Annotated in this window: 162 protein-coding genes and 4 pseudogenes (1 of these 166 cut by a window edge); 90 read left to right on the top strand and 76 right to left on the bottom strand. The window is 61.1% G+C overall.

Annotated elements, in window-relative coordinates; translation table 11 throughout:
- The 5 genes from repA (DSM107133_RS18080) (at position 1) to repB (DSM107133_RS18100) (ending at position 6,245) form a co-directional block, all read left to right on the top strand.
- Positions 1-1,191 (top strand): plasmid partitioning protein RepA, encoded by a 1,191-nt coding sequence (gene repA, locus DSM107133_RS18080; RefSeq protein ID WP_114294622.1) that lies wholly within the window; start codon positions 1-3, stop codon positions 1,189-1,191.
- Entirely contained in the window at positions 1,181-2,110 is a 930-nt protein-coding gene (gene repB / locus DSM107133_RS18085) for a plasmid partitioning protein RepB (protein ID WP_114294623.1), read from the top strand. The genes repA (DSM107133_RS18080) and repB (DSM107133_RS18085) overlap by 11 nt, the downstream gene beginning before the upstream one ends.
- A gap of 181 nt (positions 2,111-2,291) precedes the next feature.
- On the top strand, positions 2,292-3,482 hold the full coding sequence (repC, locus tag DSM107133_RS18090) for a plasmid replication protein RepC (protein ID WP_114294624.1): 1,191 nt from the start codon (positions 2,292-2,294) through the stop codon (positions 3,480-3,482).
- Between the two features lie 616 nt (positions 3,483-4,098).
- Positions 4,099-5,283: a plasmid partitioning protein RepA gene (gene repA, locus DSM107133_RS18095; protein ID WP_114294625.1), complete on the top strand. Its 1,185-nt coding sequence runs from the start codon at positions 4,099-4,101 to the stop codon at positions 5,281-5,283.
- Complete coding sequence (gene repB, locus DSM107133_RS18100; protein ID WP_114294626.1) at positions 5,283-6,245, top strand: plasmid partitioning protein RepB; 963 nt, start codon at positions 5,283-5,285, stop codon at positions 6,243-6,245. Before repA (DSM107133_RS18095) ends, repB (DSM107133_RS18100) begins: the two co-directional genes overlap by 1 nt.
- Here repB (DSM107133_RS18100) and DSM107133_RS18105 read toward each other — a convergent pair.
- From DSM107133_RS18105 to DSM107133_RS18145, 9 genes are all read right to left on the bottom strand, one after another.
- Entirely contained in the window at positions 6,242-7,330 is a 1,089-nt protein-coding gene (locus tag DSM107133_RS18105) for a tyrosine-type recombinase/integrase (protein ID WP_114294627.1), read from the bottom strand. The genes repB (DSM107133_RS18100) and DSM107133_RS18105 overlap by 4 nt on opposite strands.
- 275 nt (positions 7,331-7,605) lie before the next feature.
- Complete coding sequence (locus tag DSM107133_RS18110) at positions 7,606-7,989, bottom strand: RidA family protein (RefSeq protein ID WP_114294628.1); 384 nt, start codon at positions 7,987-7,989, stop codon at positions 7,606-7,608.
- Positions 7,986-8,615 (bottom strand): TetR family transcriptional regulator C-terminal domain-containing protein, encoded by a 630-nt coding sequence (locus DSM107133_RS18115; protein ID WP_162792100.1) that lies wholly within the window; start codon positions 8,613-8,615, stop codon positions 7,986-7,988. Before DSM107133_RS18115 ends, DSM107133_RS18110 begins: the two co-directional genes overlap by 4 nt.
- A 116-nt stretch (positions 8,616-8,731) precedes the next feature.
- A complete protein-coding gene (locus DSM107133_RS18120) occupies positions 8,732-9,742 on the bottom strand; it encodes an ABC transporter substrate-binding protein (RefSeq protein WP_114294630.1) in 1,011 nt (336 codons plus the stop codon).
- Positions 9,739-11,130 (bottom strand): FAD-binding oxidoreductase, encoded by a 1,392-nt coding sequence (locus tag DSM107133_RS18125; protein ID WP_205387862.1) that lies wholly within the window; start codon positions 11,128-11,130, stop codon positions 9,739-9,741. Before DSM107133_RS18125 ends, DSM107133_RS18120 begins: the two co-directional genes overlap by 4 nt.
- Positions 11,130-12,305 (bottom strand): amidohydrolase family protein, encoded by a 1,176-nt coding sequence (locus tag DSM107133_RS18130; RefSeq protein ID WP_114294632.1) that lies wholly within the window; start codon positions 12,303-12,305, stop codon positions 11,130-11,132. The genes DSM107133_RS18125 and DSM107133_RS18130 overlap by 1 nt, the downstream gene beginning before the upstream one ends.
- Before the next feature lie 5 nt (positions 12,306-12,310).
- A complete protein-coding gene (locus DSM107133_RS18135; protein WP_243253610.1) occupies positions 12,311-13,162 on the bottom strand; it encodes an ABC transporter permease in 852 nt (283 codons plus the stop codon).
- A complete protein-coding gene (locus DSM107133_RS18140) occupies positions 13,140-13,946 on the bottom strand; it encodes an ABC transporter ATP-binding protein (protein WP_114294634.1) in 807 nt (268 codons plus the stop codon). Before DSM107133_RS18140 ends, DSM107133_RS18135 begins: the two co-directional genes overlap by 23 nt.
- A 3-nt stretch (positions 13,947-13,949) precedes the next feature.
- Entirely contained in the window at positions 13,950-14,750 is an 801-nt protein-coding gene (locus DSM107133_RS18145; RefSeq protein WP_114294635.1) for a creatininase family protein, read from the bottom strand.
- Positions 14,751-15,161: 411 nt separating this feature from the next.
- On the opposite strand from DSM107133_RS18145, the gene DSM107133_RS18150 reads away from it, so the two are divergent.
- Positions 15,162-15,413 carry a helix-turn-helix domain-containing protein gene (locus DSM107133_RS18150; RefSeq protein WP_114294793.1) on the top strand — a complete coding sequence of 84 codons (252 nt, stop codon included), beginning with the start codon at positions 15,162-15,164 and terminating at the stop codon, positions 15,411-15,413.
- Positions 15,413-16,732, top strand: a complete 1,320-nt coding sequence (locus DSM107133_RS18155; protein WP_114294636.1) for a type II toxin-antitoxin system HipA family toxin — start codon at positions 15,413-15,415, stop codon at positions 16,730-16,732. The genes DSM107133_RS18150 and DSM107133_RS18155 overlap by 1 nt, the downstream gene beginning before the upstream one ends.
- Before the next feature lie 476 nt (positions 16,733-17,208).
- Here DSM107133_RS18155 and DSM107133_RS18160 read toward each other — a convergent pair whose 3' ends face one another.
- On the bottom strand, positions 17,209-17,505 hold the full coding sequence (locus DSM107133_RS18160; protein ID WP_162792101.1) for a hypothetical protein: 297 nt from the start codon (positions 17,503-17,505) through the stop codon (positions 17,209-17,211).
- Between the two features lie 310 nt (positions 17,506-17,815).
- Here DSM107133_RS18160 and DSM107133_RS18165 point away from each other — a divergent pair, with 310 nt between their 5' ends.
- Positions 17,816-19,114: an adenylate/guanylate cyclase domain-containing protein gene (locus DSM107133_RS18165; protein WP_243253602.1), complete on the top strand. Its 1,299-nt coding sequence runs from the start codon at positions 17,816-17,818 to the stop codon at positions 19,112-19,114.
- Between the two features lie 200 nt (positions 19,115-19,314).
- Here the strand turns inward: DSM107133_RS18165 and DSM107133_RS18170 are convergent, their stop codons facing one another.
- The 4 genes and pseudogenes from DSM107133_RS18170 to DSM107133_RS18185 form a co-directional block, all read right to left on the bottom strand.
- A complete protein-coding gene (locus tag DSM107133_RS18170) occupies positions 19,315-19,644 on the bottom strand; it encodes a hypothetical protein (RefSeq protein WP_114294639.1) in 330 nt (109 codons plus the stop codon).
- A gap of 2 nt (positions 19,645-19,646) precedes the next feature.
- A complete protein-coding gene (locus tag DSM107133_RS18175) occupies positions 19,647-19,823 on the bottom strand; it encodes a hypothetical protein (protein ID WP_162792091.1) in 177 nt (58 codons plus the stop codon).
- Positions 19,824-19,850: 27 nt separating this feature from the next.
- Positions 19,851-20,081, bottom strand: a pseudogene (locus tag DSM107133_RS18180) (ornithine cyclodeaminase family protein); the annotation flags it as partial.
- Between the two features lie 44 nt (positions 20,082-20,125).
- Entirely contained in the window at positions 20,126-21,253 is a 1,128-nt protein-coding gene (locus DSM107133_RS18185; RefSeq protein WP_114294640.1) for an alanine racemase, read from the bottom strand.
- Positions 21,254-21,346: 93 nt separating this feature from the next.
- Between DSM107133_RS18185 and DSM107133_RS18190 the strand changes: the two genes are divergently transcribed.
- Complete coding sequence (locus tag DSM107133_RS18190; protein ID WP_114294641.1) at positions 21,347-22,249, top strand: LysR family transcriptional regulator; 903 nt, start codon at positions 21,347-21,349, stop codon at positions 22,247-22,249.
- Positions 22,250-22,267: 18 nt separating this feature from the next.
- Here the strand turns inward: DSM107133_RS18190 and DSM107133_RS18195 are convergent, their stop codons facing one another.
- From DSM107133_RS18195 to DSM107133_RS18205, 3 genes and pseudogenes are all read right to left on the bottom strand, one after another.
- Entirely contained in the window at positions 22,268-22,903 is a 636-nt protein-coding gene (locus DSM107133_RS18195; protein ID WP_240310612.1) for a GMC oxidoreductase, read from the bottom strand.
- Positions 22,904-22,969: 66 nt separating this feature from the next.
- Positions 22,970-23,154 (bottom strand): annotated as a pseudogene (locus DSM107133_RS25065) (GMC family oxidoreductase N-terminal domain-containing protein); the annotation flags it as partial.
- 170 nt (positions 23,155-23,324) lie between these two features.
- Entirely contained in the window at positions 23,325-23,711 is a 387-nt protein-coding gene (locus DSM107133_RS18205) for a helix-turn-helix domain-containing protein (RefSeq protein WP_162792103.1), read from the bottom strand.
- Positions 23,712-23,823: 112 nt separating this feature from the next.
- Here DSM107133_RS18205 and DSM107133_RS18210 point away from each other — a divergent pair, with 112 nt between their 5' ends.
- The 7 genes and pseudogenes from DSM107133_RS18210 (at position 23,824) to DSM107133_RS18235 (ending at position 29,482) form a co-directional block, all read left to right on the top strand.
- Positions 23,824-24,501 carry a TetR/AcrR family transcriptional regulator gene (locus tag DSM107133_RS18210; protein ID WP_162792104.1) on the top strand — a complete coding sequence of 226 codons (678 nt, stop codon included), beginning with the start codon at positions 23,824-23,826 and terminating at the stop codon, positions 24,499-24,501.
- Between the two features lie 371 nt (positions 24,502-24,872).
- On the top strand, positions 24,873-25,940 hold the full coding sequence (locus DSM107133_RS18215; protein ID WP_114294644.1) for a C4-dicarboxylate TRAP transporter substrate-binding protein: 1,068 nt from the start codon (positions 24,873-24,875) through the stop codon (positions 25,938-25,940).
- A gap of 3 nt (positions 25,941-25,943) precedes the next feature.
- On the top strand, positions 25,944-26,498 hold the full coding sequence (locus DSM107133_RS18220; RefSeq protein ID WP_114294645.1) for a TRAP transporter small permease: 555 nt from the start codon (positions 25,944-25,946) through the stop codon (positions 26,496-26,498).
- Between the two features lie 80 nt (positions 26,499-26,578).
- Positions 26,579-27,148 (top strand): annotated as a pseudogene (locus DSM107133_RS25070) (TRAP transporter large permease subunit); the annotation flags it as partial.
- A gap of 94 nt (positions 27,149-27,242) precedes the next feature.
- Entirely contained in the window at positions 27,243-27,815 is a 573-nt protein-coding gene (locus tag DSM107133_RS25075) for a TRAP transporter large permease subunit (RefSeq protein ID WP_275890954.1), read from the top strand.
- Positions 27,816-27,827: 12 nt separating this feature from the next.
- Entirely contained in the window at positions 27,828-28,580 is a 753-nt protein-coding gene (locus tag DSM107133_RS18230) for a glutathione S-transferase family protein (protein ID WP_114294646.1), read from the top strand.
- Entirely contained in the window at positions 28,577-29,482 is a 906-nt protein-coding gene (locus DSM107133_RS18235; protein ID WP_114294647.1) for a fumarylacetoacetate hydrolase family protein, read from the top strand. Before DSM107133_RS18230 ends, DSM107133_RS18235 begins: the two co-directional genes overlap by 4 nt.
- On the opposite strand, the gene DSM107133_RS18240 is transcribed toward DSM107133_RS18235, so the two are convergent.
- Together DSM107133_RS18240 and DSM107133_RS18245 are read right to left on the bottom strand one after the other, a co-directional pair.
- The gene (locus DSM107133_RS18240) at positions 29,476-30,456 is read right to left on the bottom strand and encodes an MBL fold metallo-hydrolase (protein ID WP_114294648.1); all 981 of its coding nucleotides are present in this window, start codon (positions 30,454-30,456) and stop codon (positions 29,476-29,478) included. The two genes, DSM107133_RS18235 and DSM107133_RS18240, sit on opposite strands and share 7 nt — an antisense overlap.
- Before the next feature lie 263 nt (positions 30,457-30,719).
- Positions 30,720-31,919, bottom strand: coding sequence for an ROK family transcriptional regulator (locus DSM107133_RS18245; RefSeq protein WP_114294795.1), 1,200 nt, complete (start codon positions 31,917-31,919; stop codon positions 30,720-30,722).
- Positions 31,920-32,114: 195 nt separating this feature from the next.
- Here DSM107133_RS18245 and DSM107133_RS18250 point away from each other — a divergent pair, with 195 nt between their 5' ends.
- The 4 genes from DSM107133_RS18250 to DSM107133_RS18265 all read left to right on the top strand — a co-directional run bounded on the left by DSM107133_RS18250 (position 32,115) and on the right by DSM107133_RS18265 (position 35,733).
- Complete coding sequence (locus DSM107133_RS18250) at positions 32,115-33,128, top strand: sugar ABC transporter substrate-binding protein (RefSeq protein WP_114294649.1); 1,014 nt, start codon at positions 32,115-32,117, stop codon at positions 33,126-33,128.
- 84 nt (positions 33,129-33,212) lie between these two features.
- Positions 33,213-34,274: an ABC transporter permease gene (locus tag DSM107133_RS18255; protein WP_114294650.1), complete on the top strand. Its 1,062-nt coding sequence runs from the start codon at positions 33,213-33,215 to the stop codon at positions 34,272-34,274.
- A complete protein-coding gene (locus tag DSM107133_RS18260) occupies positions 34,274-35,044 on the top strand; it encodes an ATP-binding cassette domain-containing protein (protein ID WP_114294651.1) in 771 nt (256 codons plus the stop codon). Before DSM107133_RS18255 ends, DSM107133_RS18260 begins: the two co-directional genes overlap by 1 nt.
- Positions 35,041-35,733: a D-lyxose/D-mannose family sugar isomerase gene (locus DSM107133_RS18265; RefSeq protein ID WP_114294652.1), complete on the top strand. Its 693-nt coding sequence runs from the start codon at positions 35,041-35,043 to the stop codon at positions 35,731-35,733. The genes DSM107133_RS18260 and DSM107133_RS18265 overlap by 4 nt, the downstream gene beginning before the upstream one ends.
- An 82-nt stretch (positions 35,734-35,815) precedes the next feature.
- On the opposite strand, the gene DSM107133_RS18270 is transcribed toward DSM107133_RS18265, so the two are convergent.
- The 6 genes from DSM107133_RS18270 to DSM107133_RS18295 form a co-directional block, all read right to left on the bottom strand.
- On the bottom strand, positions 35,816-37,111 hold the full coding sequence (locus DSM107133_RS18270) for a sigma-54 dependent transcriptional regulator (protein ID WP_114294653.1): 1,296 nt from the start codon (positions 37,109-37,111) through the stop codon (positions 35,816-35,818).
- Positions 37,108-38,901: an ATP-binding protein gene (locus DSM107133_RS18275; protein WP_240310613.1), complete on the bottom strand. Its 1,794-nt coding sequence runs from the start codon at positions 38,899-38,901 to the stop codon at positions 37,108-37,110. The genes DSM107133_RS18270 and DSM107133_RS18275 overlap by 4 nt, the downstream gene beginning before the upstream one ends.
- 5 nt (positions 38,902-38,906) lie before the next feature.
- The gene (locus DSM107133_RS18280) at positions 38,907-39,299 is read right to left on the bottom strand and encodes a DUF1850 domain-containing protein (protein ID WP_114294654.1); all 393 of its coding nucleotides are present in this window, start codon (positions 39,297-39,299) and stop codon (positions 38,907-38,909) included.
- Entirely contained in the window at positions 39,296-41,368 is a 2,073-nt protein-coding gene (locus DSM107133_RS18285; protein WP_114294655.1) for a TRAP transporter permease, read from the bottom strand. The genes DSM107133_RS18280 and DSM107133_RS18285 overlap by 4 nt, the downstream gene beginning before the upstream one ends.
- An 84-nt stretch (positions 41,369-41,452) precedes the next feature.
- Positions 41,453-42,409 carry a TAXI family TRAP transporter solute-binding subunit gene (locus tag DSM107133_RS18290; protein ID WP_114294656.1) on the bottom strand — a complete coding sequence of 319 codons (957 nt, stop codon included), beginning with the start codon at positions 42,407-42,409 and terminating at the stop codon, positions 41,453-41,455.
- Between the two features lie 267 nt (positions 42,410-42,676).
- Positions 42,677-43,516: an efflux RND transporter periplasmic adaptor subunit gene (locus DSM107133_RS18295; protein ID WP_114294658.1), complete on the bottom strand. Its 840-nt coding sequence runs from the start codon at positions 43,514-43,516 to the stop codon at positions 42,677-42,679.
- A gap of 214 nt (positions 43,517-43,730) precedes the next feature.
- On the opposite strand from DSM107133_RS18295, the gene DSM107133_RS18300 reads away from it, so the two are divergent.
- The 12 genes from DSM107133_RS18300 to DSM107133_RS18355 all read left to right on the top strand — a co-directional run bounded on the left by DSM107133_RS18300 (position 43,731) and on the right by DSM107133_RS18355 (position 96,504).
- Complete coding sequence (locus DSM107133_RS18300) at positions 43,731-81,944, top strand: putative Ig domain-containing protein (protein WP_275890958.1); 38,214 nt, start codon at positions 43,731-43,733, stop codon at positions 81,942-81,944.
- Positions 81,945-81,968: 24 nt separating this feature from the next.
- Entirely contained in the window at positions 81,969-82,310 is a 342-nt protein-coding gene (locus DSM107133_RS18305) for a DUF3467 domain-containing protein (RefSeq protein ID WP_114294660.1), read from the top strand.
- A gap of 39 nt (positions 82,311-82,349) precedes the next feature.
- Entirely contained in the window at positions 82,350-84,215 is a 1,866-nt protein-coding gene (locus DSM107133_RS18310; RefSeq protein ID WP_114294661.1) for an efflux RND transporter periplasmic adaptor subunit, read from the top strand.
- A 1-nt stretch (position 84,216) separates the two neighbouring features.
- Positions 84,217-86,367, top strand: coding sequence for a PqqD family peptide modification chaperone (locus tag DSM107133_RS18315; protein WP_114294662.1), 2,151 nt, complete (start codon positions 84,217-84,219; stop codon positions 86,365-86,367).
- Positions 86,360-88,342: a translocase gene (locus DSM107133_RS18320; RefSeq protein WP_114294663.1), complete on the top strand. Its 1,983-nt coding sequence runs from the start codon at positions 86,360-86,362 to the stop codon at positions 88,340-88,342. The genes DSM107133_RS18315 and DSM107133_RS18320 overlap by 8 nt, the downstream gene beginning before the upstream one ends.
- Positions 88,343-88,492: 150 nt before the next feature.
- On the top strand, positions 88,493-89,500 hold the full coding sequence (locus tag DSM107133_RS18325; RefSeq protein ID WP_162792108.1) for a LacI family DNA-binding transcriptional regulator: 1,008 nt from the start codon (positions 88,493-88,495) through the stop codon (positions 89,498-89,500).
- Complete coding sequence (xylA, locus tag DSM107133_RS18330) at positions 89,497-90,807, top strand: xylose isomerase (protein WP_114294665.1); 1,311 nt, start codon at positions 89,497-89,499, stop codon at positions 90,805-90,807. Before DSM107133_RS18325 ends, xylA begins: the two co-directional genes overlap by 4 nt.
- A gap of 17 nt (positions 90,808-90,824) precedes the next feature.
- Entirely contained in the window at positions 90,825-91,877 is a 1,053-nt protein-coding gene (locus DSM107133_RS18335) for a sugar phosphate isomerase/epimerase (RefSeq protein ID WP_114294666.1), read from the top strand.
- A 2-nt stretch (positions 91,878-91,879) separates the two neighbouring features.
- Positions 91,880-93,013 carry a Gfo/Idh/MocA family oxidoreductase gene (locus DSM107133_RS18340; protein WP_114294667.1) on the top strand — a complete coding sequence of 378 codons (1,134 nt, stop codon included), beginning with the start codon at positions 91,880-91,882 and terminating at the stop codon, positions 93,011-93,013.
- Positions 93,010-94,518 carry a sugar ABC transporter ATP-binding protein gene (locus DSM107133_RS18345; protein ID WP_114294668.1) on the top strand — a complete coding sequence of 503 codons (1,509 nt, stop codon included), beginning with the start codon at positions 93,010-93,012 and terminating at the stop codon, positions 94,516-94,518. Before DSM107133_RS18340 ends, DSM107133_RS18345 begins: the two co-directional genes overlap by 4 nt.
- Entirely contained in the window at positions 94,518-95,516 is a 999-nt protein-coding gene (locus tag DSM107133_RS18350) for an ABC transporter permease (RefSeq protein WP_114294669.1), read from the top strand. Before DSM107133_RS18345 ends, DSM107133_RS18350 begins: the two co-directional genes overlap by 1 nt.
- 43 nt (positions 95,517-95,559) lie before the next feature.
- Positions 95,560-96,504 (top strand): ABC transporter substrate-binding protein, encoded by a 945-nt coding sequence (locus tag DSM107133_RS18355; RefSeq protein WP_114294670.1) that lies wholly within the window; start codon positions 95,560-95,562, stop codon positions 96,502-96,504.
- A gap of 142 nt (positions 96,505-96,646) precedes the next feature.
- On the opposite strand, the gene DSM107133_RS18360 is transcribed toward DSM107133_RS18355, so the two are convergent.
- The 7 genes from DSM107133_RS18360 to DSM107133_RS18390 form a co-directional block, all read right to left on the bottom strand.
- Complete coding sequence (locus DSM107133_RS18360; RefSeq protein WP_114294671.1) at positions 96,647-98,947, bottom strand: cytochrome P450/oxidoreductase; 2,301 nt, start codon at positions 98,945-98,947, stop codon at positions 96,647-96,649.
- 170 nt (positions 98,948-99,117) lie between these two features.
- The gene (gene hpaH / locus DSM107133_RS18365; protein ID WP_114294672.1) at positions 99,118-99,918 is read right to left on the bottom strand and encodes a 2-oxo-hept-4-ene-1,7-dioate hydratase; all 801 of its coding nucleotides are present in this window, start codon (positions 99,916-99,918) and stop codon (positions 99,118-99,120) included.
- Positions 99,915-100,769 (bottom strand): fumarylacetoacetate hydrolase family protein, encoded by an 855-nt coding sequence (locus DSM107133_RS18370; RefSeq protein ID WP_114294673.1) that lies wholly within the window; start codon positions 100,767-100,769, stop codon positions 99,915-99,917. The genes hpaH and DSM107133_RS18370 overlap by 4 nt, the downstream gene beginning before the upstream one ends.
- 2 nt (positions 100,770-100,771) lie before the next feature.
- On the bottom strand, positions 100,772-102,244 hold the full coding sequence (locus tag DSM107133_RS18375; RefSeq protein WP_114294674.1) for an NAD-dependent succinate-semialdehyde dehydrogenase: 1,473 nt from the start codon (positions 102,242-102,244) through the stop codon (positions 100,772-100,774).
- Entirely contained in the window at positions 102,241-103,224 is a 984-nt protein-coding gene (gene hpaD / locus DSM107133_RS18380) for a 3,4-dihydroxyphenylacetate 2,3-dioxygenase (protein ID WP_114294675.1), read from the bottom strand. Before hpaD ends, DSM107133_RS18375 begins: the two co-directional genes overlap by 4 nt.
- Positions 103,224-104,735 (bottom strand): 5-carboxymethyl-2-hydroxymuconate semialdehyde dehydrogenase, encoded by a 1,512-nt coding sequence (hpaE, locus tag DSM107133_RS18385; RefSeq protein WP_114294676.1) that lies wholly within the window; start codon positions 104,733-104,735, stop codon positions 103,224-103,226. Before hpaE ends, hpaD begins: the two co-directional genes overlap by 1 nt.
- A gap of 43 nt (positions 104,736-104,778) precedes the next feature.
- Complete coding sequence (locus tag DSM107133_RS18390) at positions 104,779-105,168, bottom strand: 5-carboxymethyl-2-hydroxymuconate Delta-isomerase (protein WP_114294677.1); 390 nt, start codon at positions 105,166-105,168, stop codon at positions 104,779-104,781.
- 87 nt (positions 105,169-105,255) lie between these two features.
- Here DSM107133_RS18390 and DSM107133_RS18395 point away from each other — a divergent pair.
- Positions 105,256-105,471: pseudogene (locus DSM107133_RS18395) on the top strand (Tm-1-like ATP-binding domain-containing protein); the annotation flags it as partial.
- Positions 105,472-105,760: 289 nt separating this feature from the next.
- Here the strand turns inward: DSM107133_RS18395 and DSM107133_RS18400 are convergent.
- The 3 genes from DSM107133_RS18400 to DSM107133_RS18410 form a co-directional block, all read right to left on the bottom strand.
- On the bottom strand, positions 105,761-106,198 hold the full coding sequence (locus DSM107133_RS18400) for a universal stress protein (RefSeq protein ID WP_114294678.1): 438 nt from the start codon (positions 106,196-106,198) through the stop codon (positions 105,761-105,763).
- Positions 106,195-108,804: a TRAP transporter permease gene (locus DSM107133_RS18405; RefSeq protein ID WP_114294679.1), complete on the bottom strand. Its 2,610-nt coding sequence runs from the start codon at positions 108,802-108,804 to the stop codon at positions 106,195-106,197. Before DSM107133_RS18405 ends, DSM107133_RS18400 begins: the two co-directional genes overlap by 4 nt.
- 93 nt (positions 108,805-108,897) lie before the next feature.
- A complete protein-coding gene (locus DSM107133_RS18410; protein WP_114294680.1) occupies positions 108,898-109,866 on the bottom strand; it encodes a TAXI family TRAP transporter solute-binding subunit in 969 nt (322 codons plus the stop codon).
- A gap of 259 nt (positions 109,867-110,125) precedes the next feature.
- Between DSM107133_RS18410 and DSM107133_RS18415 the strand changes: the two genes are divergently transcribed.
- Both DSM107133_RS18415 and DSM107133_RS18420 read left to right on the top strand, forming a co-directional pair.
- Positions 110,126-111,445: an aspartate aminotransferase family protein gene (locus DSM107133_RS18415; RefSeq protein ID WP_114294681.1), complete on the top strand. Its 1,320-nt coding sequence runs from the start codon at positions 110,126-110,128 to the stop codon at positions 111,443-111,445.
- Between the two features lie 122 nt (positions 111,446-111,567).
- Positions 111,568-111,738 carry a hypothetical protein gene (locus DSM107133_RS18420; RefSeq protein WP_162792109.1) on the top strand — a complete coding sequence of 57 codons (171 nt, stop codon included), beginning with the start codon at positions 111,568-111,570 and terminating at the stop codon, positions 111,736-111,738.
- Positions 111,739-111,854: 116 nt separating this feature from the next.
- Here the strand turns inward: DSM107133_RS18420 and hpaR are convergent, their stop codons facing one another.
- Positions 111,855-112,310 (bottom strand): homoprotocatechuate degradation operon regulator HpaR, encoded by a 456-nt coding sequence (gene hpaR / locus DSM107133_RS18425; RefSeq protein ID WP_114294797.1) that lies wholly within the window; start codon positions 112,308-112,310, stop codon positions 111,855-111,857.
- A gap of 162 nt (positions 112,311-112,472) precedes the next feature.
- On the opposite strand from hpaR, the gene DSM107133_RS18430 reads away from it, so the two are divergent.
- The 7 genes from DSM107133_RS18430 (at position 112,473) to DSM107133_RS18460 (ending at position 125,932) form a co-directional block, all read left to right on the top strand.
- Positions 112,473-113,246 (top strand): hypothetical protein, encoded by a 774-nt coding sequence (locus DSM107133_RS18430; RefSeq protein WP_240310615.1) that lies wholly within the window; start codon positions 112,473-112,475, stop codon positions 113,244-113,246.
- Between the two features lie 17 nt (positions 113,247-113,263).
- The gene (locus tag DSM107133_RS18435) at positions 113,264-114,553 is read left to right on the top strand and encodes an aminotransferase class III-fold pyridoxal phosphate-dependent enzyme (protein WP_114294798.1); all 1,290 of its coding nucleotides are present in this window, start codon (positions 113,264-113,266) and stop codon (positions 114,551-114,553) included.
- A complete protein-coding gene (locus DSM107133_RS18440) occupies positions 114,550-115,482 on the top strand; it encodes a phosphotransferase (RefSeq protein WP_205387866.1) in 933 nt (310 codons plus the stop codon). Before DSM107133_RS18435 ends, DSM107133_RS18440 begins: the two co-directional genes overlap by 4 nt.
- Before the next feature lie 113 nt (positions 115,483-115,595).
- Positions 115,596-115,760: a hypothetical protein gene (locus tag DSM107133_RS18445; protein ID WP_162792092.1), complete on the top strand. Its 165-nt coding sequence runs from the start codon at positions 115,596-115,598 to the stop codon at positions 115,758-115,760.
- Positions 115,761-115,927: 167 nt separating this feature from the next.
- Positions 115,928-117,649 carry a ShlB/FhaC/HecB family hemolysin secretion/activation protein gene (locus DSM107133_RS18450; RefSeq protein WP_240310616.1) on the top strand — a complete coding sequence of 574 codons (1,722 nt, stop codon included), beginning with the start codon at positions 115,928-115,930 and terminating at the stop codon, positions 117,647-117,649.
- 28 nt (positions 117,650-117,677) lie between these two features.
- A complete protein-coding gene (locus DSM107133_RS18455; protein ID WP_243253603.1) occupies positions 117,678-124,034 on the top strand; it encodes an MBG domain-containing protein in 6,357 nt (2,118 codons plus the stop codon).
- The gene (locus DSM107133_RS18460; RefSeq protein ID WP_114294684.1) at positions 124,034-125,932 is read left to right on the top strand and encodes a caspase family protein; all 1,899 of its coding nucleotides are present in this window, start codon (positions 124,034-124,036) and stop codon (positions 125,930-125,932) included. The genes DSM107133_RS18455 and DSM107133_RS18460 overlap by 1 nt, the downstream gene beginning before the upstream one ends.
- Before the next feature lie 10 nt (positions 125,933-125,942).
- On the opposite strand, the gene DSM107133_RS18465 is transcribed toward DSM107133_RS18460, so the two are convergent.
- Positions 125,943-128,018 (bottom strand): serine/threonine protein kinase, encoded by a 2,076-nt coding sequence (locus tag DSM107133_RS18465; protein WP_114294685.1) that lies wholly within the window; start codon positions 128,016-128,018, stop codon positions 125,943-125,945.
- Between the two features lie 134 nt (positions 128,019-128,152).
- Here DSM107133_RS18465 and tssH point away from each other — a divergent pair, with 134 nt between their 5' ends.
- Genes tssH through DSM107133_RS18490 form a run of 5 tightly spaced genes read left to right on the top strand, consistent with a single transcriptional unit; the run spans position 128,153 to position 135,137 of the window.
- A complete protein-coding gene (gene tssH, locus DSM107133_RS18470; protein ID WP_114294686.1) occupies positions 128,153-130,885 on the top strand; it encodes a type VI secretion system ATPase TssH in 2,733 nt (910 codons plus the stop codon).
- Between the two features lie 9 nt (positions 130,886-130,894).
- Positions 130,895-131,992: a DUF2169 domain-containing protein gene (locus DSM107133_RS18475; protein ID WP_114294687.1), complete on the top strand. Its 1,098-nt coding sequence runs from the start codon at positions 130,895-130,897 to the stop codon at positions 131,990-131,992.
- Complete coding sequence (locus DSM107133_RS18480; RefSeq protein ID WP_114294688.1) at positions 131,989-133,029, top strand: 3-oxoacyl-ACP synthase; 1,041 nt, start codon at positions 131,989-131,991, stop codon at positions 133,027-133,029. The genes DSM107133_RS18475 and DSM107133_RS18480 overlap by 4 nt, the downstream gene beginning before the upstream one ends.
- Positions 133,026-134,054, top strand: a complete 1,029-nt coding sequence (locus DSM107133_RS18485; RefSeq protein ID WP_114294689.1) for a DUF4150 domain-containing protein — start codon at positions 133,026-133,028, stop codon at positions 134,052-134,054. The genes DSM107133_RS18480 and DSM107133_RS18485 overlap by 4 nt, the downstream gene beginning before the upstream one ends.
- A gap of 57 nt (positions 134,055-134,111) precedes the next feature.
- Complete coding sequence (locus tag DSM107133_RS18490; RefSeq protein WP_114294690.1) at positions 134,112-135,137, top strand: hypothetical protein; 1,026 nt, start codon at positions 134,112-134,114, stop codon at positions 135,135-135,137.
- Here the strand turns inward: DSM107133_RS18490 and DSM107133_RS18495 are convergent.
- Positions 135,134-135,502 (bottom strand): hypothetical protein, encoded by a 369-nt coding sequence (locus DSM107133_RS18495; RefSeq protein ID WP_114294691.1) that lies wholly within the window; start codon positions 135,500-135,502, stop codon positions 135,134-135,136. The genes DSM107133_RS18490 and DSM107133_RS18495 overlap by 4 nt on opposite strands.
- Positions 135,499-135,918: a DUF6484 domain-containing protein gene (locus DSM107133_RS18500; protein WP_114294692.1), complete on the bottom strand. Its 420-nt coding sequence runs from the start codon at positions 135,916-135,918 to the stop codon at positions 135,499-135,501. Before DSM107133_RS18500 ends, DSM107133_RS18495 begins: the two co-directional genes overlap by 4 nt.
- Before the next feature lie 150 nt (positions 135,919-136,068).
- Between DSM107133_RS18500 and DSM107133_RS18505 the strand changes: the two genes are divergently transcribed.
- From DSM107133_RS18505 to tagF, 18 genes are all read left to right on the top strand, one after another.
- Entirely contained in the window at positions 136,069-136,485 is a 417-nt protein-coding gene (locus DSM107133_RS18505; protein WP_114294693.1) for a hypothetical protein, read from the top strand.
- On the top strand, positions 136,482-137,102 hold the full coding sequence (locus DSM107133_RS18510; protein ID WP_114294694.1) for a MotA/TolQ/ExbB proton channel family protein: 621 nt from the start codon (positions 136,482-136,484) through the stop codon (positions 137,100-137,102). Before DSM107133_RS18505 ends, DSM107133_RS18510 begins: the two co-directional genes overlap by 4 nt.
- Complete coding sequence (locus tag DSM107133_RS18515) at positions 137,102-137,494, top strand: biopolymer transporter ExbD (RefSeq protein WP_114294695.1); 393 nt, start codon at positions 137,102-137,104, stop codon at positions 137,492-137,494. Before DSM107133_RS18510 ends, DSM107133_RS18515 begins: the two co-directional genes overlap by 1 nt.
- Complete coding sequence (locus DSM107133_RS18520) at positions 137,491-137,895, top strand: biopolymer transporter ExbD (protein WP_114294696.1); 405 nt, start codon at positions 137,491-137,493, stop codon at positions 137,893-137,895. The genes DSM107133_RS18515 and DSM107133_RS18520 overlap by 4 nt, the downstream gene beginning before the upstream one ends.
- Complete coding sequence (locus tag DSM107133_RS18525; protein ID WP_114294697.1) at positions 137,892-139,247, top strand: DUF4384 domain-containing protein; 1,356 nt, start codon at positions 137,892-137,894, stop codon at positions 139,245-139,247. The genes DSM107133_RS18520 and DSM107133_RS18525 overlap by 4 nt, the downstream gene beginning before the upstream one ends.
- A gap of 116 nt (positions 139,248-139,363) precedes the next feature.
- Positions 139,364-140,500 (top strand): type VI secretion system ImpA family N-terminal domain-containing protein, encoded by a 1,137-nt coding sequence (locus tag DSM107133_RS18530; protein WP_114294698.1) that lies wholly within the window; start codon positions 139,364-139,366, stop codon positions 140,498-140,500.
- Positions 140,501-140,539: 39 nt separating this feature from the next.
- Positions 140,540-141,076 (top strand): type VI secretion system contractile sheath small subunit, encoded by a 537-nt coding sequence (gene tssB, locus DSM107133_RS18535; protein ID WP_114294699.1) that lies wholly within the window; start codon positions 140,540-140,542, stop codon positions 141,074-141,076.
- A gap of 2 nt (positions 141,077-141,078) precedes the next feature.
- Positions 141,079-142,584 carry a type VI secretion system contractile sheath large subunit gene (gene tssC, locus DSM107133_RS18540; protein WP_114294700.1) on the top strand — a complete coding sequence of 502 codons (1,506 nt, stop codon included), beginning with the start codon at positions 141,079-141,081 and terminating at the stop codon, positions 142,582-142,584.
- A 29-nt stretch (positions 142,585-142,613) separates the two neighbouring features.
- Complete coding sequence (locus DSM107133_RS18545) at positions 142,614-143,102, top strand: type VI secretion system tube protein Hcp (protein ID WP_114294701.1); 489 nt, start codon at positions 142,614-142,616, stop codon at positions 143,100-143,102.
- 21 nt (positions 143,103-143,123) lie between these two features.
- Complete coding sequence (gene tssE / locus DSM107133_RS18550) at positions 143,124-143,846, top strand: type VI secretion system baseplate subunit TssE (protein WP_240310617.1); 723 nt, start codon at positions 143,124-143,126, stop codon at positions 143,844-143,846.
- Positions 143,846-145,723: a type VI secretion system baseplate subunit TssF gene (tssF, locus tag DSM107133_RS18555; RefSeq protein ID WP_114294702.1), complete on the top strand. Its 1,878-nt coding sequence runs from the start codon at positions 143,846-143,848 to the stop codon at positions 145,721-145,723. Before tssE ends, tssF begins: the two co-directional genes overlap by 1 nt.
- The gene (tssG, locus tag DSM107133_RS18560; RefSeq protein WP_114294703.1) at positions 145,687-146,742 is read left to right on the top strand and encodes a type VI secretion system baseplate subunit TssG; all 1,056 of its coding nucleotides are present in this window, start codon (positions 145,687-145,689) and stop codon (positions 146,740-146,742) included. Before tssF ends, tssG begins: the two co-directional genes overlap by 37 nt.
- Positions 146,739-148,250 (top strand): type VI secretion system-associated FHA domain protein TagH, encoded by a 1,512-nt coding sequence (tagH, locus tag DSM107133_RS18565; protein ID WP_114294704.1) that lies wholly within the window; start codon positions 146,739-146,741, stop codon positions 148,248-148,250. The genes tssG and tagH overlap by 4 nt, the downstream gene beginning before the upstream one ends.
- 1 nt (position 148,251) lies before the next feature.
- Entirely contained in the window at positions 148,252-148,713 is a 462-nt protein-coding gene (gene tssJ, locus DSM107133_RS18570; protein WP_114294705.1) for a type VI secretion system lipoprotein TssJ, read from the top strand.
- 32 nt (positions 148,714-148,745) lie between these two features.
- Positions 148,746-150,080 (top strand): type VI secretion system baseplate subunit TssK, encoded by a 1,335-nt coding sequence (gene tssK, locus DSM107133_RS18575; RefSeq protein WP_114294706.1) that lies wholly within the window; start codon positions 148,746-148,748, stop codon positions 150,078-150,080.
- Positions 150,081-150,084: 4 nt separating this feature from the next.
- Positions 150,085-151,422: a type IVB secretion system protein IcmH/DotU gene (gene icmH, locus DSM107133_RS18580; RefSeq protein WP_114294707.1), complete on the top strand. Its 1,338-nt coding sequence runs from the start codon at positions 150,085-150,087 to the stop codon at positions 151,420-151,422.
- A gap of 3 nt (positions 151,423-151,425) precedes the next feature.
- A complete protein-coding gene (gene tssM / locus DSM107133_RS18585) occupies positions 151,426-154,965 on the top strand; it encodes a type VI secretion system membrane subunit TssM (RefSeq protein ID WP_114294708.1) in 3,540 nt (1,179 codons plus the stop codon).
- Positions 154,966-154,971: 6 nt separating this feature from the next.
- The gene (gene tagF / locus DSM107133_RS18590) at positions 154,972-155,460 is read left to right on the top strand and encodes a type VI secretion system-associated protein TagF (protein ID WP_114294709.1); all 489 of its coding nucleotides are present in this window, start codon (positions 154,972-154,974) and stop codon (positions 155,458-155,460) included.
- On the opposite strand, the gene tssI is transcribed toward tagF, so the two are convergent.
- The 4 genes from tssI to DSM107133_RS18610 all read right to left on the bottom strand — a co-directional run bounded on the left by tssI (position 155,447) and on the right by DSM107133_RS18610 (position 161,947).
- Positions 155,447-157,789, bottom strand: a complete 2,343-nt coding sequence (gene tssI / locus DSM107133_RS18595) for a type VI secretion system tip protein TssI/VgrG (protein ID WP_240310618.1) — start codon at positions 157,787-157,789, stop codon at positions 155,447-155,449. The two genes, tagF and tssI, sit on opposite strands and share 14 nt — an antisense overlap.
- A 92-nt stretch (positions 157,790-157,881) precedes the next feature.
- Entirely contained in the window at positions 157,882-160,320 is a 2,439-nt protein-coding gene (locus DSM107133_RS18600) for an ImcF-related family protein (RefSeq protein WP_114294710.1), read from the bottom strand.
- Between the two features lie 3 nt (positions 160,321-160,323).
- The gene (locus tag DSM107133_RS18605; RefSeq protein ID WP_114294711.1) at positions 160,324-161,190 is read right to left on the bottom strand and encodes a M15 family metallopeptidase; all 867 of its coding nucleotides are present in this window, start codon (positions 161,188-161,190) and stop codon (positions 160,324-160,326) included.
- A gap of 1 nt (position 161,191) precedes the next feature.
- Entirely contained in the window at positions 161,192-161,947 is a 756-nt protein-coding gene (locus DSM107133_RS18610) for a protein phosphatase 2C domain-containing protein (RefSeq protein WP_114294712.1), read from the bottom strand.
- Positions 161,948-162,067: 120 nt separating this feature from the next.
- On the opposite strand from DSM107133_RS18610, the gene DSM107133_RS18615 reads away from it, so the two are divergent.
- Positions 162,068-162,748: an OmpA family protein gene (locus DSM107133_RS18615; RefSeq protein ID WP_243253604.1), complete on the top strand. Its 681-nt coding sequence runs from the start codon at positions 162,068-162,070 to the stop codon at positions 162,746-162,748.
- A gap of 139 nt (positions 162,749-162,887) precedes the next feature.
- Positions 162,888-163,304 (top strand): VOC family protein, encoded by a 417-nt coding sequence (locus DSM107133_RS18620; RefSeq protein ID WP_114294804.1) that lies wholly within the window; start codon positions 162,888-162,890, stop codon positions 163,302-163,304.
- Between the two features lie 60 nt (positions 163,305-163,364).
- On the opposite strand, the gene DSM107133_RS18625 is transcribed toward DSM107133_RS18620, so the two are convergent.
- Positions 163,365-164,210 carry a LysR family transcriptional regulator gene (locus DSM107133_RS18625; protein ID WP_114294713.1) on the bottom strand — a complete coding sequence of 282 codons (846 nt, stop codon included), beginning with the start codon at positions 164,208-164,210 and terminating at the stop codon, positions 163,365-163,367.
- A gap of 105 nt (positions 164,211-164,315) precedes the next feature.
- Between DSM107133_RS18625 and DSM107133_RS18630 the strand changes: the two genes are divergently transcribed.
- From DSM107133_RS18630 to DSM107133_RS18640, 3 genes are all read left to right on the top strand, one after another.
- Positions 164,316-165,497 (top strand): MFS transporter, encoded by a 1,182-nt coding sequence (locus DSM107133_RS18630; protein WP_114294714.1) that lies wholly within the window; start codon positions 164,316-164,318, stop codon positions 165,495-165,497.
- Positions 165,494-166,717, top strand: a complete 1,224-nt coding sequence (locus DSM107133_RS18635; protein WP_114294715.1) for an SGNH/GDSL hydrolase family protein — start codon at positions 165,494-165,496, stop codon at positions 166,715-166,717. Before DSM107133_RS18630 ends, DSM107133_RS18635 begins: the two co-directional genes overlap by 4 nt.
- 899 nt (positions 166,718-167,616) lie before the next feature.
- Positions 167,617-168,342 (top strand): ribonuclease activity regulator RraA, encoded by a 726-nt coding sequence (locus DSM107133_RS18640; RefSeq protein ID WP_114294716.1) that lies wholly within the window; start codon positions 167,617-167,619, stop codon positions 168,340-168,342.
- A 22-nt stretch (positions 168,343-168,364) separates the two neighbouring features.
- Here DSM107133_RS18640 and DSM107133_RS18645 read toward each other — a convergent pair whose 3' ends face one another.
- Positions 168,365-169,771, bottom strand: a complete 1,407-nt coding sequence (locus DSM107133_RS18645; RefSeq protein WP_114294717.1) for an amidase — start codon at positions 169,769-169,771, stop codon at positions 168,365-168,367.
- A gap of 212 nt (positions 169,772-169,983) precedes the next feature.
- Between DSM107133_RS18645 and DSM107133_RS18650 the strand changes: the two genes are divergently transcribed.
- Positions 169,984-170,808 carry an IclR family transcriptional regulator gene (locus DSM107133_RS18650; protein WP_114294718.1) on the top strand — a complete coding sequence of 275 codons (825 nt, stop codon included), beginning with the start codon at positions 169,984-169,986 and terminating at the stop codon, positions 170,806-170,808.
- Positions 170,809-170,970: 162 nt separating this feature from the next.
- Here DSM107133_RS18650 and uraH read toward each other — a convergent pair whose 3' ends face one another.
- Entirely contained in the window at positions 170,971-171,324 is a 354-nt protein-coding gene (gene uraH / locus DSM107133_RS18655; RefSeq protein ID WP_114294719.1) for a hydroxyisourate hydrolase, read from the bottom strand.
- Positions 171,325-171,477: 153 nt separating this feature from the next.
- Here uraH and puuE point away from each other — a divergent pair, with 153 nt between their 5' ends.
- Both puuE and DSM107133_RS18665 read left to right on the top strand, forming a co-directional pair.
- Positions 171,478-172,890 carry an allantoinase PuuE gene (gene puuE / locus DSM107133_RS18660; RefSeq protein WP_114294720.1) on the top strand — a complete coding sequence of 471 codons (1,413 nt, stop codon included), beginning with the start codon at positions 171,478-171,480 and terminating at the stop codon, positions 172,888-172,890.
- Positions 172,887-173,375: an ureidoglycolate lyase gene (locus tag DSM107133_RS18665; protein WP_114294721.1), complete on the top strand. Its 489-nt coding sequence runs from the start codon at positions 172,887-172,889 to the stop codon at positions 173,373-173,375. The genes puuE and DSM107133_RS18665 overlap by 4 nt, the downstream gene beginning before the upstream one ends.
- 204 nt (positions 173,376-173,579) lie before the next feature.
- Here DSM107133_RS18665 and DSM107133_RS18670 read toward each other — a convergent pair whose 3' ends face one another.
- On the bottom strand, positions 173,580-174,497 hold the full coding sequence (locus tag DSM107133_RS18670; protein ID WP_114294722.1) for a LysR family transcriptional regulator: 918 nt from the start codon (positions 174,495-174,497) through the stop codon (positions 173,580-173,582).
- Between the two features lie 100 nt (positions 174,498-174,597).
- Here DSM107133_RS18670 and DSM107133_RS18675 point away from each other — a divergent pair, with 100 nt between their 5' ends.
- A complete protein-coding gene (locus DSM107133_RS18675) occupies positions 174,598-175,830 on the top strand; it encodes a urate hydroxylase PuuD (protein ID WP_114294723.1) in 1,233 nt (410 codons plus the stop codon).
- A 282-nt stretch (positions 175,831-176,112) separates the two neighbouring features.
- Here the strand turns inward: DSM107133_RS18675 and DSM107133_RS18680 are convergent, their stop codons facing one another.
- Entirely contained in the window at positions 176,113-177,015 is a 903-nt protein-coding gene (locus tag DSM107133_RS18680; protein WP_114294724.1) for a LysR family transcriptional regulator, read from the bottom strand.
- A gap of 179 nt (positions 177,016-177,194) precedes the next feature.
- Here DSM107133_RS18680 and xdhA point away from each other — a divergent pair, with 179 nt between their 5' ends.
- From xdhA to DSM107133_RS18715, 7 genes are all read left to right on the top strand, one after another.
- Entirely contained in the window at positions 177,195-178,658 is a 1,464-nt protein-coding gene (gene xdhA / locus DSM107133_RS18685) for a xanthine dehydrogenase small subunit (protein WP_114294725.1), read from the top strand.
- Between the two features lie 14 nt (positions 178,659-178,672).
- Positions 178,673-180,991, top strand: a complete 2,319-nt coding sequence (xdhB, locus tag DSM107133_RS18690; RefSeq protein WP_114294726.1) for a xanthine dehydrogenase molybdopterin binding subunit — start codon at positions 178,673-178,675, stop codon at positions 180,989-180,991.
- Between the two features lie 4 nt (positions 180,992-180,995).
- Positions 180,996-181,865, top strand: a complete 870-nt coding sequence (xdhC, locus tag DSM107133_RS18695) for a xanthine dehydrogenase accessory protein XdhC (protein ID WP_114294727.1) — start codon at positions 180,996-180,998, stop codon at positions 181,863-181,865.
- Between the two features lie 44 nt (positions 181,866-181,909).
- Positions 181,910-183,493 carry a xanthine/uracil/vitamin C permease gene (locus DSM107133_RS18700; protein ID WP_114294728.1) on the top strand — a complete coding sequence of 528 codons (1,584 nt, stop codon included), beginning with the start codon at positions 181,910-181,912 and terminating at the stop codon, positions 183,491-183,493.
- Positions 183,494-183,558: 65 nt separating this feature from the next.
- Positions 183,559-184,890: a guanine deaminase gene (guaD, locus tag DSM107133_RS18705; protein WP_114294729.1), complete on the top strand. Its 1,332-nt coding sequence runs from the start codon at positions 183,559-183,561 to the stop codon at positions 184,888-184,890.
- Positions 184,891-185,019: 129 nt separating this feature from the next.
- Positions 185,020-185,847: a bifunctional allantoicase/(S)-ureidoglycine aminohydrolase gene (locus DSM107133_RS18710; RefSeq protein ID WP_114294730.1), complete on the top strand. Its 828-nt coding sequence runs from the start codon at positions 185,020-185,022 to the stop codon at positions 185,845-185,847.
- Positions 185,848-186,136: 289 nt separating this feature from the next.
- A complete protein-coding gene (locus DSM107133_RS18715; protein WP_162792111.1) occupies positions 186,137-186,763 on the top strand; it encodes a hypothetical protein in 627 nt (208 codons plus the stop codon).
- 10 nt (positions 186,764-186,773) lie between these two features.
- Here the strand turns inward: DSM107133_RS18715 and bhcR are convergent, their stop codons facing one another.
- On the bottom strand, positions 186,774-187,601 hold the full coding sequence (bhcR, locus tag DSM107133_RS18720) for an HTH-type transcriptional regulator BhcR (RefSeq protein WP_114294732.1): 828 nt from the start codon (positions 187,599-187,601) through the stop codon (positions 186,774-186,776).
- Positions 187,602-187,768: 167 nt separating this feature from the next.
- Here bhcR and bhcA point away from each other — a divergent pair, with 167 nt between their 5' ends.
- The 5 genes from bhcA to bhcD all read left to right on the top strand — a co-directional run bounded on the left by bhcA (position 187,769) and on the right by bhcD (position 193,733).
- A complete protein-coding gene (gene bhcA / locus DSM107133_RS18725) occupies positions 187,769-188,959 on the top strand; it encodes an L-aspartate--glyoxylate aminotransferase BhcA (protein WP_114294733.1) in 1,191 nt (396 codons plus the stop codon).
- Complete coding sequence (gene bhcB / locus DSM107133_RS18730) at positions 188,959-189,924, top strand: beta-hydroxyaspartate dehydratase BhcB (protein ID WP_114294734.1); 966 nt, start codon at positions 188,959-188,961, stop codon at positions 189,922-189,924. The genes bhcA and bhcB overlap by 1 nt, the downstream gene beginning before the upstream one ends.
- 13 nt (positions 189,925-189,937) lie before the next feature.
- On the top strand, positions 189,938-191,101 hold the full coding sequence (bhcC, locus tag DSM107133_RS18735) for a 3-hydroxy-D-aspartate aldolase BhcC (protein WP_114294735.1): 1,164 nt from the start codon (positions 189,938-189,940) through the stop codon (positions 191,099-191,101).
- 193 nt (positions 191,102-191,294) lie between these two features.
- Positions 191,295-192,695 carry an NCS1 family nucleobase:cation symporter-1 gene (locus DSM107133_RS18740; RefSeq protein WP_114294805.1) on the top strand — a complete coding sequence of 467 codons (1,401 nt, stop codon included), beginning with the start codon at positions 191,295-191,297 and terminating at the stop codon, positions 192,693-192,695.
- A 72-nt stretch (positions 192,696-192,767) separates the two neighbouring features.
- Positions 192,768-193,733, top strand: coding sequence for an iminosuccinate reductase BhcD (gene bhcD, locus DSM107133_RS18745; protein WP_114294736.1), 966 nt, complete (start codon positions 192,768-192,770; stop codon positions 193,731-193,733).
- Between the two features lie 72 nt (positions 193,734-193,805).
- Here bhcD and DSM107133_RS18750 read toward each other — a convergent pair whose 3' ends face one another.
- A complete protein-coding gene (locus DSM107133_RS18750) occupies positions 193,806-194,825 on the bottom strand; it encodes a 1-aminocyclopropane-1-carboxylate deaminase (protein WP_114294737.1) in 1,020 nt (339 codons plus the stop codon).
- Between the two features lie 138 nt (positions 194,826-194,963).
- Between DSM107133_RS18750 and DSM107133_RS18755 the strand changes: the two genes are divergently transcribed.
- Positions 194,964-195,440, top strand: a complete 477-nt coding sequence (locus DSM107133_RS18755) for an Lrp/AsnC ligand binding domain-containing protein (RefSeq protein ID WP_114294738.1) — start codon at positions 194,964-194,966, stop codon at positions 195,438-195,440.
- 98 nt (positions 195,441-195,538) lie between these two features.
- Here the strand turns inward: DSM107133_RS18755 and DSM107133_RS18760 are convergent, their stop codons facing one another.
- From DSM107133_RS18760 to DSM107133_RS18810, 11 genes are all read right to left on the bottom strand, one after another.
- Positions 195,539-196,759, bottom strand: a complete 1,221-nt coding sequence (locus DSM107133_RS18760) for an FAD-dependent oxidoreductase (RefSeq protein WP_114294739.1) — start codon at positions 196,757-196,759, stop codon at positions 195,539-195,541.
- Between the two features lie 5 nt (positions 196,760-196,764).
- Positions 196,765-197,097, bottom strand: coding sequence for a RidA family protein (locus DSM107133_RS18765; RefSeq protein WP_114294740.1), 333 nt, complete (start codon positions 197,095-197,097; stop codon positions 196,765-196,767).
- Positions 197,098-197,108: 11 nt separating this feature from the next.
- Positions 197,109-198,599 (bottom strand): amidase, encoded by a 1,491-nt coding sequence (locus tag DSM107133_RS18770; RefSeq protein ID WP_114294741.1) that lies wholly within the window; start codon positions 198,597-198,599, stop codon positions 197,109-197,111.
- Positions 198,596-199,906 (bottom strand): D-serine ammonia-lyase, encoded by a 1,311-nt coding sequence (locus DSM107133_RS18775; RefSeq protein WP_240310619.1) that lies wholly within the window; start codon positions 199,904-199,906, stop codon positions 198,596-198,598. Before DSM107133_RS18775 ends, DSM107133_RS18770 begins: the two co-directional genes overlap by 4 nt.
- A gap of 4 nt (positions 199,907-199,910) precedes the next feature.
- Positions 199,911-201,299 carry a M20 family metallopeptidase gene (locus tag DSM107133_RS18780; RefSeq protein ID WP_114294743.1) on the bottom strand — a complete coding sequence of 463 codons (1,389 nt, stop codon included), beginning with the start codon at positions 201,297-201,299 and terminating at the stop codon, positions 199,911-199,913.
- Positions 201,300-202,889 carry a gamma-glutamyltransferase gene (locus tag DSM107133_RS18785; RefSeq protein ID WP_114294744.1) on the bottom strand — a complete coding sequence of 530 codons (1,590 nt, stop codon included), beginning with the start codon at positions 202,887-202,889 and terminating at the stop codon, positions 201,300-201,302.
- Positions 202,886-204,523 (bottom strand): ABC transporter ATP-binding protein, encoded by a 1,638-nt coding sequence (locus DSM107133_RS18790; RefSeq protein ID WP_114294745.1) that lies wholly within the window; start codon positions 204,521-204,523, stop codon positions 202,886-202,888. The genes DSM107133_RS18785 and DSM107133_RS18790 overlap by 4 nt, the downstream gene beginning before the upstream one ends.
- Complete coding sequence (locus DSM107133_RS18795; protein ID WP_114294746.1) at positions 204,523-205,434, bottom strand: ABC transporter permease; 912 nt, start codon at positions 205,432-205,434, stop codon at positions 204,523-204,525. Before DSM107133_RS18795 ends, DSM107133_RS18790 begins: the two co-directional genes overlap by 1 nt.
- An 8-nt stretch (positions 205,435-205,442) precedes the next feature.
- Positions 205,443-206,360 (bottom strand): ABC transporter permease, encoded by a 918-nt coding sequence (locus DSM107133_RS18800; protein WP_114294747.1) that lies wholly within the window; start codon positions 206,358-206,360, stop codon positions 205,443-205,445.
- A gap of 69 nt (positions 206,361-206,429) precedes the next feature.
- A complete protein-coding gene (locus DSM107133_RS18805) occupies positions 206,430-207,944 on the bottom strand; it encodes an ABC transporter substrate-binding protein (protein ID WP_114294748.1) in 1,515 nt (504 codons plus the stop codon).
- A 259-nt stretch (positions 207,945-208,203) separates the two neighbouring features.
- Positions 208,204-208,860, bottom strand: coding sequence for a GntR family transcriptional regulator (locus tag DSM107133_RS18810; protein ID WP_114294749.1), 657 nt, complete (start codon positions 208,858-208,860; stop codon positions 208,204-208,206).
- A 169-nt stretch (positions 208,861-209,029) separates the two neighbouring features.
- Here DSM107133_RS18810 and DSM107133_RS18815 point away from each other — a divergent pair, with 169 nt between their 5' ends.
- Positions 209,030-210,283, top strand: coding sequence for a malonyl-CoA decarboxylase (locus tag DSM107133_RS18815; RefSeq protein WP_114294750.1), 1,254 nt, complete (start codon positions 209,030-209,032; stop codon positions 210,281-210,283).
- A gap of 4 nt (positions 210,284-210,287) precedes the next feature.
- The gene (locus tag DSM107133_RS18820; protein WP_114294751.1) at positions 210,288-211,805 is read left to right on the top strand and encodes a malonyl-CoA synthase; all 1,518 of its coding nucleotides are present in this window, start codon (positions 210,288-210,290) and stop codon (positions 211,803-211,805) included.
- Between the two features lie 27 nt (positions 211,806-211,832).
- Here DSM107133_RS18820 and DSM107133_RS18825 read toward each other — a convergent pair whose 3' ends face one another.
- Genes DSM107133_RS18825 through DSM107133_RS18835 form a run of 3 tightly spaced genes read right to left on the bottom strand, consistent with a single transcriptional unit; the run spans position 211,833 to position 215,160 of the window.
- The gene (locus DSM107133_RS18825; protein ID WP_114294752.1) at positions 211,833-212,762 is read right to left on the bottom strand and encodes a hypothetical protein; all 930 of its coding nucleotides are present in this window, start codon (positions 212,760-212,762) and stop codon (positions 211,833-211,835) included.
- The gene (locus DSM107133_RS18830) at positions 212,759-213,760 is read right to left on the bottom strand and encodes a glycosyltransferase family 29 protein (RefSeq protein WP_114294753.1); all 1,002 of its coding nucleotides are present in this window, start codon (positions 213,758-213,760) and stop codon (positions 212,759-212,761) included. Before DSM107133_RS18830 ends, DSM107133_RS18825 begins: the two co-directional genes overlap by 4 nt.
- Before the next feature lie 2 nt (positions 213,761-213,762).
- A complete protein-coding gene (locus DSM107133_RS18835) occupies positions 213,763-215,160 on the bottom strand; it encodes a phosphomannomutase (RefSeq protein WP_114294754.1) in 1,398 nt (465 codons plus the stop codon).
- 168 nt (positions 215,161-215,328) lie between these two features.
- Here DSM107133_RS18835 and DSM107133_RS18840 point away from each other — a divergent pair, with 168 nt between their 5' ends.
- Positions 215,329-216,369: a DUF2793 domain-containing protein gene (locus DSM107133_RS18840; RefSeq protein WP_162792112.1), complete on the top strand. Its 1,041-nt coding sequence runs from the start codon at positions 215,329-215,331 to the stop codon at positions 216,367-216,369.
- Here the strand turns inward: DSM107133_RS18840 and DSM107133_RS18845 are convergent.
- The 12 genes from DSM107133_RS18845 to DSM107133_RS18900 all read right to left on the bottom strand — a co-directional run.
- The gene (locus DSM107133_RS18845) at positions 216,366-216,965 is read right to left on the bottom strand and encodes a sulfotransferase domain-containing protein (RefSeq protein ID WP_114294756.1); all 600 of its coding nucleotides are present in this window, start codon (positions 216,963-216,965) and stop codon (positions 216,366-216,368) included. The genes DSM107133_RS18840 and DSM107133_RS18845 overlap by 4 nt on opposite strands.
- A gap of 542 nt (positions 216,966-217,507) precedes the next feature.
- The gene (locus DSM107133_RS18850; RefSeq protein WP_114294757.1) at positions 217,508-218,920 is read right to left on the bottom strand and encodes a mannose-1-phosphate guanylyltransferase/mannose-6-phosphate isomerase; all 1,413 of its coding nucleotides are present in this window, start codon (positions 218,918-218,920) and stop codon (positions 217,508-217,510) included.
- A gap of 10 nt (positions 218,921-218,930) precedes the next feature.
- Positions 218,931-219,890 (bottom strand): sulfotransferase family 2 domain-containing protein, encoded by a 960-nt coding sequence (locus DSM107133_RS18855; protein WP_162792113.1) that lies wholly within the window; start codon positions 219,888-219,890, stop codon positions 218,931-218,933.
- Positions 219,887-220,798 (bottom strand): FkbM family methyltransferase, encoded by a 912-nt coding sequence (locus DSM107133_RS18860; RefSeq protein WP_114294759.1) that lies wholly within the window; start codon positions 220,796-220,798, stop codon positions 219,887-219,889. Before DSM107133_RS18860 ends, DSM107133_RS18855 begins: the two co-directional genes overlap by 4 nt.
- A 1-nt stretch (position 220,799) precedes the next feature.
- Positions 220,800-223,373 (bottom strand): glycosyltransferase, encoded by a 2,574-nt coding sequence (locus DSM107133_RS18865; RefSeq protein WP_162792114.1) that lies wholly within the window; start codon positions 223,371-223,373, stop codon positions 220,800-220,802.
- A gap of 134 nt (positions 223,374-223,507) precedes the next feature.
- The gene (gene gmd / locus DSM107133_RS18870; RefSeq protein ID WP_114294761.1) at positions 223,508-224,521 is read right to left on the bottom strand and encodes a GDP-mannose 4,6-dehydratase; all 1,014 of its coding nucleotides are present in this window, start codon (positions 224,519-224,521) and stop codon (positions 223,508-223,510) included.
- A 286-nt stretch (positions 224,522-224,807) separates the two neighbouring features.
- On the bottom strand, positions 224,808-225,944 hold the full coding sequence (locus DSM107133_RS18875; RefSeq protein WP_114294762.1) for a hypothetical protein: 1,137 nt from the start codon (positions 225,942-225,944) through the stop codon (positions 224,808-224,810).
- A 41-nt stretch (positions 225,945-225,985) separates the two neighbouring features.
- A complete protein-coding gene (locus tag DSM107133_RS18880; RefSeq protein WP_114294763.1) occupies positions 225,986-227,116 on the bottom strand; it encodes a glycosyltransferase in 1,131 nt (376 codons plus the stop codon).
- Entirely contained in the window at positions 227,113-227,877 is a 765-nt protein-coding gene (locus tag DSM107133_RS18885; RefSeq protein ID WP_114294764.1) for a hypothetical protein, read from the bottom strand. Before DSM107133_RS18885 ends, DSM107133_RS18880 begins: the two co-directional genes overlap by 4 nt.
- Positions 227,878-227,937: 60 nt before the next feature.
- A complete protein-coding gene (gene kdsA / locus DSM107133_RS18890) occupies positions 227,938-228,789 on the bottom strand; it encodes a 3-deoxy-8-phosphooctulonate synthase (RefSeq protein ID WP_114294765.1) in 852 nt (283 codons plus the stop codon).
- Positions 228,786-229,577, bottom strand: a complete 792-nt coding sequence (locus DSM107133_RS18895; RefSeq protein ID WP_114294766.1) for a manno-octulosonate cytidylyltransferase — start codon at positions 229,575-229,577, stop codon at positions 228,786-228,788. The genes kdsA and DSM107133_RS18895 overlap by 4 nt, the downstream gene beginning before the upstream one ends.
- Positions 229,578-229,794: 217 nt before the next feature.
- Positions 229,795-230,686 carry the 3' portion of a KpsF/GutQ family sugar-phosphate isomerase gene (locus DSM107133_RS18900; RefSeq protein WP_114294767.1) on the bottom strand. It continues 86 nt past the right edge of the window, so 892 of the gene's 978 nt are visible here — the last part of the coding sequence; the start codon falls outside the window, past its right edge — the gene reads right to left on this strand; its stop codon occupies positions 229,795-229,797.

The raw sequence follows: 230,686 nt of genomic DNA on the forward strand, positions 1-230,686 counted from the left end.
ATGAGCAGCGCGGAGCCACGCATTGACTTTTTGGTGGGCGAACATGCCCGCATGCTGTCCGAAAGGTTGCAGGCGCATCGTGCGCAACTGTTTCCGCCGGATGCCAAACGGGTCTTGCGCAAGTTCACCTCGGGCGAGGCTGCGGACCTCTTGGGCGTCAAGGACGCCTATCTGCGCAAATTGCATCTGGACGGACGCGGCCCCTCGCCCGAAGTGCGGGCCGGCGGGCGGCGGTATTATTCGCCTTCCGATCTGCAAGACCTGCGCGAAATGCTTGAGTTAGGGACGAAAACGCCCGGCACCTATCTGCCCGGACGGCGTGAGGGCGATCATCTTCAGGTGATTACCGTCATCAATTTCAAGGGCGGGTCGGGCAAGACCACAACTGCCGCGCATCTGGCGCAAAAGATGGCGCTGGACGGCTACCGCGTGCTGGCCATCGACCTTGACCCGCAGGCCAGCCTGTCGGCGCTGCACGGATTCCAGCCCGAGTTCGACCTGCTGGACGGCGGCACGCTATATGATGCCATCCGCTATGACGATCCGCTTCCCTTGGGCGACGTGATCCAGAAAACCTATTTCACCAATCTCAACATCGTTCCGGGCAATCTGGACCTGATGGAGTTTGAACACGACACCCCGCGTGCGCTGATGCAACGCGATAGCAATCTTTTCTTTACCAGAGTCGGCGACGCGCTTGCCACTGTAGAGGAGGATTACGACGTGGTTGTGATAGATTGCCCGCCCACCCTTGGATACCTGACAATGTCGGCCCTGTCGGCCGCCACAGCTGTGCTGGTTACGGCCCATCCGCAAATGCTGGACATCATGTCGATGTGCCAGTTCCTGCTGATGGTATCGAACCTGCTGGGCGTGGTCGCCGATGCGGGGGGCGACATGAACTATGACTGGCTGCGCTATGTGGTCACCCGCTACGAGCCGGGCGACGGGCCGCAGAACCAGATGGTCGGGTTCATGCGCAACATGTTCGGCGATCATGTGCTGAACCATACGGTTCTGAAATCCACTGCGATTTCGGACGCAGGCATTACCAAACAAACCCTGTACGAGGTGGAAAAGGGCCAGTTCACCCGCGCAACCTATGAACGCGCGATGGAAAGCCTGAACGCGGTCAACAGCGAAATCGAAGCACTGGTGCAAGCAGCATGGGGGCGGACAAATGGCGCGTAAAGATCTGATGAACGGGTTGATGAACAGCCCCGAGGTTTCCAGTGACAGTGATGCGCGCGTCGATGCATCCAAGCCGCGGTATTCGACCGGGGCCATCGGTGCGGTCAGCCGCTCGATCGAGGATCTGAAACGCCGCGCGATTGTCGATGTTGATCCGCGCATGGTGGACGATGCCGGCCTGCGTGACAGGCTGGACCGTGACGATGCCGAACTGGCCGGCCTGATCCAGTCGATCCGCGACCATGGCCAGCAGGTGCCGGTGCTGTTGCGGTTCAATCCCAATTACGAGGGCCGCTATCAGGTGGTCTATGGCCGTCGCCGCGTGGCCGCGCTGAAGGCGCTTGGCCAGCCAGTCAAGGCGCTGATCCGCAATCTGGACGACAAGGCGCTGGTTCTGGCGCAGGGCCAGGAAAACACCGCGCGCAAGGAGTTGTCGTTTATCGAAAAGGCGAACTTTGCGCGGCAGATGGAAGAGGCCCGCTATGACCGCAAGGCGATGTGCGATGCGCTGTCTTTGGACAAGACGGTGATTTCACGCATGCTTGAGGTGGCCAAATCGGTGCCGCTGCCGCTGATCGAGGCGATTGGCGCCGCCCCCCGTGCGGGCCGTGGCCGCTGGATGGAGCTGGCCAAGGGGCTGGAGGGGCGCGATCTGGTCAAGGCCGCCGTCGGAGACACCTCTGACGCGCGGTTTGAGGCGGTGATGGCCGCCCTGACCCCGCCCAAGCGTCCGGCCCGCCCTGCGCCCGTGATCGACAAGGTGGCCGCCACCGACGGCACGCCGCTGGCCGAAGTGACCCGGCGCGGCAATGCCACGACGGTCAAGCTGCCGACAAAGACATCCAGGGGGTTCGATCAATGGCTGATCGACCACTTGCCCGAGATTCACCGCAACTGGAAAAACCAGACCGGCGAATGACCAGAGGAAGAGCAATCAAAAGGAGGCACGAACAGACGAGAGTATAAAAAAACCCCCCGGAAAAAGTTCCCGAGAGGCCTTTTGGTTCGTGTTTTGCACCTCTGAATCTAAGGCTTGTTGTTGACAGCTGTCAACAGGCGCCGACTCCGGCGGACAAAAAACTTTTGTCTCGTGATATAAAATGGACGTATTTACAACGACGCCCTTCGGGCAGCGGCCGCTGACGGCTGCCCTGGTGAAACGGGCCACCGAGGCGCAACAGCCACCCAGCGTGGCGCATATCGACAAATGGGCGCTGTTTCGCGATCTGTGCGCGGCGCGTCAGGCCTTTGATGTGACAGACCGCGATCTGACCGTGCTGAACGCGCTGTTGTCCTTTCACAAGGCCAAATCGCTGTCGGATAACGACAACCTGGTGGTCTATCCGTCGAATCGGGCATTGGGCGAGCGGGCGCACGGCATGGCCGAAAGCACCCTGCGCCGCCATCTGAGCGCGCTGAGCGCCGCCGGCCTGATCCAGCGCCACGACAGCCCGAATGGCAAGCGTTACGCAGCACGGGACCGCTCTGGCGATGTGGTGCGTGCGTTCGGCTTTGATCTGCGCCCCTTGCTGGTGCGCGCGCGCCAGATCACCCATGCTGCCGCCGAAGCCCATGCCGCTGCCGAACGGATGCGCCGGTTGCGTGAGGAAGTCAGTCTGACCAAGCGCGACGCGCTGAAACTGTGTCTCTATGCACAGGAAAACGGGCTGTCAGGGGATTGGAGCGAGGTCGAGGCACGGCTGTTGGTGTTGCACAAGGCGATGCGCCGCAAGCTGTCTGCGCAGGATTTGTTCGAGCTTCTGGAGATGGCAAAAGAGGTTCTACGTCACGTCCATTCGATGCTGGAAACAGATAATTTGAGCGGCAATGACCGTCAAAATGAGCGGCACTATCAGAATTCAAACCCAGACTCTTCTGATTTTGAACCCCGCTTTGAAAAGGCAAGGGGCGAACGGGTGGCCAGACCGGAACCGGACAGCGAAAAGCCGGCGGTGCAATCGTGCCCCCCTGCCCTGCCCCTTGGGTTGGTGTTGAAAGCCTGTCCCGATATCCTGCCCTATGCGGGCGACAAGATCACCCATTGGCACCAGCTGGTTGCGGTTGCGGGACATGTTCGGGGCATGATGGGGATTACCCTGGATGCCTGGCAACATGCGCAACGTGACATGGGCCCGGAAGTGGCGGCGATTACGGTTGCGGCGATTCTGCAGCGTGTCAGCGACATTTCAGCGCCCGGCGGCTATCTGCGTGCACTGTCGCGCAAGGCAGCCGAGGGCACATTCTCGCCCGGGCCGATGGTGATGGCGCTGCTGAACAGGCGTGCAGCGTGACAGTTGACAGCTGTCAACTGCGCGACCGGAGAGCCATGCGCAGCTATCGGATGTCTTGGGCGCGCGTGGTTGCGTGGCCGTTTGTTGATCCCCGGATTGCGCGTAACGGCCCCCTGACTCGTGCATTTCCCATGGTTGGTGCGCGCGGTCTCTTGGCGGACCAGCCGGGCACTGGTTGCGCGTTTGCAGATGTGATGTTTCGCGGCTTCCGCAGATACGACAGTCACCCAAGGCGACGGGTAACAACGACCACGTTCGGAAAAGAGCACCCGTGGCAGCCATGGACATGGGAAAAGATCGTCAGACCGGAGTTCAGGCTTTGCTGTAGACCACGATTGTTACCGAAACAGATAGCGAAACTGGGGAAAGTTGACAGCTGTCAACTTTTGGGTCCAAGCAATCCGCTTTCACGGGTGCGCCGGATAGGCCCCTACCCTTCGCTGCCCCTTACAGTTTACAGCTGTAAATCCATCCGGTGCACACAGGGTGATTTTCAGTCTCTAACAGGCTTTTTAGGCTCTGAAACGGCAAAAAATCTTGACTTGAACAGGCAAATACCTGCTGGTGGTCTCAAGTGGCGTGAGAATTGCCACATTTCTGAAAATGAGGCAACCAGATGATTTCCGTGACACCTTTTGAAGCAGATCGCCCCTCGGCGCTGGCAACCGATATTTCCGAACGGCTGAACGCTGCCATCCGCGAACATCTGCTGTCGGCTTTTGCGCCGGACAACACCAAATCTCTGCGCCGGTTTTCTGCGCCCGAGGCCGCTGAAATGCTGGGCGTTTCGGGGCAGTTCATGCGCAAGGGCCATGCAGACGGATCCATCCCCGAGCCTTCTGAAATACGCGGCGGGCGCCGGTATTACACGGCACAGGAAATTTGGGAGGCGCGTCAGATCCTTGAGCAATCCTCGCGCAAAAAGGGGCGTTATGTGCCCCGCCGCACGGGCGATGAAAAGCTTCAGGTCTGGCAGTTGATGAACTTCAAGGGCGGATCAAGCAAAAGCACGACCAGCATCCACCTGGCGCATTATCTGGCCTTGCGGGGCTATCGTGTGCTGGTGGTCGACCTTGATCCGCAAGGGTCGCTGACATCCATGTGCGGCATCAGCCCCGAGATCGAGTTCGACGGGCTGACGGTCTATGATGCGATCCGCTATGACGATCCGGTGCCGATGGCGGATGTGGTAGTGCCGACCTATTTTCCGGGGCTGTCGCTGGCCCCTGCCCGCTTGATGTTGTCCGAGTTCGAGACGGAATCGGCCATTCATTCCAGCCCCGACCAGGCGTTTTTCACGCGCATCCGCAACGCAATTGCGCAGGTCGAGGCCGACTTTGATATTGTGTTGATGGACAGTCCGCCACAGCTGGGGTTTCTGACAATTGCGGGTATGGCTGCGGCCAGTTCGTTGATTGTGCCGCTGACACCGTCCATGCTGGACGTGTCGTCGACGGCGCAGTTTCTTGAGCTGGCCGGTGCCTATATGGGCGTGATCGAGGATGCCGGTGCGACGCTGCAATATGACAACTTCAAATTTCTGATCACGCGCGACGAGCCGACAGATGTGCCGTCGCAACAGCTGACCTCGTTCATGCGGGCGCTGTTTCAGGATCGTGTGATGTCGGCCACTGCATTGAAAAGCACAGCAATCAGCGACGCAACGATGCTTAAGCAATCCATCTATGAGGTGGTGCGATCCGAGATGACACGCGCCACCTATGATCGTGCAAAAGGGTCAATGGACGCTGTCGGACAGGAGATTGAAACCATGATTCATCAAGCATGGGGGCGCTCATAATGGCACGCAAATCGCTGAAAGACATGTCAGGCATTGCCAGCACGATTGCGCGTTCGGGTGCGCCTGCCACTGACAAACCGGCACGTACCGGCGCGCCTGCCCTTGGGGCCTTGCAGGGCGCGCTGGGGGCCATCCGCGAGATTGATCCGGCCATGATTGACGATTGGGGCCCGGTGGATCGGATGGACGAGTTTACAACTGTAAACCCGGAAGACGATGACGACAGCTTTGAGGCGCTGAAAGAAAGCATTCAACAGGGTGGCCAGCAGGTGCCGATCCTGTTGCGGCGCGCGGGGAACGAGGGCCGGTTTCAGGCGATTTACGGCAGGCGGCGGCTGAAAGCCTGTCGCGAACTTGGGATCAAGGTGCGGGCTAACGTTCAGGATATTGACGACGCCACGGCGCTGTTGGCCAAAGGATTGGAAAACGCGGCGCGGCGCAATCTGTCGTTTTATGAAAAGGCGCGGTTTGCAGAGGCGATCCAGGCCGCGGGCCACGACGGTCTGACGGCGCGCAGGGTTCTGAACCTGTCGGCGTCCGGTCTGTCGCATCTGACAAAAGTCACGCAGAACGTGCCCGCCGCAGTTGGCAACGCGCTGGGGGCGGCGCCCAAATCCGGGCGGCCGAAGTGGACCGCTCTGGCCGAGCTTTTTGCAGCGCACAAGCTGAGTGAAGACGCCGCGTTGGAGATACTGGCAGAGGCCAGGCCGACGCTGGCGTCAGATGAACGTCTGGACAGGCTGCTGAAAGTGGTTGCTGGCCGGTCTGCCGCGAAAGGCGCAGCGGCTGAGGAGAACGTGATTTTGACGGGCGTTGCGGTTAAGTCCGGTCCGGCAGCCCTGGTGGTAACTGTGAAAAAGTCGGGCGAAAGTGCCGGTTTTGCCGCCTGGCTTGAGGATCATCTGGGCGATATTCTCCAGTCGGCCCATGCCGAGTTTACAGCTGTAAACAGTGCGGATTAAAGCCCCGCGGCTTTGGTCAGGTTCACGCGGAAACGATCGCGTCGGCGCTGATAGCGGCGGGTCATTTCCGCCGAGGTGTGGCCAAGCTGGTGTTGCACATGGCGTTCGTCGGCTTCGGCTGACGACGCCAGACCGGCGCGCAGGGAGTGGCCCGAGTAGAGGGCAAGGCGTTCTTTTTCGGGCAGGTCACTGCGAATGCCTGCGTCCAGCACCGTCTGTTTGATCAGGCGGGCGACATGTTTGTCAGACAACCGTGCGTCCAGGGCCCGATTGCCATCACGCGATATGCGCACGAACAGGGGGCCGAAATCGCGTTTGGAATAGTGCCGCCATTGTTCCAGCGCATGAACCGGGCAGGTCTGTTCAGACGATCCGCGCGCCACTTCAACCTCGCGCCAGCCGGTTTTGGTGTTCAGGGTCAGCACGACGCCCTGATCCAAAATCTCGACCCAGCCGCCGTTGTCCGGTGTGTCGTCCCTGGCAAAATCCAGCGCGACGATTTCAGAGCGTCGCAGGCCACCGGCATAGCCCAAAAGCAGAATGGCACGGTCACGCAGGCCGCGCAGGTCATAGGGCAGGGTGGCGATCATGGCGCGGATGTCTTGCGCAAGGATGGCTTCTTTTTGCACGGGGGGGCGGGCATGTTTGCGTTTGATGCCGGCCAGAACGCTGACGATATGCCAGTCCTTGCGGTCCAGAGTGTCGCCGCGTTGCGCATAGTTCCAGCCCAGACCGGACAGCCGTCGTTCGATGGTGGAAACCGAACGGGCAGGGCTGTTGTCCGTGGGCGTGGCCAGATCGGTCAGATAAAGGGCAATCATCGCAGGTGCGGCGGGCAGGGGGGAGATGCCCTTCATCCGGCACCAACGGGTGAAATGGGCCCAGTCCCGTGCATAGGCCTTTCGGGTGTTGTCCGAGGCGGCAGCCTGCGCGTAGGTTCGTGCCGTGTCTACAAGCCGTTCAAGATTGCCCGAGCCTGCCACATCTGTCGGCAGCGCAAGTGCCGTGTCTGCAGCATGGGCAGCGGTACGGGTGTCTTGCTTGGGCGGTTTGGCGGGTTTGACCATTTGCGGGCCTTGTTCCATGTCCGGGTGCGCGTCGTATTATTGGACATAAAACAGTGTTTGGCGGGTTTTGGCCACTGCGGATTGGTGGATCCTGTTTCTGCTCGAGTACAGCACAGATTATCGGACATATCCGAAACGTGCAGATTGGGGCGCTTTGTGGTCGGAATTCGGATAAGAAGCGCCGCGCGTCCCCGGCCTTATGGCTCTGTTGCGCAATGCCGGGTTGTACGCGGTCGATCAAGGTCTGCGCCCATGAACCTGTGACACTTCCCCCTTGGGGGCATTCAAACGCGTCAGTGGGGTGTCATGGCCAGGGCTTCGACTTCGACCAGAAATTCGGGGCGGGTAAATCCTGTGACGATCAGCAGGGTCGAGGCGGGTTTGACTGCGAGGTCACGCACCAATGCGTCGCGCACTGCCATATAGGCGGTAAAGTCTGCGCGGCGGGTGACGTAGCCGGTAAAGCGAATGACATGCGAAAAATCGGCGCCCGCGGCGGCCAGAATGGCACGGATGTTTTCGAAACACAGTTCTGTCTGCGCGGTGACACTGGCGGGAATGTTGCCGTCAGCCGCCAGCGCCAGTTGGCCAGAGGTGGCGATCAGACGTCCCGCCTGCACGCCATGTGCGTATGCGCCAAAAGGGGCGGGCAGTGTATCAGGTGTCAGGGCTTTCATATGCGTGCCCCGTTTTCATCCAGACCGCAGCGGCGCAGGAACAATGCGCTGGCCTCGGCGATGATCCGTTCGGCGTCCATCGGCTGACCTTCGGCGGCGCCCATCAGCGCGCGCGCCTGTGCTTCATACTCGGCATAGTGCTGCGTGACCGCCCACATGTTGATCTGGAACAACAGCGGATCGACGGGTGCGATGTTTCCGGCGTCGATCCAGCCCTGAATGGTATCATTTGCCTCTTGAACCGAGGTGCGCAGCGGGCCCCAGTGGTCGCCCATTTCCGGCCCTCCGCGGGCCATTTCATTGGCAAAAAAGCGCGAGACTTCGGGATGTTCCAGCGCGTGTTCGATCTTGCGGCGGATGTAATTGGTGATCGCCTCGGCGGGGTTTTCCAGCGATGAGGAGAGCGAAAAAAGTTCGCGCCAGTGCGACACGATATAGCCCAGAACGTCTTGGTACAGGTCCTCTTTGGAGGTGATGTAATAGTGCAGCTGGGCCTTTGATATCCCCGCTGATCTGGCAATGGCCTGTGTCGAAGTTCCTGCCAGCCCGTTGCGTGCAAATTCGCGGATGGCCGCATCACGGATTGCTTCGTTGATGGCGCTGCGCCGGATCTTTGCGGTGGTCATGGGCGGTCCTCTGGTGGTCACGGTGGTAGGGCGGGGCGACATGGCAAGGGTAACAGACCTGTCGCCCCGCGCCAGCAGGGAAGGGGGCGACACGTTCTGACTGCCGCCCTGGCTGTTTACTGACCTGTCAACCTGGCCTTGAGGTCCAGCCCGTGTCCGTGGTTGACGAACCGGCTGGTTGCCACCTTGGCCAGATCAACTGTGTCGGCGTCGATGATGCCGCTGGATACAGCCAGATCGTGAAAGGCTTCGATCCGTTCCTGGGACATTGCGCCAATTCCCTGTTCCAGAGCGGCGCCGCTGTCGATGATCTTAAGCGTCTTGAGCTGGGCCACTTCCTTGTCCAGCTTTTCGACCGTCATCTCGGGGTTGGCCGCCATGATCGCGTCGTATGCGGGCGTGTGGTCGCCATACAGGAAATTCACCCAGCCCTCGATGGTCGCATCAACGAACCGCTGCACCAGTTCGGGGTTTTCGTCGATCAACTCCTGGCGGGTTTCCAGCGTGGCGGCATAGGTGTTCCAGCCGTTGTCGGCCAACAGAAACACGTCAACATCGGCCCCTTGCTCGCGGGCATAGATCGGCTCGGCGGTGCCATAGGCCTGCTGAACCATTTTGTCGTCGGCCAGAAACTGAGCGAGGTTGTAACCGTAGGGGCGCAGTTGTTCGTTCTTGAACCCTTGCGCCTGCACCATCCATTCCCAAAAGCTGAATTGCCCATCCTTGGACACCAGCACCGTGGGCGCGTCGGACAGCGCGGCAAAGTCGGCGTATTGCCCCTTGTGGGTCATCAAGGCCTGCGGGTCTTTTTGGTAGAAGGCGGCGACGACGGTGGTGGGGATGCCGTTGCGCACGTTGTCAAAGGATAGCAACAGGTTGCCCGCCATCAAAAAGTCCAGCCGCCCCGCCGACAGCATCGGGCGGTTGTTGACCTGCGGGCCGCCGGGGCTGATTTCAACGTCCAGCCCGTATTTTTCATAGGTGCCATCGGCCAGCGCCTGATAAAATCCGCCGTGCCCGCCCTGGGCCAGCCAGTTGGTGCCCATGACGACCTTGTCGTTGGCCCAGGCGGCGGTGGCGGACAGCAGGGCGATCGCGGTGCCGAATGCTGTGAGTGTTCTGTTCATGCTGTTTCTCCGTGTTGGTGTTGGTCGTCGCGGCGGGCCATATCCTTGGTCCATCCGCGTGTTTTTCCGGGGTTCATCAGTCCGTAAGGGTCTGCCCGTTTCTTGAAATCAATCTGCAAGGTGTCGATTTCCTTCATGCCGCCGTCCTCGATGGTGACGACATGGGGGTCAAAGATCGTGCAGCCGTCTGTTTCTTCCAGCTCGGCAATCAGGCGGTACATTTCGTCCTTGCCGCGATAGCGCACCAGCGGCAGGGCAAAGATCTGGATGTCGCCGTCCTGACGCGCCATTTCGTGGTGCCAGAACATATCGTCGCCGTGGCGCGCCATCTGGCGCATCACCAGATCAACATCGAACGGGCGCGGATAGGCGACTTGCAGGTACGTCCAGCCCGGATCGACCTTGAGCGCCTGCAAGGTGGTGTGGTTCCAGCCGCATTCGTAAGCCGGTTGCAGACCTTCCGCGCGGACCTGTTCCTTGGTCATGGCAAAGGACACGCGCCCGCCCTGCGCTTCGGCCTGCGCGGTGAAACGGTCCATTTCGTCGGGTGCAACCATCGCAAAGATCGCATCCCGGTCGGCGGGGAACAGGTCACCGAACTTGGTGTAATAGGGGGCAAAGCGCCGCTCGACCGCGGTCAGCAGGTAACAGTCCATCCCGTCCTTTTGCGCCTGGGTGGCAAAGTTCAGGGCATGGTCATAGCCGTCGAACAGCGCGGCGGTGTGAATCCAGTCGGTCCTGGGCGTCAGGGCCAGACCCAGTTCCACCATGATCCCGTTGGTGCCAAAGGCGTGCTGCACCTTCTGGATCTCGTCGCCGTGCAGTTCGATCACCTGCGGCTCCTCCTCGACGGTGACCACCTTGACGTAGCTGACGTTGCCGGGATCGCGCAGCATCCCGTGACGCAGCGACCCGATGCCGCCCGAGCCACCGGCCAGAAACCCGCCAATCGTCGCCATCTGACGGGTCGACGGGTACATCAACAGCTCTTGCCCCGTTTCATGCGCCGCATCGTCCAGCCGCGAAATCCGCGCACCGGCCTGCACGCGCACGTGGCCCGGCGTGATCTCCAGAACCTTGTCCAGACGGGTCAGATCCATGATCACCCCGCCTTCCATCGGCACGCACTGGCCATAGTTGCCCGTGCCGCCGCCGCGCAGGGTCAGGGGCAGTTTGTGCTTCGCGATGAGCGATGCCACCTGCATCACCTCGTCGACCGATTGCGGGATCACCAGCACATCGCCGATCTTGTGCTTGAGCTGATCGTTCAGGATCGGGCTGTACCAGAAATAGTCGTGCGAGCGCGCTTTCAGATGTTTTTGGCTGTCGTGAAAGCGAATGCCGTCCAGTGCGGCCTTGAATGCGGTCAGATCGGAAGTTCGGGACATCATTTGTCTCCTTGAAAGGGGGGCAGAACCGCGCCGTCACGCCAGACACGCCGCACCACGGCGGGGCGGCTGATCACGTCGTTCAGGTCGGTCGCGTCAAAGTGGATAAAGTCGGCAGGGCCACCGGTGCGCAGGGTCAGGTCATGGCCCATCCATGCGGCGGGCCGTGCGCTGATGGCATCCAGCCAGTCCTCGGGCGGCAAATGGCCCATCAGCACGCCCATGCGCAGAACCTCGATCAGGTCATAGTCGCCATAGGGAAAGAACCCGTCGCGCACATTGTCCGACCCCAGCATGACCGGAACGCCGGCGGTGTCGGCCTCTTGTAGGGGGGCAATGCCGCGCAGGCGGGGGGTGCGGCCGGGGCCTGCATCCTGAAGATAGCTGTTGGCACCGGGCAGCACGGTCAGACCGACCCCGGCCTCGGCGGCGCGGGCAAGAAGGGCTTTGACCTCGGACACGTCGCGCACCGACAGCGCGCAGCCATGGCCGCACAGCACACGGCCCGCCATGCCGCGTTTGGCCGTTTCGTCAATGATCGCGTCGATGCCGCGGGCTTCAACGTCCAGTCCTTCGTCGACGTGGAAATCAAGGTGCAGGTCGTGCGCTTCGGCCAGATCGAACAGGGAGGCGATGTGCGCGGCAAGGTTTTCGTTGCGATAGACGAACGCGCCCAGAATACCACCCTCACGGCGCAGCACCGGCGCGATGGCAGGGCCGATCTCGGCCAGTTCATCCAGACGGGTCAGCGACGACAGTTGCAGTTCAACCCGCCCGCGCCAGTCCTGTGCCAGCTCGCTTAACACATGCCAACCGCGCGGCGCGTCGGCATAGGACCAGTCCACATGGCTGCGCATCAGGGCGGTGCCGTGGTGATAGGCCTTGGCCAGACCCAGCGACGCGCGGCGGCGCAGGTCGTCATCGGTCCAGCGCGCGGCGTCCTGTCCCATCATCTCGATCGCATCGAACAGCGACTGCGCGCGATGCGGCATACGCGGCGCGGTCATCGTCTTGTCCAGATGGGTGTGAATGTCGGCCAGCAACGGCGTCACGAGACCGCCGCCGCCCGTCGTCGCGGGGCGCAGCGCGGTAATGCGCCCCGCGTCCTGTTCCAGATCCCAAAAGCCGCTGTGTCCGGCCAAAGTGATCCCTTTTAGGTGCATACTGTCCGTCATCTGCCCTATCTCTCGCGCTTGATTTCGCTTTCGTGCCAGTGGCCCAGAACGGCCCGCGACAACCATGCGGTGATCAGGAAAATGCCGACGCCCAGCACCGACACCAGAAACAACGCTGCAAACATGCGCGGGATTTCGTTGCGAAAGCTGGACTCGAGGATACGCGAGGCAAGACCAGTGTTCTGTCCTGCAGTGCCTGCCACAAACTCGGCCACCACCGCGCCAATCAGCGCCAGCCCGCCCGCGATTTTCAGCGCCGCCATGAAATAGGGCAGGGCAGAGGGGATGAGCAGATAGCGCAGACGCTGCCACGGGGTCGCCTGATACAGGCGGAACAGATCACGCAGGTTATGGTCGGCGCTGCGCAACCCGATGGCCGTGTTCGACAGGATCGGGAAAAACGCCACGATCCAAGCACAGATCAGCAGCGCGGCAAAGGTGTTGCTGACATAGATCAGGATCAGCGGCGCGATGGCGACCACCGGCGTGACCTGTAGGATCACGGCAAAGGGAAACAGGCTCATCTCGATGGGACGCGACAGGGCAAACAACATGCCCAGAGCGACGCCGCCGACAATCGCCAGTGCCAGTGCCATCAGGGTCAGCTTGACGGTGAACATCGCGCTTTGCATCAGGCTGGACCAATCGGTGACCAGCGTCTTGGCGATCAGGCTGGGCGCGGGGATCAGGTAGTGTGGCACCTCGTTGTACCAGACCAGAAATTCCCACATCCCGAGGGCAATGGAGATGGCGGCAAGCGGCAGTATATACTGCAACCGGCGCTCGCGCCGTTCGCGGATGATGCGCGGGTCCAGCCGTGCGGCGGCGGGGGTCTCAGTGGTTAAGGTCGACATGATCCATGGTCCCTTCCAAAGCTTTGCTGACCGTGCGGCAGCTTTCGGCGTAGTCCGGTGACATCCGGTAGGCGGCGTTGCGGGGATAGCCACCCGTCAGCGCGATGTCGTGCACCACGCGCCCCGGGCGGGCGGCCATGACCACGACGCGGCTGGACAGGTAGACGGATTCAAACACCGAATGGGTGACAAAAATCACTGTCAGCCCCAGCGATTTCCACAGCGACAGAACCTCGTCGTTCAGCTTGGTGCGCGACATTTCGTCCAATGCGGCAAAGGGTTCGTCCATCAGCAACAGCTTGGGCTTGGTCACCATCGCGCGGGCAATGGACACCCGCATTTTCATACCGCCCGACAGCTCGCGCGGATAGGATTTGGCAAAATGCGCCAGCCCCACCATCGACAGCGCCTCTTCGACGCGGGCGCGGCCTTCGACCTTGCCGACGCCTTGCAGTTTCAGCGGCAGATAGACGTTTTCATAAACCGTGGTCCACGGCATCAGCGTCGCTTCTTGAAAGACATAGCCGATGTCGCTGCCTGTGCTGCTCTCGCCCGGACGATGTCCGTTCACGGTGATCGTCCCCGCCGAAACCGACAACAACCCCGAGATCATTTTTAACGCGGTGCTCTTGCCGCAGCCCGAGGGGCCAAGGAAGCTGACAAATTCGCCTTGCTGGATCGTCAGCGACATATCCCGCACGGCGACGGTGCCATTGCCGAACTGTTTGTCGACGCCGCGCATGTCGATCAGCGGCGTGCCGGTTTCGGGGGGTGGGGTAACTGTCATCGTTCAAACCTCCGGTTTGCTGTGCAGCCAGTCGGCGGGGATGGCCTCAATCTCGGCCATCGCCTCGACCAGTCGCGCAACCGCATGATCCAGTGTTGCCGCGCCCTTGGCCGCAGTGGCCAGATGCGCCTCGCCGCAGGCACCTGAGGGGCTCAGGTCCTGGGTTTTCCACGCGGGTTTGCCCGCCCGGCCAAGGCCCAGATGCTTGGTCCCCTCGAACAGGTCCTGCCCGCGCGAGCGGAAGTCGCGGGCGTGGCGCATGTCCACGTTGTCGGGGTCCAGCGCCAGCATAACCGATGTTTCCATATCGCCCGCGTGAATGCCGTGGCTGCGTTCGGTTTCGGAATACACGCCTTCGGGCATGCCGAACCCGAACCAGTTGACCGAGAACGCCAGCATGTCGTGCGAGATGCGCAATTGCCGCGCGACGATGTCCATCACCGGTATGTTGCCGCCGTGCCCGTTCAGCAGCACCAGCTTGCGCACCCCGGCCCGCGCCACGCTGGCACCGATCTCGGTCAGCACGCGGATCAGGGTTTCTGCCGACAGGGTCAGGGTGCCGGGAAAGTCGATGTGTTCATCGCTTTTGCAGACCGACTGTGTGGGCAGGAAGATGACCGGACTGCTCTCGGGCAGGGCATCGGCCAGACGGCGTGCGACACCGGTAACGGTGCAACTGTCGACCGACATGGGCAGATGCGGTCCATGTTGTTCAATTGCCCCGATTGGCAGAACCGCAATCAGGCGGTCGTGATCCAGTGCGGCGAATTCGCGCTGGCTGTGATCGGCCCAGTACCGCTTCATGACTGCACCGGGCGGAACATCGTTTTCCTGTTGATATATGTCATAGGTCCCCCTGTTTTATGGGAGCTTAGGTAACTTCATACCAATCGGTCAAACTATTTGTTCAGTTTTTTGCAGGCGCGTGAGCCAATCCGCCAGACAATGCCTTGAAAAGTGGCAGACAGGTCTGGTGGTCCGGCGAAAGCGTGTGGCGAGCTGACCAGGAAGATCCGGCCGGAAAGTTTGCAGCGCTCAAACGATCCGCAAAGCCGTCCCCGTCTGTCGACGCCTGCCCTGTTTGGCTGGTAGGCTCGCACCAGACTCGTTATACGTCTCAGCGCCAGCGCAATTTTATGCGCTGTGGCGTATAGGTAGTGTATATACGCTATGGCGCATATTGACAATTTATACGCCTTGACGTATATCGGTCAAATGAGTGATTTGGCACGCACACCAAGACAGATTGGCGCGATCATCCACCGGGCCCGCAAAAAGCGGGACTGGACGCAGATGAAGCTTGCCGAGCGGGCAGGTCTGCGCCAGGCAACGATTTCGATGATAGAGAGCGGAGAAAAGCCCGCAAAGCTCGAATCCATCCTCGCTGTCCTTGCTGCTCTCGACCTGGAATTCAGGATCGGCGCGCGCTCCAAAGGTCATGGCAGCGATATTGAAGAGTTGTTCTGATGGGGCGGCGTCCAGCCTATGCGCCCTTGCGGGTCTATCTGAACAACCGCCGCGTCGGCACGCTGAGCCGCGAGGCAAGCGGTGCCGTCGGGTTTTCCTACGAAGCGGACTGGCTCGACTGGGAACATGCCCTGCCGGTCTCCTTGTCACTGCCGCTTCGCGAGACGCCCTATCGCGGCGAACCTGTTTCTGCCGTCTTTGAGAACCTGTTGCCTGACTCGGACAAGCTGCGCCGCCTCGTTGCTGAAAAGGTCGGCGCGCGCGGGACGGACGCCTACAGTATGCTGACCAAGATCGGCCACGACTGCGTGGGGGCGCTCCAGTTCATCGCAGGAGAGGATGACGCCCCCGATGCCACCGGCAAGATCGAAGGTGAAGCTGTCGATGCGGCGACCATCGAAAAAATCCTGAACGGGTTGAGCCAGGCACCGCTTGGCCTCGCCAGCGACGACGGCTTCAGGATTTCCGTTGCCGGGGCGCAGGAAAAGACCGCTTTGCTTTGGCACGACGGTCAGTGGATCAAACCCCACGGCACGACGCCGACATCCCACCTGATCAAGACGCAGATCGGAAAACTGCCGGATGGCATTGATCTCTCGGACAGCGTCGAGAACGAATACTATTGCCTGAAGCTCACCGCAGCGTTTGGCCTGCCTGTGAACACCGCCACCATCGAAACCTTCGGCGAGACCAAGGCGCTGGTAATCGAGCGCTTTGATCGCCGCTGGACGAAAGACGGGCGATTGCTGCGCCTGCCTCAGGAAGATTGCTGCCAGGCACTTTCTGTACCACCGACACTCAAATACCAGAACGAGGGTGGCCCCGGCATGATTGATGTCCTGGGCTTGCTCAACGGCAGCGATACACCGATTGAGGATCAGGACATTTTCCTCAAAGCGCAGATCATATTCTGGCTGATGGGCGCGACGGACGCCCATGCCAAGAACTTCAGTGTGTTTCTAAGCCCTGGCGGCAGCTATCGCATGACCCCGCTCTATGACATCGTGACAGCGCAAGGTGCACTGGAAGCCCGCCAAATCGAACGCAAGCAAATGAAGATGGCGATGTCGGTCGGAAACAGCCGACACTATCGCTTTGATCAGGTTCACGGGCGGCATTTTGTGCAGACGGCCATGCGCGCCGGTTTCTCAAAAAAGCGAACCATCGGCCTCATCGAGGAGATCGCGGCAAGAACGCCCGAAGCGCTTGATACTGTCGCCAGCGTCCTGCCCAAAGCCTTCCCTCAAGCCATTGTCGATACCGTTGGCAAAGCGATCATGGGGCGGCTTGATGGCCTCAAGCTGCATGACATCGCGTAGGGTGCAAAACTCTGAAACGATTAGGGTCAGGACCCATTAATCCTGCGCCGTCAGCGGCAATTTCACGAAATTTCAGTGGTTTGGGTCGTGCAGCCGATAGTGGTTCTATTTGCAAGCGGCCCAAGACACTGAAATGAAGTGAAATTGCCGCCCGTCGCTCCGAAGGAGCGCCGTGTTATGCTGGCACGCCTTCGGCGTGACGGGTTCGACGGATTTTCCCGCAGCCCATTGCCCGGCAGGGCATTGCGCAGCAATGTCCCGAGAGGAGGCGGCGCATCTGTTTGAAATAGAACCACTATTCCTGCACAGATGCTGCTTGTCAGCGGAAAAATCTGTCGAACTGACGGTGCAGGATTAATGGGTCCTGACCCTAGCCTGGGGTCCAGACCCTAGCGAGCGTTTGGCGCCTTCCGCGTCTTTCGGTTCGCCCGCGAGGACCGTTGCCGCGCGGAGCAGATGACGGCTTTGGGGCCGCCTTACCGGTCGACGCGCTCAAGCACGGCGCGGGCGACGTAGAGATCCTGCACGGATAGTCCTGAACTGTCGAAAACGGTCGTTTTCGCCGGTGACATATCCCATTCGCTTTGTATGGCGAGGCCGGTTGGTTGTGCTTGAACTATGAAAATCGTCCTGATCCTGAAATCTGGGTGTGCGACCCAAACGGCGTCACTTTTCAGGACAGCTTCTATAAGGTCGCGGACAATTTCGATCATCTCGTCGAGATGCTGGTTTCCGAAGATGATCTGGTGCGATTGGGCTTTGGCTGAGGTCAAAAACCCCCTGACAATACCTATGCGTCAAAAAACGGTGGTTTTTGGGAGGCTGAAAACCCTAAAGCGGACGCTCGCTGCGGGGCGCATGGATGACCGCTATGCGGGACTTTGCAGACAGTCAGTCCTAATCCTGCAACGTCCGCTTTAAGAGCGATTTCTTTTTGGTGGAGCAACAGAAGATGCTGGTGAAACACAAATGGAAGGAAAAAGGATCGCCTCGTATAAATAAATGATACCCTTTGAAATTATCCATAGATGTCGGCGCACTTCGAGTTTGGCTACAATCCAATTCACCGGCTTACATTTCGAAATGGGATTTTTGATGGGCGATCCAACAGCTTCAGCCGGTACAGGCCTGACAATCTCTGCGAAACGCTTGTTCAACCTCTATGCACTTGGTCGGTCGCACGATCTGCCCGTACCGCAACGCGACGCTGCATTATTATGGGCAGCAATTTTGCCACTCGCCTGCGCGACGATCTTGGGCTGGGCGGTGTTCTATCTAGCCTATGACGCGGCCTCTTTGTGGCCAGCGGCGGCATTTTGTGCAAGTTTTCAGATCACACTTATTATCCCTTGGATCGCGCGGCGCAGCCAACTTGTGGCGGAGGTGTTTGCAAGCGTGATGATCGTTGCCTTGTTCACACTGTTGATGTGGATGTTTGGCGCAACGTCTGATCTGAACTACGCGATCCTGTCCTTTGTGCTTATCTTGATAATGGAAATCGGCACACGGCGTCCTGCCGCGATGCTTGTCTTTATCCCGCCACTGATAGCATTGTTCTGGGCGCTTCCGTTTTGGTTTCCAGACCCACAACCCTTCACCAATGCAACGCCTTGGTTGTTGGAAACAATCCAGTTTGCCAATTTAAGCAGCTTGATCTTAGTAACCCTGATGATGATCGTCGTTATCCTGCGTCGCGCTGAGAACGCAGAGATCGCCCTCGCATCGGAATATGACCGCTCGGAAACGCTGCTTGCCAATCTGGTGCCAGGCCAGATCGCGGAGCGCCTAAAAGAAAATCCCGGCGAAGTCATCGCCGATGAGAATGCTGAGGTCACGATCCTCTTTGCCGACATTGTTGATTTTACTCCAAAGGCAGCGCGCATGGCACCGGAGGAGCTGGTAAACTACCTGAACCGTATCTTTTCAGCCTTCGATGCCCTTACTGCCCGTCATGGTCTGGAAAAGATCAAAACTATCGGAGATGCCTATATGGTTGCGGCAGGTATGCCGACGGCCCGCGCTGACCATGCGCAAGCAGCAGCAGAGATGGCGTTGGATATGCTCGACATCACCCGTAGGCTAAGCGCTGATATGGGTGAGACCGTTGAAGTGCGGATTGGCCTCCATACTGGCTCTGCAGTCGGGGGCGTCATCGGCACGACCAAAGTGTTTTACGACGTCTGGGGTGACACAGTGAACACCGCTGCGCGTATGGAAAGTCATGGCGAGGCAGGTCATATTCAATTGACCACCGAAGCGCGCACTGCATTGGGTAGCAGCTATACTTTTGCCCCGCGCGGGAGTGTTGAGATCAAAGGTAAAGGTACAGTTGAAACGTTCTGGCTGACGGGACGGGACATTAAATCTCAAGATTTACTTTGAGATGAAATCTGAGCTTTGGTGCAGCAAAGCGGACTTTCATCCCAATTGCAGCATCAATTCGTTTGGGCTCGTTCCTGCCGTTAGCTGCGCAGCGCACCAACGACCGCTTTCGGGAAAACCGCCCTCGCCCGTTGCCTTCCAAAAACCCTCGTTATCACCGGTGACAGAAACGTATGAGTTTTGACCACTGGGCGTAGGCGTCAAGGCTGCTCAGCCCATACCTTGTCGTCAAACAGTGCCCCGTCTTCTTTGGCATATTGAACCTGCTCACGGACATAGACCGCCGAGCGAACGGGATCGAAATGATGCATCCAGTGCTCATCATCACCGCGAAATGGCTGTGGGGTCACACCGTAACCGTGGTTGGGCGGTACTGTCCCACCCTCGGCTCGCGCAACTTCCATTCTGGAAACGCCGAAACCACGCATGGCAAGATACTCGTTGAATTCTAGAAGCTCGGCTTCTGAAATCCACTCAGTGCCACCACCAGTTTGTGCTTGTGCTATGAGGTCTTCAAATCGCGCGTTCATGCTCACTCCAGGGGCCGGATGATCTCACCGGGATAGGTTTCAAGCCATTGCTCGATCCGTTCCGGTGTAAAGCCGGGTAGTTCGCCCAAACGGCGCTCATCCTCTGTCAGTTCCGGCATCTCATCGAAATGTTGGTGCCCGAAGATGATCCGGTGCGATTGGGCTTTGGCTGAGGTCAAAAAACCCCTGACAATACCTATGCGTCAAAAAACGGTGATATCGCCGGGGGTCTGTCGCCCCTTGGCCCGCCCGTCCAGAACCTCGCCAATCGCAACCAGCCGCGCATTTGGATCGGCATGTTGAAACTCGCCGATCACCCGCGATTGCGCAGGCAGGTCGCAGAACAGCCGCGCATGCTCGAACAGCGCTGGCGGCAACTCCTGCTTGCCGGTGCTGTCCGACCCCATCGAAGCGACATGGGTGCCGGGCTGCACCCAAAGCCGGCGGAAATCTCTTCGGGAATGTATTTCATGGGAGTCTCCTACCAGCCGCCGAACCGGGGCCAGATCCTGAGTGGCGCACCGGGGGTGGACGGGATGACGTTGTAGGCGCTGTATTGCGCGGCCGTGGCGCAGGCGTGGTTGGGCAGGATGCGCAGAGGCGTGCCCACCGGCAGATCCGGCAGTCGCCCGGCGGCACCCGGGCGCAGCGAGAGGATCCCGTGTTCCTGATTGGCGCTGCTGACAATCAAATCGGGCACCACCCGCCCCTGTGCATCGCAGACCAGGCCGTAGCCCTGATCAACATCCTGCGCCGCCGTGCCCCGGTCACGCGACAGTGCCATCCAGCCGGCGTCTACCATCACCCAGCCTTTGGCGCTCTGATGCCCTATGACTGTCGTCAGAACACTGAGCGCGATGTCGTCCAGGGTGCAAACGCCGATCCCCGCCATCACCAGGTCAAAGAACATATAGACCCCGGCGCGCAGTTCGGTCACGCCGGTCAGATCGCGCGCGGCATGGGCGGTTGGCGTCGATCCGACGCTGACCACCGGACAGGGCAGCCCCGCCGCCCGCAGGGCCTCTGCCGCCGTGACCGCCGCGCCGCGTTCACGATCAGCGAAGTCGGCATGGGCAGCGGTGCCGCGCACGGTATAGCTTTCGCCGGCATGGGTCATCACCCCGCGCAGGCAGCCGCCCGCGTGCAGGATGCGCCCGATCCCGACCAGCGCCGGATCCCCCGGCACAAGCCCGCCGCGATGGCCGTCGCTGTCGATCTCGATCAAGGCCGGCACGCCTGCCGCGACCACCGCCCGCGCCTGCACGGCACTGTCGAGGATCACCACCAGATCGCAGCGGCGTTCGCGCAGCGCCTTCACGCGCGCCAGCTTCTGCGGGGCGATCCCCACGGCATAGAGAATGTCGGCGTGACCTGCGGCATGGAACACCTCGACCTCGGCCAGGGTCGAGACGGTGATCGGGCCGGGAACCGCGCCGGTCACCCTTCGTGCGATCTCGGTGGATTTCGCCGTTTTCATGTGCGGGCGAAGCGAAACGCCCAGATCTTCGGCGCGCTTCGCCAGCCGCGTGATGTTGCGCATCATCCTTGCTTCGTCAAGCAGCAAGGCGGGCGTCGTCAGCGCGTTAGAACCGGTCTGGTCGGGTAACATTGGGGGGCCTCCTTATTGGATGTCCCGCGCATAACAGCGAAATCGTTCAGCGCATATTCACATATGCTCAATCCAATATTAAGCTGATACTTAATGCTGCATATCGCCGACCTTCGCTTCCTGACCGCGCTCTCCAGCGCGCCAAGCCTCGCCGCAGCGGCGCGCAGCCTGAACGTGACCCCACCGGCGGTCTCGCAGCGACTGGCCCAGATCGAGGCCCGGTTGCATTTGCGGCTGGTCGAACGCGGCCACGGCCCGTTGCGCCTGACGGCGGAGGGGGCATTCCTGATCGAGCGGTCCGGCACAATTCTCGGCGAGATCGAGACACTGACGGAAGAGATGACCACCCGCGCGGGTCGCATCGAAGGGCCGTTGCATGTCATCGCCCCCTTCGGCTTCGGGCGGCTGCGCCTGGCCCCGATCCTTTCGCGCTTTGCCGGTGACAACCCCGAGCTTCGCCCGACACTCAGCCTCAGCGAAGATCCCCTGGGGGCCATGCGTGCCGGCCCCTGGGATGTGCTGATCCATGTCGGGCGGCTTCCTGACCTGCGCATCGTGCAGCGCAAGCTGGCGGCGAACCGCCGGTTTCTGGTGGCGGCGCCGGCCTATGCCGCGCGTTCCGGTCTGCCGCAAAGCCCTGTGGATATCGCGGCGCATCGCGTGGCCGTGGTGCGCGAGGACCGGGCCGACACCACGCTTTGGCCCCTGACCGGCCCGGATGGAACCGAGACGAGCCTGCGCGTCCATCCCGTCTATGCCTGCAACGACGGCGAGGTGATCCGGGGATGGGCGCTCGATGGCAATGGCATCGTCGAACGGTCCGAATGGAGCGTCTCTGAGGATCTGCGGGCCGGTCGGCTGATCCATGTCCTGCCCGACTGGTCCCTGCCCGATGCCGATATCGTCGCGCTGCTGAATCCCCGCGCCGTCCGCGCCGTTCGGGTGGATGCTTTTGTGGACGGCCTTGCCGCCGAAATTTCGCGAAATTGCCGCTGACGACGTAGAGCCAGGACCCTAACGTATCAAGATATCTGCCGCGCGCTCCCCAATGATGACGGTCGGTGCCATCGTGTTTCCGGTGGTCACGCGTGGCATCACCGAAGCATCGGCGATCATCAGCCCCTCGATACCGTGGACAGCCAGCGACCCGTCCACAACCGACATATCGTCTGTGCCCATCTTGCAGGTACAGCTTTCGTGAAAATAGGAGATGGCGCCATCGCGTGCAAAGTTCGCGATGTCTTTTCCCGTCATTGGTCCGGGCATCACTTCGCGCTTTACGAATTCAGCCATCGCATCCGAATTTCCGATCTCGCGACACAATTCCACACAACGGCTAAGTGCATCTATGTCGGCCTGTTCCTTCAGGAAACCGCTGTCGATCAGGGCCGTGTCCGCCGGCGAGGCACCCGTCCGTCGCACCTGTCCGGTCGAGACCGGCCGGACCAGACCTGGCGCAATGGTCCATGCTCCGGGTGGGACGTCAAATTTCTTGCCGGTGACTTCGGTGGTATAGGGCACTTCGATCTGGAAAGGTTGCAGGTCGGGCGTGTCCAGGCTGGAATCCGATTTCCAGAAGAACGTGGCCTCGGCGCCGGAGTTTTGCGGGGGCTGAGGTGTTTTGTATTCCCAGATACATCCGGCCACCATGACATGATCCTGAAAGTTTTTCCGACGCCGGGCAAATCCTGCATGAAATCAATGTCGAATTCACGCAGGTGCGCCTCTGGTCCGATGCCCGATTGCATCAGGATCTTGGGCGAATTGATCGCGCCGGCCGACAGCACGACCTTTTGGGCCGCGCCGACGGTGTGCATTTCCTTGTTGATAAACGCGCCGTAAGTCTTGTTCAGACTTGCCTTTGCGGCATTCACGGTGTCATTCGCAGGTACGCCGTCCATTGGAAACTCCCTATTTTTTATGGCTTGCGAACTCGACGGCAGCCTTGTCAGACATGGCGCGAGTCCGGTTTTACCGTGGCGTGCACGGGTTCCGTGAGTAGGGAACAGGGAAAGGTTGCGCGCTTGGGGCGCTGCTTATCTATCCGCTTCTTGCAGGAAGAGACGTCAGACTAGCCGTTTCTTGCGGCAATGCAGGTTTGGCTGGGAAGTTCGCCAAACCGCTGTTTGTAATAGGTCGCAAACCTGCCGAGATGGAAAAATCCGAATTGCATTGCAAGCGCGGAAAGATTTTGCGGTGGGGCGTTCAGGATCGTCTCTCGTATGGCGTCCAGTCGCAAGCCGCGCAGCCATTGCATCGGCGACTGGTCAAACGCCTCATGACACAGAACATTCAGTTGCCGCTCGGACAAGGCTGCCGCGCGGGCCATGTCGGACAGCGTGATCGGTTCCTTGAGGTTGTCCCTGACATAGCCAACCAACCTGTCCAGTCGCTGTGAAACAGGCCGCTCTTCACCCGTGGCCGTTGCGCCGCGCTCCTGTCTCTCTCCGAACTGCATCAGGAGGAACAATGCGAAGCAGGCCACGCGCCAAAGTTGGCGGTCTCGCCTCTTGCGGTGGGCCTATACTTTCTCTAGAAATTCAAACATGAGTTTAAATCGCAAAATAGACATGGATAAGTCCGTCATATCCCACATCATAGCGACGGCCGAACGGCTGTTCGCCCGTCAGGGTTATGACCAGACCTCCCTGCGCCAGATCACACGCGAGGCAGATGTAAACGTTGCCTCTGTGAATTACTATTTCGGATCAAAAGACGCGCTTGCCGAGGCGGTGTTCGAGGGCGTCATCGCGCGGGTCACGAAAGCGCGTCTTGCCTTGCTTGACCGAATATCGGCAGAGGCTGGTGAAAACGCGCCCGATCTTGAGCGTGTTGTCTCCAGTTTTATCGAGCCCTATCTGGCCCCCGGGAACGAGGATCAGGGCGCGTTGATGGCGCGGTTTATTCTGAAACATCGCCTGTCGCCAAATGACGCGACGCGGCGCATCGTGTCGACCTATCTGAACCCGCTGGCGGGCCGCTATGTCGAAATGTTCGGGCGCGCAACGACTGGAATTGCAGGCGACGATCTTGTGTGGCGCTATCTGATGATGGTCAGCACCATCGTCTTGACGGCGACCGAGGATTGGGAGGCGGACCGATTGGCCACATTGACCGAAGGCCGCGCCAGCCTGAAGGACCGTCAAAAGCTTTTGGACCAGACTGTCGGCTTTCTGGTTGCTGGCATCCAAAGCGATGTTGCCGGGACCTTTCACGCGACCGCGCCGGTTCCAGACGACGATTCTTAGGGTCAGGAGCCTAATCGAAACGGCGCGATTCTTGTGCCGGCCTTGTGCGGGCCGCTGCATTTGACGGGTGCCAGATAGGGCTGCGTGGCAAGGCACATGCGTCTGCATGGTCGTTGTGAATGCCCGCCCCGCATCTTCCCCGGCGACGCACGACAGCGCTTCCAGACCCTGGGAGTGCGCGAGGCCGATTTCAGCAACGATCACCAGTGTCCTTGCGCATAGGCGGGAACGCCCGTCCGGCGGCTTGCGGTTAACCGGGATACGTTAAAGCGTCGCTGCCAGTTCCGGCAGACTTACACCAATTTAAAACACTTGTTTTATACCCGTGTTTTTAGTAGCTCTGGTGCATCTGTTCGATCTGGGAGGAAAGAATGCAGAAAACAACGCGTACCCGCTCGCTCATTTGCGGCCTAGCTCTGGGGGTGTCCCCGGCCACGCTGGTGCATGCCGACAGCTTTAACTGGACCATTGCATCCGGCCACCCGCCGGTCACCAAAGGCGTCGCATTGCTCAGCAGCTATTTCATTCCCGAGGTCACGACGCGGCTGGAAGCGATGGGCCACACCGTAGCCTGGACCGAAGCCTATGGCGGCTCGCTGGCTGGTGTCACCGAGGTTCTGGAGGCGGTCGAGGTCGGGATCACTGACTTTGGATACGTTCCAACCATTTTCGAAGCGGATCGTCTGCCTTTGGAACAGGTCACCTATGTGACGCCGTTTTCAAGCAGCAACGTCAGCACGATGGTCAGTATCATCAACGACTTGCACGACCGCGTGCCCGCGATGGAGGCCGCCTGGACCGACGCCAACCAAAAGCGTCTGGCCGCTTCTGTTGTGGATTCCTATCAGATCATCACCGATTTTGAATGGACCGATTTGTCCGATCTGCAAGGGCGCAAGATTGTGTCAGGGGGGCTGTCGACGAACTGGTTGCGCGGCACCGGGGCTACAGCGCTGGCGGGATCGCTTCCTGAATATTACAACGCGGTCAGGACAGGGCTGGCCGATGGAATTATCGTCTTTGAAAGCGCCATCGCACCCTATAAATTCTACGAGGTCGCACCCTATATTTCGAGCATCAACTTCGGCCCGCAGTCTGCCTCTGCGCTGAGCGTGAATCTGGACAGCTGGGGGCAAATCCCGCCCGACGTTCAGGCGGTGATCGAAGAGGTGGCTTCGGAATACGAGGCCAAGGTCGCCGTCGGGTATGAAGAGATCGCGGCGAAAAGCGTGGCAACGGCGCAGGAAAACGGGGCGATTGTGGTGTCTTTGGCGGACGAAGCGCGCGTGGCCTATGCTATGGCGATGCCCAATATTGCCCGCGAATGGGCCGCAGGCGTAGATGCCCAGGGCAAGGCAGGCACCGAGACGCTGGAAGCCTATCTGGCTGCATTGGCGGATGCAGGGGCGCATTTTGTCCGCGACTGGGCGGCTGACTGACCCATGAAAATCGAACAGGACAGGCCGGATGGCCCGAGGCGGCGAAGTGCCGCCTCGAAATTCATGGACGGCATAACACGCGCTGTTTCGGCCATTGGCAGTCTGATGATTGTCGGGCTTATGGTCGGGATAAATCTGGACGTGAGCGGGCGGTATTTCTTTAACAGCCCCTTGCCGGGCACGGCCGAAATAATTTCGGCATCAATCGTGTCTATCATCTTTTTGCAGCTGGCAGACTGTATCCGCACCGACAGGATGATCCGTTCGGACATTTTGCTGGCCCGGCTTGTCGTTTCGCGTCCGCGTCTGGCTGACGGGTTCTATGCGGTCTTTGCGCTGGTAGGGTTCGGGATGCTGGCGGTTCTGGTCTGGTTTCTGATCCCGTCCGTCAGCAAGGCTTTTTATCACAGTCACACCGTCGGCGTGCCTGGCATGTTCGTGATGCCGGTCTGGCCGTTCTATGCGCTGGTGCTTGTCGGGGCGGTGCTGGCCACTTTGGAATATCTGCGCGCGGCATGCGCGCATTTCTCTGCCGCAATAAGGGGTCAACGCACATGAGCAACCTTGAAATCGGCATCTGGTCGCTGGTTGCCATTCTGGTGCTGATCCAGCTTGGGTTGCATGTGTCCATCTCGTTGATGCTGGTGTCGTTCCTTGGGGTGATTGCGGTGCGGGGCAGCGTCGATGTGGCCGGGTTCTTCCTGTCTCTGGCGGCGCTGGATTCGGTGGCAAAATATTCGTTTGGCGTGATCCCGCTGTTTATCCTGATGGGCATGCTGATTGATGTGTCGGGGCTGGGCCGCGATGTGTTTCAGGTGGCGCGGCAGCTGTTTCGCCGCATGACCAGTGGTCTGGGCATTGCCACGGTCTTTGCCAATGCGATCTTTGCGGCGGTCAATGGCACGTCGATCGCTTCGGCATCGGTCTTTACCCGGCTTGCGGTGCCCGAGCTTTTGGCAGCAGGCTATACGCGGTCGTTTTCTGTGGGGGTTGTCGCGGGATCGTCCGTGCTGGGCATGTTGATCCCGCCGTCGCTGCTGTTGATCCTGTACGGGATCATCGCCGAGCAATCCATTGGCGCACTGTTCACGGCCGGCATTGTGCCCGGTCTGATCCTTGCGGTCCTGTTTGTGGCCACGATCCTGCTGCTGTCGCGGTTCTTTCCTCGGTTTGTCACCGCAGACGGCACAGGCGACATGCAGATGGCCGTGGCCGATCTGCTGGGGCGGCGCGATCTGGTGGTCAAATCGCTTCCGGTTGTGCTGCTGATCCTGATCGTTCTGGGGGGGGATCTATACCGGCGTGTTCACCCCCACCGAAGCAGGCGGCGTCGGTGCCTTGGCCGCACTTCTATTTGCGCTTTTCCGGCGCAAGCTGACCTTGGGATCGTTCTGGACGATCCTGATGGAAACCGGACGGGTGACGGCGGCCATCACCTTTTTGATCATTGCGGCCCACATGTACGCCCGCCTGCTGGCGCTGACCGGATTGCCCGGTCAGATTGGCGGCGTAATGGCGATGTTCGATCTGGGGCTGGTGGGCATTCTGGTGGCCTATATCGTCGTGGTGATCCTGCTGGGCGCCATTCTGGACAGCACGTCGATCATGCTGATCCTGCTGCCGCTGTTCCTGCCGATCATGCATGCGCATGAGGTCGATCTTATCTGGTTCGGAATCCTGACCATTGTCACCGTCGAGGTTGGCCTGCTGACGCCGCCCCTTGGCATCGCGTGTTTTGTGGTCAAGGCGAACCTGCGGGATGTGGACATCTCGCTGAGCGAAATCTTTGCGGGGGCGTTTCCCTTTGTGCTGGCGATGGTGGTTCTTGTTGTGCTGCTGCTTCTGGCTCCCGGCATCGCCACCGTCCTGATCTAAAGGAAGTCCTCCATGAACCTTGAACTGTACAATGCGGCCTATTCGACGTGCAGCCAGAAGGTGCGGCTGTGCCTGCATGAAAAGGGACTTTCGTTTACCGACAGGATTTTGGATTTTCGCACCCAAGAGCATTTGAGCGACATCTATCTCAGGATCAATCCCAATGGCGTGGTGCCAACCCTGATCGCAGACGGTCGGGCCGTTATCGACAGCTCGGTCATTATCGAGTTTCTCGACGAGGTTTTTCCCGAAACCGCGCTGACGCCCAAAGACCCCTTTGCCCGCGCCGATATGCGGGCGTGGCTGCGCTATATCGAAGAGGTGCCGACCAAGGCGATCCGCTTTCCATCGTTTCAAAAGGTGTTTTTGCGCCATTTCAGCGACATGGACGCCGACCAGTTCGACGCGGCGGCGCAGTCGCGTCCGCTGCGCACCGCGTTTTATCGCAAGATGGGGCGCGATGGCTTTGACGATGCGGAAATGGACGCCTCTTATGCGGAATTGCGCCAGACGGTCATGCGGATGGCAACACGGCTGAGACAGGGCCCATGGCTGTGCGGCGCCGCACTGACGCTGGCCGACTATTGCGTCACGCCCACAATTGATCGCATGGCCGATCTGGGCATGGCGTCGCTGTGGGATGATTTGCCAGAGGTTGCGGATTGGTATGCCCGCATTCAGGCACGTCCTGCCTTTGTTGCCACTTTCTATGCGGGCAGCCGCGTGTCCGACCGTTATGACGATCTGCAAAAGGAAAAACCGTGAAGCTGGTAACTTACGAGACAAACGGGACGGCGCATGTCGGCGCGCTTGATGAAAACGGCGCGGTCGTGGCCTTGTCCGAATTTGCCACAATGCAGGATCTGATCGAAGGCGGGCCTGCGGCGCTTGAGCGTGCCGGGCGCGCACTGGCACAGCGTGCGCAGGTTATTGAAGCACCCGGATTGTTGGCGCCATTGCGTCCGATCCAGATGCGCGACGCATTGACGTTCGAGACACATCTGCGACAGGCCCGCGCCAACCGGCATCTGTTCGGACTGGCCAGCGAACGGGTGGATCCGGCAACTGTTTTCATTCCCGATGTCTGGTATGAGCAGCCGGTCTATTACAAACAAAACCGGTTCTCGGTGGCGGGCACCGGCACCGACGTAGCGATCCCGAAGGGCGAGACGCGGTTTGATTTCGAACTGGAACTGGGAATGGTTCTGGGGCGTGGCGGGCGTGATATTTCCCGCGCCGACGCCTTTGACCATGTCTTTGGCTATTGCATCTTCAACGACTTTTCCGCGCGCGATCTGCAAATGCGCGAGGTGGCCGTGGGGCTTGGTCCGGCCAAGGGCAAGGATTTTGACGGGGGCAACGTGCTGGGGCCATGGCTGGTGACGGCAGACGAGGTTGACGTGGGCAACCTGACGATGATTGCCCGTATCAACGGCGAAGAATGGGCGCGCGGCAATTCGGGCCAGATGCACCACGGATTTGATGCGATCATCGAACACATCAGCCGCGACGAAACGCTATACGCGGGCGAATTTTTCGGGTCGGGCACCGTGGGTGGCGGCTGCGGGCTGGAGCTGGGGCGGTTCCTGTCGGCGGGCGACACGGTCGAGCTGGAAATCAGCGGTCTTGGCATATTGCGCAATCGCGTCGCCGCGTCACGTCAGTGAGCCCCGCCACAGGCGGGGCAGGCCATATCGGGGCTGGGCATACGGCCCCGATACCGGCACATCATCGTCAGTATCTCGGGGCGGGTGGGGGCAACAGCGCCCTTGGACAGGGTGGTATAGACATTGGCCACGTTGGCGACCACCCGCTCGCGGTCCAGCCAGCTGTCATAGGCTTCCATGCCGATGTCCCAGGCGGCTTCGGCCCAGCCAAGTCCGGCCTCGTAGCGCTGTGTCGCCGCGTCCTGAACATAGGCCAGATAATCGCGCAACTGGTGCACGGCGGCCTTGTCGCCCACAGGGCCGTGGCCGGGCACAACCACATCGACATCCCACCCCAGGATGGCGTCGCAAGCTTTCAGCCAGTTGTCCAGCGGACCCGCCCACAGGATCGGGTGGCCGCCCGAGAACAGGATATCGCCGGTAAAGACCGTCTTGAGTTCGGGCACGAACACCACCGCATCGCCCATGGTGTGCGCTGGCCCCATTTCGTGCAGCTCCACCCGCAAGCCGCCCACATCCAGCGCATGAAATCCGTCGAACAGCACATCGGGTGTCACGTGGCCCACATCCGAGAAATCGAACCGCGACCCCATGACTTCGTGCAAAAAAGCACCGGCTTCGCCCGCATCGCGCCAGTTGTCCATCATCGTGGCGAATGCGGGGGCAGGGCGTTCGTTCATCTCGTCCCGACAGGCTGTCGTGCCGATGATACGCGCGCCTTTGATGACGTGGTTGCCAAAGGTGTGGTCCCCGTTCGCGTGGGTGTTGACCAATGTGGCGATGTGCGCGGCGTCCGGTGTGGCCCTGCGATAGGCGGCAAGCATGTCACGGGTCAACGGGCCGTTGAACAGCGTATCCACCAACAGGCTTTCACCATTCGAGGTGATGAGCCCCGAGTTGCTCCACCCCCATGATCCATCTTCCTGAATATAAGCAAACAGCCCGTTTCCCAGATCGTGAACATTCCGGCCCATTTTCAGTCTCCGCCTGCTGCCGGCCAGTTGATACCGTCGTTCGCTCAAAGTCAAACACTTGTTCAAATCATAGGATTTAACTGTGTGGTTGAATGGGTCCAAACCCGAGGCGATGGAAAAACCGCGACTCTTTTGTCAGGGTCGGGGGTTCAGTCGGACACAATTATCCCATGAGCTCGGAAAACCGCTCGACGCCGGGGTTTTCTGGCCGGTCGCATTGTCCTTTGCGGATCATAGGAGCAACGTCGATGCCCGCCAGAGCGTCAGAGCGCGGACAGGCCTGCGTTGGCGTTCAGCAGGAATTGCGAGAAAATCGGACTGCTTGCCGCGCCGATTTCACGGGCATTGCGGCCGATGCTGCCCGCTTCGATCTGGGGCGCAATCAATCCTCTTGTGTCCTGATTTGCGATGTATCTGCGCACACGCTCGACAAGTTCCTCTCGGATTTCAGCGGGAAAGGCACCGTCGATCAATATGGCCTCGAAATCGACAACCGAACATACAGACAGCGATGCCTTGGCCAGTTCCTGCGCTGTTTGACCAATCCACGCGTCGACATAGCGGGCAAAACCGCTCCAATCCTGCGGCTCCCGCCACAGCGCTTGCGGGTTCAGGCCCACCTCGACCAGCCGTGCTTCGAGCAGGTGAATCGAGGCAACGTCGATGAGTTGGCGGCTTTCCCCCAGCGGACCGGCGACGCGCATGGACCCAAGCGCCCCTGCATTGCCCTGGTTGCCTTCGAAAACCGTGTTGTTCATCACGATCCCGCCGCCGATAAAGGACCCAATGAAGAAATAGGCGTAGTCCCTGAATTCTTTTCCCCGCCCATAATGATGTTCGGCACGGCACGCGGCGGTGGCATCGTTCACCACAAAAACAGGCAGGTCGCTGAATTTGGCGATCTCATCCGCAAAGACGATGTCCTTCCATGACCTGAACTTGTCTGCCGGCGCGCCGATCAGATCGTTCCATTTCCACAGCTCGAACGGGGTGGCGATACCGATGCCGCACAGGCGTGACTGCGCCGCCGCATCCAGATTGCCGCGAAAATCGGCGATCCCTTCCGCCAGAAAACGGAACAGGTTTTCGGGCAGGGGATAGTCGTATTGCAGGTGTTTTTTGGCGCGCACCTCGCCTGACAGATCAAGCAACAGAGCGTCGGCGCTGCGGCGTCCGACCTTGAGCCCGACAGACAGCACGCCGTCTGGATTCAACTCCATCGGGATGGATGGCTTGCCGACTTTTCCTCTGACGGGTTCGCCGCGCCGCAACACGCCCTCTTGTTCAAGATTGCGCAGGATCGTTGAAATCGCAGGCGGCGACAGGCCCATCCGGCGCGCCAGATCAATGCCCGAAAGGCCGCCGTGTCGCTGCACAATTGACAGAAGAAGCCGTTCGTTATGGTTGCGAACGCCGCTTTGGTTCACGCCGCCACTTAACGCTCTGATCTTTGTTCCATCCATGGACGCCATCCTAAACGCCTTGTTTTGCTTGGGGAAGATAGCGCAGACCTTTTATTTAATAAAGTTAATTTATTTATTGACGCGTGCCGTGGAATCAGGCTTCTTAAGGGGAACCTGCCGCCAGATGCGATGCGCAGGCACGGATCAGGGAGGAGCCCGGTCTGAAAATCGGAGCGATCTATCTGGGAGGATAGTATGAAAAACCTACTCGCAACTTCGGCCCTTGCACTGGCCACAATGACGGGTTCCGCATTCGCAGATGACATCAGCGCATGTTTGATCACCAAGACCGACACCAATCCGTTCTTTGTCAAAATGCGCGAAGGGGCGGCGGCCAAGGCGGCTGAACTGGGCGTCACCCTGAACAGCTATGCCGGCAAGGTGGACGGCGATCACGAAACACAGGTTGCCGCCATCGAAACCTGCATTGCCAACGGTGCAAAAGGCATTCTTCTGACAGCATCGGACCCCAGCTCGATCGTGCCTGCGGTCCAGCAGGCGCGCGATGCGGGCATCGTTGTGATCGCGCTGGATACGCCACTTGATCCCATCGACGCGGCGGACATGACCTTTGCAACGGACAACTTCCTGGCCGGTGAGCTGATCGGCCAATGGGCCGCTGCCGCGCTGGGAGACGAGGCCGCGAATGCAAAGATCGGGATGCTTGATCTGGCGGTCAGCCAGCCGACCGTTGGCGTTCTGCGCGATCAGGGTTTCCTGCAAGGCTTTGGCATTGATCTGGGTGACCCCAACAAATGGGGTGACGAGGACGACCCCCGTGTTGTTGGCAACGATGTGACCGCCGGCAACGAAGAGGGCGGCCGCAAGGCGATGGAAAACCTTCTGGCCAAAGATCCGATGATCAACGTTGTGTACACGATCAACGAACCCGCAGCCGCAGGCGCTTACGAGGCACTTAAATCTATTGGTCGTGAAAACGACGTGCTGATCGTGTCTGTTGACGGTGGCTGCCCCGGCGTTGCCAATGTCAAAGACGGTATTATCGGCGCAACATCGCAGCAGTATCCGATGTTGATGGCCTCGAAAGGCATCGAAGCGATTGTCGAATGGGCAAACAATGGCACCAAGCCTGCGGCGACCGATGGCAAGGATTTCTTTGACACTGGCGTCGCGCTGGTCACCGACCGTCCTGTTGATGGCGTCACAAGCATCGACTCTGACGCGGGCACCGCACTTTGCTGGGGCTGATATTATCGTAGACTACTCTCGGAAAGGCGGGCTTTTGTCCGCTTTTCCTGCCAGCAACAGCGACACGACCCAGGGACAAAACACATGACCCAATCTGACAATTACGAAGCGGCGTCGACCCAGGCGTCTTCCGAGGTGGCCTCTTTTGCCGAACACAAAAAGGGGCTGATAGGCCGCTTTCACCACGCATTGCACACAACACCGGCGCTGGTGCCGCTTATTGTGCTTGTCGCGGCGATCCTGATTTTCGGGCTGGCGCTTGGGTCAAAGTTCTTTTCGCCCTTTGCACTGACGCTTATCTTGCAGCAGGTTCAGATCGTGGGCATCGTCGCTGCGGCCCAGTCGCTGGTGATCCTGACAGCCGGCATCGACCTGAGTGTCGGCGCGATTGCGGTGATTTCGTCGGTTGTCATGGGGCAGTTTACCTTTCGATATGGCCTGCCGCCGACCGTCGCCGTTGCCAGCGGTCTGGCCTGCGGCACTGCGATTGGTGCTTTGAATGGCTGGCTGATCGCACGAATGAAATTGCCCCCCTTCATTGTCACCCTGGGCATGTGGCAGATTATTCTGGCCGCCAACTTCCTTTACTCGGCCAATGAAACCATCCGCTCGCAGGATATTGCCGAAGCGGCGCCGCTGCTTCAACTGCTTGGGGCCAAGTTCAAGATCGGCGGCGCGGTCTTTACCCTGGGCGTCGTGTTCCTGATCCTGCTTGTGATCTTTCTGGCCTATGTTCTGAAACACACGGCCTGGGGCAGACATGTCTATGCTGTCGGAGACGACCCCGAAGCGGCAGAGCTGTCGGGCGTCAATGTGCAGCGCGTCCTGATTTCGGTCTATGCCATTGCGGGGTTGATCTGCGCCTTTGCCGGATGGGCGCTGATTGGCCGGATCGGATCGGTGTCCCCGACATCGGGGCAGCTTTTGAATATCGAAAGCATCACTGCGGTGGTGATCGGGGGCATCTCGCTGTTTGGCGGGCGTGGTTCGATCCTCGGCACCTTTTTCGGGGCACTTATCGTTGGTGTTTTCACGCTTGGGCTGCGTCTGGCCGGCGCAGACGCACAATGGACATTCCTGCTGATCGGCGCGCTTATCATCGCGGCTGTTGCAGTAGACCAGTGGATCAGAAAGGTAGCAGCATAATGGAACCGATTTTGAAAGGCCGCGGACTGGTCAAGCGTTATGGCAAGGTTACGGCGCTGGATCACTGTGATTTCGATCTGATGCCGGGCGAAATTCTGGCCGTTATCGGCGACAACGGCGCGGGCAAAAGTTCACTGATCAAAGCGGTTTCCGGTGCGGTTGTGCCCGACGGGGGCGTTGTGACGCTTGAGGGGCGCGAGGTGCGTTTTGCCAGCCCGATTGAAGCGCGCGAGGCGGGCATTGAAACCGTCTATCAAACTCTGGCCATGTCGCCGGCGCTGTCGATTGCCGACAACATGTTCATGGGGCGCGAACTGCGCAAACCGGGGTTTCGCGGCAAATGGCTGCGTCAGCTGGACCGTCCGAGTATGGAGAAATTCGCGCGTGACAAGCTGAGCGAACTTGGCCTGATGACAATTCAGAACATCAATCAGGCGGTGGAAACGCTGTCGGGCGGCCAACGACAAGGGGTCGCCGTTGCGCGTGCCGCCGCATTTGGGTCCAAGGTGATTATCCTTGACGAGCCAACCGCGGCTTTGGGGGTCAAGGAAAGCCGCAAGGTGCTTGAGCTTATTCAGGACGTGAAATCGCGCGGCATTCCGATCATTCTGATCAGCCACAACATGCCGCATGTGTTCGAGGTTGCAGACCGCATTCACGTTCACCGTCTGGGCAAGCGGCTGTGTGTCATCGACCCCAAAGACTATACAATGTCGGATGCCGTCGCCTTTATGACAGGCGCCAAGGACGCGCCGGCGGAAGCTGCATGAAGCGGTCGCGCATCAACGAGATTATTGGCGCGGCAGACGAGATGATCCGGCGCCACGGGTTTTCGCTGCCGCCATTCGCCTATTGGGCACCTGATGAATTTGAAACGCGCGCCGACGCGGCGCGCCACATTGTCGAAACCCGCTGCGGTTGGGACATCACAGATTACGGGTTGGGGCGTTTTGACGAGGTCGGGCTGTTCCTGTTCACGCTGCGCAACGGATTGCTGTCCGATCTGCACCGTGGCGGCGGCATGTGCTATGCGGAAAAGCTGTTGATTTCCAAACAGGATCAGCTCAGCCCGATGCATACCCATGTTCTCAAGGTTGAGGATATCATCAACCGGGGTGGCGCGACACTGGTGGTCGAGCTGTATGGTTCGGACGACGCGGGAGGTTTCGCGCAGGATCAGGGCGGAACGGTTTGGTGCGACGGCATCCGGCGCGCTTATGCGGCGGGCGAGAAACTGACGCTGTCACCGGGCGAAAGCGTCACGCTGCGCCCCGGCGACTGGCACGCCTTTTGGGCCGAAGGCGGTGACGTTCTGATTGGCGAGGTGTCAACGGTGAACGACGACGCGCGCGACAATATCTTTCGTGATCCGGTCGGGCGCTTTGCGTCCATCCAGGAGGATATTGCCCCGCTTCACCTTTTGGTCAGCGACTATCCAGATATGGCCCTGTCGGCGTAACAAATTAATGCCGGACCCTGCCGCGCAGGGGCCATGTCGATGGCACCAAGCCGGGCTGTACACTTTCACGGCGAAACCCTGTTCAGGGTTTAATTCCCTGACGGTTCATTTTTGCGTTCAGGGTCCGGCGCGGGATGCCCAGCTGTGCCGCCGCGCGGGCGGTGTTTCCGCGGCATTGGTCGAGCACACGCATGATTTCCAACGCTTCGAAACGCGCCACCCGATCTTTCAACGTGCCGGTCACAGCCAGATCGCGCGTGTCCGCGACCCCGTCCAGCCCCAATATCCGCCGGTGCGCTGCCTGTCGCAACTGGTGGGCGTTGCCGGGCCAGTCATGGCTTTGCAGTGCCTTGCGTTCCGCAAAGGCGATCTGGGGGACCGGCACGCCGTGGCGTGCGGCGGCCTGCGTAAGGAAATGGACAAACAACACCGGGATATCCGGCGCAATCTGGCGCAAGGGGGGCAGCTGAATTTCGACTCCGGCCAACCGGTAATACAGGTCCTGGCGAAAGGCCCCCCGGGCAATCAGTTCCTTCAGGTCTTCGCTGGCCGATGCAACCACCCTCAGGTCAACCTCGATGGGCTCTCTCCCGCCGACAGGCTCGATCTGGCGTGATTGCAGCAGGCGCAACAACAGCGGCTGCAATTCCAGCGGCATCACATCAATCTGGTCCAGAAACAGCGTGCCCCCCTCTGCCAGGCCCACGCGCCCCGGTTGCAAGGTGCCCGTGGCATCCATGCGTCCGAACAAATCCACGTCGAATCCACTGTTTGGCAAGGCCGCACAATTGATCGTGACGAACGGTCCGCTGAGGCCCGACTGGGTGTGAAGACTGCGCGCGGCCAGTTCCTTGCCGGTTCCGGTTTCCCCCTGAAGGATGACGTCGACAGGCAGGGCTGCAATTTCTGTCAGCCGCTGGCGCACGGCGTTGATGGCGGTTGTCTCTCCGATCAGATGCGCCTCTTCAACTTTCAGACGTTCGCGCAACATCTTGTTCTCGGCGTGCAGACGACCAGCAACAAGGCTGCGCGCGACCACTGTCAGAAGATGATCCGCGTCATAGGGCTTTTCCAGGAAGTCCTGCGCGCCAAGCTGCATCGCGCGCACGGCCTGCGTGACATCGCCGTGTCCGGTCAAAAGAACGATCGGCAGATCGGCGGCCACAGCACGAACCGCCTCCAGCAATCCAATACCGTCAAGACCGGGCATCCGCAGGTCCGACAGGATCAGATCCGGCAACGGGCCGCCAAGCGCGTCGCGCGCGGCAATGCCGCCTGACAGTTCGACCGGATTATGGCCCGCCGCCGCAATCAGGTCACACAGGCTTTCGCGGTGATCGTCGTCGTCATCGACCACCCAGATATTGGCATGGCTCATGCTGCGGTCTTTCGGTTGCGGGCGTCGGTGCGGGGCAGGGTGACAATCGCAAGAGTGCCTTCGGCCGGACGCGATTCATAGGTCAGCGTGCCGTGAAAATCCGCGACAATGGACTGGCTGATAGCGACACCCAACCCCAAACCTTCACCATCCTGTTTGCGACTGAAAAACGGCTCTCCGATCTTGGCAACGGCTTCTGAATCAAGTCCCACGCCATTGTCCTGAACGGTCACGATCACTGAATCGGGGGTGACGGTGCGTGTGACCACAATATGCCCGGCGTCGCCGGATATCACGGCGTCCAGCGCATTCAGCAGCAGGTTCACCAAGACCTGTTCCAAACGCACCATCCCGCCCATCACCGGCGGGGCCTCGCCAGAATACGCGCAGGTCAGCTTTGCCCCGATGTCATCGGCGCGGTGGCGGACCAGGTCGATGGCGTTGTCGATCACGCGATCCATGTTGACAGGTGTCAACATGCCGGTGTCCTTGCGGCTGAAGCTCTTGAGGTGTTTGATCGTGCGCAACATCCGCCGGATATGGCCGCGTGTGGTTTCGATCCGTTTTGCCGTGCTGCGCTGATCGCCCGTGCCGCCAAGCGCCGCCGCAGCCAAAGTTGCTTCCATCGCGGCAAGAGGCTGGCTGATTTCGTGGACGATTGCCGCGGACATCCGGCCAAGCGCGGCCATCTTCTCGGAATGGACCAGCGCATCCTGGGCGCGGTTCAGCTCGGATTCTGCGGCGATGCGGGTCTCGATCTCGGCGGCCAGTTCGCGGGTGCGCCGTTCCACCTGTTGTTCCAGCAGCCGGCTTTGCTGCAACCGCATACCGATCATCCGGCGGCGTTGCAAAAGCGTCTGGATCAGCAATGCCGCCGCAAGCGTTGTCAGGCCGAGGATTGCCGCCATCGCCAGTGCGGTCAGCCGTGCAGCCGCAACGGGACTGGCCTGAATCACCTGCCAGTCTTCCTGTGGCATGATCAGGTGACGCACCAGCAGGGCCCGTCCAGACATGTCCACGGGCTGTTCCTTGCTGAGCGACGAACGGTGTTCAGCCAGGAGCGCGTCGGCGGCGTCGAAATCGACACCCTCGTAGCGTCGTGTGACCGCAACGCGCGTGCGTGCCTGCGCCCCGAGCGCAAACAGGGGCCGGTAAAGCCAGTCGGGCTGTCCCGACAGGAAAATGATGCCGTCTGCATCTGCGATGGCCGTATCAACGGCGGCCTGCCGCCATGCCGTCTGTAGCGGCCTGAGGTCGATTTTCACAACCAGAACAGCCGTTTGTCCGCTGTCCAGATCCAGACGCGACGACAGAAAATAACCGGGTCGCCGTGTCGTGACGCCGATGCCATAGAAACGACCGGTGCCCGCGTCCATGGCATCCCGGAAATAGGGCCGGAAACTGTAATCGATTCCAACGAAGCTGTCCGGTGTGTTCCAGTTGCTTGCCGCGATGGCGATGCCCGATTGGTCCAACAGATAAAGCTGGTCGGCCCCCGATACAGCGGCAATCGTTTCGAGATACCTGTTAGCGACCTCTATGTTTGCAACGCTTTTTGGTGTCGTGACCGCCCGGCTGATGCGAATGTCCTGCTCTGCAACTTCGGGAAGATAGCGGAACCGGTCGATCTCGGTCTCGATCGACCGCCGCGTCAGCGTCAGCGACTGGTCCAGCGTGTCGGCAAGCCGTGAAAGTTCAACACGATAGGCCACCACACCGCCCAGACCCGCAACCAGCAGTGCAAGGCAAAGCATGAACGAAAAACTGCGGATATGGCGGGTGCGGATCATGGCCGTCAGTCTTGCACGGGATCGCTGTGTTTTACAGTCTGCGTTTTGCAAGGGGCGACTGTGATCGGCTGTGCCGAAACAGCGCCGATAACGCGACAGATTCCGTCAGCGCACAGCGTCCAGCCTGCCCCCGTCGCACCTGAGGCCGCCAGCACCAGTTCCGGAACCTGAAGATGGCCGGCGGACACCCACCAGCCATCTTGCAGAAACGCATCCGGTCCCGGCTCCATGCCCGCGCCCGAGCCCTTGAGGCGGGATCTTTCCAGCGTCAGCACATCCCCGTCGACGCGCCAGTCTTCCTGCCATGTGACGTGTTCAACCGAATGCGTCCATTGCAGCGTAAAGGACCCCAGCGCCAGATGCAGCGCCACGGCCCCCACACCCAGACAACCCGTCACGCCGGAGCCTTGCGGCGCGAGACGAGGATCACACCGACAAACACCGCCGCAAGGGCAAAGCCGATCTCGTCCGTCACCGGCACCGCAGCGATCAGCGTTGCCGCCGCGACGACCCCCAGAATGCGCAGGGGCCAACCCAGGGGACGACCCAGCCATCCGATGACCGCTGCCCCCCACATCCCGATGCACACAACCGTCTTGAACACGATATAGGCAACCGCAGGCCAGTATCCGATCGTTTCGGCCAGCGGCCCGCCCGCCTGCAACATCAGCGCAGGCGTATAGACCGCCATAAAGGGAATAACGAACCCTGCGGCGGCAACCTTGATTGCCTCCATGCTGATTTTCAGCCCGCTTTCCTTGGCAATAGGCGCGGCCGCAAAACAGGCAAGGGCCACGGGGGGTGTCAGGTCTGCAAGGATGCCGAAGTAGAAGACGAACATGTGGCTGACAATCAGGGGCACGCCCAGCTCAAGCAGGGCAGGGCCGGCGATTGACGAGGTGATGATGTAGTTGGGGATCGTCGGAATACCCATGCCCAGCAGGATGCAGGTGAACATCGTCAAAATCAGGCTCAGCAACAGGCTGCTTTGTCCGACTGCCACGATAAACTGACCAAATGTATTTGCCGCCCCTGTCAGCGTCATCGTTCCGATGATGATCCCGACCAATGCGCAGGCAACGCCAACCGGCAGCGCCGTTTTGGCGCCTTCGGCCAGCGAATCCCGACACAGGATCAACGTATCCCGCCCGCCGCGTGACAGCGCGCACCAGAGTATGAGCGCCGCAAGTGCCGCGATCAGCACGTTGATGCCAAATTGCAGGAATCCAGCGGCAACCAGCCCCAGACACATCCAGAACACCGTGCGCATGGCCCCCGCAGGCAGGTTCAGCACGGCAGAGCCGCCAAGGATCAGCAGCACGGTCAGCCCCAGACCGATCGTACCGGCGAACAGCGGTGTATAGCCCCCGAACAACAGGTAGACCAACACGCCCAAGGGCACGAGCAGCATCCAGTTTTCCCGGATCGCCTTGCGGGCGGACGGCAGTTCGTCCTTGCCCAGACCGCGCAGACCGTGACGGCCGGCCTCAAGGTGCACCATCCAGAAGGCCGAGGCGAAATACAGCATTGCCGGGATCAGCGCGGCTTTCACCACTTCGACATAGGCCACGTCCAGGGTTTCGGCCATGATAAAGGCTACCGCCCCCATCACCGGCGGCATGATCTGCCCGCCCATTGACGCGGTCGCCTCGACGCCGCCGGCAAAGGCAGGCCGGTAGCCGAATTTCTTCATCAGCGGGATGGTGAACTGGCCGGTCGTCACCACGTTTGCAACGCCCGATCCCGAAATCGTGCCCATCAGCCCCGATGACACCACGGCAACCTTGGCCGCACCGCCCTGCCGCTGGCCGAACAGACCCAGCGCAACATCGGTAAACAGGCGGATCATCCCTGCGCGTTCAAGAAACGAGCCGAACAGGATGAACAGGAAGATGTAGGTCGAGGACACATAGGTTGGAATCCCGTAAATGCCTTCGGTCCCATAGGCCATGTGGTCGATGACCTGCGAGAAGTCATAGCCGCGATGGTTCAGCGGCGCCGGAAGATATTCACCGAACAGACAATAGGCCAGGAACAGGCCGGCAATCAGCGGCAGGGCAAAACCCATCATGGTCCAGGCCGCGGCAAAGACGACGACCAGGGCCACCACGCCAACGACGATATCCTGCGTCAGCGGTCGACCGGCGCGCAGGATCAGCGGCTGGTATTCCCACCACTGGTACAGCGCCACCGCGACACCTGCCAGGGCGAATGCCCATGCCAGTGTGCGCAACGGTGCCGACACGCGGCGGCCATAGGCGATCAACGGAAACGCCAGCAATGTGAGAAAGCCGACGTGAAAGGCACGGGTGATCTGGCTGGACAAATCGACAATATGAGCAGCAGTGACAATCTGGAAGATTGCGAACACAACGGCGATCCAGAACAGCAGGCGGCCTGTGGGACCAGCGCCAAATGACACCTCGTGTCCCTCGTGAGGTTCGGGGGGCGAAACGGGATTGGGCATATGATTACCTTGGAAAGCGTTTGGATATCGGATGGGGCGCGCCGGTGCGACGCCCCCCTTCCATGTGACGAGATACCGGCGTGGTTACTTGAGAATGCCCATCTCGCGGTAATACCGCTCTGCACCGGGGTGCAGCGGGATCGGCATACCCTCCAGCGCTTTTGACATGTCAATCTGCGCCGCAGCCTTGTGCGCTGCCACCAGCGTATCAAGGTTTTCGTACAACTGCTTGGTCATCTGATAGGCCAGCTCGTCGCTGACACCTTCGTGGGTGACAAGAAAGTTCGAAACCGCAACGGTGGGCACGTCTGCCGTCTGGCCGTCATAGGTGCCTGCGGGAATGGTGGCCGCGACATAGGGCGCGCCCAGCTTCTCGGCCACTTCGGCAGGGATCGCCACGACATTGATCGGCAGCGAAGACGCCAGATCGCGGATCGACGCCACCCCAAGGCCGGCCGATTGCAGGGTTCCGTCCAGTTGACGGTTCTTGATCAGCTCGACAGATTCAGCAAACGGCAGGTATTCCACCTTGCCAAGATCATCATAGGACATGCCCATGGCCCCGAAAATCGCCCGCGCGTTCAGTTCAGTGCCCGATGCCGGCGCGCCCACAGACAGGCTTTTGCCCGCCAGACCGCTGAATTCGGTGATGCCGCTGTCGGTGCTGGCCACAATCTGAATGTAGTTGGGATAGATCGCGGCAATGCCCCGCAGCTTGTCCAGTTTCTGGGGAAAGCCCGCATCGGCGTTGCCTTCCCAGGCCATTGCGACACTGTCGCCAAGCGCAAAGCCCAGTTCGCCGCGTCCGTCCTGCAACAGGTTCAGGTTTTCGACGCTGGCCTTGGTTGATTGCACCTGTGTGCGCACGCCGTCGATCTTTTCGCCATAGATATTGGCCAGACTCGCGCCCAGCGGATAGTAAACGCCCGAGGTGCCGCCGGTCAGCACGTTGATAAAGTCCTGGGCCTGTGCAGCAAAAGGCGCGGCGGCCAATGTCGATACCAGAACACAACCGCGCAGCGCGGATTTCAAATTGATCATGATTTTTCCTCCCAGAAAAGGTCAGCGGCCCATCGGACCGACGTGGGCCACAGTGGGTTATGCAGCTCTTGACTGACAAGAAATTGCCCGCAGACACCCCAATAATAGCTGGCAGGAAATGGCCAGGCTGCTGGCCGGAAATGGCCAAAGCGCCGGCCCGCTTTTGTCTTTGCATCAAAATGGGACGACAGCGCGGTTGGATTCACGTCCGCCACCCCGTCCGTCACGGCCGGTGCTCCTGAAACAGAGTCGCGCGATGCCCTGTTGTCAGTTGTTCGTGCTGAAATATAGCGTGCAGCGCAGCCCTGCTGGCAGAACCAGATCGGGGTTTGGCAACGCCATCCGAATGCCAACGGTCGCCGTCGCGGCATCAAAAACCTGATCTATGACCGTGATTGTCGCGGGGTGCAGTTGGTCAAGGGGCGCTTCGGGTCGGATCTGGACCGGCTGACCGATCTGGATCTGGCCGAAATAGGAAATCGGAACAAATGCTTCGACAACAAGACTGTCCATTTCGGCAATTGTGGCAATATGGGCTTCGCCTTCGCGGTATTCACCGGGGCTAAGCAATCTTTGGGTAACAACTCCATCCACGGGGCTTGTCACGATCTTTTGCTGCAACTCGGCCTCGGCACGGCGCACGTCGAGAACGGCAAGTTGCTGGTTCATCAGGGCGCGGCTCAGTTCCGAGCGCGCGAGCGCGAGGTCAAGTTTGGCTTCATCGGCGGCGGTGGATGACACTGCATTTCGCTTTGCCAGTTGTGCGGTGCGATCGGCCTGTTGTGTCAAGAAGGTGATGCGGGTTTCCAGCGCTTCGATTTCCGCCCGGTCTTTGGCGCGCAAACGTGCGCGCGTCAGGGCGACCTCTTCCAGGGCGGTATCGAGACGGGCAATTTCGTCGCCTTTTTTAACGCGGCTGCCACGGTCTACTGCGACAGAGGCGACAACACCCGACACCGGCGTCGAAAGTTTCACGATGTCACGGGGTTCGATCAGACAAGAGACCGGCGCAAGGTCCGCGCACAGCGCCAAAGCAGGGAAAAAGCCGACGCATCCACCTGCAACCCAGGATAGAATCTTGCGGTGTCTTCGTAGCAAGGATGTCATTTTTCTTCCCAAAACGCTTGGACTCGCACTAACATCAACTCAGTATCAGTACAATTTTTTCACGACCGACTTTGAATTACATTGAATATCAAGCTGCTTGTACAATGGAGTAATTTTGACGCATTGGGGGCCTAATAACGGCGTAAACCGTTTGACCGATATTGATGGTCGGTCCGGTGGGCAGGCGCTCGCGACGGGCAGGCGCGCCTCTTCGTTGAAGAACCAGACGACTCTTTCAAGGGGGCTTCACCTTGAAACATTCGAGCCGCGCGTGCTGTTGTCTGCCGACCTTATTCCCGTGGCCGGCAGCATTGAAGTCCCCGGAGAAACAGACCTTTACACCTTTGAGCTTGCCGAAGAGCGGTCTTTGATCTTTGACACGCTGACCAACAATTCACAGTTTCGCTGGTCGCTTGAAGGTGTCGGCGGGCAATTGGTGGCACCCACCCGTTTCACGCAGGCTGATGCGGCGGACGGGGGCGATATCCTGTCGCTGGATGCCGGCACCTATACGCTTTCTGTTGATGGTGAAGGCGATGCCACAGGGGCCTATCAGTTCCGGCTGTTGAACGCGGCAAATGCCGAATCAATAGCGCCTGGCACACGAATCAACGGCACCCTGGGCGAGTCGGGTCGCGAGACGGATTTATTCCAATTCGAGGCGACCGAGGGCACCGAGCTGTTTTTTGACGCCCAACAAGACGACGGCGGCGGCAACGCGTACTGGACTTTGATCGACCCCGACGGCACCCGGATTTTCGGACCGACGTTGTTTCGCACCGCGCAGGATGTGACACGCTTTGTGGTGCCCAAATCGGGCGTTTACAAGCTTTTGCTTGAAGGCAGCGTGACCAACGGGGCGGACAAGGATTATGCCTTTACCATCGTGCCTGTTGTCGATGAAACCCGGGCGATTGCTTTGGACGCGATCATCAATGACACGCTGGACCAGCCCGGGCAACGACACACCCTGACCTTTTCGGTGGCACAAGACACCCAGGTATATTTCGACATGCTGCTTGGCTCGGCCCATGTGGTGTCGTTGCGCGGCCCGTTGGGTGAGGTTTTTGGCCCGCGCGAGATGCAGTATTCCGACTGGGCTTATGCCAATCCGGTATTTGATCTGGTGGCAGGCGACTATGAGCTGACCATTGGCGACGGGTCTGACACCACGGGTCGCTATGCCTTCCAGTTGCTGACTGCGGCCTCGGCGACGCCGATTGCATTGGGTGAAAAGGTCGAGGATGTTCTGAGCGATCGCGGCGTTCACACATCGCTGTATCGCGGGCCATCGGGGGCGGGGCTGTCCGATCCCGGCGGCGCGCAGCGGTTCGGCACCAGCGGGCCTGTTGTCACCGTGCCCGATACACCAGGGCTGAACGGGCAAACCCTGACCGTCGAAGGCTGGTTTCGCCCGGACCGCAACAACAGCTTTGATGCGCTGGCGATCAAGACATCGAGCACGTCGTGGAACGATGGCTATGGGCTTTATCTTGACGGGTCGGGCAATGTTGTCTTTTTCCTGAACCAGTATTCCGCAAGCGCCAGCACGGTTCTGGCCGCGGTTGAAACCGGAGTCTGGCAGCATGTTGCGGCCACTTACGACGGCAGTGCGATCCGTCTTTATGTCGATGGCACCCTGCAGGACGAACAGGCCTTTTCCACGCCTGTCGTTCACAGCGCCAATGATCTGGCCCTGGGGTCGATGGCGGATGGCAACTATCGCTATGCCGGGCAGATGGACGAGCTTCGCGTCTGGTCCACCGCGCGCAGTGCGGCCCAGATCGCTGCGGGGGCCGCGCAAAAGATACAGACCGGCACCGGCCTGACGCTGTCCTTTGGTTTTGATGAAGATGATGCGGGGGCAATTGCCGACCGCACAGGACAGGGCAATGACGGGGTATTTGCCCTTGGTCCCGCGACGGAAACCAAACTGTACCAATTTGATGGTGTCGCGGGTGACCGGCTGATCGGCAACGGGCTGGGCGGCGGCAACGCCTATATGCGGCTGATCGGGCCGTCGGGGCGGGTTGTTGCAGGGCCCGGCAACTTTGGCGCAACGCTGAACACGGTGTTGCCTGAGGATGGCACCTATACCGTGCTGGTCGAAGGCTATTCCTTTGCGTCGGCGCCCGCGGCGTTCGAATTTACGCTGGCACCGGAAACGACCGAGACGCTGAGCCTGAGCGTGGGTGCCGTGACCAGTGGCGAAATCACCGAGGTGGGTCAGAACCTTGCCTATGACTTCACTCTCGCGGCGGGTGCATCGCTGATCTTTGACAGCCTGACCAACAGGTCTGATCTGGTGTGGTCCCTGATCGGCCCGCACGGCAGCGAAATCGTCGCGCGCCGCTTTGATCGGTCTGACAGCAACGCGATTGGCAATCTGTCCCTGATAGATCTGGCAGCGGGTGCCTATACCCTGATGGTGTCGGGGGTGGCCGGGGCAACCGGGGCGTTCGGGTTCCGCCTGTTCGATGTGGAGTCGGGCGACAGCATCGCCTTTGACGAGACCGTCACCGACCTGCTTGATCCGGCAGATGAAACCAATGCCTACCGGTTTACGGCGAACGCGGGGGATACAATCTCGTTGCTGCCGACATCGGGCAATCCCTATGGCCGTCTTTATGATCCGTTCGGGCGTCTGGTCTTTGAAAACAACTACTTCGCGAACCAGACCGACCTGCAATTGATAGCGACCGGCACCTATACCCTGCTGTCGGAAGGGTTTCGCGGTGCAACCGGGACGGCGCAAAGCGTGTTTTCCGTTGTGCGCACCGGCACCACACCATTGCCAACGCCGCAAGGCACGACGCTTGCGATCGGCACGACGATCACCTCCAACATTGCGCAGGCGAACGAACGGGATTCGTATAAGTTTACTCTGGCTCAGGCCAAGACTCTGTATTTCGATGCGCTGAGCTATGACAACTCAGGGACAGTCTACTGGACCTTGACCGGCCCGCGCGGCACCGAGGTGACGCAGCGCAATTTCCTGCAAAGTGACGGGGTTGATCGGGCGGGTTCGCCATTGATGGATCTTGTTGCCGGCACCTATCAGCTGGATGTCTACCGTGAAGGGACGCAGACAGGCGACTATGCGTTTCGCGTGCTGGATGCGGGCACGCGCACTGCGGTGACGCTGGATACCGCTGTTACGGCAACGCTTGACCCGAACCGGCGCACCGATCTTTACAGTTTTGATGTCTCCGGCCCGTCCCGTCTGGTGTTCGACGACGTGACGCGCAGCGGGCTTTTTTATGGTCTGGGCTACCGGATTTTCGACGCACGCGGTGTTCAGGTGGCCGGCGGCAGCGATATTGCGACAGCCGGGCCGGTCGATCTGTTCGCGGCGGGCACGTATACGTTGATGATCGAGGGCCGCATTTACGAAACCGGCGCGGCATCCGAATACGGTTTCACCCTGCGCCCGATCGAGGAAACCAGCGCTGCGCTGACCTTTGGCACGCCGGTGAGCGGCACGCTGGGAACCGTACACGCGCAGCATCGGTTCGATTTCGAGCTGGACAGCGACAAGACGGTTTTCTTTGACTCGCTGCTGGCCGAAAGCAACGCCGTTGTCACCATCAGTGGTTCAGACGGATATGTGCGCAGTTTCAACCTGCGCAGTGCGGATTCTGCGGACACCAGCGTGTCGCCTTTGATGCGTCTCAAGGCGGGTAGCTACACGGCAACAGTGACCGGACGCAACAACACCGCGCCGGATTACGGCTTTCGCCTGGTCGACGCGCGTACGGCCACGGCGATCACCCCTGATGTTCCGGTCTCGGGCGTGCTGGACGGCGGGCGTGAAAGCGACATCTATGCCATCACGGTTTCGGTCGGCCAGATCCTGACGCTGGCCGATTTCAGCGTGACCGGCAACACGCAGCAGATTTATTACCGGCTGTTTGACCCCGCAGGGCGTCAGGTTGCAGGGCCAAGCAACGTCAACACGGTCGCCCCTTATACGTTCGATCTGCCCGGCACCTATTATCTGAGCATCGAGGGGCGGGTTTTCGAGACAGGCACGCCTGCCTATGGCTTTACCCTGATTGATCCACAAAGCCCCGACCCCGAAGCCATGGAACTGGACGCGGTGGTGGCAACCGAAATCGCGCGGCCCGGCCAGCAGCAGGTGTTCACATTTACCCTGACCGAGGCCAGGCGGCTGTATCTGGATTCCCTGACCAACGATACAGCGACCTTTGTGCGTATCGAGGGGCCAAAGGGCATCAGCCGCACATACCGGATGTCAGCGGCGGACAGTTTTGATTTCGGCACGGGCAATCCGGTGTTTGATGCTGCCGCGGGCGATTACACGGTTACAGTCTATTCGGAAGGAACCCGCACAGGCGCGGCCAGCTTTGTGCTGCGGGATCTGTCGATCGGCACCGCCGTTGACTTGGGGGCCGAGGTGGCCGGCACCCTGAACCCCAAGGTCGAAACGGATATCTATCATTTTGATGGCACCGTTGGCGACCAGTTGCTGATGGACGTGCTGCGCGAAGATGGCGACCAATACGGGGTTTACTGGCGGCTGATCGACCCGGACGGACGTCAGGAAATCGGGCGCTCGCGCTTGTCGGACAGCGAGCTGTTCACGCTGAAGCGGTCCGGGCGCTATACGGTTCTGATCGAAGGACGTATCCACGAGGGCGGCGGCGCCATCGACTATGGATTTATCCTGCAGCCGGCTGTGGTCGAGACCCGGTCGATTGACGCGACGGCCACGGGAGCTCAGGCGGGTCTGTTGGCCGCCGCAGGACCGGACGGGCGTGTCGCACAGGGGTTCACCGGATACGAGCGAGTTGAGATTGACGATGCGGCGGTGAACCGCACGGGGTCTGTCAGTTTCGAGCTGTGGTTCAAGGGCGATCCGCCACCCGAAACATGGCAGTCGCTGGTGTACAACGGCACGGGCGCAGGCACGAACGGACGGCAATATTCGCTGTGGCTGAATGCCTCGGGCTATCTGCATCTGACCTCGGCGGATGCCAGTGGCCAGATCGCGGTCAACACAAGCGGCGGATCGGTTGCATTCGGGGCGTGGAACCACGCGGTTGGTGTGGTCGATCGTGATGCCGACGTCTTGCAAATCTATCTGAACGGTGTGCTGGCAGGTGAAACAGCGCTGCGCGACCAGGACAGTGTGGCGGTCAGCGAACCGTTGCTGCTGGGCGGAAACCGCGAAGGACCCAACGGGTTCGAAGGCGCGATGGCGGGCTTTCGGCTGTTTGGCACGGCGCTGTCTGAGGAAGACGCGGGCCGACTTTTCAACGGACAGTCGGTAACCGCTACAGCGCTTGTCGACCTGCCCATGACCGAAGCGCCGAAAGCCACGACGCTGGCCGATGTCAGCGGCGCAGGCCGTGCGGGGGTGGTAAAGGATTTTACCGCCGGATTGCAGGGTGTGTTCAAGGGGCGCATCGAACGGGCGGGTGAGGTTGACGTTTATACCTTCACGCTCGGCAGCGAAAAGCTGCTGTATTGGGACACCTTGGGCAATACCAACCGCGTTACGGCAACTTTGACCGGACCGGGTGGCGTGCGGATCATCCGCGAACTGGACGACACCGGCGACACGAACAACACCGGAAATTATGCGTTCAGGGCACCGGCGGGCGACTATCAGCTCAGCTTTGATGCGGATCAGGCGGACAAGCGGGCCTATGCGCTGCGTCTGATGGATCTGGGCGCTGCGCAGGCGGTGGATGTCGATGGCGCGGCGATCACGGGCGAGATTGGCGCGCGCCGGGCGGCCACGGCCTTTGCCTTTGAGGGCGCGCAGGATGACCGGATTTTCCTGGATGTTCTGTCGCTGGGCCTGAGTGCGGGCGAAGCGGCATGGCGGATACTGGACCCCTTTGGCCAACAGTTTCTGGGGCCTGTCACGGCGGGGGATATCGACACTTTCACCCTGCCTTTTGACGGCACCTATACCCTGATCCTTGAGACCGACAGGTATTTGCAGCCACAAGGCACGGTGCCGTTTTCCTTTGCGCTGGTGCCGGTCAGCACCAGCCCGGTTGAAATCACCATTGGCGGCGACAATCCGGGTGCCGTGCCAGAGGTTGTTACCGGCCAGATCGGCAGCGCGCTGGAGCTAAGCGGAACGCAGCACATCCGTGTTGACGACACAGCCGAGATTGACCTGACCGGCAGTGTCACGCTTGAGGCATGGATCAAGCTCGACCGTTTCACCAACACCTGGACCCCGATTTTGTCAAAATCGGATCTGGGTGACGGGCGCGGTTTTGACATGTGGGTGCACTCCAACGGCAGCCTTTTTGCCTCATCCGACGATGTGACGGGGCGCAATTCGGCGCAGACTGCCGGCGGGTTGGTTCAGGCGGGCACATGGGTGCATGTGGCTGCTGTGTTCGACCGTGCACTGGGGCAACAGCGGCTTTATGTGAACGGGGAACTGGCGCGCTCCCAAGGGATGCGCACCACGCCGGCCGTGTCCAACGACGCGCCGCTTCTGGTCGGCTGGACGCGTGGAACGGCATCGACATACGGTGCGGTCGAGGGGATGGTTGACGACGTGCGTGTCTGGTCGGATGCGCGCAGCACGGACGAGATTGTCGATAATTTCAACGCGGCGTTGACCGGCAGCGAAAGCAACCTTGCCCTGTATTTGCCGCTGGAGACAGTTGCGGCGGGTGCCACGCCGGATGCGGGCCCCGCATCGCTGGCGGCGCAGGTTGTCAGTTTGATCCCCAAGGGGGTGACGGGCCGGATTGGCAACGTCGGGCAGGAACGGGTTTACAGCTTTACCCTGAATGCCGATACGCGGCTCTACTTTGACAGCCTGACCGACCGTTCGGACCTGCGCTATCGGATCGACGGGCCGAACGGCGTGGTTGTGGACAGGCATTTCCGTCAGTCAGATGCGGACGGGGCCATCGGCAATAATCCGGTGATGGACCTGAAAGCGGGTGATTACACGGTGCGCGTCAGCGGGACGGGCGACAGCACGGGCCTGTTCAATTTCGTGCTGTCAGACATCGACACCGCGGCAACGCCGATCACCAAGGGCACCCCCTTTGATGGCGCGCTGGAACCTGCGAACCGCACAAGGATGTTCCGGTTCGACGGTGCTGCGGGCGAACATGTGTTCATCGACAACCTGATCGAAGACGGCGAGATGGAATGGCGTCTGATCGACCGTTTCGGCAATGTCACGCTGGGTTATGTCAATCCTGCCGACGTCTATGATCTGCTCTTGCCAACAGACGGGCCCCATATCCTGCTGGTCGAAGGCGATGTAGACCCGCAAGGGCGATCTGCGTTCCGCATTGCGATCCATTCAAAAACAGAGCCTGTGCCGCAGGTTCTGGTGCCGAACGTCCTTCAAACGGCTGTGCTGACCAATCCGGGCGATCTGGCCCGTTATACCTTTGATCTGGCTGCCCCGGCGTTGATGGTCATGGATACACTTGCAAACCGCAGCGACATCCTGTGGACATTGCGCGGACCGGACGGGGCCGTCATCACGGACCGGCGTTTCGACCAGACCGATGGCACACGGTTCACGGGCAATCCGGCGCTGGACCTTGGCGCAGGCAGCTATACGCTGGATATCCGCGCCAATACAGACGCTGTTGGTGATTTCGAGTTTCGCCTGATTGATCTGGCAACCGCCGCCACGCCGCTGTTCTTCAATGACCAGACCGACGGCACGCTGCCGTCGCGCGGATTGGGGACCAAGGTGTTCCGGCTGAGCGCGGACGCATTCCAGCGTTTCGACTTTGATCTGATCGACCGCCCGGCATCCAATACCAGCTGGCGGGTTCTGACCGAAGCCGGGCAACAGGTGGTGTCGGCGCGCCGCATGAACGACGAAACCGGCGTGGTTCTGGAACAGGGGGGCGACTATTTCCTGTTGATCGAAGGGACAGTGACGGACGGCGAGACCACCAACGGCTATCGCTTCGAGTTGCTGAGCCCCGATTTCCCTGATGGATCGGGCAATTCGCTGGAAGAATTCGGCGCGGGGTCGTCGATCGGGCATGTGCTGATCAATCATGCCGGAACCGCCGCCACCGAAATCCCGTTCGGGACCGGCACAGCTCTTAAGCTGCTGGACCAGCTTTCTGCGAATGCCGCCAACACCATTGCCTTTTCGCAAACTGCGGACGGGCGCTATGAAACGCTGGATGTGTCGTTTGACATGACCCTGACCGGCCCTGCCGTCGGTGAGCCGGGCCATGCGCTCAGCGTTCTGGTCCTGCCTGCGCGCGACTTTGGCAAAGGTGGCGCGGTGCCGTTGCTGGGGGCCGAACCGAACAGCCCCAACGTGCTGGCGGCGACGCTTGATCTGGTGCAATCCGGCGGCGACGGTACCACGCCGCATATTTCGCTGCACTACGGCACCGAGGTGATCGAAGTGCCGCTTGATGGGCTCGGGCTGAGCGTTGCGGATCTGACGGGCGGGCCTGTCACGATGGATCTGTCCCTGAAGCGGGTGAAGGGCGGCACCGAAGTGGGTGTTGCGCTGACCGCTGACGGCACCACGACGCAGGTGATCGACGGGCAGTTTCTGGGCAATTTTGTTCTGGCAGATTCGCGGGTTGCCTTGCAGGCCGTCAATCTGGGCACGCAGACGATGGATGTGGTCGTTGACAATGTCTCGATCCTTGCCACGCCCGAGACCTCCGGGCTGACGCTGGTTCCGGGTGCGGTTGTGAATGGCGCGCTTGATGTTGCGGGTGCGGTTGATCGCTACGAGATGGTGATTGCGGAAGAAACCACTGTCCTGATGGACGTGATGACCAACAACTCCGCAATCCAATGGAGCCTGAGCGGCCCTGTCGCTGCGGGGCAGCGTGCCTTTACGGCTTCGGATTCCTATCACCGCACGGGCAACACGTTAATCACCTTGACGCCCGGCACCTATGCGCTGAACATTCTGGCGCCCTCGGGTGCCGTGGGCAGCTACAGTTTTGCACTGCGTGATCTGGCCGATGCGGTGCCCCTGACGCCGGGGGAAACGGTGACCGCAACGCTTGATCCGGGAAATGCCACAGCGCTTTACAGCCTGGACTGGCCCGGCGGCGATCAACGCCTGTATCTGCAATCCGACCAGAGCGGCGGGGCCACCGGATATTACAAGCTGATCGGGCCCGACGGGGCTGTGATCAGGGAACGCAGCCGTTTTATTGATGATTTCGAAACCACCGGACTGACCCAGCCGGGCACCTATTTCCTTCTGTATGAAGGGGTCTACAACGCAACGACCCCGGTGCCCTACAGCCTGACTGCCTTTACACCGGGGCAAGACACGCAGGCCATGACACTTGGCACGACCGTGTCAGGGGGCATCGCAGCAATCGGAGACCGCGCGACCTATACCTTTACCCTGAACGAGCGCACGCAGGCGGTTCTGGATTCACTGACCAACCGCGATGATCTGGTCCTGACGGTAAACGGACCCGGCGGACAGATGTATTCGAACACGTTGCTGCGTCTGGATTCAGAATACCGCAACGACGCCGCCGTTCTGGATCTGGTCGCGGGGGACTATACGGTCACGCTGGACGGGGCGGGCGCGGCCATTGGTGATTTCGCCTTTGTTCTGCACGATCTTGGCACTGCGACGGCGCTGACGTTGTCGGAGCGTACCGAGGCAACCTATACACCGGGCAACAGCACCCAAGTGTTCGCCTTTGACGGGGCGCGCGGCGATCAGTTCTATCTGGATTATCTCGACGGCAGCCTGAACGGGCGCTGGAAGATCGTGAACGGGTTCGGCACGTTGGTGAACAGCTCGGCCAACCTGCGCAGTGACCAGCCGTTGATCACGCTTACATCGGATGGCCCGCAATACCTGATTGTCGAGGGTCGCATTCTGGACACGGGCGCGCAGACCCATGCGTTCCGGCTGGTGCCGCTTAGCGCGAGCGCGCTGGATATTGCGCTGGACGAAACCATTGACGGGCAGATCCTGTTGCCGGGTCAGACGGCCGAGCACAGCTTTACCCTTGATGCGGGCAAGCGGGTGTACATCGATGTGCAGGCCCCCAACGCAAACAACTGGACATGGCAGCTGACCGGCCCGCGCGGTCAGGTCGACAGCCGCAATTTCCGCAGCTCGGATGCGGAGGGGGTAGCGACGGCGCCGATCTATGACCTGCCGCCCGGTGATTATACCTTGCGGGTGGTGCCCTCGGCCGGGGTGACAGGTGATTTCAGTTTCAAGGTGATCGACGTGGACGCCGCCGATGCGGTCACTTTGGGCACCGCGCTGTCGGGACAACTGGCCCCCGGATCGGAAACCAAGGTATACCGTCTGGAGGGGACCGCCGGACAGCGGCTGTTTTTCAACTATCCGTCGCTTGATTATGGCGTCGTCTGGCGGCTGGTCGATCCGTTCGGGCGCGAGGTTTTTGACCAATATGCCAGCGATGTCGACACCATCACGCTGGAAGAAACCGGCACCTATGCGTTGCTGGTCGAGGGCAACATTAACAGCCCTGACCGTGCGTTCAGCTTTAACGTCTTTTCCAATGCGCTCAGCGCGCCGGTGCGTCTTGCCGCGCTTGAGGTCGTGCCTTCGCCCGATTTGACCGTGTCCCGTTTCGCACTGGACGGTGCGGATACGCTGGAGTCCGGTGGCGTGGTGCCACTGGTTTTTGACATTACCAACGCGGGCGATCTGGCGACTGCGGGTGATTTCAGCAGCCGCATCACCCTGCGGCGGGTGGATACAAACGCCATCGTTGCGGATCTGGTGGTGCCCTATGATGCATCGGTCAGGGGCAACATTGCAGCAGGGGCAAGCGCGACGCAAACCGCGACCTTGCAATTGCCGCCCGGCACCGCCGCCGTGGGCGATATCGTGGCCACGTTGCGGCTGGATGTGAACAACGATCAGGACGAACAGAACGCGGTGGGTGATGCCGAGGCGAACAATGCCGCCACCCTGCCGCTTGAGGTCGCTCTGGCCTCGTCTGCCGATCTGGTGGTGCAGGATCTGACCGTGACACCGGGGCAGGGCTGGACGCCGGGGCAAAGCGTGACGGTGGATTACGCGCTGGCAAACGTCGGTGGGAAGGCAGCGCAGGCGCCCTGGACAGAACGGCTGGTGGTGACGGACACGATCACGCGGCGCGTCGTCTACAGCCAGTCGCTGCGCTCGGTCGGTGAGGCGGCGCTGGAAGGTGACACCACGCGGGCGCGCAGCATTGCGTTCGGCTGGCCCAGCGGTGCGGATGCCACGGGGCTGTATGATTTCACGGTGGTTGTTGATGCGCTGGCCGAAGTCGACGAGGCCAATGACGCAGGCGACGCTGAAACCAACAACACCGCATCGCTGCTGATCGCTTCGGCGCCCGATCTGGTGGTGGCCGCGATTGAGGTGCCCCAGTCGGAAATTCAGTCGGGCGGCGCGCTGACGATCAACTGGACGGTTGAGAATCTGGGCGCAGCGGCGACGCCGGCGGATTGGAACGACCGGATCATTCTGCGCAATCTGACCACGGGTCAGATCCTGGAGGATGTGGCCGTGGCCTCGGCCGGATTGCGCATTGCCGCAGGCGCAAGCGCACAGCGCACGGTGACGCTGGATATTCCGCACGGGGCCGCCGGCACGGGACCGCTGCGCATCGAGATCACAACCGACCGAGACACCGACGGGCGCGACCAGCTTAAGGAAGCGCGCACCGGGTTGTCCAGTTTTCAGGCCGAACAGAACAACAGGACCGACCTGACGATCACCTCCGAAGCGCGGGTCTATGCTGATCTGGTGACCACGATCACCGGCTTGCCGACGTCGCCGCGCGGCGGTGAAACCGCGACGATCCGCTGGCGTGTGACCAATACCGGCACGGTGCCGACCGATGCATCTGCGTGGACAGATCGCGTGTATCTGTCCAGCGACGGCATTCTTGATGCGGATGATATTGTGCTGGCCAGCCTGCCGCGCGATGCGCTGCTTGCTGCAAATGGCAGTTATGACGCGCAGGCGGATGTGATCCTGCCTGCGGGCATCGAGGGCACGGTATATCTGTTTGTCGAGGCGGACGCAGAGCGCGACGTGACCGAACCGGATACACGCGGCGACAACGTGGCAAGCGATACGATTGCGCTGTCGTCGCCCTATTCGGATCTGGTTGTGCAAACGGTGATCGGCCCCGCCGGATCTTTCGTTTCGGGTGAAGCTGTCGACGTGCGGTGGCGCGTCGCAAACGCAGGGCCTGATGCAACCCCCGCTGCGCCGTGGGAAGACCGGGTCTATTTGTCGACAGACACCACGCTGGATGCCAGTGATGTGCTGGTCGCGAGTGTGGGGCACAGCGGCGCACTGGCCGCCGGAGCAAGCTACAGCCGCGCCGAAGCGATCACCCTGCCGCCGGGCTTTGTCGGTGATTTCTTTGTGATCGTGCAGACCAATGCCGATGACGCCGTTTACGAGCGCGCTGAGACCGCGAACAACCAGCGGGCCTCGACGGACACCTTGGCGCTGGCGGCGGCTCCTTCGGCGGATCTGGTGGTGGTGTCGGTCAGTGGCCCTGACGCCTTGCTGCCGGGCACCGAGGCCGAGATCAGCTATACCATACGCAACGACGGAGAAGCGGCCGCCCGCGCGCCGTGGCGGGATGGCATCTATCTTGTTGGCCCCGGCCTGGGCAGCGGCTTGTTCCTGGGCGATGTGGACCGTCCCTTTGATCTGGCCGCCGGTGAAAGCTATGATGCGACGGCCAGTGTCACCATCCCGCAGGTCGGGCAGGGCGCCTATCGGATCGAGCTGCGCGCCGACCGTGCCGCGCAGGTGTTCGAGGGCGGGCGCGAAAGCAACAACAGCGGGGCCACCGGTGATCTGGGGCTGTTGCATCCGAACCTTGTGATTGCCGAAGTCACCGCAGATGACACAAGCCCGCAATCAGGCGATACGATCCGCGTCACCTGGACGACTGAAAACATCGGCACTGGCGCGGCGACAGGCGATTGGACCGACCGGCTGTACCTGAGCCGTGATACCACGCTGGATGCGCAAGACATTGCGCTGGCCGCCCGTACCAATGACAAAGCCTTGGCCGCAGGGGCCGACAGCGTGGCCTTTGCCGACGTGCAACTGCCGATTTCGGTGTCGGGCACATGGTTTGTTCTGGTCGGCACCGATGCCGACAAGGACGTGGCCGAGCCTGCCCACGAAGACGACAATTTCGGCTCTGTTGCGGTGGAAATTGAACTGGCACCCTTTGCCGATCTCGAAGTCGGCGACGTTGTGGCACCGGCGTTGACCATTCAGGATCCGGCCTTTGTCGAGGTGTCGTGGTCGGTGACAAACACCGGCACGGGGCGTGGCATCACCGATGCATGGACCGACCGCATCATGCTGTCGCGCAATGACATCATCGGGGACGCGGATGATTTCGAAGTTGCCCGTTTCGACCATCAGGACGGATTGGACAAGGATGCCGCGTATACCCGAGCCGAATCCTTCTTCCTGCCCGCCGCGCTGACGGGGCGGTTCAAACTGTATGTGACCACGGATGCCGGCGGCGTGGTGTTTGAAAACGGTCAGGAGGCCGACAACACCGCCGTGCTGAGCGGATATTTCGACGTTGCCCCCATTCCCTATGCCGACATGGTCGTGGACAGCGTTACCGCGCCAGCCACGGCGCAATCGGGCACCGATGTCACGATCAGCTGGCAGATTTCCAACAAGGGGCTGGGGCTGACCAACGTGTCGCGCTGGACCGATACGGTTTACATTGCCAACAACCCAGAGGGCACGGGACGGCAACTGCTGGATCGTTTTGACCATCTGGGCTTCTTGGCGGCGGGCGGCAATTATCAGCGGGATGCGGTGGTTTCCTTGCCCGATGGCTGGGAAGGTCCGGCCTATTTCATTGTCGAAACCCCCGGCAGCGCCAGTGCAACCAGCAGCACACCCTTCGAGCTGGTGTTTACCGACGCGGGCAATACGGGCATGTCGGCGGCCACGGATGTCGTGCTTTCGCCGCCGCCAAACCTTGTTGTCACCAATGTAACCGTGCCTGAAACGGCGCTGGAAGGCGCGCCGGTTGATGTGATCTGGACCGTGCGCAACACCGGGATCGGTCCAGCGACAGGCACATGGACCGACAAGCTTTTCCTGCGCAAATCGGACGGATCGCAGAACGACATTGCGCTTGGCACTTATACCTACACAGGTCCATTGCAGGCCAACACGTCGTATACCCGCCGCGAACAGATCATCCTGCCCGAGCAGACCAACGACCGCTATGATCTGATCGTGGTCACCGACTTTGGCGACACGGTGTACGAACATACCGCCGAGGACGACAACGAAAGCACGACCGTCGCGCAGGTGCTGGTGGCGCGTTTGCCGCGCCCCGATTTGCAGGTTTCCAGCTTTGAAACCGGCGACAGCTATACCGCCGGTGCCACCGGATCGTTGCGCTGGACGGTGATCAACCAGGGGCCGGTTGCGACGGATGTGCCGAACTGGAGCGATGCGGTTTACCTGTCGCTTGACGAAAAGATCACATCCGACGACATCCGGCTGGGCAGTTATTCGAACGAGGCGGCACTGGCACCGGGCGAGCAATACTTGAGCCGCGAAGTGTTTTTCCAAATTCCGCAGCGTTTCCGCGGCACGGTCTATCTGCTGGTCGAAACCGACAGCGGCAATGCAGTTGGCGAATGGCCGAACGAGCGGAACAATCTGGGCGTTCAGGAAATCTATGTCGATCCGATCCCCTTTGCCGACATTGTCGTCGACAACGTGCGCACGCCCACCCAATCGTTCGAGGGCAACACGGTTACGGTCAACTATACGGTGACCAACCGCGGGGCCGGGGCCACAAACCTTGGCAACTGGGCCGAGCAAATCTGGCTGACCCGCGACAAGAACCGCCCGCACCCCGGACAGGGTGATATTCTGCTGCGCACGCTTCAGTATTCCGACGGGGTTCTGGATGTGGGCGACGGTTATGACCGCACCGTCGAGGTGCAACTGCCCGGATCGGTGCCGTCGGGTAACTATTACCTGACCCCGTGGATCGACCCCTATGCGACCCTGCTGGAAGACACGCTTGCCACGAACGTAAATGAGGACGACCCGACCGAGATCAATTCGAACAACTACAAGGCAGGTGGCGGCGATATCATCGGCGCTCCGCCCGTCTTGCAGATCATCGGCCTGCCGCCTGATCTGACCCGGCCCGATCTGTCGGTTGAAATCGACACGGTTACACCTGTGGCCGTTTCCGGTGTCAGTGGCCAGAACCGGTTTGAAATCACCTATACGCTGACCAACCACGGCGACAAGGTTGCGACCGGCTGGGAGGTGATCACCAACCTTGCCGACACGCCGGACCTGAACGCGGGCAATCAGGACAGGTGGCAGTTGACGCGCGCAGGCGGGGCCGAGATCGGGATTGGCGAAAGCCTGAGCGTGACTCAGGTGGTTGACCTGTCTCCGGGTGTCGAGGGAAATTATGTTTTCGCGACGGTTTCGGTGCCCGGGGACAGTGACGCCAGCAACAACCGCGACGTGGCGACCACCTCTGTCAGCGCGCCCGAACCTGATCTGGTCGTGGTTGATGTGACCGCGCCGACCGTTTCGTTCTCGGGCGAAGAGATCGAGATCAGCTATACCGTGCGCAATGACGGCGAAGCCGACATCTGGGACCAGACGAAATACTGGCGCGACGAGGTCTGGATTTCGCGCGATCCCACCTTTATCCAAAACCGCGCCGTGCAATTGGGCAGCGTGTCTGTCGCCAACAACGATCCGTTGAAGGTGGGTCAAAGCTATACCCGCACCGTCACCGGCATGCTGCCGCAAGGGGCCGAAGGCGATTGGTACGCCTATGTGTTTACCAACGTCAATCGCAGGCTCGAAGGGGAGGACCGTCCGTGGCCCGTGACCTCTGGCAGCAACGAAGCAACCGGTCAGGCGTTTGCGCGCACCGCGTTCGAGGATCCCAACGGGTCGATGGGGCAGGCAATGATGCCTGTCACCTATGCCGAACCTGATCTTCAGGTGACCAACCTTTCGGTGCCAACGGATGTCAGCGCGGGCGAGACGGTCGACATAACGTTCGAGATCACCAATGTCGGCAACCGGGCGACGCGCCAGACTGTATGGACCGACCGTGTGTACCTGTCTGTGGATTCGTCGCTGGATACATCCGACTTCCTGCTGCGCCGCGAGGAAGGCGGGCGTGAAATTCGCGCCGAATTCCTGCGCAATGGCATACTTGAGGCCGGCGAAAGCTATACCGCCACGGTTCGTGTCACGATGCCTTTCGAGATCGAGGGCGATTATCATGTTCTGGCGGTGGCCGATTCACAGTTTGCCGACTCGGGCAGCCGGAAGTCGTCGATTTCGGACCGGTTGCCGGGGCTGGCGGGTGCTGCGGATGGCAAGGTGCGCGAGTTCCAGGGCGAGGGCAACAACACCACCGCTCAGGCTGTCACCGTTGGCCCCTATGTTGCCCCCAATCTGACGGTCACCAATCTGGAAACCGATCTGCGCGCAGTGCGCGGGCAGCAGTTCAACCTGTCGTATACGGTGACGAACAGCGGCGGCCCGATCCCGTTCCAGCAACAGGACTGGGACGATCTGATCTATTTCAGCCGTGACCCGTTCCTGGACCTGAAAGCCGACCGGTTCATCGGGTCGGTGCGCAACCGGATGCCGCTTGAGGCGGGCGAAAGCTATACTGTTGACCGGCAGATCACCGTGCCAACCGATATGCCGACCGAGGCCTATTATGTCTTTGTCGTCACCGATCCGCAGCGCTATGGCGGGCGCGGTGACGTGTTCGAGACGGATGACACCGACAACATCCGCGCATCTGACGTGCCGATGATTCTTGAACTGCCGCCGCCCACCGATCTTGAGGTGACGGGCATTACCATCCCGTCTTCGGCACGGGCGGGCGAACCGATCACGATCAGCTGGACGGTGACCAACCAGTCCGACACCGTGACAGCCGAAGGGCAATGGTCGGATTCGGTGTTCCTGTCGGCTGATGGCACATGGGATTTGCGCGACAAACCCATCGGACGGGTGCAAAGCAGCGGGACGCTTGCGCCGGGGGAGAGCCGCACACTGACGCTTGAAACCGTGATGCCTGCGGCGACGCCTGCGGGATACCGCGTGATCGTGCGGACGGATATCTTCAACCAGATCCACGAAGGCGTAAACGAGGCCAACAACACCACTGCATCCCCCGACACGATCGAAACCACGGTTGATGAATTGCTGCTGAGCACGCCGAAAACCGTGTCGCTGGCGCAGGGGGCCGAGCGGCTATACCGCATCACCGTGCCGCCGCAGGAAACGCTGCGGGTGACGGTGCTGTCGTCGGACCCCGCGGCGCTGAACGAGATTTTCATCCGCCACGACGCCTTGCCTTCGGCCAATGCATTCGATGCCACCTATGAAGGGCCGCTGTCGTCGAACCTGCTGGCGCTGGTGCCTTCGACCGAGCCGGGGACCTACTATATTTCGGTGCGCAATTTCTCGGGCCCGGAAGAGGGGACAGACATCACCCTGCTGGCCGAGTTGCTGCCGCTGGTCATCACCGATGTGGACACCGACCGGGGCGGCGACAGCGCCTTTGTCACCACGCGGATCAGCGGCGCGCAGTTTGCTGATGGTGCCACAGTCAAACTGGTGCGTCCGAACATAGCCGAATTTTCGCCAGTGGACTGGCGTGTGGTCAATTCATCGGAAATCATCGCAACCTTTGATCTGACCGACGCGCCGCACGGGCTGTATGATGTGGTTGTGACCAACCCGTCGGGGGCGCAGGCAATTGCGCCCTACCGCTTCCTTGTCGAGCGCGGGATCGAGGGCGACGTGACCATCGGGATCGGGGGCAGCCGGGTGGTGCTGCCGGGCGAGACCGAGACATATTCGGTGGCATTCCAGAACATGGGCAACCTGGATGCGCCCTATACGTTCTTTGAGGTCGGCGTGCCCGAATTGCACACCAACCCCTATGTTTATGGCCTGCCCTTCCTTGAGTTTTTCACCAATGTGCGGGGCACGCCCGACGGGGCGGCGGGCACGCCGAACGAAGACGTGTTCTGGGCCGGTCTGGAAAGCATCGTCAACACCAACGGGCAATTGACGACCTCGGGCTATGTCTATGACCTGCCTGCCGACGGGTTTGCGGGCTTTACCTTTAACGTGTCGTCCTATCCGGGGCTGGGCGAGTTGCACGCCGAGGCCTTTGATGCCTTCCGCGCGCGCATGTCCAACGTCTTGCCCGAGCTTGACGGGATTCTGGAGGAAGGCGGCGAGGGGGCGATAGGCGACTGGTACGATGCGGTTGTCGAGAAATCGGCCGAGGTCAATCCGGCCTTGGGTGCGGCGATGGCGGCCTTCCCGTTCGAGGATCTGTACAACAGCAATGTCGCGCGTCCGGGCGATTGCGAGATTCCGTTTATCCCGTTCCGGTTCCACATCTTTGCTGCCTCGACGTCGATGACTCGCGACGAATTTGTCGCCCACCAGACCCAGATCGCGCTGGATCTGCGCGACCGCATTCTGGCGTCGGATGATGCACCCGGAGCGCTTGTGGCCATCGTGGCCGATCCGAACCTGTGGGTTGATTTCTCGCTTGCGGGGCTGGAACAGGCGGGCATCTTGCGCGCCGAAGGCGACATTCCCCCGATCCGCGAGCGGCAGGAAATCCTGTCACTGATGGCGACACTGGCCTCGGGGGTTCTGTTTGGTCCGGCGGGTCAGGATATTCGTTCGGACGGTGACATTCTGGGCTTCTTCGAACAGTTGCGCACGCTGTACGGCCACGACGAAACTCTGATGGCCGATATCGAATTCATGGATCCGCGCGAAAGCGATTGCTACACGGGCGAAATTCCGGTGCCTGCCCTGCCCGAATTTGATGACTATAATATGGGCCTGAGCAACGAGACCCATTTCGAAGCGGTGCGTATCTATTCGCCGTGGGTGCCATTCGAGGATCGCGGCGCGGCCCTGCCCGAAGATTTCCTGATCAACGGTCCGGCGCCGGTGGATGGCTCGGGCTTTGAAGCGCTGAATTTTTCCGGCTACTTTGCCGATCCAGGGAATTCGGGGCGGCTTGCCTCGATGAACGGGCCGCAAACCTTCGAGACAGAGGGCTGGCTGCCCAGCACCGAAGCGCTGCCCTATACCATCAAGTTTGAAAACGACGGTGAATCCAGCGCATGGGCAAACCAGATCGAGATTGTCACCCAGCTTGACGACGATCTGGACCCGCGCAGCTTCCGGCTGGGTGACATTCGTATTGGCGATATTACCATCGACGTGCCGGACGGGCGCTGGTTCTATACTGACGAGATTGATTTTACCGATACGCTGGGCTTTGTGGTGCGGGTCAGCGCCGGGGTTGACCTGTTTCAGGACCCCGCATCGGCGCGTTGGGTGTTGCAGGCGATCGATCCGTTGACCGGTGAAAAGATTCAAAGCACCACTGCCGGGCTGTTGCCGCCCAACACCGATCTGGGCAAGGGCGCTGGCTTTGTCAGCTATACGGTGAAACCCGCCGAAGATGTCGAGACCGGCACCCGCATTTCGTCCTCTGCGCGGGTCGTGTTTGACACCGCCGCCCCCGAAGACACGCAAGAGCTTATTCAGGTGGTCGATGGTGCGGCCCCCACAACCCGCATGACGGCCGATCAGATCGAAGGCACTGACAGCTATGACGTAGTCTGGACCGCACAGGACGATGCGGGCGGGTCGGGGGTGAAACACGTCACGATCTATGTTGCGACCGACGGCGGCGACTTCAAGATCTGGCAGCGCAGGCTTGAGCAGGCCACGGGCCAGCTGGTCTTTGAAGGCGAGGCCGGCAAGACCTATGAATTCCTTGCGCTGGCCACCGATATCGCGGGCAACCGCGAACAGCCACAGGACGGGTCGGCGGTTACGTCGGATGGCCAGCCGGTCAATCTGGGTGCCACGGCTGCGGTCGAGGGCACCACCGCGCCGAATTTCGGCATAGCGCCCGAACCGGTGATCCAGCCTGTCACCAATGATCTGTTCCGCATGGCGCTGGACAATGTCCCCTCGGCGGCCCCGCTCAGCAACCTGCCCGAGTTCTCTCAAGTGCTGAGCCCCTTCATCGGCACGTCGTTTGCGACAGGGTTCCAGACCTCGCAGGCCGGTATCGGCCCGATGGCCATTCTGGAACGTTCGAACGGCGATATTCTGGTGTCGGGTGGGGTCAATCGCGGCTCGATCTTTGTGTTTGGGGCCGAGGGCGGCACCGCGAACACCGAAACGCTGCTGGTGACGCTGGACGAGCCGGTGTTCAATCTGGCCGAAGACGCGGCTGGCAATATCTGGGCCACCACGGGTGGCGGGGCGCTGTTGCAGATCGACGGCAGCAGCGGTGCGGTTCTGGGGCGTTACGGCGACGGTCTGACATTGGGGCTGGCGATCGAAGAGGCGACCGGGCTGATCTATGTCGGTACAAATTCCGGCATCGTGACCTTTGATGCCGTCGCCAAGACCTTTACCCAATGGAGCCGCGACGAAGGTTTGCGGGTTGGCGCGCTGGCCTTTGACGATCAGGGCACGCTTTGGGCGGTGACATGGCCGGACCGCGCGCAGGTCGTCAGCTTTACCGAGCGCAAACGTGCCGAAACACGGTTGGAGTTCAGCAGCCAGATCGATTCTATCGCCTTTGGTCAAAAAGGAACCGCTCTGGCGGATATGCTGTTCGTGTCCGCCAACACGGGTGCTGTGTCCGGCACCGGTGAGGCTGCCGAGGGTTCGGCACTGACGATGGTGGATCTGGAAACCCTGCAACGTGTGGACGTGGCGACAGGCGGCACGCGCGGCGATGTGTTGATTGCCACGTCGGACGGGCGTGTGCTGATCAGCCAGTCAAACCAGGTGGACGTGGTTGCGCCGTCCTATGCGCCCAGCGTCATTGCCACAAATCCACCTGACGATTCAGTGGTGCCGCTGCCGCAATCGGTGCTGGCGGTACGGTTCGATCAGGACATGTTTGTGGGCGACCCAAATCTGGACACCTCGGTTCTGAATCTGGACAACTACACGCTGACCGGTGCTCTGAACGGGCCGGTTTCGCCCACGGCGGTGATCTATGACACGAACAGCCGCACCGCGCTGGTCAAGGTCGAAAATCTGGCGGCGGACACCTATACGCTGACGGTCAAGGGCAGCGTGGCGTCGTTGCAAGGGCTGCGCATGGGGTCGGATTACCAGACGCGGTTCCAGGGCATTCAGGACCTGTCTGCCTTTATCCAGATCGAGTTCGGGGCGACACGCTATAACCGGGCGCTGGGAACCGTGTCTTATGATGTGTTCCTGACCAACACCGGCGCAAATGATGTGATCCTGCCGGTGTTGCTGACGCTGGACCCTGAATCAGGCTATCCCGGTATCCCCGGCGATGCGCTGGGGCAGACGGATCAGGGATTGTGGCTGATTGACCTGTCCGCGACGCTGCCGCCCGATGGCCGTCTGGCCGCCGGTGCGTCGACGCGCGGCGAAACCGTGGCCATTGTCACGCCCAACCGGCAGCGGGTGCAGTTTTCGGTTGGCATCGCGGCCTCGACGGGGCCAAACCGCGCGCCGGTCATCACATCCGAGGTGCCGGAAACTGCCAAGGTTGGAGAGCCCTTCGTTCACCAGATTGTGGCGCAGGATCCCGATGGCGAGGCGATTGTATTCCACCTGCTGGACGGTCCCGAGGGCATGACGCTGGATGCGGCCACAGGAAACATCAGCTGGACACCGCTGGAAAACACCAGCGCCGACCAAGCCGTCACGGTGCAAGTCTTTGACGCGCGCGGCGCGGTGACGACCCAGCGGTTCGTGCTGGCGGTCGAGGGCGGCAATCAGGCCCCCGAATTCCTGTCGATCCCGCAGGAACTGACAGCCAGCGAAGGCGACCTTGTCGAATTCGAACTGGTCGCGGCGGACCCTGATTTTGGGGATGTTGTCACATGGATCGACGATCTGCCCGAAGGGGCGGTCTATGATGCCGACCGCCGCGTGTTCTCTTGGCAGGTGGGCTATGATCAGGCCGGCACCTATGCGCTGACCGCGCGCGCCTCTGACGGATTGCGCGAAATTTCGTCGACGGTGAACATCCGTATCGCCCAGCAGGACCGGCCTGTTTCGTTGCAAGTGCCCGGCAACATGATCGCGGCCGAAGGCGACCGCATCCGGTTCAACCTGCGTGCCGATGCCGAACCGGGCCTGCCGCTGTCCTTCGGGGTCGTCAATGACACGCTGCCGTTCGGGGCAAAGCTGAATGCGGCCACCGGCGAATTCGAATGGACTCCGGGCTTTACCCAAGCCGATACCTATACGGTGCTTTTCGCGGTCTCTGATGGCAAGGGTGTTGCTGTACGCGAAATGACCATCGAGGTGACCAATGCCAACGGCGCGCCGGTCTTTGACAATTTCGACGGGCTTCAGGTGTACGAAGGGCAGCAATTTGCGCTGCGGGCCTTTGCCTTTGATCCCGACAATCCGTTCTACGAACCCGGTTACCGCAATCTGGAAGACGAATTCACCGAAATCGGATCCGCGCCGAAAACCGTGCAGGTCGAGGTTGTCGGTGAGGTGCCGGACGGCGCTTCGTTTGATGCCGAAACATGGGAGCTGCTGTGGACTCCCGGTGCGGATCAGGCCGGAGACTACCAGATTGAATTCCGCGCAACGGATGACGGGGACGGCACGGGAACGCCTGCGGTCACAACGCAAACCGTGTCCATTACGGTGCGCGAACTGAATCAGGCACCGGTGGTGTCAGAACCTGCCAACGTAACCATCAACCGCGCCGAGGTGCGGGACATTCCGGTCTCGGCAACGGATGCCGACGGCGATCCGATCACCTTGCTTTTGCAAAGCGAATTGCCCGGTTTCCCGCTGCCGGATTTCATCAGTTTTGTTGACAATGGCGACGGCACCGGCGTGATCCGGCTGGCGCCGGGCGTCGGTGATCGTGGCGAACATGTGATCCGGCTGGTGGCACATGATGATGGTGGCGGTCAGGGCATCCAGCGCGGCGATCTTTATACCTTTGTCGTCGATGTGGTCAGCGACAATGAGCCCCCCGAATTTGCCTATCAGGGCAATGTGGTGGCGGTTGCAGGCCAGCAGTTGCAGCTGGAGCTGAACGCCACCGATCTGGATCAGGACGCACTGCAATTTGCGCTGTCGGGCCTGCCTGCGGGTGCGGTGCTGACGGCTGATCCGCTGATATACGGGCGTGCGCTGCTGACCTGGACACCAACTGCGGCGCAGATCAGGACCCATCAGGCACAGGTCAGTGCAACAGATACAGGAGCCGACGGGCTGACCGATCCGGCCACGTCGACCTTGCAGTTCGGGATTGTGGTGCGGGCTGCGAATGTGGCCCCCGTGCTTGATCCTTTTGGTGTTATCAAGGGGCTTGAAACGCAACCCCTGTCGGTGACCTTCAAGGCACAGGATGGTGACGGCGACGCGCTGACCTATTCTGCAACCGATCTGCCTGCGGGGGCCGCATTTGATCGCGCAACCGGCCAGCTGGACTGGACGCCGACGCCCAATCAGGCGGGCAGCTATCAGGTCAATGTGACGGTGTCGGACGGCAGTGCGCAAAGCACCGAAACCGTGACAATCGAGATCGGCGAACAGAACCGCGCGCCGGTCTTTGTGCCGATGATTGCGCAACTGGGCCGCGACCGCGCCGAGATCAGGTTCAGCGTTGTCGCGGATGATCCGGATGGCGATGCGGTCGAACTGTCTGTCATCTCGGGTCTGCCCGAGGGGGCGGCGTTTTCTGTCGAGCGTGGCGAATTTGTCTGGATTCCGCAATATGACCAGACGGGCACCTATACGCTGACCCTTGCGGCGACCGACCCGTCGGGGCTGACGACGCAGATGGCGGTTGATGTGATTGTTGCGGATGTAAACCGCGCGCCGGTGCTGCAAGCCTCTGACCGCGCTTTCCTGATTGGCGAGGAAAAATCCTTTGCGCTTGAGGCCAGCGACCCCGACGGCACGGCGCTGACATTCCGCGCGCTTGACCTGCCGGACGGGGCCGTTCTGGATGCCGAGACCGGAATAGTCACATGGACACCCGGACCGGCGCAGTCCGGTGATTACTATGTGACCTTCCTTGCCAGCGATGGCGACATCGAAGCGCGCCAGACCATCGTCATGCGTGCGTCGTTGCAGCCGATCGCGCCGACGGTGCGGATCGAACTGACGCCAAGCTTTGCCGCGATACCGGGGCAGTCCGTGCTGGTGCAAGTGGTGGCCGACAGCCTGTCGGACATCACCGGTGTGCGTCTGTTTGCGGACGGTGTCGCGGTTGCGATGGATGCTCAGGGCCGTGCGGTTATCACCCCCGAGGCTGCGGGCAAGATCCAGTTGCGGGCCGAAGCCACCGATGCGGATGGCGTGACGGGTGACGCGGAACTGCCGCTCAAGGTGCGCGACCCGTCGGATCGCATGGCGCCTGTGATCCTGTTCGAGGACCTGCTGAGCCTTGCGCCGCTGGAAGGGGTCGTTGAGGTCGGCGGGCTGGTGACGGATGCCAATCTTGATTACTGGCGGCTGGAGCTGCGCAGTGCCGATGGCGCCACGCTGTTGCAGACCATCGGGTCGGGCGAGGAACAGGTTGGCGGCCTGCTGGGCGCCCTTGATACGCGCGCATTGCTGAATGGATTTTACAGCCTGAGGCTGGTCGCGGCTGATATTTCGGGCCGGATTGTGCGCGAGGATGTGCGCATCGAAGTGCGCGGCGACACCAAGACCAACCGCCATGTCACCAGCCGCACCGACATGGTGTTCCAGCTGGACGGTGCCGCGCTGGAGATCACCCGCCGCTATGACAGCCTGTCCGGACCGGATCGCGATTTCGGCCTGTGGTCTGCCGGTTTCGATCTGGATCTGGACCTGAACGTGACCGCATCCGGGCGCGAGGCCTACGGGATTTACACGCCGCTGCGGTCGGGTGACCGGATGTATCTGACCACGCCGGATGGCGAAAGGGTCGGGTTCACCTTCAAACCCGTGGCCGAACTGGTCGGCCCTGCAACATTCTATCGCCCTGAATGGGTCGCGGACAGCGGACAGGACTGGCAGATCCGGTCGGTTGACATGCTGCTGCGCAAATCCGGCGGGCGTTTCTATGCCTCGGCGGATTCATTGCCCTATAACCCGACCGATCCCAACATCGGCGGCGGCCAGCCGTTCGAACTGAAATCGCCTGACGGGCGGACCTATTATGTCTCAAGCGGCGGGCGGGTTCAGGAAATCCGGCTGGGTGACAAGCGCCTGTTTGTGGGTCAAAGCGGGATCACCGCTGCAAGCGGCGAGGTGCTGTCGTTCCTGCGCAACGCCGAGGGGCTGATTTCGCGCGCGACCACGCCGGACGGGCGGGCCCTGGTCTATACCTACGGCGAGAATGGCGATCTGCTGAGCGTGCGGGCCTTGGACGACGGGTCTGGCGCACGCTACGGCTATGCGGACGGGCGGCTTGTCACTGAAACAGAGATCGGCGCGCAGGGCACGGCGATCCGCTATGGTGCCGATGGCACCGTGACCCAGGCGCCGATTGCCGAAGATCTGGGCGGTTTGGGGCAAGTGACCGGACGGGTGATTGCCGCGCCGGGCGGCGCTGCGCAAACCTCGTATTCCCTGACGGTGCGCGACAGCGAGATTGCAAGCGCGGCGGGTGGCTATCTGATCGTGTCGCTGCGTACCAGCACCCAGGACACGACGCCGTCGCTGGCCGGTGCCAGCCTGCTGGGGCTGGAACGGGCCAACGGACAGACCACGGCGCTGTATCGCATCGACACGGCCGGTTTGTACCGGCTGGACGTCAGCGGGGAGGCTGCCTTTGATCTGACCGTATCGGTTGCGGGCGACCTGAATGCAGATGGCGCGGTGAACGGCACCGACAGTGACCTGCTGCGCGCGGCAGGCGCGGGCAGCGACATTGACGGAAACGGCACCACCGATGTTCTGGACCGGCAGGTGCTGAACGTCAACTTTGGTGTGCGGCGCAATGCGGCACCGGATGTGGCGGCGGTGTTGCCGGTGCCCTTTACCCACGTCGATCTGCCGGTCCTTGTGGCGCTGGACGACATTGCCACCGATCCCGACGGCGATCCGGTGTTCTTCCGTGTGTCCAGCAGCGAACATGTGACCGCGCGGTTCACGCCCGATGGCGAATTCCTGCGGATCACGCCGAACCTTGGTTACAGCGGCGCTGCCAGCATCACGGTGGTGGCCGATGACGGCTTTGCCGCGACCAGCGAAATCACCCTTGATATCAATATCTCGGATGCAGCGCTGACCGAGCTGCAATTCCTCAAGCGGCGGTTCATCTTTGACAAGCCGGGCGAGGTGACAGATCTGGTTGTTGTCGGGCAGTTCGCGGATCAGTCCGATGTGATCCTGCCCTTCGACTATGTCACCGTGACCGCAGAGAACCCCGATATCATCAAGGTCAGCGGGTCGGGGTTGATCAGCGGGCTGGCCTATGGCGATACCTATATCAGCGCGGAACGGGGCAATGTTGCGGCGGCTACGGCGGCTTCGGTCGGCATTGCCGAGGATGGCAAGGGGGCGATTGCCCAGTTGTTCGGTATCGACGCCTATCCCGATACGGTGACCATCCTGCCCGATGGCGGTTCGCGCCAGGTTGTGACATCGCTGGGCACCTTGGGTACGCAGTTTATCGGCGGAGCCGAGGGCGTGGTTTATGTTTCGGGCAACCGTGACATTGTCACCGTGACCGAAGCGGGCCTGATCGAAGCGGTTGGCGCGGGCGATACCACGGTAACGGTCATTTACCGCGGGGCCGAAGAGGTGCTGAGCGTGACGGTTGCGCCGCCGGTTCTGGGCAACACCGCGCAGATCGGGGCCGAAGGCGGGGCATTGCGCACAGATGACGGCATCGAAGTTGCCTTTGGCAAGGGCCAGCTCAGCGGGTCTGCGACCGTGACAGTGACAACGCTGGGCGAAGCCGATCTGGAAATCGCCGTGCCCCCGGATTTCGATTTTATCGGGGGGGCCACGCTGGACATCGCCGAAGGCACCTTGGACGGCACCATCCAGTTTGCGACGCCGGTGAACGGGGCAGCTGCGCCGGGCGATCAGGTCATTTTCTTTGTGCAGGATGATTTCACCGAGCGTACCAACGGCGAATACGGCAAGATCTGGCGCATGGTCGACAGTGGCACCGTTGACGAAAATGGCATTGCGCGCACCGCGTCGCCACCGTTCCCCGGCCTGTCCGAGCGTGGCAACATCATTGTCGCCAAAGCGAACCAGCCGATGCTGGACGCGTCGCTGTATCTGCCCGCATTGGCGCGCGGTGCGGTGGCGGTCATTCCTGGCATGCTGATCGGCCTGGCCGTGGGTGGCCTTGGCGGCGCATTGGTGGGGCTGGGGCTGGTCGCCGGTGCCAGCTATGTCGGGTTCCAGATGACCCCGGCCAAGCAACGCATCGACGCCTATGCCGATTATCTGGATGGCAAGGACTGGGCCAAGACACAGATCGAGGTTGAAGCGCCCGAGAACACCACAGGACGGTTGAACCTGACGGTCAAGGTGCCCGATACTGCGTTTTCGAACGCCCCCGGGGCCGCGCCTGCAATCAGCGAGGCAGCCGTGGCACGCAAGGCCGATGGCAGCGCCGAACTGCGGATCACGGGGTCGAAGTTCTTTTACGGCGCCAACAATCCGAACAGTGGAGAATTCGGCAGCAGGCTGCGCGATGGCAGGGTCAAATTCGATCTGGGTGGCCACGCGGTCTATGTCGCGGGTACGCAATTCAGGGAAGTCGCAGAGAACCTGACCGACGAGGGCGGCACATTCGTGCTGGATATCCCCGACACCATTCTGGCGACCAAGGCTCGCATCACTTTCGAGCGCGCCGAACCCGGTGGTGCAGCGGATGCGGCTGGCAAGGGCGGCTGGAGCAGCACGAACAAGCCGACGTTCTCGCAAGAGATCAAGGTATCGAACACGCGCGGATACGGGGTGATCGGCGGCACCAAACAAAATTCTGCCACCGGCATCCCAAGCCACACCATGCTTCAGGTGTTTGATATCCTGCCCGCCAACGTCCCCGTGCAGGACGATCCCAACCCCAATGATGGCGTCTTGCCCGAAAAGACCGAGCTGGTGTCGGATGTCTATCTGTACAACGGTCTTGCTGCGATCGCCGGCTGGCCCAATGACGCTGTCGTCGCGGGGGATCTGTCGGCGGCTTATGTCGCGACCTATGATGGCATTGCTGTCGTGGATATGCTGACGCTGAAACAATTCGACGTTGACCCCGAGACCGAGGGGGTCAACATCATCACGGTTCCGGGCAAGCGCGTTGACAAGCTGGCCCTGAGCGGGGACGGCAATTTCCTGTTTGCAGCGGGGCAGGGCAAGGTCTTTTCGATCGACCTGCGTCCGGGGTCTTCGGATTATCTGCAATACCGCCAGATCACGATTCCGATGCCGGATGACGTGCGTCAGGCCACCGGCGGGCTGATCAATGACATCGAACTGTCGGCAGAAGGCAAGAAGCTGTATGTTGCAGTGCCCTATGGCAACATCTTTGGCGACGGTGGCTGGGGCCGCAGCAATGGCACCAAGGGCGTGATCCATGTGATCGACGTGGAACGGCCCAAGGCCGATGCCACCGGTCCCACGACCTATCTGACGATCATCGAGACGCTTGAGGGTTATGTCGATCCTTATGACATCGCGGCCAGTTCGGATGAAAACAAGCTGGCCTTTGTCGCCCGTGGCGAACGGTCGGACGGGTTCTACACGATCGAAGTCACCAACGCCGATCCGGCCAGCTATAGCGCCAATGTGCGCAAGCTGCCCTCGACGCTTGAAACAGGCGACACGTTCCGACGGTCGCTTGAGCTGAACAAGGGCAGCATCGGCGTGCGTTATAACGGCTACGTCATTCCCTATACGTCGATCCTGATTGACGACTATCTGCCGCTGACAAGCCAGCGCTATGATCTGGACATTCGCAACCCTGTGGCCGTCGAGATTGCGCCGGACCTGTCCTATGCCTTTGTCGCGGATTACGACCTGTCGCGCTATCTGACCTTTGGCGACTCGGTGCTGGCCTACGAGATCGAGCGGCGGCACGAACTGGGCAACAATATCGGGCTGATCCGCAATCCGTTTAACATGGAAAAGAGCGATTGGGACAAGCTGAGCAAGACCTATAACTATGGCTCGGCGGCCCATGTGGGCACCACAATCCCGATCCCTGACCAATATTTGCAGGAAATCGTGTTGCGTCCCGACGGCACCCAGCTGATTGCCAACTTCCGCAAGTCGGGGGCGCTGGTCACGTATCAGGTCGATAAACTGATCGAAGCCTCGGACAAGGGGTGGGACGGCAACAAGATCACCCGCAACCGGACCTTGCCGGTCGATCTGGAGCGCGGGCTCTACGGGATTGGCGACGCAGTTGTGCGCGAAGAGATTTTCGGCGATCCGCTGGATGTCGTGTTTTGGGGGCGTGGTCTGGATTTGCAGGTCGAGGTCGGGCTGAAACTGGTCAATCCCAAAGGCGAGATTGTCGCCAACGGCGAGGGTGCTCTGCCGCTGAAGTTCGAGGTTCACCTTGATCCGCGCAAGATCGGCAAGACCCAATTCCTGATGAACCTGTTTGTCAGCACCCAAGCGCCGGGCGAAGGGTTGTTCCCGCAGGATCCGTATCGCGAGCGCGGTTTCTGGGGCCACTCCAAGCCGGACGCGCGTGAGGATTACCACGAATTCAGGCTGATCAATTCGCCCGGGAACAACGCGAATTTCGCCTTCCTGTCGGGCAAGTATTACACGCTGAAGGCCGACGGAACGATTGACCATACCAAGACCCGCGATCTGAAGCAGGCGGACGTCGCTGACGGCGAAAAGCCCGAAAATGCCATTGTGATCGAGGTCGATCCCGGGTTCCGGCGTCTGCTGACCGGCAGTCAGGATTACTACTGGGGCGTCGAAGTGCCCAGTGCAGGCGGCACGCTGCGCGACTCGGTCAAGTTCCGTACGGCCAAGGTGACGCCCGAGGATACGCCCTATTCCACGGTCAACGTCCTGACGCACGGTTTTCAGGTCGAAGGCATCCTGCCCGACTACGCCAACACCCCCCTGAATGAAGACACGCTGAAAGCCTGGCTGGAAAACGCCGAGGTGATTTCGCAAGCGTCGGGTGGTGGTGTGATCCTTGTTTATAACCGTCAGACCGGCAAATTCCACGAATACCGGACCGAAGAGGTCGATGGCAGAAAGATCAACAAGGACACGGCCTATGATATCGGGTCTGTCCCCAAGGGGCAGGCGATTACGCTGGTCATGGATTGGTACCGCGAGAGCAACCTGTCAGACAGCGGATTTTCGGAAGCGGCGGCAGATGCGTTCTTTGCGTCGCTGGTGCAGTTGAATCAGGACAGCGGTAACAAGCTGTTCAAAAGCCCGGTTCACTTTATCGGGCACAGCCGGGGCACCTCGGTCAATTCCGAGGTCATCCAGCGTTTGGGGGTCCATTTCCCCGAAAACGGCGCCGCGAACGACATTAATATTCACATGACCACGCTGGACCCGCACGAGTTCAAGCAAGACAGCCTGAAAGTCGAGTTCGAGAAGATCATCAAGAACTACCTGACAGCGGCCAAGCTGGTCGGCGTGGCGACATCTTTTGTCAACCCGCCGCTTGGCGCGTCTATCCAGCGGGTCGTGAACGCGGCGGAAACCGTGTTTGAAATCGTGCTGGATATTGCGGGTATCATGGGGCTGCAACTGCGCGAGATCCAGTTCAACGACTTCAAGGACCCCAATGTTCAGGTCTGGAGCAACGTCAACTTTGCGGACAACTATTACCAGTCAACGGCGACGGAAAGCTTTGGGCCTGTCGCGTCGAAGCTGCCCACGTTCATCCCCACAACAACGCCCAACGGCACCTCGATCCCGACCACCAAAGACGGCCCAACTTTTGTGCCCAGCAAGCACGGCAACGGCAAGCCCGACATCGAGATCAGCTTTACCAACAAGTCCAGCGCGGGCACGGTTCAATATCCCAAGGTGCCGGGCTTTATCGAGGACAGCATTACCGCAGGCCCCCATTCGCGGATCACCAACTGGTATCTGGGCACTGCCGATGTGAACGCGCGCTATGTCGTTGGCCAGACCGTGCCGCGCACCGTCGGGGATCAGGGGCTGGTGATCGGATCAACAGAAGATCCGGGCTTTATCGAAACACTGGGCAATATCTTTGGCGAGGAATTCACCACACAACCGTGGTACGGGGTTGATCCGGTAGCGTTCAGCGATGGCAAATGGGCCAGCTTGAAACCGCATTTCACAAAGTATTTCCAGAATGCCGACGTTAATCCGGGTACGACGGGCAGAAACTCGACGCGGACAGAAGCAACAGGTTCGGGGTTCTATTTCTCGGTTGTTGCAGGTGATCCTGATGTGCTGCCCAAGGAAAGCGAACGCACGCGTACCAAGCTGGATTTTGACAACACCGAAGTCGATCGTCCCAAAGTGCCGGTTTACCCCTACGAGGCGGTGCCAAGTGTCTTTAACGGTGATTTCAGCCATGGCACGCGCCACGCCTTGTCCGAGTACATCAAGTGGCTGCTGGATTCCGTCTACAAGGAAGTCACCGGCGGCAACAAGAACGCTGATGCGCTGAAAAAGTCCATTCTGGACAAGACCGCCAGTTTCGGGGACAGCGCCAAGAAACTGGGCGCGCTTATTCCTCCGCTGCCGCCGGAACTTGGCCGGTTCCCATTGCAATATGATTTGCCGGGCTGGTCGATGCATGGGGGTATCGAAGGCACGGCTGCGGATACGGCAGCCGGTCGGGCGGTCGACGAGGGCGTGTCGTTCACCTTTGATCTGTTCACCGAAAGCACGCCCGGCGGCATCGGATTTGACGGCCCCGTGGACATCACCGGCAAGTTCCTGGTGAACCAGAACCTGGCAAGCGAACTTGTTGATGTGGTCGGGCGGGTTCTGAAGCCGTTGCTGGACAAGTGGCTGGAGGGTCAGCTTGAGCGCTTTAACGGCGGCAAATACGGGTCAAGTGCGACGCCCACGGATATCAAGAAGAAGGCCGAACAGGATTACGCCGATCAACTGGGCGGGGTGCTGGCCGGCGATCCGAACAATCCGCGTATCGTCGACAAGGATGGCAAGCTGTTGCTTGGCTCGGACGATCTGGCGGCGAATGTTGGCGGCATCGTGAACTTTATCATCTCTGACGGCACCGCCGTGCGGGCGATGGCAACGGTTGTTGATGTGGCGCTGCAATCCATCGCGGCAAATCCGGCGGTCAAGGAATTTGTCAAGGATTACAAAGGCCCCGGACTGACGCTGGTGGCGATTCTGGATCTGCCGCTGGACGAAACCAACGAAGACACGATCAAGGCGTCCCAAGATGCACGCAAAGCCGCGATTGGCGCCTTTGGGGATTACCTGAAGAAGAACCTGACGGTGTTCTTTACCCATATCTTCGGAATTGATACCAAGCCCGACTTCGGTTTGTTGATGGGCGGCACGCAAGCCCTGAAAGAGCTGTTCAAAACCTTTGTGCCAGAAGGGTCGTTCAACTTCTTCGGAACCGAGATCAATCCGGTCGAGACTTTTGAAAAATATCTGGACAAAGTGGGTCAGCTGGACAAGATCACCCACAACCGGATGTATATTCCGTCTGATCGCAACTATCTGAAATTTGACGTCTTTTTCCCACTTAACGTGAACGACGACATGCAGATGACGGCGGTGTTCACCGACATGGACGGCAAAACCCATACGGCGGTGGCGGAAAAACAGCTCGACAACGGCGCTATCGAACTGGGCGATGCCTATACCTTTGACCGTCATTTCTTTACCCGAGAGATCGCGACATTCCGCATACCGGACGAGGTGAAGGGCAAGGTTGCCAGCCTGACGATCACCAACAACGGTCTGGAAAAGAAACCGGCCGATAATTTCGGAGACCTGGCCGTTGATCTGCTGGAAGGGTTTACATTTGTCGGCAACGCGCTGAGTGCGATCATCATCATTGACGATGTGCGCCTGACAACGACCGCGTCGAACCAGACCGCCGCCAGCATCGGACCGGGCGCCGAGGCGCTGCCGCTGGTGCAGGCGCAGGCGCTAGCCGAGGTTGCAAAGGGCATCTGGGTGGAAAGCGCGCTGGTGCCCGGTGCCGAAGACTTGCTGAGGGATGTCATCATTCAGGTGGGCGATCTTGAAGGGGCCGCGCTGGCGCTGGCCGATGGTAAAGTGATCACGATCGACATGGACGCCGCCGGCAACGGCTGGTTTGTCGATCAGACCCCGCTGGATCAGGTCGAATTTGCCGCCACCGCAGACAGTCATGTCTATATTGCCGGTGCGGGCAGCGACGCATCTGGCCGTGTTGATCTTTTGACCGTGCTGATGCACGAAATGGGCAACGCCATGGGGCTGGCGGATCATGTCGATCCGACGGGCAACGGCTATTTGATGAGCCCTGTTCTGGTCACGGGCATGCGCCGTCTGCCGTCCGGCCCGGATGTGCAGGACTGGACCGGCGACCCTGTCGCAGACACGACAACGCAGGGCAATGCGGGTCTTGGGGCGCAGCCATCCGCGCAGGCCCGGCCCCCAGCGGCGACAGCCGCCGCGGTTGCAGCACGCGCCGCGCCGCCGACCAATGCGCTGACCAACGGTGCGTTCACGGGTGGCACAACCGGCTGGACAACCTTTGGCACCGTGCAGGTGACCGATGACAAGGCGACATTGCGTGAAAGCGGCGGTACGATGGCAGGCCTGTCGCAAAGCTTTGTGCTGCCCGCAGAGGCCACTGCGTTGCAATTCACGCTAAGCGATCTGAACCTGCGGGCAACTGCGGGCACTGCGCCTGATGCCTTTGAAGTTGCGCTGTTTGACGCGGTCACCGGTCTGGCGGTTCTGCCCCAGATCGACGGGCTGTCGGGCACAGATGCGATCCTGAACATTCAGGCAGATGGTCGCCACTATGCGTCGTCGCCTGTGGGCATCACCGTGGTGGACGGCGATGTGATCGTCACCGTTGACCTGACGGGACTGGCGGTGCGTCCTGAAAGCGTGACGTTGACATTCGATCTGATTGGTTTGGGCGACATCGACAGCGCTGTCAGCGTCGACACCGTCCGCCTGTTGGGTCTCGCCGCCAACACCGCGCCCGTTGCGGTGGGCGAAAGCCTGACCATTGACGAAGACACACCGGGCGATATCAACCTGCTGGCAAATGACAGCGATGCGGAAAACGATCCGCTTGTCGTGCGGATCGTTGGCGGGCTTGGCGCAGGGGCGCGGCTGGAGCCGGTGGGCAACGGGGTGTTCCGCTATACGCCCGCGCCGAATGCCAACGGAACGGAAACGATCACATACCGGTTGTTTGATGGCGTGGCGCTGTCGGATCCGGTCGAACTGACGGTGACGATCAATCCGGTCAATGACGCGCCGGTGTTTGAAGACGTTCCCAACCGGTTCGTCAGCCAGAACGAAGAGGTCGTGATCCAGATTGTCGCCACCGACCCTGATGGCAACGATGCAGAAATTTCGATCTCGCTCGTGGGTGGCCCCGCAGGCGCTGTCTATGACGCCGTAACCGGTCAGCTCCGCTGGACCCCGACAGGTCCGCAGCGGGCCGAATTCGTCTTGCGCGCCGAAGACGGCGAAAATGCCGCGTCGACCCTGAGCTTTGTTCTGACGGCGCGGGCGGCACCTGTGCTGGCGGTTGCGAATATTGCGGTGACCGAAGGCACGCCGCTGTCGCAATTCGTGACGGCCACCGACGATGACACCCCGACGCCAAGCCTGCGCTTTGTCAAAATGTCCGGCCCCGACTGGATTGCGGTTGACCCGATAACCGGCGCGGTGACCGGTGATACGACAGGGCAGGCGGGTGACTATGTTGTCACGGTTCGGGTCAGCGATCCTGACGGGCTGACCGATACGGCCAGCTTTGACGTGGCGGTGAACGCAGTGCCGCAGATCACGGTGGCAAGTGTGGTGCTGGTCGACGGCGACGCGCTGGCGCTGACCCCGCTGGTCGAGGATGCCGACAGCACGCCCGAGCAGCTGAGCTTTGCCAAGCTGTCAGGCCCTGACTGGATCAGCGTTGATCCGGTGACAGGGCTGGTTTCGGGGGCCAGCGACGGCCAATACGGGTTGGCGTTGGTCGAGGTTGAGGTGACCGATCAGGACGGGTTGACGGATACGGCCAGCTTTACCGTGATGGTGCGCGCCCGCCCTGTCATCACCGCAGATGATATTTCGCTGATCGAAGGGGCCGCCCTGAGCCATTCCGTCAGCGCCACCGATTTCGACAGCCCCGACGACGCCATCCGCTTTGCCAAATTGTCAGGGCCCGACTGGATCACGGTGGATGCGGTGACGGGTGCGGTGACGGGCGACAGTGCGGGCCATGCCGGTGTGTATACTGTCACGGTGTCGGCGACCGACCCGGACGGGCTGAGCCGCGAGGCCTCCTTTGGCGTTGTTGTGAACGGGCCACCCGATATTTCGGCCAGTGACATCGCATTGCTGACGGGTGACCCTTTGGCGATTGATTTGCCGGTTTCAGACCCCGACACTCCGGTGGGAGAATTGCGGTTTGCCAAGATCGCCGGACCCGACTGGATCAGTGTTGATGCCGTGACAGGTCAGGTAACAGGCGACAGCACGGGCCGGTTTGGCAGCTTTGACATCACGGTTCAGGTCACCGACCCCGAAGACCTGAGCGATCGTGCCAGCTTTACCTTGACGCTGCGCGCGCCGCCGACCGCCGCAGTGACCGATGCGGTGTTGCGCGAGGGTGCGCCGCTGGACCTTCAGATTGTTGCCACTGACCCTGATGGCGCGGACACGGCGCTTGTCTATGCCAAGATTGCCGGACCCGACTGGATCAGCGTCGATGCGAAAACGGGGCGGGTGACTGGTGACAGTTCGGGCAATGCGGGCAGTGCGGCGGTTACGGTTTCGGTGACCGATGCCGACGGGCTGAGCACGCAAGCCAGCTTTATGGTCGACGTCAACGCGCCCCCTGTCATTGATGCGCTGCAAACGGTGATTGTCGCAGGCCAGCCCTTGTCGCTGCCTGTGACGGCGCGCGACCCCGACGGCGATCCCGACGCGCTTGGGTTTACAAAACTGTCGGGGCCGGACTGGATCACGGTGGATGCAGAAACGGGCCTGCTCAGCGGCGATACAAGCGGGCAGCCGGGGCCATTCACTGTTGTTGTTCAGGTGCGCGATGAAACCGGGCTGACCAGCCAGACCGACATTTCCGTCCGCGTTATTGCGCGCCCTGTGCTGACGGGTTCCAGCACCGTCTTGCTGGCGGGCGAAACGGTGCAGATCGCGCCGCAGGTGTCCGATGCCGACAGCGCCATCGCCGCATTGCGCTTTGCCAAACTGTCGGGGCCTGACTGGATCACCGTTGATCCGGCGACTGGTGTGATCGGCGGCGACAGCACCAACAATGTCGGGCGCTTCAACCTGACCCTTGGCGTGACCGATCCCGATGGATTGACCGCCAGCGCGGTCTTTGTGCTGACCGTGCGCGACCGCCCCGTGATCAGCGCGGCAGACCAGACCCTGATCGAAGGACAGCCGCTGGACACGGTACTGACCGTGCGCGACCGTGACAGCACGCCCGCGCAGCTGAGTTTTGTCAAACTGTCGGGCGCCGACTGGATCAGCGTTGATCCGGCGACGGGTCGTGTCACGGGCGACAGCAACGGGCAGTCCGGCAACGCCGAGGCGCGGTTCCGCGTCACCGACCAGACCGGACTCGGGGCCGAGGTCACCCTGCGCGTCGATGTGAACGCGCGTCCGGTCATTGAAGACAGTCGTGTAACGCTGGTGCGGGGTGATCTGCTGGAGTTCGCGCCGGTTGTGCGCGATGCCGATACCGCTGCGGGCGATCTGCGCTTTGCCAAACTGTCGGGGCCAGACTGGATTGCGGTAGACCCCGCCACCGGCACGCTGAGCGGGACCAGCGCGGGGCAGGCGGGAGAGTTTGCGCTGCGCCTTTCGGTCACTGATGCCGACAATCTTGTGGCTGAAGCTGTCATTACCGTTGATGTAAACGCGCCGCCCAAGCTGCAAGCGCAAGCTGTCACTCTGACTGCGGGCCAAACGCTGTCGCTGTCGCTGTTTGCGCAAGACGATGACACCGATCCGTCCTTGCTGCGCTATCAGCTGCTTGGCGCGCCGTCGTGGCTGTCGCTGGATGCGGCCAGCAATACCCTGATCGGTGACACCTCGCAGCAGTTCGGAAAAACATTTGCCCAGGTACAGGTGACTGACGCCGACGGCCTGAGCGATATGGCGGTGATGGAAATCGACGTTGTCGCTCCGTTCACGCCGCTGGACTTTTTCGACGATGGATCAGACACCTTTGTCAGCCCGCGCGAAAACCGGACACCGCCCGCGACACCGGCCTTGCAGGGCACCTCGGTGGACATGCGGTTTACCCGCATCGACATTGCGTCAAGTGGTTTGCCAGCCGGTGCGCGTGTGCCGCTGCCTGTTTTGTTTGAAAGCATGGGCGGCGTGAAAGAGATTGTGATGGAGGTCACCCATGCCGCCAACGCGCTGTATCTGTTCGCGCCGGTTCTGGGTGACGGTCTGCCCGAAGGGATCACGCTGAACAGTGAAATGGTCCGGCGTGGCGGCGCGCCGTTGATGCGGATCACGATCACAGCCGACCCTGCCTTGCCCGAAGGGACGCTTGAGCTGTTCTCGTTGCGCTATCTGATGGGCGGCGATCCGGCTGCGGCGGGTCTGTCGCTGCGCACGGTGTCGATCAACGGCGAACCTGTCACCCAGGGTGATCCGGTCGAACTTGACCCCGAAGGCAGCAGCCTGAGCGTTGATGTGTCGGGGTCTTATGATCTGGGCATGGACATGGGCGCGCAGGGTGTCATCGATATTGCTGTCGGAGACTTTGGTGCAACCGTGCCGGCGACGATGCTGATCGATCCCGCAATGCTGGAAGATGGCCGTGTCGCAGTGCAGCTTGCCGGTCTGACGGGCGCGCGCGAGGTGCGTATCGCGCTCAGCTTTGATGCAGAGCGCCTGTCGGCAGATGCGGTCGATCCCGGCGTTGAAATGGTACAGATCGCACCGGGCGAGGTTGAACTGGTGATGACCGACATCGTTTTGCTGGCGGCGGAACTGGCGCTGGTGGCCGGGGTTTCGTTCAACCGCAAGGACACGCGGCGCACCAACGGAACCGTGCGTGTCAGCGGGCTGCAAGTGGACGGGTTCGATCTGCCTCTGGACGAGACCGCAGAGGCATGGACAGGCGAAACGGCAGATTATGTCACCACAGCGATGGCCGCGCCCAAAGCAGCAGCCTTGCCAGGGATGCACATTCCGCTGCACTCTCCAAGCAAGCTTTAAGCAAGACAGAAAGGCAGTCCAGACATGGCGAAATCCTCAAAGGATGACACATCCGACGCGACCGCAGAACCGCGCGTGCAAGACACAGGCCCGGCCACGCGGCGTGTGCCGCCCAATCAGGTGTCATTTGATACATCGGATCTGAAAAGCACCTATTGCAACGTCTGCAACGGGTCGAGCACGCAGGAAGAAGTGGTCATCAACTTTGGCGTCAACGACAGTTGGGACATGGGACAGGACAAGCTGAAGGTGCATCTTCACCACCGCATCGTCATGTCGCCCCATGCGGCAAAACGGTTGCGCGATATGATGAACCGCCTGATCGACGAACATGAAACGCGCTATGGCGCGTTGGGCGGCGGTTGATCGTGATCCGGTGACGGGCACAGGAATGAGGGGCCGAACATGAGCGTCTCCAGCGGTACACTGACCAACGAGGGGGCGATCCCTCTGGATCAAAGCCTGTGGTCCAGTTTTGCGAACGCCCGGACCGATGGCGCGCAGGTGACCGGCTGGCTGGCGGTTCTGGTCAATCGTATCCCTGCCGCTGTGCTTGGTGTGGTTTTCGAGGCCGACCATGGCGCGGGCGCGATGGTGCCGGTGGCGGTTGTTCCCGACCCGCGCCGCGATCTGGGGGCGATCCGCGCAATCACCGAGCAGGTACTGGGATCGGCGCGCCCCGCCACATTGCCCAGCGAAGACGGGTTGCACATCAACATCGGCTACCCTTTGCGGGGTGCGTCAGGGCAGGTTGAAACTGTCATCGCGCTTGAGCTTGCCACATCGGACAGTGCGGTGGCGCAGTCTGCCTTGCGCGATATTCACTGGGCCTCGGGCTGGATCAAGGCGCGCATCTGGGAAACGCAGGCCCATGACGACGCCGCCCGCCTGCGCAGATCCGGTGTGGCGCTGGACATTCTGTCGCTGGCATCGGAACACGCCAAGCCCGAAGCCGCCGCCATGGCCATCGTGAACGAGGCGCAAAGCCTGCTGGCGTGTGACCAGATTTCAATCGGTCTGATCCGCGGCGCACGCACCGCCCCGCGTATCAAGTTGCTGGCGATGTCCTATTCGGCGTGGTTTCGCAAACGCTCGGCCCTGGTCGAGGCGCTGGAAACCGCGATGGAGGAAGTGTACGACCAGAACGCAACTGTCGCATGGCCGCCGGTCGCGGGAACGGCGCGCGCGATTTCGGTGGCCCATGCCGATCATGTGCGTTCCAGCCGCACGGCCCATATGTTGTCGGTGCCGCTGAGCGACGAAAGCGGGCCTATCGGGGTGATGACCTGCGAACGCAGGGAGGACCGTGCCTTTGACAGCGAAACCCATCTGACAGCCGAAGCCATTGCAGCGCTGATCGGCCCTGTTCTGGAGCTCAAGCGGCGCAACCGGCGCTGGTTTGGCGGGCGGCTGGTGGACGGGACGGTGCACGTTCTGGGGGTTCTGCTGGGTCCGCGACGGCTCAGCTGGAAATTGCTTGCGCTGGTTCTGATCGGCCTTGGGGTGGCTGCGGCCACCGTGACAGGCCCGTTTCGCATTCAGGCCGATGCGGTGTTGCAGGGCGCGCAAAAGCGCGTGGCCTCGGCCCCCTTTGCGGGCTACATCGCGGAAGCACCCTATCGCGCCGGTGACACTGTGCGGGCGGGAGATCTTCTGGTGCGGCTGGACGACACCGACATGGTGCTGGAAGAACTGCGCTGGCGGTCCGAGATCGACAGGCTGATTTCGCAGGTGCGCACGGCGCAGGCCGACTATGACCGGTCGCAGGTCGCGCTGCTGGAAGCGCAGATCGAACAGGCCCGCGCCCAGCTGACCCTTGCCCAGGCCGAGCTGTCGCGCACGCGGGTTCTGGCGCCGATGGACGGGCTGATCGTATCGGGTGACCTCAGTCAGAAACTGGGCGCGCCGGTGCAACTGGGCGAGGTGCTGTTTGAAATTGCCCCTGTCGACCAGTTTCGCATCGACATCTATGTGGACGAACGCGATCTGCGGCATGTGTCCGAGGGGCAGACGGCGCGGTTGATCCTGACCGGCCGCCCCGAAGGTGCGCTGGCGATCCGCACCCAGCGGATCACCCCGGTGGCCGAGGCCCGCTCGGGTGCCAATACGTTCAGGGTCGAGGCCGAACTGGTCGATACACCGCCCCCCGGCCTGCGTCCGGGCATGCAGGGGCTGGCCAAGATCGACGCAGGCGAGGCGCTGGTCGCCTGGGCCGCGACACGGCGGCTGGTGGACTGGTTGCGCGAAACGGCCTGGACCTGGCAGCCCTGAGATGGCTGACACCTATCTTTCAACCCTGTGGTATCGCGTCGCTGACTTGCGGCCGCGCCTGCGCAGCCACGTCAAGGTGCACCGCCACCGCTATCGCGGGCAGGCGTGGTATGTGCTGCACGATCATGCGTCGGGGCGGGTGCACCGGTTTACGCCGGGGGCCTATCTTGTCATTGGCCAGATGGACGGCGGGCGTTCGGTTGACGATGTCTGGCAATCGCTGGCGGACAGCTATGACGAAGACGCGCCGGGTCAGGATGAAATCATCCAGCTTCTGTCACGTCTGCACCAGAATGACCTGATCCAGTACAAAGGGTCGCCCGACGTGGCCGACCTGCTGGAACGCTATGACAAGCAATCGCGCCAGTTGTGGAAACAGAACCTGACCAACCCGGTGTCGTTCCGCGTGCCGTTGTGGGACCCCGACAGGTTTTTGACCGCCACAATGGCAGCTGTGCGTCCGCTGACGGGCTGGTTCGGGTTGGTCCTGTGGCTGATCGTCGTGACCGCAGGGCTGGTGACGGCGGCGCTGCACTTTGACGAGCTGACCAGCAACCTGTCAGACCGGCTGTTGGCCACATCGAACATTGCCATCACATTGGTGACCTACCCGCTGCTCAAGGCGCTGCACGAACTGACCCACGGCTATCTGGTCAAGGCGCGCGGGGGTGAGGTGCGCGAGATGGGGGTGATGTTTCTTGTGTTCTTTCCCGTTCCCTATGTGGACGCCTCAGCAGCTGGCGCGTTTCGCAACAAATGGCACCGTGCAGCGGTGTCGGCAGGTGGGATTTTTGTCGAAACCTTTGTGGCGGCCATCGCGGTGATTGTCTGGGCGCAGGCCGAACCGGGCCTGCTGAGCGCGGTGGCCTATAACCTTGTGTTGATCGGCGGGCTGTCAACGATTGTGGTCAACGGCAACCCGCTGCTGAAATTCGATGGCTATTATGTGCTCTCGGATCTGATCGAAAGCCCGAATTTCAGCACCCGCGCCACCCGCTATTGGGGCTATCTGATCCAGCGCTACCTGTTCGCTGCGCGCCAGCTGAAAGAAGAGATAGCCACCTCGGGCGAACGGGTCTGGTTCGTGATCTATGCGCCGCTGGCCTTTGTTTATCGCATGATGGTGATGCTGGGGATTGCACTGTTGGTGGCGCAAAAGGCGTTCATCATCGGGGTCTTGATTGCGATTTGGTCGGTGTTCAACGCGGTGGTCAAACCGGCGGTGAAACATATCCGCCATGTCATGACCTCGCCGCAGCTGCGCAAGGTGCGCAGGCGGGCAACAACGCTGACCTTCGGAACCATAGCGGTGTGCGTGGGTGTGTTGATGCTGGTGCCCCTGCCCCTGCGGACCGATACAGAAGGGGTGATCTGGTTGCCCGACAACGCCTATGTCCGTGCGCGCACCGACGGTGTGGCGCAGGGTCTGACGCTGGCAACAGGCACGCAACTCGAACAGGACGCGATCGTGGCCCGGATGCGCGCGCCGCGCGTCAGCGCCCGTATCGACGTGCTGTCTTGGCGTGTCGAGGAATTCCGCCGCCGCCTGAGCGCGACCGAGGTGCAAGAGCGCAGTCAGACAGAAGTGGTGCGGTTGCAACTGGCCGAAGCGCAGGCCGAACTGGTTCGCGAAATGGACCGTGCAGCCCGGCTTGATGTGCGTACATCGGTTGGGGGCAGGTTTGCGCCGGTCCTGCCCGCCAGCGAGATGGACAGCCGACATGTCGCAGAGGGTGATCTGATCGCCTATGTCCTGCCACCCGCCGCCACAATTGCGCGCGCGGTCGTCACGCAGGATGACATCGCATTGGTGCGCGACAGGTTGCGCGGTGTCGAGCTGAAGCTGGCAGGGCATCTGTCGGACCGCTTCAGCGCAAGGGTGTTGCGCGATGTTCCAAGTGCAACCACGACCCTGCCCAGTGCCGCGCTTGGCCCTGCCGGGGGCGGGCGGTTTCTGACCGATCCCGGTGATCCCGACGGGCTGGCAGTGATAAACGAAGTGTTCCTGCTGGATCTGGCCCTGCCGCCGGAACTGGCGCAGGCCCCCTTTGGCGCGCGGGTGTTTGTGCGTTTCGACCATGGCTATGAACCCGCGGGTTTGCAGATATGGCGACGTATGCGGCAACTGTTCCTCAGAACGCTCAATGCCTGAGGTTCAGGGAATATTGGGATTTGCCCGCCCGCGTTTGGGGGCCAGCCCCTATGCAGAACTGGCAGATCCGAGGGGCAACAAGGTTGATCTGTGGCTGGAGCGCAGATTGGGCGCGCTTCAGGCACGGCTGCCGTTTGGCCGCTGGCGGTTGTGGCGCAGGGCAGGGCGGGTTCTGGCCCGCGAAGCCGCTTTGATGGATCTGGACGATGACGCGTTGCGTGCGCGCACGGATGTGTTGCGGGCGCGGCTTTTGCGCACGCCCTCTGACAGCGCAGCCATCGAGGACGCTTTTGCACTGGTCCGCGAGGCGGGCGCGCGCTGTCTGGGCAAACGTCTGTACCGCGTTCAGATCATGGCGGCGCTGGCGCTGTTCGAAGGACGTCTGGTTGAAATGGCAACGGGCGAGGGCAAGACGCTGAGCGCGACGCCTGCGGCGGTGGTTGCGGCGCTGATGGGTATGCCGGTTCATGTGGTTACGGTGAACGATTACCTTGCGGCCCGCGATGCCAGCGAAACCGAACCTGTGTACCAGTTTTTCGGTCTGACCGTCGGCGTGATCGACAGCGAACAGGACCCCGCCGAACGTCGCAAGGTTTATGCCTGTGACGTCACCTATGTCAGCAACAACAACATGACTTTCGACTATTTGCGCGACCGGATCGGATTGCGCGGGCGGCGGGGGCGGGCACGTCGGCGCACCGGTGTGCTGACCGGGGGCGCCGGGCCGGGCGATCTGCTGCTGCGGGGGCTGGGCTTTGCGATTGTGGACGAGGCCGACAGCGTTTTTGTCGACGAGGCGCGCACGCCGCTGATCCTGTCGGCCACGGCCGATGATGCCGAAGCGGCGCAGCTTTATGCCTCGGCGCTAGATGTGGCACGCCGTATGCGTGAACCGGTTCATTTCCGGATTGACCGGATGAACCGCCACATTGTTCTGGAAGAGGAAGGCAAGGCATTTGCCGCCGAGTGGTGCGCGCCGCTGGGACGGATCTGGCGCGTGCGCCGCGCCCGCGAGGAGCTGATCCAGCAAGCGCTTTCGGCGCTGTATCTGTTTGAAAAGGGCCGCGACTATCTGATCCTCGAAGACGCGGTGCAGATCGTCGACGAATATACTGGCCGCGTGATGCCCGACCGCAGTTGGCAGGGCGGGCTGCACCAGATGATCGAGGCCAAGGAAGGTGTGGAAGTGACCGGGCGCAAGGAAACGCTGGCCCGCATCACCTATCAACGGTTTTTTCGCCGCTATCTGAGACTGTCCGGCATGACAGGGACAGGTATGGAACTGGCCGGAGAGTTTCGTGACACTTTCAACCTGCGCACCGTGCGCGTGCCGCGCAACCGCCGTTTGCGCCGCCGTCATCTGGGCACGCGGATGTGTCGGACAGATGAGCGCAAATGGGATCGGGTCGCAGATCGTGTTGCCGCGCTGCACGCGCGGGGGCTGCCGGTCCTGGTGGGGACGCGGTCGGTCGAGGCGTCGGATCGGGCCGCCGCAGTGCTGATCGCACGCGGCCTTGATCCTGCCGTGCTGAATGCGCGACAGGACGCAGAAGAGGCTGACATAATCTCGCGCGCGGGACTGCGCGGGGCGATTACGGTTGCGACCAATATCGCCGGGCGGGGCACGGACATAGCGTTGGGCGAGGGGGTCGAGGATTTGGGCGGGCTGCATGTGATCCTGACGGAATTTCACGAAAGCTCCCGGATCGACAGGCAACTTTACGGGCGCACCGGCCGACAGGGCGCACGGGGGGTCACGCAGGCGATTGTCAGTCTGGAGGACGAGCTGTTCTCGCGGTTTGCGCCGCTTTTGCTGCGGGTCGTGCGGGTGCTGCCGGTCTGGCCGCTGACCGCTGTTCTGCGCATCGTCGCCCAACGTCGCGCCGAGGCCGAACATGCCACAACGCGGCGTGAACAGACCGAGATGGACCGCAAGCTGGAACGCTCTCTGGCCTTTACCGGACCGGTTGAATAGCGGATTTGGCGAAGTCCGAGTTTGATGTATTTTCGTTTAATTTCAATATGATTTGAGGGGAGTTCCATTTTCTGAGGTGTTTTCCGCAAAGAATTGATTGACGTACCTCAAATATTGCTTGATTTTGATGTGACCGGGGGGGAATCGGAAATGAGCGGACCAACAGTACGCGACGTGGCAGAGGTGGCGCAGGTCAGCCTTGCAACTGTGGATCGCGTTCTTAACAACCGTGGCGGCGTGTCGGCCAAGGTGGTCGAACGGGTCAAGGCGGCGGTCGCGCAAACCGGTTATGTTCGCAATCTGGCCGCTGCCAATCTGTCGCGCCGCCGCATTTACCGTTTCTGTTTTGTTGTACCCACTGGCGATACCGGTTTTGTCGCCCTGCTGCATGCCGCGCTTGCGCAGGAACAGCAGCGGCTGCGCGAAGAACAGGTTGTTGTGCAGATCGTGCCGACGAAACCTTTTGACGTCGAAGATCAAGTGGCCGCACTGCGCAATCTGGACTGCGATGCTGTCGCGGTGATGGCCAGCGAAGCGCCAGAGATCAACGAGGAAATCGCAACCCTTCACAGGGCCGGCGTCAGGGTTGTCAGCCTTGTGGCCGATTTGCCCAGTTCGGGGCGGGATGCCTATGTCGGGCCGGACAACGTCATGGCCGGGCGTACCGCAGCCGAGTTCATGGGGCGGTTCATCAAGGACGAAGGCAATGTTCTGATGATCGCGGGGTCGCTGGCGGCGCGGGACCACAGTGAACGTTTGCTGGGCTTTCAAATGGTCATGCAGGAACGGTTCGCCGGTTGCACCTTGCTGCCCGCCGCCCAGGGGGCAGATAACGCCGATCGCGTGGAGCAGATTGTGTTGGATGCCGCCTGCGACGGGCCGCTTGCCGGCATTTATGCCATCGGGGCGGGCAATCGCGGTCTGGTGCGCGCAATCAGCACGCTGGACCCGAAGCCAACCACCATCGTGCACGAACTGACGCAGATATCGCGCGATGCGCTGCGCAACGGCACCTTTGATCTGGTGATAGATCAGGACATCAGGGCCGGTGTCATCGCTGCGGTCGGGATCATGCGCAACCTGACAGACAACGCCACACCACCTGCCGAAGCCGGCAGGATCAAATTGAACATCTACAGCCGAGAGAACATACAGTGAGCCAATACTTCGCAGATATCGCCCCCGTCACATTCGAGGGTGTCGACAGCGCCAACCCGCTGGCATTCCGGCACTATAACGCGCAGGAAAAGCTGGGCGACAAGACGATGGCCGAGCATTTGCGCTTTGCCGTTTGTTATTGGCACAATTTTGTCTGGGAGGGGAATGACCCCTTTGGCGGCCAGACGTTCCAACGCCCGTGGTTCCCTGCCGACACGATGGATCTGGCCCGCGCCAAGGCCGATGCCGCCTTTGACATGTTCCGCATTCTGGATGTGCCGTTCTTCTGCTTTCACGACCACGACGTGCGCCCCGAAGGCGACAGTCTGGCCGAAAGCCACAAGCGGCTGAACGAGATGGCCGATTATTTCGAGAAAAAGATGGCCGACGGCGGGCCGCGCCTGTTGTGGGGGACGGCGAACATGTTCTCGAACCGGCGCTACATGGCCGGTGCCAGCACCAACCCGGACCCGGATGTCTTTGCCTACTGTGCCTCGACGGTAAAGGCCTGCATGGATGTGACCCACCGTTTGAACGGCGAGAACTATGTGCTGTGGGGCGGCCGCGAAGGCTATGAAACGCTGCTGAACACCGATCTGGGCCGCGAGCTGGAACAGATGGGCCGGTTCCTGTCGATGGTGGTCGAATACAAGCACAAGATCGGCTTCAAGGGCGCGATCCTGATCGAGCCGAAGCCGCAGGAGCCGACCAAGCACCAGTATGATTACGATGTGGCAACGGTCTACGGGTTCCTGAAACGGTTCGGCCTTGAGGACGAGGTCAAGGTGAACGTGGAGCAGGGCCATGCCATTTTGGCCGGCCATTCGTTCGAGCATGAGCTGGCGATGGCGCGGACACTGGGCATTTTCGGTTCGATCGACATGAACCGCAACGATTACCAGTCCGGCTGGGACACCGACCAGTTCCCCAATTCCCCGTCCGAGGCAGCGCTGGCCTATTACGAGGTGTTGATGGCAGGCGGGTTCACCACCGGCGGCACCAATTTCGACGCCAAGCTGCGGCGGCAGTCGCTGGATGCCGAAGACCTGATCGCGGCCCATGTGGGGGCGATGGACATTTGCGCGCGGGGGCTGAAATCGGCGTACCGGATGATCGAGGATGACGCGCTGGAGGGGCCGCGCCGCGCCCGTTACGCCGGTTGGGACAGCGCCGGCGCGCAAGGCATGCTGGAGGCAGGCGCGACGCTGGACGGGATCGCCGCCCGTGCCGAGGCGGCGGACGTGAACCCGCAGCCGCGTTCCGGCGCGCAGGAGAAACTTGAGAATATCGTCAACCGCTACGTCTGACGAAAGGGAGGAACGAGATGAAAACGATCAAGGGACCGGCGCTGTTTCTGGCGCAGTTCGCAGGCGACGACGCGCCGTTCAATTCGTGGGATGCGATCACCAAGTGGGCCGCCGACTGCGGCTACAAGGGCGTTCAGGTGCCCAGCTGGGACGCGCGGATGATTGATCTGGATCAGGCCGCCGCGTCCAAAGGCTATTGCGAGGATTGGGCCGGACAGGCCCGCGCCAACGGCGTCGAAGTGACCGAGCTTTCGACCCACCTGCAAGGGCAGCTGGTTGCGGTGCATCCGGCCTATGACGACGTGTTTGACGGCTTTGCCGCTGAAAGCGTGCGGGGCAACCCCAAGGCGCGTCAGGCATGGGCCGTCGATCAGGTCAAGAAGGCACTGACCGCTTCGAAACACCTGGGCATCACGGCACATGCGACATTCTCGGGCGCGCTGGCGTGGCCTTACGTCTATCCGTGGCCGCAGCGGCCTGCGGGTCTGGTCGAGCAGGCATTTGACGAGCTGGCAAAGCGGTGGTTGCCGATTTTGGACCACGCCGAGGACTGCGGCGTCGATGTCTGTTACGAAATCCATCCGGGCGAGGACCTGCACGACGGGATCACCTACGAGATGTTCCTTGAGCGCACCGGCAATCACGCGCGGGCCAACATGCTGTATGATCCGTCGCATTACGTGCTGCAATGTCTGGATTATCTCGACAATATCGACATTTACCGCGACCGCATCCGCATGTTCCACGTCAAGGATGCCGAGTTCAATCCGACGGGTCGGCAGGGCGTTTATGGCGGCTATCAGTCCTGGGTCAACCGCGCGGGGCGGTTCCGCAGTCTGGGCGACGGTCAGGTCGATTTCGGCGCGGTGTTCTCCAAGATGGCGGCGAATGATTTCGACGGTTGGGCCGTGGTGGAATGGGAATGTGCGCTAAAACATCCCGAGGACGGTGCGCGCGAGGGGGCGCAGTTCGTCAAGGATCACATCATTCGCGTGACCGAACGCGCCTTTGACGATTTTGCGGACGGCGGGGCGGACACCGCGCTGAACGCCAAGATGATGGGGATTTGAGGATGAAACCTATCAGACTGGGCATGATCGGCGGCGGGAATGACGCGTTCATCGGCGGGGTGCACCGCATCGCGTCGCGCATTGACGGACGGTTTCAGCTGGTTGCCGGGGCGCTGTCGTCGACGGCGGAGAAATCCAGGGCCTCGGGTGCGGCGCTAGGGCTGGCAGAGGATCGTTGCTATGGCGATTTCACCGAGATGGCGAAGCGCGAGGCCCGGTTGAAGGACGGGGTTGAGGCGGTGGCGATTGTCACGCCGAACCACGTGCATTACCCGGCGGCGCGCGAATTCCTGAAACGTGGCATCCATGTGATCTGTGACAAGCCGCTGACCTCGACCCTGGCGGATGCGAAAAAGCTGGTGGCTGCGGCGGAGAAGTCGGACGCGTTGTTTGTGCTGACGCATAATTACACCGGCTATCCGATGGTCCGCCAAGCCCGTGAGATGGTGCGGCAGGGCGACATTGGGAATCTACGCGTTGTGCAGGTTGAGTACCCGCAGGACTGGCTGACCGATGCGGTCGAAGCCGATGGCAGCAAGCAGGCGGAATGGCGCACCGATCCGGAACGTTCCGGCGCGGGGGGCTGTGTGGGCGATATCGGCACGCACGCCTATAATCTGGCGCGCTTTGTCACGGGATTGCAGCTGGAAAGTCTGGCGGCTGATCTGAGCACCTTTGTCGAGGGGCGGCGGCTGGATGACAACGTGCATGTGATGCTGCGCTTTGACGGCGGGGCCAAGGGCATGTTGTGGTCGTCGCAGGTGGCGCCGGGCAATGAAAACGGTCTGCGGTTGCGGGTGTACGGCGACAAGGGCGGGCTGGAATGGGCGCAGGAAGATCCGAATTACCTGTGGTTCACGCCCTTCGGCGCGCCAAAGCGTTTGCTGACCCGCAACGGGGCTGGTGCGACTGCGGGCAATCAAGGGGCCTCGCGCATTCCGCCGGGACACCCCGAGGGCTATCTTGAAGGGTTCGCGAATATCTACAACGAGGCGGCGGACCTGATCGTCGCGGCGCGGGATGGCAAGACGCCGGATCACCTGTTGCCGACGGTGCAGGACGGGCTGGAAGGGGTCGCCTTTATCGACGCCTGTGTGCGCTCGTCGAAGCGTGATGCGGCGTGGGTCAAGCTATGAGCGAAACCCGTGCCCTCACGCTGGCTGATGTCTGCCGGAGTTTCGGGCCGGTGCAGGTGTTGCACGACATCAACCTGACCCTGCGACCCGGCGAGGTGCACGCCCTGATCGGAGAGAACGGGGCGGGCAAATCGACGGCGATGAAGATCATGTCGGGCTATCTGGAGCCGACGAAGGGGCAGGTGAAGCTGGACGATGCGCCGGTGCGCTTTGCCTCTTCGCAACAGGCCGAGGCGCAGGGGGTTGTGCTGATCCATCAGGAGTTCAACCTGGCGGATCAGCTGAGCGTGGAGCAGAACATCTTTCTGGGGCACGAGAAACGGCGTGGTCTGTTCCTGGACAAGGGGTGGATGCAGGCCGAGACGCGCAGGCTGCTGGACCGGCTGAACTGCAAGGTGTCGCCCACTGCGCGGGTCCGCGACATTTCCAATGCGGACAAACAGATGGTCGAGATCGCCAAGGCGCTGTCGCGGCGCGCGCAGGTGTTGATCATGGATGAGCCCACCGCCGTACTGACCGAGCGCGAGGCGGAGGTGCTGTTCGAGCAGGTGGAGCGGCTGAAGGCCGAGGGGGTGGCGATCCTGTTCACATCGCACAAGCTGGATGAGGTGAAGCGGATCTCGGACCGGATCACGGTATTGCGCGACGGGCATGTGGTGGCGCAGGGCATGACGACCGAATTCAACGAGGACCAGATGGCCGAAGCGATGGTGGGGCGCGATGTGTCGTCACTCTATCCGGTGCGCACGGCCGCCGTCAGCGATGAGCCGGCGCTGGAGGTCAAAGGGCTGAACGTGCCGGGCTATGCCCGTGACATCAGCTTTACCCTGCGCAAGGGCGAGATACTGGGGATTTCCGGGCTGATCGGCTCGGGCCGTACCGAGGCGATGGAGGGGCTGACGGGGCTGCGCAGCGCGCAGGGCGATGTGCGCATCAATGGCAAGCCCGTCACCCTGCGGTCGCCGCAACAGGCGCAGGCGGCGGGGCTGTGCTACCTGACCGAGGATCGCAAGGGCCGGGGGCTGCTGCTGCAAAAGGGGATGCGCGAAAACCTGACCCTGCAGGCGCTGCCGGAGTTCACCAACTGGCTGATAGATCACAAGGCGGAAGACGCGGCGCTGACACGGGCGATTGCCGATTTCGACATCCGCTGCCCGACCCGCGAGGTGCTGGTGGGCAACCTGTCGGGGGGCAACCAGCAAAAGCTGCTGATCGCCAAGATCATGCTGACCGAACCGGATATCGTCATCATCGACGAGCCGACGCGGGGCATCGACATCGGCACCAAGCAACAGATTTACGAATTCATCCATGCGCTGTCGGCGGCGGGCAAATCCATCATCGTGGTCAGTTCCGAGATGCAGGAGGTCATTGGCCTTGCGGATCGGGTGCTGGTCATGCGGCTGGGGACCATCGCGGGCGAAGTCAGCGGAGATGACATGACAGAAGACAAGATCGTGCGGCTCGCCATGGGTCTGGGCGCGAACAGGCAAGAGGTACTTTGATGACTGCCACCGAAACACAATCAAGCAGGGCGTCAACAGGCGTGAACCTGAAGGTGCTGGGGCCTATTCTGGCGCTGGTCGTTCTGGTTGTCGTTGGTGCCGCGCTGAACGGGAATTTCCTGAGCGCGGCCAATATCACCAACGTTCTGTCGCGGTCCGCCTTTATCGGGATTATCGCGGTTGGCATGACATTTGTCATCACGGCCGGCGGGCTGGACCTGTCGGTTGGGTCGATGGCGGCCTTTATCGCGGGGCTGATGATTTTGGTGATGAACGCGATGCTGCCTGCGATGGGGCCGGGCTGGCCGCTGGTTTTCGTGGGCATGCTCACGGCGATGGTGGCAGGGACGCTGGCCGGGTTCGTGAACGGGTTCCTGATCACCACCATGCGGATCGAGGCGTTTATCGTGACGCTGGGGACGATGGGCATTTACCGCAGTCTGGTCACGTGGTTGGCCGATGGCGGCACGCTCTCGCTGGATTTCGGGATGCGCTCGGTGATCCGGCCGATCTATTTTGACGGTATTCTTGGGATCAGCTGGCCGATTATCGTCTTTGCGCTGGTGGCGATCATCGGCGAGCTGGTGATGCGGCGCGCCGCGTTCGGTCGCCATGCGGCGGCGGTCGGGTCCAACGATCAGGTGGCGCGCTATTCATCGGTCAACGTCAACCGCGTGCGGATGCTGACCTATGTCTTTCTCGGCATCCTCGTCGGGGTGGCGACGATCATGTATGTCCCGCGCCTTGGCTCGGCGTCGCCCAGCACCGGCGTGCTGTGGGAACTGGAAGCCATCGCGGCGGTGATCATTGGGGGCACCATGCTCAAGGGCGGTTTCGGCCGCGTCTGGGGCACGGTGATCGGCGTGCTGATCCTGTCGCTGATCGACAATATTCTGAATTTGACGGATGGCGTGTCGCCCTATCTGAACGGGGCCATACAGGGTGTCATCATCATTCTGGCCGTCATCCTGCAACGCGACAAGAAGGCGGAGAGCTGAGAACAGCCCTTCGGGAGACCATGGTAAACAGAGGAGATAAGCCATGAAATTTGCGAAAATTACGGCGGCCGCACTGGCGGCGACACTGGCGATGCCGGTGCTGGCACAGGAAACCAAGGTCATCGGGGTGTCGATCCCGGCGGCAACGCACGGCTGGGCGGGCGGCATGAACTTTCACGCGCAACAGGCGGTGGACCGGCTGGAGAAGGTCTATCCGGAACTGGATTTCGTGCTGGCAACCGCATCTGACCCGGCCAAACAGGTCAACGACATCGAAGACATGCTGGCCACGCGCAACATCAGCGCGCTGGTGGTTCTGCCCTTTGAATCCGAGCCGCTGACCAGCCCGGTCAAGGCGGTTGCAGACAGCGGCGCGTGGGTGACGGTGGTTGACCGTGGTCTTGCCATTCCCGGTATCGAGGATCTGTATGTGGCCGGTGACAACCCCGGCTTTGGCAAGGTATCGGGCGAATACATGGCCTCGGCCATGCCCGATGGCGGCGATATCGTGGTGTTCCGCGGCATCCCGACCACCATCGACAACGAGCGCGTCGAAGGCTTTCAGAGCGCGATTGACGGGTCGGGTATCAACATTCTGGCAATGGAACACGGCAACTGGAACCGTGACGACAGTTTCACCGTGATGCAGGATTTTCTGTCGAAATACGACAAGATCGACGCGGTCTGGGCATCGGATGACGACATGGCCATCGGTGTGCTGGCGGCCATCGAACAATCGGGGCGCGACGATATCAAGTTTGTGCTGGGCGGTGCAGGCATGAAGGAAATGGTGGCCAAGGTGCGCGACGGCGATCCGATGATTCCGGCGGACGTGACCTATCCGCCGTCGATGATTGCCACGGCGATTGAAATGACAGCGGTGGGCATGACGTCAACCGCGCCTGTTTCGGGCACCTTCACCATCGGGTCGGTCCTGATCACGCAAGAGAACGCCGCTGACTTTTACTACGAAGACAGCCCGTTCTGATCTGCGCAAACCGGTCGAGGGGCTTTTGTGCCCTTCGACCACCTTCCGGCACGCAGCGCGCCGGGTGGGTTGAACCGCGTCGGCCAACGCCTTTTGGCCACCTTGCTGTTCGCAAGATCGCTGTTGAAAAGCTGCGCTGGAATTACAGCGCGATCTTGATCGGCGTGCCATCCGCCGAGCGCGAGCAGCAACTCATCATCCGGCGGCTCTCTTGTCGCTCTGCGCGTGTCAGCACCATGTCGCGATGGTCGATCTTTCCCTCTACGACGTCGACCTCGCAAGAGCCGCAAAGCCCTTCGCGGCAGTCACAGGGTACGTCAACACCCGCTGCCTGAATGACATCCAGCAGGGTTCTATCGCGCGGCACCGTCAGTGTGAGACCCGAGTCGACAAGCTGAACATCGAAGGGAATTTCGTCTTCGGGGGCCAGTCCGGCGGCTGTGCTGCTGAAATGTTCAGACCGGAATGTGCCTTGGGGTAAATCCGCCGCAAGAGCCTCAAGCGCGGTCAGCAGACCAGCGGGACCACAGGCATAGATTTGCCCACCGTCAGGCAGGTCTTGTATCAGCGCAGGAAGGTTCGCTCTTGTACCTTCATCGGTCACATGCACCGTCAGGGCAGGGCCGTGATCGCGTGCCAGACGATCCAGAAACGCCATTCTTGCACGCGACCGCCCGGCATAGTGCAGCGTGTAACTGGCCCCGAGGGTCTTCAGACGCTCTGCCATGGCGATGACTGGTGTGATCCCTATCCCGCCTGCGATCAGCATGTAATGCGATGCCCCCGTGTCCAGCCGAAAGAGGTTCGCAGGGCCGCGCAGGCCAATTTCCATTCCCGTGCGCAGCGTGTCGTGAATGTGGCACGACCCGCCCTTGCCAGCCGCTTCGCGTAGAATTGCAACCCGATAGGTGCCGTCGTCAGGCGCACCGCAAAGCGAATATTTGCGGTCGAAACCGCCCACGCACAGCTCGACATGAGACCCCGGCGTCCATTCGGGCAGCGCGCGCCCGTCTGCCGATCCCAGTGCCAGACCCAGCACCCCGTCGGCCTCGTGCCGGATGTCGGTAACGCGGACCCGGCGTGCAATATCGCGGCGCTCAGGGGCACCCACGGCAAATTCGCAGCGCGGCTGCAAGCACAGGGCATCGGCCCGTTCAGGGTTTGATGCGGGGTTCCATTCAACCCACAGGGCATCTGGCCCACGGAACGACATGTTTGGCATATAGCTGAAATCCTGCTTTGCCAGTCGCAGATGCGGCAAGCGCCGCGAGACCTCTTCGAGGAAAATCCGCATCTCCATACGGCCGATGTTCTTGCCCATACATTGATGCGCGCCATAGCCGAAAGTCAGGTGATCGACAGCATTGTCGCGGTAGATATCGAATGTTTCGCCATTCTCGAAATGTCGCGGGTCGCGGTTGCCGCTGGCCTGCACGATCAACAGCTTGGCCCCTTCGGGCAGATCCACGCCACCCACCGAGGCGGGGGCTGTTGTTTGCCGTCGCCACGCCACGATAGACCCCGCATAGCGCAGGCACTCTTCGACGGCGTTGGGGATAAGTGCGGGATTGGCGCAGACATCCTCCCAGGCAGAGCGGTGTGTCAGAAGCGTTTTGAACATGTTGGCCGAGGCCAGCGACGTTGTTTCGTGAGCGGCCACGATAATCGCCATCATCATCGAATGAACATAGCTGTCTGTCACCACGTCGGGGCGTTTGGCGTTCATACGAATGGTGTGATGCATCCAGCCGGTGCCGTCGGTTTGCGCCCGCATTTTCTTGATCACGGCACCGGCGTATTGCCAGAACCGCCCGACTTCGTCCGCGACCTGCGACTGCTGTTCTTTCGAGGGCCGCCCCCATGTGTTCACTGAATGGGCCAGCGAGAATGTGCGCAGCGTGTCGATCTCGTCCTCGGGCACACCCAGGAAGTGCAGCGCGACCAGCAGCGGCACCTCGTACAACAGCGCCTCGACCAGATTCGCGCGCCCGTCGTCGATAATGGCATCAATTCTTTCGCGCGTCAGGCTGCGTATCATGGCGTGATGATGTTCGAGGTTCTCCGGCAGGAAGTGGTCCAGCAGCAACCGGCGACGTTCCAGATGGGCAGGCTCGTCCTCGTTCACCAGCGTGCGGTCCATGCCATAGTCGTAGCTGCGCAAGATCCGCAGGGCCTCATCGGTGGGGGGAGAGATTTTTTCAAGCACATTGCGCGGCGAAAACAGCACAGGGTCGCGAAACACCGCCTTGATATCGTGGTAGCGGGTGACGACCCAATAGCCCAGCCTGGGTGCATAAAAGACCGGATTTTGTGCCCGCGCCCAGGCCAGCGCCTGTGCCGGATCGGTCTGATAGGGGGTGTCAAAAGGATCGAATTCACGCGCCATTGCGGCCGGATCGCCCATTGGGCAGCCGCGTTGGTCTGTCTGGTTGCGCCCGATCATAAGTCACCCTCCCTTTTGGCGCCCGGCCATGGAGATGGCCAATTTATGAGCGGCGCCGAGCGTGGTTTGGCGTTGGTTCTGAGCACACCATGGTCTATGCGGCACGGGACTGGCTACTGTTTTTTCGTGTGAAACAGCCGCGGAATATCCAGGATGAATGGGTCCAGAGCCTAGGCGAAAGAGAGTTCGACATCACCGAAATCACCGAAATCGGCGGTGATCGCGCTGCCCGACGGGCATTCGACGGGGCGGATGAAACTGCCCGACAGGATCACCTGACCGGGTTCGATGCTTTGCCCGTATTGCGCCATGCGGCGGGCCAGCCAGACGACGCTTTCCACCGGATCGTTCAGCACGCCGGCCCCCAGGCCGGTTTCTTCGACCGCGCCGTCGCGCGTGGTGATCGCACCCACCCAGCGCAGGTCAAAGGCATCAACCGCGTGGCGTTGCGGGCCCAGCACGATACCGGCATTGGCGGCATTGTCGCTGATGGTGTCAAAAACGCTGCGGGTCTTGCCGGTTTCGCCGTCGACACGCACAATCCGTGTGTCCAGAATTTCGATAGACGGGGCGACATAATCGGTGGCCGCGATCACATCGGCGCGGGTCACATCGGCACCGCCAATGGCGGATTTCATGACAAAGGCGATCTCGGCCTCGATCCGCGGTTGGATAAACCGGCCCGCGGGCACGGTGGTGCCGTGGTCGAATGCCATATCGTCGAACAGAATACCGCTGTCGGGAATGTCGATCCCCAGCGCATATTGCATCGCCTTCGAGGTCAGGCCGATTTTCCAGCCGATCACCTTGCGACCCCGCGCCAGCTTGGCCGCGCAAATCGCGTTCTGAACCGCATAGGCATCATCCATCCCGATGTCGGGATGGCGCAGGCTGAGCAGGCCGATCTGGTCGCGGCTGTCTTCTGCTGCCAGCAGGTCGGCGGCGGCGCGGGCGTGGTCCTGAGGGGTCATACCGCTTCGTCCTCGACGGTGTTGCGCAGGGTGCCGATGCCGTTCACTTCAACCTCGACCACGTCGCCGGGTTTCAGGTATTGCGGCGGGTCCAGCCGCGCGCCCGATCCTGTCGGCGTGCCGGTCACGATAATGTCGCCCGGTTCCAGCGTCATGAAGGTCGAGATATATTCGATCTCGCGGCGGATCGGATGCATCATGCGGCTGAGCACATCATCCTGACGGACCTCGCCATTCACCCGCGTGATGATGCGCGCGTCGTCCAGCTGTGCAGCATCGGTGAAGGGCACCAGCCACGGGCCGATCGAACCCGAGTTGTCCCAGTTCTTGCCCTGCGTAACGTTGAATTTGGCGTGGCGCACCCAATCGCGGATCGTACCCTCGTTGCACAGGGTCAGCGCTGCGATGTGGTCATAGGCGTTTTCCTGCGAAATCCGGCGCCCGCCCTTGCCGATCACGATGGCCACCTCGCCCTCGTAATCCAGCGTGTGGTTTTCCGGCGGGCGGATCAGCGAGCGGTCATGGCCGGTAAAGCCGCTGGCAAAGCGCGGAAACAGCGACATGTATTTCGGCTGTTCGCTGCCGTCCTTGTATTCGGCGTTGCGGTCGGGAAAGTTCACGCCGACGCAGAGGATACGGCGGACATTGGGCATGACCATTTCGTATTGCACGTCGCGATGGGTTACCCCCTTGCCCTCGGCCACTTTGGCCAGCACGTCCAGACCGTCGGCCTGCACCGCGTCAAACAGCGTTGGCCAATCGGGGAATGAATCGTTCAGGGCGATCATGCCCGTGTCGGTGACGGCACCGTAAAAGGTTTCGCCGCCGGATGTGTAGGTTGCAAAGCGCATGTTTATGCCTCCGGTGCGGCGTCGATGCCGCCCATGCAGATGTATTTGAGTTCCAGAAAGTCATCGAGCCCGTGCCGCGCGCCTTCGCGCCCCAGCCCCGACATCTTGACGCCGCCAAAGGGTGCTTCGGCGGTCGAGATCAGGCCGGTGTTCACACCGACCATGCCGTAATCCAGCGCCTCGGACACGCGCCAGACGCGGGCGTGGTCACGGCTGTAGAAATACGAGGCAAGGCCGAATTCGGTGTCATTGGCGGCGGCCACAACTTCGGCTTCGGTCTCAAAGCGGAACAGGGGGGCGACGGGGCCGAATGTTTCCTCGGTGGCCACGGCCATGTCGGCGGTGACGCCGGTCAGGATGGTCGGTTCATAGAACGTACCACCCAGCCTGTGCGGCTTGCCGCCCAAGGTCACGGTCGCGCCCTTGGCGGTGGCATCGGCCACATGTTCGGCCACTTTGGCAACCGCCGCATCGTCGATCAGAGGGCCAAAAACAATGCCTTCGTCAAACCCGTTGCCGGTGGGCAGGCTGGCCACCTGCGCGGCCAGTTTTTCGGCAAAGGCGTCATAGACACCGGCCTGCACATAAATGCGATTGGCGCACACACAGGTCTGGCCGTTGTTGCGAAACTTGGCAATCACCGCGCCGTCAACGGCGGCGTCCAGATCGGCATCGTCAAAGACGATGAACGGCGCGTTGCCGCCCAGTTCCAGCCCCAGTTTCTTGATCGTCGGGGCCGATTGCGCATAAAGCTGCGCGCCGACTTCGGTGGATCCGGTAAAGGTCAGCTTGCGCACGACGGGGCTGCCGGTCATGGTCTTGCCAATCTCGCGGGCCGATCCGGTGACAACCGAAAACAGCCCTGCGGGCAATCCGGCCTGTTCCCCCAGAACCGCCAGCGCAATGGCCGAAAACGGGGTCTGACCCGCAGGTTTCAGCACCATAGCACAACCGGCAGCAAAGGCCGGACCGGCCTTGCGGGTGATCATCGCGTTGGGGAAGTTCCACGGTGTGATGGCCGCGACCACCCCGATGGGCTGCTTGATCGACAGGATGCGCTTGTCTGCCGCATGGCCCGGTGTGATGTCGCCATATGCGCGGCGGGCCTCTTCGGCAAACCATTCGATGAACGACGCACCATAGGCAATCTCGCCCGCGGCCTCGGCCACCGGCTTGCCCTGTTCGGCGGTCAGGATGCGGGCCAGATCGTCCTGGTTCTGCATCACCAGGTCGAACCAGCGGCGCAGCACATAGGACCGGTCTTTGGCGGTGCGCGCGGCCCAGCCCTTTTGCGCAACCTCTGCCGCTGCGATGGCGTCCAGTGTTTCGGTTGTGCCCAGCCTTGGCACATGGCCCAGCACCGCACCTGTTGCGGGGTTCGTGACCGCAACGCCGGCGCCGTCGGCATTGATCCAGCGGCCCCCGACAAGGGCCGCTTCCCGCATCAGCGCGGGGTTTTTCAGCTCAAGGCTCATGGCGCGATGATCGGACTTGCCGCGATTTCAGAGTCCTTGGTCTCGACGCCGACAAATGTCGTCCCGTGTTTGAACCAGCTTTCCGGCGCAGGCGCACCCCAAAGCGTCTGGCGCTGCGGGTCTTGCAGATCCCATTTGATCGCCTCCAGATCGGGGTCCACCGTCTGGTAATCCGAGCAATAGATTTCAATCCGGTGGCCGTCGGGGTCAAGGATATACAGGAAAAAGGCATTGGAAATGCCGTGACGGCCCGGACCGCGTTCGATGTTGCCGACATAGCCCGAGGTGGCCATCAGATCGAGCAGGTCAATGATGTTCAGCGGCGTTGGCACCCAGAACGCGACGTGGTGCATGCGCGGGCCGGTGCCGTTGGTGAACGCCATATCATGCACGCCGCCCTTGCGGTGCATCCATGCGGCCCACAGCTTTTTGCTGTCTTCATCCTCGGTGTATTCGGTGACGCGGAAGCCAAAGTCGGAATAGAACGCGACCGATGCATCAACATCATGGCTGAAGCAATTGAAATGGTCGATGCGCAGCGGTTTCACACCCCGGTACAGCGCGTATTTCTGGTGGATCGGCTCCAGCCGGTCCATTTTGTGATAGAATTCCAACGGAATGCCCATGTTGTCCGAGGTCAGCAGGGTCCTGCCCTGATAGGGGCGCTCGACCCAGGATGTCGGGCGGCCCTTGCCTTTGAAATAGGCTTCTGCCTTGTCCAGATCAGCCTCATCAAAGGTTTTGAACCCCATCACTTCGACGGTGCCGGGTTGGCCGGATTTTTGCAGGATGATGCAGTGATGCCCGCGCTCTTCCATTGCACGCAAATAGACGTGGCTGTCGCTTTCGTCGGTGACCTGCAAGCCCACGATCTCGGTGTAGAACGAGCGTGATGCAGCCAGATCAGACACGTTCAGGCAAACATGGCTCAGCCGGATGGTGTTGAAGTCGGGGTAAAGATTTGGCGCGGGGATAGGCATTAGAGGGCTCCCAGTTTGGTAATTTTATGCTGGCCGGTGGCGAAAGCGATGTTTTTCTGTTCCATGTAGAACTCGAACGACCAGTCACCGCCGTCACGGCCGATACCGCTGGCCTTGACCCCGCCAAAGGGCGCGGGCAGGTGGCGGACGTTTTCGGAATTCACCCAGATCATTCCGGCTTCCAGCTTGTCGGTGAAGCGCAGGGCGCGGGTCAGATCATTGGTCCAGACATAACCGGTCAGCCCGTAGGGGATGTCATTGGCAATTTGCAACGCTTCCTCTTCGGTGCTGAAGGGGATCGACGTCAGCACGGGGCCAAAGATTTCTTCCTGCGCGATGCGCATCTGGTTGGTGGCACCGGTGAACAGGGTGGGGCGCACGAAATAGCCCTCGTCGCCCACTTTCACGCCACCGGCGGCGACGGTCGCGCCGTCCTCAACAGCGATGTCGAAATAGCTGGTGACCTTGTTGTAATGTTCCTCGGTGACCAGCGGCCCAACCTCGGTTGTCGGGTCCAGCGGGTGACCGACCTTGATGTTGTTGACCCGTTCGACCAGCTTGGCCTCGAACTCCGCGCGGATGGTGTCCTGCACCAGCAGGCGGCTGGAGGAGGTGCAGCGCTCGCCGTTGATCGAATAGATCATGAAGATCACAGCATCCAGCGCGCGCTCCAGATCGGCGTCGTCGAAGACGATGACAGGGTTCTTGCCGCCCAGCTCAAGATGGTTGCGTTTCAGCGTATCGGCACCCTGTTTGGTGATCAGGGAACCGGTGCGGCTTTCTCCGACAAAGGCAATCGCCTTGATCCTGGGGTGTTCGCAAAGCGCCTTGCCCGCGCCCTCGCCAAAGCCGTTGACGGTGTTCAGAACGCCCGGGGGCAGGCCCGCTTCCTCGGCGATCTCGACCAGCAGGCGCGCGGTCAGCGGCGAGGCTTCGGCGGGTTTGTGCACCACGGTGCAACCTGCGGCCAGCGCGGGTGCAATCTTCCATGTCGACAGCATGAACGGCGTGTTCCACGGGGTGATGACGCCCACGGGGCCGATTGGCATACGGGTGGTGACGTTCATCAGCGTCGGCGATTTCAGGTGCTGGCCATCGCGGGCCTGCACAACCTGATCGGCAAAATAGCGAAAGTTCTCGGCGCCGCGCAGGGCGGCCTTGGACATGAACTTGTACGCCTGTCCGGTGTCCCAGCATTCGCACAGCGCAATTTCCTCGGCACGGGCTTCGATGCCCTCGGCCACGCGGATCAGGATTTTCCGACGCTCAAGCGCGGGCATGTCACGCCATGCGGCAAACGCATCATGCGCCGCATTGGCTGCTGCGTCGATGTCCTCGGATGCGCCATGCGCCACGTCGCAAATCACGCTTTTGTCGACGGGTGAGGTTGATTGAAAGACGCCCTTGCTGCCCGCAACGTCCTGTCCGGCAATGCGGTTCAGGATGCCGGTGTCGCGATAGCGGGCCAGGAAGCCGTCAAGCATTTTCAGATTGTTGTCTAGAACGGTCATAGGGGTCCTCGTTTAACTGGGCGTTGGGACGTCAAAGACATCCTCAAGAAATGCCCGTAAGGCGGGCGTGAATGGGCGTGTCTTTCCAGCTGAGATCCGGGTTGATGACCCTGATTTCGAGGGAAAGCGCGAAATGGGGCGTCGCCAGCGGGTCTTTCAGGCCCTCTTGCGCGGCAGTGAACAATGCGTCTCCTGCCGCTTTCAGCTGGTCTGTGCTGCGCCCCGCCCCGACACTAAGTGTCATGGCCAGAAAATCATTATCCGCATGTCCGTCAGCAACGATGACATGGTCCGCCCTGTGGGCGCGAATGCGGATTCCGGCGGTCGGGAAGACATCCGAGCTTACCATGATCTTGTGCAGCGCAGCGCACAGCGCAGGGATGTCAGCACGCTCTTCAAGAGATGGCGAATAATCAATGGACAGATGTGGCATGATTCCTCCCGAAACAAATATAACATGTTAAATAAATCGACTCTTGTCAATAGATAACGCGTTAATCATTATCGAAAAATTGGCAAAGGCACCGACTTTGCGCTTGACTGCGCCCGTGCGCTACCGCTGGGGGTGCCGAAATATGTGGTGTCGACCATTGCCTTTTCCGGTCTGATCGGGCCTGACCCTCTGTCTGCCGACATTCAGATGATCCTGTGGGCGGGTGGCCTGTACGGTCTGAACGACATTTGCATGGCGACACTTGGCCAGGCGGCCGGCGCTGTGTATGGCGCGGCGCAAGCGGCGGTGCACCCGAAACACCGCAAGGTAATGACCGATCCGGTCACACTGCATGACCTTGACTGCCATATCAACGATGTTGAGTTTGCCCAAAAGGTTCTGGAAATCGTCGACCGCCGGGTCGCGGATGGAACGATCAAGATGGAGGTGTAAAAGAGGTTTGTCGCGGGCCTGCCGGATTGGGCACGCGTGCTTTAGGGTCCTGACCCTACGACGTCGACCACCAGATTTTGCCCATTTCCAGTGCTTTTTTAGGCCAGCGGAAACTTTGCGACACGAGCAGGCTGGCGGTTCAGCGCACAACGTAAACCGAGCAGGTCGCGTGGCGTACGATCCGCGCCGCGTTCGGGCCCAGCAGATAGTCTGTCAGATCCGCCTGACGCGCACCGCCGACCACGATAAGCGACGGATCGTCTGCCTTGGCCAGTTTCAGCACCTCTTCATAGACACGCCCCGTCAGGATCACATGGCGGACCTTGGCGTTCTGGTCCGCGTCCAGCGCCTCGGTGACCATTTTGTTAAGGGCGGCCTTGGCCTCGGACAGGGCCCTGGCATGGTGGTCCTTGTCGAAATAGCCGCCGACCGAGCTCATGCCAAAGTCGGGCACCACCGCCACGATGTCCAGCTGCGCCCCGCGCAATCTGGCCAGTTCGGCAGCGGTCTGGATGGTTTTGGTGTCTTCCTTGGGGTTGGACACGTCGACGGCACATAGAATGGGTTGAACGGTCATGCGGGCACTCCTTCCCGCGATATGCGGGCACGTTGAAGAAAGGCGATCAGTCCCAAGAGCAGCAGGGCGGGAAGGAACACGATTTCCTGCGGCATCTGCTTGGCCGGTGCCTTGACCGTGGTGATCTGCACCGGATCGTCACCATAGAAATCAAAGCTCGACATCGTGTCCGAGAAGGGTGTGCCGAACATCGGCTCGTCCATTTTCATCACGCCGTCTTCTTCCAGCAGCAACAGCCCTGCGGCCTCCAGACGCTGCTCGGCGGTGCCTTCGCCTTCGACGGTCAGCACCAATGTGGTTTCCTTGGTTTCGCCGGTGTCAAAGTCTGGCCCGGATACGATCAGCCGCAATTCGTCACCGTCACTGGCCGCACCCAGTGCGTCGCTGATGCCCGCAGGGGCGATCAGTTTGAACGGCGGTTGCAGGTGGTTGATCACATAGTCGGGCCGGAACATCACAAAGGCCACCAGCACCAATGCGATGCTTTCGTAAATGCGGCTGCGGGTCAGGAAATAGCCCATGGTGCCTGCGGTAAACACAAGAATGGCAATGGTCGCGGATATGAACACCACGATCCCCTGTAACCACGTTACGTCGATCAACAGCAGGTCGGTGTTAAAGATGAACACGAACGGCAAGGCGACGGTGCGCAGGCTGTAGAAAAACGCGACAAAGCCGGTGCGGATGGCGTCACCGCCCGATACCGCCGCAGCGGCAAAGCTGGCCAGACCCACGGGCGGGGTCACGTCGGCCATGATGCCGAAATAGAAAACGAACAGGTGCACGGCAATCAGCGGAACGATCAACCCGGATTGCGCGCCCAGCTCCACAACCACGCCGGCCATCAGCGATGACACCACGATATAGTTGGCCGTGGTTGGCAGGCCCATGCCCAAAATCAGGGACAGCAGACCGACAAGAACAAGCATCAGGATCAGATTGCCACCGGACAGGAACTCGACCAGATCGGCCATCACCTGACCCACGCCGGTCAGGGTGACCGTGCCGACGATGACACCCGCCGTGGCCGTGGCCAGACCGATGCCGATCATGTTGCGCGCACCGTCAATCAATCCCTGAACAAGGTCACCGACACCAGCCTTGATATGGTTGGCCGTGTCGCTTTGGCCCCGGAACATCGCCTTGAGCGGGCGCTGGGTCAGCAGGATCACGAACAGCAGCGCGGTCGCCCAAAAGGCCGACAGGCCGGGAGATTTCTGTTCGATCATCAGGAAATAGACCAGCACGATGATCGGCAGCAGGAAATACAGGCCCGACTTGTAGATCTCGCCCACCACGGGCAGTTCCACCACCTCGGCGTTGGGATCATCCGGTTCCAGATCGGGCACTGTCGACGCCAGATACAGCAGACCTGCATAGGCGGCAAAGATCAGCACCGACATCACCGTGCCCGACATACCCGGCACGGCCGCAACGATCCAGCTGACAGGATACTGTACGCCATAGCACAAGGCAGCAAAGCCCACGAAAAACGCTGCCATGCCGCCGATGGTCTTGCCCATCGACACCACGCGGTTGCCCAGCGTCGGCATGTTGTTCTTCACCGCTTCCAGATGCACGATATAGACCAGCGCGATATAGCTGATGGTCGCGGGCAGGAATGCGTGGGTGATGACCTCGACATAGGAAATGCCGACATATTCCACCATCAAAAACGCCGCAGCCCCCATGACCGGTGGCATGATCTGCCCGTTGACGGATGACGCGACCTCGACCGCGCCGGCCTTTTCCGACGAAAAGCCGACGCGCTTCATCAGCGGGATGGTGAAGGTGCCGGTGGTCACAACATTGGCGATGGAAGAACCGGAAATCAGGCCCGTGGCCGCCGATCCGACAACCGCAGCCTTGGCCGGCCCCCCCTTGAGGTGACCCAATGCGCCAAAGGCCATCTTGATGAAATAGTTGCCCGCGCCGGCTTTATCCAGCAGGGCCCCGAACAACACGAACAGGAACACGAACTTGGTCGACACCCCCAGCGCGATGCCAAAGACACCTTCCGAGGTGATCCACATATGGCTCATCGCCTTTTTCAGCGAGGCGCCTTTCCAGCGGATCACGTCAGGCACCCATTCGGATGACCCGAAGAACACATAACCCAGGAAAATAACCGCAATGATCGCCATCGCAGGCCCCAGCGCGCGGCGCGCGCCTTCGAACAGGATCAACAGGCCGACCAAAGCCACCCATTTGTCCACGTCATCGGCAAGGCCACCGGCGTCGACGATCTTTTGATAGAAAAAGAACCCGTACATGGCGATGAATGCACCCAGAAGACCCATGAACCAGTCTTGCAAAGGGATATGGTCGCGCGGGCTGGATTTCAGCGCCGGATAGGCCATGAACGCCAGAAACACCGCAAAGGCCAGATGGACCTGACGCGAATTGTTCACGATGTCTCCGGGCAGGATATAGTTGGACAGCGGTGAAGCCAGGACCACCTGGAACAGAGACCAGACGACAGCGACAACCGCCAGCAAAGTGCCAACAGCGCCCACAGGATTGCGCGCGCCCGCATCCGACGAGGACACAAGGTCTTGCAGTTCCTCTTCGCTCAAGGCGCGGTTTTCTACACGTTTGTCAGCCATATCGGTTCTGTCCCTGTCTGAATTGCCCAGATCAATTGTTGGTCTTGTAAAAAGGGGAGCGGCGTTTCCGCCGGCTCCCCGTGTCGTGCTGGCTTATTCGATCCAGCCTTTTTCTTTATAGTACTTTGCCGCACCGGGATGCAGCGGGGCCGACAGACCGGCAGTCGCCATTTCTTCGGGCTTGAGGTTGGCAAAGGCTGGGTGCAGTTTCTTGAAGTCTTCGAAATTGTCAAAGACCGAAGAAACAACCGCATAGACGGCTTCTTCGCTGACATCTGACGACGTTACGAAAGTCGCACCAACACCGAATGTGGCCACGTCTTCGTCATTGCCACGATACATGCCACCGGGGATGGTGGCCGTGCGGTAGAACGAGTTGTCGGCAACCAGTTGGTCGACCACATCGCCGCTGACCTCAACCAGAACGGAATCGCAGGCGGTGGTTGCTTCCTGAATCGAACCCGAGGGGTGCCCGACGGTATAGACCATCGCGTCGATCTGGTTGTCGCACAGGGCGGCAGACTGTTCGGCGGCCTTCAGCTCGGTGGCCAGGGCAAAGTCGTCTGTGGTCCAGCCCTTGGCTTCCAGCAGCACTTCCATCGTGCCGCGCTGGCCGGACCCCGGGTTGCCGATATTCACGCGCTTGCCCTTGAGGTCGTCAAAGGTTTTGACCCCGGAATCGGCGCGCGCCACCACGGTGAACGGCTCGGGGTGAACCGAAAACACGGCGCGCAGTTTCTCGAACGGGCCGGCCTCTTCGAATTTCGACGTGCCGTTATAGGCGTGGTACTGCCAGTCGGACTGGGCCACACCAAACTCCAATTCGCCCTCGCGGATGGTGTTGATGTTGTAGACCGATCCGCCGGTCGATTCGACGGAACAGCGAATGCCGTGTTCTTTGCGGCCCTTGTTCACCAGACGGCAAATTGCGCCGCCGGTGGGATAATAGACGCCCGTGACGCCGCCTGTGCCGATTGTAATGAACTCTTCGGCGAAAGCCGCAGGTGCCATCAACGCGGCAGCGGCGAACCCCATAATGGACAGTTTGAATTGCTTCGACATCGTGAACTCCTTGCTATTTTTGACGGTGTTCTGTTCGGGTCAGCAGCTGGTGCTGCTCTACGCGACGGTGCGCCCGCGCGGGCGGCACCCAAAGTCGAAAGCCTGTCTGATTCGTATCAAATCCCACGAAGGACACTGCAAACGACTCCCTCCCAATAGTTAAACACTTCGTGAGCCTTCCACCTGAAACCCGTCTAGTCAACACTGGATGGCTATGGTTCAGTACGACCTGCGGCCCGTTGCGAAAGGAATTTCTGTCGTGTCCCATGTGTTCCCCCGACATACCAAGGCGCTTCCGCCAACCGTTTCTCACGGACAGGGCGTGTACCTGTATGACACTGATGGCAAAGCCTATTTTGATGGGTCGGGCGGGGCTGCCGTGTCTTGTCTGGGGCATGGCGATCCCGAGGTGACAGCGGCCATCAAGGCGCAGTTGGATTCGGTCGCATTTGCCCACACCAGCTTTTTCACCTCCTCCCCTGCCGAGGCGCTGGCGGACAAGCTGGTCGCCCACGCGCCCGAGGGGATCGACCGTGTGTATTTCGTTTCGGGCGGGTCCGAAGCGGTCGAGGCCGCGCTGAAACTGGCGCGGCAGTATTTCGTCGAGATCGGCCAACCCCAGCGCCGCCATGTGATTGCGCGGCGGCAAAGCTATCATGGGAACACTCTGTTCGCGCTGGCCACGGGCGGCAATGCATGGCGGCGCGCACCCTTTGCGCCGCTGATGGTCGAAACCTCGCATATCGCGCCGTGCTATGCCTATCGCGGGCAAAAGGATGGCGAGAGCGCCGAGGACTATGGCCTGCGGTCCGCCAACGAGCTTGAGGCCGAGATTTTGCGGCTGGGGGCGGACACGGTCTTTGCCTTTGTGGCCGAACCCGTGGTGGGGGCAACGGCAGGCGCGGTGCCGCCGGTGCCGGGGTATTTCAAACGTATCCGCGAGATTTGCGATCAATACGGCGTGCTGCTGATCCTGGACGAAGTCATGTGTGGCATGGGCCGCACCGGCACGTTGTTCGCCTGTGAACAAGAGGACGTGCGCCCGGATATCATCACAATCGCCAAGGGGCTGGGCGCGGGTTATCAACCCATTGGGGCGATGTTGTGTTCGGGCACCATTTACAAAGCCATCGAAGACGGCAGCGGATTTTTCCAGCACGGACACACCTATGTCGGCCATCCCGTCGCCTGTGCGGCTGCGCTGGCGGTTCTGAGCAAACTGACCGATGGCGGTCTGACCGCACGCGCAGCCGAAATGGGCACGCGGTTGCAGACGGCTCTGGAACAGGCCTTTGGCCAGCATCCCAACGTGGGTGATATACGCGGAAGGGGCTTGTTTCGCGGCATCGAGTTCGTGATCGACCGTGATACCAAAGACCCGTTCCCGCCCGAACGCGCCCTGCACAAGGCGCTGAAAAAGGCGACGTTCGAGGCGGGGCTGATCTGTTATCCGATGGGGGGCACCATCGACGGGCAGCACGGCGATCACATATTGCTGGCCCCTCCGTTCATCCTGGACGACAGCCATATCGACGAGATCGTGCGCAAGCTTGGGACAGCCATCGACGCGGTTCTGTAAACGCTTCTGACCGGTTGTGACTGAAGGCGCCGGTCGAACATTTCGCGCGCGCGGCGTCAAAGGACCTGGGTGCGCGGTATCCCGGTGACAGCAATCGGAGGAGGTCGGTGACGGGGCGGTGTTTGGCGTCTGACCCGCAGGTCCTGTCGGTGGCGCGTCATGTCCGGCGGCAGGGCTTTATCGACCGGCTGCCGCAGGACCTCCGTCTTTTCATGTTCTTGCCGTTCGCGCATTCCGATGCAGGTTTCTCGGACGCCCCGCGCGACGTTTGGGTGACGCGGATCGTTGCCTGACGCAGAAGAAGCGCTCAAGCGGGAAATCGCGGGATTGGCCTTGGCGTGTGGCCGCGTTTCCATTTCCAGGTCAGTTGATGACGTGAAGGTCAAAGTCATCTGACGTTCGACCGCGGCTATTCGTCGGCGGCCATTTCTGCGATCAGCCCCTCAAGCTCGTCGATCAGCGTATCAATACGCTCTCGTCCGACCTTGGCTTCGATGTTGGCGTAGATCTGCGCGCTTTGCGGTGCGACGAGGTTCATAAACGCAATGCCTTCGGTCGTAAGGCAAAGGATCGAGCGGCGACCGTCAAAGGGATCGCGGCTGACCTTTATCAGTCCGCGCGTTTCCAGTGCCTTGCTGATGCGCGACAGGGAGGGCGCAAGGATGCAGGCGCGCGCTGCCAGTTCACCGGCATCAATACTCTCGATGTCAAAGAGGATGCGCAGGACGCGCCACTGCTGTTCCGTGACATCATTGGCCAGCAGCATGGGCCGGAAATGCTGCATCAAAAGTTCACGGGTACGCAATAATGCGATCGGAAGCGATCGAGTCGTCCACTTGGGATCAGACCAACGTTTTCTGCGCATTTCCTGCCCGGCCAAAAGAAATTTTCCTGTCATCGATGTTGCCCCGACAATGTGCTTCACGAGTTAACAATTGACAAGAGTCATTAAATTTAACAAGTTAATTGTGCGACCAAAGATTCGCTTAAATGAACAAAACAACGATAACGGAAGGTTACTTTGGCTATGTTCTTGCGCATCGCCTGTGCCCTTGCGCTTGCCGCCGCTCCGGCTGTCGCACTTGCCGAATACCCCGAAAAACCCGTTAACTTCATCATTCCGTTCCCTCCGGGCGATCTGGAAGATGTTCTGACACGGATGATTGCCGAGGATTTTCAGGAAGAGTACGGGGTTGCCGCAGCGGTCATCAACCGCCCCTCTGACAGTGGACCGTTTCCCGGTGCCGTCCAGATGACCACGGCTGCGGCTGATGGCTATATGATCGGTTCATTCGTTGTCGACATTCCCGTGGTGGGTCCGCAGCTTGGTATTCCCGCGCTTGACCCCAGCCCGTTCGAGCCGCTGGGCATTTTCCTGACCTATCCCTTTGTGATCGCCACATCAGCCGATGCTCTGGACTGTAACGCGCTGGCTTCGGGCGATTTTGATGTGATCAACACCACGATCCAGCAAATCCTTGCTTGTCTGGACAGCGTCAAGATCCTCGCAAGCGTGACAGAGGCGCCGATTGCCATCGCGCCCGATGCGCCAACGCTGGGTTCCATCGCACCAGAGCTCGACATTTCGCTGTGGAACGGTCTGTTTGTCCTGAAAGACACCCCCGCCGATGTGCGTGAAAAGATCATTGCGGTTGCGCGCAAGACATGGAATCTCAAGGGCCGTTGCGACGGTTTCCGCTATCTCAGTTTCATCAGTTCTTCCCTGAAGGCTTCGGTTGGTGTGCGCCATCCCAGGCTCTTTGTATCAGGGGTAGAGTTCTACGATGGCAGGGCAATTTGAATACCGCAGGAGACAAGATGACACGTACCGTTCCCGAACTGATGGAAGCCCGCAAACGCCTTTTGGGCCCCGGCGTTTCGACCTTTTACGACGATCCCGTCCATATCGTGAAGGGCGAAGGTGTCTGGCTGTGGGATGCTGACGGGCGCAAATATCTGGATTGCTATAACAACGTACCGCATGTCGGGCACTGCAATCCGCGTGTGGTCGAGGCGATCTGTCAACAGGCGGGGACGTTGAACACCCACACACGTTACCTGCACGACGGCATTCTGGACTATGTCGAAAAGCTGACGGGAACGATGGGGGCCGGGCTGGACACGGCCATTCTGACCTGCACAGGGTCAGAGGCCAACGACATCGCGCTGCGCATGGCCGAGGCCATGACCGGCAAGCGGGGCATTATCTCCACCGATGCCACCTATCACGGCAACACCTCGCTGGTCAGCCAGCTGAGCAAAAGCAACCCGCCCACGGTCGGATTTGGGCTGGAGCAGTATTTCCGTTTCGTCGAAGCGCCCGACAGCTATCGTGCGCCCGACCCGGATGGCACGCTGTTTGCCGATGCGGTGGCCGAACAGATCGCGGAACACGAAAAATCCGGTGTCGGCTTTGCCGCGCTGCTGATCTGCCCGTATTTCCTGAACGAAGGGTTTCCCGACAACGCGGATGGCTGGCTGAAGCCGGTCGCAGAAGTCGTGCGCAAGGCCGGCGGGCTGCTGATTTGTGACGAGGTGCAGTCGGGCTTTGGCCGCACCGGCACCCACATGTGGGCGCATCAAAAGATGGGCGTTGTTCCCGACGTGATGACGTTGGGCAAGCCGATGGCCAACGGGCACCCGGTGGGCGGCGTTGTGACCCGCACCGAGATTCTGGCGGCGTTCCGGGGTGGATACCGGTATTTCAACACCTTTGGCGGCAACCCTGTGTCCTGCGCGGCCGCGATGGCCGTTTTGCAAGAGATCGAAGACAAGCAACTGGTCGCCAATGCCAGAACCGTCGGGAACCATGCCCGCAAACGTCTGTCTGCGTTGAAAGAGAAATACGAGGTCATCGGAGACGTGCGCGGTTCGGGCCTGATCTTCGGGGCCGAAATGGTTCTTGATCGCGACAGCAAGGAACCCGCGACCGAATTTACCGATCGCGTCATCAACGCGATGCGCCATCGCGGGATCATCCATTCCAAGCTTGGCCGTCACAAGAACACGCTGAAAATCCGCCCCCCCATGCCGTTTTCAATCGAGAATGCAGACCTGTTGTTTGACACGCTCGACGAGGTTCTGGCCCAAACGCCGGTGACAGTATGAATGCCACCGTCGAGAAAGCTCTTGGGTTTTGGGGGTTGGACGGCGCGGATTGGCAGCTGATTGCGGCGCGTGAAAATCAGGTATTTCGCGTCGAAGGCAGGACCGGGCCGGTTGCCCTGCGCCTGCACAGGGTCAACTATCGCTCTGATGACGAACTGCGCTCGGAATTGCAGTGGATGGCGGCGGTTGCGGCAGGGGGGCTGCATGTGCCCGAACCTGTCCGCGCGACCGATGGCAGCTTTTTGCATGTGATCGACGGCGTTCAGGTTGATGTGCTGGGCTGGCTGACCGGCCGCCCTGTCGGAACGACAGCAACGCCGCTGGATGTGGCCGACCGCACCGGCCTGTTTCACGCTATCGGGCGCGAAATGGCGCGGCTGCATCAGGTCAGCGACGCCTGGACACTGCCGCCCGACTTTACCCGCTGCCGGTGGGACCGTGACGGGCTTGTGGGTGACGCTCCGGTCTGGGGACGGTTCTGGGACAACCCCGCGTTGTCACAGGATGACCGCGCGCTGTTCACCCGTTTGCGCGCGCAGGCCGATGACGTTCTGGCCAACCAATCGGCCGGTCTGGACCACGGGCTGATCCATGCGGATCTGGTGCGCGAAAACCTGATGATCGACGGCGCGCGGATTCAGCTGATAGATTTCGACGATGGCGGATACGGCTATCGCCAGTTCGACATTGCCACCACGTTGCTGAAGAACATGCAGGAACCCGACTATGTCGACCTGCGTACCGCGCTGATTGACGGCTATCTGTCGGTCCGGCCAATCGACCTGACCACGCTGGATCTGTTCCTGGTGTTGCGCGCCGCCACCTATGTCGGCTGGATCATCACACGCATGGATGAAGACGGGGCGGCAGACCGCTGCGCGCGCTATGCCGCCCTGACGCGGCAATTGGCACAAGATTATCTCGCGTAGGCGATCCTGTCGGGCCTGCGTGATGCACGTTTTTGACCTTCGAAAGGATAGACAATGAACGCGCCCAAAGATTCCAATTTCATCAAAGCCAACAACGCTATGGCTGGCATCCCATGTCCCACCCCGGCGACATGAAAAAGAACCCGCCGCGCATGGGTCAACGGGATGAACAAATCCGCCGCCTGTACGAACCGATGCTGCCGGGCTGGCACCATCTGCCTGCGCCCTACACCTATCGGAACGAATTCGGCACCGACGATCCCGCCAGCCCGATTTGAAAATCTGCCACAGTTATTGCGATAGAGCGGCCAGTTTTCAGAAAACCCTTGCAGTGGGGACGGGGCAGGGGGTTAGACTGGTGACATGTGTTTTTATGGCATGTTCGTTTGTTTTGTACTCTTTTTTCGAAGTCTTTTCTGGAGTGCGCCTAATGGTGATTAAGATCATGCGCTTGAAGTCCGCCGCCTTGCTGATGTGGGGCGTCCTTGTTCTGGTGAGCGCAGGGGCCGTCCCCGGTGCCGCACAGGACAGCGGCACAGCAAGCAGTGTTACACCGGAAAGTTTTCAGCCGCCGCTGCAAAAGCTGGGCGGAGCGTTGGTGTTTTCCGGCGCGACGGGCACGCGGGCTCCGGCGGGCGCCGAGCAGATCGGCATTACCCTGTCGGGTGTAAACCTGTCGGGCGGATTGCCGCAAATGGCCGCCGCCAACGCGGCGTTCGAGGCCCGGCTGACGCGCGGGCGCGTGGCGGTGTCGGAGCTGTTCAACGCCGTGGGCACACTGGAAGAAGCCTATGCCAATGCGGGCTATGTGCTGGCGCGCGTGGTGCTGCCGCAGCAAAGCCTGCGCGATGGTGGTGTGCTGAAAGTCACAGTCGTTAATGGCTTTGTCGAACAGGTTGAACAAGGCAATGCCAAACCGCAGGTACAGGCCCGGCTGGACGCGCTGACGGCGCCTTTGGTGGGGCGGCCGGGGCTGACGCTGGCTGAAATTGAACGGCAGCTGTTGCTGGCGGGCGACACGGCGGGCGTGGCTTTGGGATCTTCGCTGGGTGCGGGACAGCAAGCGGGCGGTACGGTGCTGAGACTTGATCCCGAATACAAGCAGGTCACCGGCTTTGTCGGATTTGACAACGCAAACGCCGACGAACTGGGACCAGAGACATTTAACGCAGGGGTCGAGCTGAACAGCCCGTTCAGCTATGGCGAAACCTTCTATTTGCGGGGTTCGGGGGCCGCGCAGGACTTGCTGAGCAGCAATCCGCGTTACCGCGTCATTGCGGGTGGTGTGGTTGTGCCCATCGGAATTTCCGGGCTGGCGTTCAATGCCGAATTCACCACAAGCGATACCACCCCCGATAACGCTGCGGCCCCGACACGGTCGAATTTTGACCGCCAGTCACTGCGTCTGATCTATCCTTTCATTCGCTCACGCCAGCTGAACGTTTCGACGCAGTTCTCGATTGATCGCCAGCAGGACGAACAGGCGTTGTTTACCGCCGCAGGGCTGACGCCAATCTACGAAGACAGCACGACCGTGCTGCGTTTTGGCGGCAACGTGAACTATCTGCATGATGACGGGGCTGTTACAGATGTGGGTGCGGTTTTGTCGCGCGGAGTCGATGCCTGGGGCGCGCGCAGCTTTGCGGACGCGGGCGCCGGAACGCCGTTGTCACGGCAGGGGGCCGATGCCGAGTTCACCAAACTCAGCCTGTCGGCGTTCCACCAACGCAATCTGTCCCAGCGTGTCTCGCTGTCCGTAACGGCGCGCGCGCAATTTTCCTTTGGTGATCCGCTTGTCACGTCCGAGCGTTTCGGACTGGCAGGAGCGCGCGAACTCTCCGGCTTTGACAGTGGCACCCTGCGTGGCGACAGCGGCTGGATGATCCGCGCCGAGGTGGCGCACCGCTCTGATGTGCAGGTCGCGAACACCCCTCTTATTCTTAGCCCGTATGCCTTTGTCGCGGCGGGCAGTGTTTCTATTGAACAACCAACTGCCGTGGAGGTCCGCAAAGAGAATGCGCAGTCCTACGGCATCGGTCTGGATATTTTTCCACAGACCACATCTCAATTTAGATCAAGTAGTTTGAGGATCGAATTGGCCAAGGGAGAACGGGACAATGGTTCGGATAACACGCGTTTCAGCATTTCGGGTAATTTCCGCTTCTGATTTCTGGGGCCGCACGCGCCTTGCTCCCATGACTGCTGTGGTCCTGGGGTTGATTGCGCCACATGCGGTTTTTGCTGATGGCGCGCTGCCGCAGGGTGGCAGTGTTGTTCAGGGCCAGGTGGCCATCGGCACGCCAGCGCCGGGTGCGATGGTGCTGGATCAATCCACCGACCGTGCGATTGTGAACTGGAACGGGTTTTCGATCGGTCAGGGCAATTCGGTCGACATCCGGCAGCCCTCGACATCCAGTGCGATCCTCAACCGTGTGACCGGCGACACCACCAGTGAAATTCACGGACGTTTAAGCGCCACGGGTCAGGTCTTTGTGGTCAATCCCAACGGGCTCATCATCGGCAAACAGGGCGAGGTCAGCGCGGGCGGTGGCTTTGTCGGGTCGACGTTGGACACCAAAGACAGCGACTTTATGGCGGGCCGTCTGCGGTTCGATGGTTTGGGCACCTCGGCCGAGGTCAGCAATGCGGGCCGCGTTGTCATCGGGCGTGGCGGGTTTGCCGCCCTGCTGGGCGGGCGCGTGTCAAACTCGGGGCTTGTGATGGTGCCGATGGGGCGTATCGGGTTCGGGGGCGGCGAGCGGGCCACCCTTGATCTGTCGGGCGATCGTTTCTTGCAGGTCGAAGTGCCCTCCGAAGGCGACACCGACGAGATGCGCGCGCTGATCGAAAACTCGGGCACGGTTTCGGCAGAAGGCGGGCTTATCGAAATGCGCGCGGCCACGGCGCGCGATGCGGCGCGCAATGCCATCAACCTGTCGGGCGTGGCCGAGGCGCGCTCGGTCTCGGTGCACAATGGCACGATTGTTCTGGGTGGCGGTGACGGCGGACGTGTCAGGGTGACGGGCCGGGTCAGCACCCAACGCGCCGCCCCGTCGCGCCCCGATATCATCGTGGAAACGTCCAAGCGGCCGCTGGCGCGGCGCGGCGGCGGCGATGTGACCATTATTGGCCACCAGATCGAACTGGCCGGTGCACGGATCGAGGCCAGCGGCGAAAACGGCGGTGGCACGATCCGCATCGGGGGCGATTACATGGGGCAGGGGACCTTGCCCCATGCGCTGTATCTGGGTGTTGATGCGGATACGGTGATTACCGCGGATGCAGGCCAGTCCGGCGACGGGGGACAGGTCATCCTGTGGTCTGACGATGTGACCGCCTTTGACGGCTTTATTTCCGCGCGCGGCGGTGCCGAGGGCGGCGACGGCGGGTCTGTGGAAGTGTCGGGAAAGCGCACGCTGGCCTTCACTGGCCGTGTCAATACACTGGCCCCTGAGGGGCGCGCAGGCACGCTGCTGCTTGATCCACGCAACGTTGTCATCTCGGGCGATCCCAGCTCGGAACCACCCTTTTGTTGCGGTGTCTACACGCCGACGGCGGACGATTCCGTTTTGAACGTCGCAGAGCTTGTCGGCAATCTGGAAACGACCAACGTTGTCGTCAATACCGGCGCGGACGGGGTTCAGAACGGCGACATCACCGTGGCCGCCGACATCAATTGGACTGCGGCGACACAGCTGGCATTCGAGGCCGTTGGAAACGTCGTGCTGAATGCTGCGGTGAACAATGCGGCAGGTGATTTTGAGATCAGCGCGGGCGGCACGATCACCACGGATGCGGCGGGCACGGTCAACGTCAACCAATTCAGCTTGGTCCAAGGGGACTGGTCCCAGATTGCGGCAACACTGCCTGCCTTTTCTGCGCAAGATTTCCAGCTGACACAATCGGTGGATACCAGTTTCCTGCGTGCGCTAAGCGGGGATGGCACCGTTGCATTGCCCTATGCGCTGGCTGACATCTACGGTGTGCAGGGCATCGGTTCGCAGACGCTTCTGGATCAGAACTTTACGCTTGCCGGTCCCATTGACGCCACCCAGACAGCCGGATGGAACGGCGGCGAAGGGTTCGTCGGGATCGAGGGGCTGGGATTTACCGGTTTCAGCGGCAGCCTTGACGGTCAGGGCAACAGCATTGACGGGCTGACGCAGGATGTAACGACGGCGGGGATGTTCGCGCTGACGCGCGGCGCACAGATCAGCAATCTGACGCTGAACAATGTGTCGATTGCGGGGAACGCCGACACAGGCGGGTTGGTGGCATTGGCCATTGATACGCAGATTGACAACGTTCAGGTCAGCGGCGCCATTACGGCGCAGGGTGCGACTGTGGCTGGTGGCATTGTGGGCGAATTGCGCAATGCCGCCTCAACGCTGAGCAACAGCAGCTTCACCGGAACCCTTGACTTAAGTGGTGCAGGCGAAAGCAGCCTGAGTGCCGGCGGGCTGGTCGGCAACAACAACCTGGGCACCGTCAGCGACAGCACGGTCAATGCCCAGATCACCGAGACCGGAGCGGTCTTTGGCAGCCGCGATATTGGCGGCGCCGTGGGTACGAACCGCGGTGTCATGACAACGGTCGGCACGCAAGGCGCGCTACAGTCGACCGCCGAGGGCGCGACACTTGTTGCGGGCGGTCTCGCCGGCAGAAACCTGTCGCTGGAGGGCATCACCGACAGCACGAGTGCGATGAATGTCACAATCCGCAATACAAGCCTTGATACGGCCATCGCAGGTGGACTGGTCGGCTCAAACATCGGCACCGTGACGGGGACGCAGTCAAACGGAACGGTGTCTGTATCCAACGCGGGCGGGTTTATGACTGTCGGCGGGTTGATCGGGGCCAATACAAGCACGCTTGTCAGACCGGTCGACAACAACGTGGCGACCGGGAATGTGACGGTCAATTCCATCTCGGACTCCGAAAGTTTCCGCCTGGCCACTGTCGGAGGCATGTTCGGCAGGAATAACGGTCCCGCCAATGCGAACATCGCGACGGGGGATGTCACGGTCAGCTCGCGGGGCGTGCCCACGCGGGTTGGCGGATTCGTCGGCCTGAACTCGGGCGAGACCGAGGGCAGTGGCGAAGGCCAGATTGCACGCTCGTATGCAACGGGCGCTGTATCTGTCGAGGCGACACAGGACAGCGAAGTGGGCGGTTTTGCGGGCCTGAATGATGGAACGATCGTAGATGCCTTTGCATCCGGTTCCGTGGGCTTCACGGCGCCGGTTTTTGCCAGGGGAGACGCATCGACGCCACAGCAGGCGGACATTGGCGGGTTCGCGGGTGCGTCCACAAATGACATGAACCGCACAGCAGCGCGGGGCGATGTGCTTGTATCTTCGGATGATGTTCAAATTCGCATGGGGGGTCATACTGGCTATAACTCATTCGGTCAGATCTTGAACAGCTATGCGGGCGGCAGCGTGGTCAGCACGTCAGGCGTCGGGCAACAGGTTGGCGGGTTGGTGGGCGTGACCACTTCGGGTGCGATCACGAACACCTATGCCACAGGATTAGTTTCCGCCAATGGCGCGGGAGCCGCGCAAACGGGTGGGCTGATCGGTGTGAATACGCCTCCCGCGACGTTCGGTCAGACGGTGGTCACCGCGTCTTACTGGGATACAGAGCGCAGCGGACAGGCGGATGGCGGTCTGGCAGAGCTGGGTTTCGGCCTGACCACGGCGCAATTCAGGGACACGGATGGATTCTTTGCCCTGGCCGGTGCGGCGGGCTGGGATTTTGCAGATGTCTGGGCGCCGGGCGGCACTGGCACTGATCCTGCCATCTACACCATCGACCGGGTGATCTTTGCAATGCCCGATCCGCTGGATCTGACATATGGCGAAACGACGGGCGCGACGGCGACAGGATCAATTGCAGGGGGACCGGAGGTCTATGTCTTTGCCGATACAGGGGAAACGCTGGATACGGCGCCTGTATTTGACACGCTGACCTTTGCGGATGAAACCGTCGGGACGCAGGCGTTCAGCGTTGATACCAGCCCGCTGACCAGCTCGACCGCGCGCACTTGGTCTGTGGTTGCTCTGAGCGGCAGCGTCGATATTACACCTGCGCCCTTGGAACTGACCGCAAACGACGCGACCAAGACCTATGGCACGGCACTGACCTTTGATGGGACCGAGTTTGCAGTGACGGGGGGGACGCTTTTCTTCGCCGACAGTGTTGACACCATAGGGCTTTCATCAGCGGGAAGCGTGGCAGACGCCCAGGTTGGCGATGGTCCTTATACTATTGAAAACACGGGCGGTATTGCCGGGAGCGGTCTTGAAAACTACGCCATCAGCTTTGTCGAGGGCACGCTGGACGTCACCCGCGCACCGCTGGAGCTGACGGTGAATGACGCCACCAAGACCTACGGCACGGCGCTGTCCTTTGACGGCACCGAGTTTACGGTGACCGGCGGGGCGTTGTTCTTTGCCGACAGTGTCGACAGCATCGGGATCGCCTCGGCGGGCGCTGCGGCAGATGCGCAAGTGGCGGACGGGCCGTTTGCGATCACCGGCAGTGCGCCGGTGACGGGGACGCGGACCGACAACTACGACATCGCCATTCTGGACGGCACGCTGGACGTGACCCGCGCGCCGCTTGAGCTGACGGTGAATGACGCCACCAAGACCTACGGCACGGCGCTGGCCTTTGACGGGACCGAGTTTACGGTGACCGGCGGGGCGTTGTTCTTTGCCGACAGCGTTGACAGCATCGGGATTGCCTCGGCGGGCGCTGCGGCGGATGCGCAGGTGGCGGACGGGCCGTTTGCGATCACCGGCAGCGCGCCGGTGACGGGGACGCGGACCGACAACTACGACATCGCCATTCTGGACGGCACGCTGGACGTAACGCGGGCACCGCTTGAGCTGACGGTGAATGACGCCACCAAGACCTACGGCACGGCGCTGGCCTTTGACGGCACCGAGTTCACGGTGACCGGCGGGGCGTTGTTCTTTGCCGACAGCGTGGACAGCATCGGGATTGCCTCGGCGGGTGCTGCGGCGGATGCGCAAGTGGCGGACGGGCCGTTTGCGATCACCGGCAGTGCGCCGGTGACGGGGACGCGGACCGACAACTACGACATCGCCATTCTGGACGGCACGCTGGACGTGACCCGCGCACCGCTTGAGCTGACGGTGAATGACGCCACCAAGACCTACGGCACCGCGCTGGCCTTTGACGGCACCGAGTTCACGGTGACCGGCGGGGCGTTGTTCTTTGCCGACAGCGTTGACAGCATCGGGATTGCCTCGGCGGGCGCTGCGGCAGATGCGCAAGTGGCGGACGGCCCGTTTGCAATCACCGGCAGCGCGCCGGTGAGCGGGACACGCACGGACAACTATGACATCGCCATTCTGGACGGCACGCTGGACGTGACGCGGGCACCGCTGGAGCTGACGGTGAATGACGCCACCAAGACCTACGGCACGGCGCTGTCCTTTGACGGCACCGAGTTCACAGTGACCGGCGGGGCGTTGTTCTTTGCCGACAGCGTGGACAGCATCGGGATCGCCTCGGCGGGTGCGGCGGCAGATGCGCAGGTGGCGGACGGGCCGTTTGCAATCACCGGCAGCGCGCCGGTGAGCGGGACACGCACGGACAATTATGACATCGCCATTCTGGACGGCACGCTGGACGTGACCCGCGCGCCGCTTGAGCTGACGGCGGATGATGCCACCAAGACAGAAGGGTCGGTCCTGACATTTGCAGGTACTGAATTCTCAGCCGATGGGCTGCTGTTCGGTGACACGGTAACGCGTGTGGACCTGAGCAGTGACGGTGCCGCCGCGCAAGCGTCTGCGGCTGACAGTCCATATGCCATTGTGGCGGGTTCGCCTGAGGGGTCGGGACTCGAAAACTACGATATCCGTTTTACGGATGGCACGCTGACCGTTGAACGGACGGCGCCAATCACCAGTGAACCGACCATAAGCTCGGCAACAGCGTCCTTTGGGTTGCCCAATCCGACGGATACGATTGTGCTGACCGTGCCGGGTGGCGGGCCTGTTGCGTCCGCGCCTGCATCGGCGGGCAACGGATCGGCGCTGCGCGCTGCGCGCGAGACCTTGCAGGTTGTCCAGGGCCTGTCGACATCTTTTGAAGTTGCGGCAGCCGGGTGCAACGAGAGTTCTGACGACGTGACACGCTACATGGCGTGCCTGTCGGATGCGCTGAATGATTTTGCCAATGAGCTGGACGCGATTTCGACCGATCTGCCACCTGCCATGCAGGATGTGGCGCGTATCATTCGCGATGCACAGCGCAGTGTTGCGCAGGCGCGCATCCGTGCAGAACGACGTCTGGCAGGGGCCACATCCCAGGCGCAGCGCGAGCAGATTGCGCGGGATGCCTTTGGCGAGGCGCGTGCAGCGCTTGACACGGCAGCCGGTGAAATCCGCAAGTCCATCTCGCTTGTCCGCGCGGAAGATCCCGAGCTGGCCGCAGTGCAGCGCGCAACGATTGTCACTGTCGCGGCCGCCATCGACAACGCCGGGATCGAGCTTAGCCGCGCCACGGGTCTGTGATGCTTCGGCTTGCGCTGCTTCTCGCGTTTTGGCTAACGGGCGCTGCGTGGGCCGAGACGCGTCTGGCGTTGGTGATTGGCAATTCGACCTACACGCGGATCAGCGCGCTGGATAACCCGCGCAACGATGCGCTGGATATCTCGGTGGCGTTGGAGGGATTGGGCTTTGACGTGATGCTGGAGATTGATGTCACGCGGGAACGGTTCGGGACATTGATCGAGACTTTTGGCACAAAGGCCGAAAGCGCGGATGTGGTCCTGCTGTATTATGCAGGTCACGGGTTTCAGGTGGACGGGCGCAACTATCTTGTGCCGACGGATGCCGCGATCGGGTCGGCGGCGGATGTGGCCTCGCAGACCATGCTTCTGGACCGGCTTTTGCAGGTCATGGAGCGTTCGGACGGGGTAAAGCTGGTGTTTCTGGATGCCTGTCGCGACAATCCTTTTGGCACCGTCGTGGATGACCCGCGTTTGGGCACCGGGCTGGCCCGTGTGGGGACGGCGGCGAATTTTCTGTTCTCCTACGCCACGCAGCCGGACAATGTGGCCTATGACGGCACCGGACGTAACAGCTTTTTCACCGAAGCGGTGCTGCACCACATCTACACCCCCGGACAAGAGGTGGCGCAGATGATGATTGGCGTGCGGCGCGATGTGCTGGCGGCGACGGGGGGCAAGCAGATCCCGTGGGAAAACTCGTCGCTGACGCGCACGTTCCAGTTCAACACCAACCCCGAGACGATCTCGGAAGAGAGCATGCTTTACCAGATCGCGGTGGACGAGCGTGACGGTGAACTTCTGGCGCTGTATCTTGATCGATATCCTGAGGGGGCCCATGCCCAGGAAGCACTGGCCTTTCTGGATACGGGCACGCGGACGCGGGCGCTGGGGGCGGTGGACGAGGATGCCAGGGCGCAGCGCTGGTGGGAGCTTGCGCGACGCAGCCGGATGCGCCCGCTGCTTGAGCTTTATATCGAGCGCTACCCGGATGCGGACAACCGCGCAGAAGCGCAGCGGCTGCTCAGCAACCTGCCGCGTCCCGAGGATGCGGCACCGGGCAAGATTTGCGAGCGTCTGGCAACCCATCCCCGCGATGCCACGGCAGAAAATCGCGGTGTGCCCTTTTCGCGGCTGCAACAGAACGCATTTGCGGCCATTCAGGCGTGCAGTGCAGCCGCTTCGCGCCAGCCGGAGCTGCCCCATTACACGGCCCTTCTGGCGCGCGCGACTGCGGCATCGGGAGATCTGGAACGGGCGGTGGTCTTTTACGTCAATGCGGCAGAGCGGGGTGATCTGCGTGCTATGGTCAGCCTTGCCCAATTGACCGAACGCGGCGCCGCTGTACCGCAGGACCCGGCGCGCGCGCTTGCGCTTTATGAACGTGCAGCACAGGGGGGAAGCCACGATGCGATGATCAATCTGGCGATCACCTTGCTGGAGACCGGCGCGGATCAGCCCCGCGCGCTGGCCTTGTTACAGCGCGCCTCGAACGAAGGGTCGGCCAAGGCAACCTTCAACCTTGGGGTTCTGGCGCAGGATGGCGTTGGCGCGGGCCCGGAAGAAGCATTGGCCTATTTCCGCAAGGCGGCGCAGGACGGGGAGCCCGAGGGCTTTCGTGCGGCGGCAATCCTGCTGGACGAGGGACGCGGCGTGCCGCGTGATCCGCAGTCGGCCGCGATCATGTTGCTGCGCGGTGCAGCCGAAGACCGCGGAGAGGTTGTGCAACAGCTGAGCACAGACACAGACCAGTGGACGCCGCAGACCATCCGCGCGGTTCAGGGATTGCTTAAGGAGGCCGGATATTACACCGCGGCCATCGACGGCTTGCCCGGATCGAATTTCACCGCGGCGCTGGAGAAATGGCGCAACGGCGGGTTCAAGCCTGCGGTTCTGCAATAGGCGCGCGGCCTTATTCCCGCGCGTCAATGATCCGTGCCGCAACGCCGATGATTTCCCCCTCGCGTCCCTCAAGTGTTTCCGAAAGCGCCTCGGCCAGCGATGTGACGCTTTCGGCGCGGGGCCGACGCAGGTCAAACAACGGGCTGCGCGAGAGGATCGCGAGCACTTCCGATTTGCCGTAATTGTCGGAATCCACCTCGATTGCCAGCCGCGAGGAGTCCTCGGCCAGGGCTTCGATCGGCCACAGCACACGCACCCGGCGCAGCCCGTTCGCCACCTCTCCCAGATTGTCGATCAGGTGTTCGGTCTGGTTGATGTTGGGCAGAATGTTGAACACTTTTCCGGTATTGTCGATCACCATGACCCACAACGAAGCGCCGGTGATGGTGGCCGGCAGCTGAATGTCCACGACAGGGTTTTCGCCGGTGTGGTAGACGCCGGTCAGGGCCGCGTCGCCGCTGCTGCCCCGGCCCAGCCAGATTGACACCGCGCCCGGCGTCGACGGGGGCAGCACCGCGCGGATGGCGCAAAGGTCGGGGTTGAGCACGGTGGCTTCCAGCCGCAGATCACGCTCGCCAATCATCGGCAGCAGGGCCGCGCGGGCGGCGTCGATGTCGCGGGCATTCGCAACATCGCCTGTGACAGTGACGGTGTCGAACATGGCAAACTGACCGTCAGTGTCCCCCAGCACCTCCAGGGGGCCGCAGGTAGACTGCTCTCCCAATATGGCGGCCAGCGCGCCTGTGTTCAGTATCTCGGGGCCGGCAAGAACCTTTGATGTCAGCATCATGCCGCTGCGTGCGGCCCAATCGCGCAAGGCCCCGTTCATCGCGTCGCGCGTGGGCCTGTCGGGCGCCAGGGCAGTGATCTGAACATCGGTGTCCGCAATGTCGATCTGCCAGTCGCTGAGCGGCTGCGCGAGGGTAAGCAGTTCGGCCACCTGCTCGGGCCATGCCGGATCGGGTTGACCTGTGGCCAGGGTCACGGCGTCCGGCGGCGGGGTATTGCCCGTACTGCCGGCAAAGGCTGCACGCAGCAGATCTGCGCTGTCGGTATCGGGCGCATGGCCGGTCAGCACCTGCGGTGTCGCGGTCAACGTAAAAGGAGACACCAGCGGCAGCGCAGGTCTCATCAGGCTTTCAAACGCACCCGAGACAAAAGCGACCCCGCCCGCAACCACAAGCGCCACAGCGCCGATCACAAGGCCCTTGCCGCCCGATTTGCGCGCGCGCTTTGTCGTCGCCTTATGGCTGTCGGGCTTCAGCCATCCATCCAGTACCTCCAGCGCGGCACGCGCTGTGGCGGGTCTGTCCTTTGGGTCCGGTGCGCTGAGCAAGGCGATCAGATCGCGCAGGGGGCTTTCGATGCCCGAGAGGTCCAGCGGTTCCTTCTTGAACCGGACGACCTCGCCGGGGTTGGTGCCTACATCCGGGACTTCGCGCCGCGCGACGGCCAGCAACGAGGCTCCAAGCGCATAAAGGTCGGTGCGAAAATCGGCGTGCCCGTCCAGTTGCTCGGGGGCGGCATATTCATATTTGCCCGCAAAATTCGTGCCCACGATGGTATGCGCCCCCGCAGCGGTATCTTTGGCGATGCCAAAGTCGATGATGGTCGCGCGCTCGGCCGCGCCGTCGCGCAGGATGATGTTGTCGGGTGACAGGTCACGGTGCACGATGCCTTGTGCATGGGTAGCCTCCAGCCCGCTCAGGACACGGTGCGCGATGATCAGCAGTTTCTGATCGCTCAGCCGCTGCTGGAACATCAGATCGCTCAGGGCGGTCCCGTCCACAAAATCCATGACCAGAAACACATGCCCCGCATCGGTCCGCGAGCATTCCGAATAGCGTACCACCGCGTCATGCACGATGTTGCGCATCTGTTCCTCGCGCTTCATCAGTTCGAGGTAATCGGCATTCCCGGAGAACCGCGCGTTAAGCGCTTTGATCGCAGAGAGCCGTTCGGTGATCTGGTTGACGGCAAGGTAGACTTCACCAGTGCCGCCTCGCCCGAGAATGGCCTTGATTTCATATGTATTATTAAGGACTTGCCCGGCTGCAAAAATGTCAGAAGGCCTTGGGTCGGTCATGGATAGGCCTCGCGGGGCTTAAGTTGCTAAAAATGTCGATTCAAATTTAAAATCAGTCTAGCATAGGTGGTGTGTCTATTTTGACCGTTTTTGTGTTTTGTTTTTTTATCGCATTTCAAAATGGAGGTTCTGCCATGGCTGCCCGCGGTTCCAACGAAACGATCAAGCGCAAGGAGCTTGTCGGCAAGCTCAACCCGACCTGCCTCAAGGGATTTTCGGAAGCGGCCCAAGCGGCAAAGCGGCGCGGGAACCCATATGTTGAGCTGGTGCATTTCGTCACCGCACTTGCCGATACGGACGGATCCGATCTGGCGCTGCTGATGGATGCGGCAGGGGTGGACAGACATACATTCGACGGTGATGTGCTGAAGGCCACCGATGCGTTGCCGCACGGGGCGGGATCGGTCGAAGAGTTCTCGGACCATATTTTCCGCGCGATTCAAGAGGCCTGGAATTACGCCACATTCGAATTTTCCGATGACACGGTGCGCTCGGCCTATGTGGTGCTGGCAGCGCTGAAGGTGCCGGTGCTTGAGGGATTGCTGTTCAAGATATCGCTGGAGTTTGACAAGTTCGATGCGGATGCGATGGCGTCCGATCTGGACAATCTGCTGGCCAATTCGATCGAACGCAGCGCCGATGCGTCCGCGCCTGCCGCACCGGGTGCAAAGAAGGCACCGGGGGGCAAATCCGCTTTGGCGCTCTATGCCACCAACCTGACCGAGCGCGCGCGTCAGGGCAAAATGGACCCGGTGGTGGGCCGCGATCCGGAGATTCGCCAGATTGTCGACATCCTGATGCGGCGCAAGCAGAACAATCCGATCCTGACCGGCGAGGCGGGCGTGGGCAAGACAGCGGTGGTCGAAGGGTTCGCGCAGCGGTTGGCAAAGGGCGATGTGCCGCCGCAAATGCGCAACGTCGATCTGCATATGCTGGACATTGGCCTGATGCAGGCCGGGGCCTCGGTAAAGGGTGAATTCGAGAAGCGCCTGAAAAGCGTGATTGAAGAGGTGCAGTCAAGCGATACACCGATCATCCTGTTCATCGACGAGGCGCACACGCTGATCGGGGCAGGGGGCTCTGCCGGAACGGGCGATGCGGCGAACTTGCTGAAACCGGCACTTGCGCGCGGCGAATTGCGCACGGTCGCAGCGACCACATGGGCGGAATACAAGCAGCACATCGAGCCGGACCCGGCGCTGACACGCCGGTTTCAGGTGGTGAAGGTCGAAGAGCCGGACGAGGCGAAAGCGATCTTGATGTGTCGCGGCATCGCGGGCGTGCTGGAGAAGCACCATCAGGTCGAACTGCTGGACGAGGCTATCGAAGCGGCCGTAAAGCTGTCGCACCGCTATATCCCCAGCCGTCAGTTGCCCGACAAGGCGATCAGCCTGCTTGATACCGCCTGTGCGCGGGTCGCGGTCAGCCAGCACGCAACACCTGCGGAAGTCGAGGATGCACAGCGGCGGTTGGATGCTTTGCAGATCGAACAGGGCATCATCGAGCGCGAAGAGGCCATTGGCGTCGAAGTGGCCGAGCGCAAAGCGGCGGTCGAGGCGAACCTGGCCGATGCGGGTGTGGTTTTTGATGCCGCAAATGTTCGGTGGGAGGCGGAAAAGGAGATCGTGACGGAAATTCTCGATCTGCGCGCCCAATTGCGGGGGCTTGGTGCCGCCGTCGACGAGACGGGTGATCTGGGCGACGCAGATGTGGAAGAGATGGCGGAACTGGCCGAAGCCGAGGGCGCACCTGATGACGAGGTGAAAGAGCCGATTGACCGCGAAGAGACGCTTGCCAAACTCAAGGCACGCATGGCCGACCTGACGAAAGCGCAGGGCGAGACTCCGCTGATACTGCCCTCGGTTGACCGGCTTGCTGTCGGGTCCGTGGTGCAGGACTGGACGGGCATTCCCATGGGACGGATGCTCAGCAGCCAGACCGAGCGCGCGCTGACGCTGGCCAAGACGCTGGCCGAACGAGTGGTGGGGCAGGATCATGCGATGGAAATGATCGCCAACCGCATCCAGACCTCTGCGGCGGGTCTCAAGCCGCCTGAAAAGCCGGTTGGGGTGTTCATGCTGTGCGGCCCGTCCGGTGTGGGCAAGACCGAAACAGCGCTGGCGCTGGCCGAGTTGATGTACGGCGGTGAAGACAACATTATTTCGATCAACATGAGCGAATTTCAGGAGGCGCATACGGTGTCCACCCTGAAAGGCGCGCCTCCGGGTTATGTGGGGTATGGCAAAGGCGGCATTCTGACCGAAGCCGTGCGGCGCAGGCCCTATTCGGTTGTCCTGCTGGACGAGGTCGAAAAGGCACACCCGGACGTGCATGAAATTTTCTTTCAGGTTTTTGACAAGGGCATGATGGATGACAGCGAAGGCCGGCGGATTGATTTCAAGAACACGCTGATCCTGCTGACCTCGAATGTCGGCTCTGACGAGATCATGGCCATGACCGACGACGGCACCAAGGGGGCCGACATTGACGAGTTGAACGCCGCCTTGCGCGCGCCCCTGCTGAATGTGTTTCCGGCGGCGTTGCTGGGGCGGGTTGTGACGATCCCCTATTTCCCGCTGTCGGATGTCATGATCGAAGCGATTGCCACCCACAAGCTGCGCAGTCTCGCGAAACGTCTGGGCGAAGGCTATGGGGCGGAACTGGTGATTGGCGACGGGGCGATGCAGGTGATCAAGGACCGCTGCACCGAGATCGAGAGCGGCGGGCGCATGATCGACGCGATCCTGACAAATACGCTTATGCCCGAGCTTTCACGCCGCATTCTGAACTATCGGCTGGAAGGCCGTGACCTGCACAAGGTTACCGTGTCGGGCGGTGCGGATGGTTTCAGCTACAGCTTCGAGTGAGGCACCAGGATGGAAGTCTACAATCGCCCCGGATACCTGCACCAACATGCGACGGGTGTCGATGTTGCCGGGCGCGAGCATTTTACCTTCACGGTCAAGGGCAGCTTTGATTTTCCAACCCGCAGCGGGGCACCGATGACCCCAGCCGAGGTACACACGCCCTTTGTCTTTGCGGATCAGGCGACGGGCGAGCCCGGATTTTCAGCAACGTTGTGGGAAACGGATTTTGCCTTTCGAAAGCCGAAATGCGATGTCGTCCTGCAAGGGGTCGCCTATGTTCCCGGTGGCAAGAAAGCGACGCGCGTGCAGGTGGGGGTGCGCGTCGGCAGGTGGCAAAAAAGCTTTCATGTTGTGGGGCACCGCGAATGGCGCGTGTTGGGGCCATCGGTCCGCGCCACCGATCCTTATCCTTTCGTGCGCCAGCCCTTTGGCTATGACACGGCCTTTGGCGGCGTTGACAGGCTGAACCCCGACGATCCCAAGCCGCCGGCCTATATGGACAATCCGCACGGGCGCGGCTTTGCCTCTTTTCGCAATCAGGCGCAACTGTCGGGCCAGCCCTTGCCGCTGACCGAAGAGGTGTCCGAACCGGTGACATCGCCCTACGAGGATTATCGTCCTATGGCATTGGGACCCATATGGCGGGGGCGGGGCGACAGATTGGTTCATGGGGGCACCTATGACGACAACTGGCTGGACACTGTTTTTCCCTTTCTGCCTGCGGATTTCGACGACCGGTATTACCAGCAGGTTGGCACCGACCAGCAAATCGACAAGCCGCAGCGTCCACTTGAGGTGACGCTGCTGAACCTGACACCTTCGGGACGCGAGGCGTTTAACCTTCCCGACCCGGCGCTGCCGTTGCAGTTGTTCCGGGGGGCGCAGACCGCCTTTGACGGGGTGCTTTTTCCCGACACATTGCTGTTCGATACAGAGGTGCGTCGGCTGTCGATGGTCTGGCGCGTGGATGTGCCGATCAAACGGCTTATCACCGAATTCACCGAGGCCTGGATCGGCACGCCGCCGCCGGGCCTGCTTCGCGCGCGGCAAAGCGGTAAGCGTTATATCAGGCCCGCAGCCAAACGCACCGAGGAGGAGGACGCTTGAGCAATACTGTCAACGTCATCGGTACGGGTATGGTAACAGCCGTCGGCCTGTCGGCAGCGGCGACGGCGGCGGCACTGCGCGCGGGCGTCGACGGCTTTGCCGAGACTCTGTTTCCGGGGCCGGGGGACGACTGGCTGATCGGGGCCGCAGTGCCACTGCCCCGCGCGTGGATCGGGGCAAAGCGTCTGGCCCATCTGGCGGCGGGGGCGATTGTCGACGCATTGGACGACCATCGGCACAGGGTTGCGGACCTGCAAATCATCCTGTGTCTGGCAGAAGAGACCCATCCCGGCACGCCGGTTCGTGACCCGCAAACCTTCGGGCAAATGGTGTTGCGCTACGCTGGGCTGGCCGCCACCACCAAGCTGCATGTTGTCCGGCACGGGCGCCCCTCGGGGATCGTTGCATTGGAACGCGTGCGGCGGATGTTCCAGCGCGGCGAGGCAGAGCACGCCCTGATCGTGGGGGTGGACAGTCTGCTGACGGCGTCAAGCATTGCCCATTATCAGCAGAACCAGCGGCTGTTGTGCAAAGGTGTCGCTAACGGTTTCATACCGGGTGAAGCCGCTGCCGCAATCCTGTGCGAGGCAGGCCCGCCCCGCCATTTTGCCCTTGGCGGTCTGGGGCTGACGCGCGAGCAGGCCTATCTGTATAATCCCGAAGATATCCCGTTGCGGGGCGAGGCGATGGCGCAAGCCTATCGCGATGCAATGAGCGCTGCCGGCTACACCGATTTCGGCCATATGGATTTCCGCGTCACCGATCTGACGGGCGAGGCCTATTTTTTCAAACAAAGTGCGCTGGCGATGCAGCGCACGATGCGGATGCACCGCGAGGTGACGCCCATCTGGTCGCCAACCGATTGCATCGGCAACGTCGGTGCCGCGATTGTGCCGCTGATGGTAGGCTGGGCGCTTATCGCGTTCGAGCGGGGGTATCAGCCGGGCGCCGTGGTCCTGATCGAGGCAACAGGCGACACCGGCGCCTGTGGTGCAGCCGTTTTGCAATCGGCACGACGTGAAAGGCAGGCCGCATGACCGTTTTTGCCAACAACCTCGAAGTGTCGTGCAAGGCGCAGGCCAACAAGGTCATCGCAGCCTTTCCCGACGTCTGCATGACCCCGCCCGAAGCGCCGCCAACCCCACCCGGCGTGCCCATTCCCTATCCCAACTTCGGCTTTGACAGCGACACGGACAAGGGCACCGGCACCGTCAAGATCGGCGGCAAGACGATCAACCAAAAGAATGTCTCCTATTTCACCAAGACCACGGGAGACGAGGCGGGTGCAGCGGCCAAAAAGGGGGTCGTGAGTTCCAAGAACACCGGAAAAAGCTATTCACAGGCGTTCTCGATGGACGTGAAGGCCGAGGGCAAGAACCTTACGCGCTTCTCTGACATCTCGACGGGCAACCACGGCACCGCGCCGAACACACCGCCAATGCCCAAAGTCGGCACGCCCGGTGGTCTTGGATTCAGCGATGATATTGATTGCCTGGTTGGTCAATATGACACCATTCACAAAGAGTGTAACGACAGGGGCGGGCAGGCGCACCATGTCGTGCCTGACCAGATGCTTCGGGTTGAGACCAGCACACGAAAAAACGCCGACGCACTGAGCGCGCTGGGGGACAAGAGCGACCGACGGGATAGCAGCTATCCAACGGTCGGTGAAGGGTGCTGTATCTGCGTTGGCGGGTATTCTGTCGGGTCACCGCCCCGCAACTCCACACAGGAGAAAGCGGACAAGTGGGCTGCGGACAACGGTGCTCCGTCTTTTGCGGGGCAGCGTGGACACGGCTTTCTGCACCAGTTTGAAGGTCGTGTCGGGGATGCGGAAATCACCATCAGCAAGGCGGTCGAGACATCTTCCCAACTGCTGGACGAGATCGACGCCTACGAGCATTCGATTATCAAGAAGGACTGCGCGGACACGGCAAAGGAATGCATCGAAAACCAATTTGCCGAAGCGATGGCCAAAAAGCCCGAACCAACCTGCAAAGTTAAAAAAGCGCCATCCGAGAATGCGATTGCAAACCTCGGGACAAGACTGACCAAAGCCTAGCCGACGGCCCCTTTTGCGCGCACTGTCGCCCCTGACCCTAACGAGATTGGCAATTCCATGTATGCAATTCCGATAGACGACCATAGCGCCTTTGCACTGGACGACAGCGCGTTCGTTGCGGCGGACAAGGCCGAGTTTGCGAGCGGTGTGGATGAAATGGAGGCTCCCGAGCCAGGCATCTGGGGCTGCCACTATATAGATTTCGATCCATTCCAGGTGACCAGTTTCACCACACCGGGTGGCGGCATTGCCTATTCGGCCACCATTAACCCAGATACGAACGACGCTTGGATACTTGCCAAGGACAACTTGTATATCGTTTTCCTCAAGGACCAATCCATTGGCAAGGCACCCATGCCCGAAGAGGGCATATCCATTTTCGATGTGACCCAAATAGGCGGGCGCTATTACCTGTCGTGCAGCAACGGCAAGGTCTGGTATTACGATATGAACACTTTCGAGTGGTCAGCGCTGATCACCTCAGCGCCGCTGCCCGAACGCCAGCCGCGCGGCGAGACCGAGACAGCGGCCGATTATGTGGCCCGCACAACGCCTGCACGCAAGGAACACATCTTCAAGTACCCGCATTTCTACAAGGCTATTGCCGTGGGGAGCGACCACTATTTTCTGGGCGCATTGGGCCGTGTCGTGAAGATCGGCGCAGACGGGCGTGAAGAGATGCGGTTGGACAGCGGCGCGCGGCTTGTGACCGGCAGCGTCGAAGGGGACCAGGCAGTTCTATGCGGGGATTCACCCATTGCCGAGATTTTCCGCGGCACATTGGACAGTGGTTTCGAACGCATCTTCCAGAACCCGGAGCGCGCGCTTCACATGACTGCACTGCACAAGGGGCTGCGCTATATCGGGGCGGCGGAGTACCCCGGATTTTTCGGGCCGTCCCTGTACACTTGCGAAGGGGATGAGCTTACGCCGGTGGTCACGGGATGCGCGCGCGAACCTGACAATCTGTTGCAGCTTGTTTCCACGGGCGGGGTTCTTTGGGCCATCGACCGGCGCGGCATTTTCCGTTTCACCTCTGACGGCTGGTCGCTGACCGATCTTTCAGACATCGAGAATGCCTAGGGGCCAGACCCGAAAGCGTTCAGGCGGCCCAATTTGTCGGTCAGATATTCGCGCACCTTGACCGGGTCGATATCCGCCATGGTCAGGTGCAGCGCCTCGGGTTGCAGCATCCGCAGTACAAACAATTCACCGGCTTCTGGAAAATCGGCAAAACGTTCCTCGGCAATGGCGCGCCCGTCGTCGCCTGCAATGCGCACCCCGTCAATGTGCGCATCCAGCCGTTCGATCAACCGTCCAAGGCGCTCGGCATCCATGTCCGGGTTGTCATCGGGGTTCAGCAGATGGAAGTCATATTGGCACCACAGATGCGCGGCCTCTTCCGCATGCTGACGCACGATATGCGTGAGGACCGGAACAGCCATCAGTTCAGATTCACCGACCCGCCGCGAATGTGGTTGGCGCGCGAAGCGTGACTGACAAGGTTTTCGCCACGGATGGTGATGTGCCCGTCCTTGTCCATGATGATCGCGGATTTTCCGACCCGCAATTCAATCCGTTTCTCGGCAAAGATCCGCACCGTTTCGCCATCGCGTTGAATGTGCGGGGTCGGCTGGCGGGCAGGTTCAACGATGCGGCCAATGATCAAGGGGCGCGTTCGGGCACCGTCTTCGAACAGCAGCGCCACTTCGCAACCGGCATCCTCGGCACTTAGCGCACAAAGCGCGCGCGCAGGCAGCGCGTGGTCCTCTGGGTTTGAGGGAAAGACGACCAGTGGTTTTTCATTCTCAAAGCCCAGAAACAGGCCGATCACAACACCGTCGATCTGCTCGGCGACATCCATGTGTTTCTCCTGAAATAAGCGCAATGAATAAACACAGTATCTCATGACTGGCGCGATTCACCAACAACGGGTTTCGCCCGATCTCAAAAAACAGGCGGTGACGCGGCAGAATCACGCTAGGCTGACGGCGTTCAAACGAAAGGTGATTGCGTGAAACAACTTCTTCTTGCCGCCGCTGTGTTCTTGTTCAACCCGACCCACGTTCTTGCCCAGGATGGCACTCTGACAGTCGAGCTGAACAAGCTTGCACAGGAAGACGGAGCAGCCTGTCGCGCGTTTTTCCTGTTTCGCAATGATCTTGGGCGTTCGCTGGAAGCCTTCGAGATGTCACTGGCGATATTGGATCAGGACGGCATCATCGACCAGTTGCTGACCATTGATGCCGCACCAGTGCCCGTGGCACGCACAACGCTCAAGCTGTTCGAATTTCCCGATATTGCCTGCGCGGACATCTCTGAAATTCTGTTGCACGACATCGTAGCGTGTCGTCCTCAGAACGGCGAGGAGATGGCGTGTTTTGATGTATTGACGCTGACCAGCAAAGCCAGCGCGCGGTTGGTGAAATGAGCATGTTTGCCGATCTGGGCACAGCCGGTCCCGTTCTGGCGCTGCTGGCGGTGTTGTCGGTGGTGTCGGTTGCGGTGTTTCTGGCACGCGTGCTGGCGCTGCGCCGCGTTACAGCCGGGCAAGAGGCCAGAGAGGCGTGGCTGGAGGCGATTGAGCAGGGCAGCGTCGCACCTTTTGCGGGCAATACGGCAACATATGCGGACAGGGTTGCAGCACGCGCCAGCGCGCTGATGGCGCTGAATGCCGATCCCGAACATATGTCGTCCGACCTGATGCAGATGGGCAACCGCGCGGTTCTGGACATGGGGCGGGGCATTCGTTTGCTTGAGCTGATCGGGATGATCGCGCCTTTGCTGGGTTTGCTTGGGACAGTGCTGGGGATGATCCAGTCATTCCACGCGCTGGAGCTTGCACAGGGTGCTGCGAATGCGTCCATTCTGGCGGGTGGCATCTGGCAGGCCTTGCTGACAACTGCGGCGGGGCTTGTTGTGGCGATACCGGCTGTCGTCGGTGCTGCGATTTTGCAGGCGCGGTCAGAGGCGGGCACGCAGGCCATGGAGCAGGTGATTGGCCGTGCGACATTGGCGCAAAGGCTGAACCGCAAGGACAAGGCCTGATGCTGGCCCGGACCGGATCAACCCGGCGCCGGGTAACGCTGGTGCCCTTGATCGACGTGCTTTTCATTCTGCTGGTCTATTTCATGGTGACATCCGTTTACCGCGATCTGGACATGATCCCCGTTGTGCGCGCGGCTTCGGTGGGGACGACACCGCAAGAGATTGCGGGCACGCCGCTGATGCTGCGCATTGACGCGCAAGGCAGGGTGGTGATGCGGGGGCAGAATTTCGCGGCGGCCGATCTGGCCGACATGGCGCTTGGCCCGTCGGTGCGCGTGCTTGTCCTGCCCTCCGGTGCGGCGCCGCTTTGGGCGCTGACGGATCTCATGGATGCGCTGAGTGCGTCCGGCGTCGAAGATGTCCGGCTGGTCCAGCTGGAGGGTCAGGAATGAGACTGGCCCGTCCCGACCATCGCCCCGCCGCCGAGCCGATCATCGCGCTGATTGATGTGGTGTTTTTCCTGTTGGTGTTTTTCATGCTGGTGGCCCGTCTGGATGCGTCCGCCCCTTTTGAAGTGGTCCCTCCTGTTGCGCGCTCGGGACAGGACATGCCGGGGGGCGGCGTGACAGTATCTGTCGGGAAGGACGGCGGTTTGGCTGTGAACGGAGCCGCTGCCAGCAAGGGTCTCTGGCTGGACCTTGTGCGCCAGGCACAGGCGCGTGACCGCGCAACGCTGATCCGTATCAACGCACACCGCGATGTGCCGTTGCACCACATTCTCCCCCTGATCAAGACATTGGAACAGGCGCGGTTGGGCGAGGTTGTACTGGTTGTCTCTCCGGATTCGTTATGAAGGTCACGGGGCTTTCTTTGCTGGGAATTGCCGGATCGATCGCGGTGCATCTTGCGGTGGCGGTGGCCGCTGTGCCGTTCCTGATGCCAAAGCCAATTCCGCAACAACACTCCGGCGAAAGCCAACTGGCACTGGCTGCGATGCCGGTCAAACGCAGCCGCGCGGTTGAGCAGGCCCCGTCGCAAACAGTGGCCGAGGCTGCTCCAAGCGGAGGCACCCGTGCCGGTGGTCAACCGGTGCCGCGCACCCGTGCAAACCCTCAGCGGCTGTCCGGGCAGATGGCGGGGGCTATTCCTGTAGCGTCGGAACGGATGATGGCAAAGGAGCCGCAGCAAAATTTGCGCAGCGCATTGAAGCCATCGGGTGTGCGCGGTGAACCTGTAGCAGTCTTCGCAGACCCCACCGTGTCAGTGGAATTGGCAGCGCAAGCCGCGATACAGGTCCAAGACGCGCAACCCGTTGCGGCCCCGTCACCCGTCGGGACCACAACAGTTGTCCCGCGCTCGACAGAGCAGCCAGCCATCGCGCAAATGAAACCGCACCTGCCGCGGGTATCCGCTTCATTGGATTGGAGCGGTGCGGCGAATATGGCGCTGGATACGCAAAGCGTCGCGACATTGTCTGCTTTCCTCAGCCCTGGCACTGTCGCGCAACGCGACCTGCATGACCGGATGACACAGGTCATGGCCGCGCCGCCCTGCGCGCGTATCCAAACCATTTTTGATCCCGCGTCTGGTACTTTGGAATTGCGGGGTCATGTGCCGGAGCCAACACTTCGGGCACCTCTTCTGGCGGCATTGCAGGCGCAGGTGGGCACGGGTCTGCCGTTGCGTGATGCCTTGCGTATCTTGCCACATCCGCAGTGTGACCTGCTGGACGGAATCGCCACACTGGGCCTGCCACAGTCCGAGGAACAATTGACCGATCCCGATCTGGTCGGCGAGAACGCTCAGACCCGCGAATACAGTTTTGCCGAAGGCGACAGGCTGACCATCGCAATGGAAGCCCCCGACTATCCGGCCTATGTCTATGTCGATTATTTCGATGCGGCCGGGCAGGTGATCCACCTGCGGCCCAATGCGCAATCGCTTTTGCAATCCTTTGATCCGGGACAAGCCTTCACCATCGGCGGTGCGGGGGATATCGACCTGCGCATCGCGCCCCCCTTCGGACAGGATATCGCGGTTGCATTCGCGGCCAGCGCACCGCTTTACGAGGGTGTGCGCCCGCTGGTCGAACCTGCGGTGCCGTATCTTGATGCATTGCGTGCCATGATCGCCGAACGCCGCGCCACCGACCCCATGTTTCGGGGAGAATGGGTGTATGTGTTCGTCGAGACGCAGCCGCGCTGATATGGGCCCGATCTGACTGGAAAAGCGGTGGAATACCTTACCTGTCGCGTTGTTGCCAGAATCAAGTTGCCGTGCAACACTCGTATTCAGAGTACTGTTTATTAAAGGCATGAGGCATGAATTTTGATCGCCTCCTTGAGCCGCTTTCGGAATCTTCGCCCTCCGGTGTCGAATTGCGACACGATCTGCGATTTCACGATCTGGAGAGGTTGACTGAACCGGCGGCGCGGGAATTTCGTCTGAATGACGACGGCACGCTCGGCGATGCCGCCCCAGATGTTGACTGGGATCATATCGTCAGCGAGGGCGAAGTGCTGGCCAGCGAAGGCCGTGACTTGCGGCTGCTCGTGTTGATGATCCGGGCTGTCTACAACATAGACGGTTTTGGTGCCGTTGCCAGTGCGCTCGGGTTTTTGTCACAGACAATTGCCACGTTCTGGGACAGCCTGCATCCGGCCCTGCGCGACCGTGACGATCCGCAGGTCGCGGCCTTGCCGCGTCTGAACGCGCTGCGTCAATTGGAAAATGACGATTTTGGCTTGCTGGGCGATATGCGCTTTGGCGTCGTGCTGAATCCGCGCGGCATCGGTCCGATCACCGGCGACGATCTGGCCGCCGCAAGCCGAAGCGATTTTGACATGCTCAACCGGGCCGCATCCGGCCTGAGCCAGGCCGAGAAAGACGCGCTTGTCGCAGCGCATGGGCAACGTGTGAACCGCGTAACGGCCGCGACCCGCGCAATGGCGGCCGAAGATGCCGAAACGATGGCGCAACTGATCGCAGACATTCGTGCGTGCGAAGCGGGACTGACAGGCCTGAGCACCGCGGTGGCCGAAGCCGGAGGTTTTGGCGATGCGTCCGGGTTCACGATGAAAGAGCTGGCCGAGTTCCTTGGAGAGATCCGCAAGACGCTGGAAGCAGCCGCCGGGGCGGATGCCGCGAATGCGCCCAAGGTCGAGGATAACCCCAGCGCCCCGGCACCTGCTGCTGCGGCGCAGGGCGCACCTGCCGCCGCAGCAGCCCCGGCGGCGGTGCCCGGCGCGATTGCTTCGCGCTCAGATGTTGAAAATGCGCTGGACCGGATCATCGCGTTCTACGAACGCACCGAACCCGGCAGCCCGATGCCACATCTGGCACGACGGATGCGGCGTATGGTGTCGATGGATTTTCTGGAGCTGATGGAAGAAATCGCGCCTTCGGGGCTCAAGGAATTCCGTAACGTGGCGGGTGTAGACGCCGGGAGTAAAAAGTAAATCGACTGATTTTTCGAAACAATTACAGGAGGGCTTTTCATGAGTGACAGTAAGCAGAAGGTCATCGAACGCAATCGGACACCAAGGGTGCAAATTGCCTATGATGTCGAACATTACGGCAGCCCAACAACGATCGAGCTGCCCTTCGTTATGGGGGTGATGGCCGATCTGGCTGGCGCCTCCGAGACCAAAGAAGCATCCAAACCCATCAACGACCGCACATTTGTCGAAACGGACGCAGGCCGCTTTAACAAATTCATGGAAGCCTTGAGCCCACGGGTCAAAGCACGCGTGAAAAATACGCTGCCTACCGCGGATGGCGAAGAGGCGGATGAGGAGCTTTTTGTCGATCTCAGCTTTAAGAGCATGAGTGATTTCGCCCCCGACAAGGTCGCCGAACAGGTGCCGCAGCTGAACGAGTTGCTCAAGATGCGCAAGCAGCTTGAAGAACTGCTGAGTTACATGGACGGCAAGGTGGATGCGGAAAAACGTATCGCGCAACTTCTGACCAATGAGCCACTGTTGGCGCAAGCCGCCGAACAGGCCATGGCCGCCACATCTGACAAGGAGGGCTGAGAATGGCCGAGGAAAAGCAAGCCGAAGCCGGTGGCGTAGAAGCCGAAGCGATTGATCTGGGTGAATTCAGCGATCTGCTGGAGAAGGATTTTCGCGTCAAGGACAGCGAAGGCGAGAAGTTACAGGCGCTGGTGGCAAACCTTGCACTGGCAGCCAAGGAACGTGCTGGTACAGCAGCGATTTCCGGCAATGCCGTCAAGTCGATCAAATCCCTGATTGCAGGCATCGACGGGATGCTGAGCAAGCAAATGAACGAGGTCCTGCATTCCCCCGAGGTGCGCAAGATTGAAGGCACATGGCGCGGTCTGCACTATCTTGTGAACAACACCGAGACCGACCAGAAACTCAAGATCCGTGTCCTGAACATCTCCAAGAACGATCTGGCCGATCACCTGGAAGACTATGAAGGCCAGATGTGGGACCAGTCACCGATCTTCAAAAAGATCTACAGCGACGAATATTCCATGTTCGGCGGAGAGCCGTTTGGCGCCATCGTGGGCGACTATGAATTCTCTCACAAGCCAAAGGATGTGAGCCTGCTGCGCAATCTGTCGGGCATCTGTGCCTCGGCCCATGCGCCCTTTATCGCTGCCGCAGCACCCCAGCTTTTCCGTATGGAAAGCTGGCAGGAACTGCCCAATCCGCAGGATCTTGAACAGATCGTATCAAGCCCTGACTATGCCAGTTGGCAGTCCCTGCGCGAAAGCGAAGACGCGCGCTATATCGGGCTTGCCATGCCGCGTGTGCTGGGGCGTCTGCCGTATGGGGCGGAAACTGTTCCTGTGAAAGGCTTTGATTTCGAAGAGGAAATCGAAGCCCAGCATGACAATTATGTCTGGATGAACGCGGCCTATGCCATGGGCGTCAACATCAACCGCAGCCACAAGATTTCCGGCTGGGGTACACAGATCAGGGGCGTCGAATCCGGTGGCACCGTTATGAACCTGCCGGTACACACTTTTCCCACCGACGATGGTTCCACAGCGATGAAATGCCCAACGGAAATCGCCATCGACGACCGGCGCGAGGCGGAGCTTGCCAAACTTGGCATGATGCCGATCCTGCACCGCAAGAACACCGACGTCGCCGCATTTATCGGTGCACACAGCCTGCAAGACGACGAAACCCGTGCAGGCCGTCTGGTGGACCCGGACGCTCAGGCGAACGAGCGTTTGTCCGCAAACTTGCCGTATCTTTTCCCGGTGAGCCGTTTCGCGCATTATCTCAAGGCGATTGCGCGCGACAAGGTTGGTACATTCAAAGAGCGCGCCGATATGCAAATTTGGCTCAGCGAGTGGATCAACCGCTATGTTCTGGCCAACCCGGCCATGGCTGATGACAAGGCCAAGGCCAAACGTCCCCTTGCTGCTGCGGAGGTGCAGGTGGACAGCGTTGAGGGCCGCCCCGGCTATTACAACGCCCGTTTCTTCCTCAGGCCACATTACCAGTTGGAAGGCATCAACGCATCTTTGCGACTGGTGTCGGAATTGCCTTCCGTCAAATCGTAAGTTGAAAATACATAGATTGGAGAACAGACATGCCATTAACAGCATACCTCAAAATCGGTGACATCGCCGGTGAATCACAACGTGCCGAGCACGAAGAAGAAATTGATATCCACGACATCATGTGGAATATCGAACAGGGATCGGCGGCACAGGTCGGCAAGGGCCGCTCGCGGGCGCGGGCACAGGTTTCCGCGATCATGCTCAAGAAATTTGTGGATGCGTCCTCTGTGTATCTCGCGCTGGCCTGTATGCAGGGTAAATCCTTTCCCGATATGGTCCTGTCGGTGCGCAAGGACAGCGGTGAAGCGCACCTGGACTACCTGATCATCACGATGGAGAACGTGACAATCTCCAAATACGAGATGCTCGGAGTTGGCGCAGAAGAAGACGGCCAGATGGTCGAAGAGGCCCTGGGCCTTGTGTTCGAGAACGTGACTTACAAGTACACAGTGCAGGAAGACGATCACTCTGCCGGTGGCGAACACGAGATCACCTACGACATCGCGGCAGGCGTTTAGGGCCGACCGGGCCGGACCCCCGTGGCAGAGCGTGATGAAGCACCTCAAGTGGCCCGGCAAGAGGCCGTTCAGCCCTCCCTTTGGGACAGGCTGGTGGACGACTTGCCGGGCATAGATGCCGAGCGTGATGCCCTGATCCGTGATCTGACAAAAACGCTCGGCGATGCAAATCGTGTGGCCGACCTTATCGCCGGCGGCACGCGCGCGATTGCACAGCTTGGCGACGTGGATGAAGAGACAAGCGCGCTGGCGCACCGGCTGGTTCGCCTGTCGGTGCAAAAACGTCGACTTGAAGAGGGCGGTATCATCGTCACCTCGGACGTGCTGCGCGAGGCCGTGCGGCGCGACATCGAGATGCTTTTTAACATCGAAAGGCTGGAGGCTCAGTTCTTGCTCACCGACCGTGAATCCCTTGACCATGAAAGCCCGGCCAGCCAATTGGCGGACTTCCCCGAGATCCGTCGCAGTGTGCTGAACTATGGCGTGCCGTCCTTTTCCGGGCGCTCTGGAACGGATTTTGACAAGGACGATCTGGCGCGTGACATCAAGGCCGTTCTGAACACGTTCGAGCCACGCCTGAAAAAGGAGTCCGTGCGCGTGCGTGTTCACACCAGTGACAAGATAGGACTGCGCATTGATATTGACGGTGTGTTGCTACTCAGCCCTGTGCCCGAGCGGTTGCGTTTGTCCACCAGCATTGATCTGGACAGTGGCCGCGCCATGACCTCGCTGGATGATCGCTGATGGATCAGGCTTTTCTGGAATATTATGAAGAAGAGCTTGGTCACATCCGCACCATGGCCGAGGAATTTGCAGCGTTGCATCCAAACGTCGCGCGCAATCTCGCGCTCGATTCCATTCCCTGCCCTGACCCCTATGTCGAAAGGCTGCTGGAAGGCGTGGCGTTTCTGGCGGCCCGTACCCGGCTGAAGGTGGACGGTGAAAGCAGCCGCTATGTCAGGACACTGATTGACACCCTGTACCCCGATCTGGGCGGGCCTGCGCCGGCCATGACGATGGCGTCCCTGACACCCGGACCCCAGGTGCAGCGTATGCTGGACGGCCATCTGATGAAGCGCGGCACGCGGATGATGTCGGGATTGCGCGAAGGTCAACAGACGCGCTGCACCTATACCAATGCGCAGGCCGTGCATTTGTGGCCGCTTGTGATCTCGTCGGTGGAATATCTTCAGGACAAGGGCGCGCTGTCGCAGGCAGGTGTCGCCTCGGGTGCCGCGCGCGAGGCGCAGGCGGGTATCCGAATGACCATCTCGCGGGATGGCGCGGGACGTCTGAACGAGCTGTCTCTGGACGGGCTGGATCTGTACTTTGGTGCGGGGACGCTGGGCGGTGACATCTTTGACGCCGTTTTTGGGTTTGGCGCGGGCGCGCTTGCCAGACCTGCGCAAAAATCGACGCCCTTCAAACCGATTGGCACGCCGTCGATGGTAGGTGTTGAAGAAGCCGATGCATTGTTGCCGCGGGTGCGCAGTTCCTTCGAGGGCTATCGTCTGCTGCGTGAATATTTTCTGATGCCGGCGCGGTTCTATTACATGCGGCTGTCGGGTCTTTCGCCGATCGTGCGGGCCTGTGGACAGGGTGCGCTTGAAATCATCGTGCTGCTGCGCGAGGCAAGAAGTGCACTGTCCAGTATCGACGTTAAGGATTTCAGTCTGTTCACCACGCCTGTGGTCAATCTGTTCGAACACGAGTGTAATCTGGTGGAACTGCGCCGCACCCGTGCCCAGCATATTGTCCAGGCCGACCGCACAAGGCCGCGCGACTATGAAATCTACCGTCTGCTGCGGGTCGAGGACGCCGAGGTCAACGGGCCGCAAGCACGCGTCACACCGCTGTTCTCGGTCGAGGCAGAAGCCGACAGCGGCTATGTCTATTCGGCCGACCGAAGACCGCGCAGGCCCGACACCCAGGAAGTGCGACAGGGTCAAACCCGCTCAAGCTACATCGGTGACGATTTCTATATCTCTGTGGGCAAACCCGCACATGCGCGGGCCAGCAAACCGATCCGGCGGCTGGACGTGCGCGCGCTGTGCACCAACCGCGATCTGCCGATCCTTGACGACATGCCCCGGCTGACACTGGATTCCGGTGATCCGGTTCAGGGTGTCACGCTTCTTTCCCCTATGCGCAGGCCGCGTGCGTCGCTGCGGGCCAGTTTGCCATCCGGTGCCTCGGACGAGCGCAAGATCGACGATCTGACATGGCGCTGGATTTCACAGCTCAGCCTCAATCACATTTCACTGGCCGAGGACGAAAAGGGGGCGGAACCCCTGCGCGCGCTGATCAAGCTGTATGCGGATCGCGGTGATCCGGCGCTGCGGCGTCATGGCACGGCGTTAACCGCAGTCCGTTCGCGACCCTTGATCGAGCGATTGGAAATCGCAGGGCCCCTGTGTTTTGGCCACGGGACCGAGATCACGCTGGACATCAACGATACGCTTCTAAGTGGCGGCAGCAGCCTGCTGTTGTCCGCGATCCTTGCGCAGCTTTTTGCGCGCCACACGGCGATCAATTCATTCGTGCGCACCAGGACCCGCCTAACCCATCAACAGACGGAGGTGACATGGCCGATGACGACTGGCACACGCGCGCTGATCTGAACCCAGAGGATGCGGCGCGCATGGATTTCTTCGAGCTGCTGCGCCAGCTTGAAACCAAAGACCTGCGTTTTGGCCGCGCTGCGCGTGAACCTGCACGTTTGGGCCAAAGTGCGCGCCTGTCCTTTGCCGCCAGCGATGTGGCCGGCATGGTTCCCGGTGAACAGGGGCAAAAACCGCAGATCAATGTGAATGTGCTCGGGCTTGTCGGCCCGGAAGGGCCGATGCCGCTGCATATGACGCGCTGGATCATGGCGCGCCTGTCCAACCGCTGGTTTGCAGGTGACGACAGCGGGGCGACGGCGGATACATCCTTTCTGGATTTCATCAATCTGCTACAACACCGCATGATTGCGCTCTATTGGCGTGCCTGGGCCGATGCCCGTCCCGAGATCAACATCGCCCACGGCGACGGGGGCCGCGTCACCGCCACGATGCGCGCGCTTGCCGGACAGGGTCTGCCCGGCACAACCACCGGCGATATCCGGCTGGACGGGGCCAAGCTGCGCCATGCCACATCGCTGGTGATGGAAGCCCGCAGCCCCGAAAGACTGACGGCATTTCTGGAAACCGTGCTGGGCGTGCCTGTGACCCTGGCCGAATTTTCCGCACATTGGATGGACATCCCCGCGCATCTGCAAACCCGGCTTGGCCGGCAACACGCAGGGCTAGGCACAGGTGCCGTTGCGGGTTCGCGGGTGATTGACCGTCAAAGCCATGCGGAATTGCGGTTGGGGCCGCTGTCCCTTGCCCAGTTCCGCGCCTTTCTTGAGGACGCCGATGCCTGGGGACGCCTGCGCCACGCGGTCGTTTTTGCAGCAGGCAAAGACATCAATTTCTCCTTGCGCCTGTTGCTCGCCAAGGGCGAGGTTCCTGCGGCGAAACTGGGGAGTTGCCAACTGGGGCGCACGACCTGGTTGGCGCCTGCCGAGGATGCAACGTCGGATGACCTGTGTTTTACAAACATCACCGAACCCTCCTCTGACCCGCTGTCCACTACACATGAAAGGGCCGCCGCATGAGCCTGCGTTTCGTGATCGAATCCGCACCTTCACCGCAGGCTCAGACGGAATGGGTCTTTAGCGGCGGACAGCTTAGTATTGGACGCAGCACGGATGTCGACTGGCAAATTGATGACCCCAAGATGTTCATCTCGCGCAAGCATTGCGTGATCCATGAAGAGGGCGGGCAGATCGTGGTGACCGATACCTCCTCGGGCGGGCTTTATATTGATAATGCCGCAAATGCGGTCGGATTGGGCAATTCGGTGCCCATGACACCGGGGATGCGCTTGCACATGGGGGATTTTACACTCCGCGTTGAAAATGCGACGGCGCCGACATCCGAGCCTGCGCCCCCGCAATCACCGTCCGAACGCAGCGGGTTTTTTCCGCCTCGCGAAAAGGCGGCCGAGCCGCCCGGGCCTGCGCCAGCGCGCCCTGCGGATTTGCCCGACCCGTTTGGTCTGCGCAGCGATGATATTCAGCCGTCACGCCAGAGAGAAGTTGAACGGCCACCAAGACCGCTGGATCAGACTGATCCATTCGGGCTCGACCTGCGCAAACCGGTTGTGGAAAAACCGGCCACAGCGCAGCACAGCGACAAGCCATCGGGCGGGTATTTTGAACCAAGATCCCCTGCGCCAGAGTCGGCATCGCGCCCCCCACCACGGCCACCGGAAACCAAACCCGACATCTTTGGTGACTGGCGGCAGCCGCTCACCCCTGCGGCCCCGCCAGCCGAGCCGGAAAACAACGTGCCGGAGAACAACGTGCCGGAGAACACGGAGCCGGAGACTGACAGGGCGCCGCCTTCGGTTGCGCCGCGCGAGGTTGCCCAGGTGCCCGACGATGTGCCCACACCTGCGCCGACGTCCAGAGTGAACCCCGAACCTGCCGAGGCGCCCACCGACCCCGCGCCACAACAACCGGCTGCGCCGGTGTCACAGGCCGATGCGGATCTGCGGGACGCTCTTTTGCGGGGAATGGGTCTGGACCCGGCACAGATGAAAACGGACGATCCCGCCGCCGAGATGGCGCATGTGGGACGCGCAATGCGCGATCTTGTCGAAGGTGTCATGCTGCTGCTGCGCACGCGCGCGCAGGAAAAACAGAAGGTGCGTGTGGCCCAGACCATCATCGCCAGCGCCGACGTCAACCCGCTCAAGTTTCTTGCCACGCCCGAAGATGCTCTCAGCGCCCTGATCCGCCCGCGCGGCAAGGGCTATATGGCGCCCGAGGCGGCGGTACAGGGTGCATTCCGGGATCTGGCGGACCATCAGGTGCGCACCTGGAGCGCGCTTCAGGTCGCGTTGCGGCGCATGGTGGACAAGTTCGACCCTGCAGAAATCGCCAAAGAGATGGAAGATGTCGGCCTGCTGGAAAGCCTTGTCGCCGGCGGGCGCAGCGCAAAGCTCTGGCAGATTTACGAAGACAGATACCGCGATATAGCCCAAACTGCGGAGAAGCAGTTTCTTGGCGATGTCGGGGTTGATTTCAGAGACGCATACGAAAACCAAAGGAGCGATTGAAATGACACAGTTTGCGAGACGAACTTTTCTGATCACATCGGCATTGGGCGGTGCTGCCCTTCTGGCGGGGTGTGGCGATCCGGCACCTGCGGTTCTGGCCGTCACCGCGCAGGGCACGGCGGGCATGAACCCCGGCCCCTCGGGAGGCGACAGGCCGGTCACACTGACTATCGTCCAACTGGCCAGCTCCGGTGCCTTTGACAGCGCCGATTATTTCGCCCTGCAAGATCCTGCCAGCGCCCTTGGGGCCGATCTGATCCGAACAGACCAGATCGTTCTGGCGCCCGGCGGCACGGCGAACACAAGCATTACAATCGAGTCCAGAACCGCGGTGATCGGCGTGATTGGCGGATTCCGCTCGCCCGATGGGCGCACGGTACGCTCTAAAATCGCGGCACCTTCTGCAAATTCCGGGCTGATCATCAATGTCGGCGCGGGTGGGCTGTCGCTTGCAAAGGCCTGAGGCCTTGAATTGGGCCGATACAAAGGAAGACTATGACAGATAGAAACAAGGTTGTCTGGTCAGAAGGACTGTTCCTGCGCACGCAGCACCTTCAGCAGCAGGACCGTCATACAAATTGGCTTTTGCGCCAAACGCTGGCCGCTTCCCCGCATGCGGGCTTTGGGTTTGTGAACCTGACCCTTGATCCCGTGGCGTTGGAAACGGGCCAGATTGCAATTGAAAAGGCTGCGGGTTTTATGCCCGATGGCACGTTTCTATCGGTCCCTGACGGCGCGGTCGAGGTGGCGCCGGTCACGGTGCAGGCCAAGACCGAAGCGGGGTTGGTTTATCTGGCAATTCCATCGGAAGGGGCCGGATCAGCCGAGATCGACCCGGCCCACGCAGAGCCTTCGGGGACGCGGTATCGCGGCAAGGTGATCGAGGTGCGCGATGCCATCCGGGGTGGGGCGGATGCCAGTCAGATCGAGGTTGCGCGACTGGCGCCCAAAATCCTGCTGCCGGGCGATGAGACAGCTGGCTATGTCACCCTGCCAATCGCGCGCGTCGAGGGGCTGACGGCTGAGAATGCTGTGGCATTGGACGCCGATTTTCTGCCTCCGGCCCTCAAACTGGACGCCGTGCCCTGGTATGGCCAGTTGCTAAAAGAGCTGGTCAACGGAATGGACCGCATTGCGGATGCACATGGTGCAATGGTTCTGGGCGGCACGGGTGCGTCGATGGAGAACCTGCTGATCCTTGAGCTGGCAAATTCCGCCCGCCCCAAGCTTGCCCATCTTGCCGCGCAAAACAACGTACATCCTGCGACACTCTATCAGGAACTGGCAGGCATTGCCGGGCGCATGGCGACCTATGGCGCCTCTGCACGTCGGCTGGGTGATTTGCCTGAATATATGCACGCCGACCCGCAACTGAGCTTTCAGGCGCTGGCTGACACGCTGCGCTCGCTGGTGCTGTCGCTGCGCCATGTCGAGCCGAAATCGCATGTGCTTCAGGTCTCGCGCCATGCCGATAACATCTGGACGGTGCGCATCGACAACCCCGAAATCATCGCCAAATACCGCATCGTTCTGCGGGTTGGGGGCGATATGTCTGAAGCCTTGCTGCGCAAATACTTTGTCGATCAGGCGACCGTGGGTGCGGGAGATCAGTTTGACACGCTTTGGAAATCGCGGCTCACCGGCATCCCGCTGAAACCACTTAACAGCCAGCCGCGCGAAATCCCCTATGACGGGGACCGGCTGTGTCTGGAGCTTGACAGACAGTCAGAACATTGGGCCGCCCTTCAGGACGCGGCGGGCTTTGTCGTCGGTGTGGCGGGTGAGTTCGAGCGTGAGCCCGAGATTGACTGTTACGCGGTTAGCAGGTGATGGCATGAGCGCGGATGATCCATTTGGCCTTGAAAACGACGCCGGACGCACCCGCATCAGGCCGGTTCGCAGAAACGCCGGTACTGCCGCGCCCCCTCAGGCTCCGGCTTCCAGCGCCCCTGTGCGGACGAGCCGTGCAAGCGACAATCCCCTGCTCAATGCTTTTGCGGCGCTGATCGGCCTTGCACCGGAACTGGAGCGTGCGACCGCACCGGAAAACCCCGATATCCTGCGCACGCGTCTGCATGATACGCTGACCCAATCGCGTGATGCCGCTGTCTCGGCCGGGGTGCCCCTGTCGCGGGCGGATCAGGGGGCATGGTTCGTGGCCGCCTTGCTGGATGACATTGCGCTTAATACGCCGTGGGGTGGTAATTCGGGATGGCCGCGTATGCCGCTCTTGGTTGCCATGTACGGCAATGTCGACGCCGGAGAGCGGTTCTATGATCTGGCCGAGGATCTGATCCGTTTTCCCGAGCGTGATCCCGAACTGCTGGAACTGGTCTTTTTGTGCCTCTCGCTGGGCTTTCGCGGCAAATACCGGCGCGATGGCGGGCAGGGCGAGGCCGCGATTGCCCGTCTGCGCGGTCAGATGAGCCGCCTGTTGCGCGACCGTGATGCGGCCAAGGCGCCCTTGGCCCCCCATTGGAAAGGGGTCGAAGCCGCCGATGAAAAGAAACGCTTCATTGTCCCGCTTTGGTCCATCGCGCTGTTGGCACTGGCCCTGGTCACCGTCATTTATGTGGGGCTGGGCATCAAGCTGTCCAATCGCGGAGAGCAGCTTTATACACTTGCAGGCGTCCTGCCGCCGCCCGTCCGCGCCGAAATCTACCGACCCGTGATTGAAACCGCAGAGACGCCGTTGCTGACAGCCGAACCCTTTGTCTTTGAACTGTTGCCATTGTTTGCCGCCGCAGTACCCGAAGGCAAGGGTGCGGCGTTGACCGGACGGGAAGATGTCTCGATAGCCGTGATCGTGGTTCAGTCCACAACACCCGAAGTTTTCCGTTCCGCAAAAGCAGACCTGAACCCGGAATACACCGCCTTGATTGAAAGCATCGCGGGCGTGATTGTCGAAAACGCCGAATTCATCGGCTCGGTGCGGGTTGTGGGGCATACGGACAGCATTCAGGTCCGCACATCAAACCCGTTCCGCTCAAATCAGGGATTGAGCGAAGCGCGCGCCGCGACCATCGTGGAAATCCTTGTTGCGGCCGGTGTGCCTGCGGAATTGGTCACATCCGAAGGCAAGGCCGCGACGGACCCCATTGCCGACAACGGCACGCGCGAGGGCCGGGCGCGCAACCGCAGGGTGGAAATCATCGTGCAAAAGAAAGTCTGATCCATGGGTGTGTTGAAGAAAATCCTGGGCTTCCTGTTCTCGCGGATTTTGTGGACGCTGATCGGCATTGCGGTCCTGTGTACGTTGATCTGGTTCTATGGACCTCTGATCAGCGTCGGCAACTCCGCCCCGCTTGCGGGTGATCTGACGCGTATCGTGGTGATCGGTGTTATCATCATCTTGTGGCTGGTCTCGATGCTGTTGCGCCAGATGCGGGCGGCGCGGGCCAACCGCGCCTTTGTGGCCGAATTGGCCGCACCCGTCCCGGATGATGTCAGCCGTCCTGGCGACGAAAACCTTGCCGAGGTTCAGGCCAAGTTCCAGGGGATCATGGAGCAAATGAAACGCTCCAAGATCGGGGGCCGCAAGTTCCTGCGCGATATGCCGTGGTATGTGATCATCGGTCCGCCGGGCACGGGCAAGACGACTGCGCTGCGCCAGTCCGGTCTGCATTTCCCGATTGATCTGTCCGATGATCTGAAAGGCATCGGCGGGACTCGCAACTGTGACTGGTTCTTTACCGAAGATGCCGTTTTGATTGATACCGCAGGCCGCTATGTCCAGCAACAAAGCGACCCGGATGTGGATTCTGCCGAATGGAAGGGCTTTATTGACCTGCTGGTCAAACATCGCGGCAGACGGGCGCTGAATGGTGTCATCCTGACGCTGTCGGTGCAGGAACTGGCGGGCGACGATGCGGCGATCCGTGAGCACGGGCGCGAAATCCGCAAGCGTCTGGCGGAACTGCGCGAGGAGACGGGGCTGAAACTGCCGGTCTACCTGATGATCACCAAAACCGATCTGGTGCCCGGATTTGAAAGCTTTTTCGGTGACCTGAACGCCGAGGAGCGCGAGCAGGTCTGGGGGGCGACTCTTGGCACGGCTGATCGTGTCGATGTTGTGACCGTCGAGCGCGAGATGCGCGTTCTGCAAGAGGCGCTTGAAGAACGCCTGCCTGCCCGTATTGCCGAGGATCTGTCGCTGGAAGCGCGCGCCGAGGTGTTCCGCTTTCCCAGCCAGCTGGATCAATTCACCAGACCGCTCAAGGTGCTGATCGAGGCGGTGTTCGGTGAGAGCCGTTATGAAGACAGCCCGTGGATGCGCGGGGTCTACTTCACCTCTGCCACACAGGAAGGTTCTCCGATTGACCGGATGGTCGCGGGAATTTCCAGCGCGTTGGGCCTGACGGCCCCGATGCCCCAGCGCCGCGCGCACGGCAACACACGCAGCTTCTTCTTGCGCGGGATGCTGACCGATCTGATCTTTCCCGAAGCCGGATTGGGCCAGTTCGATCCACGGGCAGAGGAACGGCGGCGCTGGATCTGGCGTGGCACGCTGGCCGGCGCAACGCTTGTCACGGCTGTCCTTGCGACGGTCTTCCTGTTTTCTTTCCTGCGCTACAACGGCGCATTGGGCGAGCAGGAACGCCAGTTGACCAATCTGTCTGCACGCCTTGCCAATGTGGCAGCGCGGCAGGCACCGACGGACCCGCTTGATCTGAACCTTGCGCTGGATGCCGCGAACGAGACCGTCAACGCCCGCGCGCTGGTGGCGGCAAGTCCGCTGACGCTTCTTGGACCCTCTGCCGAGCCGGAACTGGCGCAGATCCAGACGATTGCCTACGATCAGACCCTGCGCAACATTCTGGAGCCGCGCATGGTCGCACTGCTTGAGGCGACGATGTGGCGTCATTCGCGCGACCCTGAATTCCTGTTGGGAGCGCTCAAGTCGTATCAGATGCTGACCGGCCAGGCACCCTATGATGCGGCGTTCCTGGGTCAGTGGTGGCAGGTTGTGTTGCCCGAGTTTGCGCCGATTGATCCCTTTCCCACCGAGGAATCGCTGGATCACCAGCTGGCTGCACTCAGCCGGATCGCCGGAGAGGAAGACAAGATTGCAGCCGACCCGGCGCTTGTTTCCGTCGCACTGGAAAGCATTTGTGCCATCCCGCTGGCCATCCGCGCCTATCGCACGCTGCGCTCGGACCCGGCTGTTGCGGGTCTTGATGAATGGATACCCGCGGAAAAAACCGGCCCCAACGGCGCGCGCGTCCTGACACGTCTATCCGAAAAAACACTGCGCGTGGGCCTGCCGGGTGCCTTTACCTATGACGGGTTCCATCAGGTGATCTTGCCGCTTGTGCCCGAGGTTGCAGCCCAGGCCACGCTGGACAGGGCGGTATTTGCAGGGGGCTGTGCCGAAAGCTCTGATGCCTCAGCAGAGACGCTGGAGGCGGATATTCTGAAACTTTACTACGACGATTACATCAGTCAGTGGGACGGGTTCCTGCGCGATGTGCGGCTGACGCCGATCGGGGATCTCGTCCAGGCACGGCAGAATCTCAAGGATCTGGCTTCGGCTGATTCCGCGCTGAAAAGATTGCTGGAGTCGGTGGTCTACGAGACCCATCTGGCCCGCGTGATCGAAGAAGGTGAGGGCAGTGGCGCAGCCGAAAAAGGCGCGCTCAAGGCCGCCTCTAAGCTGGGAAAGCTGGGCAAACTGTTCAAAACAGGTGCCAAAATTGCCCGTACCAGCGCGAAAGACGGGCCGCCCCCGGTGCCGCCGGGTCAAACGGTCTCGGATCATTTCGCGCCCATTCGTGCGACTGTGGAAGAGGTCGACGGGCAACCGCCAACTCTTAATGACGCGGTCGCCGCATTGGTCGCGCTGTCCAACGAATTGCAAACCGTCGCGGCCAGCCCCGATCCGCAGTCCGCCCTTCTGGCGCGCGGCGGCTTGCCGCAACTGACCGGGGCCATTGCCAACGAGGCCGCGATCCTGCCCGATCCCATCGATGCATGGATTGCGGGCATTGCTGGCGATACCATCAGTGTGACGCGCGAGGCTGTGATTGCACAGCTGAACGCCCGCTGGCGCGCCGATGTTCTGCCGTTTTGCAGTTCTGCCACCGCGGGGCGCTATCCGTTCGATCAATCCAGTTCCATCGACGTCAACACATTCGATTTTGCGCGGCTCTTTGGCGGGGGCGGGCTGATCGACCGCTTTATCGCGGATCATTTGCAGCCCTACATTGACAATTCCGTGCGGCCCTGGAAGTGGCGCTCGGATTTCGGGCTTGATGCCGACTTGCTGATCCCATTCGAGAATGCCCGCGCGATGCGCGATGCCTTGTTTCCGGGTGGGGCAGGGCCGGTCATTGCCTTCTCGCTGGAACCGACCGACCTGTCGGCCAACGCAAGCCGCGTCACGCTGAATGTGGACGGGCAGCAGCTGGCCTATTTCAACGCGGCGGCGCGGCCGGCCTCGATGACATGGCCCGGACCCGACGGCACCAATATGATCACGCTCAGCTTCGCGCCCGTCAACGGGACGTCCGAGCTGGTAACGTCGCAGACCGGCAGCTGGGCCATTTTGCGGCTGATACGCTCGGGCCGCCTTTCGGCCACGGCACTGCCCGAAGCGTTTGATCTGCGGCTTTCAGCTGGTGGCTATTCGGCCAACTTCAATCTGCGCGCAAACTCGGTCGAGAACCCTTTTGATCTGAAGATGTTTTCGGGTTTTACCTGTCCGCGCGGGTTCTGAAACCAGATGGGCACCGGATTTTTTGGCAAACTGCCCGCCGCTGGGGATTTCGTGGCCCGCAACCTGCCAAGCGGCCTGCGCCCCGTGCTGGACAAGTGGCTGACAGCGCAGATCGTGCCGCTGACCAGCCGCGCGCAGGGCTGGCCACAGGGCGGTTTGCGTTGTGTGATCACATTGAACGATGCGACCTGGGTGCTTCTGATCGAACCCAGTGCGGACAGCGTCGGGCGGTGCTATCCGCTGGTGGCTTGTGCTGCGTCAAATGGCACCGATCTGCAAGGTGCAGACCGTTGGGCGGATACGGTTGGCCCCCTCTTGCTGCGTGGCAGCGAAGGGGCGCTGGATGCCGAGACACTTGCACAGGATCTGGTCCGGATCGAGGGGCCGGCAAACGCATCTTCATCGCTCATCGCGCCGCTGATCTGGTGGCAAGGCGTGCCGCCGGATAGGCCCGCGCAACTTCTGCCCAGGCTCAGTCAGCTTAGTTCTGGTTGATCTTGCTGCCTTTCAGGGTCATGTCCCCACTGGCTTTGGCGACGATCTTGCCCTTGCCGGTGATGGAAATGTCCTTGCCTTCCAGCACGATGGTTCCGTCCTTTTTCATCTGAATACTTGCTTTGCCACAGGTGAATGTGATGCTGTCGGCCGCCGTGACCTGCAGGTTCTTGCCGACATCCACAGTCTTGTCCTCACCAACGGATGTGCTCATATTCTTGCCCACATTCGTAGTGCTGTCCTCGGCCACTGCAAACGTGTGGTTGGCCCCCACGTTAACGGATTGATCTGCCCCGATGGTGACAGATTGGCCCGCCCCGATACTCCACGAATCCGAAATGGCGATCTCGTGGCTTTGCGAGGCACCCACGGTCATCTGTCGAACGGCCCCGACGCTGTTGATCTGTGCCGCTCCGACGGTGCGTGTCTCTGCCGCGCCGACGGTGTCCACGCGCGCCACACTCACGGTGATCGTCTGGTTGGCGCCTACAGATTGTGTGTGATTTGCGCCGATTGTTTCAGTCGAGTTTGCACCAATACCAATGGTTTCGTTTGCGCCCACGGTCAAGGAGCGGTCAACGCCGACGGTTTCCGTGTCATTGTTACCAATGCTGACGGTCCGGTTCACCCCGACGTCAGTCGTCTTGTTGTTGCCGACCGTTTCATCGCGGTTGACGCCGATGTCTTGTGTGGCGTTGTTCACAACTTCTTCGGCAAAATCGTTTCCGATGTGGCGGGTTTCGTTGTTCTTGACCAGTTCATTGTGGTCTTTCTCGGCCTGGAAATACACCTCTTCAGACCCTTTCAGATCTTCGAAACGCAACTCGTTCCAACCACCGCCGCCCAATGAGGATTCCGATTTCCATCCCGACTGCGTGGCATTTCCGGGCAATTCATAGGGCGGCATCTGCTCGGCATTGTAGACGCGTCCGGTGATGATCGGGCGATCGGGATCGCCGTCAAGGAAATCAACAATCACCTCCTGGCCGATGCGCGGAATCTGGATGAACCCAAAGCCTGCCCCCGCCCATGCCGAGCTGACCCTGATCCAGCAAGTCGAGGTTTCGTCACCGGCGCCCAAACGGTCCCAAAAGAAGTGCACCTTCACGCGCGAATATTGATCGGTATAGATTTCTTCGCCCGCCGGTCCAACAACACGGGCGGTCTGGGGCCCGCGCATCACCGGTTTTGGTGTTCTGCGGGCCGGTCTGAACGCGCTGTCTTCGGGGACAAGTTCCAGCGTGGTCAGCACGCCTTCTTCCCTGTCAAAATCCGTGCCGGCCGAATACTGCCCGTCCAGCACATCATAGGCCACGGAAACAACAAGATATTCGCGGTTCTCCTCATCGCGCGGATGATCTTCCAGCGTCAGCAGATGGCCCGACCAAAAGCCCGCCGCAGTGCTGCGCGCGACCATTTGCCGGCGACGCGCGCGGTCTTCGTCGATGCGCACGACGGCCACACCGCTGCCGGCACCGGCATCCATGAAATGCCCCGGATAGCTGTAGCGCTCACGCGTGTCGCCGGTGTGAGCTTCGGGCTGAATGCTCTTGGACAGAAGATCGGCTGACGGGGCCTCGAAGTTGTAGTCCGTCAGCGTATGTGTCGCTGTGGCAATCGTGTCGTGGCGGCGAAACCGCGTTACAACACCAACGCCATCGGTTGTTGCGATGTCGTTGGGTTCAAAGCGGATCGTGCCATCGACGCTGCCGGGCTTGCACGCCTTGACATCATCGGTGATGACCAAAGTGTGCTTGTCCTCCTCGAACTCGAAGAAATAGAACGCGCCTTCGTGCTCCAGCAGCCGCTGCACGAAATCAAGGTCAGTCTCGCCGTATTGGACACAGTATTCGCGCACGTCCAGTGCGGTGCCCTGAACATCGAACCGGTAGTCGCTGACGCCATGTTCATCCAGAATTTTGCTGACGATATCCTTGACGGACATGTCCTGAAATATCCGGTTGTCAGTCGATTTTGACAAAAGCCAAAGGGCAGGGCGCAGGGTCAGCCGATAGTCGAACATGTCCGAGTCGTCATTGCCCTCAAAGCGGAACTGATCGACCATCCCATGAAAAAAGCGTGGCGCGCCCTCATCCAGTAAATGTGTTGGCAGTGCCACGGTAATCATCTCGCCCAGCAGGTCTTCGGCCTTAATGTTGGGATCGAAACTTTGTGCGAGAACGTCAAATTCAAAGCAGGCGCTGACATGATCCCTCCCCTTCAATTGCGCAAACAAAAGCGCTTCTACGACCTCGCCATTGCGCAGGGTTTCAGGTGGTAGGGGGGTCACCATATGGGCAATGCGCGGTGTTCTGGTCTTTGGTGCCATTCTAAGCTCCTTCAGGCAGAGCGGATTCCAAAATCTCTTTAAATATGGGCCTTAGTATACTGTGTTTTTGCCGCATTGGGTGGAAAAATCCGTCACAATGCCGGGGGACAGTCCAGCCCCTGCATTGCGCTGCGCACCGATGCGGGGTTCAAAGCGGTTTCAAAACGCATCTCCAGAAACACGCGGCCTGACTCGCTGCGCAAATCCAACAGCATCCGCTGGCCCGCGTCGCGCTGGCGTACACGCACGCCGTCCATCAGGCGCAACAAACCCCACGGGCCACCGTGAATGATGCGCGCGCTGTCGGATGCTTCGCGAAAGCTGACCTCGACGCCCAGGTCAGGCTGCGGTCCGGGCCAGCTGAGCTGGGCAGGCGCACCCGTCGCCCTGACGGCCTGCGCCGCGCCACCGATGGCAACCATCGTCTGTCCGCGCTCGGCCAGTGCCGCAAGTGTCAGATCGAACGCAAGCTGCCCGTCCGCGCCATACAGCCCCTGGCCCACCTGCATGGCGCGCTCAAGAAAGGCAGCACTTTCCGGTGTGACACCGGCAAACCGTGCCTCGGGCTTCCACCGCCAGGGGCTCTCTGATGTGTCCAGAAACGGGGCAGCGCTTTGGAGTACAAAAAGGCTGAGCGCACCTTGGGGACCGAAGAGTGCCGCCATATCCGCAAATGCGGCGTCCGGTCCTTCAGAGAACGGATAGTGGTTCGAGACCGTTTCACGGCAGATCGGGAACACCTGCTGCTGCCAGCCACGTGTCAGCGGGTTGGATGTCTGGCCCTGGTCCGGGATCGCGGATTGCGCCAGAACATCCTCGGCAATCTGAACGACGATGCGCGGTGCGCTTTTCAGTGCCGCAATCGAGCGCGCGCGGTCCTGAATGGTCATCAACCGCCGCGTCCCGCGCCCCGCATCAATGTCTATTGCCCCCAGTGCGACGTTCAGCTGTGAAAACAACTGTGAAATTTCGCCCATGCGGCCTTGTTCGACATACTGGATCATGGCACCGAATTCGCGCGCCAGCATCAACTGCTGGGTATGGCTGCGCGCGCGGTCTGTGCCGCCGACCTGCACCCAGACCGCGCGCAGAACATCGGTCAACGGGTTTTCGCGCTGCGCCAGCGCGCCAGAGACGACAATCGCCGTTTCCCGTTGGGCAAAGGGGCGCACACGCAGATCGGCAAGCCAGTCTTTCCAGACGGCCAGCGTTTGTGCGTGCAGCCGGTCCATCAGCAGATCGGGCGTGTTGTTTTCCGCCGCCAATGGCTTGCCGGTGATTTGCGTGCCCAGATCGCGCGCGCGCTGCACCGCGCCGCCCACGCCGAAATCGCGCGCAACCGTCCAGCCCTGCGCGGTGAAAATGCCCGGAATGCCTGTCGCGATATCCGCGCCGGACCGGCGCAAGAGGACCGTTTCCAAATTGTTCACTTGCGCGGTCGGGAGCCATGCGGGCAAGGCGCGCATACGCTCCGAGCGTAAGAGTTCGAGCCATGCGCGCGCGGGTTCGGGCACCTCGGCGGCAAAGCTGCGCGCCTGATCCATAACCGTGGCATCGTTGATTGTGATCTGCATAGATGGCCCGTTCAGCATCGCTGCATGGACCTCCAATCCGGCAATGTCGGCCAGGTCCCCGTTGTCCTCCAGCCAGCCGCTCAGGTAATCCACGCTCCACGCCTGCTCACCGGTCAGAACCGACCACGCCCGCAGGGCATCATAAAGCGTCAGCCCATCGCCCTGGGTGCCCAGAACCTCTTCGATCCCGTCGGCGATGGCCTTGGGCACATGCTGTTCGATGGCGTCGCGGTATCGCGCGCGGGCGTAGGTCTCTCCGTCACCAACGGGCAGCCGCACCACACGTTTCAAAGGCGCGCGCGCCGCAGCAGCGGCCACACGTTCCACGGCTGCGTGCATGTCATCAAGCCGCCGCACCAGCGCCGCGCCCTCTTGCGCGCGATCCAGCCCGATGTTGACCGCCTCGGCGTCAAAAGCCGCGATCAGGCGCGCGTGGAAACGGTATTCCAACCAGCCCGCATAGCCCGCCAGCCCCAGCATCAGCAGCACCAGATACCCCGCGATGCGCAGGCCCCAATTGCCACTTTCGATGCGTCGATGCGCATGGCGACCGGCCTCTGCGCGATTCAGAATATCGGTCAGGAACCGCTCAAGATCGGCAAAACCCTCGCCTTGCTTCGCCGCCGTTTCACGAAACTCGCGGATGCGCGCGACGGGAACGTCATGGCCCTCGAACAGCTGCCGCTGTGTCAGAAGCGACCAGGTGCCAAGCGACAGCCCCTGCACCCTGCGGGCGTTCACATCCAGTAGCATTGCAAGCGCATAGCGCGCAGGCTTTACCGCCGCCGCGGGGACGCCAGCGCGGGTGATATCGCGTTCGAACTGTTTCAGAGCGGCATCAGCGGTGTCTACCAGCCCTGCAACGCCGCCCCGCGCAAGCCGTTCCATATCTCCGGCCAGCTCGAAAACCGGGCCTGCTGCACTGTCGAAAGGAGAAGGACTGGTCGGGCGGGCCATCGACTATAGCAGGCCTTCGGCTTGCCATTTTCGCAATGTCTCCACGCCGACCTCAAAATGCATCGAATCCTCGCGGTTGTACGTCGCCCCCCAGTACCACCCTTCTTCGTTGAAAAGCTCTGCCAGCAGCAGCAATCCGAATTGGGTCCCGCCATCCGCAAATCCGTCCAGACGCCCTTGCAATTTCACGTCAATCGCCGTGCCCCAGGAATGGTTCGACCAACTGGAGCTGGAACCCCGGATCAGCCGTGCGCACAGCGCGCCTGCTGTCCCCAGGGCATCATGGATGTCGGGTTCGCTTTCGCGCAGCTTGGCAACGATACGTTCAAGGCTTTCAAGCGCCGGTTTCAGCATGGTCACCCGGATCGGACCCACCTGCCGCGTCTCAAGCAGGGATTTCAGGTGCGGTTGCGTAACGCCGCTGCAATTGACCGTCTTGGTGCTGCGCGGCGCACCGAGCAGTTCCAGCATGACCTGGTTGCGCGGCTGCGTAATCCCTTTGTTGAATCGGGTCTTGGCGAGCTTCATAACCTCTGTCATCGCCTCGGTGCCGCCATCGCCTTCTTCATGTTCCTCTTCCAGAACAGGCGAGGTCAGGATCAGAGACTCAGCCGCAGGGGGGGCCGCGCGTGCGCCCAGTGCGACCTCTTCGGCCAGTTTCTTGAGCTGCGCCTGCGTATCGCGCAGTTCCGAGCGCAAGCTTTCCAGTTCCGTGCGCTGCTGAGCGCTTTCCGCCTCGGCCCGCTCCAGACGCAACTCTGTCGACCCATCGGCGGTTTGCAACAGCGTGCCGACAACCGCCACGGAAATGCCCGCCAGAACCAACCCGATGGCCACGATTGTCGGTCCTATCAGCGTACCTTCGCGCATATCACGCGCCCTCTAGTGCAAAGACACAAACGACCGAGACATTGTCAGGCGCGCCCGCTTCCAGGCTGGCAACCACCAATGCCTCGCAAGTTGCTTCTGGCGCATCCGACCCCGCCATGTAACCAGCAATCTCTTGATCGCTTAAACACCCCGTCAGACCATCGCTGCACAGCAACAGGCGGTCTCCTGCAACCAAAGGCACGATTGTCGTGTCAATTTCAACGTCCTGCTGAACGCCGACCGCGCGGGTGACGATATGGCGTTCGGGGTGCCGTTCCCGATCCCCATCACCCAGCAATCCCTGATCGACCATGTCCTGAACGACCGTGTGATCGCGCGTGAGCAAACGCAGAGATCGCCCGCGCAACATATAGGCCCGGCAGTCCCCGACCCAGAGAATTGTTGCCATCGAGTTCTGCAAAAGCATGGCGACCGCCGTCGATCCCATTTGCCCCGATCCCTGTGACCGGCGCAGAATTTCGCTGTTGGCGGCATGGAGTTGCGCGCGCAAGTCTTGTGCGGCGAGCGTATCATCCATCACTTTCGAAAGCCGTTCGATCACCACATCCGAGGCAACATCGCCGTGCCCATATCCGCCCATCCCATCTGCAACCGCCCAAAGCACACCGGACGGATCGGTCAGGACTGAATCCTCGTTGCGCTCGCGCACCAAACCACGATGGGTAAGCCCCGCGCCCACGAACCTTGGGGCGGCAGCAGGGAAAATCTGCGGAACACGGGTGATGGGGGCCGACACGGGGTCAGGTCCCCCGTTCAGTCAACATCTGGTTCGCTTCGGCGGGCGGGTCTGGGAAATTGCATTTACATAATCTCAAAAAACTGCTGCTTTCGAACGACTTTGATGATACCTTATGAAGTGATCACGACAAAATCATTTTTGCGATGGGTTTCAATCATGCGATTTTTCATGCCTGCCACTCTTGCCTTCATCGGCTGTCTGAGCTTGCCGGCAAGCGCCCAGGAAAACCTGAGCGTTGAAGAGCTTGCAAATCTCTTCCAAAAACAAAAGGCTGCCTTCAACGAGGCCAGCAACAACGGACTTGGCAAATCCCGCGGGCTGAAACTGGTCACCGTTTCCGATGCGGCCACACCACAGCCCGCCGCTGACACCACAGTCGTTTCAACGGCAACCGGAAGCACGCCAAGCGATCCCAACATGCCGCTGGAAGCAACTCCGGTTGTCTTCGGGCAGCTCGATCCCGAACTTCAGGTCAATTTGCGGATTTCCTTTGAATTCGATTCCGCAGCTTTGGCAGAGTCCGAAAAGACCAAGCTTGAAAAGATATGTCAGGTCCTGCAGCAAAGCGACATCGAGCTGATGCGGATCGTCGGCCACACCGACACATCAGGCACGGCTGAATACAACGAACGCCTGTCCACGCTGCGCGCGCAGGAAGTTGCCCGACATCTGACGGATTCCTGCGGGATCGCCGCCGAGCGGCTGGAAACCATCGGCATGGGCGAACGCTTTCCTGCCAACACGGCCGATACGCGTGCTGATGAAAATCGTCGGGTCGAGTTTCAGGCTCTAAGCTGAGAACTGTTTGCGCGCGGCATCGTCAGGTCATCGGCCCTTCGGGCAGTAAAATCCTTTGCTCTGTTTCTCGGTCCGCCTTCTGTGCGCAGACCAGACGCTGCGGGTTCCTGCCCTGAACGCAATCATGCAGGTGACGATCATGCCCGAGTTTACAGCCATTCTGGAAACCGCCCTATATGTCGACGACATGGATCGCGCGACCGCTTTTTACGAAGACATCCTGCAACTGGTCCCCCTGATGAAGGCCCAGCGTTTATGTGCCTACAACGTGAACGACGCGAATGTATTGCTGCTGTTTGTGCGGGGCGGCACATTGGCACCGGTGGATACCGGAAACGGCATCATTCCACCCCACAACGGTATCGGTCCATTGCACATGGCCTTTTCCTGTACGCATGACATGCTTGGCGAATGGAGAGAGCATCTTGAATCACAGGGTGTCGAAATCGAAAGTGAAACCCGCTGGAAACGCGGGGGGACCAGCATGTATTTCCGCGACCCTGACGGCAACCTTCTGGAGATCGCGGCAACTCCCGGACTGTGGCCCGGCTTCTGAGACCGGCCCGTCGTCCGGTCAGACGATCTGGCAAATGCGGCAGGTGTTTTCGAACCTTGCTCATAACGCGGCCAAATCCAGCGCCTGTCTGTCCACCCGGCCATTGCACGCCAGATAGGTCACAACGCCTGAAAGACGCGCGGGCAGGGTGTCTGCCTTGCCAAGATAGACGATATGGAACTCTTCGCGGGCCACGGGGCTGTCGGGCACGATTTCCAGGGCGCCCTTTGCAAGCGCGTCATTTACCAGAAAACGCCCGACGCGGGCGGTGCCGTTGCCGTGCAGCGCCAGCGCTGCCAGCGTGTTGCCATCCGTTGCCCGCACGCGGGGCGCAGGTTCCTGCCAGATCGGATCGCGGCGGGCATAGGCAAACCCAAGGTTGCCCGTCATCCCGTCGGGCGCGCGCACGGTGACGATTTCGGATACGCCCAAAGACCGCGCCCGAAGTGTTGAATTCGGCAACGGCCCGGCCCTGACCGCCAGGTCAACAGGCTGTCCTCCCAAATCGACAATGCCGTCGCCAATCAGCAATTCGATCTCAAGCTCGGGGTGCTGGCGCAGCAGCCCCGGCAGAATGGGCGCGAGAATGTGATTGGCATAGGCCGAACTGGTCGCAATCCGCACAACGCCTGCCACCGCCCCGCAGCCTACCTCGCGCTCGGCCTGATCGAGCGCTGCAAAGATGGCGCGGGCCGAGCGGGCAAAGGCGATGCCCTCATCGGTGAAGTGAATCTTGCGTGTCGTCCGGCGCATCAGCGTGACACCCAGACGTTGTTCCAGCCGCGTCATCATCTTTGACACGCCTGACGGTGTCATTTGTCGGGTCAGCGCCGCCGCAGAAAAGCTGCCGTCGTCAACGACAGCAAGAAAGACATCCATTTCCTGTAGGCGGTTGGTTTCGCGCATCGGCCTGCTTTGTGAATTGAATTCACAAGTATTGTTATCCGCAGGCCGATTATTTCACAATCGGGAAACGGCCATAGTCGCGGACATCAACAAGGAGATGCCCGGATGGCCAGTCTGTCAGACCACATAGTTTCACCGCCGCGCACCCGCGTGGCCCCGCTTGTCGCCCTTGGCGTTGGTGCCTTTGGCATCGGGTTGACCGAATTTGTTATCATGGGGCTGTTGCCGCAGGTCGCGCAGGATCTGGGTGTCAGCCTGCCCCAGGCGGGGCTGCTTATCACCGGCTATGCGCTTGGCGTCACCTTTGGTGGCCCGATTTTGGCGATTGCCGCCAGCCGCCTGCCGCAGCGCACCGTTCTGGTGCTGCTGATGGCGATCTTTACCGCCGGAAATCTTATGTGCGCGGTCTCGCCCGGTTTCGGGCTGGTACTGGCGGCGCGGGTGACAACCGGCTTTGCCCACGGCACCTTTTTCGGCACCGGATCGGTCGTGGCGCAGGCCATTGTTCCGCCGCATCGCAAAGCCTCGGCCATCGCCTTAGTGTTTACCGGGTTAACGCTGGCCACGGTGCTGGGCTTGCCGTTTGGCACATGGCTGGGGCAGATTTTCGGCTGGCGCGCGACCTTTTGGGCGGTTGCGGGGATTGGCGCGCTGGCCTTTGTCGCCATTGCCTGTTTCGTGCCGCACACCGCTGCCGGCGCGCCGCTGAAATTGCGCCAGCTGGCGCTGTTTGTCCGGCCGGCGCCGCTGCGGGCGCTGGCGATGACAGCCTTTGGATATGCGGGCGTTTTCATGGTGTTCACCTATATCACGCCGCTGCTGACCGGTGTTGCGGGCGTGCCCGAGGGGCGTGTAGCGCTGTATCTGCTGCTGTTTGGCCTTGGCATTGTCGGTGGCAATCTGCTGGGCGGCCGGCTGGCCGATCGTTGGCCCGGCCCCGCTGTGCCGATCGTGCTTGCAGGGCTGGCCGCCGGGCTGCTGGGCTTGCGCCTTGGGCTTGCGGTGCCTGTGCTGGCGGCGCCCGCGATGTTGCTGTTGGGGATGTTGGCCTTTGCCACGCTTGCCCCGCTTCAGGCCCGCATGATGGGCCAGACGCCCCAAGGGGCGGAAACGCTGGGATCAACGCTGAACATTTCGGCCTTCAATCTGGGCAATGCCATTGGCGCGTGGCTGGGCGGGCTGGTGCTGTCTGCCGGGCTTGGCCTGACCAGTCTTGCCCCGCTTGCCGCACTTTTGCCGCTGGCCGCATTGGCCCTGGCATTATTTCCCCGAAAGGAAGCGACATGAAACAGACCATTTTCACCACGGCCACTTTGGTGGCCATGACCATCGCCGCACCGGTGCTGGCCGAAAGCTGGACACCGGCCTGGGCCGCCAGCCCACAGCCGGTTTGGCAAGACACCACCCTGTTCGACACCGGTTTGCCCGCGCAGATCGGTGGCGTAACAATCCGGCAGCCGCTGACGCTGGGCTTTGTCGCGGACCACCTGCGGCTGGTGCTGTCGAACGTTCACGGCACGCAACCGTTGCCGATCACGGCGGTGACGCTGGCCCGCAGTGCAGGGGATGCGGGTGTCGAAGGCACCCAAACGGTTCTGTTCGGAGGGCGCACTGATACGGTGATTGCGCCGGGTGCGCAGGTGGTCTCTGACCCCGTCGCCTTTGCTGCCGCGTCGGGTGAGCGTATCGCCGCAACGCTGACCTATGGGGCAGGGGCCATCGCCGAAGATTTTCACTGGGATGCACGCGAAACCAGCTATCTGGTCGATGCCGACAGCCCGCGCCCCGACATCTTGCAAGAGATCCCGGCCCGCCTGACCCTGAGCATGGTTCTGTCAGACAGCCCCGCGCGGATGGTGGTGATTGCCATAGGCGACTCGATCACCGACGGCAACGGCGCGCCGATGGATGCGATGGCGCGCTGGCCCGATTTCCTTGCCGGTGCGCTGGCGACACAGGGGATTGCTGTGGTCAATGCCGGTATCTCTGGCGGCCGTCTGCTGAGCGATGGCATGGGCCGCAGCGTGCTGGCCCGCCTGTCCCGGGATGCGCTGGCCGTGCCGGGGGCGGATGCGCTGGTTTTGCTGATCGGCACCAATGACATCGCCTGGCCGGGCACGCCGTTTGCGCCGGATGAGGCAGCGATGACGTTGGAGCGTCTTCAGGCGGGGCTGATGCAGGTGGCAGCCCTGACCCATGCGCAGGGTATGCGCCTGATTGTCGGCACGGTGCCACCTTTCGCAGGCGCGCTGCCCGATACGCCGTTGGAAGCAACCTATTGGAGCGCAGGGAAAGACAGGCTGCGCCGCGCGCTGAACGACTGGCTGCGCGGCGCGGATTTTTACGACGGGCTGGTCGACTTTGACCGGGTGCTGAGCGCACCTGATGACGATATTCGGCTGAATCCGGTGCATGACAGCGGTGACCACCTGCACCCCGGTGCCCATGGAAACCGCGCCATGGCGGGTGCCGTCGCGCAGACCCTTTTGAAAGAATGGCAAGATTGACCCAGTCGGCTGCTGGAATATGTTTGCCCTGTCGTGTGAGGTCGGTGATTGCTCCGACATATGACAGGTGGTCACGCAACGGCCGTCACCCATGGTCATCATGGGGCGGCTCGCGCATCGTCCGTGTGGATCGCAACCTCCGGTGTCGGGCCTCTAAATGTATCAATGATGTTTGAACCGGGTTAGCGTCGAAAAATCCCTGCTGTGGGGATTATGGAGGCTACGATATGTTGCGATCCCTGCTGTAGGCCGTCCTGCTCTTCTTGCCTCAGACCCTCTTTGCCGGAGAGACAATATCGGTGACGAATTTCTATGTCGTGAACTATGAAGAAAATTCAGGCCGAACCGGATGTTTTCTGGAAAGAAAGCAATTCCGGAACTTTTACCATTAACGCGGGGCCAATCGAGCCCGGTTTTGTTCGATGTGTCGGGTCGGGTTTCGGAGGCCCCGGAGCAGTCAGCGGTGGCGGAGTCTGCGTATATGGTGACAGGGTGGATACTTTTCCATGCGATGGCAGGTTGTGAGCTTTGGTTTCAACAGATGGCACATCGTTTCCTCAACGGGTAAATATGCCGGGATGACCAGCAGCGGAACGACAAAGACACGGGTCACATCCAGGTTCTTGAAACTCGCCCACAGGGCATCTGACCGGCAGGACGAGATCGCGTTGCCCGGACAGGATTGGCGCCCGCCTTTTCCGCCCGGAAAGAAACGTGGCGACATCTTGCAGGAATGTGCACAGCGCTCCGCTCGACAACGTACTTGCCAGACGCAAATTGATATATTAGTTTGAAGGTGCGGCACCCCCTTCGCCCCGATCGGCGCCAAACGCCGTCTTTGCTGGCAACCACCCCGCGTCGTCCAACAGGCGACTCCGACAGATTTCAGGGAGTGCTCCATGAGCGACTATGTTCTTTCCGACGTAACCAGGGCCAAGCTCAAGCGCATCGGGACCGCGTCAATTGCCACGCAGCTTTACAAGCGCGGCCTGCGCAACCAGTTCATTCAGGGCGTATCTCCGGTGTCACCCAAGACCGAGCGGATGGTCGGGCAGGCCTTTACCCTGCGCTATATTCCTGCGCGCGAAGATCGCAACGCGCTGGAGGTGTTCCGCAACGAAGACCACCCGCAGCGTGTCGCCGTGGAAACCTGTCCGGCGGGGCATGTTCTGGTGATGGATGCGCGTCAGGATGCCAGTGCGGCCACGGCCGGTTCGATTTTGATGACCCGCATGGCGGTGCGCGGCTGCGCCGGAGTTGTCACCGACGGCGGGCTGCGCGATGCGGCGGGCATTGGGGCGCTGGACATGCCGGCCTTTTACGCGCGCCCCTCGGCCCCGACCAATCTGACCAAACACGAGGCGCTGGACATCAACGTGCCCATCGGCTGCGGCGGCGTTGCGGTGTTCCCCGGTGACGTGATCGTGGGCGATGGCGACGGGGTCATGGTGATCCCTGCGCATCTGGCCGACGAGATTGCCGAGGTGTGCTCGGGCATGGAAGCCTTTGAGGATTTTGTGCTGGAACAGGTGCTGGCCGGTGCGCCGATCATCGGGCTGTACCCCTGCACCCGCGACGAGAACCAAAAGAAGTTCGACGCCTGGCGCGCCAAAACCGGACGCTGAGGCGGTGCAACCCCCGCGCCGCCTACATCGGCCAGGGGCGCATGGCGGGGCGCATCTGTTCATAGGCCCGCGCCATGCGCAGCACGCCCAGATCGTCAAACCGTTGCCCCGCGATTTGCAGCGCCATCGGCACCCCGTTTGAATCGTAGCCACAGCACAGCGACACGGCGGGCTGTTCGCTCATGTTATAGGGCACGGTAAAGCCGATCTGGTCATGGGCGCGGGTCACGTCGTTGTTGGCATAGCCCCATTCGGCGGGAAAGCTGGTGTTGGCCGACAGCGGCGACAGCATGAAATCATAGGCCTTGGTCGCGGCCACGGTCAGCTTGCGAATGTCCACTGTCGCCTGAAATGCGCGGTACCCTTCAAGGGCGGTAAAGCCCGGCACCGGATCGACCCATTCCAGAAAGATCGGCAGGATCTTTTCGCGGTGGCCCGGCGGCAGGTCGGCAATGTCCTTGGCCGCGCGGATGCTCCAGAACCGGTTCAGCCCTTGCAGGATCTCGTCGGTCATCCACGGCGCGACCGGCTCGACAATGGCCCCCGCCGCTTCAAAGGCTTTGGCGGCTTCCAGCACCGGCGGGATCACCTGCGGGTCTATCGCCATGCCGCAACCGGCATCCAGTTGCAGGCCGATTTTGACGCCGGTCAGGTCCATGTCCAGATTGGTCCAGTCAAAGTCCGCAGGCGGCAGGTTCATCCAGTCGCGTTTGTCGGGGTCGGGGCGCGATACCACGGCCATCATCAGCGCGGCATCCGCAACCGTGCGGGTCATCGGGCCGGCACAGCGGCCCATGAACGGCGGGTCGATGGGCACGCGGCCAAGGCTGGGTTTCAGCCCGACCAACCCGTTCCACCCCGCGGGAAAACGGACCGATCCGCCGATGTCAGTGCCGATGTGAAAGGGACCATAGCCCGCAGCCCCCGCCGCGCCTGCCCCGGCGCTGGACCCGCCGGGGTTCATTTTCAGGTTCCACGGGTTGCGTGTCAGCGGGTGGATGCTGGACAGGCCCGACGACATCGCGCCGAATTCCGGCATCGTCGTCTTGCCCAGAATAACCGCGCCGGCCTCGCGCAGGCGGGCAGCGGGGGGTGCGTCCCGGGCGGCGGCCACCAGCGGCGTGGCAGCTGTGCCAAAGGGCACCGGCACGCCCTTGGTGGCGATGTTTTCCTTGATGGTGGTGGGGATGCCGTCAATCGTGACCCCGTCCTGCGTGATCTGTTCCCCTTTGCGCCAGCGCACCTGCGACGCTTCGGCCATGCGCAGCGCCTCTTTCGGGTCATAGGCATAGGTGGCTTTCAGCTCGGGCTCGCGGCGTTCGATCTGCGCGATGACCGCGCGGGCGGCATCCACGGGCGACGCTTCGCCGGATGAGTACAGCGCAATCAACTGGGTCGCGGTCAGCGCGTGCAAAGGCGTGTGGGTCATCGTGGTGTCCTGGCGCGGGCATGTCCGGGTCGGCGGAAATGCAGATTAATGATGCAACTGTATCAATTGTTGACATATCCATATTAAAACAACAAGGCTTTGTCGGGGAAAGCTGGTAATTTTCAGACCCCTGCCGCATATCGCGTCAAAATATCGAACCGCAGGGCCCCGCACCATTATACTGCACGGATGCGATTCAAGAGAGGCTGAGAATGACCGAAGAGACGATCCATGCCTGGAAAGGTGTCTATCCCGCCGCCCCCGAAGCGCCCGATGCCGAGGAACGCGACCCGCTGTTCGTGCGTGCCGCCGCGCGCACCATGCAGGTTCTGTCGGCCTTCCACGGCGCCGAAGGCCCGCTCAGCCTGACCGATATGTCCAAGGCCGCAGGGCTGGATCGCAGCACCACCCAGCGCATCATTCATACCCTGCGCAAGCTGGGATATATCCAGCGCGACGACCGCGACACCGGCTATGTGCCGGGCATCCGCCTGTATGACCACATCTTTGACACCATGCGCCTGAACGGCCTGATCCAGCGCGCCATTCCGGTGTTGTTGCAGCTGCGCGATACGGTGGGCGAACGGGTCGACCTGTCGCTGATCGACGACACGCGGCTGGTCTATGCGACCCGCTTCCAGCCCAAGCGCGACACGCTTTATGCCATGATGCTGGGCCACAGCGTGCCGATCTATTGCACCTCGGCGGGCTGGGCGGTGCTGGCGCAACTGGACGAGGCAGGCGCGCGCGACATTCTGGAGCGGTCGGAACGGGTGAAATACACCGAACACACGCTGATCGACCCCGATGCCATTATCGAGAAAACCCGGAAGCTGAAGCAGCAGGGCTATGCGGTGGCCATCGAACAATTGATGCCCGGCGAGATTGCCATCGGTGCGGCCATCACCAACCCGCAGGGCAAGGCGATTGGCGCGGTGACGATCACGGCGATGCTGTCGGACTGGTCCGAAGCGGACTTTGTACGCACCATGCGCCCCGCGCTGGTGCAGGCGGTGAACATGCTGGGGCGCGGGTAGGCGGGCCGTGGCGGAGCGTGACCCGTCCACATAGGGAAGGGCCCGCCGTCACGCCAAGCGGGGGCCAGTCATGTTTGGTGCGCCTTTGTATGTCGTGCTGTATGCGCGCCTTTGGCGTGCGTTCCCAGAATCGCGATACAGCGCAGAAGCGCCCGGCGACCGTCAGCTTCCCCGATAGGTCGAATACCCGAACGGCGACAGCAGCAGCGGCACATGATAATGCATCGCCTGCGACATCCCGAACCGCAGGGGGATCACGTCCAGAAAGCGCGGCGTTTCCGGCGGGGTGCCGCAGGCATCCAGATAATCGCCAGCGTGAAACACCAGCTCGTAAGTGCCGGATGCGAACTGTTCAGCGGGTAATATCTGTTCATCTGTGCGCCCGTCCGCGTTTGTCTCAAGCGTTTTCAGATGGGTGCGGACCGCGCCCTGAACGCGAAACAGATCAATGCGCAGCCCCGCCGCCGGGCAGCCGCGTGCCGTGTCCAGCACATGTGTTGTCAAATATCCGCTCATCGCATTCTCTCCGGTTGGGTCGGCCTGTTTATAGGCGCAGGACCGCACGGGCGGCAAAGCGCCGCGAGCAAGAGGCTGCTTATGGTATTTTTTGAAAGTATACTGGATTGTTCTGCATTATAGCAGAGTAAAACGCACCAAAGGAGTACCGCCATGACCCGATATCCCCGTGACATGACCGGCCATGGCGCCACGCCGCCTGCTGCCAACTGGCCCAACGGGGCCAAGATCGCCGTGCAGATCGTGCTGAACTATGAAGAAGGCGGCGAGAATAACGTGTTGCATGGCGATGCGGCGTCCGAGGCGTTCCTGTCCGAGATCACCGGCGCGCAGCCCTGGGCGGGGCAGCGGCACTGGAACATGGAAACCATCTATGAATACGGCGCACGGGCCGGATTCTGGCGGGTGCACCGGATGCTGAGCGACCTGCCGGTCACGGTCTACGGTGTTGCCACCGCATTGGCCCGCGCCCCCGAACAGGTAAAGGCGATGAAAGACGCAGGCTGGGAAATTGCCAGCCACGGGTTGAAATGGGTGGAACACAAGGACATGCCCGAGGAGGAAGAGCGCGCGGCGATTGCCGAGTCGATCCGCCTGCACACCGAAGTTGTCGGCACGCCGCCGCGCGGCTGGTACACGGGGCGTTGCTCGATGAACACCAACCGTCTGGCCGCCGAAACGGGGCAGTTTGCCTATCTCGCCGACAGCTATTCCGACGACCTGCCCTATTGGGAACGCTTCGCCGGACGCGACCAGCTGGTTGTGCCCTATACGATGGATTGCAACGATATGCGCTTTGCCATCCAGGCGGGCTTTACCACCGGCGCGCAGTTCGAAAGCTATCTGAAAGACAGCTTTGACGTGCTCTATGCCGAGGGACAGGAAGGCGCGCCCAAGATGTTGTCGATCGGATTGCATTGCCGTCTGGTTGGCCGGCCCGGCCGTGCGGCGGCGCTGAAACGCGCGATTGACTATATGCGGTCGCATGCCGATGTCTGGTTTGCCAGCCGTCTGGACATTGCCGAACATTGGGCGCGTGAACATCCTCCCGTTGCCTTCGAACGCCCGTCGGAGATGGATCAGGCACGGTTTGTACAGGAATTTGGCGGCATCTTTGAACACAGCCCCTGGATCGCAAAGGCCGCGCACGGATTGGAGCTGGGGCGCACCCATGACACCGCGCAGGGCGTGCATAATGCGCTGGCGCGGGTCTTCCGCTCGGCCAGCGAACAGCAGCGGCTGGAGGTATTGACCGCTCACCCCGATCTGGCCGGCAAGCTGGCGGCGGCCAAGCGGCTGACAGCCGAGTCGACAGCCGAGCAGGCCTCGGTCGGGCTGGACGCGCTGACCGATGATGAGCGCAGAAACTTCACTGCGCTGAACGATGCCTATACCGCCAAGTTCGGCTTTCCTTTCATCATCGCCGTGCGCGACAACACCAAGGCGTCGATCATGGAGGCCTTTGCCCGTCGCATCGACAACGACCGTGACACAGAATTTGCCGAAGCCTGCGCACAGGTCGAGCGGATCGCGGAGCTGCGCCTGATCGAGAAGTTTGCCACATGAGCAGGACACTGACGCTGGAACCGCTGACGGCGGCGGACTTTGCCCCGTTCGGGGATGTGCTGGACGTGTCGGGTGCGCCCGACAAGATCATCAATCAGGGGCTGTGCGGCCGCCACCACGACCGCGCGACGCTGGATTTCGGTGACGGGCGTGCGGGCATCAGCCTGTTCAACGCCGAACCGCGTCGGTTTCCGATCACACTGGATCTGGTCGAACGCCACCCCGAAGGCTCGCAAGCCTTCCTGCCGATGAGCCAGCACCCCTTTGTGGTGGTGGTGGCCCCGGACGCGGGCGGCACCCCCGGCACACCGCGCGCGTTTCTGACGGCGGCGGGGCAAGGGATCAATTTCCACCGTGGCACATGGCACGGGGTGCTGACCCCGATCCATGCGCCGGGCCTGTTTGCCGTGGTCGACCGGATCGGCGACGGCGCGAACCTTGAGGAACATTGGTTCGAGGCGGCTTACAAGATTGTGGAAGGCTGATACCAGCCAAACCCGGACACAGGGTGCCTGGCCCCGTCTGGCGTTGCCCTTTGTGGCAAGGTTGCCGTGGCCCTGTCTTGACGCCGTCAGTGGCAACCAGCGCGCAGAAATAGCACTTTCGAAAAACCTGAAACGCTGCCTGAAATAATATATTTCAACGGGTTAAGTGATGGACTGTGTATCACGTCTTTTCAAAAAGTGTTTTCAAAGCATCTCGCTGTCGCGCACCGCTTTGCTGATGCGTTCAATCACAAAATCCATGAACAGGCGGGTCTTGGGGTCCTGACGTTTGCGGTGGGTGAACAGGCACGCCATCTGGATCGGCTCGGGCGGAGTGGCTGTGGCCACGGGCACCAGCCGGCCTGCGCGCAAATGCTCGACCACTTCAAAAATCGGTTTCAGCACGATCCCCTGTCCCGCCAGCGCCCAGTCGGTCAGCACATCGCCGTCGTCGGATTCATAGCGCCCCGTGACCGCAAAGCGTTTCGGCCCCTCGGCTGTCATCAGCCGCCACTGAAATTCCGGCGCACCGGGAAAGCGCAGGTTCAGACATTCGTGGCGGTCGGCCACCAGTGCGTCGCCCGACAGCGGATCGCCGCGCGCGGCGATATAGTCGGGTGCGGCGCACAGCACCCGTTCGACATCGGCAATCTTGCGCATTCGCAGGGTGCTGTCCTCGGGTTGACCCAGAAAAAACGCCAGATCCAGCCCTTCGGTGGTCAGGTCGACCTTGCGGTCGGTCAGGCGCAGGCGCACCGAGACTTCGGGATAGGCTTTCAGAAAGGCAGGCACCTGCGGCGCGATCAGCCGCCGGCCCACACCCAAAGGGGCGGCCACGAACAGCGCGCCCTTGGGGTTGTCGGTGATCGACACCACCTGCGCCTCGGCGCTGTCCACCGATTCCAGTATCTCGCAGGCACCGCTGTAAAACGCCTTGCCCTGCTCGGTCGGGGTCAGGCTGCGGGTGGTGCGCTGGAACAGGCGCACGCTCAGGTGATCCTCAAGCTGCGAAATACGCGATGATGTCACTGCCGGAGAAATACGCAAATCGCGCCCGGCGGCAGACATACTGCCCAATTCATAGACACGCACGAAGGTACGGATATTATCAAGATAGGACATTGTTCTGATTTTTTTGATGCTGCTTGGTATTTTGCAACGATAGCAGAGTAATGAACCCGCGCCTAGAGTGGTGTGACATTCGAATCTAGGGAGAAGTGCCATGTATGATCTGGCTGTCTTGTGGGACTGGGCCGCTTTTGCGGTCCGTTGGTTGCACGTCATCACTGCAATGGCGTGGATCGGCGCGTCGTTCTTTTTCATTGCCCTTGATCTGGGGCTGAAGAAAGCGCCCAATATGCCGGTGGGTGCGCATGGCGAGGAATGGCAGGTGCATGGCGGCGGGTTTTACCACATCCAGAAATATCTGGTGGCCCCGGAAAACATGCCCGAGCACCTGATCTGGCACAAATGGCAAAGCTACATCACATGGGTGTCGGGAGCTGCGCTGTTGATGATCGTCTATTGGGTCGGGGGCGAATTGTTCCTGCTGGACCCGACCAAGGCCGATCTGTCGTTGTGGCAGGGCATCCTGATCTCGGGTGGATCGCTGACCATCGGCTGGATCCTCTACGACCTGATGTGCAAATCGAAACTGGGCGAGACGCCGACCTTTCTGATGCTGCTCTTGTTCGTGATCCTTGTGGTGATGTCCTGGGGCTATAACCAGATTTTCACCGGCCGCGCGGCGCTGCTGCATCTGGGGGCGTTCACCGCCACGATCATGACGGCGAACGTGTTTTTCATCATCATGCCCAACCAGCGCATTGTGGTGAATGACCTGAAAGAGGGGCGCACGCCCGATCCCAAGTACGGCAAGATCGCCAAGCTGCGGTCGACCCACAACAACTATCTGACCCTGCCGGTCGTCTTCCTGATGCTGTCGAACCATTACCCGCTGGCCTTTGCCACCGAATACAGCTGGGCCATCACCAGCCTTGTGTTCCTGACAGGTGTGACCATCCGGCATTATTTCAACACCATGCATGCCACCGGCAAGGGGCCGCACTGGACATGGGGTGTGACGGTGATCCTGTTCATCCTGATCGCCTGGCTGTCCACCGCGTCGATGCACGACACCTATGAAGAGGCCGAGGCGCGGCCCCTGACGGCGACCGAACAGCGGTTTGCGTCGGCGTCAGGGTTTGATGATGCCTATGACGCGGTGATCTCGAACTGTTCCATGTGCCATGCCCGCGAACCGGTTTGGGAGGGGCTGCTTTGGGCCCCCAAGGGCGTGCTGCTGGAAACCCAAAGCGACGTGGTGCGCCATGCGCCGCAGATCTACATGCAGGCGGGGCTAAGCCACGCGATGCCGCCGCCCAATGCGGTGCAGATGGATGATGACGCCCGCCGCCAGATCGTGGCGTGGGTGCGGGCGGCGTCGGGGGATTAAGGGCGCGCGGCCATGTGTGGCATGGTCACTGAGCACCCGAAGTTGCACTTCGTCGCAGCACCTCAAACACCAGCCCCACCCACCAAAGCCCGGAATCAAGGTGCAAAGCACCGCCGGGCAGCGCCCGACCGCCCCATGGGCGGGCGCTTCCTCACCGTATTGTGCCTCATCGCCCTCACGCCAAAGATCAGAAATAAAGTGGTATGAACCGACGTGCCGATGCCCACCCGCGGTCGGGCGCTGCCCTTTGTGTCGAGGTCATTCTGAGTAATTTTTCGACTGCTAAGCAGCAGGCAACAGCCCCTCGCAGTGTTTCACCACGAAATCGACGAACAGCCGCACCTTCGGGTCCTGCAGCTTCTTGTGCGGATACAAACACCCAAAGATCGTAGGCACCGGCGGTGTATCAGGCAGCACCTCGACCAGATCGCCGCGCGCCAGATGGCCCGCCACGTCAAAGCGTGGCTTGTTCACGATCCCGCGCCCGTCCAGCGCCCAATCGGTCAGCACATCCCCGTCATCGGCATCGTATTTCCCCGCCACCTCCAGCTTGCGCGGCCCTTGGGCGGTGTCCAGCGTCCAGAAGTATTCGGGCGAGCGGGGGTAGCGCAGCAGCAGACAGTTGTGATCCATCAGTTCATCAGGCCGCTGCGGTGCGCCCCGTTGCGCCAGATAGCGCGGCGCGGCGCACAGCACGCGGGCGCAATCGGCAATCTTGCGCAGCTTCATATTTGAATCCCCCGGCGTGCCGATGAAAAACGCGATATCCAGACCGTCTGCCAATATGTCCACCTTGCGATCCGACAGGCGCATTCGCACCCGCGTGTCGGGAAAGGCATCGACGAATCGTGGCACCAGCGGCGCTATCAGGCGGCGACCGGCCCCCAGCGGTGCAGTGATCTGGATGGTGCCACGCGGCTGGGCCGAATAATTGGCCACCTTGGCTTCGGCTGTTTCCAACGCACCCAGAACGGACTTTGCCTCGTCATAAAACACATGGCCGACCTCGGTGGGCGACAGCGACCGCGTGGTGCGGTTGAACAGGCGCACGCCCAGATGTTTTTCCAACTCCTTGATACGTTTACTGGCCACGGCCGGGGTCAGGCGCAGGTCGCGCCCACCCGATGTGATGCTGCCCAGTTCAACCACGCGCACAAAGACTTTCAGGCTTTCGATATAGGACATGGCGCAGGTTTCCTTGGCTGGTGGCCCTGTCGGTATACTCGCGTTTCACGCCATAATTATCAACACTTCGTTGAAAGTCTTTGCCGAAAGCTGCAGTTTTTCGATGCAGTGCGCTGGTGTATCCTGCCTCAAATCCCGTCTGCCGCAACAGCAGACAGGGCGACCCCGAGGAGACCCCCATGACCCAACGCCACGACATCCGCTTTCTTCTGAATGGCCGCGAGGTCACTGTCCCCGACGTGGGCGCCAGCCGGACGCTGCTGGATTTCCTGCGGCTGGACCGGCGCATGACCGGCACCAAGGAGGGCTGCGCCGAGGGCGATTGCGGGGCCTGCACCGTGCTGGTCGGACGGTTGGGAGCCGACGGTCTGAGCTATGCGCCGGTCAACGCCTGTATCCGCTTTCTGGCCTCGGTCGACGGCTGCCACGTCGTCACCATTGAACATCTGTCCGGTCCCGACGGGCGGCTGCATCCGGTGCAACAGGCGATGGTGGACCATCACGGCAGCCAGTGCGGGTTCTGCACGCCGGGGTTCGTGATGTCGCTTTATGCGCTGTGGATGGCGGTGCCCGAGCCGACGGAAACGCAGGTGGAAACTGCGCTGCAAGGCAACCTGTGCCGCTGCACCGGCTATGCGCCGATCATCCGCGCCGCCGTGGCGGTCAGCCGCTATGGCTCCCCCGCTGCCGATCATCTGAACACCGAGCGCGCCGGCATAACCGCGCAACTGACGGCGCTGCGCGACGGGGTGCGTGTGGTGACAGGGCCGGCGGATGATCTGGCGATCCTGCCTGCGGATGTGGACGATCTGGCGGCGGCGCTGCTGGAGTATCCCGATGCCACGTTGATCGCCGGGGCCACCGATGTGGGCCTGTGGGTGACGAAATTTCTGCGGCCCATTGGGCCTGCGATTTTCCTGGGCCATCTGGATGCGCTGAAGGCGGTGCAGGTAAAGGGTGACGCGCTGCAGATCGGGGCAGGGGCCAGCTACAGCGAGTGTCAGGACGCGATTTCCGCGCATTTCCCGCATCTGGGCCCCTATTGGGACCGTATCGCGGGCTGGCAGGTGCGCAATATGGGCACCGTGGGCGGCAATATCGCCAACGGCTCGCCCATTGGCGACACGCCGCCGGTGCTGATCGCGCTGGGGGCGGACATCACCCTGCGGCGCGGCGATGCGCAGCGGGTGCTGCCGCTGGAGACGTTTTTCATCGACTACGGCAAACAGGACCGCGCAGCGGGCGAGTTTGTCGAAAGCATCCGCGTGCCGCTGGCCGCGCAGGGGCAGATCGACGCCGCCTACAAGATCTCGAAACGGCGGGACGAGGATATTTCCTCGGTCGCGGCGGGCATCAGCGTGACGCGCGACGGCGACCGGATTGCCGAGGCGCGCATCGCCTTTGGCGGTATGGCGGCCACGCCCAAACGCGCGGTGCAGGCCGAGGCGGCCCTGCGCGGCGCGACCTGGTCCGAGGCGACCTTTGAACAGGCGGCACAGGCTTTGGCGCAGGACTTCGCCCCGCTCAGCGATTGGCGCGCCTCGGCTGACTACCGGATGCTGGCGGCCCAGAACCTGCTGCGCCGGTTCTTTCTGGAACATGACGATGCAACCACCGCGCCGGTCCAACTGGCCACAGCGTAAGAGAGGGTATTGCGATGAAAGACGAAGTTTCGATCCGTGGCGCGGTCCACACCGACCGTATTCACGACAGCGCCATCAAACATGTGACCGGCACGGCGGATTACACCGACGACATTCCGCAACCACAGGGCACATTGCACGCCTATCTTGGTGTGTCGAACGTGGCCCACGCCACGCTGAACGCGCTGGACCTGAGCGCCGTGCGTTCCGCCCCCGGCGTGGTCGGCGTGCTGACCGCCGCCGATGTGCCGGGATGCAATGACATCAGCCCCACGGGATTGAACGACGAGCCGGTTTTCCCCACCGACAGGATCGAATTCCACGGCCAGCCGCTGTTTGCCGTGATCGCAGAAACCCGCGATGCCGCCCGCCGCGCGGCAGAGCTGGCGCAGGTGGATTGCACCGTTCTGCCCCACGCGCTGGACCCGATTGCGGCGCAGGATGCCGGATACCCCCATGTCACAGCCCCCTTGAAGCTGGAGCGGGGCACGGTCGATGACGGCTTTGCCGCCGCGCCCAACCGCTTGCAGGGGCGCATCGCCATCGGCGGGCAGGATCATATGTATCTGGAGGGGCAGATCGCCTTTGCCATTCCGGGCGAGGATGACGACGTGGTGGTGCATTGCAGCACCCAGCACCCGTCGGAAGCGCAGCATATGGTGGCGCATGTGCTGGGCGTACCGTCCAATGCGGTCACGGTGAACGTGCGGCGCATGGGCGGCGGTTTTGGCGGCAAGGAAAGCCAGATGAACCTGTTTTGCGTGGTCGCCGCTATGGCCGCAAAGAAATGGAACCGCGCGGTAAAAATCCGCCCCGACCGCGATCAGGACATGACCGCGACCGGCAAGCGCCATGATTTCGTGGTGGATTACGATGTGGGCTTTGACGACGACGGGCGCATTCAGGCGGTCGAAAGCTGTTTCGCCGCGCGCTGCGGGTATTCGTCGGACCTGTCCGGGCCGGTGACCGACCGCGCGCTGTTTCACGCCGACAACGCCTATTTCTACCCGCATGTGCGGCTGACCAGCCGTCCGATGAAGACGAATACAGTCTCGAACACGGCCTTTCGCGGCTTTGGCGGGCCGCAGGGTGTGGTCGCTGCCGAACGGATGATCGAAGAGATTGCATATGCCACGGGCCGCGATCCGCTGGACGTGCGCAAGGTCAATTTCTATGGCGATGCGGGGCGGGATCTGACGCCGTACCACCAGCAGGTGCAGGACAATATCATCGGCCGGCTGGTAGACGAGCTGGAGGAAACCGCCGCCTATCGCCAGCGGCGTGCCGAGATTGTTGAGTTCAATGCAGGGTCTAAAATCCTGAAAAAGGGCATCGCCCTGACGCCGGTCAAATTCGGCATCTCGTTCACTGCCACCCACTACAATCAGGCCGGTGCGCTGGTGCATGTTTACTCTGACGGCTCCATCGCGCTGAACCACGGCGGGACCGAGATGGGACAGGGGCTGAACACCAAGGTGGCGCAGGTTGTGGCCGATGCGTTCCAGGTGGATTTCGACCGCATCAAGATCACCAGGACCACGACCGAAAAGGTGCCGAACACATCCGCCACGGCGGCGTCGTCGGGGTCGGACCTGAACGGGATGGCGGCGCTGAATGCGGTCGAGCAGATCAAGGCGCGGCTGGTGGCCTTTGCCGCCGAGACATGGGGCGTGGCCCCCGAGGATGTACGGTTTCGGCCCAATCTTGTACAGATTGGCGACGACACGCTGCCCTTCGACAGTTTCATCAAACAGGCCTATATGGCGCGCGTGCAGCTTTCGGCGGCAGGCTTCTACAAAACGCCCGACATCCATTGGGACCGTGCCAGCGGCAAGGGGCGTCCGTTCTATTATTACGCCTATGGTGCGGCCTGTTCCGAGGTGACGATTGACACACTGACCGGCGAATACCGCGTCACGCGGACCGACATCCTGCATGATGTGGGCCGGTCGCTGAACCCCGTTCTGGACAAGGGACAGGTCGAGGGCGCGTTCATTCAAGGCATGGGCTGGCTGACCACTGAGGAATTGTGGTGGGACGACAAGGGCGCGCTGCGCACCCATGCGCCGTCGACCTATAAGATCCCGCTGGCCAGCGACCGGCCGCGCGTCTTCAACGTCAATCTGGCCGACTGGTCCAAGAATCGTGAACTGACGATCAAACGGTCCAAGGCCGTGGGCGAGCCGCCCTTCATGCTGGGCATTTCGGTGTTCGAGGCGCTGTCGATGGCGGTGGCTTCGGTGGCCGATTACACCGTCTGCCCGCGTCTGGATGCGCCTGCCACGCCCGAACGGGTGCTGATGGCGGTGGCGCGGTTGCGGGCAGGGGCGTGACGCCATGAGCGCGCTTGCTGATTTCCTGTCGGCCCATGCATCGGTGATCTGCGTGACGCTGACCCGCGTGCGCGGATCGTCGCCGCGCAACGAAGGCACGGATATGTTCGTGGCCCCGCACGCGCTGTGCGGCACCATCGGTGGCGGGCAGCTGGAGCATATGGCGATTGAACGCGCCCGCGCCATGCTGACAGACGGTGCATTGAACGCAGTCATGGACGTGCCGCTGGGGCCGGAGATCGGCCAGTGCTGCGGCGGGCGGGTCGAGCTGTCGCTGGTGCGGATGCGGCAGGGGGACCGGCGCGCGGCGCTGAAAAAGGCGCAACAGGCGCAGGCGGCTTTGCCGTCTGTCTATGTCATGGGCGCGGGGCATGTGGGCCGGGCGCTGGCGGACCAGTTGCAGCACCTGCCGGTGAACTGCGTGCTGGTCGACACCCGCCCCGAGGAACTGGCGCAGTGCCGTGCGGCTGTGGACATGCGGTTCAGCATGATCCCCGAGGTCGAGATTGCGACCGCCCCTGCGGGCAGCGCCTTTGTCGTGCTGACCCACGATCACGGGCTGGATTTCCTGCTGACATCGGCGGCGCTGGAACGGGGCGATGCGGCCTATGTGGGCATGATTGGGTCGGCCACCAAACGGGTGAAATTCCGCAACTGGCTGCGCGATCACTGCGACGGCCAGAGCATTACAGATTTGAATTGCCCCATCGGGGCAAGCGGCAGCCGCGACAAGCGGCCCAGCGTCATTGCGGCCTTTGTGGTTGCAGAAGTGATGGCTGAATTGACCTCTGAAACTGCCGCGACTGCCCCGACAGGGGAACACAATGTGCCTGCAACAGGCGCACAATCAGACCGGACAGGGAGGACCGCCTGACATCAGGCGGAAAGGGGTCCGGTCGCAGTGGAGGAGAGACCGTCATGGACGGCAAAACGTATAACTACAGACTGTTTGCGCGCAGTGATTTCAGCGCATTCTGGGCGTTGTTCACCGACAACCTGATCAACCTGATCGTGCTGGCGGGGGTGTGCCAGTTCGTGTTCGATATGCCCGCGGCCATCGTGTTCGGGCGCATCCTGCCCGGCGCGGCGGTGGCGATCATGGCGGGGGTTGCGGTCTATACTTGGCTGGCCAAACGTGCCGCCACGCGGGCGGGGCGTGATTTCACCGCACTGCCTTACGGCATTTCGACGCCGGTGATGTTTGTGTATCTGTTTGGCGTTATAGGGCCGATTTACTGGGCCACGAATGACCCGTTGCTGGCCTGGCAGGTGGGCATCGGCGCGGGGTTCATGGGCGGCATTGTTGCGGCGATGGGGGCCATCGTTGGCCCGCTGCTGAAACGTGTGACACCGCGCGCGGGCATGCTGGGCACCCTGTGCGGCATCGCGCTGGTGTTCATCGGCACGGTGCCCTTGGCCACGGTGTTCGAAGACCCCTATGTCGGCTTTGCCTCGATGATCATCATCCTGTGGGGGCTGGTGGGGCGGTTCCGCCTGCCGTTCAACATTCCCGCCGGTCTGCTGGCACTGATTGTCGGCACGGTTGTGGCATTGGGCACGGGCAAGGCCAGCGTCAGCCTGGAAGGCGTCGCGTTCTATCCGCCGCTGCCCTATTTCGGAGACCTGATTGCCGGCATCCAGCACCTGTTTGCCAACCCAGAACTGTTTCTGGTTCTGGTGCCGGTGCAGATCTACAACTTCATCGAAACCATGAACAACGTCGAAAGCGCCGAGGCGGCGGGGGATACCTATCCGGTGGCGACCTGTCAGGTGACCGACGGGGTGGGCACGATGGTGGGCGCGCTGTTCGGCTCGCCCTTTCCGACGACGGCCTATATCGGACATCCGGCGTACAAACGCATGGGCGCGCATTCGGGCTATATCATCGGGGTCGGGCTGGTCATTCCCTTTGCCGTGTTCTTTGGTCTGCTGGCCTTTCTGAACAACCTGATCCCCGTGGCCGCCGCCGCACCCGTGCTGGTGTTTGTCGCGCTGAGCCTGATCACCAACACAGCCCATTCGGTCAAGACCGAGCATATGGCGGCTGTCACCATTGCGATGATGCCGCATATCTCGGCGTTCCTGATGATCAAATGGGGTGCGATGATGGGCGCGCTGGCCGCTGTCGGGGCGCAGGCGTTGCCGCAACTGGGTGATCCGGCGCTGACCGCCGCCCTGCTGCAACAAGGTGCGCATTTTGAAGGCCACCTTGCCCTGAGCCAGGGGGCGATCCTGACCGGATTGATCTGGGGTGCCATCGTGGCCAGCGTGATCGACGGTAATTTCCGCAATGCGGGTGGCTTTGCGCTGGCGGCATTCGGCATGTCGCTGGTGGGGATCATCCATTCGGCCAGCCTGCACTGGCCCGCCTTCAGCGGGGTTGCCGTGGGCTATCTGATCGCGGCGGCGTTCCTGTATATCTATCCGATTTTCCACCGCGACGATCTGGTGGAAAACCAGCCGCTGGCAGGTGACGCACCGCAGGTTACCCCAGGGGAATAACCCGTAAAACGCACAGGGCGCACACCGCGCCCTGTGTCCAATCTATCAAATATGGACGTTTCCAAATGACAGCCAGCCAAACCCTGTTGCGTGGCCGCACGCTGAACTTTTCCGCCGAACCGACAGGGCCGGAAGACACCGGCGCCTATCGCTATTGCGAGGATGGCGCGGTGCTGATCGAGGGGGGCATGATCGTCGCCTCGGGCGATTATGCATCCGTCGCGGCCCAGGCGGTGCAGCCGCAGGTGATCGACCACCGCCCGCATCTGCTGATGGCGGGGTTCATCGACACGCATATCCATTTCCCGCAGGTGCAGGTGATTGCATCCTGGGGGGCGCAGCTGCTGGACTGGTTGAACAGCTATACGTTCCCCGAGGAGACCCGTTTCGCCAGCCCCGAACATAGTGCTGCGATGGCGGGCAGGTTCTACGACCTGTTGCTGGGGCATGGCACGACGACGGCGGTGGCCTATTGTTCGGTGCACAAGACATCTGCGGACGCGTTCTTTGCCGAGGCCGCGCGGCGCGACATGCGGATGATCGGCGGCAAGGTGATGATGGACCGCAACGCCCCCGACGCGCTGATGGACACGCCGCAATCAGGCTATGACGATACACAGGCGTTGATCCGCGACTGGCACGGCAAGGGGCGGGCGTCCTATGCGATCACGCCGCGCTTTGCCATCACCTCGACCCCCGCGCAGATGGAGATGGCGCAGGCGCTGGTGGCGGAATACCCCGATTGTTATGTGCAGACGCATCTGTCGGAGAACCACGCCGAGATTGCCCTTACCCGCGAGCTGTACCCGCAGGCGCGGGATTATCTGGATGTGTATCAGTCTTATGGTTTGCTTGGCCCCAAGGCGTTGCTGGGCCATGCCATCCACCTGACCCCGCGCGAGATTGACGCGCTGGCCCAGACGGGAAGCCGTCCGGTGTTTTGCCCCACGTCGAACCTGTTTCTGGGCAGCGGGCTGTTCGATGACGCGGGCCTGCGCGGGCGCGGGATCGGCAACGCGATTGCCACGGATGTGGGGGCGGGCACCAGCTATTCCATGCTGCAAACCCTGAACGAAGGCTACAAGGTGCTGCAATTGCAGGGCCAGTCGCTGCACCCCTTGCGCGCGTTCCACTGGATCACGCGGGGCAATGCGGTGACGCTGGGGATGGAGGACAGGATCGGCACGCTGGAGGCTGGCACCGAAGCCGATGTCGTGGTGCTGGACGCGCGCGCCACACCTGCGATGGACCTGCGGATGGACCGTGCGGGCAGCCTGTCGGACGAGCTGTTCATCCTGCAGATGCTGGGCGATGACCGCGCAGTCGCGCAGGTCTATGTTGCGGGGCGGGCCAGCAAGGGGGCGCAGACTGCGCCGGTGCTTGAGGCGGCCATTTAGTTCAAAAGCCGATAACAGGGCACCGATTATCAAATCAAACCGAAAGGTGCTGTTGCGCATTTCCGTCTGGTCGGGGGGGCTGTTCGCGCCCATATTGATCCAGATTTCAAATCCTTGCAGGAGATACCCATGTCAGCAAAATATTATGCCCCCACGGGCGGGCATCCGGGACAAGAGCAATTGCTGACCGACCGGGCGATGTTCACCGATGCCTATGCGGTGATCCCCAAGGGCACGATGCGCGACATCGTCACCAGCTTTTTGCCATTCTGGGAGGGCACCCGCCTGTGGGTTCTGTCGCGCCCCCTCAGCGGTTTTGCCGAGACGTTTTCGCAATACATCATGGAAGTCGCCCCCGGTGGCGGGTCGGACAAGCCCGAGAGTGACGACGGCGCCGAGGGCGTGTTGTTCATCGTCGAGGGCACCGCGACCCTGCGGGTGAATGGCGAAGTGCACAAGATGGTGCCCGGTGGCTATGCGTTCCTGCCGCCGAGCTCCGGCTGGACCCTGCACAACGAAAGCGACGCGATGCTGCGGTTTCATTGGGTGCGCAAGGCCTATGAGGCGGTCGAGGGGCTGCCGATGCCCGAGGTGATCGTGACCAACGAGGCGGATATTGCACCCACGGTGATGCCGGAGACGGATGGCAAATGGGCGACCACGCGCTTTGTCGACCCCAGAGATTTGCGCCACGACATGCATGTGACCGTTGTGACCTTCGAGCCGGGGGCGGTGATCCCCTTTGCCGAGACGCATGTGATGGAGCATGGGCTCTATGTGCTTGAAGGGAAAGCGGTTTACCGGCTGAACCAGGACTGGGTCGAGGTTGAGGCCGGCGATTACATGTGGCTGCGCGCGTTCTGCCCGCAGGCCTGTTACGCGGGTGGACCGGGGCGGTTCCGGTATCTGCTGTATAAGGACGTGAACCGGCATATGAATTTGCGGCGGACGTTTTAGGGTCTCGCGACATAAGGGCGGCGCCTGACCGGGGTGGGCATCGCCACCCTTGTAACTGGCACTTTATCTCACGTCTTTGGCGTGAGGTATTTGGATCGCAAGACGGTGAGAAAGCGCCCGCCCATGGGGCGGTCGGGCGCTGCCCGGCGGTGCTACGCACCTTGATTCCGGGCTTTGGTGGGTGGGGTTGGTGTTTGGTGATGGTTGCTGGGGCCAAATGTGGGCCATTGAAAAAATTCGCATCTAGCGCTTAACTTTGCCGCAGTGCAAAATGTCGCGGAGTTCAGTGATGCATGAAAAACGATTTTACCATGAAGTATTAGGTCCGACAATAAATCTCCTAAACCGCACTGAACAAAATGTATGTGTTGAGCCAAATTTCAATGACTTAATATCCCTCGCAAAACAGGTAGCTTCTGCTGCATATCATTTTCGGGAGCCAATACTTCGTCACAGGGGCGAAGATAGGGTTGACCTAATGGCAGATCAAACCGCAGAAGAACTTAGACAACGTCTCGGTGATGTTGTCGATAGCAGCAAGCACGGTGTGCTGCGGAACCCAGATCGAACTGTAACCTTTCGAGCAAGCCTCGCCTTTGAATATGATCAGAGGTTTGGATACCGGTTTCTGAGAACTGAAGTATTGGCGACAAATGGCCGCTATGGATCGTATAATATTTGCGATACCATCCAAAATTTTCTTCCTTTTTTGGCAAAAGAGCTAAGCCTACCTGGGAGTGTGGAGGAGAGAACTCTGAAATCTCATCCGTTTTTGGAGTGGGCAGAAACATATTTGATGCCAGAAAGTGGCTTTGATCTCGAAGCGGTGGGTATTCGGACCTATCAAAAAGACGCCAATGGGATACTAACTCTTTCTAACCTGCCAGAGGTGAAGTTTCGCGTCATACAACACTAGCTCTCCAACCCTACCCCCCCAACGTCGCTGACAAATCCCGCGCCGCCGCCCGCACCGCTTCGCTCAGCCGTTCGATATCCTCCAGACCCACGCGGCTCGTCGGGCCAGAGACCGAAATCCCCGCCACCGCCTCTTGGTGAATGTCGAACACCGGTGCCGCGATGCAGCGCATGCCGATGTTGCGTTCTTCGGCGTCCACCGCATAGCCGCGCGCCCGGACCTGTTCCAGATCGGCGCGCAGGGTGTCCAGATCGGTGATGCTGTGCGGGGTAAAGGCGGTGAGCGTCTTGCCCGCCAATGCCCGCTGCAACCGCGCGTCGTCCATTTCCGCCAGCAGCGCCTTGCCGATGCCCGAAGCGTGCATGGGCGACAGGGTGCCGGGGGGGAAGAAGGCGCGGATGGTGGCCTCGGTCTCGACCTGGCTGACGAACAGAACCTGCCCGCCGCGTTCGATGCCAAGGTTGGCCGTCTCTCCCGTCTGCTCCATCAGCCGCCGCATCACCGGGCGGGCGCGCTCGACCAGACTGGTGCGGCGCAGGAAACGCGCACCGATGACAAAGGCGCGCGGGCCGATGTGCCAAAGCTGTTCGACGGCGTCAAATTCCACCAGCCCGCGCCCTTCGAGCGTGACAAGGATGCGGTAGACCGTCGCCGGCGACTGGTCGGTTTCGGCCGCCAGCGTGGTCAGCGCCTTGCCCTGATGTTCGCTGAGAAACTCGAACACCTCCATGGCGCGGTCCAGCGATTTGATGGTGTTTTGCGCGGTCTTGTCCGACCAGTCGCGGGGGCGACCACGGGCGCGGCGGGGTTCGGAGGGGGGATTATCTTGGGAAACCATATAATGCCTTTGTATTATTGCGAAAGCCGCTTTCGCGATGTGAAAAACTCAAACCACTGACAACGCTTGATTATTCTCTTTATAGCATTTTTGAAAAACGTTTTCAAAAAAATTGGGTTCGCGCACAGCCTGTCCTAGAGTGGGTGAGATACATCAAGGAGACGGACATGAGCTTTCAGAACCCAGTTTTCATTCCGGGGCCGACCAACATCCCCGAAGTTTTGCGCAAAGCCTGCGACATGCCGACAATCGACCACCGGTCGCCCCTGTTCGGCCAGATCCTGCACCCCGCCCGCGCCGGCGTGCGCAAGGTGCTGAAAAGCGAAAGTGCCGAGGTGTTCATCTTTCCCTCGACCGGCACCGGTGGCTGGGAAACGGCGCTGACCAATACGCTGAGCGCGGGTGACACTGTTCTTGCGGCGCGCAACGGCATGTTTTCGCATCGCTGGATCGACATGTGCCAGCGCCACGGGCTGAACGTTCAGGTGGTTGAAACCGCGTGGGGGCAGGGCGTGCCGACCGACCGCTACGCCGAAATTCTGGCCGCCGACACGGGCCACCAGATCAAGGCCGTTCTGGCCACGCACAACGAAACCGCAACAGGCGTGCGGTCGGACATTGCTGCCGTGCGCAAGGCGCTGGATGCGTCGAACCATCCTGCGTTGTTGTTTGTTGACGGCGTGTCTTCCATCGGGTCGATGGACTTCCGGTTTGACGACTGGGGCGTTGATGTGGCTGTGACCGGATCGCAAAAGGGCTTTATGCTGACGGCAGGTCTGGGCATCGTCGGCTTCAGCGCCAAGGCGATGGAGGCGACCAAATCCGCCAAGCTGCCGCGCACCTTTTTTGATGTGCACGACATGGCCAAGGGCTATGCCAACAACGCCTATCCCTATACGCCTGCTGTCGGTCTGCTGAACGGTTTGAACACCGCCTGCCAGATGTTGCTGGGCGAGGGGCTGGAAAATGTCTTTGCCCGTCACCACCGCATAGCCGAAGGGGTGCGCGCCGCTGTCGGGGCCTGGGGGCTTGAGCTGTGCGCGGCCACGCCTGATCTCTATTCCGACACGGTCAGCGCCATCCGCACGCCCGAGGGGTTCAATGCCACCAGCATCGTGACCCATGCGGCCGATGAATACGGCGTGGCCTTTGGTGTGGGTCTGGGCGAGGTCGCGGGCAAGGTGTTCCGCATCGGCCATCTGGGCAGCCTGACCGACGTTATGATGCTGTCGGGGCTGGCCACCGCTGAAATGTGCATGGTCGATCTGGGGCTGGATATCAAATTGGGTTCGGGCGTCGCCGCAGCGCAGGACTATTACCGCACCAGCCGCACGGTGCAGCAGCAGGACGCCGCGTGATGAAGGACAACGCAATGTATATCCCGACCTTTGACGACATGCTGGCGGCGCACGACCGGATTGCGCCCTATATCCACCGCACGCCGGTTCTGACGTCGTCTTTCCTGAACGAACTGACCGGGGCGCAGCTGTTCTTTAAATGCGAGAACTTCCAGAAGGCCGGCGCGTTCAAGGTGCGCGGCGCGTCGAATGCGGTGTTCGGTCTGTCCGACGCCGAGGCCAAGCTTGGTGTGTGCACCCATTCGTCGGGCAACCACGCACTGTCGCTGAGCTACGCCGCCGGGCGGCGGGGTATCCCGTGCAATGTGGTGATGCCCCGCACCGCGCCACAGGCGAAAAAGGACGCGGTGCGCGGCTATGGCGGCATGATTACCGAATGCGAACCGTCGACCACATCGCGCGAGGCGGTCTTTGCCGAAGTTCAGGCGCGCACGGGGGGCGACTTCGTGCACCCCTATAATGACCCACGGGTGATCGCGGGACAGGGCACCTGTTCGCGCGAGCTGATGGAACAGACCGGCGGGTTGGACATGGTCGTGGCCCCGATCGGTGGTGGCGGCATGATTTCGGGCACCTGCCTGACGCTGTCACATCTGGCCCCCGAGGTGCAGATCATTGCCGCCGAGCCGGATCAGGCCGACGACGCCGCGCGCAGTTTCCGCGCCGGTCATATCATTGCCGACGACGCGCCCGACACGATCGCCGACGGGCTGAAGGTGCCGCTGAAAGACCTGACATGGCATTTCGTGTCGAACCACGTCAGCGACATTCTGACCGCCTCGGAGGATCAGATTGTCGGCGCGATGAAACTGACGTGGAAGCGTATGAAAATCGTCATGGAAGCCAGCAGCGCGGTGCCGCTGGCCACCATTCTTGCCAACAAGGACCGCTTCGCTGGCAAGCGGGTCGGAATCATCATCACAGGTGGGAACGTCGATCTTGACGCCCTGCCGTGGTCCAATTGAAGGAGCCAACACCATGAATGCACCTGTTAAATTCGACAGCCTCGAAGTGGGCTATGACGTGCCGGCGCTGCCGGGCATGGACGCCGCAGACATCCAGACGCCCTGTCTGGTGCTGGATCTGGACGCGCTGGAACGCAACATCGTGAAGATGGGCGATTATGCCCGCGCGCACGGGATGCGCCACCGCGTGCACGGCAAGATGCACAAATCGGTCGATGTGGCCAAGTTGCAGGAACGTCTGGGCGGGGCCGTGGGCGTGTGCTGCCAGAAAGTGTCCGAGGCCGAGGTCTTTGCCCGTGGCGGGATCAAGGATATTCTGGTGTCGAACCAGGTTCGCGACGCGGCCAAGATCGACCGGCTGGCACGTTTGCCCAAGTTCGGCGCGCGCACGATTGTCTGTGTGGATGACCTGGCCAACGTGGCCGAGTTGTCGGCAGCGGCGGTGCAGCACGGCACCGAGATCGAAGTGCTGATCGAGATCGACTGCGGTGCGGGCCGTTGCGGCGTGACCACCACCGATGCGGTGATCGAGATTGCCAAGGCGGTTGAGGCGGCGGACGGTCTGACGTTTACCGGCATTCAGGCCTATCAGGGCGCAATGCAGCACATGGACAGCTACGAGGACCGCAAGGCCAAGCTGGACATCGCAATTGCGCAGGTCAAGGACGCGGTCGAGGGGCTGAAAGCGCAGGGGATCACCTGCGCGCTGGTTTCGGGCGGCGGCACCGGCAGCTATTATTTTGAAAGCAATTCGGGCGTTTATAACGAACTGCAATGCGGGTCTTATGCGTTCATGGATGCCGATTACGGGCGCATTCTGGATGCCAGCGGCCAGCGCATCGACCAGGGCGAATGGGAAAACGCGTTCTTTATCCTGACGCAGGTGATGAGCCACGCCAAGGCCGACAAGGCGATTGTCGACGCGGGTCTGAAGGCGCAGTCGGTGGACAGCGGGTTGCCGGTGGTCTTTGGCCGCACGGACGTTGAATACGTCAAATGTTCGGATGAACATGGCGTGGTCGCTGACCCTGACGGCGTGCTGAAAGTGGGCGACAAGCTGCGGCTGGTGCCGGGGCACTGTGACCCCACCGCCAATGTGCACGACTGGTACGTCGGCGTGCGCGGCGACAAGGTCGAGGTCGTGTGGCCGGTGTCGGCACGCGGCAAGGCCTACTAAGCTTTTCGTGACAGAGGACCCGGCCCGGGAGGGGCCGGGAAGTCGCCTGTATTGTATGCCCGATCCTTAGGCAGTGGCAAACAGGTGCGCGAAAAGATAGTTAAAAAACAATAATTTAATACTATCTGAAAGGGAGGAATGCATGACACATGTGATGCAGGAGGGCGCAGCCAGCGCCAAAACCGGCGCCGGTATGGAGGCCCATGCCGCGCTTGATCCGGTGACACCGGACGAAAAAACCTGGGGCTGGTTCGCAATTTTCAATATCTGGGCGAACGACGTTCAGTCGCTGTTCGGCTACTCGTTGGTGGCGTCGCTGTTCATCTCTTACGGGGTGAGCGGCTGGACGGCCTTTGCAGGCCTGATCGTGGCGGGGCTGTTCACCATGTGGATGGTCAACCTGTCGGGCGCGCCGGGCGAAAAATACGGCATTCCCTATCCGGTTCTGGCCCGCGCCAGTCTGGGCACCCAGGGGGCCAAACTGCCCGCCATTCTGCGCGCCACGGTGGCGGTGTTCTGGTACGGGGTGCAGGTCTATTTCGCCTCGACCGCGCTGGCCTTGCTGATCCGTTCGTTGACGGGGTCGGCCGGCGGTGCTGAATTCCTTGGGCTGACCGGCATCGACTGGGTGTCTTTTGTGCTGGTCTGGGCCTTTCACATCTTCATTTTCTGGCGTGGCATGGCCTGGGTTGAAACCTTCCTGAACATCGCGGGGCCGTTTGTGTATCTGGTGATGATCGGGCTGGTGGTTGTTCTGTGGCAAAAATCCGATGGCGAACTGCTGTCCGCGACGGCCACGATCTTTGCCAACCCCGATGCAACCTTCCTGACCGAATTCAACGGGTTCGTCGCCATTGTCGGCACCATGCTGGCCTATTTTGCCGCCGTGATGATCAACTTTAGCGATTTCTCGCGCTACTCCAGCAGCAAGGCGTCGATGGTCAAGGGCAACCTTATGGGTCTGCCGCTGAACATGATCCTGTTTTCGGCACTGGCCCTGCTGACCACCGGCGGTGCTGCCGTGGTTTACGGCGAGGCGATTATCAACCCGACCGAGATTGTCGAGCGCACCGACAGCATTCTGCTGAGTGTCATTGCCGCGATCACCTTCTTTGCGGCGACCGTCGGGATCAATCTGGTGGCCAATTTCATCCCGGCGGTGAACGGCATTGCCAACCTTGCGCCCAGCAAGATCAGCTTTCGCATGGCCGGTCTGATTACATCAGGCTTTGCCTTTGTGATCGGCGGGCTTTGGACCAGCTTTATCAGCGAATTCGGCATCGGCGGTTTCGTCAACACGCTGGGCGCGACGCTGGCACCGATCTTTGGCATCATGATTGTCGACTATTACCTGCACCGCAAGGAAGTGCTGGACCGCGATGCGCTGTATGATCTGGACGGCGGCCAGTACCACTTTGGAAACGGCTGGAACAATCCGGCGGTCAAGGCCTTTGCCATCGCTGCGGTGTTTTCCGTGGCGACGGTCTGGGTGCCTGCTTTGGGCTTTCTCAACGGCTACGCCTGGGTGATTGGCGCGGTGCTGGGTGGTCTGATTTACAACCTGTTCGCCAAGGGCCGCGTGCCTGTGGCCTGAGATTTCACGCAAGGGTCGCCGCGCCGGTTGTGCGGCGGCCCACCCACCAAAACTTACCCTAGAGGATACCGAATGCTTATCGTTCCCGAACGCGAGATTGCCAACCTGATGACCCGCGCAGCTGCCTTTGATGCTGTTGAAAAGGTTTTTGCCGCCATGGCTGCGGGCGATGCCTATAACTTTCCTGTCGTGCGCGAGGCCATCGGGCATGAAGATGCGCTCTATGGTTTCAAGGGCGGCTTTGACCGCGCGGGGCTGACGCTGGGGCTGAAGGCGGGCGGCTACTGGCCGAACAATCTGGAAAAGCGCGACCTGATCAATCACCAGTCGACGGTGTTTCTGTTTGATCCCGACACCGGTAAGGCGCGCGCGATGGTGGGGGGCAATCTGTTGACCGCCCTGCGCACGGCTGCTGCATCATCGGTGTCAATCAAACATCTGGCGCGCAAGGATGCGCGGGTGATCGGCATGGTCGGCGCGGGCCATCAGGCGACATTCCAGCTGCGCGCGGCGCTGGAGCAGCGCGATTTCGACAAGGTGATCGGCTGGAACTATCACCCCGAAATGCTGCCAAACATCGAAAAGATCGCCAACGAGGCAGGCGTGCCGTTCCAGGCGGTCGATCTGCCCGGCATGGTCGAGGCGGATGTGATTATCTCGATCACTTCGGCGTTTGCGCCGTCGCTGATGGCGGACCATGTGGCACCCGGCTGCCATCTGGCGTGCATGGGCACCGACACCAAGGGCAAGCAAGAGGTCGAGGCGGCGCTGCTGGCGCGGGCCACGGTGTTTACCGACGAGGTCGCGCAATCGGTGTCGATTGGCGAGGCACAGCACGCGGTGGCGCAGGGGCTGATTGCCGAAAGCGACGTGCACCAGTTGGGCGCGGTCATCAACGGCACCCACGCGGGGCGGGTCAGCGACGACCAGATCACGCTGTTTGATGGCACAGGTGTGGGCTTGCAGGATCTGGCTGTGGCGGCGGCTGTTGTGGATCTGGCAGTTGCGCAGGGGATCGCGATTGAGGTGGATTTCTAAGGCGCTGCTATAGCCACCGAAACGCAGTCTATGGGCCACCCGACGGGCGGCCCATATCTGTATCAATCAGGCTCAGCCGTCTTTGTAATACGACGCATAGCCGTTCAGTGCGGGCGCACCGCCGAGGTGGGCATAGAGCACTTTGGACCCTTCGGGGAAGAAGCCCTTGCGCGTCAGGTCGATCATGCCTTGCATGGATTTGCCTTCGTAGACGGGGTCGGTGATCATCGCCTCTGTGCGCGCCGACAGGCGGATCGCCTCGTTGGTTTCGTCCGAGGGCACGCCATATGCCGGGTAGGCGTAGTCTTCGTTGATCACGATCTCTTCGTCGCGCACGGCGCGGCCAAGACCCACCAGCTCGGCGGTGTCGTCAACGATGCTGCGCACCTGGGCGCGGGTCTGTTCGGGCGTGCCCGAGGCATCAATGCCAATCACGCTTTCGGCGCGGTCCTGTGCGGCAAAGCCCACGATCATGCCCGCCTGTGTCGAACCGGTGACGACGCAAACGACGATATAGTCAAACTTGAAGCCCAGCTCTTTCTCCTGCTCGGCCACCTCTTCGGCAAAGCCGATATAGCCAAGCGCGCCGTATTTGTGCACCGAAGCACCGGCAGGGATGGGATAGGGCTTGCCGCCCTTGTCCTCGACGGATTTGATCGCGTCTTCCCAGCTTTTGCGAATGCCGATGTCAAAGCCGTCATCGACCAGACGCGAATCCGCGCCCATCAGGCGGGTCATCATGATGTTGCCGACGCGGTCATAGACGGCATCGTGGTGGGGCACCCATTTCTCCTGGATCACAACGCAATCCATGCCGATTTTCGCGGCGGTGGCGGCGACCATGCGGGTGTGGTTGGACTGCACGCCGCCGATGGACACCAGCGTGTCGGCGCCCGAGGCGATGGCGTCGGGCACGATATATTCCAGCTTGCGCAGCTTGTTGCCGCCCATGGCAAGGCCCGAGTTGCAGTCTTCGCGCTTGGCATAGATTTCAACCTTGCCACCCAGGGCTTCGGTCAGGCGGGGCAGGTGTTCGATGGCGGTGCGCCCGAATGTCAGCGGGTAGCGTTCGAATTTCTCAAGCAGGGACATGGTTTTCCTTCCGGTTTGGCTGTGGGGCATGTTAGGGGAAGGTGAATGAAATGTGCTTTCTAATTCGGGCATAAAAGATTCATATTAGCGAATTCAGGCAATCAGGATGTTTAGTCTTGAGAGGTTTTGGGTAGGATTATGGAAGAATCTTCCGCCGACGGAATTGATAGAATCGACCGCAGGATTCTGCGCCTGTTGCAGCGTGAGGGGCGGCTGACCAATGCCGAGATTGCGCAGCGTGTGAACATCAGCCCGGCCACCTGTCACCGCCGCACCCGCCGTCTGTTCGAACAGGGGCATGTGCTGGATGTGCGCGGGCGGATCAATCCGGTGTCGATCGGGCTGGGCGCGTTGGTGATGGTGGGGGCGGTGCTGGACCGGTCTACGCCGGAAAGTTTTGCCGCCTTTGAACAGGCGGTGACGGCGATGCCCGAAGTGTTGGACTGCAATCTGGTGGCAGGGGATTTTGATTATCTGCTGAAAATCCGCGTGCGCGATATGGCTGATTTCAACGCCCTGCACAGCAAGATGTTGATCGCCTTGCCGGGCGTGCGCCAGATCCGCAGTTTTTTCGTGATGAAAGAGGTCAAGGACAACGCGCCCCTGCCGTTTTAAAGCGTCCGGCCTTCAACCTGAGGTATTGAATGTCGCTTTTCGCGTTGAGCCGCAGGCGAAGGCAGCGAACAAGTGATTCATGTTTAAGGCCGGGCGCTCTAGGGGGCAAGCGCCTGTGTCAGCGCGTCATTGCGGCCCGCGACAATCTCGGCCAGAAGCGCGCCGCTTGTTGGTCCAAGGGTCAGGCCCTGATGGCCGTGGCCAAAGTTGAACCACAGCTTGTCGTGGCGCGGGGCGCGGCCCACAACAGGCAACATGCGCGGCATGCAAGGGCGCACGCCCTGCCACTGGCTGTCAGGCACCGCGCCCTCCAGCGCAAGCAGATCGCCCGCTGCGGCGGCACCGTGGGTCAGCTGAGCCAGATTGCGCGGGGCATCGGGGCGGGCCAGATGCGCGCCGGTGGTGATGCGCAAACCCTGCGCCATCGACGACACAACAACGCCGTGATCCGCCAGCAGATAGGGCCGCGTCAGCTGGCCCTGCATCGCGTAATGCCCGTGATAGCCGCGTTTCATCACCATGGGGATGCGATAGCCCAGCTGTTTCAGCAGCGCAGGCGACCACGGTCCCAGTGCCACCACCAGATGTTCCGCGCTGAGATGTCCGCCGTCGCGCTCGACCCGCCAGCCGGTTGCGGTTGGGGTGATCGTTGTCACGGTGGTTTGCAGGATCGTGCCGCCGCGTGCCGTGAACAGGTTTGCATAGGCGCGTATCAATGCGCCGGGGTCCGATGTGCTCCAGGTTTCGTCCCAGATGATCGCACCGGCGGGGGCGCGGGTCAGGCTCGGATCTTCGGCGCGCAGCTCTGCACCGCCGAGCGTACGCAGTTTCAGCCCGTGGGCCGCGGCCTGATTTTCCGCCAGGCGCGCACGGGTGTCGAAGCCTTTGGCGGTGTCATAAATCTCGCCCAGTCCGGTGCGGCGGATCAACGCTTCGGCCCCTGAATCCGCAATCAGGCTGGCGTGGTCCTCTGTCGCGCGCGCCATGAGGGCAGCATAGTGCTGCGTAATGGCGGCATGGCGGGCCGGTGCCGAGTGATGGTAATAGGCCAGCAACGCCTGCGCCGATCCGGGCAGGGCCAGCGGGTCAAGGCGCATGTCGTTGCTGCGCCCCAGCCCGTAGCGGATCAGCGTCCCGAAATCGCGGGGCATGGCATAGGGGGCGCGGGCCTCGTTCTGGATGACGCCCGCGTTGCCGTGGCTGGTTTCCTCGCCGGGGCCGCGCGCATCCACCACGCGCACCGCATGGCCCTGTGCCTGCAATGCCAATGCTGCGCCAATGCCGATGCTGCCGGCGCCCAGAACGATGAAATCCCCCATCTGTGTCAGCCCTGCGCAATCACGGTGATTTCGACCTTGGCGTCGATCATCAGGGCGGCGGCCAGCGTGGTGCGCACCGGATAGGGCTGGGGAAAGGCCGCGGCATAGACCGCGTTGAAATCGGCGAAATCCGCCGGATCGGTCAGGTAGCAGGTAGCCGAGATCACATGCGACAGGTCCAGCCCTTCGGTGGCCAGCGTCGCCTTGATATTGGCAATGCAGTTTTCGGTCTGGGCGGTGATGCCTTCAGGGATCTTGCCATTGGTGTCAAAGCCCAGCTCGCCCGACAGGTACAGGGTGTTGTCGATGCGGCGTGTTTTCGAGAGGGGGATATTCATGGTGGTCTCTTTCAGTTGAAGGTCAGGAATTCATCCGCCTGCGACAGCGGTGGCGCGGCGCGCAGGGTGGCAAAGTCGGGGGCAGGCACCGCCATATCGGTGCCTGCTATGATCGCTTCCAGTTCGGCGGCGACGGCCAGCACCCCCAGATCGTCGTGACGGCGGCCCACGATTTGCAAACCGAACGGCATGGCGTTCGCATCCATACCGCAGGGAATGGTAATAGACGGATGCCCCGCAATGGTCGAGGCATAGGCCATCGCCAGCCAGTGATAATAGCTTTTGGTCGGCGTGCCATCAATTTCGCTCGGGTACAGCTCGCGCCACGGGCGGGGGCTGAGGGTGACGGCGGGTGATATGATGAAGTCATGCGTTTCAAAGAACGCCTGCCAGTCGCGGTGATAGCGGCTTTGGGCGAACAGGGCCTGTGCCACGTCTTCGGCGGAATAGCTGCGGCCTTCGCGGACGTTGTCAGCGACGTTGGGGCCGACCTGATCGGGGGTTTCGTCATAAAGTTTTGCGTGGACACCCAGGAACTGCACACCGCGCAGGACGGAAAAGATGCGGTCGGCGTCGGTGCAATCGGGGGTGGCTTCGGTCATGTCGCCCATGAACGGTGCCAGCTTGGGCAGGATCGCGCGGAAATGGTTGCGGATCAGGCGTTCGGTGGGGGCAAAGCCGTAATCTTCGGTGACCGCGATGCGCAGGGATGTCAGATCGCGGCGCGGCAGGTTGGCAAAGCCAGCCGCATCCCACGGTGTGCGTCCGTCGATCACGGTGGTGAACGGGTCGTTGCGGTCGGGCCGTGCCAGCACGGACAGCATCAGCCCCGCATCCGCCACGCTGCGCGCCATCGGGCCGGAGGTGGGCATGGGGATCAGCCCCGCCGCGCGGGTGTTGCCCGGCACCACGCCGGGGCTGGGCCGGTAGCCCACGATGCCGCAATAGGCCGCCGGGTTGCGCAAGCTGCCGCCGGTGTCCGATCCTGTGGCCAGAGGGGCGTATTCGCAGGCCAGCGCCACTGCCGAGCCGCCCGATGATCCGGCACAAGTGCGTGTCAGGTCGTAGGGGTTTGCGGTCACGCCGTTGACGCGGTTGCGGGTGTTGCCGCCCGCACTCCATTCCGGAGTATTGGTCTTGCCCATCGGCAGACCGCCTGCGGCACGCATGGCGGCAACAATGGCGTCGTCGCCGGTGGCGATGTTGTCGGCAAAGGCTTCGGACCCGAAGGTGGTGGGCAGGCCCGTCACGTCGATCATGTCCTTCACGGTAAAGGGCAGGCCGTGCAACGCCCCCAAGGGCGCACCCGACATCACGGCGGTTTCGGCCTTTTTCGCCCCCTCCAGCATCCCGTCAAAGTCGCGCGCGATCAGGGCGTTCACCGCGTGGTCCAGCGTTTCAACCTGCGCGATGCACGCCTCGGCCAGCTCGACCGGCGACAATTGTTTGCGCGCGATCAGGCGGCGGGCGTCGATGGCGCCAAGGCTGGCGGGGTTGGTCATGGGGTGATCTCCTGTGGCAGGTCAAGGGCGGCGGGCATGGCTGCGGCAGCCTCCAGAAAGTCACGGTGCGCGGTGTCAGGGACGAACAGGCCGCCGGTGGCCCAGACGACGTGGACGATGTTTTCGGGCGCGACATGGGGCATGTGAGCCGTGCGAAACGCCGCACCGGCCGCGCTGTTCATCAGATGGTGCGGTCCGGCAAAGCCGGCGGTGGCGGATGGTTCGAATCGCGGCCCGTGCGCATGGCCCGCCGCGACCCAACGCAGCATGTCCGCGTCGCCCACGGTGCAGACACCCGCCAGACGGTCGTGCATGCGCGCGCGCACCAGCGGCGACAGGGTGGCGACCGCCATGCCGTCAGCCTCGGTCCGGTTGCTGAGGCCCAGATCATGGACGGACGGCGCATCGAACGCCATATGGCACAGGGCCGAGGCAGATTGCTGCGGCTCGACGAAAAAGCTGTGCGCATGGGCGCCGAACACCGCCCGCGCGCCATAGGCGATGCCACCCGGCGCGCCGCCGATGCCGCAGGGCAGGTACAGGCACAGCGGGCGGTCGGGGCCGATGGCAATGCCCATCGCGTCCAGTTGCGCGGCCAGTTCCGCCGCTGCCGCACTGTAGCCGCGAAACAGCAGTTCCGAGGATTCATCGTCAACGAAATAGCTGTCGGGATCATCCGCCGTGGCATCGCGCGCGGCGGCAACGGCGGTGGTGTAATCCGCGGTGTGCAGCACCACCTCGACCCCCAGCTTGCGCAGGCGCTCGACCTTCCACGGCTTGGCGTCGCTGGACATATGCACGACACAGGCATACCCAAGCGCGCGCGCGGCGATGCCGACGCTCAGGCCCAGATTGCCGGTGGATCCCACAGCAATCGTGCGGGCCGCGAAGAAATCGCGCATGTTGGCCAGATCGGTGAGGGGCGCGTCGGGGGCCAGCACCCCTGCCGCGCGGGCCTGGGTGACGGCGCACATGAACACCTCGAACAGGCCGCCGCGCGCCTTGATGGACCCGGCCACCGGCAGGGCGTGGTCGCCCTTGATCAGCAGGGTGCCTGCATAATCGCCAAAGGCTCCGGCAGGGGCCGCGATCAGGTCCGAGGCGATGCGCCCGCCCGAGGCTTCCAATTCAGGGAACAGCCGCGCCAACAGCGAGGCCAGCATGGCCCAGTCATCGCGGGCCTGGTCCAGATCGGCGCGCGCCACGGGATCGGGGGCGGGCACATAGGCGGGATTGACCCACAGGGCCGACTGCCCCGCACGCACGGTGTCGCGCAGGGCGATCATGTCCTGAGGGGCAATGGGCACCGGATCAATCCTTTGGCAGGCCTTGTTCGGCCAGATCGGCGAACAGTCCGGTCATTGCCACCAACGCCTGACGCGACAGGGATTTCAGGATATGTTCGTTGGGCGCGTGCTGCGAGCAACCCGCATAGGAATGCGGCACCCAGATCGTCGGCAGGCCCAGCACCTCGGCAAAGCAATCGTTGGGCAGCGAGCCGCCAAGGTTCGGCAGGATGTCCGGCGCTGTGCCCACGCTTTTTTCAATCGACGCGGTGGCGAAACGGACCATCGGGTGGTCGGGGTCCAGCCGTGTCGCGGGGAAGCTGTTGCGGCTGTGCGCGACGATCTTGACCTTGTCGAAGCCTTCGCGGTCCAGATGGCGGCGCAGGGCGGGCAGGATGTCGTCGACCTCTGTGCCGACCACAAACCGCAACTGGCAGGTGGCGCGGGCAGATCCGGCGATGGCGTTGACGGGCGCGGCGGGCACGCCTGCGGTCATGGCCAGAATGGCAAAGCTGTTCCAGCCGAACACACGCTCGACCGGGGTCAGGTCCGCCTCGCCCCAATCGGCGTCCAGGTCGATGCCGGTGTCGTGGGCGGGCAGGGCGGCCAGCACCTCGCGGATGCGGGGGGTCAGGCTGGTCGGGCGCCACTCCGGCACGCGGATCTGGCCGCGCGCGTCGGTGATGCTGGCCAAGGCGTGCGACAGGATCATGGCGGGGTCCGCCAGCAGGCCGCCGAAGTTGCCCGAGTGGTTGGCGCCCTCGCGCAGGTTGACCTCGAGGTCAAAGCTGACGCCGCCGCGCGATCCGGTGAAGATCGTGGGCGCGGCAGGGCGCAGGCGCGGGCCGTCGGACGCGATGAACACATCCGCGCTGAGCAGGCCGGCGTTGGCGGTGCAGAATTCCTTCAGGCCGGGGGATCCGGCCTCTTCGCCCATTTCGATGATGACCTTGGCGTTAAAGCCCAAGTGGCCCTGCGCCTTCAGCACCGCCTGCATTGCACGCAGGTTGATCAGGTGCTGCACCTTGTTGTCCGCCGCACCGCGCCCGTACAGGCGGTCGTCTTCCTCGATCAGCTCGAACGGGGTCAGCCCCTCGCGCCACTGGCCCTCTTGCGCGCGCACCACGTCGCCGTGGCCATAGGTCAGAACCGTGGGCAGGCTTGCATCCTCGATCCGCTCGGCGGTCAGGATGGGCGGGCCGTCGGGCACGGGATTGTCGTGAAATTGGCAGGTGAACCCCATGGCTTCCAGCATCGGGGCCATGTCGTCGTGCAGATAGGCGTGCAGGTGCGGCTTGCCGCGTGGGTCCTGGCTTTCTGTTGGGCGCGACACCAGCGTTGCCAGCTCGCGTTGGAAATCACCATCGTCGAAATAGATTTCGATATTGGCGCGGGCAGAGTCTTGCAGGGTCATTCAAGGGGCCTTTTTGTGTTCGGGTTCAGCCACGCCATCGCCCCAGGGGGACATGGTTTCCGTGGTGCCGGAGTTGCTGGTGCCCTCGCGCATCACCCCTGCGGGGCAGGCAAAGGCAAAGGGGAAAGGCAGCCGTTGCGCCAGCGCGAGCGGGAAATTCTCCGACAGCGCGTCGGCCACGGGACCGGCAAGCCGTTCGTCTGCCACAACCTGCGCGCCGCCCGAGGCGTCAATGCGCGGCGCTTCGATGGCGTCCTGCATCGACATGCGCTGTTCCATCAGGTGGCCACTGATCTGCGCCACCGCGGGCATGATCTTGCGACCGCCGGACGCCCCCAGCGCGAAGCGGCGGGTGGGGGTTTCGCCCACGACGGGGCAGACGTTCATCAGACAGGTTTTATCAGCGGCCAGCGAGTTCGGCTTGCCCGGCTCGGGGTCGAACCACATGATGCCGTTGTTCAGGTTCAGGCCGGTCGAGGGCGACACCACCTTGGCGCCGAACAGCGACAGCAGCGTTTGCGTCATCGACACCATGTTGCCGGCGCTGTCCACAATGGAAAAATGCGTGGTACAGCCGGGGGCCTTGGCGCTGTCGTGGTCACCCATGTTGGTCAGCCGGTCCGCATAGGCCGCGCGCAGCCCGTTGGCGCGGGCGACATAGGCGGCGGGGCTGTCGGCATCGGCGGCGTCATAGCCATCCTGCCAGCGTGTCAGCGCATCGGCCAGCGTGGGGCCTGCGGTCAGGCCGGGCATGGCGTGGATGGTGCCATCGCGGAAGGGGATCGCCAGCGGATCGGACCATGTGACGCTGTAATCGCGCATGTCGTCCATCGACAGGAAGCCGCCCTTGTCTGTGACATCGCGCACGAGGGCGGCGGCGATGTCGCCGCGATAGAATGCCTCTTCGCCTTCGCGGGCAAGCTGTTCCAGCGTTTCGGCCATCTTGCTTTGGTCGAGCCGCTGATCGGCCAGCGCGGTCCAGCCGGAGCCCTTGGGCCAGACGCCGTCATCAAGATAAAGCGCGGCGGCATCGGGGTCCAACGCCAGATCGCGGGCGCTGGAGGCGATGATGAGGGCCGTGTACCAATCCACATGCAACCCGCGTTTGGCCAGATCGACGGCGGGGGCCAGCAGCGTGTCCCATGGCATTCGGCCAAAGCGGCCGTGTGCTGCGGAAATGCCTGCCATCGTGCCGGGGACGGCGACCGAGGTGGCACCGGTGACGTTGCGGTCCTCGACCACGGCCTCCCACGGGAACAGGTCCGATGCCTTGCCGGCACCCGACAGCGGATAATGCGACACGTCCAGCGTGGCGGACGAGCGCATGCCATAGTTCAGCGCATGGGCGCGACCTTCGTCGGCGCGCCACAGCATCATGGCACCGCCGCCCATGGGGCCGGACATCCACGGTTCGACCACGCCGATGGCAAAGCTGACGGCGACGGCGGCGTCGACCGCGTCACCGCCTGCGGCCAGGACTTCGGCCCCGACTTCGGCGGCGCGCACATGCTGGGCTGCGACGACACCGCCCGAGGTGGCCGTTACACCCGGCTTGCGGGTCTGCTGGCTGCGCGAAAACGACCCGCTCATGCGACGGCCGGGGGCAGGGTAGAGACATCGGGCACCACCCAATGCTTGCCCGGCTGCGCGTCCAACAGCATTTTGGTATAGGGGTGCGACGGCGCGCCAAAGACCTGTTCGACGGTGCCGCGTTCCACCACATCGCCCTGTTGCATGACGATCAGCGTGTCACAAACCTGGGCGGCGACGCGCAGGTCGTGGGTGATGAACAGGACGGTCAGCCCCATCCGGTCGCGGATTTCATTCAGCAATTTCAGCACCTCCTTTTGCACGGAGACATCCAAGGCCGAAACCGCCTCGTCCGCAATCAGGATTTTCGGCTCGACCATCAGGGCGCGTGCGATGCAGATCCGCTGGCGTTGACCGCCCGAGAACTGGTTGGGATAGCGGTTCAGCACCTCGGGATCGAGCCGCACGATCTTCATCAGCTCGCGGGCACGTTGCATGGCCTTCGCGCGGTTTTCGCCAAAGTTCACCGGCCCTTCGACCAGCTGGTCGCCAATGGTGCGGCGCGGGTTGAGCGAACCGTAGGGGTCCTGAAACACGATCTGGATGTGCTTGCGATAGGGGTGCAGGTCGTGGCGCGACATCAGGGCAATGTCCTTGCCCTCGACCGAGACCACACCGCTTTCGGGGTCTTCCAGACGGATCAGGCATTTGACCAGCGTCGACTTGCCCGAGCCGCTTTCGCCCACGATGCCCAGGGTTTCGCCCTGATGGACGGTAAAGTTGACGTCCTTGCAGGCGTGGACCGTCCGCGAGGGACGGAACATGCCGCCAGCGACGTGGTAGGTCTTGTTCAGGTTCGACACCTTCAGCACTTCGCGGCTGGTGATCGGTTCGGGCACGTCGCGGGTGCGGCGCGGCACGGCGTCGATCAGCAGGCGGGTGTAGGGGTGTTGCGGACGGTTCAGGACCTCTTCGGCGGTGCCCTGTTCGACGATTTTGCCGTGCTGCATCACCACGACGCGGTCGGCAATTTCGGCCACCACGTCAAAGTCGTGGGTGACGAACATGATGCCCGCGTCATGCTTTTCGCGCAGTTCCTTGAACAGGTGCAAAATCTGTTGCTGCGTGGACAGGTCCAGCGCGGTTGTCGGCTCGTCCGCGATCAGCAGGGCCGGGTCCAGCGCAAGGGCCATCGCAATCACGATACGCTGGCGTTGACCGCCGGAAAGCTGGTGCGGGTAGGAGTTGTAGACGCGCGGCGGGTCGGGCAGGTGGACCTCTTCCAGCAGTCTGATCGTGCGGGCCTTGCGTTCGGACGCGCCCAGATCGGTGTGTTGCTGGAACATCTCCTCGATCTGGTCACCCACGGTATAGCAGGGGTTCAGCGCCGACATCGGTTCCTGAAAGATCATCGCCATGCGACGCCCGCGCAAGGCGCTGTGCGCGCGCTTGGACAGCTTCAGCAGGTCGTGCCCGTCAAAGCGGATCTCCCCCTGCGAGGGTTTCAGCGCCTGTGGCAGCAGGCCCATGGTGGTGAAGGCGGTGATCGACTTGCCCGAGCCGCTTTCACCCACGATACAGACGATTTCCTTTGGCATCACTTGCAGCGACAGGTTTTCGACAGCATGGGCGCGGTCGGCGGCCTTGGGCAGGTCAACGGTCAGGTTGTTGATGGACAGGATGGGATCGGTCATCAGTTGCGCCCCTCTGGTGCGGTGACATCGCGCAGGCCGTCGCCCAGCATGTTGATGGCGAGGACAAGAAAGAACAGCGCGACGCCGGGAATGGTGATCAGCCAGGGTTCGAACAGCAGCATGTCCTTGCCTTCGGAAATCATCAGGCCCCAGGACGGGGTAGGCGGTTGTACGCCAAGGCCCAGGAAGGACAGCGCCGCCTCGAGGATGATGGCGTGGGCCATTTCCAGCGTGAAAATCACGATCAGGTGGTTCATCACGTTGGGCAGGATGTCCTTGACCAGAATGCGCGGCAGCGAGGCGCCCAGCACTTCGGCGGCGGCGACATATTCCTGTTTGCGCACCTGCATTGTGGCCGAGCGCAGCACCACGGCAAAGCGGTCCCACAGCAGCAGACCCAGAACCGAAACGACAACGACCAGCGAGCCGCCGAACAGCGCCACAACGGCCAGCGCCACCAGTACGACGGGCATGGCCAGACGCACGTTGATCAGGAAGGTCACGATCATGTCGACGCGGCCACCGAAATAGCCCGCCAGAATGCCCAGCGTCGACCCGATGATGCACGAGATCACAGCGGCCATGATGCCGATCATCAGCGAGATGCGCGCGCCATATGCCAGCCGCGCCCAGAAGTCGCGGCCCAGCCCGTCGGTGCCCAGCCAGTGTTCGGATGTGCCGCCCAGAAACACCGGGGGTTTCATGCGCGCCATAAGGCTTTGCTGGTAGGGGTCGAACTGGGTCAGCAGCGGGGCAAAGATTGCGATGCCCACGACGATCAGCATGACGACGGCACCGAACATCAGACCCTTGTGGCGCAGCGCGCGTTTGCGCATGGCCTGAGCGGGTGTCAGCGGTTTGTCGCGGGGGGCCTGCACGGGCAGGTCGGCGGATGTGGTTGTATCGGTCATGTCTATCCTCAGCCCACGCGCAGCCGTGGGTCCAGCCAGGCGTTCAGAACGTCAGCCAGGAAGGTGAACAGAATATAGAAGGTGGAAAAGATCAGGATCAGCGCCTGCATCGTCGGCAGGTCGTTCCGCGCGATGGATTCCCATGCCAGATAGCCGGCCCCATGCAGCGCAAAGACGGTTTCGACGACGATCGAGCCGCCCAGCATAAAGCCCATCTGCACCGCGGCCAGGCTGACCACGGGAATGATCGCGTTGCGCAGGGCGTGTTTGAACATCACCTTGCGGGTGCGCAGCCCCTTGGCGCGCGCGGTGCGGATATAGTCGGACGACAGCACTTCCATCATCCCTGCCCGCGTCAGACGCATGATGGCAGGGGTGGCGTAATAGCCCAGCACGACCGTGGGCAGCACGAAATGCGCCCATGTTTCATTGCCCGACGCGGGCAGCAGCCGCAGCTTGATCGAAAAGATCACGATCAGGATCAGACCGAACCAGAACGACGGGATGGCCTGGCCGACCACCGACAGAAACAGCGCAAAGCGGTCGATCAGCGAATTGGGATTGGCCGCCGCGGCAACCCCCAGCGGAATCGCCACCGCCAGCGCCAGTGTGATGGCGAACAGGCCCAGCTTCATGGTGACGGTCAGCCGGTCGGCAATCAGCTCGGTCACGGGAATGTCGAAATACCATGAATCGCCCAGATCACCGGTGACCGCCGAGCCCAGCCAGTCGCCGTATTGTACGATCATCGGCCGGTCAAAGCCGTAGCGTTCGTTGACCAGCGCGATATCTTCCGAGCTGGCGTTTTCGCCGGCAATGGCCACAGCCGGATCGCCCGCCATGAACAACAGGCTGAAACTGATGAATGAAACGGTCAGGGCCACCAGCAAGGCAAGGCCAAGACGTTTAAGTATGAAGACGGCCATTGTGCGTCACCTTCCGGGCAAAGAAACAGGCACGGGCCGCGCAACATAGGCTGCGCGGCCCGTCAAAGGTTACTTCCAGGCGAAGTCTGCCAGACGGATGACTTCATCATCCGTGGGCGTAAAGTCGACTTCTTTGCTGAGCACATAGTTCACGTTGTATGTCCACAGCGGCACCCAGTACGCTTGATCCGCGATTTTGGCATGTGCCATGGAATACAGTGCCTGGCGTTCGGCGCGGTCGGTGATCGAACCGGCCTTTTTCACCCAGTCCATGATTTCGGGGTCATGTGCATCGTCCAGCGGGCCGCCGGTAAAGAATTCACCCGTGATGGCCGACACGTCGGGCAGCGAATAGGACCCCCAGGTCTGGAACGAAATTGCGACTTCTTTCTTCTCGCGCTTTTCGCGCAGGGCGGCGTATTTGAGATAGTTGAAGTTGGTCGTGATGCCGACCTCGTTCAGGAACCCCATCAGCGCTTCGGCATAGGGCCGGTCACGATAGGCGTAGAAGTCGATTTCGAAACCGTCGGGATAGCCGGCCTCGGCCAGCAACGCCCTGGCTTTTTCGGGGTCGTAGTCATAGGTTGTCACGCTGAGGTCACAGCCGAACTGGATCGGGGCGCAGCCTGCGTTCACCACCTGCGAAGATCCTTTGACCAGCGCGTCGACAATCGCCTGACGGTCGATGGCGTGATAGATCGCCTGACGCACCTTTTGCTTGGTCATCGGCCCGTCGGGATCAGCCGCACCTGCCGCATCCATGGTGATATAGCCCACGCGGATCGCCTGGGCATTGACCACGTCGAAACGGTTATCCATTTGCGCCAGTTTCTCGGCCTGATCGGCGGGCACGTTCCACAGGAAATCCAGACCGCCGTTGAACAGTTCGGCCACCTGAGTGTTCATATCGGGGATGGTTTTGATCTCGATCTTGCCAACCTTCGCCTTGCCTTTTGGGCTGTCGTAATAATCGGGATTGGCGCTAAGTTCGTAGCGTTTGCCCGGCTCGACCTTGTCGACCTTGAAGGGGCCGGTGCCAATTGGCTTGGTAGCCATGCCGCTGGGGCCGACCTCGGCGTAATATTCGTTGGGATACATGACGACGACGCTGGCCAGATAATCCTCGGCCGGCGGGAAAGGCGCGTTCAGGTTGACGCGCACGGTATAGTCGTCGACCTTTTCGGCGCCTTTCATCCAGCTGACGTTGGTCATGACCTTGACGCCGTTGTCGGGGTTCACAACGTAGTTGATGGTATAGACGACATCGTCGGCGTTGAACGCCTCGCCGTTGTGAAATTTCACACCTTCGCGCAGTTTGAATTCAACCGTGACATCGTCGATCCATGTCCATTCGGTCGCCAGATTGCCTTTCATCTCGCCTGAAACGGGATCGCGATACAGCAAGCCGTCCCAGACGCCACGCGTGAACAGGATGCCTTCGCGGGCAGAGTTGTAATAGTTGTCGACCGATTCCAGTTCTTTGGTCACGGCCATATGCAGGATGTCGTCTGCCTTGTTGGCAAAGGCAGGTGCGGCAACGGCCAAAGTCAGGGCGGTGCCGGTCATCAATGTTCTAAATGTCATCTTGTCCTCGCGGTTGGAGTGAGTGTTTTGTGTTTTTTATTCTTCTTTTTGTATACAACATCGGCAACTTGTAATTGGTCAAGTGAATATTGAATCTTTTTTCTCTCGGGGCGCGCTTGACCAGCCGCGCTGTGTTTTTGTGCATTGGGGCGGATTTCAGGTGCCGCGTTGCGGCAAAGACCTGTGCGAGAAACCTGTTCTTACCCGCTGCCAGCGGGGGCGTTCACGCGCAGATTGTCGGGATTCTTGTGACAGGCGATCAGGATGCGGCGGTTTTGAGACTTGCCATCAGGCTGTGGAACCGCTCGCCCTGAACGGCAACATGGCTGCGCAACGCATCGGCCGCCGCATCGGAATCGCCCGACATCAGCGCCGAAACGATTGCCTCGTGTTCGGTCAGCGACTGTGCCATGCGCCCGCGATAGCGCAGCTGCTGTCGCCGGAAGGGACGCAGGCGTTTTTGCAGCTTCAGGCTTTCCTGCTCCAGAAAACTGTTGCCCGATTCGCGGTAGATCGTGGCGTGGAACCGCTCGTTTTCGGTGTAATACAGGTCTGCGTCCTGCGCGTCCGCGGCGACCCGGCAGCGTGCATTGGCCAGGCGCAGTTCGTCAAAGGCTGCATCCGAGATACGCCGTGCGGCCAGTCGGGCACAGACGGCTTCCAGCTCGGCCATGACCTCGAACATCTCAAGCAGCTCCAGCGGTCCGGGCTGGCGCACAAAGGCACCGCGTCGCGGGATCAACGTGACCAGGCCCGAGCTTTCCAGACGTTGCAGCGCTTCGCGCAGCGGGGTGCGCGAGACGCCGAACTGATCGGCCAGCCGCACCTCGTCCAGCCTGTCACCGTCGGCAAAGTTGCCGTTGAAAATCATATGCTCCAGTGAGCTTGCGATGTTTACCGCACTGCGTTGTTCCATGGTTCAAAACGCTAGACCGTCGATTTGAGGGAAGCAATAATTATTATCTTGTATACAAAAATATTGACCTAAAAAACAGGATGGGCCTATGATTGAGGCAGCACCGGCGTCTGCGCGCCGCAATGCGACCCTGTTTGGGGCGTGTTTTTACGCGACGAGGATTTGAACAATGACCATTCTTGCCGATTTGCTTTCCACCATGTTCGAGCGGCGCTACCGGAACATCGGTCAGGGGCGGACATCGTCGCGCCCGATCGAAAGTCTGATGGACGATTTGCTGGGCAGTGCGGGGGAAACCTCGGAACAGGCATTGGCACAGGACATTCTGGGACAGTACGCCAGTCTGGATGACAGCGGAAAGCTGGGATTCCTGCGTCACCTTGCGCGGGACATGAACATTGACCCCGAAGCCGTGCGTTCGGCGTTGGACGCTTATGAACAGGCGCCGTCCAAGCTGACTTATCGCGCCTTTATGGGCGCGGCGGAACCACGGCGGCAGGAACTGGTGCGCCGGTTGAACCGGGTGCCGGGGGCGACCGGTGCGCTGGTGCGGATGCGTGCCGACCTGTTGCGCCTGGCGGGGGATGACCCGGAACTGGCCGCGCTTGATCTGGATTTCAGGCATTTGTTCATGTCGTGGTTCAACCGCGGATTTCTGGTGCTGCGCCCGATCAACTGGGAAAGCCCCGCACATATTCTGGAAAAGATCATTGCCTATGAAGCGGTGCACGCCATTCACAGCTGGGACGACCTGCGCCGCCGCCTGCAACCGCAAGACCGTCGCTGCTTTGCCTTTTTCCATCCGGCCATGCCTGACGAGCCGTTGATTTTTGTCGAAGTGGCGCTGACCAAGGGCATTCCCGGTTCGGTTCAGGCACTGCTGGCCGAAGACCGCGCCGCATTGGACCCCGAAGCCTGCGACACCGCCGTATTCTATTCTATTTCGAACTGTCAGGCAGGGCTGGCCAGCATTTCGTTCGGCAATTCACTGATCAAACAAGTGGCGGCGGATCTGTCGTCAGAGTTGCAGCGGGTGAAAACCTTTGTCACCCTGTCCCCGATCCCCTTGCTGACAAAATGGGCCGATCAAGAAGGCATTGAGATGCCTGACGATCCCGAAGCCCGCCGCGCCCTTGCCGCGTATTACCTGCTAAAGGCAAAGGGGCACGGCGATGCGCCTTTTGATCCGGTGGCCCGCTTCCATCTGGGCAATGGCGCGCTGGTACATGCGGTGCATGCCGATGCCGATGCCTCGGACAACGGTGCGGCACAATCGGGCGGTGTGATGGTAAATTATCTTTATGATCTTGCCCAAGTTGCGGTAAACCACGAAAACTTTGCGGCCAAACGCAAGATCGTCGCCAGTTCCGAGGTGACCTCGCTGGCCAAAACATTCGCCAACGCGACCAGCGCGGAAAGGTAACCCTATGGCCAACCCCCTTTATGATAACCTGTTTGGCAAACACGCCGGGCGCGATGCGCCGTTTCTGCATCTGGTCGATGGCACGGTTATTTCCTATCGCGATTTTCTGGCGCAAACCGCGCAGCTGGCGCATGTGCTGACGGGGCTGGGCCTGTCGCCGGGGGAGCGGGTTGCGGTGCAGGTGCACAAATCTCCGCAGGCGCTGGCGCTGTGTGCTGCCTGTGCGCAGGCCGGTCTGGTGTTCTTGCCGCTGAACACGGCCTATACCACCGACGAGCTGACCTATTTCATTGAAAACAGCGGCGCGGCACTGGTGGTTTGCGACGCGGGCAAAACCGCATCGCTGACGCCTGTGGCCGCAGGGCTGGGTGCCAAGGTTGAAACGCTGAACGCTGATGGCGGCGGATCGCTGACGGACAAGGCGGCGGCTGCGCCCGACAGCTTTGACACCGTGGCGCGCAATGCCGACGATCTGGCGGCGTTTCTGTATACCTCGGGAACCACGGGCCGTTCGAAAGGGGCGATGCTGACCCAGAGCAACCTGTTGTCAAATGCGCAGACGCTGGCGCAGGAATGGCAGTTCAGCGCGGATGACGTTCTGTTACATGCGTTGCCGATTTTCCACACGCACGGGCTGTTTGTGGCCACCAATGTGACGCTGGTCGCGGGTGGCAGCATGATCTTCATGCCCGGTTTCGATCTGGACGAGATCCTGGCCCAGATGCCCCGCGCCACGTCGATGATGGGCGTTCCTACCTTTTACACCCGCCTGCTGGATGATGCGCGCTTTACCAAAGAGGCGGCCGCGCACATGCGTTTGTTCATTTCGGGGTCGGCGCCGCTGCTGGCGGAGACCCATGTGCAGTTTGAAACCCGCACCGGTCAGCGCATTCTGGAACGCTATGGCATGACAGAGACCAATATGAACACCTCGAACCCATACGCGGGCGAACGCCGCGCGGGCACCGTGGGCTTTCCCTTGCCGGGGGTCGAACTGAAGATCACCAACCCCGAAACCGGCGAGACCTTGCCACAGGGCGAGGTCGGCGTGATTGAAGTGCGCGGGCCGAATGTGTTCAAGGGCTATTGGCAGATGCCCGAAAAAACTGCGGATGAATTGCGTGCCGACGGTTTTTTCATCACCGGCGATCTGGGAGTGATCGACGAGGCGGGCTATGTCAGCATTGTTGGCCGGGGCAAGGACCTGATTATTTCGGGCGGTTACAATATCTATCCCAAAGAGGTCGAACTGGTGCTGGACGAACAAGGCGGCGTGCTGGAAAGCGCTGTGATCGGCGTGCCGCATCCTGATTTTGGTGAAACGGTTGTGGGCGTTCTGGTGGCGCAGCCGGGCCAGTCGCCGGACACAGATGCGATTATGGAGGCCGTCAAGGGACCGCTGGCACGGTTCAAACACCCACGCCGGCTGGTCGTGGTGGACAGCCTGCCGCGCAACACCATGGGCAAGGTGCAAAAGAACCTGCTGCGCGACGCCTATAAGGACATGTTCATGCTTGCGTAGGGGCGTGGACCGAAATCGCCTGCCAGCTCAGCCTGACTGCCCCGCATTCTCGGCCTGTTGTCGGGCGGCCTCAAGCAAAGATGCAAAGCGGTCGATCTGGGCGTTGCGGATTTCGCTGATGTCTACCAGAGGAGCAGACCAGTCGATCTGATCAAAATCTGGCGCCACATAGACGGGCATCAGGTCTTTGAGCCAACTAAACCGATCATCTGCTTCTGCACGGCACAGGACCACAGGAATTCCCGATGCCAGGCAGGGTGTCGTGGCATGGTGCAGCGGGGTAATAATCCGTTCAGCAGTGTCCATGTAATGTTGCAGCAGCGCTGTCGTTAGGGCCTCAAGGTCGGCACAATCCTCGGGCGTCAGCGGAAAATGTGTCATGTCCCGACGCTGACTGACGAATTCGATACGTTCCAGCATGTCCTTTGGAATCGCAGGCAGCAGCGTCCCTGGCAGCCGACCTGCGTTGGTTCCATGAATACAAAGGATTCTTGCGGTAGCTGCATCAGGGGCGGCTGCGCGTGGGGGCAGGGAAAGCGTCAGGCAACCACTTATGAAATTGTCGATCCCAAGTGCTGTGAAATGCGCCGCGGTGGCGCTATCGCGGCATCCGATGGCGCCCTGGGTCCGGAAAAAATCGCTGTGTTTGACGATCAATTCTTTGCGGGCCTGAAATCCGATCCAGATTGGCGTGATCGCGGGCGGGAGCGGGAAGCACCAATGATAAAAACAGGCGTTCATGGGCAAGAAAACCGGCGGACCATCATAGGTGGAAAGCGTTTCGCGGTCGATTGGGACGATCTGTGCATCGTCGATGCCGAGGCGAGAATACAGTCGGCGCACCGCGAGAGTCTGCATATAATCACCCAAATTGACCGAAAACTTCCCCGTTGCAGCGTACTCGCGCTCAAAATGGCCGAATCGAGAATAGCTGAAATGCAGCACGCCAAATTTCATTTTGATTGGCCTTTTACCGTTGGTGTCTCAACAGCTTCGGCCTGCCATTGTTTCAGCAGGGCACTTTCGATGTCCCAGTCGTGGGGCGTCGGAGTCAAGCGTGGGGGGTCCGAGAAATAGGCTGTGTTACCGCCCGTGGGCTGATCATCCAGTTGGAAGCCTTCGATCGAAATGTCAAGCAGACTGCCCCGCAGCGCGCGTATCCAACCCAAAAGTGAAATCCCGCTGGAGGGTTTGCTGCCCACTTTAGTGGCTATCTCGAAATAGGTAAGCGGGTCGATTGCATCATGAGGAATGCCCGAATGGGTGGCCTCGCGGGCGAACGACAGTCCCGCAGGGCTGCGCCACCAGACTGGGTCGCCAGGCGCGACCACCAGATCAAAGTGCTGCCCTTCGCGGCGCCAGTTGCCCAGAAGCGTCGGTGTACGGGCCCAGATGTTTGTTTTCTGGCCGACATCGGCAGTGCGCGTGCCACCCGCCCGGAAGTTGTTGAATCGAATAACCAGATCATGGTCGTCGATCTGCTCTCCTCGTCCGCTGCCGTCAAGCGTGGGGGCATTGCCCACAACGCATATGCGTGCGCCAGAGCGGATCGCGTCCGCAAATCCCCCCATATTACGGCGAAACCTGAGAAGTTCTTCCAGCGTCGGAGCATAGCGTTCCCGCAACGAGGGTTTGAACGGTGCAACATTTGCCAGCAGACCCGCATAACCCCAGAACGCAAAGGCGTCTGCGTGGGTGTCGAGCGCCTTGTTGGTCAAGCGCAATGCATTCTCCATCTGGTCTGCTTCGGCGCATAGCGCCGCGTGCTGCATGAGTGTCGAAAGGTTTAATGGGGCAATCTGCTTGAGGGTGAATTGGGTCAGACTGCGGGCGGCCGCTCCGCGAAACCACAATGCCCGGCGCAGCTGAGCGCGAACTGCCGTATCTTCCTGCGCATTCAGGATGCGGGCCGGGTCCAGAATGTCCTGAACGGTGATACCGAAACGGTCTGTCATGTTTAACCCAGCCTTGCCTTGAGTTTGGCCAGATGCACGTTAACCAGCGTCAACGCCGCGTCGGCGCTGCCCGCTTCTGCGTAGCATCGGCATTCCGGTGCGTTGCCCGAGGGGCGCAGGTGCACAACGGCACCGTCCTTGAAGGTAACGCGCAGCCCGTCGGTCAGGTCGATGGCCTGCTCGGCATCGACGCCTTCAAAGAAATCGGCACGGGCGTTGGCGCTGTCCGACAGCGTCGCGATCAGCGCGCTTGATTGTTCGGAAGGCACCTCTTGCACGCGGTCCGCTGCGGTAAAGCGCGGGGGCAGGGCGGCGACCAGCTCTGACAGGCTTTGGCCGGCGGCGCGTGCTGCGGCCAGCGGCGCGACCAATGGCAGGATGCTGTCGCGTGTCATCAGCGGTGGCAGCGGACCGGCGGGGCCGTTGGCGTCGAAGCCCAGCAGAAAGCCGCCGTTGGCCTCATAGCCTGCGACCTGCGTTGCCGGATCGGTTTGCAGCATCTGTTCCATTGCGGCGATGACAAAGGGGCTGCCGATGCGGGTGCGGGTGATGGCGGCGAACTGTGGCATCGCGTCGATGGCGGTGTTGGACGAAACCGGCGTGACCAGAGTGTCAGCCCCCAGCATGGCGGCGGTGATCGGCCCCAGCAGATCACCCGGCACGATGACCCCCTTTGCATCCGCCAGCATCGGGCGGTCGGAGTCGCCGTCGGTGGATACGATTGCATCTAACCCGTGGTCGCGCGCCCATCCCGCCAGCAGGTCGCGGGTGGCGGGATCAACCGCTTCGGTGTCGACGGGGATAAAGACATCAGAGCGGGCCAGCGACACGGTTTCTGCCCCCAGACTGCGGAAGATTTCGCCCATCACATCGCGCGCAACCGAGCTGTGTTCGTAAACGCCCACCCGCAGACCGCTCAGCGCATCGGCGCCAAATGCGTTGCTGTAACGGGCGACATAGGCGGGTAGGGCCTTTTCGTGGGTTTCATGGCCGCCCTGAGTTGCGGAAGGGGTGAACGCAGTTTCAAGCACCGCTAGAATGGCCGTTTCGTCAGCCTTGGACACCTCGCCGGAGGGCACATAGAATTTCAACCCGTTGCGGTCGGCGGGAATGTGGCTGCCGGTGACCATGACCGCCGCATCGCCTGCCTGCATCGACGCCAGCGCCAGTGCCGGTGTGGGAACGGCCCCGTGGTCGATGGCGGTCAGACCCGCAGCACGCACCGCAGCAATCACGCTGGCCGCGATGGCCGGCGACGAGGGGCGCAGATCCTGCCCCACATGCACCGCACTGCCCTGCGGACAGGCGCGCAAAAAGGCGTGAACATAGGCGCTTACCAGCTCCGGGGTCAGTTCCGTGACAAGGCCGCGCAGGCCGCTGGTGCCAAATTTGGGGGGCATAGTGGGTCCATCCGTTGTTCTGCCCCTTCTATGCCCTGCACCCGCCACAGCATCAAGGGCCGCCGCAGGTGTTGCGCGGTGCGATCGGGGAACGTGCGCTGTGGCAGGGCGATGTTAAGCCTGCACCGGAATAGTGCCCGCCAGCAATCATCCGCTCAGGAGCACCCAATGTCCGACACATCTCCCGTTTTGTCGCTACCCTTTATTCAAGCGGCGCAGTCGCAAAAACACGTTACCCACAACGAAGCCCTGCGGGTGCTGGATGCGGTTGTGCAGCTGGTTGTGGTCACGGCCGATCAGGACACGCCCCCTGGCGCCCCCGAGATCGGGGCGCGCTATATCGTGGCAGAACCCGGCAGCGGCGCATGGGCCGGTCAGGCGGGCAATATCGCGGTTTGGCAAGAGGGGGGGTGGTTCTTTGTTCCCCCGCAAACCGGCTGGCGTGCCGAGGTGCTGAGCCCTGCGGGTGCCGTTGTATTCGATGCAGCAACCGGATGGTCGGCCCCGGCGCAAACCACGCAGCAACTGGGCATCAATGCCACCGCCGATACCACCAACCGGCTGAGCATTTCCGCCCCCGCGACCCTGCTGAACCACGAAGGTGCGGGCCATCAGCTGAAGGTGAACAAGGCCGCAGCGGGCGACACTGCGAGCCTGCTGTATCAGACCGGATTTTCGGGACGCGCGGAAATGGGGCTGGCGGGGGATGATGATTTTGCCATCAAGGTCAGTGCTGACGGGTCCGGCTGGCAAACCGCGTTGCGTGCGGACGCGGCCAGCGGGATCGTCGACTTTGCCCAAGGGGCCACAGTGGCGGGACAGGAGGTGCTGAGCCGCGGCGACCTGCAAGGCACGGTGTCACAGGTGGGTGGGGCCGCAACCGGTGCCGTGATCGAACGCGGCAGCAATGCCAGCGGCGACTACGTCCGCTTTGCCGACGGCACCCAGATTTGCACCCGCGAAGTTTCAGGCGTTGATACCGATATCAGTGCAGGCGCGATTTTTCGCGGCTCACCAACATCTCTGGATTACCCCGCCGCATTTGCGTCGGGAACGATTGTGGCAGGGGCAGGCAGTTCTGTGAATACCGGACATATCTGGGTCAACGGGCGCGCCACCTCTACAACCAGTTGGGCCTACACCACATTCTCTTATGTCGCCCGCACCGGCGATACGATTGCGCTCATGGCGGTGGGGCGGTGGTTTTAGGGCCTGTCACCCTCGTCTATATCCTTGAGCATCAGGTTTTTCCCATCCCGGCAGTAGCCGTAAGCTTCGAGAACCTCGTGGGTCAGGCTATAGGTGATCGACTTGGCGCCATCGGACAATTTCTTATATTTGGTTTCCGATTTGGTATGGATGGGTTGCCACAACTTGATGCCGCCGTGACCGATTTTGCCGACCTTATACATCTCATGCGACCGCAAAACGCCGTCGTGCCAGGCCAGCCCTAAATGACCGACAATCCGGCGCAGAGAAGTTTCGGGGGCGAGAATAAAATCTTCATATCTCACGACAGGGAAATTCGATTTCTTGTCGTGCATCATTTTGCGGGCATAGAGCGATAGGAAACCAAAAATGGTAGGCCCTTTGAGCATTGACGGCGTCATCAGCGGGTCGATCGTGCGTGACCAACGTACTTGCTGGTTCCTTTGCCGCTCGGCCTGATCTTTTGCGGGCGTATCGCGAAAGGCACTTGCAACTATCGAAAATGGGTTGCGGATCAGAACAAAACCGTTGCGTGGGTCTGGACCCATTAATATTACGTCGTCAGTTTGACAGATTTTTCCGCTGAGAAGGAGCATCTGTGCAGGAATAGTGGTTCTATTTCAAACAGATGCGCCGCCTCCTCTCGGGACATTGCTGTGCAATGCCCTGCCGGGCAATGGGCTGCGGGAAAATCCGTCAAACCCGTCACGCCGAAGGCGTGCCAATATTATTAAGCGCACCTACGGATATTATTAAGCGCTCCTACGGAGCGACGGGCGGCAATTTCACTTCATTTCAGTGGCTTGGGCCGCTTGCAAATAGAACCTACCACTGCCCGGCAGTGCATTTGCATGGCAAATGTCACGAGAGGGGATTGGCAGCACGACCCAAACCACTGAAATTTCGCGAAATTGCCGCTGACAACGTTAAATTAATGGGTCCAGACCCTAATCTGGTGGACAACTTCGATGTTCGGGTGACCATTCAAGCATCGTTGCACTCGCGTTTCACCAGACCGTGAGAAACTCGCCATGTGATAAATTTAATGTTCTGCCAGGTGGGCTTCCCCCAAGAATACGTAATTTAGATAGTGCGCGCTGTGACGCGAGGAATTGCTTGTTCAAACGCGCCGACCGGTTCAGGTCCGCGCGTAGACATCCTCGTAGCGAATGATGTCATCCTCACCCAGATAGCTGCCGGTTTGCACTTCGATCAACACCATTGGCACCTTGCCGGGGTTTTCCATGCGGTGCACGGCGCCCAGCGGGATATAGACCGACTGGTTCTCGGTCAGCAGCTTGACCTCATCATCGACCGTGACCTTGGCCGTACCGGCCACTACGATCCAGTGTTCCGAGCGGTGGTGATGGCTTTGCAGGGAGAGCGCTGCACCGGGGTTGACGTGAATGCGTTTGACCTGGAACCGTTCAGACAGGATCAGGGTTTCGAACCAGCCCCACGGGCGGTGGTCGACGGGGAATTGCACGGCCTGTTTGGCCTTGCGTTCTTTCAGCACCGACACCGCTTTCTTGACGTTCTGGCTGTCGGACATATCCGCCACCATCACCGCGTCACGCATCGCCACAGCGACCACGTTTTTCAGCCCGATGCCAACCAGCTCGATTTCGTCACTTTCCGAGCGCAGAAGGGTGTTTTCGCAATTGAACGCAGTCGTGTGCGCGGTCAGCGCGTTGCCCGCGTTGTCCTGCTCGCTTTCCTGCCATACAGCTTCCCAGCTGCCCAGATCGGACCATTTTCCGTCAAAGCGCACGACGCTGACGTTGGCGGCCTTTTCCATCACGGCATAGTCGATCGAGATGTCGGGCACCGTGGCCCAGATTTCGGGGTCGATGCGGGTAAAGGACAGATCCTGGGTGGCCGCGGTCATGGCGGCCTCGACGGCAGACAAAACATCGGGTGCATGGGCGCGAAAGGCGTCGACCATCACATCGGCGCGTACCAGAAACACACCTGCGTTCCACAGATAGCGTTTGTCGGCCAATAACGTTTCGGCTGTGGCCTGGTCCGGCTTTTCAATGAAGCGTTCCAGTTTCATCACCTGCGGGTGCGTCTCGGCACCGCTTTCCAACCAGCCAAAGCCAGTTTCGGGGCGGTCGGCGGCGATGCCAAAGGTGACAATCTGACCCTCGCGGGCGGCCGCGGCACCGGCGGTGACAGCGGCGCGAAAGGCATTTGCGTCAGCAACAGCGTGATCCGACGGCACCAGCAGCATCAACGCCTGCGGATCACTTTGTGCCAACAACACGGCAGCAGCGGCTGCGGCAGGGGCGGTATTGCGCCCTTCGGGTTCGATCAGCGTGCCCTGGGCGGTAATCCCGCATTCGTCCAGCTGTTCCCCCACAATAAAACGGAAGCTGTCGCCCGTTACCAGAATAGGATCGGCAAAGCCCTCGCCAGAGAAGCGTTTGGCCGAGGCCTGGAACAGGCTTTCATCGCCCATGATGTCTGCGAACTGTTTTGGAAAGCTTTTGCGCGACAGTGGCCAAAGGCGCGTGCCGGAGCCACCACAAAGAAGGATGGGAGTGATCATTAAATAGTCCTCATTCAACAGCGTTAATCAGTTCGTAATCTGTGGAGTAATAGGCCAACAGCTTCGCACGGATTTCCGGGGTCAGAAATGACCCTTCAGCCAGCGAAGGCAGGCTTTCGAGGGCGGCAGGCAACATATCCTGTGCACCTTCGTGGTTCGTACCGACGCCGCTACCAGAACGGTTCACAGGCGGGGCGTCAAGCGCAACGTCGGAGCGTTCTTCCAGATCCGTGACAGCGCGGGCCAGATTGTCGAAAGTGTAAAGATGGGGCCAGTCGTGATCACCAAGATACAGATGCTGGGGGCGCCAGTGCGGATCAAGCCGCTCTTGTGGCATGGCGACAACGTGATCTACAAAAGCCTGGAACGAAATGCCGCGCGCATAATCGGGTTCTGTCATTCCCTCGGCGGACTGTATCGCGCGCACCACCGGACCGGTGTGGAAGGTGACATTTGCGTGCTCTGTGCGGTTTTTCACGAATTTCTCGATATAGGCACTGAGCAGGCGCCGTGCCGGATCGCGCAGAATGGCGAACCGGAACATGTCGGGATCGGCGAGAAAGCCTTGGGCATCTTCAAGCGCGTAATCCGACAGTTGCATACCGGTTTTGACGTGGTCGGTCAGAAAATGCACACTGCGCAGAACGGTTTTCTGATGCGGATAGCCTGAAAGCTTGACCATCGCCTGTTTGAAGAAAGAACAGGCGTTCTTGCCGATGGGGCAATAGATCACCTTCTGCTTGGGTGCCACGAAATACTGCGCCTCGGGCCACCTAAGAGCGTTCTTGCGCGAGCGTGGCGACGCCCGGAACTCCTGGCTACGGTACAGGTTCGAGATCAAGGCATCGAAACTGTCAAAATTCAAAGTCGATATTTCTGCGGGAGAGCGCCCCAGAAACATTTGGTAGGCATCTATGATTGCCTCTTGGCTGACTGCTGGCATGTCGGGTGCGGTGTCCTGCGGGCTCATGTTAGGTCTGGCGTAAGTTGGGGATTGGCCCACATCTGGACCCCGTCGATTGCTAATTTCGGACGCCCCTTTTGGATGCGTACAAGGGCGGGACGTTCCATCTCCAGTCGCCATCCGGCGGCGAGAAAATGCGCGGTCAGGTGACCTTCGATCTGGCGCGAGTGTGTGCCAATGAGAATCCGTGCAACATGGCGACGGATGTCAGGGAAATTGCCCAGTACATAGTCGCGCTCGGCGCCCTGAATGTCGATATGCAACAGATCGACGCGCTGGTTCTGCGACAACTCGCTCAGCGGATAGCAGTCAAGCACCTGCACCGCCGGGTCGGCCTTGGCGCGTTCAAGTGTCGCGGCGTCGGGGTAAAATACCGCTTCGCCATTCCAGATACGTTCGTCTGCATTGGGCGCGGGGAAAAGCGCCTGACCCGTTTTCGGAGCGGCGATGCCGTGGAACAGCGTGTAATCCTGCGCATCAAAGCCGTTCAGCGCCAATGTTTCGCGCGCATTGTCCAGATGTTGCGCGTTGCCCTCGACCCCGATCAGATCAACCTTGAGACCGGCATTGCGCGCAGCAACGCCGGTGTTGGTCAGCCAGCAGGCCCAGCCACAGCCCAGTTCGATAATGCGGAACGTATCCTTTGACTGGTTCACGCAGCGCAAGGCTGCGGCCCATTCCGCAATGTCTGCGTGCCAGTTGCCCGGATCGGGTGGCCCTTCCACGGTGCCCGCCAGTTCCATCAGCCGGGACGGATGAACCTGCGGCGGTATTTGCGCGCCGATAAAATTTGTCACGACACCCGGGGTGGGCGTCAGGCCATGCCGTGCGGCCAGGTCGATTACTGCAACAGCGTCGAACGAGCTGTTATACTGATAAAGGCTCTCGATCGCCGGGCGTCTTCCTATCCCCATCTCAGCGACCCTTCAGGATCTCGCGCAGCCGTGCGCCATAGCGTTCGGCGATCGCGGTCGTCGAGAAGTTGGCCTTGATATAGTCCTGTGCCGCCTGTGCCTTGGCCGCCCGCTGTTCGGGGTTGTCATAGGCAGCGCGCAGCTGTTGGGCTGCGTGATCCACCGAAGGTTCGGCCCAGACCGATCCGCGCCGCACAAAGATGTATTCTTCCTGGCGCAGCGGCACCTCTTCATAATCGACCATCCACGCCGTTTCGTCCGAGCAGAAATCCATGTTGCCCGAATAGGCGGTGCACACCACCGGCACGCCAAGGTTCATCGCCTCGATCATGCCAAAGCCCCAGCCTTCGGATTTGTGCAGGGAGACATAGACATCCGATCCGGCCTTGAGCCGCAGAAGATCGCGGTAGGACAGGGTTTCGTTCATCACGATGATGCGCGGGTCGGTGCTGATCATGGCGTCCACCTGATCCCACAGGTTCACCTGCACCGTATCGAACACGCTGTCGCGGTTCTGGGTCTTGACCACCAGACGGGCGTTCGGCACGCCCTTGAACGCCTTTTGAAAGGCCTTGAGCACGTTGACCGGGTTCTTGCGCTGCACAAACGAAAAGCTGTCAAAGGCGACGAGGCAGACAAAATGCGAACTGTTGAACTGGAAACGCCGTTCGACAAAATCGCGGCTGTCGGCGCGTTCGATGTCGGTGTTTTCCTCGTAGCACATGCCGACATTGACCACCGGTTTGCCGTTCGCGTCTTTTTCATAGATCGTGACGCCGTATTCGGTCGACACCCAGATTTCGTCGAGCATCTCCATGCCAAGGTAATGGCAATAGGCAGGCTTATCGAGCTCCCAGAAGAAATAGCCGATGTTGTAGGCTTCGGAAAAGACATCCGGCTGATAGGCAAAGGCCAGCGGGATCGACTCGGCGTTCAGGTGGATCATGTTGATCTTGGCCGGGCCATAGTCCTCGATCATCGTGTCCGACGAAAACCCTTCGGGCGCGGGGTTGTCCAGGTCGAAATCGACACCGCGCACGTCCAGACCGGTGGCGCGCAGGATGTCGGCGGACAGGCGCGTGGCCTGACCCAGCCCCGAGGCTTTGGCCAGCGGGCCGATCAACTGCACATCGACAGTGCGCGCGTCGGGGTCCACGGGCGGCATTGCGGCCGCTTCGAACCGGTTGCCCGACTGGTCGCGGGTCATGAAGCTGTGGCTGGCCAGATCGAAATGCTTGGCACGCAGCGCCGCGGTATAGCTGTCGCGGGTGATCGTGATCGGCCCCTGCATTTCCAGCGAGTCGTCATTGTCGCGCGTTTCGTCCTGCTCGGCCTCGGGCAAGGGCAGCTTGGCGCGCAGCGCGTTGACGAAGTTTTCGAAATCAGACGGGCCACCATCCGCACCCGCCGCCAGCAGGCGGTTGATGATGTCGCGCGGGATATAGCGCAACAGGTCGGGACGTTTGGCGCCCATCACCAGCATCGACAACGCCAGCGTCTTGCGCCCTTCGGCGGTGCCGGGCTTGAGGAAATGCAGGCGCGGCGTGTCCTTGAAGAAACGTTCGGTGAAATAGCTGAGCGGATAGGCATCCGAGCGGCGCGACGGGTGTACGCCGCGCAGGAAGTCGGCGTAGCGGTCGGGCACAAGGCAATCTTCGAAATACATATGCGGCGCATCCTGATGCGCCCACCAGAACAGCGTATCCAGATAGCTGTCGCGGTCATTCAGGTTGATGTTCGCCATCATGTCGGGACGGCCCGACATGCGCCACCACATGATCCGGCTCAGCGCATAGTTCTGCCCACCCATCACCAGCGGCGCGTTCAGATAGTCCAGCACCTCGGCGCTTAGCGGAACGCGGCGCTTTTCCTGACTGCGATAGGATACCAGATACCAGTACAGAAACCGGTCTGCCGCTTCGAGACCGGGGGCCACGCGAAAGCTTTCGTCCATACGGTAGCGATAGCGCACATAGTCAAGATAGGCAGGATGGCCGGTTTCGCCCACTTCGGGGATGATCCCGTCCTTGGAAGACATCAGCTCATGTTGCTTGAAGGGCGGCTTCGTAATGGCCGGCAGCGGGGCCGTGCCCGCGCGCAGGTCTTCGGGCACATCTTCCAGAAGCAGCGCCAGTTCGGCCAGCTCGTTCGACAGGACATGGGCGCAGGCGTTCAGATCGCCCTTGTGGGGATCGGGGTCCGAGGTGTCGATGACGATCTCGACCTGCCCCAGAGTCTGTTCGTTCGACCCCATGGTGCGCACGCTGATGTGGCCGCCCGCCTTTTGGATCGTGCGGAACATCTGGTCGGTGACGGTGAATGAAAACCCGCACTCGCGTTCGCAACCGTGGGCGTCCTGCACATCGGCGCGGCTGATATCGGCATAGCCCGCAGCCAGCATTGTGTCGCCGCTGAAGACGCCCACCGCCACACGGCCCTTTTTGGTCACACGCTCGTAAGCCCATCCACGCAGGGTGCCATCGCTTTGCATACCTTCGACGTGACCGTGAAACGCGCCCTCGGCCGGGGTGGGCATCAGTCTGCGCTTGACGCGGCTGGCCTGCTTGCGTGCCATGGTCAAAAGAGGAGAACCGTTAGAGCCTGTCACGGGAAATTTCCTTCTTGAAAAAAACATCGCGGGCTTGGCCCGATCCTAAAATGCACGTCGGGCACCGCCTGAAGCGATACCCGACATCTTTGACTTTGCGATCAGCGGTGTGCGTCAAAGTCCGACTTGGCCATCATTTGTGCCAGATTTTGAATGTCGACCGAAGCTTTCCATCCCAGTTTTTCCTGGGCTTTGCTCGGATCGCCGATCAACAGGTCAACCTCTGCGGGGCGATAGAACTTTTTGTTCACTTTCATAACCAGCTTGCCGGTCTTGCGATCGGTGGCGGTTTCGTTCTCGTTCTCGCCGGACCATTCCAGATCCATTCCCAGCGCTTCGGCTGCGTAGGTGAAAAAGTCGCGGATCGTGGTGGTAACGCCTGTTGCCAACACATAATCGTCGGCTTCGTCCTGTTGCAGCATCCGCCACATGCCTTCGACATAGTCCTGGGCAAAACCCCAATCGCGTTTGGCATCCATATTGCCCAGCTCGACAGGTTGATCGCCGCCATGCGCCAGCGCCGCGAGGCCCAGCGTGATCTTGCGGGTCACGAATTCCTTGCCGCGCAGCGGGCTTTCGTGGTTGAACAAGATCCCCGACGAGGCATGCATGCCAAAGCTTTCGCGGTAGTTCATGGTGATGTAGTGGCCGTAAACCTTGGCGACACCATAAGGCGAGCGCGGGTAAAGACGTGTTGTTTCGGACTGTGGCACTTCTTGTACCAGACCAAACATTTCCGAGGTCGAAGCCTGATAGAACCGCGTTTCGGGGCGGATCGTGCGCAAGGTATCAAGGATGCGCACAACAGCCATGCCATCAACATCTGCGGTATAGACCGGCAGTTCCCAGCTGGATCCGACAAAGGACTGTGCGGCAAGGTTATAGAATTCGTCCATCTCGATGTCGCGAATAACGCGGAAGATGTTGTTATGTTCGGTCAGATCGAATTCATGCAAGTGTACATCATTAGAGACTCCCAGAATATCGAGCCGGGTGTTCTCAGGCTGCGAAATGCGGCGCACACCACCGTGAACTTCGTAACCTTTGTCCAGCAGAAGCTTGGCCAGATAGGCGCCATCCTGACCTGTAATGCCGGTGATAAATGCTTTTTTCATGAGTTGTCACTTTCCGCGTATGAAACGCCACTGTCACTACGAGGCTGACCGCTCGAACGCAACATGGAATAAGGTTGATTGGGTCCTGGGCATGAGCCGAGACCCGAGATGATTTGATTGCTTCTATCCGCTACGCCGACGCCTGCAATGATTGAATGTACACTGATCGCATCGCGCGCTTTCTTGCCGGATAAACTGTGAAAAGAGCCATGTTTTTGCCCATATTCGTCTTTTACGTCTCTGTTGGGATCGAACATATCCTGCAAATTACTCACTTTTCGCGATCTTACTTTGTCGGTTGCGGGGCCCAGCCGACAGCAATGTCGGTGTCAATCTGGTTATAGCTCCAGGCACTGCGCAGTTGCTGGCGAAAGCGGTTGGGCTTGGGCGGCAAGCGCAGCCCGTCCTTGGGTGTAACGGGGCAGGGCGAGGGGGCCAGCACATCACGCCAGAAGTCGGGACAGATCACCGCATCGTCGATCGTGACCCCGCGCTGGCCAACCGTGAAGCGCTGGGGCGTATATTCGGGCAACAGATAGTGTCCCTTTTTGCCAAAATAGCGCGCTTCCAGCACACAGCTTGACGACAGCGCCGCGACGCCGGTCAGATTGTCATGAGAAATCAACCGATAAAAGTTGTCTTCGGTGACTTGCGTTCCGGGCATGATTTTCAGCAACTGCGCGCGCGTTTCGGGCTGGGGTTCCAGCGGGTGTTCCTTGATCAGCAGGTGATCATAGTCTTTGGCCACAGTCTTGAGAACGTCCAGATGGTCGAGCACGGTTGCGAATTTTCCGTTCTCGATCACAACTTTGTCGAATTGGGTCTGCAAGATCACCAGCAGGCTGTTGGGGCGCGGCGGTTTTGGATTTACCTTGGCCACATTGGACGACAGCACGCCAGCATACAGGCGGATGAAATCCTCATTGACCGCATGGGGCTGCAAGGCTTCGGTGATCGGGGTGCTGTTCGAGCTTAATTCGAACAGCAGATCATCCATGAACCGCACAGGCGCGAGGGAGCAATCGACAAAGCCGATATCGTGGCGGTCCAGAAAGGCCACCAAAAACGGCGGTAGTTCAAAGCCGACGACAAAGCTGCCCTCGAAATACCGCAGCATCAGATCCTCGACCGGTTGCGGCAATTCTTTTGCGTCAAAGATGCGCGGCCAGTCTTTGATGCCAGGTGTCAGGCCCATCATGCGATAGATTGCTTCGACCGTGCCCGCATCCAGAACAGATCCGTTGACCCAGTTGTTGTCCCAATGCACGATGCCAGATGGCAGGCCCGTGGCCATCTCCAGCGGGGTTTTGAGCAACTTGTAAAGCCACATGATGTTTTCATGCTGCGTCGGTCGCAAACCAGCCACCGAAGGGCGCATGAAGTCACCCGAAAACACGATCCGCCGCGCCGTGACTTCGGGCATGGGGGTTGGAGTGCTGCTGGCTGCTTTCTTGCCTAAACGGATCATGAGGCGCGAAGCTCCTGACGGTGGGATATTTGGGCACGCATCAACCGCTCGAATGTCGGCAGCCAACTGTCGCTGTCCTCAGCGGTTATCCGCGCCAGCATGTCCTGCGACAGCGCCTGACGGCGGGCAGGATCATCAAGCAGCGTACCGATACGTTGGGCAAAGGTGTATTTGTCATTGATAATCAGTTCGGCGGGCAGCAGGTGCGACAATCCGCGCGCGCCTTCGTCCGATGTGAGCACCGGCACACCATAGGCCATCGCCTCGAGTGTCTTGGTCTTGATCCCACCACCCGCATAGGTCGGGTTCAGCGCCAGATCCACCGCGCGGTAGATCCACCCCAGATCCTCGACGTTTTGGTGGTGTACCAGCTTCACGTTCGGCGGGCAGCTGTCGGGAATAGTGACATTGCCCACCACATGCAGCGTAAGCTGGCGACCCACCAGCGGCAGCACCTGTTCCAGCAAATAGGCCAATGTCAGGTCGTTGATATCGCTTTTCGCGGCGATAAACATAACTTCGCTGGCCTGTTCGCGGATCGAATAAAGTGGTTTCGCAGGCAGCCGGAACGGCGCGGTCACAACGGGCGTGGTCGTGATCGCGGCGAATTCGATCTGGTCCTCGTCCGACAAGGCCAGCGCGATGTCGTATTCATCAAGCTTTGCCCCTTCTTCCTCTGGTGTCATGGGAAAGGTAGGGGTCAGCCCATGGCGCGCAAAAGAGCGGGTGCGTTGGGACTGGCAGTCGTGGGTGTCAACGATGCGCAGCACGTCGCCTGCAATGTTTTGCACCATCCAGTCGCGGTTGAAATAGGGGGTCAGTACCGCGTCATAGCCGCCGGTTTCCACCAATCGCTTGATGCCTTTGACCGTGACCTGTCGATCCGGGCGCACCCCTGCAATTTGCCAGTCAGGCGTTTCTTCATGTACCTGCTTAAGCGCGCTGCGGTCGATCAGACGATAGGGCGCCTGCGCCATCTGGGCGTTGTAGCGTTCCGGCATGGTCACAGATGCAATGACACTGAGATCGCAGACCTTCGCCAATGACCGGCACAGGCTTTCCATGCGCACGGCCGTGCCGACACGTCCCTCCCAAAAGGGAAAATCACACAACGCCGCAACTTTCATGCGGCGGCGTCCACTATGCTGGTAAGGGTAAAGCCTTGGATGTTTGCCCCAAGCAGACGGCTGTCTACCTCGTTGGGCGTCCTGAAGGATTCCAAATGGAATTCCACCGGCAGATAATTGGCTGACTTCACATCTTGAGCTGACAGGTCAAGTACCGCTTCAAACCGAGCGATTGTTCCTCTTTCCGTCACTTCGATTTCGGCCATTTTCCCCGCCGAGGAAATGGTGAGACCATCAAGCTGTTCTTCGTGCATCACATAGCCATTGATGGTCAGCTTTTGCGCGCCCTGACCCAGATGCGGCACACAGGCCAGAGATGTCGCACCCGGACGCATCCAGCGGTGACAGATATTGTCTGACATTTCCATCGAGTACCAGCCATCGGCTAGAATTTCGGGACCGAAGCTGAATGTCTTGCTGCGCGAACCAAGCCCGCTGACACGCTCTCCGTAGGCCGAAATGACCATCGGATCTTCATAGATGCTGGCCGGATCGCGGGGATTGCGATTTTCCAGCTCCAGACGCATCAGATAGACCTGCGCCTGAAGCTGAGAAATCCGCGTGTTGACCAACGCATAGGCCTGTGTCGGAGTCAGCTCTCCACTGATGGTATTTGCCTCTTCAAAAACCGAGGCGATATGGGCAGGCAGATTGCTCAGCGCTTCCATGTCGACCTTGCTGCTGATCTGGCCGTGGTTGCGGTCGATCTGCATCAGCAAACTGACCTGCTCGGCGATCTCGGCGGTGGTTTTTTCCGTCATATGAAAAGGCTCCTTTGCCTGTGGGTTAGTAAGAGCAAGAGGGGAGAGTCAAGCCTCGGACTACCCGTTCAGGTTTATGGATTCCTGGCCTTTGGTCAGGTCGTCGATCTCGCGCAACTGGCCGATCAGCTGGGCCATTTTTGTCACCGGGATCATGTTGGGGCCGTCGCTGGGTGCATTGTCGGGGTCTTCGTGTGTCTCGATGAAAAGCGCCGAAACACCAACCGCAACAGCCGCACGCGCCAGCACAGGCGCGAATTCGCGTTGGCCGCCGGATGTGGTGCCCTGACCGCCTGGTTGCTGTACCGAATGGGTGGCATCAAAGACCACCGGATAGCCCGTAGCAGCCATGGTCGGCAGGCCACGGAAATCACTGACCAGCGTGTTATATCCAAACGAGGTACCACGGTCGCACAGCATGATTTTTTCATTGCCGGTCGAGGCGATTTTCTCGGCCACGTTGCCCATGTCCCAGGGTGCCAGAAACTGGCCCTTTTTGACGTTGATCGCGCAGCCGGTCTGGCCGGCGGCCAGCAACAGATCGGTCTGGCGGCACAAAAAGGCGGGGATCTGGATCACGTCCACCACTTCGCCCGCAGGGGCGCATTGGGCGGCGTCGTGCACATCTGTCAGGATCGGACAGCCGAATTCGTCACGGATTTTCGACAGGATGGTCAGACCCTCGTCCATGCCCAGACCGCGCTGGGTGCTGATCGAAGACCGGTTTGCCTTGTCGTAGCTGGCCTTGAAGATAAAGCGCGTGCCGGTGGCGGCGCAGGCTTCGGCGATCTTTTCGGCCATCATGCGCGCGTGATCCAGCGATTCCAACTGGCAGGGGCCGGTGATCAGCGCAAAGGGGTTCTTGGCGCCGATAGCGATGTCGCCGACATTTACGATACGGGGTTCGGTCATTGCATTGCCTCCAGGGCTTTTTCAATACGGGGGACGTCGGTAGGATTGTTCAGCTCCCAGAACACGCGGCCGCGCGCGTCGACTTCGACGCAGCGCACAGGGATGCCCGCGTGCAGGAACCGAAGCTGTTCGAGCCCTTCGAGGGTCTCGAGCTGGCAGACGGGGGTGGCCACATAGGCAGCCAACGCTTCGGGGCGATAGGCATAGACGCCGACGTGGTGAAACACGGGGATCGGATCGGGCAGCTTGCCGGGATCTATGTAGGGCAGGACTTCCTTGGAAAAATACAGCGCGTTCATCGCCCCATCAAAGACGGCGGTGGTGCCGCCGACCCGGCCGTGCGCGCGGTCTTCCTTGAAGGCGTCATAGGTGTCGCGGTCGCAGCGCAGAACCGGGGTTGCCATGCCAACACCGGCATCCTCTTTCATTGCACCAATCAGCGCCTCGACAAACCACGGCGGGGTCAACGGCGCATCGCCTTGAAAGTTGACGATCAAATCGGCGTCGATGCCGGAATTCTTCATCGCATCCGCACAGCGCGCGGTGCCGTTTTCGCAGGCTTCACTGGTCATTACGACCTCGGCCCCAAACCCGCGCGCGGCCTCGGCAATACGGTCGTCATCGGTGGCGACATAAACGGCGTCAACGCCTTTGATCGCACAGGCGGCTTCCCAGCTCATCTGGATCAGCGTCTTTTGCGTGCCGTCCTTCTGACGCAGCGTGGCCAGTGGTTTGGCCGGATAGCGTGTCGAGGCATAGCGTGCGGGAATGAAAATGACGGTCTTCATAGAATCTCCAGTGTCGGACTGAGCGTGTCCGGGGCAGCGGTAATGGGGGTTCGGTTTAAATTCTAGTCAAAAGAGCAATTGGTGAACAGCCTGTGGCGGACCCAAGCGGCCCGTGGTTTTGGGCCTTAGCACGGGACCGTTCCAAATGCCACAACACAGGCCCGAGGCGGATCCGCCCCGTACCCGAATGCCTTTTGACGTGGCCGACCTCATGGGATCAGGCAACACCCGCACGCAGCAGATCGTGGATATGCAGGACACCCAACGGACGACGCTGTGCATCAGCAACCAGAAGCACGTTGATCTTGCGTTCGTTCAGAATGGCCAGCGCTTCGGGTGCAAGGCACTCGGGCGCTACGGTCAAGGGATCGGGGTTGGCAATCTCGGCGGCCGTGCGGTCCATCAGCCCCACCATATTGCGCCGCAAGTCGCCATCTGTGATGACCCCGGTCAGAGCGCCGTCTTTCACCAGAACGCCGATGCCGAACCCTTTTGAGGTCATGGCCATCAGAACATCCTGCATCGGTGCATCTTCCTGCAAAACGGGGATTTCATCACCGCCATGCATCAGTTCGGCCACCGTGCGCATCTGTGCACCGAGTTTCCCGCCGGGATGGTAGATTCCGAAATCTTCAGGTGCGAAATTGCGCTGCTCCATCAACGCCACGGCCAGCGCATCGCCAATCGCCAGTGTCAGCGTGGTCGAGGTGGTGGGGGCCATGCCGATCGAACAAGCCTCGGGCAGCTTGGGCAATGTCAAACGATAATCCGCTGCCTGCATCAAAGTGCTGTCGGGGTTCGATGAAATCCCGATCATCGGGATCGAAAACCGCTGCGTGTGGTAAACCATGTCGCGCAGCTCGGCGGTTTCGCCGGAATTCGAGATCAGAACACAGGCATCGTCGCGCCCAACCATGCCCAGATCGCCGTGGCTGGCTTCGGCACAGTGGACGAAATACGATGGTGTACCTGTTGAGGCGAGGGTGGCCGCAATCTTGCGCCCGATGTGTCCCGATTTGCCGATGCCAGAAATGATCACGCGCCCTTTGCATTGCAAAATGGCGCGTACGGCGGGGACAAAATCGTCGGGCAGGTTCTGTGCCAAATAG

The sequence above is a fragment of the Pseudosulfitobacter sp. DSM 107133 genome (assembly GCF_022788695.1).
Taxonomy (GTDB): Bacteria; Pseudomonadota; Alphaproteobacteria; order Rhodobacterales; family Rhodobacteraceae; genus Pseudosulfitobacter.

Bases quoted from the DNA above. Each gene is read 5' to 3' on its own strand.
- DSM107133_RS18515 (WP_114294695.1), top strand. From the start codon at position 137,102: ATGCTGGCCCGGACCGGATCAACCCGGCGCCGGGTAACGCTGGTGCCC.
- DSM107133_RS18355 (WP_114294670.1), top strand. From the start codon at position 95,560: ATGAAATTTGCGAAAATTACGGCGGCCGCACTGGCGGCGACACTGGCG.
- DSM107133_RS18850 (WP_114294757.1), bottom strand. From the start codon at position 218,920: ATGATCACTCCCATCCTTCTTTGTGGTGGCTCCGGCACGCGCCTTTGG.
- bhcD (WP_114294736.1), top strand. From the start codon at position 192,768: ATGCTTATCGTTCCCGAACGCGAGATTGCCAACCTGATGACCCGCGCA.
- repA (WP_114294622.1), top strand. From the start codon at position 1: ATGAGCAGCGCGGAGCCACGCATTGACTTTTTGGTGGGCGAACATGCC.
- DSM107133_RS18520 (WP_114294696.1), top strand. From the start codon at position 137,491: ATGAGACTGGCCCGTCCCGACCATCGCCCCGCCGCCGAGCCGATCATC.
- DSM107133_RS18680 (WP_114294724.1), bottom strand. From the start codon at position 177,015: ATGTCCTATATCGAAAGCCTGAAAGTCTTTGTGCGCGTGGTTGAACTG.
- DSM107133_RS18145 (WP_114294635.1), bottom strand. From the start codon at position 14,750: ATGAAGCGGTACTGGGCCGATCACAGCCAGCGCGAATTCGCCGCACTG.
- DSM107133_RS18765 (WP_114294740.1), bottom strand. From the start codon at position 197,097: ATGAATATCCCCCTCTCGAAAACACGCCGCATCGACAACACCCTGTAC.
- DSM107133_RS18130 (WP_114294632.1), bottom strand. From the start codon at position 12,305: ATGACGGACAGTATGCACCTAAAAGGGATCACTTTGGCCGGACACAGC.
- tssK (WP_114294706.1), top strand. From the start codon at position 148,746: ATGACAGATAGAAACAAGGTTGTCTGGTCAGAAGGACTGTTCCTGCGC.
- repB (WP_114294623.1), top strand. From the start codon at position 1,181: ATGGCGCGTAAAGATCTGATGAACGGGTTGATGAACAGCCCCGAGGTT.
- DSM107133_RS18390 (WP_114294677.1), bottom strand. From the start codon at position 105,168: ATGCCACATCTGTCCATTGATTATTCGCCATCTCTTGAAGAGCGTGCT.
- DSM107133_RS18490 (WP_114294690.1), top strand. From the start codon at position 134,112: ATGTATGCAATTCCGATAGACGACCATAGCGCCTTTGCACTGGACGAC.
- icmH (WP_114294707.1), top strand. From the start codon at position 150,085: ATGAGCGCGGATGATCCATTTGGCCTTGAAAACGACGCCGGACGCACC.
- DSM107133_RS18645 (WP_114294717.1), bottom strand. From the start codon at position 169,771: ATGACCCACACGCCTTTGCACGCGCTGACCGCGACCCAGTTGATTGCG.
- DSM107133_RS18275 (WP_240310613.1), bottom strand. From the start codon at position 38,901: ATGATCCGCACCCGCCATATCCGCAGTTTTTCGTTCATGCTTTGCCTT.
- DSM107133_RS18140 (WP_114294634.1), bottom strand. From the start codon at position 13,946: ATGACAGTTACCCCACCCCCCGAAACCGGCACGCCGCTGATCGACATG.
- tssM (WP_114294708.1), top strand. From the start codon at position 151,426: ATGGGTGTGTTGAAGAAAATCCTGGGCTTCCTGTTCTCGCGGATTTTG.
- repC (WP_114294624.1), top strand. From the start codon at position 2,292: ATGGACGTATTTACAACGACGCCCTTCGGGCAGCGGCCGCTGACGGCT.
- tagF (WP_114294709.1), top strand. From the start codon at position 154,972: ATGGGCACCGGATTTTTTGGCAAACTGCCCGCCGCTGGGGATTTCGTG.
- DSM107133_RS18830 (WP_114294753.1), bottom strand. From the start codon at position 213,760: ATGACAGACCGTTTCGGTATCACCGTTCAGGACATTCTGGACCCGGCC.
- DSM107133_RS18210 (WP_162792104.1), top strand. From the start codon at position 23,824: ATGGATAAGTCCGTCATATCCCACATCATAGCGACGGCCGAACGGCTG.
- DSM107133_RS18485 (WP_114294689.1), top strand. From the start codon at position 133,026: ATGACCGTTTTTGCCAACAACCTCGAAGTGTCGTGCAAGGCGCAGGCC.
- DSM107133_RS18345 (WP_114294668.1), top strand. From the start codon at position 93,010: ATGAGCGAAACCCGTGCCCTCACGCTGGCTGATGTCTGCCGGAGTTTC.
- DSM107133_RS18835 (WP_114294754.1), bottom strand. From the start codon at position 215,160: ATGCCCCCCAAATTTGGCACCAGCGGCCTGCGCGGCCTTGTCACGGAA.
- DSM107133_RS18740 (WP_114294805.1), top strand. From the start codon at position 191,295: ATGGAGGCCCATGCCGCGCTTGATCCGGTGACACCGGACGAAAAAACC.
- DSM107133_RS18755 (WP_114294738.1), top strand. From the start codon at position 194,964: ATGGAAGAATCTTCCGCCGACGGAATTGATAGAATCGACCGCAGGATT.
- hpaE (WP_114294676.1), bottom strand. From the start codon at position 104,735: ATGACCGTTCTAGACAACAATCTGAAAATGCTTGACGGCTTCCTGGCC.
- puuE (WP_114294720.1), top strand. From the start codon at position 171,478: ATGACCCGATATCCCCGTGACATGACCGGCCATGGCGCCACGCCGCCT.
- DSM107133_RS18790 (WP_114294745.1), bottom strand. From the start codon at position 204,523: ATGACCGATCCCATCCTGTCCATCAACAACCTGACCGTTGACCTGCCC.
- DSM107133_RS18800 (WP_114294747.1), bottom strand. From the start codon at position 206,360: ATGGCCGTCTTCATACTTAAACGTCTTGGCCTTGCCTTGCTGGTGGCC.
- DSM107133_RS18895 (WP_114294766.1), bottom strand. From the start codon at position 229,577: ATGAAGACCGTCATTTTCATTCCCGCACGCTATGCCTCGACACGCTAT.
- DSM107133_RS18760 (WP_114294739.1), bottom strand. From the start codon at position 196,759: ATGGGGGATTTCATCGTTCTGGGCGCCGGCAGCATCGGCATTGGCGCA.
- xdhB (WP_114294726.1), top strand. From the start codon at position 178,673: ATGAAAGACGAAGTTTCGATCCGTGGCGCGGTCCACACCGACCGTATT.
- tssG (WP_114294703.1), top strand. From the start codon at position 145,687: ATGGCCGATGACGACTGGCACACGCGCGCTGATCTGAACCCAGAGGAT.
- DSM107133_RS18780 (WP_114294743.1), bottom strand. From the start codon at position 201,299: ATGACCCTGCAAGACTCTGCCCGCGCCAATATCGAAATCTATTTCGAC.
- DSM107133_RS18105 (WP_114294627.1), bottom strand. From the start codon at position 7,330: ATGGAACAAGGCCCGCAAATGGTCAAACCCGCCAAACCGCCCAAGCAA.
- DSM107133_RS18125 (WP_205387862.1), bottom strand. From the start codon at position 11,130: ATGTCCCGAACTTCCGATCTGACCGCATTCAAGGCCGCACTGGACGGC.
- DSM107133_RS18350 (WP_114294669.1), top strand. From the start codon at position 94,518: ATGACTGCCACCGAAACACAATCAAGCAGGGCGTCAACAGGCGTGAAC.
- DSM107133_RS18825 (WP_114294752.1), bottom strand. From the start codon at position 212,762: ATGAAATTTGGCGTGCTGCATTTCAGCTATTCTCGATTCGGCCATTTT.
- tssF (WP_114294702.1), top strand. From the start codon at position 143,846: ATGGATCAGGCTTTTCTGGAATATTATGAAGAAGAGCTTGGTCACATC.
- hpaR (WP_114294797.1), bottom strand. From the start codon at position 112,310: ATGCGCAGAAAACGTTGGTCTGATCCCAAGTGGACGACTCGATCGCTT.
- bhcR (WP_114294732.1), bottom strand. From the start codon at position 187,601: ATGGTTTCCCAAGATAATCCCCCCTCCGAACCCCGCCGCGCCCGTGGT.
- DSM107133_RS18435 (WP_114294798.1), top strand. From the start codon at position 113,264: ATGACACGTACCGTTCCCGAACTGATGGAAGCCCGCAAACGCCTTTTG.
- guaD (WP_114294729.1), top strand. From the start codon at position 183,559: ATGACAGCCAGCCAAACCCTGTTGCGTGGCCGCACGCTGAACTTTTCC.
- DSM107133_RS18430 (WP_240310615.1), top strand. From the start codon at position 112,473: ATGTTCTTGCGCATCGCCTGTGCCCTTGCGCTTGCCGCCGCTCCGGCT.
- DSM107133_RS18245 (WP_114294795.1), bottom strand. From the start codon at position 31,919: ATGGATGGAACAAAGATCAGAGCGTTAAGTGGCGGCGTGAACCAAAGC.
- DSM107133_RS18465 (WP_114294685.1), bottom strand. From the start codon at position 128,018: ATGACCGACCCAAGGCCTTCTGACATTTTTGCAGCCGGGCAAGTCCTT.
- DSM107133_RS18250 (WP_114294649.1), top strand. From the start codon at position 32,115: ATGAAAAACCTACTCGCAACTTCGGCCCTTGCACTGGCCACAATGACG.
- DSM107133_RS18315 (WP_114294662.1), top strand. From the start codon at position 84,217: ATGGCTGACACCTATCTTTCAACCCTGTGGTATCGCGTCGCTGACTTG.
- DSM107133_RS18785 (WP_114294744.1), bottom strand. From the start codon at position 202,889: ATGAGCGGGTCGTTTTCGCGCAGCCAGCAGACCCGCAAGCCGGGTGTA.
- DSM107133_RS18635 (WP_114294715.1), top strand. From the start codon at position 165,494: ATGAAACAGACCATTTTCACCACGGCCACTTTGGTGGCCATGACCATC.
- DSM107133_RS18795 (WP_114294746.1), bottom strand. From the start codon at position 205,434: ATGACCGATACAACCACATCCGCCGACCTGCCCGTGCAGGCCCCCCGC.
- DSM107133_RS18885 (WP_114294764.1), bottom strand. From the start codon at position 227,877: ATGACGGAAAAAACCACCGCCGAGATCGCCGAGCAGGTCAGTTTGCTG.
- DSM107133_RS18630 (WP_114294714.1), top strand. From the start codon at position 164,316: ATGGCCAGTCTGTCAGACCACATAGTTTCACCGCCGCGCACCCGCGTG.
- DSM107133_RS18325 (WP_162792108.1), top strand. From the start codon at position 88,493: ATGAGCGGACCAACAGTACGCGACGTGGCAGAGGTGGCGCAGGTCAGC.
- DSM107133_RS18240 (WP_114294648.1), bottom strand. From the start codon at position 30,456: ATGGGCCGGAATGTTCACGATCTGGGAAACGGGCTGTTTGCTTATATT.
- DSM107133_RS18455 (WP_243253603.1), top strand. From the start codon at position 117,678: ATGACTGCTGTGGTCCTGGGGTTGATTGCGCCACATGCGGTTTTTGCT.
- DSM107133_RS18770 (WP_114294741.1), bottom strand. From the start codon at position 198,599: ATGACCAACCCCGCCAGCCTTGGCGCCATCGACGCCCGCCGCCTGATC.
- DSM107133_RS18285 (WP_114294655.1), bottom strand. From the start codon at position 41,368: ATGCCCAATCCCGTTTCGCCCCCCGAACCTCACGAGGGACACGAGGTG.
- DSM107133_RS18860 (WP_114294759.1), bottom strand. From the start codon at position 220,798: ATGGGGATAGGAAGACGCCCGGCGATCGAGAGCCTTTATCAGTATAAC.
- tssC (WP_114294700.1), top strand. From the start codon at position 141,079: ATGGCCGAGGAAAAGCAAGCCGAAGCCGGTGGCGTAGAAGCCGAAGCG.
- DSM107133_RS18155 (WP_114294636.1), top strand. From the start codon at position 15,413: ATGGGGCGGCGTCCAGCCTATGCGCCCTTGCGGGTCTATCTGAACAAC.
- DSM107133_RS18525 (WP_114294697.1), top strand. From the start codon at position 137,892: ATGAAGGTCACGGGGCTTTCTTTGCTGGGAATTGCCGGATCGATCGCG.
- DSM107133_RS18270 (WP_114294653.1), bottom strand. From the start codon at position 37,111: ATGAGCCATGCCAATATCTGGGTGGTCGATGACGACGACGATCACCGC.
- DSM107133_RS18295 (WP_114294658.1), bottom strand. From the start codon at position 43,516: ATGACATCCTTGCTACGAAGACACCGCAAGATTCTATCCTGGGTTGCA.
- repB (WP_114294626.1), top strand. From the start codon at position 5,283: ATGGCACGCAAATCGCTGAAAGACATGTCAGGCATTGCCAGCACGATT.
- DSM107133_RS18305 (WP_114294660.1), top strand. From the start codon at position 81,969: ATGGCGAAATCCTCAAAGGATGACACATCCGACGCGACCGCAGAACCG.
- DSM107133_RS18215 (WP_114294644.1), top strand. From the start codon at position 24,873: ATGCAGAAAACAACGCGTACCCGCTCGCTCATTTGCGGCCTAGCTCTG.
- DSM107133_RS18605 (WP_114294711.1), bottom strand. From the start codon at position 161,190: ATGCGCGAAGGTACGCTGATAGGACCGACAATCGTGGCCATCGGGTTG.
- DSM107133_RS18840 (WP_162792112.1), top strand. From the start codon at position 215,329: ATGTCCGACACATCTCCCGTTTTGTCGCTACCCTTTATTCAAGCGGCG.
- DSM107133_RS18440 (WP_205387866.1), top strand. From the start codon at position 114,550: ATGAATGCCACCGTCGAGAAAGCTCTTGGGTTTTGGGGGTTGGACGGC.
- DSM107133_RS18340 (WP_114294667.1), top strand. From the start codon at position 91,880: ATGAAACCTATCAGACTGGGCATGATCGGCGGCGGGAATGACGCGTTC.
- DSM107133_RS18815 (WP_114294750.1), top strand. From the start codon at position 209,030: ATGACCATTCTTGCCGATTTGCTTTCCACCATGTTCGAGCGGCGCTAC.
- tssH (WP_114294686.1), top strand. From the start codon at position 128,153: ATGGCTGCCCGCGGTTCCAACGAAACGATCAAGCGCAAGGAGCTTGTC.
- DSM107133_RS18205 (WP_162792103.1), bottom strand. From the start codon at position 23,711: ATGCAGTTCGGAGAGAGACAGGAGCGCGGCGCAACGGCCACGGGTGAA.
- xdhA (WP_114294725.1), top strand. From the start codon at position 177,195: ATGACCCAACGCCACGACATCCGCTTTCTTCTGAATGGCCGCGAGGTC.
- DSM107133_RS18675 (WP_114294723.1), top strand. From the start codon at position 174,598: ATGTATGATCTGGCTGTCTTGTGGGACTGGGCCGCTTTTGCGGTCCGT.
- DSM107133_RS18710 (WP_114294730.1), top strand. From the start codon at position 185,020: ATGTCAGCAAAATATTATGCCCCCACGGGCGGGCATCCGGGACAAGAG.
- DSM107133_RS18410 (WP_114294680.1), bottom strand. From the start codon at position 109,866: ATGTCGAAGCAATTCAAACTGTCCATTATGGGGTTCGCCGCTGCCGCG.
- tssJ (WP_114294705.1), top strand. From the start codon at position 148,252: ATGACACAGTTTGCGAGACGAACTTTTCTGATCACATCGGCATTGGGC.
- DSM107133_RS18220 (WP_114294645.1), top strand. From the start codon at position 25,944: ATGAAAATCGAACAGGACAGGCCGGATGGCCCGAGGCGGCGAAGTGCC.
- xdhC (WP_114294727.1), top strand. From the start codon at position 180,996: ATGAGCGCGCTTGCTGATTTCCTGTCGGCCCATGCATCGGTGATCTGC.
- DSM107133_RS18170 (WP_114294639.1), bottom strand. From the start codon at position 19,644: ATGAACGCGCGATTTGAAGACCTCATAGCACAAGCACAAACTGGTGGT.
- DSM107133_RS18530 (WP_114294698.1), top strand. From the start codon at position 139,364: ATGAATTTTGATCGCCTCCTTGAGCCGCTTTCGGAATCTTCGCCCTCC.
- DSM107133_RS18445 (WP_162792092.1), top strand. From the start codon at position 115,596: ATGTCCCACCCCGGCGACATGAAAAAGAACCCGCCGCGCATGGGTCAA.
- DSM107133_RS18820 (WP_114294751.1), top strand. From the start codon at position 210,288: ATGGCCAACCCCCTTTATGATAACCTGTTTGGCAAACACGCCGGGCGC.
- DSM107133_RS18120 (WP_114294630.1), bottom strand. From the start codon at position 9,742: ATGAACAGAACACTCACAGCATTCGGCACCGCGATCGCCCTGCTGTCC.
- repA (WP_114294625.1), top strand. From the start codon at position 4,099: ATGATTTCCGTGACACCTTTTGAAGCAGATCGCCCCTCGGCGCTGGCA.
- DSM107133_RS18845 (WP_114294756.1), bottom strand. From the start codon at position 216,965: ATGCTCCTTCTCAGCGGAAAAATCTGTCAAACTGACGACGTAATATTA.
- DSM107133_RS18150 (WP_114294793.1), top strand. From the start codon at position 15,162: ATGAGTGATTTGGCACGCACACCAAGACAGATTGGCGCGATCATCCAC.
- DSM107133_RS18165 (WP_243253602.1), top strand. From the start codon at position 17,816: ATGGGATTTTTGATGGGCGATCCAACAGCTTCAGCCGGTACAGGCCTG.
- DSM107133_RS18875 (WP_114294762.1), bottom strand. From the start codon at position 225,944: ATGCCCGAAGTCACGGCGCGGCGGATCGTGTTTTCGGGTGACTTCATG.
- DSM107133_RS18650 (WP_114294718.1), top strand. From the start codon at position 169,984: ATGACCGAAGAGACGATCCATGCCTGGAAAGGTGTCTATCCCGCCGCC.
- DSM107133_RS18475 (WP_114294687.1), top strand. From the start codon at position 130,895: ATGGAAGTCTACAATCGCCCCGGATACCTGCACCAACATGCGACGGGT.
- DSM107133_RS18670 (WP_114294722.1), bottom strand. From the start codon at position 174,497: ATGTCCTATCTTGATAATATCCGTACCTTCGTGCGTGTCTATGAATTG.
- tssI (WP_240310618.1), bottom strand. From the start codon at position 157,789: ATGGCACCAAAGACCAGAACACCGCGCATTGCCCATATGGTGACCCCC.
- kdsA (WP_114294765.1), bottom strand. From the start codon at position 228,789: ATGACCGAACCCCGTATCGTAAATGTCGGCGACATCGCTATCGGCGCC.
- DSM107133_RS18360 (WP_114294671.1), bottom strand. From the start codon at position 98,947: ATGATCGGGCGCAACCAGACAGACCAACGCGGCTGCCCAATGGGCGAT.
- DSM107133_RS18640 (WP_114294716.1), top strand. From the start codon at position 167,617: ATGAGCGACTATGTTCTTTCCGACGTAACCAGGGCCAAGCTCAAGCGC.
- DSM107133_RS18450 (WP_240310616.1), top strand. From the start codon at position 115,928: ATGCGCTTGAAGTCCGCCGCCTTGCTGATGTGGGGCGTCCTTGTTCTG.
- DSM107133_RS18510 (WP_114294694.1), top strand. From the start codon at position 136,482: ATGAGCATGTTTGCCGATCTGGGCACAGCCGGTCCCGTTCTGGCGCTG.
- DSM107133_RS18185 (WP_114294640.1), bottom strand. From the start codon at position 21,253: ATGTTACCCGACCAGACCGGTTCTAACGCGCTGACGACGCCCGCCTTG.
- DSM107133_RS18320 (WP_114294663.1), top strand. From the start codon at position 86,360: ATGCCTGAGGTTCAGGGAATATTGGGATTTGCCCGCCCGCGTTTGGGG.
- DSM107133_RS18195 (WP_240310612.1), bottom strand. From the start codon at position 22,903: ATGGTGGCCGGATGTATCTGGGAATACAAAACACCTCAGCCCCCGCAA.
- bhcC (WP_114294735.1), top strand. From the start codon at position 189,938: ATGAATGCACCTGTTAAATTCGACAGCCTCGAAGTGGGCTATGACGTG.
- DSM107133_RS18715 (WP_162792111.1), top strand. From the start codon at position 186,137: ATGCATGAAAAACGATTTTACCATGAAGTATTAGGTCCGACAATAAAT.
- uraH (WP_114294719.1), bottom strand. From the start codon at position 171,324: ATGAGCGGATATTTGACAACACATGTGCTGGACACGGCACGCGGCTGC.
- DSM107133_RS18230 (WP_114294646.1), top strand. From the start codon at position 27,828: ATGAACCTTGAACTGTACAATGCGGCCTATTCGACGTGCAGCCAGAAG.
- DSM107133_RS18115 (WP_162792100.1), bottom strand. From the start codon at position 8,615: ATGACCACCGCAAAGATCCGGCGCAGCGCCATCAACGAAGCAATCCGT.
- DSM107133_RS18855 (WP_162792113.1), bottom strand. From the start codon at position 219,890: ATGAGCCCGCAGGACACCGCACCCGACATGCCAGCAGTCAGCCAAGAG.
- DSM107133_RS18880 (WP_114294763.1), bottom strand. From the start codon at position 227,116: ATGAAAGTTGCGGCGTTGTGTGATTTTCCCTTTTGGGAGGGACGTGTC.
- DSM107133_RS18500 (WP_114294692.1), bottom strand. From the start codon at position 135,918: ATGGATGTCGCCGAGCAGATCGACGGTGTTGTGATCGGCCTGTTTCTG.
- DSM107133_RS18110 (WP_114294628.1), bottom strand. From the start codon at position 7,989: ATGAAAGCCCTGACACCTGATACACTGCCCGCCCCTTTTGGCGCATAC.
- DSM107133_RS18460 (WP_114294684.1), top strand. From the start codon at position 124,034: ATGCTTCGGCTTGCGCTGCTTCTCGCGTTTTGGCTAACGGGCGCTGCG.
- DSM107133_RS18400 (WP_114294678.1), bottom strand. From the start codon at position 106,198: ATGACCGTTCAACCCATTCTATGTGCCGTCGACGTGTCCAACCCCAAG.
- DSM107133_RS18545 (WP_114294701.1), top strand. From the start codon at position 142,614: ATGCCATTAACAGCATACCTCAAAATCGGTGACATCGCCGGTGAATCA.
- DSM107133_RS18375 (WP_114294674.1), bottom strand. From the start codon at position 102,244: ATGAGCCTTGAGCTGAAAAACCCCGCGCTGATGCGGGAAGCGGCCCTT.
- DSM107133_RS18810 (WP_114294749.1), bottom strand. From the start codon at position 208,860: ATGGAACAACGCAGTGCGGTAAACATCGCAAGCTCACTGGAGCATATG.
- bhcB (WP_114294734.1), top strand. From the start codon at position 188,959: ATGAAGGACAACGCAATGTATATCCCGACCTTTGACGACATGCTGGCG.
- DSM107133_RS18665 (WP_114294721.1), top strand. From the start codon at position 172,887: ATGAGCAGGACACTGACGCTGGAACCGCTGACGGCGGCGGACTTTGCC.
- DSM107133_RS18370 (WP_114294673.1), bottom strand. From the start codon at position 100,769: ATGCGCTTTGCAACCTACACATCCGGCGGCGAAACCTTTTACGGTGCC.
- DSM107133_RS18335 (WP_114294666.1), top strand. From the start codon at position 90,825: ATGAAAACGATCAAGGGACCGGCGCTGTTTCTGGCGCAGTTCGCAGGC.
- DSM107133_RS18260 (WP_114294651.1), top strand. From the start codon at position 34,274: ATGGAACCGATTTTGAAAGGCCGCGGACTGGTCAAGCGTTATGGCAAG.
- DSM107133_RS18310 (WP_114294661.1), top strand. From the start codon at position 82,350: ATGAGCGTCTCCAGCGGTACACTGACCAACGAGGGGGCGATCCCTCTG.
- gmd (WP_114294761.1), bottom strand. From the start codon at position 224,521: ATGAAAAAAGCATTTATCACCGGCATTACAGGTCAGGATGGCGCCTAT.
- DSM107133_RS18255 (WP_114294650.1), top strand. From the start codon at position 33,213: ATGACCCAATCTGACAATTACGAAGCGGCGTCGACCCAGGCGTCTTCC.
- tagH (WP_114294704.1), top strand. From the start codon at position 146,739: ATGAGCCTGCGTTTCGTGATCGAATCCGCACCTTCACCGCAGGCTCAG.
- hpaH (WP_114294672.1), bottom strand. From the start codon at position 99,918: ATGACCCCTCAGGACCACGCCCGCGCCGCCGCCGACCTGCTGGCAGCA.
- DSM107133_RS18265 (WP_114294652.1), top strand. From the start codon at position 35,041: ATGAAGCGGTCGCGCATCAACGAGATTATTGGCGCGGCAGACGAGATG.
- DSM107133_RS18625 (WP_114294713.1), bottom strand. From the start codon at position 164,210: ATGCGCGAAACCAACCGCCTACAGGAAATGGATGTCTTTCTTGCTGTC.
- DSM107133_RS18190 (WP_114294641.1), top strand. From the start codon at position 21,347: ATGCTGCATATCGCCGACCTTCGCTTCCTGACCGCGCTCTCCAGCGCG.
- DSM107133_RS18600 (WP_114294710.1), bottom strand. From the start codon at position 160,320: ATGGCCCGCCCGACCAGTCCTTCTCCTTTCGACAGTGCAGCAGGCCCG.
- DSM107133_RS18865 (WP_162792114.1), bottom strand. From the start codon at position 223,373: ATGGCACGCAAGCAGGCCAGCCGCGTCAAGCGCAGACTGATGCCCACC.
- DSM107133_RS18805 (WP_114294748.1), bottom strand. From the start codon at position 207,944: ATGACATTTAGAACATTGATGACCGGCACCGCCCTGACTTTGGCCGTT.
- bhcA (WP_114294733.1), top strand. From the start codon at position 187,769: ATGAGCTTTCAGAACCCAGTTTTCATTCCGGGGCCGACCAACATCCCC.
- DSM107133_RS18405 (WP_114294679.1), bottom strand. From the start codon at position 108,804: ATGGCTGACAAACGTGTAGAAAACCGCGCCTTGAGCGAAGAGGAACTG.
- tssB (WP_114294699.1), top strand. From the start codon at position 140,540: ATGAGTGACAGTAAGCAGAAGGTCATCGAACGCAATCGGACACCAAGG.
- DSM107133_RS18700 (WP_114294728.1), top strand. From the start codon at position 181,910: ATGGACGGCAAAACGTATAACTACAGACTGTTTGCGCGCAGTGATTTC.
- hpaD (WP_114294675.1), bottom strand. From the start codon at position 103,224: ATGCCTATCCCCGCGCCAAATCTTTACCCCGACTTCAACACCATCCGG.
- DSM107133_RS18620 (WP_114294804.1), top strand. From the start codon at position 162,888: ATGCCCGAGTTTACAGCCATTCTGGAAACCGCCCTATATGTCGACGAC.
- DSM107133_RS18290 (WP_114294656.1), bottom strand. From the start codon at position 42,409: ATGATCAATTTGAAATCCGCGCTGCGCGGTTGTGTTCTGGTATCGACA.
- DSM107133_RS18750 (WP_114294737.1), bottom strand. From the start codon at position 194,825: ATGTCCCTGCTTGAGAAATTCGAACGCTACCCGCTGACATTCGGGCGC.